This window comes from Hymenobacter psoromatis (assembly GCF_020012125.1).
Classification (GTDB): domain Bacteria; phylum Bacteroidota; class Bacteroidia; order Cytophagales; family Hymenobacteraceae; genus Hymenobacter; species Hymenobacter psoromatis.
In genome coordinates this window covers 1,035,490-1,263,086 of the sequence record NZ_JAIFAG010000001.1, presented here as the reverse complement: position 1 = coordinate 1,263,086, position 227,597 = coordinate 1,035,490, and the positions used below count along the sequence as shown (strand labels likewise).

At 61.3% G+C, this 227,597-nt stretch carries 197 protein-coding genes, 4 tRNA genes and 5 pseudogenes (2 of these 206 only partly in view); 122 read left to right on the top strand and 84 right to left on the bottom strand.

Annotated features, from left to right (window positions below):
* The 6 genes from LC531_RS05415 to groL form a co-directional block, all read left to right on the top strand.
* Window positions 1-927, top strand: the 3' portion of a protein-coding gene (locus tag LC531_RS05415) for a sigma-54 interaction domain-containing protein (RefSeq protein ID WP_223649293.1). Its footprint begins 399 nt before the window's first position; only the last 927 of its 1,326 coding nucleotides appear in the window; its start codon lies beyond the left edge, outside the window; the stop codon is at window positions 925-927.
* Entirely contained in the window at window positions 908-1,453 is a 546-nt protein-coding gene (locus tag LC531_RS05410) for an LptE family protein (RefSeq protein ID WP_223649292.1), read from the top strand. The genes LC531_RS05415 and LC531_RS05410 overlap by 20 nt, the downstream gene beginning before the upstream one ends.
* Before the next feature lie 182 nt (window positions 1,454-1,635).
* Window positions 1,636-2,769 (top strand): hypothetical protein, encoded by a 1,134-nt coding sequence (locus LC531_RS05405; protein ID WP_223649291.1) that lies wholly within the window; start codon window positions 1,636-1,638, stop codon window positions 2,767-2,769.
* A 15-nt stretch (window positions 2,770-2,784) separates the two neighbouring features.
* Window positions 2,785-3,138, top strand: a complete 354-nt coding sequence (gene secG / locus LC531_RS05400) for a preprotein translocase subunit SecG (RefSeq protein WP_223649290.1) — start codon at window positions 2,785-2,787, stop codon at window positions 3,136-3,138.
* Window positions 3,139-3,360: 222 nt separating this feature from the next.
* Window positions 3,361-3,651, top strand: a complete 291-nt coding sequence (gene groES, locus LC531_RS05395) for a co-chaperone GroES (protein ID WP_223649289.1) — start codon at window positions 3,361-3,363, stop codon at window positions 3,649-3,651.
* A gap of 48 nt (window positions 3,652-3,699) precedes the next feature.
* Window positions 3,700-5,346: a chaperonin GroEL gene (groL, locus tag LC531_RS05390; RefSeq protein ID WP_223649288.1), complete on the top strand. Its 1,647-nt coding sequence runs from the start codon at window positions 3,700-3,702 to the stop codon at window positions 5,344-5,346.
* A 149-nt stretch (window positions 5,347-5,495) separates the two neighbouring features.
* On the opposite strand, the gene LC531_RS05385 is transcribed toward groL, so the two are convergent.
* Window positions 5,496-7,079: a peptide MFS transporter gene (locus tag LC531_RS05385; RefSeq protein ID WP_223649287.1), complete on the bottom strand. Its 1,584-nt coding sequence runs from the start codon at window positions 7,077-7,079 to the stop codon at window positions 5,496-5,498.
* Window positions 7,080-7,425: 346 nt separating this feature from the next.
* Here LC531_RS05385 and pckA point away from each other — a divergent pair, with 346 nt between their 5' ends.
* On the top strand, window positions 7,426-9,048 hold the full coding sequence (gene pckA / locus LC531_RS05380; RefSeq protein WP_223649286.1) for a phosphoenolpyruvate carboxykinase (ATP): 1,623 nt from the start codon (window positions 7,426-7,428) through the stop codon (window positions 9,046-9,048).
* Window positions 9,049-9,138: 90 nt separating this feature from the next.
* On the opposite strand, the gene LC531_RS05375 is transcribed toward pckA, so the two are convergent.
* Together LC531_RS05375 and LC531_RS05370 are read right to left on the bottom strand one after the other, a co-directional pair.
* Complete coding sequence (locus tag LC531_RS05375; protein WP_223649285.1) at window positions 9,139-9,633, bottom strand: hypothetical protein; 495 nt, start codon at window positions 9,631-9,633, stop codon at window positions 9,139-9,141.
* A 5-nt stretch (window positions 9,634-9,638) separates the two neighbouring features.
* Window positions 9,639-10,337, bottom strand: coding sequence for an NUDIX hydrolase (locus tag LC531_RS05370; RefSeq protein WP_223649284.1), 699 nt, complete (start codon window positions 10,335-10,337; stop codon window positions 9,639-9,641).
* A gap of 142 nt (window positions 10,338-10,479) precedes the next feature.
* Between LC531_RS05370 and LC531_RS05365 the strand changes: the two genes are divergently transcribed.
* Window positions 10,480-11,001, top strand: coding sequence for a metallophosphoesterase family protein (locus tag LC531_RS05365; RefSeq protein ID WP_223649283.1), 522 nt, complete (start codon window positions 10,480-10,482; stop codon window positions 10,999-11,001).
* Between the two features lie 57 nt (window positions 11,002-11,058).
* On the opposite strand, the gene LC531_RS05360 is transcribed toward LC531_RS05365, so the two are convergent.
* Complete coding sequence (locus tag LC531_RS05360) at window positions 11,059-11,748, bottom strand: hypothetical protein (RefSeq protein ID WP_223654033.1); 690 nt, start codon at window positions 11,746-11,748, stop codon at window positions 11,059-11,061.
* A 174-nt stretch (window positions 11,749-11,922) separates the two neighbouring features.
* Between LC531_RS05360 and LC531_RS05355 the strand changes: the two genes are divergently transcribed.
* The 8 genes from LC531_RS05355 to LC531_RS05320 all read left to right on the top strand — a co-directional run bounded on the left by LC531_RS05355 (window position 11,923) and on the right by LC531_RS05320 (window position 20,488).
* On the top strand, window positions 11,923-12,942 hold the full coding sequence (locus LC531_RS05355; protein WP_223649282.1) for a threonine aldolase family protein: 1,020 nt from the start codon (window positions 11,923-11,925) through the stop codon (window positions 12,940-12,942).
* A 72-nt stretch (window positions 12,943-13,014) separates the two neighbouring features.
* A complete protein-coding gene (locus tag LC531_RS05350) occupies window positions 13,015-14,349 on the top strand; it encodes a cation:proton antiporter (RefSeq protein ID WP_223649281.1) in 1,335 nt (444 codons plus the stop codon).
* Window positions 14,350-14,469: 120 nt separating this feature from the next.
* Entirely contained in the window at window positions 14,470-15,141 is a 672-nt protein-coding gene (locus LC531_RS05345) for a metallophosphoesterase (RefSeq protein WP_223649280.1), read from the top strand.
* 40 nt (window positions 15,142-15,181) lie between these two features.
* Window positions 15,182-15,862, top strand: a complete 681-nt coding sequence (locus LC531_RS05340) for a DNA-3-methyladenine glycosylase family protein (RefSeq protein ID WP_223649279.1) — start codon at window positions 15,182-15,184, stop codon at window positions 15,860-15,862.
* A 60-nt stretch (window positions 15,863-15,922) separates the two neighbouring features.
* Window positions 15,923-17,497, top strand: coding sequence for an acyl-CoA carboxylase subunit beta (locus LC531_RS05335; protein ID WP_223649278.1), 1,575 nt, complete (start codon window positions 15,923-15,925; stop codon window positions 17,495-17,497).
* Window positions 17,498-17,630: 133 nt separating this feature from the next.
* Entirely contained in the window at window positions 17,631-18,701 is a 1,071-nt protein-coding gene (locus LC531_RS05330; RefSeq protein ID WP_223649277.1) for a M42 family metallopeptidase, read from the top strand.
* A gap of 70 nt (window positions 18,702-18,771) precedes the next feature.
* Complete coding sequence (locus tag LC531_RS05325) at window positions 18,772-19,587, top strand: helical backbone metal receptor (protein WP_223649276.1); 816 nt, start codon at window positions 18,772-18,774, stop codon at window positions 19,585-19,587.
* 43 nt (window positions 19,588-19,630) lie between these two features.
* Entirely contained in the window at window positions 19,631-20,488 is an 858-nt protein-coding gene (locus LC531_RS05320; protein ID WP_223649275.1) for a dienelactone hydrolase family protein, read from the top strand.
* A gap of 81 nt (window positions 20,489-20,569) precedes the next feature.
* On the opposite strand, the gene LC531_RS05315 is transcribed toward LC531_RS05320, so the two are convergent.
* A complete protein-coding gene (locus tag LC531_RS05315) occupies window positions 20,570-21,568 on the bottom strand; it encodes an aldo/keto reductase (RefSeq protein ID WP_223649274.1) in 999 nt (332 codons plus the stop codon).
* Window positions 21,569-21,757: 189 nt separating this feature from the next.
* Between LC531_RS05315 and LC531_RS05310 the strand changes: the two genes are divergently transcribed.
* The 4 genes from LC531_RS05310 to LC531_RS05295 all read left to right on the top strand — a co-directional run bounded on the left by LC531_RS05310 (window position 21,758) and on the right by LC531_RS05295 (window position 24,451).
* Window positions 21,758-22,192 carry a hypothetical protein gene (locus LC531_RS05310; RefSeq protein WP_223649273.1) on the top strand — a complete coding sequence of 145 codons (435 nt, stop codon included), beginning with the start codon at window positions 21,758-21,760 and terminating at the stop codon, window positions 22,190-22,192.
* Between the two features lie 100 nt (window positions 22,193-22,292).
* Window positions 22,293-22,982 (top strand): SCO family protein, encoded by a 690-nt coding sequence (locus LC531_RS05305; protein ID WP_223649272.1) that lies wholly within the window; start codon window positions 22,293-22,295, stop codon window positions 22,980-22,982.
* Window positions 22,983-23,008: 26 nt separating this feature from the next.
* Window positions 23,009-23,443 carry a c-type cytochrome gene (locus LC531_RS05300; RefSeq protein ID WP_223649271.1) on the top strand — a complete coding sequence of 145 codons (435 nt, stop codon included), beginning with the start codon at window positions 23,009-23,011 and terminating at the stop codon, window positions 23,441-23,443.
* 69 nt (window positions 23,444-23,512) lie between these two features.
* Window positions 23,513-24,451: an enhanced serine sensitivity protein SseB C-terminal domain-containing protein gene (locus LC531_RS05295; RefSeq protein ID WP_223649270.1), complete on the top strand. Its 939-nt coding sequence runs from the start codon at window positions 23,513-23,515 to the stop codon at window positions 24,449-24,451.
* Between the two features lie 24 nt (window positions 24,452-24,475).
* Here the strand turns inward: LC531_RS05295 and LC531_RS05290 are convergent, their stop codons facing one another.
* Window positions 24,476-25,018, bottom strand: a complete 543-nt coding sequence (locus tag LC531_RS05290) for a DUF2062 domain-containing protein (protein ID WP_223649269.1) — start codon at window positions 25,016-25,018, stop codon at window positions 24,476-24,478.
* A gap of 136 nt (window positions 25,019-25,154) precedes the next feature.
* On the opposite strand from LC531_RS05290, the gene LC531_RS05285 reads away from it, so the two are divergent.
* Window positions 25,155-26,102 carry a YihY/virulence factor BrkB family protein gene (locus LC531_RS05285; RefSeq protein ID WP_223649268.1) on the top strand — a complete coding sequence of 316 codons (948 nt, stop codon included), beginning with the start codon at window positions 25,155-25,157 and terminating at the stop codon, window positions 26,100-26,102.
* A gap of 62 nt (window positions 26,103-26,164) precedes the next feature.
* Window positions 26,165-27,601 (top strand): DEAD/DEAH box helicase, encoded by a 1,437-nt coding sequence (locus LC531_RS05280; RefSeq protein WP_223649267.1) that lies wholly within the window; start codon window positions 26,165-26,167, stop codon window positions 27,599-27,601.
* Between the two features lie 53 nt (window positions 27,602-27,654).
* Here the strand turns inward: LC531_RS05280 and LC531_RS05275 are convergent, their stop codons facing one another.
* The 10 genes from LC531_RS05275 to LC531_RS05230 form a co-directional block, all read right to left on the bottom strand.
* Window positions 27,655-29,199 (bottom strand): glycoside hydrolase family 28 protein, encoded by a 1,545-nt coding sequence (locus tag LC531_RS05275; protein WP_223649266.1) that lies wholly within the window; start codon window positions 29,197-29,199, stop codon window positions 27,655-27,657.
* 37 nt (window positions 29,200-29,236) lie between these two features.
* Window positions 29,237-30,904 (bottom strand): alpha-amylase family protein, encoded by a 1,668-nt coding sequence (locus LC531_RS05270; protein WP_223649265.1) that lies wholly within the window; start codon window positions 30,902-30,904, stop codon window positions 29,237-29,239.
* Between the two features lie 27 nt (window positions 30,905-30,931).
* Entirely contained in the window at window positions 30,932-32,269 is a 1,338-nt protein-coding gene (locus LC531_RS05265) for a family 43 glycosylhydrolase (protein WP_223649264.1), read from the bottom strand.
* A 15-nt stretch (window positions 32,270-32,284) separates the two neighbouring features.
* The gene (locus tag LC531_RS05260; RefSeq protein ID WP_223649263.1) at window positions 32,285-33,472 is read right to left on the bottom strand and encodes an AGE family epimerase/isomerase; all 1,188 of its coding nucleotides are present in this window, start codon (window positions 33,470-33,472) and stop codon (window positions 32,285-32,287) included.
* Window positions 33,473-33,573: 101 nt separating this feature from the next.
* Window positions 33,574-34,815 carry a glycoside hydrolase family 130 protein gene (locus LC531_RS05255; RefSeq protein WP_223649262.1) on the bottom strand — a complete coding sequence of 414 codons (1,242 nt, stop codon included), beginning with the start codon at window positions 34,813-34,815 and terminating at the stop codon, window positions 33,574-33,576.
* 116 nt (window positions 34,816-34,931) lie between these two features.
* A complete protein-coding gene (locus LC531_RS05250) occupies window positions 34,932-36,764 on the bottom strand; it encodes a sodium:solute symporter family protein (RefSeq protein ID WP_223649261.1) in 1,833 nt (610 codons plus the stop codon).
* 46 nt (window positions 36,765-36,810) lie between these two features.
* Window positions 36,811-37,935 carry a glycoside hydrolase family 26 protein gene (locus tag LC531_RS05245; protein ID WP_223649260.1) on the bottom strand — a complete coding sequence of 375 codons (1,125 nt, stop codon included), beginning with the start codon at window positions 37,933-37,935 and terminating at the stop codon, window positions 36,811-36,813.
* A gap of 3 nt (window positions 37,936-37,938) precedes the next feature.
* Window positions 37,939-39,225, bottom strand: a complete 1,287-nt coding sequence (locus LC531_RS05240; protein ID WP_223649259.1) for a glycoside hydrolase 5 family protein — start codon at window positions 39,223-39,225, stop codon at window positions 37,939-37,941.
* A gap of 110 nt (window positions 39,226-39,335) precedes the next feature.
* The gene (locus LC531_RS05235; RefSeq protein WP_223649258.1) at window positions 39,336-41,021 is read right to left on the bottom strand and encodes a RagB/SusD family nutrient uptake outer membrane protein; all 1,686 of its coding nucleotides are present in this window, start codon (window positions 41,019-41,021) and stop codon (window positions 39,336-39,338) included.
* Window positions 41,022-41,039: 18 nt separating this feature from the next.
* A complete protein-coding gene (locus LC531_RS05230; protein WP_223649257.1) occupies window positions 41,040-44,225 on the bottom strand; it encodes a SusC/RagA family TonB-linked outer membrane protein in 3,186 nt (1,061 codons plus the stop codon).
* Between the two features lie 255 nt (window positions 44,226-44,480).
* Here LC531_RS05230 and LC531_RS05225 point away from each other — a divergent pair, with 255 nt between their 5' ends.
* The gene (locus LC531_RS05225; RefSeq protein WP_223649256.1) at window positions 44,481-45,356 is read left to right on the top strand and encodes a helix-turn-helix domain-containing protein; all 876 of its coding nucleotides are present in this window, start codon (window positions 44,481-44,483) and stop codon (window positions 45,354-45,356) included.
* A gap of 83 nt (window positions 45,357-45,439) precedes the next feature.
* On the opposite strand, the gene LC531_RS05220 is transcribed toward LC531_RS05225, so the two are convergent.
* Complete coding sequence (locus LC531_RS05220) at window positions 45,440-47,701, bottom strand: GH92 family glycosyl hydrolase (RefSeq protein WP_223653863.1); 2,262 nt, start codon at window positions 47,699-47,701, stop codon at window positions 45,440-45,442.
* A 360-nt stretch (window positions 47,702-48,061) separates the two neighbouring features.
* On the opposite strand from LC531_RS05220, the gene LC531_RS05215 reads away from it, so the two are divergent.
* The 6 genes from LC531_RS05215 to LC531_RS05190 all read left to right on the top strand — a co-directional run bounded on the left by LC531_RS05215 (window position 48,062) and on the right by LC531_RS05190 (window position 55,244).
* Window positions 48,062-49,381: an inositol-3-phosphate synthase gene (locus tag LC531_RS05215; RefSeq protein WP_223649255.1), complete on the top strand. Its 1,320-nt coding sequence runs from the start codon at window positions 48,062-48,064 to the stop codon at window positions 49,379-49,381.
* A 121-nt stretch (window positions 49,382-49,502) separates the two neighbouring features.
* On the top strand, window positions 49,503-49,952 hold the full coding sequence (locus LC531_RS05210; protein WP_223649254.1) for a phosphatidylglycerophosphatase A family protein: 450 nt from the start codon (window positions 49,503-49,505) through the stop codon (window positions 49,950-49,952).
* A gap of 4 nt (window positions 49,953-49,956) precedes the next feature.
* Complete coding sequence (locus LC531_RS05205; RefSeq protein WP_223649253.1) at window positions 49,957-50,340, top strand: GtrA family protein; 384 nt, start codon at window positions 49,957-49,959, stop codon at window positions 50,338-50,340.
* Window positions 50,337-52,907, top strand: coding sequence for a DUF5686 and carboxypeptidase-like regulatory domain-containing protein (locus tag LC531_RS05200; RefSeq protein ID WP_223649252.1), 2,571 nt, complete (start codon window positions 50,337-50,339; stop codon window positions 52,905-52,907). Before LC531_RS05205 ends, LC531_RS05200 begins: the two co-directional genes overlap by 4 nt.
* Before the next feature lie 13 nt (window positions 52,908-52,920).
* Window positions 52,921-54,204: a DUF4833 domain-containing protein gene (locus tag LC531_RS05195; RefSeq protein ID WP_223649251.1), complete on the top strand. Its 1,284-nt coding sequence runs from the start codon at window positions 52,921-52,923 to the stop codon at window positions 54,202-54,204.
* 32 nt (window positions 54,205-54,236) lie between these two features.
* Entirely contained in the window at window positions 54,237-55,244 is a 1,008-nt protein-coding gene (locus tag LC531_RS05190; RefSeq protein WP_223649250.1) for a phosphatase PAP2 family protein, read from the top strand.
* Between the two features lie 46 nt (window positions 55,245-55,290).
* On the opposite strand, the gene LC531_RS05185 is transcribed toward LC531_RS05190, so the two are convergent.
* Window positions 55,291-57,285: a sialate O-acetylesterase gene (locus LC531_RS05185; protein ID WP_223649249.1), complete on the bottom strand. Its 1,995-nt coding sequence runs from the start codon at window positions 57,283-57,285 to the stop codon at window positions 55,291-55,293.
* 165 nt (window positions 57,286-57,450) lie between these two features.
* On the opposite strand from LC531_RS05185, the gene LC531_RS05180 reads away from it, so the two are divergent.
* The 3 genes from LC531_RS05180 (at window position 57,451) to LC531_RS05170 (ending at window position 61,152) form a co-directional block, all read left to right on the top strand.
* Window positions 57,451-58,815, top strand: coding sequence for a sugar MFS transporter (locus LC531_RS05180; RefSeq protein ID WP_223649248.1), 1,365 nt, complete (start codon window positions 57,451-57,453; stop codon window positions 58,813-58,815).
* A 102-nt stretch (window positions 58,816-58,917) separates the two neighbouring features.
* Window positions 58,918-59,982, top strand: a complete 1,065-nt coding sequence (locus tag LC531_RS05175; protein ID WP_223649247.1) for a glycoside hydrolase family 43 protein — start codon at window positions 58,918-58,920, stop codon at window positions 59,980-59,982.
* Window positions 59,983-59,985: 3 nt separating this feature from the next.
* On the top strand, window positions 59,986-61,152 hold the full coding sequence (locus LC531_RS05170) for a glycoside hydrolase family 26 protein (protein ID WP_223649246.1): 1,167 nt from the start codon (window positions 59,986-59,988) through the stop codon (window positions 61,150-61,152).
* A gap of 192 nt (window positions 61,153-61,344) precedes the next feature.
* Here the strand turns inward: LC531_RS05170 and LC531_RS22980 are convergent, their stop codons facing one another.
* The 3 genes and pseudogenes from LC531_RS22980 to LC531_RS05160 form a co-directional block, all read right to left on the bottom strand.
* Window positions 61,345-61,725 carry a T9SS type A sorting domain-containing protein gene (locus LC531_RS22980; RefSeq protein ID WP_416139046.1) on the bottom strand — a complete coding sequence of 127 codons (381 nt, stop codon included), beginning with the start codon at window positions 61,723-61,725 and terminating at the stop codon, window positions 61,345-61,347.
* A 378-nt stretch (window positions 61,726-62,103) separates the two neighbouring features.
* Window positions 62,104-62,628 (bottom strand): annotated as a pseudogene (locus LC531_RS22975) (CBM35 domain-containing protein); the annotation flags it as partial.
* A gap of 248 nt (window positions 62,629-62,876) precedes the next feature.
* Window positions 62,877-65,054, bottom strand: a complete 2,178-nt coding sequence (locus LC531_RS05160; protein ID WP_223649244.1) for a glycosyl hydrolase — start codon at window positions 65,052-65,054, stop codon at window positions 62,877-62,879.
* 162 nt (window positions 65,055-65,216) lie between these two features.
* On the opposite strand from LC531_RS05160, the gene LC531_RS05155 reads away from it, so the two are divergent.
* The 4 genes from LC531_RS05155 (at window position 65,217) to lpxA (ending at window position 68,932) form a co-directional block, all read left to right on the top strand.
* Complete coding sequence (locus LC531_RS05155; RefSeq protein ID WP_223649243.1) at window positions 65,217-65,396, top strand: hypothetical protein; 180 nt, start codon at window positions 65,217-65,219, stop codon at window positions 65,394-65,396.
* Window positions 65,397-65,422: 26 nt separating this feature from the next.
* Window positions 65,423-66,463: a UDP-3-O-(3-hydroxymyristoyl)glucosamine N-acyltransferase gene (gene lpxD, locus LC531_RS05150; RefSeq protein WP_223649242.1), complete on the top strand. Its 1,041-nt coding sequence runs from the start codon at window positions 65,423-65,425 to the stop codon at window positions 66,461-66,463.
* A gap of 146 nt (window positions 66,464-66,609) precedes the next feature.
* Window positions 66,610-68,007, top strand: coding sequence for a bifunctional UDP-3-O-[3-hydroxymyristoyl] N-acetylglucosamine deacetylase/3-hydroxyacyl-ACP dehydratase (locus LC531_RS05145; RefSeq protein ID WP_223649241.1), 1,398 nt, complete (start codon window positions 66,610-66,612; stop codon window positions 68,005-68,007).
* A 118-nt stretch (window positions 68,008-68,125) separates the two neighbouring features.
* Entirely contained in the window at window positions 68,126-68,932 is an 807-nt protein-coding gene (gene lpxA, locus LC531_RS05140) for an acyl-ACP--UDP-N-acetylglucosamine O-acyltransferase (protein ID WP_223649240.1), read from the top strand.
* 126 nt (window positions 68,933-69,058) lie between these two features.
* On the opposite strand, the gene LC531_RS05135 is transcribed toward lpxA, so the two are convergent.
* From LC531_RS05135 to aroB, 6 genes are all read right to left on the bottom strand, one after another.
* A complete protein-coding gene (locus LC531_RS05135) occupies window positions 69,059-70,309 on the bottom strand; it encodes a PP2C family protein-serine/threonine phosphatase (protein WP_223649239.1) in 1,251 nt (416 codons plus the stop codon).
* A 104-nt stretch (window positions 70,310-70,413) separates the two neighbouring features.
* Window positions 70,414-71,526 carry an ABC transporter permease gene (locus tag LC531_RS05130; RefSeq protein ID WP_223649238.1) on the bottom strand — a complete coding sequence of 371 codons (1,113 nt, stop codon included), beginning with the start codon at window positions 71,524-71,526 and terminating at the stop codon, window positions 70,414-70,416.
* 2 nt (window positions 71,527-71,528) lie between these two features.
* The gene (locus LC531_RS05125) at window positions 71,529-71,786 is read right to left on the bottom strand and encodes a hypothetical protein (protein ID WP_223649237.1); all 258 of its coding nucleotides are present in this window, start codon (window positions 71,784-71,786) and stop codon (window positions 71,529-71,531) included.
* A 62-nt stretch (window positions 71,787-71,848) separates the two neighbouring features.
* Window positions 71,849-74,560: an alpha-L-rhamnosidase-related protein gene (locus LC531_RS05120; protein ID WP_223649236.1), complete on the bottom strand. Its 2,712-nt coding sequence runs from the start codon at window positions 74,558-74,560 to the stop codon at window positions 71,849-71,851.
* 74 nt (window positions 74,561-74,634) lie between these two features.
* Window positions 74,635-75,885 (bottom strand): 3-phosphoshikimate 1-carboxyvinyltransferase, encoded by a 1,251-nt coding sequence (locus LC531_RS05115; RefSeq protein WP_223649235.1) that lies wholly within the window; start codon window positions 75,883-75,885, stop codon window positions 74,635-74,637.
* 88 nt (window positions 75,886-75,973) lie between these two features.
* Window positions 75,974-77,017, bottom strand: coding sequence for a 3-dehydroquinate synthase (gene aroB / locus LC531_RS05110; protein WP_223649234.1), 1,044 nt, complete (start codon window positions 77,015-77,017; stop codon window positions 75,974-75,976).
* Between the two features lie 155 nt (window positions 77,018-77,172).
* Here aroB and LC531_RS05105 point away from each other — a divergent pair, with 155 nt between their 5' ends.
* The 3 genes from LC531_RS05105 to LC531_RS05095 are packed head-to-tail and all read left to right on the top strand — an operon-like array spanning window position 77,173 to window position 78,092.
* Window positions 77,173-77,664 carry a hypothetical protein gene (locus tag LC531_RS05105; protein WP_223649233.1) on the top strand — a complete coding sequence of 164 codons (492 nt, stop codon included), beginning with the start codon at window positions 77,173-77,175 and terminating at the stop codon, window positions 77,662-77,664.
* A gap of 26 nt (window positions 77,665-77,690) precedes the next feature.
* Window positions 77,691-77,873, top strand: coding sequence for a hypothetical protein (locus tag LC531_RS05100; protein ID WP_223649232.1), 183 nt, complete (start codon window positions 77,691-77,693; stop codon window positions 77,871-77,873).
* Between the two features lie 24 nt (window positions 77,874-77,897).
* On the top strand, window positions 77,898-78,092 hold the full coding sequence (locus tag LC531_RS05095; RefSeq protein WP_223649231.1) for a hypothetical protein: 195 nt from the start codon (window positions 77,898-77,900) through the stop codon (window positions 78,090-78,092).
* A gap of 14 nt (window positions 78,093-78,106) precedes the next feature.
* Here LC531_RS05095 and LC531_RS05090 read toward each other — a convergent pair whose 3' ends face one another.
* Window positions 78,107-79,240 (bottom strand): chorismate mutase, encoded by a 1,134-nt coding sequence (locus LC531_RS05090; protein ID WP_223649230.1) that lies wholly within the window; start codon window positions 79,238-79,240, stop codon window positions 78,107-78,109.
* A 178-nt stretch (window positions 79,241-79,418) separates the two neighbouring features.
* Here LC531_RS05090 and LC531_RS05085 point away from each other — a divergent pair, with 178 nt between their 5' ends.
* From LC531_RS05085 to LC531_RS05015, 15 genes and pseudogenes are all read left to right on the top strand, one after another.
* On the top strand, window positions 79,419-80,615 hold the full coding sequence (locus LC531_RS05085; protein ID WP_223649229.1) for a proline dehydrogenase family protein: 1,197 nt from the start codon (window positions 79,419-79,421) through the stop codon (window positions 80,613-80,615).
* Between the two features lie 225 nt (window positions 80,616-80,840).
* Window positions 80,841-81,221, top strand: a complete 381-nt coding sequence (locus tag LC531_RS05080; RefSeq protein ID WP_223649228.1) for a hypothetical protein — start codon at window positions 80,841-80,843, stop codon at window positions 81,219-81,221.
* Window positions 81,222-81,410: 189 nt separating this feature from the next.
* Window positions 81,411-82,169 carry a hypothetical protein gene (locus LC531_RS05075; protein WP_332874849.1) on the top strand — a complete coding sequence of 253 codons (759 nt, stop codon included), beginning with the start codon at window positions 81,411-81,413 and terminating at the stop codon, window positions 82,167-82,169.
* 366 nt (window positions 82,170-82,535) lie between these two features.
* Window positions 82,536-85,898 (top strand): efflux RND transporter permease subunit, encoded by a 3,363-nt coding sequence (locus tag LC531_RS05070; protein ID WP_223649227.1) that lies wholly within the window; start codon window positions 82,536-82,538, stop codon window positions 85,896-85,898.
* Between the two features lie 101 nt (window positions 85,899-85,999).
* Window positions 86,000-87,199: an efflux RND transporter periplasmic adaptor subunit gene (locus LC531_RS05065; RefSeq protein WP_223649226.1), complete on the top strand. Its 1,200-nt coding sequence runs from the start codon at window positions 86,000-86,002 to the stop codon at window positions 87,197-87,199.
* A 149-nt stretch (window positions 87,200-87,348) separates the two neighbouring features.
* Window positions 87,349-88,890 carry an efflux transporter outer membrane subunit gene (locus tag LC531_RS05060; protein WP_223649225.1) on the top strand — a complete coding sequence of 514 codons (1,542 nt, stop codon included), beginning with the start codon at window positions 87,349-87,351 and terminating at the stop codon, window positions 88,888-88,890.
* Between the two features lie 162 nt (window positions 88,891-89,052).
* Window positions 89,053-89,421 (top strand): DoxX family protein, encoded by a 369-nt coding sequence (locus tag LC531_RS05055; protein ID WP_223649224.1) that lies wholly within the window; start codon window positions 89,053-89,055, stop codon window positions 89,419-89,421.
* Between the two features lie 84 nt (window positions 89,422-89,505).
* Window positions 89,506-91,287, top strand: a complete 1,782-nt coding sequence (locus LC531_RS05050; protein ID WP_223649223.1) for an ABC transporter ATP-binding protein — start codon at window positions 89,506-89,508, stop codon at window positions 91,285-91,287.
* 65 nt (window positions 91,288-91,352) lie between these two features.
* A complete protein-coding gene (locus tag LC531_RS05045) occupies window positions 91,353-92,108 on the top strand; it encodes a glycosyltransferase family 2 protein (protein ID WP_223649222.1) in 756 nt (251 codons plus the stop codon).
* A gap of 224 nt (window positions 92,109-92,332) precedes the next feature.
* The gene (locus tag LC531_RS05040; RefSeq protein WP_223649221.1) at window positions 92,333-92,746 is read left to right on the top strand and encodes an SRPBCC family protein; all 414 of its coding nucleotides are present in this window, start codon (window positions 92,333-92,335) and stop codon (window positions 92,744-92,746) included.
* A gap of 300 nt (window positions 92,747-93,046) precedes the next feature.
* Window positions 93,047-94,312, top strand: a complete 1,266-nt coding sequence (locus tag LC531_RS05035; protein WP_223649220.1) for a BamA/TamA family outer membrane protein — start codon at window positions 93,047-93,049, stop codon at window positions 94,310-94,312.
* Window positions 94,313-94,392: 80 nt separating this feature from the next.
* Complete coding sequence (locus LC531_RS05030) at window positions 94,393-94,848, top strand: virulence RhuM family protein (protein WP_223649219.1); 456 nt, start codon at window positions 94,393-94,395, stop codon at window positions 94,846-94,848.
* A gap of 286 nt (window positions 94,849-95,134) precedes the next feature.
* A pseudogene (locus LC531_RS05025) lies at window positions 95,135-95,182 on the top strand (hypothetical protein); the annotation flags it as partial.
* Window positions 95,183-95,222: 40 nt separating this feature from the next.
* The gene (locus LC531_RS05020) at window positions 95,223-95,390 is read left to right on the top strand and encodes a hypothetical protein (RefSeq protein WP_223654031.1); all 168 of its coding nucleotides are present in this window, start codon (window positions 95,223-95,225) and stop codon (window positions 95,388-95,390) included.
* 69 nt (window positions 95,391-95,459) lie between these two features.
* Window positions 95,460-96,437, top strand: coding sequence for a Ppx/GppA phosphatase family protein (locus LC531_RS05015; RefSeq protein WP_223649218.1), 978 nt, complete (start codon window positions 95,460-95,462; stop codon window positions 96,435-96,437).
* Between the two features lie 110 nt (window positions 96,438-96,547).
* On the opposite strand, the gene ppk1 is transcribed toward LC531_RS05015, so the two are convergent.
* From ppk1 to LC531_RS05000, 3 genes are all read right to left on the bottom strand, one after another.
* A complete protein-coding gene (ppk1, locus tag LC531_RS05010; RefSeq protein ID WP_223649217.1) occupies window positions 96,548-98,884 on the bottom strand; it encodes a polyphosphate kinase 1 in 2,337 nt (778 codons plus the stop codon).
* Window positions 98,885-99,054: 170 nt separating this feature from the next.
* Window positions 99,055-99,669: a Uma2 family endonuclease gene (locus LC531_RS05005; RefSeq protein WP_223649216.1), complete on the bottom strand. Its 615-nt coding sequence runs from the start codon at window positions 99,667-99,669 to the stop codon at window positions 99,055-99,057.
* 24 nt (window positions 99,670-99,693) lie between these two features.
* Window positions 99,694-101,379 (bottom strand): ABC1 kinase family protein, encoded by a 1,686-nt coding sequence (locus tag LC531_RS05000; protein ID WP_223649215.1) that lies wholly within the window; start codon window positions 101,377-101,379, stop codon window positions 99,694-99,696.
* A gap of 160 nt (window positions 101,380-101,539) precedes the next feature.
* On the opposite strand from LC531_RS05000, the gene LC531_RS04995 reads away from it, so the two are divergent.
* Window positions 101,540-102,082, top strand: a complete 543-nt coding sequence (locus tag LC531_RS04995) for a DinB family protein (protein WP_223649214.1) — start codon at window positions 101,540-101,542, stop codon at window positions 102,080-102,082.
* Between the two features lie 131 nt (window positions 102,083-102,213).
* On the opposite strand, the gene LC531_RS04990 is transcribed toward LC531_RS04995, so the two are convergent.
* Window positions 102,214-102,630, bottom strand: coding sequence for an acyl-CoA thioesterase (locus LC531_RS04990; RefSeq protein WP_223649213.1), 417 nt, complete (start codon window positions 102,628-102,630; stop codon window positions 102,214-102,216).
* Between the two features lie 168 nt (window positions 102,631-102,798).
* Between LC531_RS04990 and pta the strand changes: the two genes are divergently transcribed.
* Together pta and LC531_RS04980 are read left to right on the top strand one after the other, a co-directional pair.
* A complete protein-coding gene (pta, locus tag LC531_RS04985) occupies window positions 102,799-104,889 on the top strand; it encodes a phosphate acetyltransferase (protein ID WP_223649212.1) in 2,091 nt (696 codons plus the stop codon).
* A gap of 165 nt (window positions 104,890-105,054) precedes the next feature.
* Window positions 105,055-106,251 carry an acetate/propionate family kinase gene (locus LC531_RS04980; RefSeq protein WP_223649211.1) on the top strand — a complete coding sequence of 399 codons (1,197 nt, stop codon included), beginning with the start codon at window positions 105,055-105,057 and terminating at the stop codon, window positions 106,249-106,251.
* Window positions 106,252-106,266: 15 nt separating this feature from the next.
* Here the strand turns inward: LC531_RS04980 and LC531_RS04975 are convergent, their stop codons facing one another.
* Window positions 106,267-107,016: a class I SAM-dependent methyltransferase gene (locus tag LC531_RS04975; RefSeq protein ID WP_223649210.1), complete on the bottom strand. Its 750-nt coding sequence runs from the start codon at window positions 107,014-107,016 to the stop codon at window positions 106,267-106,269.
* A gap of 101 nt (window positions 107,017-107,117) precedes the next feature.
* Between LC531_RS04975 and LC531_RS04970 the strand changes: the two genes are divergently transcribed.
* Together LC531_RS04970 and LC531_RS04965 are read left to right on the top strand one after the other, a co-directional pair.
* Complete coding sequence (locus tag LC531_RS04970; RefSeq protein ID WP_223649209.1) at window positions 107,118-107,276, top strand: DUF2256 domain-containing protein; 159 nt, start codon at window positions 107,118-107,120, stop codon at window positions 107,274-107,276.
* Window positions 107,277-107,361: 85 nt separating this feature from the next.
* Window positions 107,362-107,757 (top strand): hypothetical protein, encoded by a 396-nt coding sequence (locus LC531_RS04965; protein ID WP_223649208.1) that lies wholly within the window; start codon window positions 107,362-107,364, stop codon window positions 107,755-107,757.
* A gap of 73 nt (window positions 107,758-107,830) precedes the next feature.
* Here LC531_RS04965 and LC531_RS04960 read toward each other — a convergent pair whose 3' ends face one another.
* The 14 genes from LC531_RS04960 to LC531_RS04895 all read right to left on the bottom strand — a co-directional run bounded on the left by LC531_RS04960 (window position 107,831) and on the right by LC531_RS04895 (window position 123,014).
* A complete protein-coding gene (locus LC531_RS04960; RefSeq protein ID WP_223649207.1) occupies window positions 107,831-108,673 on the bottom strand; it encodes a molybdopterin-dependent oxidoreductase in 843 nt (280 codons plus the stop codon).
* 151 nt (window positions 108,674-108,824) lie between these two features.
* A complete protein-coding gene (locus LC531_RS04955) occupies window positions 108,825-109,532 on the bottom strand; it encodes a cytochrome b/b6 domain-containing protein (RefSeq protein WP_223649206.1) in 708 nt (235 codons plus the stop codon).
* Between the two features lie 152 nt (window positions 109,533-109,684).
* A complete protein-coding gene (locus LC531_RS04950; protein ID WP_223649205.1) occupies window positions 109,685-110,938 on the bottom strand; it encodes a metal-dependent hydrolase family protein in 1,254 nt (417 codons plus the stop codon).
* A 133-nt stretch (window positions 110,939-111,071) separates the two neighbouring features.
* A complete protein-coding gene (locus LC531_RS04945) occupies window positions 111,072-111,491 on the bottom strand; it encodes a hypothetical protein (protein WP_223649204.1) in 420 nt (139 codons plus the stop codon).
* A 103-nt stretch (window positions 111,492-111,594) separates the two neighbouring features.
* Window positions 111,595-112,131, bottom strand: a complete 537-nt coding sequence (locus LC531_RS04940) for a helix-turn-helix domain-containing protein (protein WP_223649203.1) — start codon at window positions 112,129-112,131, stop codon at window positions 111,595-111,597.
* Between the two features lie 84 nt (window positions 112,132-112,215).
* Window positions 112,216-113,970 (bottom strand): ABC-three component system protein, encoded by a 1,755-nt coding sequence (locus tag LC531_RS22855; protein ID WP_223649202.1) that lies wholly within the window; start codon window positions 113,968-113,970, stop codon window positions 112,216-112,218.
* Window positions 113,967-114,203 (bottom strand): ABC-three component system middle component 6, encoded by a 237-nt coding sequence (locus LC531_RS04930; RefSeq protein WP_068336077.1) that lies wholly within the window; start codon window positions 114,201-114,203, stop codon window positions 113,967-113,969. The genes LC531_RS22855 and LC531_RS04930 overlap by 4 nt, the downstream gene beginning before the upstream one ends.
* Window positions 114,204-114,212: 9 nt before the next feature.
* The gene (locus LC531_RS04925) at window positions 114,213-115,115 is read right to left on the bottom strand and encodes an ABC-three component system protein (protein ID WP_068336079.1); all 903 of its coding nucleotides are present in this window, start codon (window positions 115,113-115,115) and stop codon (window positions 114,213-114,215) included.
* A gap of 354 nt (window positions 115,116-115,469) precedes the next feature.
* Complete coding sequence (locus LC531_RS04920; protein ID WP_223649201.1) at window positions 115,470-115,778, bottom strand: hypothetical protein; 309 nt, start codon at window positions 115,776-115,778, stop codon at window positions 115,470-115,472.
* Window positions 115,779-116,482: 704 nt separating this feature from the next.
* Complete coding sequence (locus tag LC531_RS04915) at window positions 116,483-118,705, bottom strand: penicillin acylase family protein (protein ID WP_223649200.1); 2,223 nt, start codon at window positions 118,703-118,705, stop codon at window positions 116,483-116,485.
* A 181-nt stretch (window positions 118,706-118,886) separates the two neighbouring features.
* Window positions 118,887-119,780, bottom strand: a complete 894-nt coding sequence (locus LC531_RS04910; protein ID WP_223649199.1) for a sugar phosphate isomerase/epimerase family protein — start codon at window positions 119,778-119,780, stop codon at window positions 118,887-118,889.
* Between the two features lie 15 nt (window positions 119,781-119,795).
* The gene (locus tag LC531_RS04905) at window positions 119,796-121,520 is read right to left on the bottom strand and encodes a GMC oxidoreductase (protein WP_223649198.1); all 1,725 of its coding nucleotides are present in this window, start codon (window positions 121,518-121,520) and stop codon (window positions 119,796-119,798) included.
* Complete coding sequence (locus tag LC531_RS04900) at window positions 121,507-122,079, bottom strand: gluconate 2-dehydrogenase subunit 3 family protein (protein ID WP_223649197.1); 573 nt, start codon at window positions 122,077-122,079, stop codon at window positions 121,507-121,509. Before LC531_RS04900 ends, LC531_RS04905 begins: the two co-directional genes overlap by 14 nt.
* 98 nt (window positions 122,080-122,177) lie before the next feature.
* Window positions 122,178-123,014, bottom strand: a complete 837-nt coding sequence (locus LC531_RS04895; RefSeq protein ID WP_223649196.1) for a sugar phosphate isomerase/epimerase family protein — start codon at window positions 123,012-123,014, stop codon at window positions 122,178-122,180.
* A gap of 409 nt (window positions 123,015-123,423) precedes the next feature.
* On the opposite strand from LC531_RS04895, the gene LC531_RS04890 reads away from it, so the two are divergent.
* Entirely contained in the window at window positions 123,424-123,876 is a 453-nt protein-coding gene (locus tag LC531_RS04890; protein WP_223649195.1) for a nucleoside deaminase, read from the top strand.
* 182 nt (window positions 123,877-124,058) lie between these two features.
* On the opposite strand, the gene gyrB is transcribed toward LC531_RS04890, so the two are convergent.
* The 4 genes from gyrB to LC531_RS04870 form a co-directional block, all read right to left on the bottom strand.
* A complete protein-coding gene (gyrB, locus tag LC531_RS04885; protein ID WP_223649194.1) occupies window positions 124,059-126,083 on the bottom strand; it encodes a DNA topoisomerase (ATP-hydrolyzing) subunit B in 2,025 nt (674 codons plus the stop codon).
* A gap of 204 nt (window positions 126,084-126,287) precedes the next feature.
* Window positions 126,288-126,361, bottom strand: a tRNA-Arg gene (locus LC531_RS04880).
* Between the two features lie 21 nt (window positions 126,362-126,382).
* Window positions 126,383-126,456: transfer RNA gene (locus tag LC531_RS04875), tRNA-Pro, on the bottom strand.
* Window positions 126,457-126,542: 86 nt separating this feature from the next.
* Window positions 126,543-126,630, bottom strand: a tRNA-Ser gene (locus LC531_RS04870).
* A 224-nt stretch (window positions 126,631-126,854) separates the two neighbouring features.
* Here LC531_RS04870 and LC531_RS04865 point away from each other — a divergent pair.
* The 8 genes from LC531_RS04865 (at window position 126,855) to LC531_RS04830 (ending at window position 137,657) form a co-directional block, all read left to right on the top strand.
* Window positions 126,855-127,850 (top strand): VWA domain-containing protein, encoded by a 996-nt coding sequence (locus LC531_RS04865; RefSeq protein WP_223649193.1) that lies wholly within the window; start codon window positions 126,855-126,857, stop codon window positions 127,848-127,850.
* Window positions 127,847-128,881, top strand: coding sequence for a tetratricopeptide repeat protein (locus tag LC531_RS04860; protein ID WP_223649192.1), 1,035 nt, complete (start codon window positions 127,847-127,849; stop codon window positions 128,879-128,881). Before LC531_RS04865 ends, LC531_RS04860 begins: the two co-directional genes overlap by 4 nt.
* Window positions 128,882-129,013: 132 nt before the next feature.
* Complete coding sequence (locus tag LC531_RS04855; protein ID WP_223649191.1) at window positions 129,014-130,195, top strand: acetyl-CoA C-acyltransferase; 1,182 nt, start codon at window positions 129,014-129,016, stop codon at window positions 130,193-130,195.
* Between the two features lie 192 nt (window positions 130,196-130,387).
* Complete coding sequence (locus tag LC531_RS04850) at window positions 130,388-131,815, top strand: M16 family metallopeptidase (RefSeq protein WP_223649190.1); 1,428 nt, start codon at window positions 130,388-130,390, stop codon at window positions 131,813-131,815.
* Window positions 131,816-131,821: 6 nt separating this feature from the next.
* Window positions 131,822-133,249 carry a M16 family metallopeptidase gene (locus tag LC531_RS04845; protein ID WP_223649189.1) on the top strand — a complete coding sequence of 476 codons (1,428 nt, stop codon included), beginning with the start codon at window positions 131,822-131,824 and terminating at the stop codon, window positions 133,247-133,249.
* A gap of 192 nt (window positions 133,250-133,441) precedes the next feature.
* Window positions 133,442-134,320, top strand: a complete 879-nt coding sequence (locus tag LC531_RS04840) for an FkbM family methyltransferase (RefSeq protein ID WP_223649188.1) — start codon at window positions 133,442-133,444, stop codon at window positions 134,318-134,320.
* A gap of 137 nt (window positions 134,321-134,457) precedes the next feature.
* Window positions 134,458-135,921 carry a toxin-antitoxin system YwqK family antitoxin gene (locus LC531_RS04835; RefSeq protein ID WP_223649187.1) on the top strand — a complete coding sequence of 488 codons (1,464 nt, stop codon included), beginning with the start codon at window positions 134,458-134,460 and terminating at the stop codon, window positions 135,919-135,921.
* Between the two features lie 179 nt (window positions 135,922-136,100).
* Complete coding sequence (locus tag LC531_RS04830; RefSeq protein ID WP_223649186.1) at window positions 136,101-137,657, top strand: ArnT family glycosyltransferase; 1,557 nt, start codon at window positions 136,101-136,103, stop codon at window positions 137,655-137,657.
* Between the two features lie 11 nt (window positions 137,658-137,668).
* Here the strand turns inward: LC531_RS04830 and LC531_RS04825 are convergent, their stop codons facing one another.
* Entirely contained in the window at window positions 137,669-138,343 is a 675-nt protein-coding gene (locus LC531_RS04825; protein WP_223649185.1) for a DUF1361 domain-containing protein, read from the bottom strand.
* Window positions 138,344-138,470: 127 nt separating this feature from the next.
* Between LC531_RS04825 and LC531_RS04820 the strand changes: the two genes are divergently transcribed.
* The 11 genes and pseudogenes from LC531_RS04820 to LC531_RS04770 all read left to right on the top strand — a co-directional run bounded on the left by LC531_RS04820 (window position 138,471) and on the right by LC531_RS04770 (window position 150,074).
* Window positions 138,471-140,201 (top strand): ABC transporter substrate-binding protein, encoded by a 1,731-nt coding sequence (locus LC531_RS04820; RefSeq protein ID WP_223649184.1) that lies wholly within the window; start codon window positions 138,471-138,473, stop codon window positions 140,199-140,201.
* Window positions 140,202-140,367: 166 nt separating this feature from the next.
* Window positions 140,368-141,663: a glutamate-1-semialdehyde 2,1-aminomutase gene (gene hemL, locus LC531_RS04815; protein ID WP_223649183.1), complete on the top strand. Its 1,296-nt coding sequence runs from the start codon at window positions 140,368-140,370 to the stop codon at window positions 141,661-141,663.
* 103 nt (window positions 141,664-141,766) lie between these two features.
* Entirely contained in the window at window positions 141,767-142,672 is a 906-nt protein-coding gene (locus LC531_RS04810; protein WP_223649182.1) for a hypothetical protein, read from the top strand.
* A 42-nt stretch (window positions 142,673-142,714) separates the two neighbouring features.
* Entirely contained in the window at window positions 142,715-143,254 is a 540-nt protein-coding gene (dcd, locus tag LC531_RS04805; RefSeq protein ID WP_223649181.1) for a dCTP deaminase, read from the top strand.
* A gap of 151 nt (window positions 143,255-143,405) precedes the next feature.
* Complete coding sequence (locus LC531_RS04800; protein ID WP_223649180.1) at window positions 143,406-143,969, top strand: hypothetical protein; 564 nt, start codon at window positions 143,406-143,408, stop codon at window positions 143,967-143,969.
* Between the two features lie 122 nt (window positions 143,970-144,091).
* Window positions 144,092-144,550 (top strand): annotated as a pseudogene (locus LC531_RS04795) (recombinase family protein).
* A gap of 349 nt (window positions 144,551-144,899) precedes the next feature.
* Window positions 144,900-145,841: pseudogene (locus tag LC531_RS04790) on the top strand (IS481 family transposase); the annotation flags it as partial.
* Between the two features lie 477 nt (window positions 145,842-146,318).
* Window positions 146,319-147,299 (top strand): aspartate carbamoyltransferase catalytic subunit, encoded by a 981-nt coding sequence (locus LC531_RS04785; protein WP_223649179.1) that lies wholly within the window; start codon window positions 146,319-146,321, stop codon window positions 147,297-147,299.
* A 97-nt stretch (window positions 147,300-147,396) separates the two neighbouring features.
* A complete protein-coding gene (locus LC531_RS04780) occupies window positions 147,397-148,674 on the top strand; it encodes a dihydroorotase (protein WP_223649178.1) in 1,278 nt (425 codons plus the stop codon).
* Window positions 148,675-148,920: 246 nt separating this feature from the next.
* Entirely contained in the window at window positions 148,921-149,451 is a 531-nt protein-coding gene (locus tag LC531_RS04775) for a transposase (protein ID WP_336245491.1), read from the top strand.
* Window positions 149,452-149,819: 368 nt separating this feature from the next.
* Window positions 149,820-150,074 carry a hypothetical protein gene (locus tag LC531_RS04770; RefSeq protein WP_223649176.1) on the top strand — a complete coding sequence of 85 codons (255 nt, stop codon included), beginning with the start codon at window positions 149,820-149,822 and terminating at the stop codon, window positions 150,072-150,074.
* Between the two features lie 382 nt (window positions 150,075-150,456).
* Here LC531_RS04770 and gldC read toward each other — a convergent pair whose 3' ends face one another.
* A complete protein-coding gene (gldC, locus tag LC531_RS04765; protein WP_223649175.1) occupies window positions 150,457-150,795 on the bottom strand; it encodes a gliding motility protein GldC in 339 nt (112 codons plus the stop codon).
* A gap of 150 nt (window positions 150,796-150,945) precedes the next feature.
* Entirely contained in the window at window positions 150,946-152,070 is a 1,125-nt protein-coding gene (gene dnaN / locus LC531_RS04760) for a DNA polymerase III subunit beta (protein ID WP_223649174.1), read from the bottom strand.
* A gap of 92 nt (window positions 152,071-152,162) precedes the next feature.
* Between dnaN and LC531_RS04755 the strand changes: the two genes are divergently transcribed.
* Window positions 152,163-152,642 (top strand): Uma2 family endonuclease, encoded by a 480-nt coding sequence (locus LC531_RS04755; protein WP_223649173.1) that lies wholly within the window; start codon window positions 152,163-152,165, stop codon window positions 152,640-152,642.
* A 106-nt stretch (window positions 152,643-152,748) separates the two neighbouring features.
* On the opposite strand, the gene ychF is transcribed toward LC531_RS04755, so the two are convergent.
* Together ychF and LC531_RS04745 are read right to left on the bottom strand one after the other, a co-directional pair.
* Window positions 152,749-153,849, bottom strand: coding sequence for a redox-regulated ATPase YchF (gene ychF, locus LC531_RS04750; protein WP_223649172.1), 1,101 nt, complete (start codon window positions 153,847-153,849; stop codon window positions 152,749-152,751).
* 167 nt (window positions 153,850-154,016) lie between these two features.
* Window positions 154,017-154,430 carry a DUF3276 family protein gene (locus LC531_RS04745; RefSeq protein ID WP_223649171.1) on the bottom strand — a complete coding sequence of 138 codons (414 nt, stop codon included), beginning with the start codon at window positions 154,428-154,430 and terminating at the stop codon, window positions 154,017-154,019.
* 265 nt (window positions 154,431-154,695) lie between these two features.
* Here LC531_RS04745 and LC531_RS04740 point away from each other — a divergent pair, with 265 nt between their 5' ends.
* From LC531_RS04740 to LC531_RS04730, 3 genes are all read left to right on the top strand, one after another.
* A complete protein-coding gene (locus tag LC531_RS04740) occupies window positions 154,696-155,619 on the top strand; it encodes a DUF58 domain-containing protein (RefSeq protein ID WP_223649170.1) in 924 nt (307 codons plus the stop codon).
* A gap of 3 nt (window positions 155,620-155,622) precedes the next feature.
* A complete protein-coding gene (locus LC531_RS04735; protein ID WP_223649169.1) occupies window positions 155,623-155,868 on the top strand; it encodes a hypothetical protein in 246 nt (81 codons plus the stop codon).
* A gap of 66 nt (window positions 155,869-155,934) precedes the next feature.
* A complete protein-coding gene (locus LC531_RS04730) occupies window positions 155,935-156,393 on the top strand; it encodes a hypothetical protein (RefSeq protein WP_223649168.1) in 459 nt (152 codons plus the stop codon).
* A gap of 260 nt (window positions 156,394-156,653) precedes the next feature.
* Here LC531_RS04730 and LC531_RS04725 read toward each other — a convergent pair whose 3' ends face one another.
* The gene (locus LC531_RS04725; protein WP_223649167.1) at window positions 156,654-157,415 is read right to left on the bottom strand and encodes an SDR family NAD(P)-dependent oxidoreductase; all 762 of its coding nucleotides are present in this window, start codon (window positions 157,413-157,415) and stop codon (window positions 156,654-156,656) included.
* 76 nt (window positions 157,416-157,491) lie between these two features.
* A complete protein-coding gene (locus LC531_RS04720; protein ID WP_223649166.1) occupies window positions 157,492-157,908 on the bottom strand; it encodes a helix-turn-helix domain-containing protein in 417 nt (138 codons plus the stop codon).
* 110 nt (window positions 157,909-158,018) lie between these two features.
* On the opposite strand from LC531_RS04720, the gene LC531_RS04715 reads away from it, so the two are divergent.
* Both LC531_RS04715 and LC531_RS04710 read left to right on the top strand, forming a co-directional pair.
* The gene (locus LC531_RS04715; protein ID WP_223649165.1) at window positions 158,019-158,582 is read left to right on the top strand and encodes a DUF1572 domain-containing protein; all 564 of its coding nucleotides are present in this window, start codon (window positions 158,019-158,021) and stop codon (window positions 158,580-158,582) included.
* 203 nt (window positions 158,583-158,785) lie between these two features.
* The gene (locus tag LC531_RS04710) at window positions 158,786-158,992 is read left to right on the top strand and encodes a hypothetical protein (RefSeq protein ID WP_223649164.1); all 207 of its coding nucleotides are present in this window, start codon (window positions 158,786-158,788) and stop codon (window positions 158,990-158,992) included.
* 59 nt (window positions 158,993-159,051) lie between these two features.
* Here the strand turns inward: LC531_RS04710 and LC531_RS04705 are convergent, their stop codons facing one another.
* The 7 genes from LC531_RS04705 to LC531_RS04675 form a co-directional block, all read right to left on the bottom strand.
* Window positions 159,052-160,806: a hypothetical protein gene (locus LC531_RS04705; protein WP_223649163.1), complete on the bottom strand. Its 1,755-nt coding sequence runs from the start codon at window positions 160,804-160,806 to the stop codon at window positions 159,052-159,054.
* 3 nt (window positions 160,807-160,809) lie between these two features.
* The gene (locus LC531_RS04700) at window positions 160,810-161,781 is read right to left on the bottom strand and encodes a deoxyhypusine synthase family protein (protein WP_223649162.1); all 972 of its coding nucleotides are present in this window, start codon (window positions 161,779-161,781) and stop codon (window positions 160,810-160,812) included.
* Between the two features lie 103 nt (window positions 161,782-161,884).
* Entirely contained in the window at window positions 161,885-162,391 is a 507-nt protein-coding gene (locus LC531_RS04695; protein ID WP_223649161.1) for an STM3941 family protein, read from the bottom strand.
* Window positions 162,392-162,436: 45 nt separating this feature from the next.
* Window positions 162,437-162,979 (bottom strand): ATP-dependent protease subunit HslV, encoded by a 543-nt coding sequence (gene hslV / locus LC531_RS04690; protein ID WP_223649160.1) that lies wholly within the window; start codon window positions 162,977-162,979, stop codon window positions 162,437-162,439.
* Window positions 162,980-163,143: 164 nt separating this feature from the next.
* Complete coding sequence (locus LC531_RS04685) at window positions 163,144-165,723, bottom strand: TonB-dependent receptor (RefSeq protein WP_223649159.1); 2,580 nt, start codon at window positions 165,721-165,723, stop codon at window positions 163,144-163,146.
* A gap of 159 nt (window positions 165,724-165,882) precedes the next feature.
* The gene (locus LC531_RS04680) at window positions 165,883-167,598 is read right to left on the bottom strand and encodes a pyruvate dehydrogenase complex dihydrolipoamide acetyltransferase (protein WP_223649158.1); all 1,716 of its coding nucleotides are present in this window, start codon (window positions 167,596-167,598) and stop codon (window positions 165,883-165,885) included.
* A gap of 86 nt (window positions 167,599-167,684) precedes the next feature.
* Window positions 167,685-168,308 carry a histidine phosphatase family protein gene (locus LC531_RS04675; RefSeq protein WP_223649157.1) on the bottom strand — a complete coding sequence of 208 codons (624 nt, stop codon included), beginning with the start codon at window positions 168,306-168,308 and terminating at the stop codon, window positions 167,685-167,687.
* Between the two features lie 205 nt (window positions 168,309-168,513).
* On the opposite strand from LC531_RS04675, the gene LC531_RS04670 reads away from it, so the two are divergent.
* The 9 genes and pseudogenes from LC531_RS04670 (at window position 168,514) to LC531_RS04630 (ending at window position 176,795) form a co-directional block, all read left to right on the top strand.
* Window positions 168,514-168,939, top strand: coding sequence for a hotdog fold thioesterase (locus tag LC531_RS04670; RefSeq protein ID WP_223649156.1), 426 nt, complete (start codon window positions 168,514-168,516; stop codon window positions 168,937-168,939).
* A gap of 9 nt (window positions 168,940-168,948) precedes the next feature.
* Window positions 168,949-170,184 (top strand): chorismate-binding protein, encoded by a 1,236-nt coding sequence (locus LC531_RS04665; protein WP_223649155.1) that lies wholly within the window; start codon window positions 168,949-168,951, stop codon window positions 170,182-170,184.
* A gap of 161 nt (window positions 170,185-170,345) precedes the next feature.
* Window positions 170,346-172,088 (top strand): 2-succinyl-5-enolpyruvyl-6-hydroxy-3-cyclohexene-1-carboxylic-acid synthase, encoded by a 1,743-nt coding sequence (gene menD / locus LC531_RS04660; protein ID WP_223649154.1) that lies wholly within the window; start codon window positions 170,346-170,348, stop codon window positions 172,086-172,088.
* 118 nt (window positions 172,089-172,206) lie between these two features.
* Window positions 172,207-173,031 (top strand): 1,4-dihydroxy-2-naphthoyl-CoA synthase, encoded by an 825-nt coding sequence (gene menB, locus LC531_RS04655; RefSeq protein WP_223649153.1) that lies wholly within the window; start codon window positions 172,207-172,209, stop codon window positions 173,029-173,031.
* A 137-nt stretch (window positions 173,032-173,168) separates the two neighbouring features.
* On the top strand, window positions 173,169-173,618 hold the full coding sequence (locus tag LC531_RS04650; protein ID WP_223649152.1) for a hypothetical protein: 450 nt from the start codon (window positions 173,169-173,171) through the stop codon (window positions 173,616-173,618).
* A gap of 178 nt (window positions 173,619-173,796) precedes the next feature.
* The gene (locus tag LC531_RS04645; protein WP_223649151.1) at window positions 173,797-174,174 is read left to right on the top strand and encodes a hypothetical protein; all 378 of its coding nucleotides are present in this window, start codon (window positions 173,797-173,799) and stop codon (window positions 174,172-174,174) included.
* A 31-nt stretch (window positions 174,175-174,205) separates the two neighbouring features.
* A pseudogene (locus tag LC531_RS04640) lies at window positions 174,206-174,754 on the top strand (NADAR family protein).
* 32 nt (window positions 174,755-174,786) lie between these two features.
* Window positions 174,787-175,905 carry an AMP-binding protein gene (locus tag LC531_RS04635; protein WP_223649150.1) on the top strand — a complete coding sequence of 373 codons (1,119 nt, stop codon included), beginning with the start codon at window positions 174,787-174,789 and terminating at the stop codon, window positions 175,903-175,905.
* A 17-nt stretch (window positions 175,906-175,922) separates the two neighbouring features.
* Window positions 175,923-176,795 carry a DUF481 domain-containing protein gene (locus LC531_RS04630; protein WP_223649149.1) on the top strand — a complete coding sequence of 291 codons (873 nt, stop codon included), beginning with the start codon at window positions 175,923-175,925 and terminating at the stop codon, window positions 176,793-176,795.
* A 34-nt stretch (window positions 176,796-176,829) separates the two neighbouring features.
* Here the strand turns inward: LC531_RS04630 and LC531_RS04625 are convergent, their stop codons facing one another.
* Together LC531_RS04625 and LC531_RS04620 are read right to left on the bottom strand one after the other, a co-directional pair.
* The gene (locus LC531_RS04625; RefSeq protein WP_223649148.1) at window positions 176,830-177,567 is read right to left on the bottom strand and encodes a hypothetical protein; all 738 of its coding nucleotides are present in this window, start codon (window positions 177,565-177,567) and stop codon (window positions 176,830-176,832) included.
* A 151-nt stretch (window positions 177,568-177,718) separates the two neighbouring features.
* Entirely contained in the window at window positions 177,719-179,281 is a 1,563-nt protein-coding gene (locus LC531_RS04620; RefSeq protein ID WP_223649147.1) for a TlpA family protein disulfide reductase, read from the bottom strand.
* A 265-nt stretch (window positions 179,282-179,546) separates the two neighbouring features.
* On the opposite strand from LC531_RS04620, the gene LC531_RS04615 reads away from it, so the two are divergent.
* From LC531_RS04615 to LC531_RS04590, 6 genes are all read left to right on the top strand, one after another.
* Window positions 179,547-180,008 (top strand): ABA4-like family protein, encoded by a 462-nt coding sequence (locus tag LC531_RS04615; RefSeq protein WP_223649146.1) that lies wholly within the window; start codon window positions 179,547-179,549, stop codon window positions 180,006-180,008.
* Window positions 180,005-180,874, top strand: coding sequence for a hypothetical protein (locus tag LC531_RS04610; protein WP_223649145.1), 870 nt, complete (start codon window positions 180,005-180,007; stop codon window positions 180,872-180,874). The genes LC531_RS04615 and LC531_RS04610 overlap by 4 nt, the downstream gene beginning before the upstream one ends.
* Window positions 180,875-180,909: 35 nt before the next feature.
* Window positions 180,910-181,917 carry a sensor histidine kinase gene (locus LC531_RS04605; protein ID WP_223649144.1) on the top strand — a complete coding sequence of 336 codons (1,008 nt, stop codon included), beginning with the start codon at window positions 180,910-180,912 and terminating at the stop codon, window positions 181,915-181,917.
* A 12-nt stretch (window positions 181,918-181,929) separates the two neighbouring features.
* Window positions 181,930-182,724: a LytR/AlgR family response regulator transcription factor gene (locus LC531_RS04600; RefSeq protein ID WP_223649143.1), complete on the top strand. Its 795-nt coding sequence runs from the start codon at window positions 181,930-181,932 to the stop codon at window positions 182,722-182,724.
* A 65-nt stretch (window positions 182,725-182,789) separates the two neighbouring features.
* A complete protein-coding gene (locus LC531_RS04595) occupies window positions 182,790-183,377 on the top strand; it encodes a Uma2 family endonuclease (protein WP_223649142.1) in 588 nt (195 codons plus the stop codon).
* 31 nt (window positions 183,378-183,408) lie between these two features.
* Window positions 183,409-183,996: a Uma2 family endonuclease gene (locus tag LC531_RS04590; RefSeq protein ID WP_223649141.1), complete on the top strand. Its 588-nt coding sequence runs from the start codon at window positions 183,409-183,411 to the stop codon at window positions 183,994-183,996.
* Window positions 183,997-184,030: 34 nt separating this feature from the next.
* Here the strand turns inward: LC531_RS04590 and LC531_RS04585 are convergent, their stop codons facing one another.
* From LC531_RS04585 to LC531_RS04570, 4 genes are read right to left on the bottom strand one after another with little or no spacing between them, the layout of a single operon-like run.
* On the bottom strand, window positions 184,031-184,861 hold the full coding sequence (locus tag LC531_RS04585) for a LytR/AlgR family response regulator transcription factor (RefSeq protein WP_223649140.1): 831 nt from the start codon (window positions 184,859-184,861) through the stop codon (window positions 184,031-184,033).
* Between the two features lie 33 nt (window positions 184,862-184,894).
* Window positions 184,895-185,395, bottom strand: coding sequence for a hypothetical protein (locus LC531_RS04580; protein WP_223649139.1), 501 nt, complete (start codon window positions 185,393-185,395; stop codon window positions 184,895-184,897).
* A gap of 20 nt (window positions 185,396-185,415) precedes the next feature.
* The gene (locus tag LC531_RS04575; protein WP_223649138.1) at window positions 185,416-186,561 is read right to left on the bottom strand and encodes a sensor histidine kinase; all 1,146 of its coding nucleotides are present in this window, start codon (window positions 186,559-186,561) and stop codon (window positions 185,416-185,418) included.
* 50 nt (window positions 186,562-186,611) lie between these two features.
* Window positions 186,612-187,322, bottom strand: coding sequence for a hypothetical protein (locus LC531_RS04570; protein ID WP_223649137.1), 711 nt, complete (start codon window positions 187,320-187,322; stop codon window positions 186,612-186,614).
* Between the two features lie 78 nt (window positions 187,323-187,400).
* Here LC531_RS04570 and LC531_RS04565 point away from each other — a divergent pair, with 78 nt between their 5' ends.
* The 6 genes from LC531_RS04565 to LC531_RS04540 all read left to right on the top strand — a co-directional run bounded on the left by LC531_RS04565 (window position 187,401) and on the right by LC531_RS04540 (window position 195,134).
* Window positions 187,401-188,684, top strand: coding sequence for an acyltransferase family protein (locus LC531_RS04565; RefSeq protein WP_223649136.1), 1,284 nt, complete (start codon window positions 187,401-187,403; stop codon window positions 188,682-188,684).
* Window positions 188,685-188,987: 303 nt separating this feature from the next.
* Window positions 188,988-190,271, top strand: a complete 1,284-nt coding sequence (locus LC531_RS04560; RefSeq protein ID WP_223649135.1) for a PAS domain-containing protein — start codon at window positions 188,988-188,990, stop codon at window positions 190,269-190,271.
* 209 nt (window positions 190,272-190,480) lie between these two features.
* Window positions 190,481-190,831 (top strand): hypothetical protein, encoded by a 351-nt coding sequence (locus LC531_RS04555; RefSeq protein WP_223649134.1) that lies wholly within the window; start codon window positions 190,481-190,483, stop codon window positions 190,829-190,831.
* A gap of 367 nt (window positions 190,832-191,198) precedes the next feature.
* On the top strand, window positions 191,199-192,689 hold the full coding sequence (locus tag LC531_RS04550) for an AMP-binding protein (protein ID WP_223649133.1): 1,491 nt from the start codon (window positions 191,199-191,201) through the stop codon (window positions 192,687-192,689).
* Between the two features lie 68 nt (window positions 192,690-192,757).
* Window positions 192,758-193,912: a DUF3419 family protein gene (locus tag LC531_RS04545; protein WP_223649132.1), complete on the top strand. Its 1,155-nt coding sequence runs from the start codon at window positions 192,758-192,760 to the stop codon at window positions 193,910-193,912.
* An 85-nt stretch (window positions 193,913-193,997) separates the two neighbouring features.
* A complete protein-coding gene (locus LC531_RS04540) occupies window positions 193,998-195,134 on the top strand; it encodes a phosphotransferase (RefSeq protein WP_223649131.1) in 1,137 nt (378 codons plus the stop codon).
* Between the two features lie 178 nt (window positions 195,135-195,312).
* Here the strand turns inward: LC531_RS04540 and LC531_RS04535 are convergent, their stop codons facing one another.
* From LC531_RS04535 to LC531_RS04515, 3 genes are all read right to left on the bottom strand, one after another.
* Window positions 195,313-196,383, bottom strand: coding sequence for a GNAT family N-acetyltransferase (locus LC531_RS04535; protein ID WP_223649130.1), 1,071 nt, complete (start codon window positions 196,381-196,383; stop codon window positions 195,313-195,315).
* 137 nt (window positions 196,384-196,520) lie between these two features.
* Complete coding sequence (locus LC531_RS22625) at window positions 196,521-199,223, bottom strand: PEP/pyruvate-binding domain-containing protein (protein WP_332874850.1); 2,703 nt, start codon at window positions 199,221-199,223, stop codon at window positions 196,521-196,523.
* Entirely contained in the window at window positions 199,213-200,121 is a 909-nt protein-coding gene (locus tag LC531_RS04515; RefSeq protein WP_223649129.1) for a UbiA prenyltransferase family protein, read from the bottom strand. Before LC531_RS04515 ends, LC531_RS22625 begins: the two co-directional genes overlap by 11 nt.
* Window positions 200,122-200,362: 241 nt before the next feature.
* On the opposite strand from LC531_RS04515, the gene LC531_RS04510 reads away from it, so the two are divergent.
* Window positions 200,363-202,771 (top strand): efflux RND transporter permease subunit, encoded by a 2,409-nt coding sequence (locus LC531_RS04510; protein ID WP_223649128.1) that lies wholly within the window; start codon window positions 200,363-200,365, stop codon window positions 202,769-202,771.
* Window positions 202,772-202,855: 84 nt separating this feature from the next.
* Here LC531_RS04510 and LC531_RS04505 read toward each other — a convergent pair whose 3' ends face one another.
* Window positions 202,856-203,116 carry a hypothetical protein gene (locus tag LC531_RS04505; RefSeq protein ID WP_223649127.1) on the bottom strand — a complete coding sequence of 87 codons (261 nt, stop codon included), beginning with the start codon at window positions 203,114-203,116 and terminating at the stop codon, window positions 202,856-202,858.
* 88 nt (window positions 203,117-203,204) lie between these two features.
* Between LC531_RS04505 and LC531_RS04500 the strand changes: the two genes are divergently transcribed.
* The 3 genes from LC531_RS04500 to LC531_RS04490 all read left to right on the top strand — a co-directional run bounded on the left by LC531_RS04500 (window position 203,205) and on the right by LC531_RS04490 (window position 206,091).
* The gene (locus LC531_RS04500) at window positions 203,205-204,554 is read left to right on the top strand and encodes a YfcC family protein (RefSeq protein ID WP_223649126.1); all 1,350 of its coding nucleotides are present in this window, start codon (window positions 203,205-203,207) and stop codon (window positions 204,552-204,554) included.
* 99 nt (window positions 204,555-204,653) lie between these two features.
* Entirely contained in the window at window positions 204,654-205,346 is a 693-nt protein-coding gene (locus LC531_RS04495; protein ID WP_223649125.1) for a hypothetical protein, read from the top strand.
* Window positions 205,347-205,554: 208 nt separating this feature from the next.
* Window positions 205,555-206,091 carry a YfiT family bacillithiol transferase gene (locus LC531_RS04490; RefSeq protein WP_223649124.1) on the top strand — a complete coding sequence of 179 codons (537 nt, stop codon included), beginning with the start codon at window positions 205,555-205,557 and terminating at the stop codon, window positions 206,089-206,091.
* A 113-nt stretch (window positions 206,092-206,204) separates the two neighbouring features.
* Here the strand turns inward: LC531_RS04490 and LC531_RS04485 are convergent, their stop codons facing one another.
* Window positions 206,205-207,071 carry a tetratricopeptide repeat protein gene (locus LC531_RS04485; RefSeq protein WP_262903257.1) on the bottom strand — a complete coding sequence of 289 codons (867 nt, stop codon included), beginning with the start codon at window positions 207,069-207,071 and terminating at the stop codon, window positions 206,205-206,207.
* 203 nt (window positions 207,072-207,274) lie between these two features.
* Between LC531_RS04485 and lpdA the strand changes: the two genes are divergently transcribed.
* Together lpdA and LC531_RS04475 are read left to right on the top strand one after the other, a co-directional pair.
* Entirely contained in the window at window positions 207,275-208,669 is a 1,395-nt protein-coding gene (gene lpdA / locus LC531_RS04480) for a dihydrolipoyl dehydrogenase (RefSeq protein ID WP_223649123.1), read from the top strand.
* A gap of 97 nt (window positions 208,670-208,766) precedes the next feature.
* Window positions 208,767-209,486: a hypothetical protein gene (locus LC531_RS04475; RefSeq protein ID WP_223649122.1), complete on the top strand. Its 720-nt coding sequence runs from the start codon at window positions 208,767-208,769 to the stop codon at window positions 209,484-209,486.
* A gap of 105 nt (window positions 209,487-209,591) precedes the next feature.
* On the opposite strand, the gene LC531_RS04470 is transcribed toward LC531_RS04475, so the two are convergent.
* The 4 genes from LC531_RS04470 to LC531_RS04455 all read right to left on the bottom strand — a co-directional run bounded on the left by LC531_RS04470 (window position 209,592) and on the right by LC531_RS04455 (window position 211,686).
* Window positions 209,592-209,957 carry a YceI family protein gene (locus tag LC531_RS04470; protein WP_223653855.1) on the bottom strand — a complete coding sequence of 122 codons (366 nt, stop codon included), beginning with the start codon at window positions 209,955-209,957 and terminating at the stop codon, window positions 209,592-209,594.
* An 11-nt stretch (window positions 209,958-209,968) separates the two neighbouring features.
* Window positions 209,969-210,796: an IS5 family transposase gene (locus tag LC531_RS04465; protein ID WP_223648922.1), complete on the bottom strand. Its 828-nt coding sequence runs from the start codon at window positions 210,794-210,796 to the stop codon at window positions 209,969-209,971.
* 83 nt (window positions 210,797-210,879) lie between these two features.
* Window positions 210,880-211,164: a hypothetical protein gene (locus LC531_RS04460; protein WP_223649121.1), complete on the bottom strand. Its 285-nt coding sequence runs from the start codon at window positions 211,162-211,164 to the stop codon at window positions 210,880-210,882.
* Window positions 211,165-211,230: 66 nt separating this feature from the next.
* Entirely contained in the window at window positions 211,231-211,686 is a 456-nt protein-coding gene (locus LC531_RS04455; protein ID WP_223649120.1) for a MarR family winged helix-turn-helix transcriptional regulator, read from the bottom strand.
* 153 nt (window positions 211,687-211,839) lie between these two features.
* On the opposite strand from LC531_RS04455, the gene LC531_RS04450 reads away from it, so the two are divergent.
* Window positions 211,840-212,409 carry a DUF6799 domain-containing protein gene (locus LC531_RS04450; protein WP_223649119.1) on the top strand — a complete coding sequence of 190 codons (570 nt, stop codon included), beginning with the start codon at window positions 211,840-211,842 and terminating at the stop codon, window positions 212,407-212,409.
* An 86-nt stretch (window positions 212,410-212,495) separates the two neighbouring features.
* On the opposite strand, the gene LC531_RS04445 is transcribed toward LC531_RS04450, so the two are convergent.
* Entirely contained in the window at window positions 212,496-213,503 is a 1,008-nt protein-coding gene (locus LC531_RS04445; RefSeq protein WP_223649118.1) for an enolase C-terminal domain-like protein, read from the bottom strand.
* 239 nt (window positions 213,504-213,742) lie between these two features.
* Here LC531_RS04445 and LC531_RS04440 point away from each other — a divergent pair, with 239 nt between their 5' ends.
* The 5 genes from LC531_RS04440 (at window position 213,743) to LC531_RS04420 (ending at window position 220,216) form a co-directional block, all read left to right on the top strand.
* The gene (locus LC531_RS04440; protein ID WP_223649117.1) at window positions 213,743-215,146 is read left to right on the top strand and encodes a dicarboxylate/amino acid:cation symporter; all 1,404 of its coding nucleotides are present in this window, start codon (window positions 213,743-213,745) and stop codon (window positions 215,144-215,146) included.
* A gap of 384 nt (window positions 215,147-215,530) precedes the next feature.
* A complete protein-coding gene (locus LC531_RS04435) occupies window positions 215,531-216,190 on the top strand; it encodes a hypothetical protein (RefSeq protein ID WP_223649116.1) in 660 nt (219 codons plus the stop codon).
* A 90-nt stretch (window positions 216,191-216,280) separates the two neighbouring features.
* Window positions 216,281-216,913, top strand: coding sequence for a hypothetical protein (locus tag LC531_RS04430; protein WP_223649115.1), 633 nt, complete (start codon window positions 216,281-216,283; stop codon window positions 216,911-216,913).
* Between the two features lie 90 nt (window positions 216,914-217,003).
* Window positions 217,004-219,400 (top strand): GAF domain-containing protein, encoded by a 2,397-nt coding sequence (locus LC531_RS04425; RefSeq protein WP_223649114.1) that lies wholly within the window; start codon window positions 217,004-217,006, stop codon window positions 219,398-219,400.
* Window positions 219,401-219,529: 129 nt separating this feature from the next.
* A complete protein-coding gene (locus tag LC531_RS04420; RefSeq protein WP_223649113.1) occupies window positions 219,530-220,216 on the top strand; it encodes a 3-keto-disaccharide hydrolase in 687 nt (228 codons plus the stop codon).
* Between the two features lie 117 nt (window positions 220,217-220,333).
* On the opposite strand, the gene LC531_RS04415 is transcribed toward LC531_RS04420, so the two are convergent.
* Both LC531_RS04415 and LC531_RS04410 read right to left on the bottom strand, forming a co-directional pair.
* On the bottom strand, window positions 220,334-221,047 hold the full coding sequence (locus LC531_RS04415; RefSeq protein WP_223649112.1) for a phosphatase PAP2 family protein: 714 nt from the start codon (window positions 221,045-221,047) through the stop codon (window positions 220,334-220,336).
* 164 nt (window positions 221,048-221,211) lie between these two features.
* A tRNA-Leu gene (locus tag LC531_RS04410) sits at window positions 221,212-221,293 on the bottom strand.
* Window positions 221,294-221,529: 236 nt separating this feature from the next.
* Between LC531_RS04410 and LC531_RS04405 the strand changes: the two genes are divergently transcribed.
* Together LC531_RS04405 and LC531_RS04400 are read left to right on the top strand one after the other, a co-directional pair.
* Window positions 221,530-222,234: a methyltransferase gene (locus LC531_RS04405; protein WP_223649111.1), complete on the top strand. Its 705-nt coding sequence runs from the start codon at window positions 221,530-221,532 to the stop codon at window positions 222,232-222,234.
* A 108-nt stretch (window positions 222,235-222,342) separates the two neighbouring features.
* Complete coding sequence (locus tag LC531_RS04400; protein WP_223649110.1) at window positions 222,343-224,226, top strand: M61 family metallopeptidase; 1,884 nt, start codon at window positions 222,343-222,345, stop codon at window positions 224,224-224,226.
* A gap of 79 nt (window positions 224,227-224,305) precedes the next feature.
* On the opposite strand, the gene LC531_RS04395 is transcribed toward LC531_RS04400, so the two are convergent.
* Window positions 224,306-225,040, bottom strand: a complete 735-nt coding sequence (locus LC531_RS04395; protein WP_223649109.1) for a Bax inhibitor-1/YccA family protein — start codon at window positions 225,038-225,040, stop codon at window positions 224,306-224,308.
* A 130-nt stretch (window positions 225,041-225,170) separates the two neighbouring features.
* On the opposite strand from LC531_RS04395, the gene LC531_RS04390 reads away from it, so the two are divergent.
* Complete coding sequence (locus tag LC531_RS04390) at window positions 225,171-226,184, top strand: MBL fold metallo-hydrolase (RefSeq protein WP_223649108.1); 1,014 nt, start codon at window positions 225,171-225,173, stop codon at window positions 226,182-226,184.
* Between the two features lie 146 nt (window positions 226,185-226,330).
* Window positions 226,331-227,597, top strand: partial view of a sodium:solute symporter gene (locus LC531_RS04385; protein ID WP_223649107.1) — the 5' portion only. The gene runs 236 nt beyond the window's last position; only the first 1,267 of its 1,503 coding nucleotides appear in the window; the start codon lies at window positions 226,331-226,333; the stop codon falls past the right edge of the window.

Genomic DNA, 227,597 nt, shown 5'->3' with positions numbered 1-227,597 from the left:
GGCGAGTTTATTCGGGTGGGTAGCAGCAAGGTGCAGAAAACCGATGTGCGCGTAGTGGCGGCTACCAACGTGAACCTGCTCGACCGGGTGCAGGCCGGTAAGTTCCGCGAGGACTTGTACTACCGCCTGAACACGGTACCGATTACGGTGCCGCCGCTGCGCGACCGAGGCGAGGATATCTACCTGCTGTTCAGGAAGTTCACGGCCGATTTTTCGGAGAAGCATCGGGTAAAGCCCATCAGCCTGACGCCCGACGCGGTGCGGCTGCTCACACGGTTTCGGTTTCCGGGTAACATCCGGCAGCTCAAGAACTTAGCGGAGCAGATTTCGGTCTTGGAAATGGAACGCGAGGTAGATGCCGCGCGGCTGACCACTTACCTGCCCGCCGCCCAAACTTCGCAGTTGCCGGCGCTGCTGCCGCACGGCGCGGGCGGCAACGATTTCAGCTCGTACTCGGAGCGCGATATTTTGTACCGGCTGCTGTTTGATATGCGCCGCGACATGACCGACCTTAAGAAAGTAGTGCTGGAGCTGGCCACCGGCAACGCTCCGCGCCCGGCCGAAGCTCAGGAGCTACTACGGCAGAATAGTCACTTGTTCAGTAACTTAGGTGAAGCCTCGCCCTACCCCCCCGCCGAGGGTCCGGCTGACACCAACGGCTACTTCCTGCCCGGCGGCCCGGCCGCGCCGCTGCGAGTCGATATGACCTCGGCCAACTACGACGACGACCAGGACGAGGACCAGACCGAGGACATTCCGCACGAGACGGAGGAGGAAACGCTTTCGCTCGATGCGATTGAGAAGGAGATGATTCTCAAGGCGTTGAAGAAGCATCACAACAAGCGTAAGTACGCCGCCCAGGACCTGGGTATCTCGGAGCGCACCCTGTACCGCAAGCTTAAGCAATATGACCTCGAATCGGCTTAACCGGGGGCGTCGGCGGGCGCTGGGGCTGCTGGCCCTACCCGTGCTACTGCTGGCCGGCGGCTGCGGCGTGTACTCGTTCAACGGCACCAACATTGACCCAACCGTTAAAACGCTGTCTATCCAGACGTTTCAGAACACCGCGCCCAACGCGCCGGCCTCCCTCTCGCAGCGCTTCACGGAGGATATCAAGGACTATTTTCAGCGCAACACGACCCTGAAGCTGGTGCCGCGCGACGGCGACTTGCAGTTTGAGGGCACCGTGGTGGCCTACGATTTCGCGCCGGCCGCCATTCAGCAGGCGGGTGGAATACCGGGAGCGGGGGCCAACCGCCTCACCATCCAGGTGCAGTTGCGCTTCACGAATACCAAGAATAGCAAGCAGGATTTTGAACAAACCTTTCAGAGCCAGAAGGACTTCGCCTCAACGCAGGACATCGCATCGGTGAATAATGACCTGAGTTCGGTGCGTGAAATTACGCGCAACATCATCAGCGACATGTTCAACAAATCGGTGGCTAACTGGTAGCTTTTGATGTGCTGATTTTTTGATGTGCTAATGTGCTGGCTTGGGGTGAGCAGGTTTTGGCTGTCGTTTGGCGAGCCGACGGGCAGTAATTTGGCAACCCTTTCGTAACGTTGCCAATTCAAGCTGAACGTTCAACCGTGCTTATTCAGTGCTAAAACCCGTCTAATTAGCACATCATTAAAATGACCCGCGCTACCCTGCTTCAACTGCTTGCCCACCCGACAGCCCTTACTGGGGCCGACGTGCGCGCGCTGGAACAGCTGGCGGCGGCCTTTCCTTATTGCCAGACGGCCCATCTGCTGCTGGCTAAAGCCGCCCACGACCAGGGTTCGATGCTGGCCAGCCAGCGCCTGCGCCGCGCCGCCACCTACGCCGCTGACCGCGCCCGCCTGCGCCAGCTACTAGAACTGCCCGCCCCCGCGGCCGGGGTGCTGGCTGCTCACGAGCAGCCAGCGGCCGTGGCCGCGGGGGCCGGCGCGGCCTCCCCCCCCCACCTACCCGAGCCTACCCCCACAGCGGGCAACGATGTCAGCGCAGATGCTTCCACCGAAGCACTTGAACATGCAGCTGTTACGGTTTTTGCGGACCTGCCCGAGCAGGTGCTGGAGCCCATAGCTGACCAGCTGGCAGTCAGCGAGTTGGCCGCACGGCCCGCCGAGGAAGAGCTGCCGGCTGTGGCCCCGCCTGTGCGCCCGCCCGCCGAGGCTACGGCCAGTACGGAGTTCGGCCTGACTGACGCGGAGCCAGGCGAAATAAGTGCGTATCGACTGCCGGAGATGGCTGCGCTACCCACCCCTGGAACGGGGCCGTCGGTGCCGGCTACGGCTCTCCTACCCCCCTTCACGGGCGTGGCCGACGTGGGCTACGCGCCTGGCGAAGGGAGTCGCCTGGGCTTCTGCCTGCTGCTAGTGACCGCCGAAGAGGCCATGCCCACGACTAGTTTGCCGCCGGCGGACGAGTTTTTCGCGCCCGATGCGTTACTGCTGGTGCATCTGGTTGCGCACGAGCCCGCGCCAGCTTCCGCACCGGTCAGCTCGCTCGATTTGATTAACAGCTTTTTGCAGCGCGCACCCACGGCGTCGCGCCGCCGGGCCATGCCGAGCCCAGCCATGCCCGATACCGAGGCGCAGGCCGACTTGTCAGTGCGCAGCACGCGGCCCGAGTCCGACCTAGCTTCCGAAAGCCTGGCAAAAATCCTGGCCCGACAGGGGAAAGTTGACCGGGCAGTGGCAATTTATGAGCGCCTTATAGTGAAATACCCGGGGAAAATGGCGTACTTTGCAGCCCAAATTGAATCCTTACGCTCGGAAGCGTAGCTTTTACTTTTCCTTATGTATTTCGCGCTCGTTATTCTTATTTTGCTTGTTTGCCTGCTGCTGTCACTTATTGTGCTGGCGCAGAACCCCAAGGGCGGCGGCGTCGGCAGCCAGTTTGGCGGTGGCGCGGTCAACTTAATGGGCGTGAAGCGTACCGGCGATTTACTCGAAAAGCTTACCTGGGGCTTCGCCATCGGGCTGATTGTACTGACCCTGGCGACCCACATGCTTGGCGGGGGTAGCGCCGCGCCGGTGCGGAGCGTAAATCAGCAGGCGGCTCAGCGGGCAGTAGTGCCCACGGCCCCCACCGCTCCGGCTCCGGGGGTAGGCGCACCGGGGCCGGCTCCCACTCCGCGACCCATAAAATAAGCAGTCGATTTTTTACAAAAGCCAGCGGCCACCGTTTGTTACAAACGGGGCCGCTGGCTTTTGCTTTGCGGGGGGGGCTACCAGTTCCGGCAGGCGCGTCTGCCAAAGCGGCCAGTGGCGGGGCGCATTCTGTCAGGTTTGGGCGGTTGGCACATTTCGTGTCGACTGGGGCCGGGAGTTCCCGTTTTTATTTACCAAAACATTCATTTCTCCTTTCAACCAATGGCACTTAGCATTAAACCGCTGGCCGACCGCGTAGTCATCAAAGCTGCCGCCGCGGAAGCCACCACCAAGTCTGGCATCATCATCCCCGATACGGCCAAGGAAAAGCCGCAGCGCGGCGAAGTCGTAGCCGTGGGCGAGGGCAAAACGTCGGACAACGGTACTATCATCAAGCCCGAAGTGAAGGTGGGCGACCAAGTGCTGTATGGCAAGTGGACCGGCACGGAAATCACCGTGGATGGCGAGGACTACCTCATCATGCAGGAAAAGGACATTCTGGCCGTTATGTAAGCCTGCGCTTACGCTAATCTCTTAACAACCTCTCACTTACCCACCACAATGGCTAAGAACATTCAATTTGACACCGAAGGCCGCGACCGCCTCAAACGGGGCGTAGACAAGCTCGCCAACGCCGTAAAAGTAACCCTCGGCCCCAAGGGCCGCAACGTTATTATTGACAAGAAGTTCGGCGCGCCGACCATCACCAAGGACGGCGTGACCGTAGCCAAGGAGATTGAGTTGCGCGACCCCATCGAGAACATGGGCGCGCAGCTCGTGAAGGAAGTAGCTTCCAAAACGGCTGACCAGGCCGGCGACGGCACTACTACTGCTACCGTGTTAGCCCAGGCCATTTACACGGCCGGCTCGAAAAACGTAGCCGCCGGCGCAAACCCGATGGACCTGAAGCGTGGCATCGATAAGGCCGTGCAGGCCGTAGTAGCCAACCTCAAGGCTCAGTCGAAGCCTATTGCTAACAGCGCCGAAATTGCGCAGGTAGGTACCATCTCGGCCAACAACGACGCGGAAATCGGCAAGATGATTGCCGACGCGATGGATAAGGTTGGCAAAGAAGGTGTTATCACGGTGGAAGAAGCCCGTGGCACCGAAACCGAAGTGAAGACGGTAGAAGGCATGCAGTTTGACCGCGGCTACCTCTCGCCCTACTTCGTGACCAATCCCGAGAAGATGGAGGCCGAGTTCGAAAACCCCTACATCCTCATCTACGACAAGAAGGTGAGCACCATGAAGGAGCTGCTGCCGGTGCTGGAGCAAGTGCTGCAAACCGGTAAGCCCCTGCTCATTATCTCGGAAGATGTGGACGGCGAAGCCCTCGCTACCCTAGTGGTGAACAAACTGCGCGGCTCGCTGAAAATTGCCGCCGTGAAGGCTCCCGGCTTCGGCGACCGCCGCAAGGCCATGCTCGAAGACATCGCAACCTTGACGGGTGGTACGGTGATTTCGGAAGAGCGCGGCTACAAGCTGGAGAACGCGACCCTCGACTACCTCGGCACGGCCGAGAAAATCATCATTGACAAGGACAACACGACCATCGTCAATGGCAAGGGCCAGAAAGAGGATATTACGGCCCGCATCAGCCAGATTAAGGCGCAGATGGAGACTACGACCTCGGACTACGACAAGGAGAAGCTGCAAGAGCGCTTGGCGAAGCTGAGCGGTGGCGTGGCCATTCTCTACATCGGTGCCAGCACCGAGGTGGAGATGAAGGAGAAGAAAGACCGCGTGGATGATGCCCTGCACGCCACCCGCGCCGCCGTTGAGGAAGGCGTGGTGCCCGGCGGTGGCGTAGCCCTAGTGCGCGCTATTGAGGCGCTCGACGCGGTAAATACCCTGAACGGCGACGAGCGCACGGGGGTCAACATTATCCGCACGGCCCTCGAAGCGCCGCTGCGCACTATCGTGCAGAACGCCGGTGGCGAAGGCTCGGTAGTGGTGCAGAAGGTGCGCGATGGCAAAGGCGACTACGGCTACAACGCCCGCGAGGACCGCTACGAGAACCTGACGGCCGCTGGCATCATCGACCCGACTAAAGTAACCCGCTTGGCGCTTGAGAATGCCGCTTCTATCGCTGGCCTATTGCTGACGACTGAAGCCGTTATCTCGGACGAGCCGGAACCAAAGGAAGGCGGTGCCGGCCACAGTGATGGTGGCATGGGCGGAATGGGTGGCATGGGCGGCATGATGTAAACCGCAGATTCGAACGGATTTAACTGATTTTGCGGACACGCTGCTGATGCAGCTGGCTACGTGAGAGTTGGTTATGGTTGGTTTGAGTAGTTAAAAAGCCCCGCCGGACGTTGGTCCGGCGGGGCTTTTTGGTGGGCGTTGCCTCTGACTTAAACGGAGGGGGTAGGCGCTGGGTAGTTGCGGGCGTCCATCATCTTGGCCAGCTTGCCGCTGATGAGGAATAGCAGCGCCGCCGCGACTGAGGCTGATACTACGAACACCAAGAAGAAGTCGTAGAGGTTATTGATGTGGAAGCCCAGCAGCACTGGGGCTGGCTTCGTGGACTTGGGGTCGGGGTAGAGGCTGCTCATGTAGCCGGCGAGGTAGTTGGCCGCCGCGTTGGCCAGGAACCAGACGGCCATCAGCAGCGAGGCGAACTTGGCGGGAGCCAGCTTATTAACCAGCGACAAGCCGATGGGCGACAGGCACAACTCGCCGGCCGAGTGCAGGAAATAGAGCATCACCAGGAAGAACATACTGACCTTCACGCCGGGCTGCAAGTCCTTCACTCCAAAGCACATAACGAGGTAGCCAGCCGCCAGCAGCGCCAGGCCCATCGCCATCTTGACGGGTGAGGCGGGCTCGGCTCCGCGCTTACCCAAGGCCGTCCAGACCAGCGCCATGAGCGGCGCGCCAGCCACCACAAAAATGGCGTTCAGGTTCTGGAAAATGCTGGCGGGTAGCTCGTAGCCGAAGATAGTGCGGTTCATCTGCTCGTCGGCGAAGAAGGTGAGCGAGGCTGGGGCCTGCTCGAAGGCGGCCCAGAAAAAGACCACGAAAAACGACACGATGAAAATGACCATAATGCCCTGCACGTCGGCTCCACTTAGGGACTTATCGCTGAAAATCATATAGGCAATGGCAATCACGGCCACGCCCAACAGTGGCGCAATGAGTGGAAACTGCGTTGAGTCGAGCCAGAGTACGCCCAGCGCCACGGCTAGTAGCACTGGCAGCAGCGCGTAAATGCCCTTGATGCCACCCGAGTTGATGGGTGTTTCGCCCACCTGCTCGCCGGTGGGCGTGTGCAGGTACTTGCTCTTACCCCAGTTAAAAACGACCGTGCCGAACGTCATGGCAATGCCGCAGGCCAGGAAAGCCCAGCGGAAAGCTTCCGGGTGGCCCTCCTTGTCGCCGATGAGGCTGGTGATGGTATTGCCTAGGAAAGAGCCCAGGTTGATGCCCATGTAGAAGATGGTGTAGGCCGCGTCCTTGCGCGTATCGCCGGGCGCGTAGAGCGAGCCCACCATACTGGAAATGTTGGGCTTAAAAAAACCATTACCCACAATCATGGCCCCCAAGCCTAGGTACAGCAACCAATGACTAAGCTGATGGGTGGCTAGCGGGCCGTATTGGGAAGCCGAAAAAAACAGGACAAATTGCCCGGCCGCCATCAGCAGGCCGCCCACTGTAATAGAGCGCCGGTTACCCCAATAACGGTCGGCAATAAAACCGCCGATGAGCGGGGTAAGGTATATTAGACTCGTGTAGCCGCCGTAGAACTTCGACGCGAACGCCTTGTCCATCATCATGGCCTTGGTAAGGAAGAGCACCAGCACGGCGCGCATGCCGTAATAACTGAAGCGCTCCCACATTTCGGTGGCAAACAGCAGGTAGAGGCCGCGCGGGTGGCTGTCGGCTACTTCGACATGTTGAGGAGGTAGGTCGTGCAAGTCGGCGGGGGTAGGGTGCATGGGTAGGAAGCGGGAAGAGAAGAATGGAGAAAAAAACCGCACGAACGCGCCGCGCCGGGTTGGGGATGGGTAAAGCTAAGAAAATTTTGGGGTAACAAGGCCAGTACGCTACCCAGCTGGCTTTTTAAGGGCTTGGCTGGGCCGAGATTACGATTTACCGGCCGCTTGCCCGCCCGGCCGCGCCTGGCCGCCGCGGAGGGGGTAGGCAGTGCGGAAAAAACAAATTTCCAAGCTGCCAGGGATTTTCAGATTTCCGCAAACGTTTGCAGCCGGCAATGCGCCGCCTCGCCCTTACCTTTGTGGTACCATTTTACCCTATCCCACCCACTTTCTCACTCTTTTTTTTATGGCAGAACTCCGTACTGTCGCCGCACACCTGGCTCCGCTAGGCTTCGGGCAGGCCCCGGCCCTAGCCCACCTCAACCTACCCCCAGCCGCGCTCGTGGAGCACGCCCTACGCCGACAGGAGGGCAGGCTTACCGACACCGGCGCGCTGATGTGCGACACCGGCCACTTTACGGGCCGCTCGCCCAAGGACCGGTTTTTGGTCAAAGATGCCGACACCACTGGGCGCGTCTGGTGGGGCGACATCAACCTGCCCTTCAACCCCGACCAGTTTGAGCAGCTGCACCAAAAGATGGTGGCCTACTTGGCCGATAAGGAAATTTTCGTGCGCGAGGCCTACGCCGGGGCCGACCCCGCCACCCAACTTAAGCTACGGGTAGTAAACGAGCTGGCTTGGCACAACCTATTCTGCTACAACCTGTTTCTGCGGCCCGCGCCGGGCGCGGATACCAGCTGGACGCCCGATTTCAGCATCCTCTGTGCGCCCGGCTTCGAGGCCGACCCCGCCGTAGACGGCACTCGCCAGAAGAACTTCGCCGTCATCGACTTCACCCGCAAGCTGATTCTTATCGGGGGCACAGCCTATGCGGGCGAGATGAAAAAAGGCATTTTTGGCGTGCTTAATTACTTACTGCCCACCCGGCACCAGACCCTACCCATGCACTGCTCGGCCAACGTGGGGGCAGCGGGCGACACGGCCATTTTCTTCGGTCTTTCGGGCACGGGCAAAACGACGCTCTCGACCGACCCGCAGCGCCGCCTCGTGGGCGACGACGAGCACGGCTGGACGCCCAAGGGCACCATTTTCAACTTTGAGGGCGGCTGCTACGCTAAGGTTATTGACCTGAGTGCCAGCAAGGAGCCCGAAATCTGGAATGCCATTCGCTTTGGAGCCATCGTGGAGAACACGCGCTTCGTGCCTGGCACCCACACCGTGAACTACGCCGATAAGTCGGTGACCGAGAACACGCGCACCGCCTACCCCCTCGATTACATTCCGGGGGCCGTGGAACCGAGCGTGGCCGGTGCGCCGCGCCACATTTTCTTCCTCACTGCCGACGCCTTTGGCGTCCTACCCCCCCTGAGTAAGCTCGACAAGAGCCATGCGATGTACCACTTCCTAAGTGGCTACACGGCCAAGGTGGCGGGCACCGAGATGGGCATCACGGAGCCGCAAACTACGTTCTCGGCCTGTTTCGGGCAGGTTTTCCTACCTCTCCACCCCACTCACTACGCCGAAATGCTGGGCCAGCTGCTGGACCAGAACCCCGACGTGCAGGTATGGCTCGTGAACACGGGCTGGACTGGCGGCAGCTACGGCACCGGCCACCGCCTGAAGCTGGCCCACACTCGCCGCCTAATTACAGCCGCCCTCAGCGGCGTACTGAGCGAAGTAAACTTCCGGCAGCACCCAGTTTTTGGGGTGGCCGTGCCGGCGGCGGTGCCGGGCGTACCCAGCGAAATTCTGGACCCCCGCCACACCTGGGCCGACAAGGCGGCCTACGACCGCACGGCGACGGAGCTGGCCGAAAAATTCACCCGCAACTTTGGGAAGTACGCTGACTTTGCTAATGCTGAAATATTAGCGGGTGCACCCCGTCTGGCGGCCGTAGAAACAGTTTAGAAGGATAAATATAGTGGGATGAGTTATAATTTGACACGAAGGGCGTCAAATTATAACTCATCCCACTATATTCATACCTAAAACAGCGTATTACTTGGCCTTAATGATGCGCAGGCCCAGTAGATGCGAGGGTTTATCGACTCGAAAGACTGGCATAATCAAGTAGTTAAGTGAATTAGCTCGCAGGGAAGCGCGGCCCATCAGGCTATCCTCGTGCCGACCGAGTATTACCAGGTCGCGTACTTGCCGGGTGCGAGCGTCATAGCTGGCAATGAGTGTGAGGCCCCCAGTACGAAAAGCCGCCAGCGAGTCGGGCCGGGCCGTTGGGCCGGAAGTAAGGGCTTGGTTGAGGGGGTCCGTAAAATCAACCGGTAGCGGTTGAGCTGCCCCCAGCCGCTTCCGTAACCCATCGATAGAGGCTCCCAGTAGGGCCGGCACATTGGCCGTAGGCGTGATGGTAGCCGCGGCGGGAGCGGTGGCCGTTTGCGCCGATTCGTGCGCCCCCGAGCAGCCCGCGGCCAGCCCACCCGCCAGCAGCAGCCAAGCTCGTTGCGGGCGTTGCCCCCGATGATGGCAGGGTAGCATAGCTGTTACTCGGAAGTAGCAGCCTTGGCAGGCTTACCCGCCATTTCGCTCAAGTAGTGGCGCACTACCAGTGTAATGGAGGCGTACGACTCTTCGAGGCGGGCCAGCGCATCCTGAGGCGACATCCAGCGTACTTCCTCGATGTATTCTTCGGTTTGGGGACGCATCACCGAGTCGTCGAGGCATTTCATGACGAACCAGCTGGTTTTTTTCAGCATTTTGTTGCCTTTGTAGGCGTAGGAGTGCCAAGTGCTGGGCAGCTTTTCGCCCAATTCTACCTTGATATTGCACTCCTCCTCGACCTCACGCATGGCTCCCATCGGCACGTCCTCGTCGCTTTTGAGTTTGCCTTTGGGTAAATCCCACTTGCCGAGGCGATAAATCATCAGCACCTGGCCACCTTTAACCACGAGGCCGCCGGCGGCCTTGGCAATCTTAAACTGGTCTTTGAGGTGCAAGATAAGGTTTTGCTTTTTGCGAGCCATCATGGTCAGTGTCTTGAGCTTTTTCAGCTTCTTCACTTCCATCAGGCGTAGCAGGCGGTCAAGAAAAGCCGGCGTCGCGTCGCGTACCAGCACGTCGCCCACCAAGTCTTTGCTGGTAAACTCATCGTCGGGACCGAGCACAAGGTCATATTTGTGCTTGTACACTTTGTCGCTAGACTTCTTAATAATCAGCGGCACGTCGTTGATGAAAACGTTCATCGGGAAATAATCAAGAGGAAGAAGGCTGCTGAGCGGCAGCTTGGGTACCGCTGGCAACGCCAGCAGGCGGGCGGCAGTGCAAGATACGGGCCGGCCGGTTTTTTGAGGCACAAGTGCCAAATGTTGCATCTTTGCGGACCTTATGACGCGCATTGCCCTTTTTTCGGATACTCACGGTTATTTTGATGACCGTATTGCGCATCACCTGCGCGACGCCGATGAAATATGGCACGCCGGTGACTTTGGCTCGTCGGAATTGATACTGGCGCTGGCCGGGCTGGCCCCGGTTTTCCGGGGCGTGTACGGCAACATCGACGGCGCTGATATTCGCTGCACCGAGCCACTGGTGCAAAACTTCGTGGTGGAGGGCCTGCGCGTGTTAATGACGCATGTGGGCGGCTACCCCGGCCACTATGCGCCGGCGGCGCGCCAGCTGCTGGCGCAGGTACGGCCAGGGTTATTCGTGTGCGGGCACTCGCACATTCTGCGCATTATTCCTGACCCCAAGTTGAACTTGCTGGTCCTGAACCCCGGCGCGGCCGGGCGGCACGGCTTTCATCAGGTGCGCACGATGCTGCGCTTCGGCATCGACCGGGGCAAGGTGGTAGATATGCAAGCTGTGGAGCTAGGAGCCCGCACTGCTGCGCTAGACGTAGGGACCTAAAAAAAGCGTCGGACGTAGGTCCAACGCTTTCTTTAAGTTCGCGCTCCACTTCGCAGCTTAGAGGGCAATTTCGGGTTTGGGGTGCTCGCCAGCCTGGCCTTCCTCGGTCACGGGCTTGGTCACCGCCTCGGCGGCATCAAAGCCAGTAGTACCGGTCTGGTTGGCTTGCGTAGCCTGGTTATTTTCGGGGCTCTGGCTTTCGAGCACGTGTTTGGCACCTTCTACCACGTTGTGGGCGGCTTCCTGCACGGCGCCGGTGGCCTTCTCCACCAAGCTGTTGTGGACCACGGCGTCGGTTACCTTTTCCACGAGGCTGTTGTGGGTTACTGCTTCTACGGCACCGCTGGCGGCGTGCTTTACCGCCTCGGCGGCGGTGGTAGCGGCGTGGGTTACTTTATCCAGCAGGCTTTCGGCCGGAGCCTCAGCTTTGGCAGCTTCAGGCTTGGGAGCCTCAGCTTTGGCTTCCGGCTTGGGAGCTTCGGCTTTCGTCTCCGGCTTGGGAGCCTCTTGCTTAGCGGCGGGCTTAGCTTCCGTTGGCTGAGCGGCGGGCTGCTCTTGGTGGGCCGGGGCTACGGGGCTCTTGGCGGCTGCATCGGGGGGGGTAGCCTGGCCGAATTTAGATTTTAGCTCGTCCAGGTCCACGTTTTTCAGCACGGGTGTACGCAGCAAGTTTTTGATTTTGCGCGTTTCATTGTTAGCACGGGCAATGTTCTTGCGGTGCTTGCGCTTCAGACGGGTAACGGACATGATTTCCGGGGAAATTAGATTTCGGGCAAATGAGGTGCAAAAATAAGGCTTTACTTTTGAAATCCCAAACCCTTTTACTAAGCTGTTAGCGATTAGCTGCTGGCTGTCAGCTTTTTTGGCTGGCTGGCTGCTCGCAAGCTATCAGCTACTATCTAACAACCAATAGTTTACGACATGATTGACCTCCGCTCCGATACCGTTACCCGCCCTACCCCCCCCATGCTGGCCGCTATGCAGGTCGCGCCCGTCGGCGACGATGTGTACGCGGAAGACCCGACCGTGCGCCAGCTCGAAGAGAGCTTGGCCGCCCGCTTTGGCCTGGAAGCCGGCTTATTTTGCCCCTCGGGCACAATGACAAACCAAATCGCCATTCAGGCACACTGCCCGGCGCTGTCGGAAGTCGTGTGCGAGGCCTCGGCCCACGTGTACTTGTGGGAAGTAGGGGGCATTATGCACCACACCCGCGCCTCGGTGGCGCTGCTACCCGGCGACCGGGGCCGCCTCACAGCTGCCCAAGTGGAAGCCGCCATTCGGCCGGCCCACAACGTCCACTACCCTACCACCCGGCTCGTGTGCCTCGAAAACACCCACAACCGCGGTGGCGGCAGCTGCTACGAATGGACTGACTTAGAAGCAATTGCTACGCTCACGAAAGCGCGCGGCCTGGCACTGCACCTCGATGGGGCGCGCATCTTTAACGCACTGGTGGCTACCGGGCAGCGCAGCCAGGACTACGGCCGGCTGTTCGATTCTATCTCTGTGTGTCTGAGCAAGGGACTGGGCGCGCCGGTGGGCTCGGTGCTGCTGGGCTCGGCCGATTTTATTCAGCAGTGCAAGCGCCTACGCAAGCTCATGGGTGGAGGCTGGCGGCAGGCGGGCTACCTGGCGGCAGCGGGCCTCTACGCCCTGGAAAATAACGTGGCGCGCCTGGCCGACGACCACCGCCGCGCCGCGCAACTGGCGGCGGCGCTGCGCCCGCTGCCCTACGTGGCCGAGATATTGGAGCCCGAAACCAACCTGCTCATTTTTCGCCTCGATGAAAGCCAGCTCACAGTGACCGACTTCCTGGCCCGGCTGGAGGCCCAGGGCATTCTGGCCAGCGGCTTCGGCGGTAGCTGGGTTCGCTTCGTGACGCACCTCGACGTGGACGACGCGATGGTGGCGCGCGTGATAGAAGTGGTTGGTGACTGCTAACCGTTTGTCATTGCGAGCGCTGCGCAGTAATGACAAACGGTTAGCAAGCACCAACCACTAATTCCCTCCCGCATGACGACACTTTTTAATGCTCTGGCGCTGCTACTGGTCGCGGCCGCCGCGTTTGCCTACCTCAACCACCGCTTCCTGAAGATGCCAATGGCCATCGGCCTGATGGTGCTGGCCCTGCTTTCGTCGCTGGTGCTGCTGGAGCTGGGCAAAACGGGCTTCAAACCGGTCATTGGCATTGCGAAACTGGTGGATGGCCTGGATTTCAGCACTTTGCTGATGCAGGTGATGCTGGGCTTTTTGCTGTTTGCGGGGGCCATCAACGTGGATGCGCGGCGGCTGGGTGAGTTGCGTTGGCCAGTAGGACTACTGGCCACGCTGGGCACTGCCCTGAGCACGGTGCTGGTGGGGGCGACACTCTACTGGCTGCTACCCCAGCTGCTGGGGCTGCACGTGGGGCTGCTGCCCTGCCTGCTGTTTGGAGCGCTCATCTCGCCCACCGACCCGGTGGCGGTGCTCAGCATTTTGACTAAGGCCAACGTGCCGGCCACGCTGGAGTTGAAAATCGTGGGGGAGTCACTGTTCAATGACGGGGTAGGAGTCGTGATTTTTATTACCCTGCTGCGGGTAGCCGAGATGGGTACCGCCAACACCACGGCCAGCCACACGCTCCTGGTTTTTGCGCAGGAAGCCGGCGGCGGCATTTTGCTGGGCACGGCGCTGGGCCTGGGCACGGCCGGCCTGCTGGCCACTATCAATAACTACCAGGTGGAGGTGCTGCTGACCCTGGCTCTGGTGACGGGCGGCACGGCCCTGGCCAACTACCTGCACACCTCGGGGCCGCTGGCGATGGTGATGGCTGGCCTGCTGGTGGGCTACTTCAGCCGCCGGGGGCACATGATGTCTGACCAGTCGCAGGATTACGTGGACAAATTCTGGGAGTTGATTGACGAGATTCTTAACGCCATGCTTTTCGTATTAATGGGGCTCGAAATGCTCATCCTACCCCTGCACTTGAGCACGATACTAGCCGGGCTGGCGGCCGTGGTGGTGGTGCTGGCGGTGCGGGTGGTGGCCGTGGCCCTGCCCCTGAAGCTGCTGCAAGTGGGACGGCGCTACCGCTCGGGCCGCCACACCATCAAGATGCTGACTTGGGGCGGCCTACGCGGCGGCCTGGCCGTAGCCCTGGCCCTGAGCCTGCCCAACACCATGCCCCGCGAGCTGCTGGTAGGCATGACCTACGTGGTGGTGGTATTCAGCATCGTGGGGCAGGGCCTGACCATTGGCCCGCTGGTGCGCTACCTGGGCCTGGCGGAACCGCCGGCGGAGGACGAGGGCGACGAGGCCAGCCGCGCGGACCTGCACACCGCGGAACTACCCGGCAAAATCCATCGCTAGCAGCGTTTTAGGCAGCTATGCGGTTAAGATAGTCAGCGAATAAGTTTTGCTCCTTACTCAAAACTTATTCGCTGACTATCTCCTAACAACTTAACCACTTAACTGCATAAGAGCCAGCACATGCCGTTTTTCGTCATCGCCGACGTGCACGGCTGCCTGCACACCTTGCGCGAGCTGCTCACGCATTGGCGCCCGGCCGAGGAAACACTGGTGCAGCTCGGCGACCTAGTGGACCGCGGCAACTACTCGCCTGAAACCGTGGAACTGTGCCGCCAGCTCAGCCAGGATTTTCCGGCGAAAACTGTGTTTTTGCAGGGCAACCACGACTGGGCAATGGCCGAGCACCTGGGGCCTAATGGCCCGTACCGGGCCTGGCTGGGCTGGGGGGGTAGGGGCACGCTGGCGCACTACCAGCGGCACCGCGTCTGGCTGCCCGCGCACGCCGTCTGGCTCAGCCAGCGACCCCTTTTTTGGGGCAATGCCCACCTCATATTCTCCCACGCCGGCTTTGCCGATACTCCCGACCCGCTCGACCCGGCCAACGACGACGGCGTGCTGTGGCGGCGTGGCCCGCTGCGTAATCTAGGGCGGCGGCAAGTGGTGGGCCATACCCCTACCCCTACCTACCGACCCGAGCACGTGGTGGCTTCCGATACCATTTACCTCGATACCGGCGCGGCCGACGGCCACTGCCTCACCGGCCTGCGCCTGAGCGAAACCGGCGAGGTGCTGGAGACTGTTGCTATTCCGACCGCGCCGGAGGATATCTATTCGTTCGGTAAAATTCATTAACCGCTGACCCTGCCCGCCAACGGTACAGCTTCACTACGCTATGCCCGCTCCTACCCCCCTTCCCGACGCCGAACCCCACTGGCACGCCGCTGGCCTGGCCCACCTGCGCCAGGCCGACCCCGTGCTGGCCCAGGCCATTGCCCGCGTGGCCGGCCCGGTGCGCCCCGCCGCCCACGAAGACCTATACCTGGCGCTGCTGCGCGCCATCGTGAGCCAGCAGATTTCGACCAAGGCGGCGGCGGCCATCTGGCGGCGGTTCACGGCGCTGTTTCGGCCCGATGGCTACCCCGAGCCGCGCGAAGTGCTGCGCCTGAGCGAAGACGAGCTACGCGCGGCCGGCCTTTCGCGCCAGAAGGCAGGCTACCTCCAGGCCATTGCCGACTATCAGGAGCGTGGCCTGCTCGACTATGAACACCTCAGCCAGCTCGACGAAGAAGCCTTTACCACCCACCTAACCGCCATCCGGGGGGTAGGGCGCTGGACGGCCCAGATGCTGCAAATGTTCGCCCTGGACCAGCCCGACGTGTTCAGCGAGGGCGACCTGGGCGTGCAAAACGCTATGCGCAAGCTCTATAACCTGGAGGAAACCGGCCGAGCCTTGCAGCAGAAAATGCTGCTGCTGGCCGAGCCCTGGCGGCCCTACCGCTCGCTGGCCTGCAAGTACCTCTGGAAGTCGCTCGACCCCGCCCCGGCTATCAATGCAGAAATGGGTTGGGACTAAAGTCGGCGCTACATTTGGGTTTACGTTAACGTTACCCCCAACCTCCCCGCCCTACCCCCGATGGCCGACCCCCACGTAGCCGCCCACCCCACCGTTTCTGCCACCGAATTGCTCGCCGCCAAAAACCAGGAAGCCCTGCTCGGCGGCGGCGCAGCCCGCATCGAAGCCCAACACAAAAAAGGCAAGCTTACGGCCCGTGAACGCCTTGACCTGCTGCTTGATGAGGGCTCGTTTGAGGAGATTGGCAAGTTTGTGATGCACCGCGCCAAGGACTTTGGCCTCGATAAAGAATACTACCTCGGTGATGGCGTAGTAACGGGCTACGGCACCGTGCATGGCCGCCTGGTGTACGTTTTTTCGCAGGATTTCACGGTCTTCGGCGGCTCGCTGAGCGAGACGCACGCCGAAAAAATCGTTAAAATAATGGACCTGGCCATGAAGAACGGCGCGCCGGTTATTGGCCTCAACGACTCGGGCGGGGCGCGCATTCAGGAAGGGGTAGTGAGCCTGGGTGGCTACGCCGACATCTTTTATAAGAATACGCTGGCCAGCGGCGTGGTGCCGCAGCTCTCGGCCATTATGGGGCCGTGCGCGGGCGGCGCGGTATACTCGCCGGCTATCACGGATTTTATTCTGATGGTCGAAAACACGAGCTACATGTTCGTGACCGGCCCCAACGTGGTGAAAACCGTGACCCACGAAAACGTGACCAGCGAGGAGCTGGGCGGGGCCAGTACCCACTCGACCAAGAGCGGCGTCACGCATTTCACCGGGTCGAATGAGGTAGTGGTCATCCAGCAGCTCAAGCAGCTGCTGAGCTACCTGCCCCAAAACTGCGAAGAAACCGCGCCCGCCGTGCCCTACCCCACCGGCCAGGACGAAAGCCGCCCGGCGCTCAACACGCTCATTCCGGATAACGCCAACCAGCCCTACGATATTCGCGAAGTTGTTGAGGGCCTGATTGATAGCGGCTCGTTCATGGAAGTGCACCAAAATTTTGCCGAGAACATCGTGGTGGGTTTTGCGCGGCTGGCGGGCCGTAGCATTGGCATCGTAGGCAACCAGCCGGCCGTGCTGGCCGGCGTGCTCGACATCAACGCCAGCACCAAAGCCGCCCGCTTCGTGCGCTTCTGCGACTCATTTAATATTCCGCTCTTGGTGCTGGAAGACGTGCCCGGCTTCCTGCCCGGCACCGACCAGGAATGGCGCGGCATCATCACCAACGGCGCGAAGCTGCTCTACGCCTTCTGCGAGGCCACCGTGCCCCGCGTCACCGTCATCACCCGCAAGGCTTACGGCGGGGCCTACGACGTGATGAACAGCAAGCACATCGGGGCCGATTTGAATTTTGCCTGGCCCACCGCTGAAATCGCCGTAATGGGCGCGAAAGGTGCAGCTGAAATCATCTTCAAGCGCGAAATAGCGGCGGCCGAAAACCCCAAAGCAAAATTGCAGGAAAAGGTGGATGAGTACCAGCAGAAATTTGCTACCCCCTACCGCGCCGCCCACCGCGGCTTCGTGGACGAAGTAATTATGCCTTCCCAAACCCGGCAGAAATTAATTCGGGCTTTTAAAATGCTGGAAAACAAAGTGGATACGCTGCCGCGTAAAAAGCACGGCAATATTCCGCTGTAATTTTAAAAAATGCCGTTGTCATGCTTATTTGGCGTCCGCTTGTCAAAGCATCTCGCGTGCAGCAGTAATTAAATCGTTCACCAGTGCGAGCGAGATGCTTCGGCAAGCTCAGCATGACAATCGTAAGCAGAAAATGCGTCCCGAATCGTTTGAGTTTCTCGAAAAATACCTCAATAATTCCTCTCCCACCGGCTTTGAAAAAGAAGGCCAGAAACTGTGGCTGGCGTACATCAAGCCCTACATTGACGAGTATTTTGTGGATACGTACGGCACCGTTGTGGGCGTTATTAATCCCGAGGCAAAATACAAGGTTGTTATTGAGGCGCACGCCGACGAAATTTCGTATTTTGTCAATTACATCACCAAGGAAGGCTACCTGTATTTGCGGCGCAACGGCGGCTCCGACGCGCTGGTAGCCCCGAGCAAGCGGGTCAATATTTTCGGTGAAAAAGGCATTGTGAAAGCCGTGTTTGGCTGGCCCGCCATTCACGTGCGCAAGGTGGAGCAGGACAAGGCCCCGACCATCGAAACCATCTTCCTGGACTGCGGCGCGTCTTCGGCCGATGAGGTGGAAGAAATGGGTGTGCACGTGGGTTCGGTGGTCACGTTTGAGGACGAGTTTACGGTGCTCAACGATAAATACTACGTAGGCCGCGCCCTTGACAACCGCGTGGGCGGCTTCATGGTAGCCGAAGTAGCCCGGATGCTAAAGGAGAATAATATAACCCTGCCTTTTGGCCTCTACATCGTTAATTCGGTGCAGGAGGAAATTGGCCTGCGTGGGGCCGAAATGGTGGCTCACCGCATTAATCCCGACGTAGCCATAATTACCGACGTGACGCACGACAGCCAGTCGCCGATGTATGAAAAGAAAACGGCCGGCGATATTTCGTGCGGTAAAGGCCCGGTAATTACCTACGGCCCGGCGGTTCAGAATAATTTGCGTGATTTAATTATCAATACGGCCAAGGAAACTGACATTCCGTTTCAGCGCGCCGCCGCTACCCGCGCCACCGGCACCGATACTGATGCTTTTGCCTATTCAGGCTCGGGCGTAGCTTCGGCGCTTATCTCCCTACCCCTCAAGTATATGCACACTACGGTGGAAACCGTTCACCGCGACGACGTGGACAACGTAACGCGGCTTATTTATGAGACATTGCTGCGCATTGAGGATGGACAGGATTTCCGGTATTTCAGCTAATTAAATTGCGTTACCAGTAGTAAGGCGGCGGCATGAAGTAATGCCGCCGCTTTTTCTACTTATCCTCTGTATGACATTCGATGCTCACCAACGCCAGCGCACGGTAATTGACCAGATGGGAAGAGAAGTAAGCTTTCCTTACCCACCGCTGCGCATTGTTTCGTTAGTACCCTCCCAAACCGAGCTACTGTTTGACCTGGGACTACAAAAACAGCTAGAAGGAGTCACTAAATTTTGTATTCATCCGCCTAATGCCCGCCATACGGCCAGCGTAATTGGAGGCACGAAAAATTTTGACTTCGCTAAAATTAAGGCTACCCGTCCCGATTTAATTATTGGTAACAAGGAGGAAAATTATCAGGAAGGCATCAATCAGCTCGCGCTTCAGTACCCGGTTTGGATGAGTAATGTAGCAGATTTGCCGGAGGCGCTTGATATGATTCGCCGCATTGGAGACATTACCAGTAAATCCAGAATTGCCGAGTCACTTGCCTCAGCCATCCAACAGTCGTTTGATAAGCTTTTGCTTCCTACTCCCCCACTGCAAGCGGCCTATTTCATCTGGCGTAAGCCCTATATGGTAGCGGCCAGCGGCACGTTTATCGACGATATGCTGCGCCGGGCAGGTTTTCGCAATGCTTTCGCACACGTAGGCCGCTACCCCGAAGTGACGTCTGAACAACTGGCTAAGGCAAGCCCAGCACACATTTTTTTGTCGTCTGAACCCTACCCTTTTGGGGAAAAACACGTGGCCGAATTTCAGGAAATTTGCCCGACAGCCAAGATTCAAGTTGTGAATGGTGAGCTTTTTAGTTGGTATGGTACCCGACTTTTGCTATCAGCTACTTATTTCCAAAAGCTCCAACACGCAAGGGGCTTGGAGTAAGCAAGCCCGCAATACCTTGCAGTCGTAACCCATCCCTACCCCTATGGACCAGCGCATAATTAACCTCTTCGACGAGTACACGCACCGGCCGCTATCGCGTAAGGAATTTCTGGACCGACTGGCGGCGCTAACGGGCGGCGCGGCGCTGGCGGCGGCGGCACTGGCCATGCTGGAACCGGGCTACGCGCGGGCCGCCACGATAGCGCCGCTAGGCGACGACCTGCTGGAAGAAACCGTAACCTGGCCCGGCGACGGGGCCACCGTGAGCGGCTACTTAGTGCGCCCCAAAGGCCGGAAAAAGCGCGGCGCAGTGGTTGTCATTCACGAAAACCGGGGCCTCACGCCGCATATTAAGGACGTGACGCAGCGCGTGGCACGGGCCGGCTACCTGGCGTTGGGCGTGGATGCGCTGTCGGTACTGGGCGGCACGCCCGCCGACGAGGACAAGGGCCGCGAGCTAATCGGGCAGCTTGACGGGCCGAAAAACCTGAATAACTACCTCGCCGCCCTCAACTACTTGCGCGCCCGGCCCGAGTGCAACGGCCGCACCGGCTGCGTGGGCTTCTGCTGGGGCGGTGGCCTGGCCAACCAGCTTGCGGTGCACGACCCGCTGCTGAACGCTGCCGTGGCCTACTACGGCCAGCAGCCCAAGGCCGAAGACGTGCCCCAAATAAAAGCCGCCCTTATGCTGCACTATGCTGGCCTCGACCAGCGCATTGATGCCGGCATCCCAGCCTATGAGACGGCGCTGAAAGCAGCGCACATTCCCTACGAATTATTTATCTACGAAGGAGTTAACCACGCTTTTAACAACGATACTTCTCCTGCTCGCTACAACGCCGAGGCTGCTAAGCTGGCCTGGGAGCGCACACTGCGGTTATTTAAGGAGAAACTGGGGTAGCCCGATGTGGCATTCGCTTTAGCATGTGCGGGCTACTACCTTCATTACGAAAGGCCCGCGCACACTGAAGCGGATGCTATTTTACCGCCCAACCATGCCCATCATGGCTTCCGGATAGCGAGTGCCGGCGGCGGCCCCGAGGGGTAGCAATTCGTCGAGGTGGCGTAGCTCGTCGGGGGTGAGCTGCACGGCGAGGGCGCCCACGTTTTCTTCCAGATATTTTACGCGCTTAGTGCCAGGGATGGGCACTAGGTCATTACCTTGGACCAGCACCCAAGCCAGAGCTAACTGACTGGCGGTTATGCCTTTAGCACGAGCTAGGTCGCGCAGGTGGTTGACGAGGTGCAGGTTTTTTTGGAAATTCTCACCTTGGAAGCGGGGCGAGTGGCGGCGGTAGTCGTCGAGCGCGAAATCATCAAATTGCTGGATTTCGCCGGTCAGGAAGCCGCGGCCTAGCGGCGAGTACGGCACCAGCCCAATGCCCAGCTCGCGCAGCAGGGGCAGGATTTCTACTTCTACGTCGCGGCTCCAGAGGCTGTATTCGGTTTGCAGGGCCGCGATGGGGTGCGTGGCCTGGGCCCGACGAATGGTATCGGGGCCGGCTTCGCTGAGGCCCAGGAAGCGCACTTTACCCTCTTCCACGAGGCGACTCATGGCCCCCACGGTTTCCTCGATGGGCACCTGCGGGTCTACGCGATGCTGGTAGTATAGGTCGAGGTGGTCAGTGCCGAGGCGTTTCAGGCTACCCTCGGCTGCCTGGCGCACGTACTCGGGCCGGCCGCTAACGCTGCGCTTAGCGGGGTTGCTTGGGTCGCGCACGATACCGAACTTGGTAGCCAGTAGTACTTTAGCGCGGCGGGTTTTATCTTCCTGCAAGAAGCGGCCCAGTAGCTCCTCATTGGTGTAGGGGCCGTACATATCAGCGGTATCCAGAAAATTCACACCCAGCTCCAGGGCGCGGGCCAGGGTGCGCAGGCTTTCAGCATCGTCGGGCTGGCCGTAGAAGTCAGACATACCCATGCAGCCGAGGCCGAGGGCAGAAACAGTAGGGCCGGAGCGGCCGAGTTGGCGGGTTTGCATGTGGGGGTAGGGATAGGGTAAGGGGGTTGAAGGTGCGCGGGTAAGCGGGTTGAGAGTAGGAGTTATTTGTTTTGCGTGGCAACCGTTCTACGTATTTTCTGACTTTTAGCCACCTCCCCGCCCTTCTACCCCTCACCCTTCCACCGTTCTACCCTTCCTACCCCCCGACAGCAGCCTTACCTTTGCGGCATGAAAAAACTGCTGCTATTGCCCGCCGGCGCGCTCCTGGGCCTGCTGAGCCTGGGCCTGCCGGGCTGCGGAACCCAGACCACCACCGCCACTACCGAAGCCACCGCGCCCACCGGCCAGGCCCGCGCCCTCGAAGACACCCTGATGGCCCAGCACGAGCGCGCAATGGGCCAGACGGAGCAGCTCTTCGCGCTCAAGGCCCAGTTAACGGCCGCCAAAACGCCGGCTACTGCCCCCGTGCTCAGCCAGATGCAAACCGCCGACCATGCCATGATGGAGTGGATGCACCAGTACCAGGCCCCCGACAGCACCGCTCCCGCGCCCCAGCGCCTCACTTACCTGCAAGACCAGGAAAAGCAGCTCAGCGGCATCGAGCAGCAGCTGCGCGTGGCCATTGACTCGGCCCAGGCGACGTTGCGCCGGGCCGGGCGGTAGGAGCACCCTACCCCCCTCGCCGCGAACGACCCGCGGCGTTTCGCGGTTTATCCTTTACTGACGGGCACCATCTGGCCCGCCGCATTTAGTTAGCTTGCTCATGATGCGTTTGAAATATTTGCCCCTGGCTGCCTTGCTGGCGCTGGCGGGCTGCGGGGCAGCCGGTGGCAGCGCCGATACCGATACTCCCGCTACCCTGCCCTACGTGGGCAACACGGAGCCGACCGACGGGGCTGGCCAGGGCGCAACGGCGGCCCCCACCAAGGTGCCGCCCTTCCGGCTGCACGACCAGGACGGCCACCTCGTCACGAACCAGAGCTTGGCGGGCAAGGTCTATCTCACCGACTTTTTCTTTGCCACCTGCCCCGGCATTTGCCCCAAAATGCAGAGCGAGATGCTGAAGGTGTACAAGCAGTTCGGCACCAACCCGAAGGTGGCATTCATCTCCGAAACCATTGACCCCGACCACGATAGCCTGGCCGTGCTGCGCGACTACGCCCGCCGGCTGGGGGTAGGCACGCCCGGCAGCAGCTGGCGCTTCGTGCGGGCCAGCCGCGACACGGCCTTTACCCTGGCGGCGGCCTACTTCACCGGCGCCATGCCCGATAAAGCGGCCCCCGGCGGCATTGCCCACAGCGGCACCTTCGCGCTGGTAGACGACCAGGGCCACGTGCGCGGCCTTTACGATAGCCTGAACCCGCAGGAAGTATCCCGCCTGCAAAAAGAGCTACCCGTGCTGCTGGCCGAAGCTAAGACCCGGCAGGGCCAGCCCGTAGCCGCTCAGCCTTAATCACTTAGCGGCCTACTATGCTGGTGTTGCCCGTTCGGTTTTATCTGCATCTTACCCTGGTGGCCGGGCTGCTCACGCTGCCCGGCTGCTTCACTAATAACCGCAACCAGGGTGAGCGCCTCTACGGGCAGCACTGCGCCAGCTGCCACGGCGAGCAGGGCCAGGGCCTGGGACAGCTCATTCCGCCGCTGGCGGGCTCCGATTATCTGGCCCAACATTCATACGAACTAGCCTGCATCGTCCGCTGGGGGCTGCGCGGGCCGATTGTGGTTAATGGCGTGGCCTACAACCAGCAGATGCTGGGCGTGCAGGATACGGCCTCGCACCACCATCTCTCGCCGGCGCAGGTGACTAATCTGCTTAATTTTCTGGAAAGCCACTGGGGCAACCACCCCGGTCCGGCCGGCGTGCGCACCATCGCGGGCACCGAGGCCGAGTTGCGCGCCTGCGGCCAGCAATGAGTTTCCCAAGGCCGGTTCGCTCATTACCTTTGTTTGCATCCGCTTACCTCGTTTATTTTCTCCATTCATATGGGTCTCTTTGACTTTCTGAAAAAACCCGACGCGACCCCAGCCCCTACCCCCACCCCGGCGGCTGACCCGGCTTCCACGCCTACCCCCACTCCCAAAGGAGGGCCCCGCTACCAGGGCTCGCAGCACGTGGCCCCGGCCGCGCCGGTACCAGCCACGCCCGCTCCGCTGGCCCCACCGCCCGCGTCGGAGTTTCCCTACGAGCCCCAGAACGTGCTGGAGCACCTGCTGCTGCTGGCCCCGGTGGACGAAAACGCCCGCCCGGCCTTTTATCAGGCTTTATTGCAGGAGAATATCCTGATGGTGTTGGCCCCGGATGAGAACGTGGGCACCGGCGAAGTGCAACTCGCAGAAGGCCAGCAGATTCAGCTGCAAGTATTGCAGGATGGCCGCCTGCCCATCTTTACCTCCGAGGCGCGCCTCAGCGATGGCGGCATGAATACCACCGGCGTGGCGTGGGTAGCTATTCCGGGCCAGGCATTTTTTGGCATGACGCAGGGGCAGGACTGCGTGCTGAACCCCTTTTCGGCGGCGGGCAAGCTGCTGCCGGCGGCCGAGATTCAGGCCCTGCTCGGCGGGCAACTCACCTCTGGCAACGGCCTACCCCCTGATGCGCAGGTAACCCTTTCCGCCCCCGCGCAGCTGCCCGAGGGCCTGGCCGAGTCGCTGGCCGATTTTGGGGCGGGCAACCCGGCCGTTACGAAGATTTTCCTGGCCCAAATGCAGCTGACGGGCGATGAAAGCCAGCCGCCGCGCCTGTTGCTGGGTTTCGAGACCCTGGACCAAGACCCCACTTTCATGCAGCAGCTGGGCCCAGCGCTGGAAGGCCGCACTGGCGATTTCCAGCATGTGGACCTGATGCTGATTGACCCCAGCTCGGACGAAGGCGTGAACCCATATTTCCGCCAGCCCGACGTGCGGCCCGTGTACGAAGTATAAGTAAAGTGTGGGGTAGGATAAAACCTACCCCACACTTTCTGCTTCGTGGCGCGAGATAAAGCGCTTGAAAACGGGCTGTAGGCCCACATAGAGCCCTAATACCACTGGCACGGCGGCCACCGCCCAGATGAGCAGCGCACCCAGCTCGGCGCGCCATAGCAGGTGCAGCACGCTACCCCAGCCGTCGGCCTTGGCCATGTGCCTGATTTGGGTTAGGCTGAGGTTGGCCACCAGCTGGCCCTGGCCGAGCAGGGTAGCGCCCCAGCGCAAAAGCGGCAGCAGCAAGAGCAGCTGCAATGGGCTCAGCACGTGGCATACCAGCTGCATGGCCGCCACGTTGAGCCGCAGCCGCAGGGCAGTAGCCGTGCTGATAATGGTGGTAAGGCCAAATATGGGAGCCAGCCCGAACGCTACCCCCAGCCCGGCCGTAAGAGCCAGGCTACCAGGCGAAAGCCCTGCCTTGAGCAGACTGATGAACGGGTCTACCAGCCGGCGCTGCATCCAGGTGCGGGGCGGGGCTTCGGGTGCGGTCCGCACGCCAGTGGCGGAAATGGTCGTAACTGTCATGCGTAACTAGCCAGCAGAACCGTTGTTAGGAACGCGACCCGCCGCCGGGCTGGCGCGTAAAGTTCAGGCTTATTGGCGGCTGCCCTTTTGTACCCGATTGAGCCTAAAATGTTGTCGGGCCAGCGTTAAGTTTCTCATGTCTACCCCTTCTGCTCCGGCCCCTACCCCCCCCGCGCACCACTGGCCCTGGTGGATAGAGCAGTGGTGGCTGCTGCGCCGCGCCGCCCGTGAGCTGGCCGCCAACGACCCGCTGCGGCTGGGCGCGGCCACGGCGTTCTTTACCTCGTTTGCGCTGCCACCCATTGTCATCATCCTGGTGCAGCTGCTGGGCTCAGTGTATTCGGCGCGGGGCGCGCGCCGGATGCTACTCACCAAGCTCGGCCAGATTATCGGCACCACGGCCACGAGCATGGTGGAGCAAACCGTGCACAACGTGGGCCACGCGAGCCGCAACCGGCTTATTACCTGGCTGGGCTTCGCGTTTCTGGTGTTCGTAGCCACCACGTTATTCACCGTTATCCAGCACTCCCTCAACCAGTTGTGGCAGGTGCGGCCGCGGCGGCAGGTGAGCCAGGTAGCGGTGGCCCTGCGCGAGCGCGTGCGCTCGGCGGGCGTGCTGCTGGCCACGGCGGTACTCTCCATGCTGGCCTTTTCGGCCGATGCGCTGCTGGGCATTTTTGCCGATGCGATAGCCGGCTTCGACGCCACCTTTGCCCATTACGCAGTGCAGGTACTCAATGCACTGATAAGCCTGCTGATTATGACCGTGTGGTGCGGGTTCGTATTTCGCATCCTGAGCGCGGCCAAAGTGCCCTGGCGGGCAGTGCGGCGCGGAGCAGTGCTGACGGCCCTGCTCATTGGTGCGGGCGAGCGGGTGCTGGGCCTGCTGCTCGTGGGCCGCGACCTCGGGCCCATCTACGGCCCGGCGGCCAGCACGGTACTGGTACTGCTATTCGTATTCTATTCGGCGATGATTTTCTATTTCGGCGCGGCCTTCACCAAAGCCTACGCGCACCACGTGGGGCTGGATATCAAGCCCAAGAAAACGGCTGTGCGGTACCGGCTGGTGAATGTGGAAGAATGAGCGTGGTGGGTAATCGTTTATTGTTGCTTACTACCCATTACCCCAAGCCGTACCTTTGCCGGATGCAAGCTGACCCCGCCGCTCCGGCCTCGTTTTCCGACTTCAACCTCTCGCCCGAGCTGCTGCAAGGCGTGGCTGAACTGAATTTTATTCACCCTACTCCCGTGCAGGCGCTGGTACTCCAGCCCGCCCTCGACGGGCAGGACGTGGCTGGCCAGGCCCCCACCGGCTCGGGCAAAACCGCCGCCTACGGCCTCGCCATCCTAGCCCAGGTAGACCCCGCCGCCAAGGCGGTACAGGCCATCGTGCTGGTGCCGGCCCGCGAGCTGGCGCTGCAAGTGCGCGACGCACTCAAGGCGCTGGGCAAGTACATGCCAGCACCCGGCTTGCGCGTGGCGGCCCTCTACGGCGGCCACGCCATGCGCGACGAAGTGCTGAGTTTGCAGCAAACGCCGCACGTGGTAGTCGCTACCCCCGGCCGCCTGCTCGACCACCTGGAGAAGCGTAATATTATCCCTAACCAGCTGAAAGTGTTGGTGTTGGATGAGGCCGATAAGCTGCTCGACCTGAAATTTCAGGAAGAAATGGCGACCATCATCAGCCGCTTGCCGCGCCGCCGGCAGACGCTCCTATTTTCGGCTACTATGCCCGATAAGGTGATGGCCCTGGTGCGCGACTACCTCACCCGCCCCCGCATGCTCACCGCTGCTGGCGGCATCAATGGCGAGATAACCGGCGCGGCCCTGCCCACCTCGCTCACGCTGCGCGGCCACGTCCTCAACGCCGTAGAGGATAAGCCCGCCGCCCTCTACCACCTGCTGCAACAGCCCGAAACCGGCCAGACGCTCATCTTCGCCAACACCCGCGACAAGGTGGAGGAACTGGCCCAGTTCCTGCGCGGCCGCGGCGTAGCGGCCGAGGTGCTGCACGGCAAGCTACCTCAGCCCGAGCGCGACAAAGCCCTGATGAAGCTGCGCAATAACTCGGCCCAGGCCCTGGTAGCCACCGATGTAGCCGCCCGCGGCCTCGACGTGCCCGCTCTCGACACCGTTATTCAGTACGACCTGCCGCACGATGCCGAAACCTTCCAGCACCGAGCCGGCCGCACGGCGCGGGCCGGCGTAGCCGGCACCGCCCACCTGCTGGCTACCCCCCCCGAGCAGGCCCGCGTGCAGGCCTGGCCCTCGGCCCAGGGCGCGCAGTGGAAACGCCTGGTACCCCCGGCCATGCCACCCGCCAACGCCGCTAACAAGCTGCCCCGCCCCGAAACAATCACGCTGCACGTCACGGCCGGTAAGAAGCATAAGGTCAGCGCCCACGACCTGGTTGGCGCCTTCGTCAACGTCGGTGGCTTAGAGCGCCATACCGTGGGCCGCATTGAGGTGTTCGATTTTTATTCCTACGTGGCCGTGCCGCGCAAACAAGCAGCCGAAATCCTCGAAAAGCTGAACGGCGCGAAAGTGAAAGGCGTGAAAGTGCGCGTCACGGAAGTGGCGTAAACAACGATTTACCCCTACCCCCCTCCTAAAGGGGAGTAGGGGTAAATCGTTGTTTACTTCGCCTTTCTCAGCTTGCCGTCCACCATTGCCTCGGCACCGTCCTGCAAAGAAATCGGCTGGGCCTTAGCGTTGCCGGGCGCGCCGGTACCCTGGAAGTCACGGATGCGCAGGCCAGTGAAGTGATTGACTTCAAGACCGTTCGACAGAAATGGTGCTTTTGCGCCGTCCCAGTTCAGCTTGAAGTTATCCACCGTTAGGCCATTGATGTGCTCGGCCAGGAAGCCGGGAATGTCGCGGGCGAAGAGGCCGAGCTTAGGGTCGAGGTTGCCGCGTAGGTCCACGTTGCCGCCGGCCACGCTGTTGAGGGGACTATCTACGAAGTCGAAGGTGATATTGTGAAATTGCACGTCTTGCAGGGGGCTTTCGGCGGTGCCGTAGAGCAGGATACCGTTTTCGCCCCGGCAGGTGATATTACTGAAACGCACGTTTTTGATGCGGCCCATTTTCACGCTTTTATCCGCGTTGCCGCGAATGGCCGAGATGTGAATCGGCTCGCCGTTGCCCCACCAATCGCCGGTGCGCAGCTTGGTTTCAATGCGAATATTATCGAACGTCAGATTTTCTAGAGAGCCTTCGTCGCGTAGCGAGATATTTATACCGCGTGTCGAATTGGTAATGTTACAATTGCTCACGTTGACGTTGCGCACGGTGTTTTGGTCCAGAAAGCCGATGCGGATACCGCTCGAATACGATTGCAGGTTGCAATTACTGATATTGATGTTTTCGCAGGGGTGCTTTAGGCCGCTGAAGCCGGCAATTTCGAAGTGATGGTCATAGCCCACGATGGCCAGCGCGTCGTCGCCTGAGCGAATGTCACAATTTTCAATGGTTACGTTGCTGCTGCTCGACACGTCGATGCCGTCGGCGTTGGGTACCAGCAGGCCCGACCATAGCCGGATGCCGTCCACGTTCACCGCGTCGCAGTCGGCAAAGTGCATGGTCCAGAACGGCGAGTTGAGCAGCGACACGTCGATGACGCGCACGTGGGTACATTGCGAAAAAATCACCATTTGCCGGGGGCGGTCCTTGGGCACTACCGGCCCGTCGCCGATGCCGCTGGCCACGTGGCGGTAGTTATTCTTTTGGCGGGTGTAGCGGGTAGTAGCGGTATCGAGCGTCTTGGCCTGGGTAAAGTCGTAGAATACCTCGTTATTGCCGTCCACGGTACCGGGCCCGGTCAAGGACACGTTGTCGGCGTGTACTGAGTACAAAATGCCGTAGTGGTTGGTGCCGAACCCAGGTACGGAGTAAGTCTGGTAGTCACTCAGGATAGGGCTACCCTTGAGGACGGCTCCGTCATCGAGGTGCAGGTTAACGTTGGTTTTCAGGTTGATGGTGCCGGTGAGGTAGATACCGGCCGGCACTTCCACCGTGCCGCCACCGGCCTTGGTGCAGGCATCCACAGCCTTCTGAATGGCGGCGGTAGTTACGGTGCGGCCGTCGGCCACCGCGCCATAGGCGCGCACAGAATAGGTTTGGGCCAGCGCGGCACTGGCAGAAAAGGTTAGCGTGGCCGCCAGTAGCAGAAACTTAGACATGAGTGGGGTAATTAGGACGAAAAATGCGGAGCGGCGGTTAGCTCCAATCAAAATTAACTGCCTGACCGTCAAGCCGCCATTTGGTGGGCCGCAAGGTAGTAAGCCAATCGAGTGGCTCGCCGACGGGCTGTACTTTGGCGGCTTGGGCGAAGGCCGTTTTCAAGGCCGCTTTCTGCGCCGTGCCTACCGCTTCGGGCTGGGCCGAGACGAGCAACGGCGCGCCGCTACCGGCTAGTAGGCGCAGCCATTGCTCGTTCTGGGCCCACGGCACTTTCGGGGTGAGGCCCACGCAGTCGCCGTCGGCCGCGAAGAATTTGTTATGCTGCACCAATCTAAAACCCAGCGTATTAACGCCCATTTTGCGGGTGCGGTCCCATTCCAGGCCGCTGGTATCGTCGCCGATGCGGTTCAGCTCAAACAAGCCGGCCGCCAGGTGGCCTACTGTGTCGCACCCAATGAGGTATGCCGGCCCCGCCGCCTGCCGAATGGCACGGTACAAATCCAAGATAACCTCGGCCGTAGTGCGGGTATTGTCGTGGAAGCGCCAGCCGGGCGCGGTGAAGCCGTCGCCCATCTCAAAGCCCCAGCGGCCCAAGAGGTCGTAGGTACTAAAATCGTGCTTCACCAGCTCATAGCCCCAGCTTTGATAGGTGGCGAAATTGCGCTGGATGAGCGCGATATTTTCGGCAATGGTGGGGTCGAGTACTGGCTTCTTTGGGTCGTTGCGACCAGCAATGGGGGGTAGGAGCCGGCTGGCCGAGGTGTCGTGGGGCGCGCAGAGTGGGCGCGTCCATAGCCCCGGCCGCATCCCAAGCTGGCGAATTTCGCCGCCGAGTCGGGCCATATCAGGAAACTTGGCGTTGGGCCGCGAGAAGTCGTCCTGCCAGCAGCAATCGCCGGGTAGCGCGGGCGCGTAGGCGGCCCAGCCCGCATCAATGACCGAAAACGGCCGGTTGTCACCGGCCGGCATCAGGTCGGCCAGCAGGCGGGTGTGCTGCAAGATGAGGTCGGCCGAGTTGTTGCCGTAGGCAAAATACCAGTCGTTGATGCCGTACACCGGTTGGCGCGGCAGGCGGGGGGTAGGGCACATGATGCCGCAAAAGCGCCGGGCGGTGGCAAAGGTATCCTCACTCTTTTGACCGGCGGTGGCCACGATGGTAGCCGCCGCCAGCTCGCGCGGGCCCAGCTCCACCCCTACCCCCGCACTGCTGGCATCCAGCGTCAGCTGCATTCGCCCCTCGCCTACCTGCCAGTAGCAGAACGTACTACCCCCCGTCTGGACCCCGAAGCACACCGTATCGGCCGGGCGCGCGCCGTGCTGCACGAAGTACCAGGGCAGCTGGCGGCCGAAGCGGGCCGGCTCAAACTGCACGTCGCCGTAGGTGCGCTCCCAGGCATCGCCCAGCACGAGCGCGGTGGGCTGGGTATCATACTTCCATTCCAGCTCCACGGCGCGCAGCGGGGCGCTCGGGCATTGCACCCGCACGGCCAGCGCCGTACCCTGCGGCAATAGCCGCACCGTACAGTCGCGGTAGTGCCAGGTGAGCTTATCGGCCGAAGTCAGCTCGTGGGTGCCGTCGGCCAGGCGCACGCGCACCTTGGCGGGCGGGCGCACCAGGGCCCGCCCGCCAGCCGCCGCGGCATCCAGCACCAGCAGGCTGGCGAGCGAGGCACCCGAGAGGGTTAGGAAGCGACGTCTTTGCATGGCGGAAAATGAAGTAAGTAGTGCCGCCTAACGGCCGGCATTCGGGCCGAGTACCCGCAGCTCCCATACTGAGGCGTTGCGGTCTTCGGAGTTCAGCACGCTCAGGCGCACGTAGCGGGCCCGGAAATCCTGGTCCACAGTCCGCGCCTGGTAGGCCATGATGGCCTCTTTAGAATGGTCGGCCAAGGTAGTCCAACTCAGGTTATCCAAAGAATATTCTACCTTGAAAGTCAGCAGCTTATCGGGATATTCGAAGTCCATTTCCACCCGCTTCACGGCTTGCTCGCGGAGCAAATCAATCGTGAGCGTGCCCTTCTCGTTGGGGCCGGTACTCCAGCGCGTATCGTTGCGGCCGTCTACGGCCTGCGGGGCGCGGTGGGTCGTCTCCTCGGTGTTGGCAAATACCGGCTTGTTCAGGGCCAGGTTCACGTAGGGGCTTTTGTGGCCCAGGGTGGCCCCCAGGTCATCCACGTAGCGCACGAATTTCAGGCTGCCATCAGAGTTAAAGGCCACTTCGCTGGCGCAGGTGAAGCGGAAGCCGCAGGTGGGCGCGCGCTCCGCATCCTGCCGGTGGTAGAGGATAAACGTGCGCCCATCCACTTCCAGCATCGAGTTGTGGCCCGGTCCGAACACGCCGTGCGCTTCGTCGTTCTGGAGCAGCGGCGCGGGCGCATCTACAAAGGGCCCGGCCAGCGATTTTGCCGTGGCGTAGCGCACGTTGTAGCTTTTCTGCCAGCAGCGGCCGCCCGCCCACATGAGGTAGTACAGGCCCTTGCGGTAAAACAGATAGGGCCCTTCGGTGAAGTCGAAGCGGCCCTTTACCGAGATGCGGTTGGTAATTTTGGTCAGGTAGGTGGGGGAAGCCGGGTCGTTGTCCATCTCGAAGATTTCCTGCGAGGCCGACACCACGAATATCTTACCCGATACGGGGTCGGTAAACGGCTCTAAATCAAAACCCTCCAATTGATTCACCTTCTTGAAAGGCCCCGTCGGCGTGTCGCCCACGTACACGTAGCCGGTGTAGTCCACCGAGCTTTGGCAGAAGAGGTAGTACTTGTTGTTTTTGCCCTGCACCACGGCCGGCGCCCACACCGATTTGTAGGGTAGGCCCTCCATCACCTCCGGCTGCCAATCGCTGAGGTTGGTCGACGTCCAGACGAACGTAAGCCCCAGGTTACCATAAGGTTGGTAGCCGTCGGTGGTCACGTACAGGTAGTATTTATCGCCAAACTTCTTGATGCTGGGGTCGGCGAAATACCCCGGCAGCAGCGGGTTTTGGGCCCACCCCAGCCGGGGCAATGCCAGCCCAGCCAGCAGCAGGAGGGCGACCAGCCAGCGGGGGGGTAGGAAAAGGCGACTATTCATACGAATAGAGCAGAGTTACGGGTGCGGGGTGTTCAGCCGGCGCAGCATTTCGAGGCAGGCGCGGCCGTTGTGGTAAGGGCATTTCCAAAAGCCGGCCTTGTCCTCGCCGGTCATCAGCGAGCCGTCGGCGTGCACGCCCCAGAACCACTCGCCGTTTTCTTTATCCAGAATGTGCTGCTGCGTAAAGCGCCACGCGCCCTCGGCCAAGGCTCGAAAGTGCATGTCGCCGCTCACCTGATAGGCGTTGTAGAAGCCCACCATGGCCTCGGCCTGCACCCACCAGTGGCGGTCGGCATCGAGGTGGCCGCCGGGGTGCAGCTCGTAGGTCAGGCCCCCATCGGGCCCTACCCCCTCGGCGGCGGCGTGGGCCAGTTGCACGGCCGTTTGCTGAAAATGGGCAACGAGGTCGGGTTCGTGCAGCACTTCAGCGGCCTCCAGCAGCAGCCAAGCCGCCTCTACGTCGTGGCCGTAGGAAACAGCATCGGGCCGGGGCTGCCAGTGCTCATCCAAAAACAAGGTGAGGTGGCCGGTTTCCTGGTCAATAATATGGTCCGTGAAGTCCAGCAAAAGGGAATCTATCTGCTGGCGCAAGTGCTCGTCGGGCCACTCGCGGTAGAGGTTAGCATACGCCTCCAAAATATGCAGGTGCGTATTCATAGTCTTCTTCTCGTTGGCGTCCTTGGCGCTCAGGCGCAGGTCGCCGAGCGGCTGCCAGTCGCGGGCAAAAGCTTCGAGGTAGCCACCTTCCGCGGGGTCGAAGCTATGCGCTTCGATGGTGCGGAACAGCGCCTGCGCGTGTGCCAAAGCTACCGCATCGCCGCTGGCGCGGTGGTATTCACTCAGACCATAAATGGTAAAAGCCAGCGCGTAAATCTGCTTCTTGGTATCGAGTGGCTGGCCCTGGTAATCCACGGACCAGTACACGCCGCCGTGCTCCGCATCCAGAAAATGCGCGATTATATACTCGTAGGCGCGCCGGGCCACGGCCAGGTTTTCGACGCTAGGCTGGTGGTTGCAGGCCGCCGCAAACGTCCACAGAATGCGGGCGTGTAGCACCGCCCCCTTCGGCGCGATGGTGGTAGGACGATTTTCGTTGTCAATTTTCCCAAAAAAGCCGCCCTCGACTTTGTCCGGCGCATAGGTGCGCCAATAAGTGAGAATATTATCTAGTTCCGTCTGAAATTCAGCAGCTTGTAACATCATTTTTGATTAAAAATTTTGAATTAAAAATTAAAAATTGGGGAGGGAAGGAAATGAATTAATTTCCCTCCCAACCCCAATTTTTAATTTGTCACTTTTGATTTTTAATTCAAATTTCCCGTAACCCCATTTGAGCTCACGGCACTCGCTACGCGCTCCCCTACCGAGGGGGTAGGGGCGGTTAGATTGCGGTCAATCAGCGCGTTAATTGCCTGCACCGATAGTGCCGAGCGCAGGCCATCTTCGGGCGTATTTATGGCGTAATCAAGTAGTTGCTCAATAGTCGAGGTAGCCACGTGCATGCGAGTATCGGACGAGGCGTAGTAGATGAATACCCGGCCGTCGTCGTCGGCAATCCAGCCGTTGCCGAAGGCCACGTTCGACACGTCACCGACCCGCTCTTTCCCTTCCGGAGCCAGAAAATAGCCGGCCGGCTTGTGCGTAATTTTGGTAAGGTCGTGCAGGTCGGTCATGAATAAGTAGAGCACATAGCGCAGGCCGGCGGCGGTGTTACGCACGCCGTGGGCCAAATGTAGCCAGCCTTTTTCGGTTTTAATCGGGGTCGGGCCGAGGCCGTTTTTCAGCTCCGAAATGGTGTGGTACTGCTTCTTATCCACGATAACCTCCTGCATGACCCGCGCCGGATTGATGCTTTCCGACAAGCCAAAGCCGATGCCGCCGCCCTTGCCGGCATCGATGAATCCGTCCTGCGGGCGGGTGTAGAAGGCGTACTGGCCATTCACGAACTCGGGGTGTAGCACCACGTTGCGCTGCTGGGCCGAGCCGGTGGTGAGGTCAGGCAGGCGCTCCCAGGCCACCAGGTCCTTGGTGCGGGCGATGCCGCACTTGGCCAGCGCGGCCGACTGGTCGGCGTCCGAGGCAGCGGGGTCGCGGCGCTCGGTGCAGAAGAGGCCATAAATCCAGCCGTCTTCGTGCCGCACCAAGCGCATATCATACACGTTGGTATCGGGGTCCTCGGTTTCGGGCAGCGTGATGGGGCGGTCCCAGAACCGGAAGCCGTCGATACCGTTTTCGCTCTCGGCCACGGCGAAGAACGACTTGCGGTCGTTACCCTCCACGCGGGCCACCAGCACGTATTTACCCTGCCACTTGATGGCTCCCGCGTTGAGCGTGGCATTGATGCCGATACGCTCCATCAGGAAGGGATTGGTGGCCGGGTTGAGGTCATATTTCCAGGTCAGCGGCGCGTGGGCGGCCGTGAGCACCGGGTGCACGTAGCGGTCGAAAATGCCGTTACCGACCTCTTCTTTCGCGTTGGGCAGGTGAAGCAGCTGGTCGTGCTTAGTTTGCAACAGGTGCAGGCGGCGGTTGAATACGGAAGACATAGTTTCTGAGCTGCTAGCTGTAAGCTGCTAGCTATTAGCTTGTTTGATAATTGAAGAATAGTAAGGCACTCTGGAAAGAAACGCTACTTGCTAGCAGCTCAGCGCTTAGGAAGAAACTAGTCGTCGCTTAGGCGGTTCCACCAAGTTTTTTTCAGGATGGTGCCCACGATAATTAGAATGACTATTACCACCGCCAGCGGCACGTGCTGGCTCAGCAACAAATACATGGGTAGGATGGTGAGGCAGAGCTGCGCGATAATGCCCAGCACGATGTTGAAGGCGTTGCGCTTGAAGTTGCGGTTGGGCTGAAACGTAGGGTCCAGGGCCTGCACTTCGGCCAGCACCGGGCCCCAGAAGCCCCAGGGCCGCACCGTTTTGTAGAAATTATGCAGCACGGCCGCCTCGGTGGGCGGCGAGAGGTAGGTGCCGATGATGGAACCCGCCAGCGAGATGCCAAATAGCAGCGGAAACCAGTAGAGCAAATTGCCAGACTCGATGAAAAAGCCGAAAAAACCCGCCGCCACAATGCCCGTGGTCATGCCCACGAAAAAGCCCGTGGCGTTGAAGCGCCACCAATGCCACTTGAGCACGTTGGAAGCGATGTAGCCGCCGTAGAGCGCCGACACGATGAACTGCAACACCGTGTTCACGTCCTTGGCCAAGAAACCCAGCACTACCCCGGTAGCCACGACCAATACGCCCACCACGTAGTTCATGGACATGATGCGGCTGGTGCTGGCCTGCGGGTTCACGTATTTGAGGTAAATGTCATTTACCACGTACGCCTGCGCCGCGTTCACGGTGCCACTGAAAGTACCCATAAATGCCCCCAGCAGGCCGGTAAGTACCAGCCCGGCCAGCCCGGCCGGCAGAAAGTTGTTGATGGTGGCGGGCAAAATGCGCTCGAAGTCAATGGACCCGGTGGCGGTGCGCAGGTCCATCTGGTGGTAGTAGAGCAGGCCCAGAATGGTGAGGCCGATGATGAGGGCGTAGCGGATGGGTAGCAGAATAATCGAGACGAAGCCGCTCATCTTGCTGGCTTCCTCGGGCGAGCGGGTGCTCAGGATTTTCTGCATATCGTAGTTCGGCGCGGGGCCGGCCAGCGAGGCGAAAATGCCCTTGAAGGCCATCATCATGAAGAAAATACCGAATAGCGAGTACCCGTCACTGGAGATTTTACTGTTGACTTCGGGGATGAGTTTCGACCAGTCGAGCCCCAGCCGCCAACCAAAGAATGGATTGAACCAGCCCTGCGGTACCGCCAACTCGTGGCCTTGCAGGTTGATGTAGGCAATGATGGCAATGGCGATGCAAGCCACCGTCATGATGCAGTATTTGATAATATCACCCAGCACAATGCTGTGCATGCCGCCAATGATGGAGTAGAACATGGCGAAGAGCGTGAATACGATGCCGTACACGTGCGGCACGTATTGTGGGGCCACGTGGAAGGGAATGTAGCCGCTTACGAGGTTCCAGGGAATAAATATCTCAATGAACTTACCCAGCCCCACGAAGCCGTAGGCCAGGAAACCCAGGCAGCTCAGCAGGGCAAACGCGATGACGACCTGATGCGAGGCCCACACGCCCGGCCCCTTCTGCCCGAAGCGCGTGGCCAGCCACTCGGCCCCGGTGCTGGCCCCCGAGCGCCGCAGCCAGCGCGAGAGGTACATCATCAGAAACACCTGGTTGAACACCGGCCAGAGCCAGGGAATCCAGATGCTTTTCATGCCGTACACGAAGCACAGGCTCACCATCCACATCGTACCGCTGATGTCGAACATGTCCGAGGCATCGCTCAGGCCCAGCTTGTACCAAGGCAGCGTGCGGCCGCCCAGCATATAGCTATCCTTGTCTTGGCTCGATTTTTTGCGGTAGTAAAGGCCGATACCCACCGTCGCTAGCAAGTAGGTAGCGATGATGAGCAGGTCGATAAGATGAAGCTTCATGCGGGGGGTAGGGAGGGTGGCCCCTGGGAAAGGGGACTAACAGGGATTATAACGTCTTGGTGTACAGATGCAGTGGCGCTATCTGCTTCTCCAGCAGAATTTTACCATTCTGGGTAAATTGCTTGAAATTGGCGGCGCTGGGCTGGCCCGGAAAAGGCGCGAAGTAGTGCTTCGGGTCGCCATTGCGCCAGGTGAGGGCGTAGGAAACCGGGTACTTCTCCAGCAGGGGTAGCATGGTGCCGGTCCACCAGGTGGGGTCGGGCAGGCTTTCGTAGCCAAACTCGGTGAGGGCGGGCAGCTTGTGATGAGCTTGGCTGATGGTGAGCAGCGCGGCCAGCTTGCGCTCCATTTCCTGCCGGAACTTGGGTACGTTGTTGCAATAATCATCAAAGCCCATCACGTCCACATAGGCATCGCCGGGGTAGCGCTCCAGGTAGTCGGCCTCGTCTTTGAAATCGGCCGCCGAGTAGGCGATAATCAGATTGTGCAGCTTCTTATCCTTGCGTAAGTAGTTGACACTGAACTGCCAGAGGGTCTTGAACTCCTCCGGGGTGCACTCCTTCTTACCCCACCAGAACCAGGAGCCCGTATGCTCGTGAAACGGCCGGAAAATCACCGGAATGGCCTCGCCTTTGCTGCCCTTCAGGCTGCCCAGGAAAGTCGCCACGCGGTCGAGGTAGCTCACGTACTTGGCATGGTCCGCACCGCCGGGCAGGATGTAGGGGACGGTGCGCGTGGTATCCCAGGCCGTTTTGCCATCGTGCGGGTTGTTAAGGTGCCAGCTAATGGTGATAACCGCGCCCTGCTCGTAGCCCTGCTTGATGTAGCCCCTCATGCGGTCAAACGGCACGCCGTCGAGATTACGGGCGCTGTCCAGCTCGATGTGCCCCAGCTCCCAGCCAAAAACGGCGGGGTAGGAGCCGCTCACGGTTTTCACGTCGGCGCGGTTGGCATCGCCCTTCCACATCTGGCCCTGGCTGATGCCGTAGGCCAGCGCATCCTGGTGCCCAAACATAGTGCCCTTGCTTACCAAGCGGTGGAGGTTAGCCAGCAACAGCTTGGTTTCGGGGGTGGCGGCGGGGTCGGAGGAGGGGGCAGCCTGGGCATGCGCGCGGCCGGCCAGCGTGGTGGCGGCCAGCGCCAGGCCCAGCGTGAGCTTACGAAAATTCATGGCTTATTTTATGGTTTTAAGGTACTTGCCAATAACGGCCCAGGTAGATTTGTCCACGTCGAATACCGAATTCAAGCCCTGCTCTTCGCCGCCGGGGTCGCCCATGTAGGCATCGCCAGCCTTCCAGAACACCTGGCCCGGCACGGGCCGAGCCGAGCCCCCGAAGGCCCAGAAGTTGTAGCCCGCAATAATCGGATGCTGCTTCATCATTCCAAATAAGGCGTTGTAGTACTCGTCGCGCAACGTGGTGCTGGCGGCAAGGGTGAATACCTGGCCGTCGCGCGGCAGGCCAAACTCCTCTATCACCAGCGGCTTGCCCAGCTTCTGGGCCTCGGCCGCGTGCTTGTCCACGTAGGCCGTGGCTCTGGCAATTACGGCGGGCATTCCTTTAGCCGTGGCCGTGTCGCGGAACCAGCCCCAGTTCTTGGGCCAGATGTGGATGGTGAGATAGTCGATATTGGGGTCGGCGTGCACGCGCTCGTACACGGCCATGTTATTATCGGTGGCGATGTCGCCCTCGCTACCAGTCGTCAGCAAGTGGTTTTTATCCAATGACTTAACCAAGGAGGCGGTTTGCTGCATCCAGGTCTCAAAGGCTGGCGTGGCGGCGGCCGTCATTGGCCGGGGCTCATTGATAATTTCCCAGGCCATGATGGCCGGGTCCTGCACGTAGGGCTTCTTGGTCAGGGTATTGGTACGGCCCAGCACGTAGCGGATGTAGCCGGCAACTTGCTGTTTGCAGGGCTCGCAAGTGTAAAACTGCGCGATATACTGCTGAAACTTATTCCAATTAAAATCCGGGTCTTTAGGCAGGGGCTGGTTGGGATAGCCATTCCATTCCAGGTACTGGCTTAAGCCGCCACTCCATTCCCAGGTATTGGTAAAGTGCAGCACGGCCTTCATCTGGCGCTTGTCCAGTTCGGCCAGTAGGTAGTCGAGGCCACGAGCAATATTTTCGTCAAACTTACCCGGCTCAGTTTGCAGGGGCTGAAGTACGCGGTACTGATAGCCGTGGCTCAGCCCCTCGGCTCCTACCATTACGCGCAGGTTAGTAACGCCCTGCTTTTTCAAAAAATCTAGCTCCTTGACGAGGCGGGCTTTGCCAGCCTCACCCTGAGTAGCCAGCAGGCCCCCGTACCAGTAGTTGGCCCCGATGTAGCGGTAGGGCTTGCCATCGAGCGTGAAACCAGTACCCTGCCGCCGCACGAAGCCGGCAGGCTGGGCAAAAGCCTGGGTGCACCCCAAGGCCAGCGCGGCCAATAGCAGCGAGCGCGACAGAATGGTTTTCATAAATATGTACGCATGGTGTAGTACTCCTCGAAAGCAACGAGGCCGTTCCTGGTCTGTGGCAAGTAGCCACCCGGCAGGAACGGCCTCTGGAGCGTTAGTTGACCAGCTGCTTACCAGCCGGCGTTCTGGGTCACCGAGGGGTTGGCTAATACTTCGGCCACGGGCAGCGGCACGAGTAGGGTACGCTGGTCGCGGCTCTTGAGCACATTCTGCTTGGACAAGCCAATCTGGTTCATCGTCTGCAAGTACACGCCCCAGCGCTGGAGGTCGTAGCGGCGGTCCGACTCAAAGGCCAGCTCTTGGCCCCGCTCAGCGAAGATGGCGCTGCGCATTTGCAACTGGTTGAGATTTGAAGGGTCAAGCAGCGGGTCCTGGGCCGCGGTCGCGGTTTGGTTCGAGCGAACGCGTACTTGCAGATAATATTTGCGGGCATCGGGAGTATTCCCGTTCAGCTCGTTTTCGGCCTCCGCATACACGAGTAGCACGTCGGCGTAGCGCAGCAGTGGGTAGTTGGTGGCTCCAAAGTTGCCGTCGCTGTTGTTGGGAGCAATAGGCTTGCCGGGGACGTAGTACTTGAGAATCTGCGCCTTGTTCTGGTAGCGTGCGAAGGTGGTATCGCCCTTGGCCGGCTTAGCTCCCGTCTTGGTATTGACGGATACGATGTAGTACTTCAGCGAATCGGTGCGGGGGTAGAAATAGTAGAAGGGACCATTGCCGTAGTCCTCGAACCAGAAGTGCGTCACATCCTTGGTTATCCGGTCGTCGAGGGGGCTGAACTGCTGGTAGAAGTTGGTATCCATCCAGAGGTAGCCCCTACCCCCTAGGTCGCCCGAGGTGAAGTAGTTGTTCACGAAGTTGGAGTGGATGGTATTGCCGGCCAACGTCTGCTCCATGAACATGTGCTCCACCAAATTATCGTTCGACTTTTTCCACAGGTCCATGTAGTTCGGAAACAGCGAGTACTTACCGCTGGTGATGAGCTTACCAGCCTCATCCTTAGCCAGTTGGTAGTACTGCTTGCTGTCGAAGCCTTCGTAGCCGGCTACCACGTCCTTATTGTAGGTGTAGAAACCGTTGTCTTTACCGCCCTGGACCGTCATCTGCGCGCCTTTCAGCGAGGCCGAGCCGATGGTAGCATAGACCTTGGCCAGCAGACCCTGCGCCGCGCCTTTGTTGACGTGGCCCAGCGCACCCGAGCCGGGGTCGCCCTGGTAGGGCATCAGGGTTTCGCCTTGTTGCAGGTCGTCGATAATCTGCTTATACACGTCGGACACCGACGAGCGTGGAATATTGGTGTCGGTGATGGACGTAACCGAGGCCGTGCGCAGCGGCACTGGCCCGAAGAGCTTGACTAGGGTAAAGTAGCTGAACGCGCGCAAGAAGTGGGCTTCGCCCAGAATACGGTTCTGCTGCGTTTTATCCATCGTGATGGCCGGCACGCGCTCCAGCACCGTGTTGGCGCGAGCAATCACGGCGTAGGGCCCGGTAAACATGATGGGCGTTTTATAATCGCCGAGGTAGTTGCCCGATCCAATGCCGGTGAGCGCGAAGCTGGCCCCGGCAATATGGTCGTCGTCTTCCGATAGGAATTCCCAGTACGGCTTGGTAAACCAGTCGTAGGAGTTGAAGTCGGAGTATACGCCCGCGATGGCCGCCTCGGCGTCATCAGCCGACTTATACACGTTTTCGGGGGCGTAGAAGTCGTAAGGTACCTCGTCGAGCGTCTTTTTGCAGCCGGTAGCGGTTAGCAGCAGCGCCGCACCTGCGCCCAGCAGTAGTTTATTAAAGGTATGCATATCGGGTGGGGTAAGAGGTTAGAAGCCGACGTTGACCCCAGCCGAGAACTGCCGGGAGGTGGGGTAGTTACCTAGGTCTACGCCGCGCAGGGCCGGGTTCTGGCCGTAGGCGTTCACCTCCGGGTCGTAGCCCTTGTAGTGCGTCCAGGTCACGAGGTTGGTGGCACTGACGTAGACGCGCACACTGCGTATGCCATACTGCTTGAAGTCGAAATTGTAGCCCAGCGTCGCGTTCTTGAGGCGTACATAGGAGCCATCCTCAATAAAGCGATTGCTGAATAGGAAGGGTACCTCGTCCGAATATACAGCCTTACGGTTGGTACCGTTCGGGTTCTGGGGCGTCCAGCGGTTATCCCAGGCTTCCTGGGTAATGTTGTTGCTGCGGGTCGTACCCAGGTTTTCGGAAGTTACCCGCGTAAAGTTCACGATGTCGTTGCCCACACTACCCTGAAAGAATACCGTCAGGTCGAAACTCGCGTAGTTGAACGTGTTGTTGAAGCCAAATACATACTTCGGGTTCACATTGCCGATAACCTGCTGGTCATTCGAGTCAATTACACCATCCCCGTTTATGTCTTTATACTTGATTTCGCCGGGTGCCGCGCCTTGTTGCTTGGCGTGAGTCTGCACGTCGGCATCATTCTTAAAAATAGCTTCTTCCTGGTAGCCATACACCCGGCCCAGCGACTGCCCGGCCTGCAAGATGAAGGGTAACACTTCGGGACCGGTAGAAATACGCGGTGAGAAAGCGACGGTTTTATTCGCGCCCAGGTCAATAATCTTGTTCCGGTTGAAGGAAATGTTGCCCGAGGGCGTCCACTTAAACTTGTCCGAATCGATGGCCCGCACGGTGGCCGAGATTTCCAGGCCACGGTTCTGCACCTGGCCGGCGTTTATCTGGCCGGTGCCAAAGCCCGTGTCAGGAGGCAGCGGCAGCTGTTGCAGCAGGTTCTTGGTTTGCTTATCGTACACGTCCACCGTCAGGTTGAGGCGGCCTTTCAGAAAGCCAATGTCCACGCCGGCGTCGCCCTGGTAAGTAGTTTCCCAGGTCAAGTTGGGGCTAGGTAGCGAGCTAACGTAGAAGCCGTTGACTAGCTGGCCGTTGAAGACGTAGGAGTTGGGTGTGAGGCGGGCCAGCGACTGGTAAGCCCCAATGGCCTGGTTGCCCGACGAGCCATAACTCAGGCGCAGTTTAAGGTCGCTGAATACGTTGGAGTTCTTCAAAAACTCTTCGTCAATGGCGCGCCAAGCGAAGGCACCGGCCGCGAACGGCGCGTACTTATGACTGGGCGCGAACTGGCTGGCTCCGTCTACCCGGCCCGTAAGGGTGAAGAGGTAGCGGCCCAGAAAATTATAGTTAACGCGGCCCAGGTACGAAATCAGCTTGGTTTCGCTGCGGCCCGATGTCAGCAGGCGGTTGGTCGCCGCACCCAGGTTGTTGTCCTGAAGCACGTCGTTCAGAAAACCGTAGGCGTTGATGCTGTTGTTATTGTAGTTATTGTCGGTATAGGTAAAGCCCGCTACCGCCGTCAGGTCGTGCTTTTCGTTGAACTTGTGGGTGTAGGTAGCGATGTTTTCCGACGTGATATCGAACTCGTTGTAGGTCGAAACGGTGGCCACGCCCATCAGTGCCCCACCTTCGTAGGTGTTGCGGGGGTAGTACACGTTGCGGGTTGAGGCGTAGTAGTTCAGACCCAGGCGGCTACGAAATTGCAAACCCGGTAGTATATTAAAAACCAGTGAGTTAGACGAGAAGATGGAGTTAACCAGGTTCTGGTTTTTCACGTCTTGGATGTAGCTCAGCGGGTTGGTGGTCGTCACCTGGTCGGGCGGTGTAACGTAGCGCCCCCCGGCAAATTTTAGCGAGTCGTTGCCAACCTGTGCCGTCGGCGCGTAGCGCAGGGCCGAGTAGATAACGCCCGCGTTGCCCTCACTATTGGACGAGGCCGTTTTCACCAGTTTGTTGAGCGAGCGGCTCACTTGGGTGCTCGTCTCAAAGGTCAGCCACTTCGTCACGTTGCGCGTCACGTTGAGACGCAGGTTGCCTTGCTCAAAGTTGGAGTTGCTGACGATGCCGCTCTGCTTAACATAGTTGGCCGAGATGGCGAAGCTACCCTTGTCGCCGCCGCCTCCCGAAAACAATACCGAGGCCTCGTTCACCGGACCATTGTGGAAAATTACGTCCTGCCAGTTAGTGTTGTAATTCGCAAAGTCCGACGGGATAGCCGAGCGCAGCCCGGTCAGCGGGTCGAGGCGACCCGAAAACGGCAGGGCGTAGTACTGCGTGGTGTCGCTGCCCGCGTAGTATTTGTTGTAGTTGGTAAACTTCTCGTTGAGGTAGGTCGCGTAGGTTTGCGCGTCGAGCACCTTGATTTGCTTGCGTATCTTGTCAAAGCCCGTGCGGAACGACACGTCTACCCGGTCTTGGCCGCTCTGGCCGCGCTTGGTAGTCACGATAACCACGCCGTTGGCTCCGCGCGAGCCGTAGATGGCCGTGGCCGAAGCGTCCTTCAGGATTTCGATGCTCTCGATATCGCTGGGCCGCAGGAAGTTGAGCGCGTTGGTGGTTTGCACCGCGTTGTCGCTGCTGCTGGTGGCCCCGCTGGGGGTAGAGGAGTCGTTATTAACTTGCAGCGGCACGCCGTCAATCACGTAGAGCGGCTGCGAGTTGGTACCAAACGAGTTGATGCCCCGAATCTGGATGTTGATGCCCGCGCCTGGCGCGCCGTCGTTCTGGGTCACCTGCACGCCGGCCACCTTGCCCTGCAAGCCGCGGTCGAAGGATAGCGGCCGCCCGATTTGCAGCTCATCGGCCTTGATGGAAGCTACCGAGCCGGTGAGGTCGCTTTTCTTCACCGAGCCGTAGCCCACCACCACCACGTCGTTCAGGCTCTGCCCATCCTGGCGCAGCGTCACATCAATCGTGCTGCGGTCGCCGATGGTGACTTCCTGCGGTGAGGTGCCGATAAAGTTGATTACCAGCGCGTCGCTGCCCGCGGGCACCGTGATGGAATAGTGGCCGTTGGCGTCGGCCGTAGTCCCAATCTGCGTATTCTTGACCCGAATGCCGGCCCCAATCAGCGGCTCGCCCTTGATATCGCGAACCGTGCCCTGCACTACGCGGCCCTGGGCCTGTGCCGCTGCCTGCAACGACGCGCATAGCATAGCGGGCACGACTACTGTCGTGAGTAACGATGCTCTCATAAAATTTGATTTAGGTGGGAATGTAACGAGACAAAGGTCCTGAGAAAGACACCTCCCTGGTAATACTATTCTGACTTTTGCTTGTAGCAGATTTGCGCATTATTAAGTAATTATGAATTTTTTATACGCCAATTGCTTGCTTATCAGGCTAAATTTTGTAAATAGCGTCTAAATAACGGTTCACTGGCGGCTGATAGCATTTTGCCTAAAAAGTGTACTTTTATTGACTCAAACTATTTATCCCCTTTCCCACCCATGAAACAGGACATCATGCGCGAAATCACGCCGCTTACTCAAAGCGACTGCTTCACGCTCTTCTCGCGGGTTAAGAAAAAATTCGATTTCCCGCTGCACTACCACGAGGAATATGAGTTGAACCTCATCCTGAACGCGTCTGGGGCTAAGCGCATCGTAGGCGATAATATTGAAGTTATTGAGTCCGCCGAACTGGTACTAGTAGGGCCCAATCTGTATCACGCCTGGTTTACGCATAAGTGTCAGAATGAGCATATTACGGAGCTGACTATCCAGTTTCACAAGGACCTGTTTGAGGACCGGCTGCTGCGCCGCAATCAGCTCAGCTTCATCAAAACCATGTTTGATAAGGCGCAGCGCGGCATCCTGTTCTCGCCCGACACGATTGAGCGCCTGCGGCCCCGGCTGCTACAGCTGGAGCAGAAAAACGGCTTCGACTCGGTGCTGGAACTACTCTCCATTCTGCACGACCTGTCTACGTCGCGCAATATGCGCACGCTTTCCGACTCGTCTTCTGATAATGAGCAATTTAACTACAACAGCCGGCGCATTGAGAAGGTATTTGAGTACATGAACACCAACTACAGCCGGCCCATCACGCTCACCGAAGTGGCCAAGGTGGCCAACATGCCGGAGGCATCGTTCAGCCGCTTTATCAAAAAGCGCATCGGCAGCACCTTTATCGACAGCCTCAACGAAATTCGCCTGGGCCACGCCACCCGGATGCTGATTGATACCACTCACAACGTGGCCGAGGTGGCCTACAAATGCGGCTTCAACAACATTTCCAACTTCAACCGCACGTTTAAGAAACGCAAGGGCTGCACGCCCAAGGAGTTCCGGGGTAATTTTTCGGGTAACCGGATATTTATCTAGCGGGCACTAGCTGAGCCCTGTCCTTGCGAGTATGTTGCGCAGCAAGCAAGGGCAACATGCTCGCAAAGACAGACGATTAAAATTCACTGCGGCTTCGACACCGAAAAAGGCGCATCCCCTACCCCCGTGCCGCGCGTCTGGTTGGGCTGGGCGCTCATCTCGAAGTCCAAGGTCGCGCCCTTCAGCAGTGCGGCGTGGCTGATATAGTTGCGCGAATACGGCTGGCCGTTGACTTTCAGCTGGTTGACATAGCGATTGGTAGCCGAGTTGGCGGGCGCGCGCAACACCACATCGTGGCCGCCGGGCAGGTGCAGGGTAGCCTTCGGGAAGAGCGGCGCGCCGAGCACGTACTGGTCGCTGGCCGGGCACACGGGGTAGAAGCCCAGGGCCGAAAACACGTACCAGGCCGACGTCTGGCCGTTGTCCTCGTCGCCGCAGTAGCCATCGGGGGTAGGGCGGTAGAGGCGGTCGAGCACCTCGCGCACCCAGTACTGCGCCTTCCAGGGCTGGCCGGCGTAGTTGTAGAGGTAGATAATGTGCTGGGCCGGCTGGTTGCCGTGGGCATACTGGCCCATGTTGGCCACCTGCATCTCCCGGATTTCGTGAATCACCTCGCCATAGTACGAGTAGTCGAAAGTGGGCGGCAGGGTGAACAGCGTGTCGAGCTTGGCCACGAACCGCGCCCTACCCCCCATCAGGTTCATCAGGCCCTGCACGTCGTGAAACACCGACCAGGTGTACTGCCAGCTGTTGCCTTCGGTGAAGGCATCGCCCCACTTGAAAGGGTTGAAGGGGACCTGAAAAGAGCCGTCCTGGTTACGGCCGCGCATCAGGCCGGTTTGCTTGTCAAACAGCCGGCGGTAGTTCTGGGCGCGGCGGGCGTAGAGGTCAATTTCCTTGCGCGGCTTTTTCAGGGCCTTAGCCAGCTCCGAGATGGCAAAGTCGTCGTAGGCATATTCGAGGGTGCGGGCGGCGTTTTCGTTGATTTTCACGTCGCAGGGCACGTAGCCGAGCTTGTTGTAGTAGGCTACCCCGGCGCGGCCCACGGCCGATAGCGGGCCGGCGTTATTGGCATCGTGGGTCAGGGCTTGGTAGAGCGTTTCGATATCGTAGCCGCGCGCGCCCTTGAGGTAGGCTTCGGCCACCACCGAGGCTGAGTTGTTGCCCACCATCACGTTGCGGTAGCCGGGGCTGGCCCACTCGGGCAGCCAGCCGCCCTCGCGGTAGTCGTTGGCGAGGCCGGCCTGCATTTGGGCGCTTTCCTCGGGGTAGAGCAGGTTGAGGAGCGGAAACAAGGCCCGAAACGTGTCCCAGAACCCGGTATCGGTGTAGAGAAAGCCGGGCGGCGTTTCGCCGTTGAATGGGCTGTAATGCACCGGCTGGCCGGCCGCGTCCAGCTCGTAGAACCGCCGCGGAAACAGCAGCGCCCGGTATAGGCACGAGTAAAACGTTTGGCGCTGGGCCTCGCTGCCGCCCTCTATTTCGACCCGGCCCAGGGCCTGGTTCCAGGCTTGGCGGCCTTTTTCCTTTACGGTATCAAAATCATCGGTGCCCAGCTCCTGCAAGTTGCGCTCGGCCTGCTCGGCGCTGATAAACGAGGAAGCTACCCGCGCCTGTACCTGCTCACCGCGGCGGGTGCGGAAGCTCACGGCCGCGCCGGTATGCGCAGCGCTGGCCTCCTGCACACCAGCAACTTCCTGCTCATCCACATACACGTGGCTGGCCGTGAAGGGCTGGTCGAATATTACCACGAAGTAGTTTTTAAAGTTGGCCGGCACACCGCCGCTGTTCTTAGTCGTGTAGCCGATGATTTTGCGCTCGGCCGGCAGCACCTTCACCATCGAGCCCTTATCCAGCGCATCGAGCACTACCCAGGCGCTATCGGTGCGCGGGAAGGTGAAGCGGAAGCGGGCCGCCCGCTCGGTGGGCGCTAGTTCGGTGGTCAGGTCATAGTCGGCCAGGTACACGCTGTAGTAGTAGGGCCGGGCCACCTCGCTTTTGTGCGAAAACCAGCTGGCGCGGGCTTCCTCGCTCACTTTTATTTTACCCGTGCCGGGCATCAGGGCAAACTGGCCGTAGTCGTTCATCCAGGGCGAGGGCTGGTGCGTTTGCTTGAAGCCTCGGATTTTATTAGCCTCGTACTGGTAGGCCCAGCCGTTGCCCATTTTGCCGGTTTGGGGCAGCCAGCAATTCATGCCCCAGGGCCGGGCAATGGCCGGGTAGGTATTGCCATTCGAGAAATCGGGCTTCGAGTCGGTGCCCATCAGCGGGTTCACCAGGTCGGCGGGCGTGGGGGGGGTAGGGCCGGGAGCCTGGGCCAGCGCGACTGCGCCAAAGCCGCTCATACCCACCCACAGCGCCGCTGGTTTGACTAGATTTATCATAACTGAAGCTAAAATTTTTCAATAATTCCAACAAAGCCCCCTGCCAGGCCGCCGCCGGGGCCTCGCGCGGGTTCTTGCCGGCCCAAATAACGGTTACGGGCGCTCACGGGCGGGCGACCCGCGCAGGTCGCCGGCTCCGGGGCCAGTCGGCCAGCTCCGGCCGCGACGGGTTAAATGCGGCCTTCCAGATAACTTTGCGCCCCGAATTGGTTATATGCTTCTGACGCGGATGAGGTAATTCTGATTTTTATCCGTCTTTTTGCACCAAATCGGTAGCCATAACCCCACCCTGCTGCACGCAGCACCGCATACCACTTCAACATGAGAGAACAAAAAGCACCGCTCGCGCCGGCCGAAGGCAAACTTGGTATCCTGCTGCCCGGCATGGGAGCCGTAGCTACGACGCTAATTGCGGGCGTGCTAGCCGTGCGCAAAGGCAGCGGCCAGCCTATCGGCTCGCTCACGCAGATGGGTAAAATCCGCACCGCGACCGGTAATCTTAAAATCAAGGACTTTGTGCCGCTGCCGAGCCTCGATGACATTGAGTTTGGGGGCTGGGACGTGTATGAGGACAACGTGTACGAGGCAGCGATGAAGGCCGGGGTGCTGGATTACAAGACCTTGCAGCCCGTGCGCGCCGAGATGGAGGCGCTGGTACCGATGAAGGCTGCCTTCGACCCGCGCTACGTGAAAAACCTGGACGGAACGCACGTGAAGTCCTACACTACCAAGCTCGACCTGGCCGAGCAGGTTATCGCCGATATCCGGCAATTCAAGGCCACCCGCAGTTGCAGCCGCCTGGTGATGGTGTGGTGCGGCTCGACGGAAATCTACCATGAGCTGAGCGACACGCACCGCACGCTGGCCAACTTTGAGGCGGGCCTGAAGGCCAATGCGGCCGACATTGCGCCGAGCATGATATACGCCTACGCCGCCCTGCGCGAGGGCGTGCCCTACGTGAACGGCGCGCCCAACCTGACCGTGGACGTGCCCGCCCTGCTGGAGCTGGCCGCTACTACTGGCACGCCGGTGGCCGGCAAGGACTTCAAAACCGGCCAGACGCTGATGAAAACCATTCTGGCCCCCGGCCTGAGCGTGCGCTCGCTGGGCGTGAAGGGCTGGTTTTCCACTAATATTTTGGGTAACCGCGACGGCCTGGTGCTGGACGACCCCGATAACTTCCGTACCAAGGAAGTGTCGAAGCTGAGCGTGCTCGACAGCGTGTTTCACCCCGAGGAAAACCCGGAGCTGTACGGCGATATGTACCACAAGGTGCGCATCAACTACTACCCCCCCGCCGGCGACAACAAGGAGAGCTGGGACAATATCGACATCTTTGGCTGGCTGGGCTACCCCATGCAGATTAAGATTAACTTCCTCTGCCGCGATTCCATCCTGGCCGCCCCGCTGGTGCTCGACCTAGCCTTGTTTATGGATTTGGCCAAGCGCGCTGGCATGTCGGGCGTGCAGGAATGGCTCTCGTTCTACCTCAAATCACCCCAAACCGAGCCCGGCCTGCGGCCCGAGCACGACATTTTCAAGCAGTACGTGACCTTGCACAACACCCTGCGCCTGCTCATGGGCGAGGAGCCCGTGACCGCCGCCAGCGAGGAGGCGTACCAAGATGGCCCAGCAGCGTAGGGTTTGGAGGTAGCAGGGAAAGGGGGAGGTAGAAAAATTCAGTTAAAAAGTCCTTTCTCTTACCGGCGGCTCCCCTACCCTCCCATCCTCCTACCCCCAAACCCTTCTAATCATCAACCAAGTGTTCAAGCAATTTGCCAGCGTGCTGGGCATCGGGTACGTGAAGGGCGGCGGCACAGTAGCGGCGGCGGCCTGCGGCCTGGCCCTGTACCTGAGCCGCGCCAGCGGCTCCACGCACCGGCCCTGGCCGGCGGCCGGCCTTACGCTGGCTCTGCTGGCCGGCGGCACGCTGGCGGCCGAGCGCGTGGAGCCCGAGTGGGGCAAAGACAGCTCGCGGGTCGTGCTTGACGAAGTGGCGGGGATGTGGGTGAGTATGCTGGGCGTACCCGTGACGGGACTGCGCCTGCTGGCCGGGCTAGTGCTTTTTCGGTATTTTGATATCGCCAAACCCTTATTTATCAGAGATATGGAGAAGCTGCCGGGCGGCGCGGGCGTGATGATGGACGACGTGCTGGCCGGCCTCTATACTAACCTGCTGCTACGGGCCGGCGTGCGGCGGGGCTACCTCTAGGCGCGTGGCGGGCACCCATCGGTTTTTGCGGGCGCAGGCCGCCGCCGCGACCGGCACGGCCGTCGATTTCCTGGTCACCGTCGCGCTGGTGGAGGGGCTGCACAGCTGGTATTTGCTGGCCACGGCGCTGGGCAACGCGGCCGGGGGCCTGGTTAATTTTTACCTGGGGCGGCACTATGTGTTTCAGGCCCCGAACCAGCAGGCGTCAGCGCAGGGCGGGCGCTATTTTTTAGTGTGGCTAGGCAGTATGGGATTGAACGCCGGGGGCGTTTATGTGTTTACCCAAGGATTGCACGTCAATTACCTGGCTAGCAAAGTGCTGGTATCGCTGGTGGTAGGCATCGGGTTTAACTATTTTTTGCAGCTCTATTTTGTATTTAGAAAATGATAAGGCGTTGGCATAGTGACCTTTGGGGGCCGGTGGGGCTGCTCGGGCTATTGCTGCTGCTGGCGGGACCAATCCTGGCCCAGACGACTACCGTGCGGGGAGTAGTGACCGATGCCCGGACGAAAGAGAAGCTACCCTTCGTGAGCGTGGCCGTGCCGCAAACTACCATTGGGGTTAATACTGACGAGCAAGGGCGCTTCACGCTGCAAGTGCCGGCGCAGTACAACACCCTGATTTTTACCTACCTGGGCTACCGGCCGGTGACGCGCACCTTCGTGCCCGGCGCACCGGTAGAATTGAGCGTGCAGCTGGCGACCACCTCGGCGCAGCTCAACGAGGTGGTTATCAAGGGTATCAAGCCGCCGCGCTACAAGAACAAGGATAACCCCGCCGTGGAGCTTATCCGGCAGATTATTGCCCACCGCGCCGAAAACCAGCCCGAGAGCTACCCCTACGTAGAATATGAGAAATACGAGAAGATGGCCTTCTCCTTCAGCAACTTATCCGAGAAATTTAAGAATAAGAAGATATTTCGCAACTACCAGTTCCTGTTCAAGCAGCAGGACTCAACGGCGGTGGGCGGGGTGAACATTTTGCCGGTGTACCTGGAAGAAAAGCTGGCGCGGGAGTACTACCGCAAGGACCCACCCGCGCTCAAAACCGTGGTGCTGGGTAGCAAGCAGGTGCAATTCGACAAGCATTTTATTGATAATGATGGCCTGAGCACCTACTTCAACCGGATGTATCAGGACATCAACATCTACGATAATAACGTGAGCCTGCTCGGCAACCAGCTGCTGAGCCCGATTGCCAACGGCGGCCCCACGTTTTACCAGTACTACATCACCGACACGCTCAAGGAGCATGTGCCGCAACTCATCGAGCTGAGCTTTGGGCCGCGTAACCGCGGCGATTTGCTCTTCACAGGCAAGCTCTACGTGACAATGGATGGCAACTACGCCGTGCAGCGCGCCGAGTTGGGGGTAGATAAGCGCATCAACCTCAACCTGGTAAAGAACTTCAGTGCCAGCCTGGAGTTTGCCCTGAACCCCGACCGGCGCTACCACCTGCGCAAGAGCGTGCTCGACATTGAGTTTGGCCTGACGCAGAAGGGCTCCGGCTTTTTTGGCGAGCGCACGGTCATCTATGAGAAGTACCGCATTGGGCAGCCTGAGCCGGATAGCCTCTACGCCGGCCCGGCGGTGGTGGTGGCCGATAGTAGCGCCGGCCGCGGCCTGGCCTACTGGCAGCGCAACCGGCCCGATAGCCTGACGCTGACCGAGCGCACGATTTACAAAAACATCGATACCCTCCAGACTATCAAGTCGTTTCAGCGCACGCTCACGCTGGCTACGTTCCTGTTTTCGGGCTATAAGGCGTTCGGGCCGATTGACGTGGGGCCGTCCAATACTTTTTACAGCTTCAACCCGGTGGAGGGCTTCCGGCTGCGGGTGGGGGGTAGGACGACACCGGACTTCAGCAAGCGCATTTATTTCGAAACCTACGGGGCCTACGGCTTTAAAGACGAGAAGTGGAAGTACTTCTTCAGCTCGACGTATTCGCTTAATAATAAGTCGATTTACACGTTTCCGCAGAACTTTATCCGAGCTAGTTTTCAGCGCGACACCAAGATTCCGGGGCAGGAGCTGCAATTCGTGCAGGAGGATAACTTCCTGCTTTCCTTCAAGCGCGGGCTGAATGACAAGTATTTGTACAACGATATTGCGCGCCTCGATTACCTGCACGAGTTCAACAACCATTTTTCCTACGCGCTGGGCTTCAAAAACTGGCTGCAAAGCCCGGCTGGCGGCCTGTATTTTCGCAACTACGTGGGTGGGGAGGAGCACGTGATTAGTGGCCTGCGCACCACCGAGCTGGGCCTGACGCTACGCTGGGCCCCGCGCGAGAAATTTTACCAGGGCAAGCTTTACCGCACGCCCATTATCAGCCCCGCGCCCATTTATACCCTCGTTCTCAACGCGGGTTTTAAGGGTGTGCTGGGCGGCGAGTATACGTATCAAAACCTGGTTTTCAACTTCAGCAAGCGGTTTTACTTCTCGCAGCTAGGCCACACCGACGTGACGTTTGAAGCAGGTAACCTGTTCGGGCAGGTGCCGTTTCCATTGCTCGACATTCACCGCGCCAACCAAACGTTTTCGTACCAGCTCCAGTCGTACAACCTGATGAACTTTCTGGAGTTTTCGAGCGACCACTACGCCAGCCTGTTCCTGGACCATAATTTCAACGGCTTCATCTTCAATAAGCTACCCCTGCTGCGGCGGCTCAAGCTGCGCGAAGTAGCCTCCCTGAAGCTGCTCTACGGTGGCCTGCGCGACCAGAACAACCCCGCCCTGCACCCCGAGCTATTCGAGTTCCTGCGCGCCGACCTGGGCCGGGGCCAGCCCATCGCGTTCTCGCTGGGCAGCCAGCCCTACGCCGAGGCCAGCGTAGGTTTGGCTAATATTTTTAAGCTGTTTCGGGTGGACCTGGTGCGCCGCCTCACGTACCTGGACAACCCCAACGTGGCGGAGTGGGGCATCCGGGGCCGGTTTAAGTTTGATTTTTAACGCGCTGATTTGCATGACATTCGATGCCCTCCGCACCGCGCTGCAAGGCGGTATCTATAAGATTATCAATCCGTTTGTGCGGCTGCTGATTCGGCTGGGCTTCACACCCAACGCGGTGACGCTTACCGGCTTTGGGCTGAATGTGGGGGTAGCAGTGCTGTTTATCGTGGGTGGCGAGGAGGGCAACCGCGGCGACCTGCGCTACGTGGGTTGGGGCGGCGCACTCATCCTGTTCGCGGGCTTGTTCGATATGCTCGATGGGCAGGTGGCACGGCTCGGCAACATGAAAAGCACGTACGGCGCGCTGTTCGACTCGGTACTGGACCGGTATAGCGAGCTATTTACCTTCATGGGTATCTGCTACTACCTGGTGGCGCATCACTACTTGCTGGGCTCGCTGTGCGCGTTCATTGCCCTCATCGGCTCGATGATGGTGAGCTACACCCGCGCCCGCGCCGAAGGCCTGGGCGTGGAGTGCAAGGGCGGCCTGATGCAGCGCCCCGAGCGGGTTGTTTTGCTGGGTGTGAGCGCGTTGGCCTGCGGCGTTAGCTCGGCCTGGCTGGGCGGCGACTACAAGCTGTTCGTGCCGGGCATCCCGTTTCACGTGTTTGAAACGATGTCGATTCTGACATTTCCGATTGCGGTGCTGGCCCTGCTGGCCAACATCACGGCCGTAGCGCGCCTGCGCCAGGCCAAGCAAGCGCTACACGCACGGGAAGCCGCGGCGGCCGTATCCCTACCCCCCTCCCAGGCGGCGGCGGCACTACTTATTGGCTTGCTGTGCAGCAGCTTAGCGCTGGAAGCGGCTCCGCAGCAGCCGCAGCCCATGCTCACGTTTCCGGTGCCCAGCGGCATTGCGCACCAGCTCTTTTATTTGCAGCGCGACCCCAATACCAACACGGTGGTTTACCAGCTGAATGTGAACGAGGCCGGGCAGCTAAACGAGGACGAGCCCATCAACATTTTCTGGCTGCGCTACCAGGAGCAGGGCCAGCGCAAGCCGCTGAATTTTATTCAGCGCCACTTTGCCTACGGTTTTACTTCCAAGAAGTTAGCTCCAAATAAATACGAGCTTAAATTTGCCGCCTATGGCAAAATACCGCTCTACCTCATGAAGTCCGGCTCCGACAACACCTTTCACGTGTTCGTGACCGTGGCCAACACCCAGATTCAGCTGGAGCGCGTGTACCTGCGCATCGAGGGTGGCACGTTCTGGGTACCCAATGTCCGCTACATTGAGCTGCAAGGGCTGAATACCGCCACCCACGCGCCCGTGTCCAAGCGCCTGACCGTGTAGCGCCGCCCGGCCCTACCCCCCTTTCGCTGCTTATGCTTGCTACCCCCCCCGACGCGACCCGCCCCGCCCGTCGCACCGCTGCTACCTGGCTCGTGCCGGCCTTTACGCTGGCCTACGCGCTGCTTTCCTACCGGCTGCTGGGCTTCCACTCCGAGCAGTTGGTACTGGTAGTGCTGGTCAATGGCTGCTACTTCGCGTCCGGCGTCACGCGGCGGCTCATCACCGGGTATTCCATCTTCCTGGTTTATTGGGTCTTGTACGATTACATGAAGGTGCTTCCCAATTACGCCTTCCGGGCGGTGGACGTGGCCCCGCTTTATTTCACGGAGAAAAGCCTGTTCGGAATTTCCTACCACGGCCAGGTCCTGACACCCAACGAGTTCTGGCTCTTACACAAGTCTGCGCTGCTCGACGTGGTGGCCGGGGCCTTCTACCTCTGCTGGATACCCGTGCCGATACTCTTCGCGGGCTATTTGTATTTTACCCGGCGCGGACTGTTTCTGGAGTTTGCCCTGACTTTCTTGCTGGCCAATCTGTTCGGGTTCGTCCTTTATTACCTGCACCCGGCCGCGCCGCCGTGGTACGTGCAGCAGTATGGCCTGCGGTTTCAGCCCCTCACGGTGGGCAGCACGGCTGGCCTGGCCGGCTTCGATAAGTACTTCGGCATCAGCTTATTTGAGGCGCTCTATAAGAAGAATTCCAACGTTTTCGCGGCCATGCCCTCCATGCATTCGGCCTACCCGGTACTGGTGCTGTACTACGCCATCAAGAGCCGCCTGGGCTGGTTCAACCTGTTTTTTGTGACCGTAATGCTGGGCATCTGGTTCGCGGCCGTCTACAACAGCCACCACTACGTGCTGGATGTGCTGGCCGGCATTACCACGGCGCTGACGAGTATCTTCCTCTTTCAGCTGCTGCTGGCTAAAAGCGCCCTGTTCCAGCGGTTTATAGCGGCTTACCTACGGGCTATAACACTCCCAGAGAAGCCTAGTCAGGTTATAGCGCGGTCGGATACGGGGTTTGCCCCCGCCCGGCGTTGAACGAAACAGGCACGCACCGTTGACGGGCGGGGGCGAGCCCCGCACCCTACTTCTTGCCTTCCGTGATACCCGGCCAGGTATCGGTGCGGAAGGGCGGGGCGGGCAGGCCGGCGCGGTTGGCGAGGTTGCCGTCGGGGTTGCTGGCCCAGTCGTAGCGCACGGCCACGGGGCGGGGCACTTCGGGGCTCTGCACCTCCACTTCTTTGCCCACTATGCGGGCCGTGGCCCAGTGAAACTGATGGTCGGCCCCGGCCACGGCGAAGCCGTGCAGCGTTGGGCCTTTCACATCTAGTCCCGTGCCAAGATGCGTAAATTTCAGGCGCACGGCCGCGCCGACCACCGTCATGCTGGCGTAGGTGGGGCCGCTGTACGTCAGCTGGTTATCGCCGTAGGCGACGTGGCGGGCGGCCAGGACCAGGCGGCGGCCTACCTCCTGTTTGTTGTGGGGATGAATGTCATCGGGATTACCGATGTCGATGGCTGTGGCCATGCCCGTACGGGGCAGCCGGAGCGCCCCGGCCTGCGCCTCGCGCAGCTCGGCCCAGTCCGACTCGGCGGGCTGGGGTAGGGCAGCCTGAAAATTAGCCAGCTGCACGAACAGGAAGGGCAACTCGCTGCCCCAATGCTGCCGCCAATCGGTGATGAGCGCCGGAAACAGGGTGCGGTACTGTGCGGCCCGCTCCACGTTAGTTTCGCCCTGGTACCAGATAACGCCCTTGAAGGCAAAGGGCTGGAGCGGCGCTATCATGGCGTTGTAGAGCGTGGCCGGGGCCATCTGCGCCCCGCCGGGCACGGGCGGCACCGGCTGGTCCTGGGGGGGTAGGCCCACCTGGTACTGCCAGGGGCCGGCCAGCGGCAGCGTCTGGCCCGCGCCGCTCAAAGCCAACTGCGCGGGCTCGCCCCCGATACCGCCACTACCCCCCCTATCCAGCACCCGCACCACAATAACGTTGCGGCCGGCGCGCACCAGCCCGGCCGGCACCACGTAGCTGCGCGGCTGGTCGCGGTCGTGGCCGCTACCCACCTTCACGCCGTTGAAATACGTGCTGTCGGCATCTTCTACCTTGCCCAGCGTCAACGTGAGCGGCTGCCCAGCCAAGCGGGCGGACAGGTCAATTTCCTTCCGAAACCACACTACGCCGTCGTAGGTCGCCAAGCCGGGCTGGGTTTCCCAGGGGCCGGGCAGCGGCATGGTGGGCCAGGCGCGGGCATCGAAGTCGGGCGCGGCCCAGGTCTGACCGCCAAGCAGGTAGCCTTTATCGTAGCGGCGGCTGTTGTCCAGCCGCTCGCGGCGCTGGGTGTCGTAGGCGTGCTGGTCGTCGCTCAGGCTGGTGGTTTTGGCGGCAAAAGCGGCCAGCCGCGCCCCAAACTCGGGCAGCTCGCGCAGGCCCTCGGCGCTCACCCAGGCTTCGGCAGGGGTGCCGCCCCAGTTGCTCACCACCACGCCCACCGGCACCTGGTACTGCTGGTACAAGCCGCGGCTAAAAAAGTACGCCACCGCCGAAAATCCGGCTACCGTGGCGGGGCTGCACACCTGCCAGCCAGTACCCGCCGCCTCGGCCTGGGGCCGATAGGCCGCGGCCTGATTGACGGTAAAGAACCGGATGCGGGGCCAGTTGGCGGCCGCTATTTCCTGGTCGGCATCCTGCACCGGCTGGTAGCCCCCCGGATACGAGTCCTTCACCTTAAACTGCATATTGGACTGCCCCGAGGCCAGCCACACGTCGCCCACCAGCACGTCGGTCAGCTCAAGGGTATTCTGGCCCTTCACCACCAGCTCGTAGGGGCCGCCGGCGGGGGTAGGCGGCAGCGTGGCCTGCCAGCGGCCGCTGGCATCGGGGGCCGAGGCGGGGTAGGCCTGGCCCCGAAACGTGACGCTAACGGCCTCGCCGGGCGCGGCCCAGCCCCACACGGGCACCGGGCGGTCGCGCTGCAGCACCATGTGGCTGCCCACCAGCGCGGGCAGGCGCACGGTGGCCTGGGCGGCCGGCGCGGCCAAAGCCAGCGGCGCGGCCAGCGGGAGCAAGAAAAGAATACGCATGAGCAAAGAGGGGGAAAAGTGGCTTCCGCCAACGCGAAGGTCGGGCCTAAGCACGGGTCAGTTCTGGTATTTTCCCAACAAAAACGAATACTTCCCCGGCCTCCCGCGAGAGTGGCGAGCCGGTAGCGGATATCTTAGGGGCCAGTTTACCCTCCCCACCCATCAATGGCCGTTCCTATTTCCGCCGTTCCGTCCCGGTCTGCCGCCGGTACGGACCTCTCCCCTACCCCCCGCTACGGCTCGGCCCTGGCCGCCGTTACCACCCTGTTTTTTCTGTGGGGCTTTATCACGTCGCTGAATGACATCCTCATTCCGTACCTGAAAGCCATTTTTCAGCTCAGCTACACCCAGGCCAACCTGATTAACCTGTGCTTTTTCGGGGCGTATTTTCTGATGAGCGTTCCGGCGGGCAGCCTGGTGGCGCGCGTGGGCTACAAGCGCGGCATGCTGCTGGGCTTCGTGGTGGCGGCCCTCGGGGCTTTCCTGTTTTACCCCGCCGCCGAGCAGCGCGCCTACGGGCTGTTTCTGGGGGCGCTGTTTGTGCTGGCTTCGGGTATTACGCTGCTGCAAGTGGCGGCTAATCCTTACGTGGCTATTCTGGGGCCGCCGCGGTCAGCCTCGGCGCGGCTTTCGCTCACGCAGGCTTTCAACTCGTTTGGGACTGCGCTGGCACCGGTGCTGGGCAGCTTATTTTTGCTAAGCAGCCTGCCCGCGCTGACAGATGCTACTACGGCCGCCAGCATTGACGTGCGGGCCGTGCAGGTGCCCTACCTATTTATCGGCGGCATATTGCTGCTTATTAGCTTATTGCTGAGCCGGGTAAACCTGCCACAGATAGAGCCTGCCGAGGACGACACTACCGCTACTACCCGTGCTAGCGCTTGGCAATATCGCCACCTGCTGCTAGGCGTACTAGGCATTTTCATGTACGTGGGAGCTGAGGTAGCCATTGGCTCGCACCTAGTTAGTTATATTAGTATGGATAGTGTCATGCTGAACCTACTTTCTTACGTCCAAAAGATGATAGCGAGTGTTGGTCTGCAAAAACTTATTATTCTGCAAAACAAGCAATCTGCTGCCGGAATAATGGTATTCTTCTATTGGTTTGGCGCAATGGTGGGCCGCTTCGCCGGGGTGTATTTGCTAAATAAATTTTCTCCCGGTAAGCTACTAGCTTTCACTGCGTTGGGCGCAATACTACTCATCGGCATCTCGGTGGGCACGACCGGCTCGGTAGCCATGTGGACGCTGCTGGCGGTGGGCCTGATGAACTCGATTATGTACCCCACCATTTTCACGCTGGCGGTGGCCGGGCTGGGCCGCCACACCGAGCAGGCGTCGGGGCTGCTGTGCACGGCCATTGTGGGCGGGGCGCTGGTACCGCTGCTCTTCGGGGCGGTGGCCGACGGGCCGGGCCTGCGCTGGGCGCTGGCGCTACCCGTGGTTTGCTACGCCTACGTGGCCTGGTACGGCACGCGCGGCAGCCAGCCGGTAGGAGCGCTCGTGACGCCGCCCGTAACGCTGGTGTAATTGGTGGTGGGATGGCTTCAGTAGAACGGTCATGCTTCCTGTCGTCAGCATGACCGTTCTACTGAAGCCCAACTTATTATTCGTCTGAAGCTTACATAAAGCATGAAAACAAAGCCGCTTTTCCTCGCGCTGTCCCTGCTGGCCGGTCCCGGCGCGGTCGTGGCGCAGAGTGCCAGGCCGGCCCCTACCCCCGCTACTTCGGGCAACCCTATTTTCCCCGGCTGGTACGCCGACCCGGAAGCCGCCATTTTTGGGTCGCAATACTGGATTTATCCCACCTTGTCGGCGGTAGTGGGCGACACCTACCCGGCCAGCGAGCCAGTGGGCGTGCGCAAAGCCTACGCCCAGCAGGTGTACCTGGATGCCTTTTCCTCGCCCGACCTCGTGCACTGGACCAAGCACCAGCACGTGCTTGACACGGCCAACGTGAAGTGGGCGCGCCGGGCCGTGTGGGCCCCGGCCATCGTGGCCAAAGGCGGCAAATACTACCTGTTTTTTGGGGCTAATGATATCCAGAATAATCAGCAGCGCGGCGGCATCGGGGTAGCGGTAGCCGATAACCCGGCTGGGCCATTTAAAGACTACCTGGGCCACCCGCTGGTGGGCAAGTTTGAGAACGGCGCACAGCCCATCGACCAATTCGTATTTAAGGATAAAGACGGCAAGTACTACCTCGTGTACGGCGGCTGGCGGCACTGCAACATCGCGCGGCTCAAGGACGATTTCACGGGCTTCGTACCCGCTGTCAACGGCACGGTTTTCAAGTCCATTACGCCCCAGGGCTACGTGGAGGGGCCGATGATGTTCCGCCGCCAAGGCAAGTATTATTTCATGTGGAGCGAGGGCGACTGGATGGGGGCCGACTACTCGGTAGCCTACGCCGTGGGTGATTCTCCCTTCGGGCCGTTCCGGCGGGTAGGTAAGGTGTTGCAGCAGGATTTGCGGGTGGGCACCGGCGCGGGCCACCACTCGGTGCTGAACGTGCCGGGCACCGACCGCTGGTACATCGTGTATCACCGCCACCCGCTCGGCGACAAAGAGGGTAACCACCGCGAGGTGTGCCTGGATGAAATGCACTTTGCGAAGAACGGCGATATTCTGCCCGTGAAAATGACCAATAAAGGCGTGCGCGCCGAGCTCCTTTCCAAGCTGACCACCAATCCGTAACGCATGAAAAATTATCCTGGCTGGGCAGCGCTGCTACTGGCCGCGCCGCTGGCGCTGGCCGGCTGCGGCACCGCCCGCACGGGCCAGCCGGCCGCCGGCCGTCGCTTTCCCTACCCCGTGCAAGTAGTTGACAAGCAAGCTACTTTTCAAACCAAGGCACTGTTTTACAACCTGCGCCGCTTGCAGGGCCAGGGCATCCTGTTCGGGCAGCAGGATGCTACCCAGTACGGCATCGGCTGGCACGACGAGCCCGACCGCAGCGACGTAAAAAGCGTGTGCGGCTCGAACCCGGAGGTGTACGGCTGGGACGTGGCCGAAGTGGTGAACGCCACCCTGCGCGGCCGCAACGCCGCCACCGACACCACCCTGCGCCGCCACCGCCAACTGGTGCTCGATGCCTACCAGCGCGGCGGCCTCAATACCTATTGCTGGCACATGGACAACTTCGTGACCGGCAAGAACTTCTACGACACCACGGCCGTGGTATCGGCCATCTTGCCGGGAGGTAGCCACCACGCGGCCTACCTGAAGGCGCTTGATATCGCGGCCGACTATTTCAAAGGTCTGCAAACGCCCGATGGCACGGCGGTGCCCATCATCTTCCGGCCGTTTCATGAGCACACGGGCTCTTGGTTCTGGTGGGGCCGGCGGCACTGCACCACGGCCGAGTTTACGCAGCTCTGGCAATTCACCATCAAGTACTTGCGCGATACCAAACAGGTGCATAACCTGCTCTTTGCCTACTCGCCCGACCGCGTGCCCGACATGGCCGCCTACTTCGAGCGCTACCCCGGCGATGGCTACGTGGACGTGCTGGGCTTCGATGACTACGGCGACTTCAACACCGTGAAGACCCCCAACAAGGGCGTGACGACGCTGGCGGCCATTGTGGGCGAGGCCGATAAGCGCCATAAAATTCCGGCGCTCACCGAGGCCGGCCTGGAGAAGCTGACCGTACCCGACTGGTTCGATACCAACCTGCTAGGTCAGCTTAAAGCCGACCCGCAGGCCCGCCGCATTGCCTACCTCATGGTGTGGCGCAATGCCCACACCGGTCACTTCTACGCCCCCTACCCCGGCCATGCCAGCGTGCCCGGCTTCCTAAGCTTCTACCAAGACCCACTGACAATTTTTGAGAGCGATAAGCCGCAGCTCTACCAGGTTCAGTAGGTTGGGAACCCTGGTGCCGAGAGACGCGACCCTTCACGTGTCTCGGCATCAGGGTTCATTCACGCGACGAGAGCCGCGAAGGGTCGCGTCTCTACATCCTAAACGGTGCCACGCTTTTACTACCCTACCCCCGAAACAAAAAGAGGTCCCCGGCATCAGCCGGGGACCTCTTTTTACTTGAGCAGGTGGCGCTTAGTTTACTACTACGCGCTGCACCAGGGTAGGCTGGTCGCCGCTACGCACTACCAGTTGGTAGAGGCCGCCGGCTACGCCCGCGGTGGGCAGTTGCAGTTGGTTGGAACCGGCGCGCAGGCTGCGGGTAGTGGTGCTCACGCGCTGGCCCAAGGTATTCACCAGGTCGAAGGTGGTCTCCTGAGCATTAGCTAGCTCCAAGCTCACATTCAGGGCCTGACCGTTGGTCGGGTTGGGGTAGGCCGAGAGGGCCTTCTGGGCATCGGCGCTGGCGCGGGCAGCGGTGGCTACGCCGGTAGTCGCCGTGATGTCCACGTAGTCTATATCGAGGTAGCTGGTCTGACTGGAGAGGGTAATTGTGTTAGTACCAGCTATCATCATATACTTTCCTACTACGTAAGAGACGAAAGGATTGGGGCTACCGGCGGCAGGGTCAGTCAGTTGGAGCGGGGTAGTCAGCTTGCTTCCGGGTGAGGCAGTGGTTGCCACCTGCGTGTCGAAGCTTTTACCACCAAATTGGCCTCGGGCCCCCACGGCAACCTGGTACAGGCCAGCGGTAGCTACGGTAACGGGTAGTACAATGGCGCTGGGCGAAGGATTAGCTGTTGAAAAGGTCGATACATATCCTGTTCCCGAATAAGGACTCGTCTCATCGTCATGTACCAGGGACTGTAAGTAACTCAGTTGGCCGGCTTCTGCTTCTACTCGCCCGGCTGTGCTAGGGATGAGGGGCGCTGTTGCCGTAACCGGGGTCAGCGTGATATAATCGACACCAAAGTAGCCAAAACCGTTATCTGAGATTACAATACTATTAGCCCCGGAATTAAGCGCTATCTGAATAGCGGAAGTGCTTTTGAAATTAGCCGTCCCAATACCCGGAGCCGTCCCGTTAAAGTACACCTGATTAAGTGGGCCACCATTAACGGTGTAGGCCCCAACTTTACCGTAGCCTGCCTGGGTAGTGCCGTACTGTGATTCGTAACGAATAACCAGATTGTAAGCTCCGCCCGTCGTAACAGTCACAGGAATCGTCACTTTCAGGCTATTAGCGGGAGAATTGCCATTAAAATTAAGGTAGCCCGTGCCTGAATATGGGGTCAACGTCATATCCACCGTAAGACCAGCGCCAGCAATGGTATTGGTTGCGGCTTCTGCTTCAATCTTAATAGTTGAACCTTGCGCATGGGCCGTCGAGGTGGCCAGCAGCGCACCGCAAAAGCCGAGGGTGCCCAAGGTAGCCTTGAGCAAAGTGTGCGCCGAAGCGCGGGAGTAGGTGTGCAACATGGGGGTGGGGTTAAAAGGTAAATGGAGTACTTAGTTAACTACTTAGAATACAGGGCCTTCGTCTGATGTAATTCAGACAGAATGATGCTGATTTCTGGTAGTAAAATTATGGCAATCAGCTTGTTAAGAGTAATAGAAAATTAACATTTTCTTGCCTAAAAGTATCTTCTTGAGTACTAACATCATGAAAAAACCCGTTAGGAAAACTAGTCTCCTAACGGGTTTTTCAAATAATAATGTTCTGTTTACTAGTTAGTTACCATCACGCGCTGGCTGAGGGTGGCTTGGCCGGCCGGCCGCACTACCAGCTGGTAAATTCCGGCCGCCACACCTACCAAGGGTAGCTGCAACTGGTTGTCGCCGGCTTGCAGGCGGGTATGCAGGCTCAATACGCGCTGGCCCAGGGGGTTAATCAGCTCCACACCGGCTTCCTGGGCGGTAGCCATATTCAGGCGCACGTTGAGGTTGCTGCCCTGGCTGGGGTTGGGGTACACGCTGAGGCCGGCGGCCGTGGCGGCCGCGCCGCTGCGAGCAGCTAATGGTGCCGCACTGGTCCAGTCGATTAGCTTGTCCTTAGTGATGATATCAGCATCAGTGTACAAGCTTTTGAGGAAGGCCACTGGCTGGTTGCGGATGTAGCTACCCTGCCAGGCGCAGAACCACGACCACCACGTAGCGTACCCGCGCTCCTGGTCGGGGTTCACCAGACTCTCGGTTTCGGTGAGGGCAATCAGCTTGTTGGGGGCCATGGCCTGCATCGCGGTCCAGTTGCCCGAGATGTTCACGTTGGGGTCGGGCGTCGCGCTGGATTGGTAGATGTCGTCGCCGGCTACGTCTACGTAGGCGTCGCCTGGGTACCAGGTCGGGTCGGGCATGGCGTTGGCGCAGTACACCCAAATCAGGTTGTGCAGGTGGTTGTGCACCGTCAGGCGGTTGTACAGGAGCTGCCAGAGCTGCTTGAACGCATCAGGGCCCTGGTTGCCCCACCAGAAGAACGTGCCGGGCGTTTCGTGTAGCGGCCGCCACAGCACCGGAATACCTGCCGCCTGGAATTTCTGGAGCTGCACAGAAATCAAGTCCATGTCGTGCAGCAGCAAGTGGTAGTTTACACTAGTTGTGTCGGCCAGAGCGGCCTTGAAGTTGAAGGCCGTATTGACGGTGTAAAAAGCCCCGCCTGGGTCACCGTTCGGGTTGGCGGAGGTCACGTTGTCGGCGGGCGCGCGCCAGTGCCAAATCAGGGCGGTGATGCCGCGACCATTGCCACTCGGGCTCCAGGTGAGGTAGCGCTCGGCGTCAGTAGCCGGCCCGTACTTCGCTACGGCTGCCGAGGCGTAGTTGAGCAGGTCCATGCTCACAATGGCCGGCTCCTTGCCGGTAGTAGCCAGCACGTACTTCACTTCCGAGCCACTGTTGCCATACTGGTCATCTTGCTGGCCCGATAGGGTTTTAGTACCGTATAAATCAACGAGATACGAGTGCAGCGCTTTGGCCGTGGGCGTGGCCAGCGGGTCGGTAAGCTGCTTAGGGGGTTTGGCGGGCAGCGACACCATAGTGGGGGTCAGCTGCACGTAGTCGATGCCATAATAGCCGTAGTTACCCCCGATAACAATCGTGTGCATGCCCACCGACAGCAGCACCTTCCCGCCATCGGCCGAGTTGAAGTCGGCCCCGCTGGTCGTGCCCGTGAAGGCCACCGTCGATTTCGAATCGTCTATCGTCACATTGGCCACTTTCGGGCCGTAGGGCGAGGTGTAACCGACAGTCACCTGGTAGAGCCCCGCCGTGGACAGGTTGAAGTTGATGCTCACGTTATCCGCGTCGCTGTTGGTGAAGCCCGTCACGAAGCCGGTGCCCGAAAAGCCGGTGGGAGTAGTGGCTACGGTTGTGGCACCCGCCCGGTCGCCAAGCTCGGCTTCGAGGCGATTGTTCACCAGGGGCACCAGGGTAACAACTACCGGCGTTAGCTCGATATAGTCAATGCCATAATAGCCTTGATTAGCGCTGATAACTACCTTGTTCTGACCAGCTACCAGCTGGTAGCCTCCCACCGAGGTAGAGGCGAAGGTTGCCGACACGGGCAGGCTCTTGCTGGCCGCAGGGGCGCTGTTGACCTGCACCGTCGTCAGGCGGGTAGTGCCGGGCGCAACGTAGCGAATGGTCAGGTTGTAGCGGCTGGCCTGCGCGGGAAACTTGAAGACGATGCTATCGCCGCCATTCGAGAAATCCTCCACGTAGCCGGTACCCATGTAGCCGGCGGTAGCGGTCGAGAGTGTGGGACCGTAGAGCAGGGCGCTCTCGGCTTCGAGGTGAATGGTGGTGGCCGCCTGGCCCCAGCCCCGGCCGGGCACCAACATAGCCAGCAGCAGCGCGAGCGCGGCTAGCCAGCGAGCAGGCAGTTGTGGAGTGGAAAAGTAAGAACTATACATAAGCATGCAACGTGTAGGTGGGATAAATTACTAAAGGCCAAGCCTTTCCGATTGGTAGAATCCGGCCATCGTTTTAGCCAGATACTTCAGTAAAAGTAATCTAATCAAAGCATTGGCGATAATAGAAATTTACCCTTTTCTTGCAATAAAATCCAATTGCCCTTGCCCAGCCCTACCCCCCTCCCCCGCCAGCAGGCCAAGTTTGGGCCGGCCCTGCAAGGCAAGCCGCTTATCAACCTGCGTATTCCCGATAATTACCCCTTCCAGAACCCCGCACTGGTGGCGCTACTACGGGCAAGGCTGGCCGGTTATCAGGGTCCCGAATGGGCTACTATAGGGTAACGCGCGCGCCCGTACTTTTGCTCCTTATGAAGTTTACCGTTACCCAGATTGCCCAGGTTGTGGGCGGCACCGTGGAGGGCGATTCCGCCGCTACCGTTTCGACCCTGGCCAAGATTGAGGAAGCCGGCCCCGGCGCGCTCGCCTTCCTGGCCAACGCGAAGTACGAGCCCTTCCTGTACACCACGCGCGCCACGGCCCTTATCGTGAGCCCCGAGCTGGTGCTGCGGCAGCCGGTAGGGGCCGCCCTCATCCGGGTAGCCGACCCATACTCGGCTTTTACCAAGCTACTCGAATTTTACCAGCAAACGACCCGCACGGGCCGGCGCGGCGTGGAACAGCCCAGCTTTCTGGGTGCGGGCTCCACTATTGGGGCCGGGCACTACCGGGGGGCATTTTCGTACATCGGCGAAAACTGCGTGCTGGGCGAGAACGTGCTGATTTTTCCGCACGCCTACGTCGGCGACCGGGTGCGCATCGGTGATAATTCCGTTATCCACGCCGGGGCCAGAGTTTATGCGGATACGGTTATCGGCCAGCGGTGCGTCATTAAGGCCGGGGCGGTGGTGGGCACCGACGGCTTCGGCTTCGCCCCGCAGCCCGATGGCTCTTATAAGGCCATTCCGCAGATTGGCAACGTGATGCTGGAAGACGACGTGAGCATCGGGGCCAATGCCACCGTGGACTGCGCCACAATGGGCAGCACGCTGGTGCGCCAGGGCGCTAAAATCGACAATCTGGTGCAGCTGGCCCACAACGTAGAGGTTGGGCGGCACACCGTTATCGCGGCCCAAACGGGAATTTCGGGTTCCTCCAAGGTAGGCGACTACTGCGTGCTGGCCGGGCAGGTAGGGCTGGTGGGCCACATTGTGCTGGCCAACCGCACCACCCTGGCCGCCCAAAGCGGCGTGCAGAAATCGGTGCGCGAGGAGGGGCAAGTACTCCAGGGCTACCCCGCCTTCAACCTCAAAGACAACCTACGGGCCGCCGCCGTGTACCGCCGCCTACCCGAATTGGAGCGCCGCCTCACTGCCCTCGAAAAAAACCCGCTAGCGCCGGATAAGATGTAGCTTTGCGGCGGCGTAATTGCTGATTGTTGATTGCTGATTATTGCTCGCTAACGGGATACTTACCCGCAGCCTGAGCTAGCCGGCCCATTTCCGGTTGAGAATAATCCAGCGATACCTATTGACAATCAACAATCAACAACCAACTAATGAACGATAAACAACACACGATTAAGGCTCCCGTCACGGTGCGGGGGGTAGGGCTGCACACCGGCGCGGAAGCCACCATGACGTTTTGCCCCGCCCCGGTGGGCCACGGCTACAAGTTTCAGCGCGTGGACCTGCCCGGTCAGCCCTTGGTAGATGCCGACGTAGACAACGTGGTGGACCTCTCGCGGGGCACGACCATTGAGCAGAACGGCGCGCGCGTGAACACCGTGGAGCACACGCTGGCCGCGCTGGTAGGCTTGCAGCTGGATAATGTACTTATTCAGCTCAGCGGCCCCGAGCCGCCGATTATGGACGGCTCGGCGGCTGAGTTTATCAAAGCCCTGCACACGGTGGGCTTCGAGGAGCAGAACGCGCGGCGCAACTACTACGAGATACCCGACACCATCCGCTACCTGGACAATGCGCGGGGCGTCGAAATCGCGGCCCTACCCCTGGCCGACTACCGCCTCACGGTGATGGTCGATTATAACTCGCCGGTGCTGGGCTCGCAGCACGCCACGCTCACCGACATTGCGCAGTTTGAGCACGAGATTGCCAGCTCGCGCACGTTTTGCTTTTTGCACGAGCTGGAGCACCTGTATAAGTCAAATTTGATTAAAGGCGGCGACCTCTCCAACGCCATCGTGGTAGTGGACCGCGTGGTGGGCGAGCACGAGCTGGACGAGCTGGCCGCCATGCTGGGCAAGCCCAAGGTATCGGTGAAGAAGGAAGGCATTCTCAACAACGTGGACCTACGCCACAAAAATGAGCCTGCCCGCCACAAGCTGCTCGACCTAGTGGGCGACTTGGCCCTCGTGGGCCGCCCGCTGAAGGGTCAGATTCTGGCCGCCCGCCCCGGCCACGCCGCCAACGTAGCCTTCGCCAAGCGCATCAAGAAGAAGATGCTAGAAGACCGCACCAGCCCCGTGCCGATGTACGACCCCGCCCGCGAGCCGGTGATGGACATCAACCGCATTATGCAGGTGCTACCCCACCGCTACCCCTTCCTGCTACTCGATAAGGTGATTCACCTGGATGCGACGTCGGTGACGGCCGTCAAGAATATCACGATGAATGAGCCCTTCTTTCAGGGCCACTTTCCGGGCAACCCCGTGATGCCCGGCGTAATGCAGATTGAGGCAATGGCCCAGACCGGCGGCATTCTGGTGATGAACACCGTGCCCGACCCCGAAAACTACTGGCAATATTTTCTGGGCATCGAAAATGCCCGCTTTCGCAAAAAAGTACTACCCGGCGATACCATCGTCTTTCACTGTCAGCTCACGGCCCCCATCAAGCGCGGTATCGCCAAGATGAAAGGCCAGGCGTTCGTCAACGGCAAGGTGGTGTGCGATGCCGAAATGAGTGCTGCCATCGTGCGAAAAGACAACGTATAATCATTTAACATTTATCAATCAACATTTAATAACTGTTCTGTTTGCTTTGCTTTCTGGACAATGCTGAATGTTTTTTTAAGAATTGTTAAATGTTAACTGTTAATTGTTAATTGAAGAAATGATTTCTCCCCTCGCCCATATCCACCCCGCTGCCCGGCTCGCGCCGGGAGTTATCGTTGAGCCGTTCACAACCATTTACGGCGACGTGGAGATTGGCGAAAACACCTGGATTGGGCCCAACGTGACAATAATGGACGGCGCGCGCATCGGGGCGCACTGCCAGATTTTTCCGGGGGCCGTGGTGTCGGGCGTTCCGCAGGATTTGAAGTTTGTGGGGGAGATAACTACGGCCCACGTGGGCGACTATACCGTGCTGCGCGAATGCGTGACCGTGAACCGCGGCACCGTGGACCGGGGCCGCACTGTGGTGGGCAGCCACTGCCTGCTGCAAGCCTACGTGCACATTGCCCACGACTGCCTGGTGGGCAACCACTGTGTGATTTCGAACGCCACCCAGATGGCGGGCCACGTGCAGGTGGGCGACTGGGCCATTATCGGAGGCACCTCAGCCATTCAGCAGTTTACCAACATCGGAGCGCACGCGTTCATTGCGGGGGGCTCACTGGTGCGCAAAGACGTGCCGCCCTTCGTGAAGGCCGCCCGCGAGCCGCTAACCTACGCGGGCGTGAACTCGGTGGGACTACGCCGACGTGGCTACAATGAGCAGCAGGTCAACGAAATACACGAGCTGTATCGCATCCTCTACCTCAGCGGCCTACCCCTGTTTGAAGCCCTGAACCGCATCGAAGCCGAACTACCCGCCTCGACCGAGCGCGAGCAAATGGTGACCTTTGTGCGGGCTGCTGCGCGTGGTATCATCAAGGGCCCCAGCCGCGGCGTGTTACCGGAAGAAGGACTGGATTAAGAGCCGCCGACGTTTGGCCTGCCAGCAGCCACTGACATTACGCAGGGGGTAGGAGCGCGATTTTTACAAATCGCGCTCCTACCCCCAAGCCGCTTTACCCACGGCGCGCCGTCACTTATTCATTCATTACTTCACCCGCAGGCTCAACATGGTTACGTCGTCGGCGAAGCGGTCGCCTTCGGTACTAAACTCGTGGATGCAGCGCAGCAATTCTTGGTGCAGGCCGGGCAGGGGTAGGTAGCGGTTGCGGGTGAGGGCACGCAGCACGCCGGCTTCGCCAAACTCTTCCTGTTGGGCATTGAAAACTTCCGTCAGGCCGTCGGTGTAGGCGAAGAGCAGCGAGCGGGGCGGCATGGTGGCCAGGCCCACCCGCAGCATGGGCAGCTCCTCCATAATGCCGAGCATGATGGTGCCGTCGTGCAGGAGGTGGGGCGGGCCGCAGTCGGGCAGCAGCAGCGGGTCGTTATGGCCGGCGTTCACGTATTCGAGCACCTGGGTGCGGCGGTCGTAGATGGCCAAAAAGGCGGTAATGAACTTCTCGCCGCCCGAGTTGCGAAACAGCAAATAATTCAGCTCGCGCACGGTGGTGGCCAGGTTGGCCTGCTGGCGCAACAGCGTGCGCAGCCCGGCCTGGAAATTGGACATCAGCAGCGAAGCCGGCACGCCCTTGCCGCTCACGTCGGCCACGCACACCAGCAGGCGGTACTGGTCAATTTCCACCACGTCGTAGTAGTCGCCGCCCACTTCGGTGTGGGGCTGGTAGGTAGCGTGCAGGGCGTAGTGCGCATTGTTGGGTAGTTTTTGCGGAAAAAGCAGCTGCTGCACTTGTTGCGCAATCTCGATTTCGCGGTGCCCAGCGGCCTCGGCCATCAGCAGGGTTTCGCGCTGGTGGGCGAGGCGCAGGTTGGCCACGGCTCCGAGTAGGATATTGCTCAGCGTTTCCAGAAACGCGAGGGCCTCGCGGCTGGCGTAGTCGCCCTGCATCGTGCCCACAAACACCAGCGCCTGCACCACCTCGCGCTGCCGCACCGGCACCAGCAACTCAAACTGCTGGCCGGTCGGTCCCAGGCCCAGCTCCCGCACCGGGCACGGCCCATCGGGGCAGAAGCGCGCCACCTCGGCCGGCGTGAAGCGCGCATCGGGGGGTAGGGCAGTGCTGAAGTTTATCTTCAGCTGGAACGCTCCTTCTTCCAGTACGTAGAGCGCCAGCCGCCGCACGCCCAGCTGCCCGATAAGCGTGAACTGGTATATTTTATACAGGTCAGCCTCGGCCGAGTCCTGGGTAATGGCCTGCGTGATTTCCAACAGCGCGCCCAGCTCGCGCTCCTTCAGAAAAAGGCGCTTTTCGAGACCCGCGACTTCAGCGGTTTGGGGCATAAAAGCAGAAAGGCTAGGTAGTGGTGGAAAAATAGGCAGGGCGGCTGGCAACCCAGCGGTAGCTACAATAATACGCCCGGCTGCCCAACTTCCGTACCACCGTTTCAGGTGAGCGGCGTTTTGGGGTCGAAAGCATCGCGCAGGCCGTTACCCAGCACGTTAAAGCTCAGTACTAATAAGCTGATGGCCAGGCCCGGCAGTGCCGTGAGCCACAGGCCGGCCTGGGTACCCAGCAGGTCGTAGCCCTCCTTCACCATGAGGCCCCAGCTGGGGGCGGGCGGCTGCACGCCCAGGCCCAGAAAGCTCAGGCCGGCTTCGAGCAGAATAGCGGCCGCGAAGTTACTGGTAGCCAGCACGATGAGCGGCCCGCGCAAGTTGGGTAGCAAGTGCACAAAAATCAGTCGGCTGGTGGGCAGCCCCAGCACCCGCCCGGCCTCGATGAACGTGGCCGAGCGCAGCCCCAGCACCTGCCCGCGCACTACCCGCGCCACATCCACCCACATCGTCAGGCCCACCGCCAAAAAGCTGACCCACACGCCCTTACTATCCAGCGCCAGCGAAATACCAATCACCAGCATAATGCCCGGAATGCTCCACACCACCGTCATCAACCCCAGCAAAATACTATCGAGCCAGCCGCCGAAGTAGCCGGCCACGGCCCCTACCCCCACCCCCAGCGCCAACGAGATGAGCACCGCCACCAGCCCGATGCCCAGCGAGATGCGCGTGCCCAGCAGCAGCCGGCTTAGCTCGTCGCGCCCGGCTTTGTCGGTGCCCAGCCAGTAGCGGCGGGTAGTAGTCCCTGGTTCCTGGCTCCTGGTTTTTGGGTTCGGGCTTGGGATAGCTACCTCGTCTTTGAGCTGCGGGGGGCGGCCGTGCAGCCACACCTCCAGGGCGTTGCCGGGGGGTAGGGCGTTCGGGTCGGGCCGCTGGCGGATGGCCGCCACGAAGCCGGGCGGCTGCTTTTGCAGCTGCACCAGGCCGTTGTTGGCATCAGGCGAGTTGTCGGGCAACACCCAATAGCCAAGCAGCGCTACCAGCGCGCACAGGCAAATGAAGCCCAGCCCGGCCACGGCGGGCTGATTGGCCCACAGGCGCTGGCGCACGTAGTAGCCGGGCGTGCGCGTTGGGGGCGGCACCACCACCGCCGAATCGAGGCCGCCGGGCACGGCCTCGGGGTCGTAGTCGACGGCGGCGGGGGTAGGCGCGGCGGCCACGGCTAGCGGGTATTGTGCTGCAATAGCCCTTCCTTGGAGGCCAGGTAGCTGGCATCCTGGCCCAGCGCCCCGAAGGAAGTCGGCTCGTAGGCCAGCTCGGTGTCGGGGTCGGGCCAGTAGTAGCGCACCAAGCCGCGCTCCAGCAGGCCGCCCAGCAGCGGCAGCAGCTCGGCGGGGGGCAGCCCGGTTTTCTCGCGTAAGACCCGAAAAGGGGTCACGAAATATAGCTCATCGAGCAGGTCAAATTCAGGGTCCGTCATGGTTCGCAAAAGTAGGAACGAAGCGCCCGTCATGGCGAGCAGCGCGAAGCAATGGCGGACGATTAATTTGCCAGCTTGCGCACTCGCAGGTAATCTAGCATGGCCTGGTTCACGGCCCCGTTCATGTTAGCGTTGGCCGGCTCGTAGGCGAGCGTGAGGGTTGTTATACCTTTTGGCAAATGCACCCGCACGGCGTTGGTGAAGCCCCAGTTGCCCCACTCATCCGCGCCGCGCTGCGGTAGCACGATGGTACCGAGCAGCGCAGGGCCATTACGCAGCGTGCGGATAGCGCACTTATTATTGGTATTGATGGGGCCGTTGCCGTTCGCGTAGCGAAAATCCAACACATAAATACCCGCCTCGGTCACCGTTACCGGAATGTGGATGACGGTATTCTTGCTGGTGCTTGTTTCTACGAAGCCCTTGCCGCTGAAGCCTTTGTAGGCGGAGGTGGCGGCCGGGGCTACGGTTTCGAGCTGCACCTCGGTAGTGGGTGCGGCCACCGCCAGCGGCTCGCTGGCGAAGGACTCCAGGCCCTGGTTATCAATGGCAATAACCTGATACTCGGCGTAGGCGGGACCACCGGCCGGTACGGCGTAGCTGAGCGCGCCGCTGGCGTTCACGGGCTGGCCGTTGCGCAGCACGCGGTACGTTTGGGCGTTTTGGACAGCCGGCCAATGCAGCTGACCGGCGGCGAAGGTGACTTGCGGCGTTTCGGGCGAAAAGGCGTTGGCGACGCGGTTGACCGCGGCCTTGGCCGGGGCTTGGCTGCTCAGCACAATGCGCAGCTGGTGGCGGCCGGTGAGCGTGGCCGGCACGGCCGCGCTGGGTAGGGCCTTTCCATCGAGGGTAATAGTTTTGATTTCATTACCAAAGCCTTGCAAATCAATATCCAGCACGGCTTTCCGATACTTGAAATTAGTAAGTTTGCGCGCGCCCTGAAACGCCCGTGGCACGAAGGGCCGGAACACTAGCCGGTCGGTTTCGTAGTGCATTCCGAACAAGATTTTATACACCAGCGCTAGGCTGCCCGACAGGCTCCAGAGCATATTGGAGGAATTAACCTGCGTACCCGCGAAGTCACCGTTACCGGCCACAAAGTTCTCTTTATCAGTCAAAAATAACGCCGCCGGGCGGTAGATAGCGGCAATGCTTTCCGTGAGCGAAGCCTCGTTGCCGACCTCGGCGGCAGCCAGTGCCCAGAAGCTCTGCACGAAGGGCCATACTGCGTCGTTGTGGTAGGGTGGGATACCCGGAATTTGGGGGTAAATGCACGAGATGCCGAAGGGCACGGTGGGCGTTTTGGCCACTACCGCGCGCGCCCTACCCCCCTCGGCCACGCCGAAATACACGCTCAGCGCCTCGCCCAGCGCCTCGGCCCGCGGCGAGCGCACCGGAAACAACCGGCCGTAGCGGTACTGCGCGTAGTAGCCCGCTTTTTCTTGCCACAGATGCTCGTTGATAGCGGCTTTTAGGCGAGCGGCCGTTTGCGCATGCTGCATGGCCACGGCGGCTTCGCCCAGCTGCCGGGCCATCAGCGCCAGCACGGTATTGGCCTGAAAATGAACGGCGTTAGTTCCCAGGTTTTCACTTTCGTAGATGTCGGCTGGCTGCATCCAGCGGGGGTAGGTCTGCTCGCGCCAGTCCAGAAACGACGACTCGCCCCGCGCCAAGCCAGTGGCGGGGTCGTACACATTCTGCGCATCATCGGCCAGCGAGCTTTTGATAATCGGGTACACCTTGCGCAACCAGCTTTCGTCGCCGGTCACCTTGTAAATTTCCCAGGCCGCCACCGCCCAGATAACCCGGTCGGTGGAGCAGGGGTAGGCCCCGCCCGTGCCCGTATCCTGAATGATGCGGCCCGCGGGCGACACCTTGCGCAAGAGGCTTTTCATGCCTACCCGCGGCTGCAACGTAGCCTGGGCCAAGATGATAGAATAGCTAACATCACGCGTCCAGACGCCCGCCCACTCCTTCCCTGTGCGGAAGGTGCTGTCGGGCTCCACGGCGCGGCGGGCCTCTTCCAGGGCCAGGTTGTAGAGCGCGTCGGCCAGCGGGTAGTCGGAGGTATACTGCGGAAAGTCGTTGGTAGTGAGGGTTTTCTGCCAGCACTGGGCGGTCGTTTTAGCGTCAGCAGGGGCGTTAAGCGTCACCTCGTAGATGCCATCGCCGTCGGGGTCATGCAGTTCCAGGTTTTTTTTGTTGGCCAAGTTGTCAAAATCCCAACTCAACGGGGCGGGCGCGCCGGCTACGAATACTCCCTTAAAATCTTGTTTATAAAGCTTTTCGCCTTTATATGTGGTATAAAAGCCCTGTTTTTGAAACGCCGCCAGTACGGGCCGCATATCGAGCCTGATTTTCAGCTGCGTGTTTGGGGCCAGGTAGGTAGCGGCCGGCACCGGCCGCGCATTCACCGAGCGCTGGCCAAACACGATAACCGGCGTTGCGAGCGTTGTGCCGGGCGCGGGGGGTAGGGCCAGGAAGGTATTATCTTGGCCGGGCGGCAGCTCGTTATCCTGGCCGTTGAGGCTGAATTTGAAGGTGATAAGCGGGCTCTGCGTCTCGTTGGCCGGGCTGCGGTAGTTCGAGGTCAGCTCGGTGGCCGACAGGGCGCGGGCGTGGTTAGTGCCCTGCGCCACGCTGTCGTGGTACAGCGAGTAAGCGTCGGAGTGCCACACGGCTTGCCCGGCGGTTTCGGCGGCATCGGGCTTAGCCTGGCAGCTGGCCAGCAGCAGGCCGCTGGTGAGCAACAGGGCGGCGACTTCGTAATTCATTTTTAGAGAAAATTATTACATACAAATCGGTTGTCATTGCGAGCCTGCGAAGCAATGACAACCGCATATTTACTCTATTCTACCATCATTCCCGCCGCGGCCAGCGCCCGCCAGAAGCTGGGGTAGGACTTGCGCACCACCTGCGGCTCGCGCACGACCAGCGGCCCGCGCATGGCCAGCGGCGCGAAGGCCATTGCCATGCGGTGGTCTTCGTACGTATCAATCTCCTGGCCCTCCACTTTAAACGCGCCCGGCTGCACCTCAAACACGCCGGGCGTAATCTCCGGCATGTCAGCCCCGAACTTGCGCAGCTCGGCTTGCAGGGCCGCGATACGGTCGGTTTCCTTGATGCGCAGGCTGTGCAGGCCGCGCAGGCGCAGTGGGCGGCCCAGGGCGGCGGCCACCACGGCCACGGTCTGGGCCAGGTCGGGGCAGTCGGTGAAATCGAGGCGCGGCGCGGCGGGGTCAAATAGTGCGGGCGCGACTTGCGAGAGGTGCGCGCCGCCGCCATTGGTCAGAAAATCAGTGGCTACCCCCAGCGGCCGCATCAGGTGCTGAATTACGTGGTCGCCCTGCCACGACCGTTGCCGCAGCCCCGGCAGCGTAATGGCCGAGCCGGGGGCTCCCAACGCCACCAGCGCGTACCAGTAGCTGGCCGCCGACCAGTCGCTCTCCACCGCGTAGTCGGCTGGGCGGTAGCCGCCGGGCGCTACCTCAATCACCTCGCCCGGCCCCTCGGTAGCCGTTGCCCCGAAGTGCCGCATCAGATTCAACGTCAAGCTAATATATGGCCGCGAGCCGATGTCGCCGGTTAGGCGCAGGCGCAGGCCGCCGGGCAGGATAGGCCCCACCATCAGCAGCGCCGAAATATACTGGCTGCTAATGTCGCCGCGTACTACCAGCTCGGCCGGCCCCGCCCCTACCCTACCCCCCCCGGTGAAGCGTAGCGGCGGATAGCCTTCCTTTTCAACGTACTCCATCCCAGCCCCGAGCGTGAGCAGCGCATCGACCAGAATGCCGATGGGCCGCTGCTTCATGCGGGCCGCGCCGGTGAGGGTGCCGCGCCAGCCGCTCACGGCCAGGTAGGCCGTCATAAAGCGCATCACGGTGCCAGCATCCTCGGCATCGAGCTGGTCGGTATCGGCGGCCTGGGTTAGCAGGCGCTGCATCAGCACGGTATCGTGGGCTTCGGAGAGGTTAGTGAGCGTGCCGCCGCCGGCCAGCCGCTGGAGCAGCAGGGCGCGGTTGGCTTCGCTCTTGGAGGCCGGCAGCTGGGCCGTGCCGCGCAGCGGCCCGCCTGGCCAGCGGAGGTTTTGAATGGTCATGGCAAAAGTGCGGGAAGCTTTAGCTTGCCGGATTATAAAATATTTCTACTAATTAGTTATTTTTTAACTACTTGCGGCACGCTGAAGCTTACATTACATTCCGATACGCCCGCAACGACGCGGCCACATCCGCCACGGTCACGGCCTGGTCGAAAATGCCGTGGCCCAACCCGCGCAGCAGCGTGCACTTAATCTCGTCGCCCCGGTTTTTCTTATCGTGCAGCGCGTAAGCGGCAATATCAGCCAGCTCGTCCTCAGCAAATTGCAGCCTTTCAAACGATGAGTTAACCACCTCTTCTACCTGGGCCAGCTCGGCGGCTGCGAGCAAGCCGCGCTGGGCCGAGAGCCAGCTTTCGCAGACCATGCCCGCCGCCACGGCTTCGCCGTGGCGCACGGCGCGGCCGGGCCGGGCCAGCAGGTAGCTTTCGAGGGCATGGCCCACGGTGTGGCCAAAGTTGAGCAGCTTGCGCGGGCCGCTTTCGTGCGGGTCCTGGGCCACAATGGCCTCTTTAATGGCCACCGAATGGCGGATGACAGGCGTCCAATCGGGCACGGCGGCCACGCGCAGGCCACGCAAGCCAGTAAAAGCCGCCGCGTCGGCAATTAGCGCGTGCTTGATAACCTCAGCGTAGCCCGAGCGCAGCTCGCCGGGCGGCAGCGTGGCCAAAAAGGCGGGCTCCATAAACACTGCTTCCGGCTCCTGAAACACGCCGATGTGGTTCTTAAAACCCTGAAAATCAACGCCCGTTTTGCCGCCCACGGCCGCATCGACCTGGGCCAGCAGGGTGGTGGGCACGCCCACGCAGCGCAGGCCGCGCTTGTAAGTGGCGGCGCAGAAGCCACCCAGGTCCGTCACTACCCCCCCGCCCAGGCATAGCAGCAGGGCGTGGCGGTCGGCGTGGTGTGCCGTTAGCCAGGCCCATACTTCCGTGCAAGTAGCCAGCGTTTTATGCGCTTCGCCGGCCGCGATGGTCAGCAGCTCGTGCGCCGGCAGGTGGGGGCGTAGGCGGGGGTAGCAGTCGCGGGCCGTGTTGGCATCGGCCAGCACAAATAGGCGGCTCGGCGGCGTTTGGCGCAGCAGCTCGGCCAGGGCGGGCAGGGCCGCAGGGCCAATGATAGGCGGGTTGTTCAAGGCAAAAACGGCGCGGGTGAGCTAAACAGTAAGCAGGTGCAAATAAACAGCGGGCCGGCCCAAGCATTTTTGGTGGTGCGCCGTGCAACGATTTTCGGCCGGCGGCGCTCTGTTAATAAGTATCCCGTGCGCTCCTTGCCTTCTCCCGGTTTCTTATGAACAGACTTTTGCTCTATGCGGCCCTGCTGGCTACGTCGCAGCTGGCAGCCGGCTGCCAGCACGACGCCGACATTCGGCCCGCCAACTACGACGAATTGGCGCTGGGTACCGGGCACTGGGAATGGGACTACACAGGCTACCAATCCGGCAAACGTGACCCTAGCACCGAGGGCTACCGCCGCCAGCTGGTATTTGGTGCAGGTGGGCAGCTGCTGCTGCGCCGCACCGGCCTATTGCTGCATCAAGGCAGCCAGCCCGACTACCGCACCACCTACCAGCTTTCGATGGGCACCTTGCCGCTCTGCGGCACCAGCCAGAAGAGCTTTCCCATTATCACGTACTCCACCAACGAGGAAAAGCTACCTAACAACGAACGCAGAACTTACTCTCTGGTCCAGCAAAACGGTCAGCAGGGGCTCTACATCACTGGCGAAGCGGCCTGCGGGGATGGTGGGGCATATGAGACGTACCACTGGGTTGCCGAATAACTACCGTCTCTACCCCCCCTCTTTTTATGAATAAGCTACTCTACGCCAGCCTCTTACTAGCCGCCAGCCTCGGCAGTTGCCGCCACGATAGTGACTCGCCCGCGCCCGCTGATGGGCTAGCGGGTAGCTGGCGGCTAACCAATATGATGTGCTACTGTGCCTACGACCCCAAAGTCGTAGAAATTCTTATCCTGAGTAGCGACCAGTAATTCCGCCTGACGCGCGACGGCCGCTTGGCCGCCCAGGGTACCTACGTTATTACCACGGGCTCAGCTTGCACCGGCGGCCCGGTGGAGCCCTACCTGCAACTCACCACGACGATGGGCGGCGTTGGCCCCAGCGGCGTTTACGGAATACAAAGCAACACGCTCAGCATCACGCAGTGCGTGGCGGTCGATGGCCCCGCCTACACCTACCAGCGCCAGTAGCGCCCTACCCCCACCTAGAGCCCCGGTCCCAGGTTCACCGGCCCGTCCACGGGGCGGCCGTTGAGCACTTCGGTCTGGCGGCGAATGCTTTCGATGTGGATGAGCTTGTAGAGCTCGCCCACGAAGTGCTCGTCGATATTCAGCTTTTTGCCCCACTCGGGGCGGGTTTTGAAAATTTCCTGCCAGCGTTCGAGCTGCAGAATCTTCACGTTATTCTCCTTCTTATACTCGGCCAGCTCCTGGATAAGGGCCATGCGCCGGGCCAGCATTTCGAGGATTTCGTGGTCGGCAGTGTCCATTTTCTGGCGCAGCTCCTCGGCCTTGTTGCGGTAGTCGGCGTTGTCGGAGCTGCGGTAGCGGTACTTCAGCTCGCTCAAAATCTCCTGCAACCGGGCGGGCGTCACCTGTTGGGCGGCATCGCTTAGGGCGTGGTCGGGGTCGGGGTGGGTTTCGATAATGAGGCCGTCGTAGTCGAGGTCGAGGGCCTTTTGGGCGATGGGCAGCAGCAAATCGCGCCGGCCGCCAATGTGGCTGGGGTCGTTGAGGAGCGGCAGTTTAGGGTAGCGCGTTTTCAGCTCAATGGGGATGGCCCAGGTGGGCTCATTGCGGTAGCGCGAGGGCGCAAACGTGCTGAACCCCCGGTGGATAGCTGCCAAATCGGTGATACCGGCCCGCTCCAGCCGCTCCAGCGCCCCAATCCAAAGCGCCAGGTCGGGGTTGACGGGATTCTTCACCATCACGGGCTTGCCGGTGCCGGCCAGCGCGTCGGCCAGCTCCTGCACGGCGAAGGGGTTAACGGTGGTGCGCGCCCCAATCCAGAGCACGTCGATGTCGTGCTTCAGGGCCTCCTCCACGTGCTTGGGGGTAGCCACTTCGATGCACATCGGCAGGCCCGTTTCCTGACGGGCGGCTTGCAGCCAGGGCAGCGCGGCGGTGCCGCGGCCCTCAAAGCCGCCGGGCTTGGTGCGCGGCTTCCAGATGCCAGCGCGGTACATATCGGCCTGGCCAGCGGCCTTCAGGGCGCGGGCCACGGTCAGGACCTGCTCCTCCGACTCGGCCGAGCAGGGGCCGGCGATGATGATGGGCTGGCCTTTGGCCGCCAGCAGGCGGGTGAAATAGGTAGGGGTAGCAGCGGTAGCGGGTTCCATGCGAGGGGTAGCGCGGGCTCGCTAGAGGCCGCGTGTGAGTCGGTTTGGGGCGCGAACTCACCGAGCCCGCGCCATTTTAGGACCTAAAAGTAACCTCTACCCCCCGAACGCGGTTTTACCGGAGCGCGTTATCTTCGCCCTACCCCCTTCGTCTCCCCTCACCCGCCCGTCCGTTTTTATGTCTGCTACTTCCGCCGTGCCCGCGCCGCCCGCAGCCCCTATCTCCTTCGAAGACACCCGCATTGCCTTCGAGGCGAAGACAGACGGCGAGTTGCGCCAGATGTATGCCCTGTTTGCGGCCATGAACAACGGCGGCCTGGTCAAAATGGGCAGCGGCCTCATGCAGTCGGCCCTGAAAATTGGCTTTCCGGGCACCAAGTTTCTCATCAAGCACAGTATTTTCAAGCAGTTTTGCGGCGGCGAAACTATCCAGGAGTGCAAGCCGGTAATTGCCGAGCTGGGCCGCTACCGCATCGGCACCATCCTAGACTATTCGGTGGAGGGCGCGGGCGACGACCGCAGCTTTGACCGCACCCGCGACGAGATTCTGGCTACCATTGCGCTGGCCGCCACCACGCCTAATATTCCGTTTTCGGTGTTTAAGGTGACGGGCCTTATGCCCACCATCTTGCTGGAAAAAACGCAGGCCGGCACCACCCTCAGCGCCGCCGAGCAGGCGGCTTTCGAGCGCGGCCAGGCGCGGCTCGACGCACTCTGTGCCAGTGCCCACCAGCACGGCGTGCGCCTGTTCGTGGACGCCGAGGAAAGCTGGTTTCAGCAAACCATCGACGACCTGGCCGAGGCCATGATGCGCCAGTACAACCAGGAGCGCGCCATCGTCTGGAACACGTACCAACTTTACCGCCACGACCGCCTGGAGGCCCTGCAAGCCGCCCACCAGCGCGCCGGCCAAGCCTACTACCTGGGCGTGAAGCTGGTGCGCGGGGCCTACATGGAGAAGGAGGCCCGCGTGGCCCGGCAGCGCGGCCTCGCTACCCCCATCAACCCCAGCAAGCAGGCCACCGACGACCTCTACGACGAGGCCCTGCGCTACTGCGTGCAGCATGTGGACCGCATCAGCCTGTGCGCGGGTACCCACAATGAAGCTAGCTCACTGCTGCTCACCCAGCTCATGGCCCAGGCCGGCCTACCCCCCCAGGACGAGCGGGTGTGGTTCGCGCAGCTCTATGGCATGAGCGACAATCTGAGCTATAACCTGGCCCACGCCGGCTACCACACCGCCAAATACGTGCCTTACGGCCCTGTAGAAGCCGTGATGCCTTACCTGCTGCGCCGCGCCAACGAGAACACGGCCATCGCGGGCCAGAGCAGCCGCGAGTTTTTGCTTATTCAGAAGGAGCTGCGTCGGCGATAAGGCCGGGGGTAGGGCGTGAGGGGCGCAAAATTTTCGGCTAGCGCGTGCGTTAGGGTGCAACGTCGGCGCGGTTTTTGGTCTCTTCCTTGGGGGAGAACCAGCCGGCGCGCCGCGTTCGCAGCCCACCGGGGCGGCTGGCAAACCGCTTTTGCGCTATCCTTCGTAAACTATAAAGCCGGGGCGTGGCCGCGTGGGTGCCCCGCATGCTCATTCTTAGCTTTTTCTATGATTACTCGCCTTCGCCAATATCTTATCCGCTACGCCCGTCAGCAGGCCGGCACGGTCAGCTACCTCACCTTGGTGCAGGAAGCTGAGCTAGGCCTCAACCTGGATATTTCGCACGAAAAATCGCGTCTGAACGAGATTCTGGCCGAAATCTCTACCGAAGAGCACGCGGCGGGGCGGCCGTTGCTTAGTTGCTTGGTGCGGGTACCAGGCTCGAAGGGACAAGGCGATAACTTTTACAAGCTTTGTGAGCGGCTGGGCATGGGCGAGTGGCGCAGCTTGAAACAAAATGAACAGTTTTTGAAGGACCTGATAAAAGATTGCCGCGAGTTCTGGCAGGAGGAGGCCAACTACGCACAATTTGCCCACTATGCCTTGTGAGGCGAACTGCCGCGCCGCGGCCCATCCTTTTTTACCAGAAGCCCCGGCCCAGCCGGGGCTTTTTTTGGCCTTTGCGCAGCTAGGTAGCATAAGCTGGCGCAACCCACGCCAGCCCTACCCCGTTAAGCTCAGCAGAAGCTAACCATTCCGGTACTGGCTTCATTTTGCTCAACTTTTCCCCCTTTTCCGATGAACACCAACGATGCGAATAACCCGATGAATTCTGGCACCGGCGCGGGCGCTAACTACGGTAGCAGCAACACGGGCACCGGCCTCGGCAACAGCGGTATCCTTAGCAACGAGAGTACGAGCTACGCGGCCGGCACCGACTACAGCAGCGCCAGCGGCGGCTCGACTTCTTCGGATGCTACCTCAATGGACGCCACTTCGAACTCGCCCATGTCTACGACTGCGGGCAGCTACAGCGAGGGTAGCACTACAAGCGGTATTTTCCGTGACCGTAGCAGCGCCGAGAAGGCGTACCAGTCACTACACGAGCGCGGTTACGGCAAAGACGACGTGAACCTGATGATGTCGGATGACACGCGCAAGAGCCAGTTCAACGACCAATACGATGCGCAGCGTACCGAGCTGGGCGACAAGGCAATGGAAGGTGCCGGCGTAGGCTCGGCCATCGGCGGTACGGCAGGTGCCATAATCGGTGCTATCGCGGCCATTGGCACGTCGGTAGCTCTGCCGGGCTTGGGCCTGATTATCGCGGGCCCACTGGCTGCCGCTTTGGCGGGTGCCGGCGCGGGTGGCCTCACGGGCGGTCTGGTTGGCGCGCTGGTAGGCTCGGGCATTCCCGAGGAGCACGCTGCTGAGTACGAGCAGGGTATCAAGAACGGTGGTATTGTGATGGGCGTAAAGCCCCGCAACGCCGAGGATGCCCAGTATTTTGAAGAGCAGTTCAAGAACAGCAATGCTGACAAGGTATACCGCTACTAAGTAGCTGACAGCCTTTACTTAGAGGAAAGCCTCTCCCGCCTGGGAGAGGCTTTTTTGGATGCGGCTACCGCAGCCGTGGCATCGCGGACGCGCACCCGACGAGTGAACCAAGAATAAGTGGTGGCCCTACCCAACGGTTTGCAGCTCCTACTTACTTATGCCTGAATGACATGGCGGTGGGGTCCGTTTTATTTTCAATAATGAATTATCGATGAAGGCTTTAGCTATTTGCTTTTGAAGCTCCGTGCGTGCAACCATTCTGAAGTAAAACGGTTTTTGCACGGAGCGCAGCCTGAGCAGTCGGCTGGATAATCAATATTGAGTGCATGTGCCTAGCATAGGCCGGGCAATAGCTTGTGATATAATATGTGGATAGTAAGACTAGCGCTGGCGCGGCCCTACACCTTCGTGGTGATGGCGCTGCTGATTCTCATTGGCGGGGTTCTCACGATTCAGCGCATGGCGGTGGACATCTTCCCCGACATCCCGATTCCGGTGGTGGGCATCGTGTGGACGTATGCCGGCATTGCACCCGAGGAGATGAATCAGCGCGTGGTGGTGCCCGTGGAGCGCGCCATTACCACAACCGTAAGTAACGTGGAACACCAAGAGAGCCAGAGCCTAAAAGGCATCGGGCTGATAAAGGTGTTCTTTCAGCCCGGCACCAACCCCGACGGGGGGGTAGCGCAGCTCACGGCCATTTGCCAGACGCTGCTGCGAGTGCTGCCGCCGGGCATTACGCCGCCGCTTATCATCCGCTACTCGGCTTCTAACGTGCCGATTGCGCAGACTTCACTCAGTTCGGAAACGCTGGGTGAGTCAGACCTCTTCGACGCGGCCAATGCCTTCATCCGGCCGGGGCTGGCGGTGGTGCAGGGGGCTTCGGTGCTACTGCCCAATGGCGGCAAGCCCAAGCAGATAATGGTGGACCTCGACCCACAGAAGCTGGCCGGCAAAGGCCTGAGCGCTGACGATGTGGTAAACACTCTCACGAGCCAGAACATCATCATTCCGGCCGGCTCGGCCAAGATTGGCACCCGCGAGTACGACGTGAAGCTGAATTCCAGTCCCGAGGCCGTAGCGACGCTCAATGACCTGCCCATCAAGACGGTAAACGGCGTGACGACTTACATCCGCGACGTGGCTTTCGTGCACGAGGGCGCGGCAGTGCAGCAAAATATCGTGCGCCAGAATGGGCGGCGCACGGCTATTATTCCTATTTTGAAGAGTGGCGCGGCCTCCACGCTGGCCGTTATCGACCAGATTAAAAAAGCGCTGCCTAATATTCAGGCTAACGCGCCGCCCGGCCTGAATATCAAGCTGTTGTTTGACCAGTCGTTTTTTGTGCGGGCCAGTATTAAGGGCGTCATTATTGAGGCCAGCATTGCGGCGGCACTCACGGCGCTCATGATTCTGCTGTTTCTGGGCTCGTGGCGCTCCACGCTGATTATTGCTATCAGCATTCCGCTTTCTATTCTGGTCAGCATTATCGTGATGAATATTCTGGGTCAGACCCTGAATATTATGACCTTGGGCGGCCTCTCACTAGCGGTAGGCATTCTGGTGGACGATGCGACGGTGGAAATCGAGAATATTCACCGCAACATGGGCCAGAAAAAACTGCTTCGGCGTAGCATTCTGGACGGCGCGCAGCAGATTGCGACGCCCGCGCTGGTGGCTACCCTCTCGATTTGCATCGTGTTCGTGCCGGTGTTCTTTCTGGGAGGGGTAGCGTCGGCCATCTTCGCGCCGCTGGCCACGGCCGTAATTTTTGCCATGTTGGCCTCGTATATCCTGAGCCGGACGCTGGTACCCACAATGGTTATGTACTTGCTGCGCAAGGAATTGCCCATCTACCACGCCCAGGCCGAAGAAGAAGTACCGAGCGCGCACTTCCGCAACGGCCGCGAGGTGACGCAGGGCGAGCGCGACTTGGCCCGCCTGCACCGCGAGCAGTTTGAGCGCGAGCATCCCAGTGGCTCGGCTGAGGAAGAAGCCGAGCAGGGCATTACCGACGACGAGCGCCGGGCCGGCAAAGCCATTACTAAGACCTGGGTGTGGCGCATTCACGAGGGCTTTGAGCATGGGTTCGAGAAATTTCGGCACGGCTACGCTGGGGCGCTGGCCTGGGCGCTGGGCCATCGGGGCCTGGTAGTGAGTGCGTTCGTAGTACTGTTCGTGGGCTCGCTGGGGCTGTTTCCGTTGATTGGCGAGAATTTTTTCCCGACCGTGGATGCCGGCCAGCTGCGCCTGCACGTGCGGGTGCCTACCGGCACGCGGGTCGAGGAAACGGAGCGGCGCTTCCGGCAGGTAGAAGGCGTTATCCGGCAGGTGATTCCGGCTAAGGAGCTGGATTTGGTGCTGGATAATATTGGCTTGCCGGTGGTACCCATCAACTTGCTGCTGAGCGATAACCCGACCATTGGGGCCGGCGACGGCGAGATACTGGTGAGCATGAAGGAAAACCACGGCCCCACGGCTGGCTACATCGACCAGATTCGCCGGCAGTTGCACCGGCAGTTTCCGGACCTGATTGTGTTCTTTCAGCCGGCCGACATCGTGAACCAAACCCTAAACTTTGGCTTGCCTGCCCCCATTGATATTCAGGTGACGGGCCGCGACAAGGCCGTAAACCAGCGAGTAGCAGGCGAGCTTAATAAGCGCATTAAGAATATTTCGGGGGTAGTCGATGCCTTTGTGTACCAAGCCTTTGACCAGCCCCAGCTGCGGCTCGACGTGGACCGGGTGCGGGCGCAGCAGGCGGGCCTGGCTCAGCGCGACATTGCTAACAACCTGCTCGTGAACCTGAGCAGCAGCACCCAGACCAACCCTAACCAGTGGCTGAACCCGCAGAACGGCGTGAACTACACCGTGGCCGTGCAGACGCCGCCTAGCCAACTCGCCAACCTGAACGAGGTTGGTAATATCACCGTGACTGGTCCTGGCCAGCCTACTCCCCAGCTGCTGACCAGCTTTGCACGGGTGCGCCGCACCGAAACAACGGCCGTAGCCTCGGACTATAATATTCAGCGCACCGTGGACGTGTATGCCAGCGTGAGCGGCCGCGACCTGGGCGGCGTGAGCAAGGACATTCGCAAAATCCTGGATGAGGCCCGCAAGAAGCTGCCCAAGGGCACGACTATCGTGATGCGCGGGCAGGTAGAGTCCATGCGCACGTCGTTTATCGGGCTGGGGCTAGGGCTGGCGGGCGCTATCGTACTGGTTTATTTGCTGATGGCCGTTAATTTTCAGAGCTGGCTCGACCCGCTCATCATCATCACGGCGCTGCCGGGCGCGCTGGCGGGCATTCTCTGGATGCTGTTTGTGACCCAGACTACGCTGAGCGTACCGGCCCTGATGGGCGCCATTATGTGCATTGGGGTGGCCACGGCCAACTCGATTCTGCTCGTCACTTTCGCCAACGAGCGGCGCGAGGAAGAGCCTGACCTGAGCCCGCTCGACGCGGCCCTCGACGCGGGCTTTACCCGCCTGCGGCCGGTGCTGATGACGGCCCTGGCCATGATTATCGGCTTGCTACCCATGTCATTGGGCCTGGGCGAAGGCGGTGAGCAGAACGCCCCGCTGGGCCGCGCCGTAATTGGCGGGCTGATGCTGGCAACTGTTACAACGCTGTTTTTCGTGCCGATTATGTTTTCCTATTTGAAGAAAAAGGAAGAAGCTGCGGAACCCGTGATGGCCGAAGCCGAAACGGAGGCCCAGCCAGCGTAAGGCACGGCACCGAGCTCAGCACCAGGGCCATCGGTGCCGCTGGCGCACCACACCTTTTAGTTTGCTCAACCACGGGCGGGCACCAGTCCCGCCCCCCGCTTATGTCTGATTCTCCTGCCGCCTCCGGCGGTACCGGCCGCTTTTGGCTGCTGATGCTCATTTTGCTCGCCGTCTTCGGTGGCTTGTTTCTGGTGGGCTTCCTACCCCGCCTGCGGCACGATAAGGCCCGCGATGACGAGGCGCAAACCCAGGCCACAGCCAAGCCCGTGGTAACGGTGCAGCCCGCCAAAGCCGCGCCCGACACTACTACCCTTACCTTGCCCGCCGACCTGCGCTCGAACCACGAAACGTTCGTATTTGCCCGAGTTAACGGCTTTGTGCAGAGCTGGGCCAGCGACATCGGCCAGCACGTGCGCAAGGGCCAAGTGCTGGCCACCATTGCTACCCCCGAGCTGGACCAGCAGATAGCGCAGGCCCAGGCCAACCTGGCGCTGGCCCGCACCTCGTTTGGCCGCCTCACCAGCGTGACACTGCCAGGCGCTGTATCGCAGCAGGAAGTAGATGCCGGCCGGGCGCAGTTTGCGGGCCAGCAGGCCGCCGTGAAGCAGTTGCAGGCCCAGCGGGCGTTCCGGCAGGTGCTCGCGCCCTTCAGCGGCACCGTGACGCAGCGCAACGTGGACGTGGGCAACCTCGTGACGGGTGGCAATGCCACCGGCTCGCAGCTCTTCAAGGTAGAGCAGACCGACACGCTGCGCGCCTTTGTGGATGTGCCGCAGAACTACGTGCCGGGCATTCGGCGCGGGATGCATGCCGACGTGCTGGTGCCGGAGTTTCCGACCCGGCCGTTTGAAGGCCACGTGGCGCGTGACGCCGAAGCCCTTGATGACCAGACCCGTACCCTCCGCACGGAGGTGCTGCTCGCCAACCGTAGCCAGCCGCTACTGCGGCCCGGCATCTACGGGCAGGTGCGCTTCCGCCTACCCCAGACGTCGCCGAGCGTACTCATTTCGGCCAACGCGCTGGTGCCGGGCATCGACCCTAAAGTGGCGGAGGTGCGCAAGGGCAAAATTCATTACCAGCCCCTGGTGCTAGGCCGCGACTTTGGTTCGACTCTCGAAGTAACCCAAGGCCTGAAAGGTGGCGAGCTACTGGTCATTAACCCCGCCGAAACCCTAACTGAGGGCTTGGCCGTGACGACGAAAGCCGCGCCCAAGCCCGCTAAGCCTGCCGGCCCGCCGCCCCCCAAGCCCCGCCCCAACGACCCCGACGCGCCGCGCGTATCGTCGCCGGTAGCGAAGTAAAACCATTTTCTGTCCTTGCGAGCGCAACGAAGGGGAGCGCGGCAATCCCCTCTAATTGTTGAGCTAGCATTCCTTATGTGAAGGAAAAATTGCCGCGCTCCCCTTCGTTGCGCTCGCAAGGACAAACGACGTTTAAGTAAGCTAGTAGCATGCGCCTTTCCCTTGTCCTGCTCACCCTAACGCTGGGCGGCTGTGCCGTGAGCCACTACACCTACGACCCGCCGGCCGTGGCCGTACCCACGGCGTTTAAGAATACGGTGCCGGTTGATTCGCTGGGCCGGGGCCGGGCCGAGGTACCCGCCCCCGTGGTAACCGATAGCACGAAGGCCCGGCAACTGGCCCAGGTACCCAGCTTGCCCGCCTGGTGGGTGGCATTTAATGATACGACCCTGACGCGGCTAGAGGGCCAGGCGGGTAGCCTCAACTTCACGACGCGGGCGGCGCTGGCCCGCCTCGACCAGGCACGGGCGCAGCTGCGCGTGGCCGAGGCCCAGCGCTCGCCGGTAATTGCGCTGGCCCCCCAAGTGTATAATTCGCAGCTTTCGGCGCTGCGACCCGTGCAGTCGGCCCTAATTCAGGCCGTAGCGGTGAAGCAGCAGCAGTACTACGTGCCGCTCAACGTGAATTACGAAGTAGACCTGTGGGGCCGGCTGCGGCGCGGCGCGCAGGCGGCCCAGGCCACCGAGCAGGCCAGCGAGGCCGACGAACAAGCCGTGCGCTTATCGGTATCGGCCGATGCGGCCAATTCATACTTCAGCCTGCGCGGCCTCGATGCGGAGCTGCTGGTGCTGGATAGCGCCCGCCAGGCCCGCCGCTACAATGTGCAGTTAACTGCCGCCCGCTTTAAGGCCGGCGTAGACAATGAGATTGGCGTGCGGCGGGCCGAAACCGAGCTGGCCAACGTGGAAGCCAGCGCCATTGAGTTGCGTCGCCAGCGCGCCGGGCTGGTAGCCTCACTGGCCACGCTTACCGGGCGGCCGGCCAGCAGCTTCGTACTACCCTCGCTGGCACCCGATTCGGTGAGCTATCAGAGCGCGCTGCCGACTACGGGCACGGCCCCTACCCCCCCCTTGGCGGCCGTACCGGCGCTGCTGCCACCGCTGCCCGCTATTCCGGCCACGCTGCCGGCCAGTCTGCTTACGCGGCGGCCCGACCTGCGCCGCCAGGAACGCCTGCTGGCCGCCGCCGACCTGCGCGCCGACCAAGCCCGCCTCAACCGCCTCCCTACCCTCCTGCTCAACGGCTTTATCGGCCCGCAGAGCAGCCACCTCGGCGACGTGGCCAAGGTAGGCAACGGCTTCACGTACTACGTGGGCGGTGGGTTTAATATTCCGCTGTTTGATGGGGGCCGCCTACGCGGGGCCGAGCAGCTAGCCCGTGCCCAGGGCCGCGAGCAGGTAGCCACCTACGAGGGCACCGCCCTTATGGCCTACCAGGAAGTAGAAACCGCGCTGGCTGACGTGCGCGCTGGCGAGGCCCAGCTAGCGGCTCAGCAGCGGGCGCTGCGCGCTGCGCGTCTGGCCGGCCGCCTCACTTTGGAGCGCTACAAGCGCGGCCTATCCGACTACTTTGCCGTGGTGGATGCCGACCGCCAGACCCTCGACGCCGCCCGCCTGGTGGTGCAAACCCAGGCCACGCAGCTGCGCGCCGCCGTGGCGCTGGTGCGGGCGCTGGGCGGCGGCTGGCAGTAGGTAGAGCGTAGAAATTAGGGACTTAAGGATTGAGAGTCTGTCAATACGGGTGCAGGAAGGGTAGCGCACCCAAACGGCACCTGAACAATTCGCCCTAACTTCGTTCTGAAGCGCTGGCTTTGCCAGGCTTGCTTTGTTAATCAACCTTCTCCCTTTGCTTGTATGACTGCTTCTACCCGCAATATCATTGCCTGGATTCTGCAAGCACTGCTGGCTTTTGCCTTCACGGCTTCGGGCATCAACAAATTTCTGCATCTACCAGCCACCACGAGCATGTTTGAAGGTTTGGGAATGCCCGCCTGGTTTACCCATTTCATCGCCTCGGCCGAGGTGCTGGGCGGCATTGGCCTGTTGGTGCTGCGTTTCGTACGCCCGGCCGCGCTGGGGCTCATTTTCATCATGTTGGGGGCCGTATTCATGCACGCCACGCGCATTCCCGGCGGCATAGCCAAGGGCGTGCCCGCCTTGGTGCTGTTGGTTTTGCTGTTTGTGCTGCTGCTGCTGCGGCGGCCTACCCCGGCAACTACCTGACCGGCGGCTACTACCGGCGCGGGCTTCGCGGACCACAGTATTTTTTCGCTTATCGCCGGGCTCTAAGTAGCCCGGCGCTTTTTTATGCAAATCCTATATTCTTATTTACGCCGCTACTGGCGCTTTCTGGTGCTGGCCCTGGTACTGGCGGCCGTCAACCAGATTTTCTCGCTGCTTGACCCCTACATTTTCCGCAAGCTGGTAGACCAGTTTACGACGCGCTACCCCGACATCAGTGGCTTGCGCAAGGTGCCGTTTGCGCCGTTTTTCCGGGAGGCTATTCCACTGCTGGCCATGATGTTGGGGGTAGCAATGGTGTCGCGCATTGCCAAGAATTTCCAGGATTACTACGTCAACGTCATTACCCAGCGGCTGGGGGCCACCATGTATTCCGATGGCCTACGGCACTCGCTCGATTTGCCCTACCAGGTGTTTGAGGACCAGCGCTCGGGCGAGACGCTGGGCAAGCTCCAGAAGGTGCGGCTCGACGTGGAAAAGCTCATCCAAAGCTTTGTGAACGTGCTATTTACGGCGCTGGTAGGCATTATTTTCGTGATGTGGTACGCCATCAGCGTATATTGGCCCATTGCCTTGGGCTACTTCCTTACCATTCCGCTGCTGGGTATTCTGAGCTTTGCGCTGAGCAAGCGCATCAAGGTCATTCAGAAGACCATCGTGGCTGAAACCACGTCGCTGGCCGGCTCTACCACCGAGAGCCTGCGCAACATCGAGTTAATTAAGAGCCTGGGCCTAGCTCAGCAGGAAACCGACCGCCTGAACGGCATCACCAATAAAATCTTAAAGCTGGAGCTGCGCAAGGTGCGCTACCTGCGTTCGCTGAGCTTCGTGCAGGGCACGTTTGTAAATTTGCTGCGCAATATTATTATCCTGCTGCTCTTGTACTTGCGGGTGCAGAATCACATCAGCCTAGGCGAGTTTTTCTCGTTCTTTATCTACTCGTTCTCCATCTTCGGGCCGTTGCAGGAGTTTGGTACCATCATCGGCAACTACCGCGAGTCGGAGGCGTCGCTGGCCAATTTCCAGAAGATACTCGACACTCCGCGCGACGTGAAGCCGGCCCACCCGCAGGTGGTGGAACGCATTGAGACGCTGGCCTTTGAGGACGTGACATTTAAGCACCTCACGGCTCCGCATCCGGCGCTGGCGGGCATCTCTTTCACGGCCAAGCTGGGCGAAACCATCGCCTTCGTGGGTCCCAGCGGCTCGGGCAAAACCACGCTCGTGAAGCTACTGGTGGGTCTCTACCCCCCCCTTTCGGGCGAGATTCTCTACAACGGTATTTCGAGCAAGAATGTGGACCTGGACCAGCTGCGCGAACAAATCGGCTTCGTAACCCAGGACACGCAACTGTTTGCCGGCACTATTCGCGAGAACCTGCGCTTCGTAGCGCCCCAGGCCACCGATGAGGAGTGCCTGCGCGCCCTGCACCAGGCGGCGGCCGATACCCTACTGGCCCGCGCGCCCAAGGGCCTCGACACGGTGCTCGGCGAGGGTGGCGTGAAGGTGAGCGGCGGCGAAAAGCAGCGCCTCAGCATTGCCCGCGCCCTGTTGCGCCACCCTACCCTCCTCGTTTTCGACGAAGCCACCTCGGCCCTGGACTCGCTTACGGAGGAAGAAATCGGGCGCACGGTGCGCGAGCTGTCGGGCTCGCGCCAGCACATTACGGTGCTCATTGCGCACCGCCTGAGCACGATTCTGCACGCCGACCGCATTTTTGTGCTGGAGCGCGGACAGGTGGCCGAGGCCGGCGGCCATGCCGAGCTACTGGCGCAGAAAGGGCTGTATTATGCCATGTGGCGGCAGCAGATTGGCGAGCGCAAGGAAGTGGCGCTGCAGCAAGCGTAGGATACGCCGCTTAGTGGGATGGGATAACCGTAACCTTTCGGCCCTACCCCCCGAAAGAGGGGGCTATGCACTTCATCGTTATTACCCCCAGCCACCAGCGCCGGGCGTTGCTGCCCGAAACCGTGGCCAGTGTGCGGGCCAGCATCTCGGCTCCGCTCGATTTTTCTTTTGAGCATTTTATCTACCAGAATGGCCCCGAAGACGGCACCGCCGCCTGGCTCGCCGGGGCGGCCGCCCAGCCCGGCCCGGCCCTGCGCTACTGGCTCGACACGGCTTCGCGCCGCCCCGGCTACGCCCGCAACCAGCTGGCCCATCACGCCCCCGCCGATGCCTGGCTCACGCCCCTCGACGACGACGACCTGCTGCTGCAACGTGCCCTTTATCACTACGGCGCGGCCATTGCGGCGCACCCCAACCGGCCCTGGCTGGTAGCCGACTTCCTGCGCGTAGATGCGCAGGGCCGCTACCTGCCCGGCGAGGACTACTATGCTTGGCAGTTCGACTCGCCCGTGGCTATGCTCCGGGCTATTTTCCGGGCCGAGCATTTTATTCAGGGCAACGTGTGCTACCGCAAGGCCCTGCTCGACGAGGTAGGCGGCTACGACGCCGCGCTACCCACCGCCGAAGACCTCGATTTGTACGTGCGCTTTCTGCTGGCCGGGCACCTGCCCGTGGTGTGCCCGCACTATAGCCACCTGCACCGCTTTCATGCCCAAAACACCAGTCAAGGCATCGACGCGGCCAAGCACCACGCAGATTTGAAACTTATTTTCGGAAAATATTCGGCCCAGTTGCGGGAGTTAGGAATTCAAGAGCCATAAGTTTGATAATGAGCAGTAAAGGTTACATTTTGTCGCTTATTTCAACTTCACGGGTACTGTTTTCATCCTATTTAGCCAAAAAATCATTCAACCCGAATTCGGACTAGTCTGCCGGGTAGCGGTGGGAGTTGAGCGAGTACTAAATCCGGCGCGGGAAAGGGTTCCGTACTTCGATTATCAGTTCGGATTTACTACGCTGCTCCCACCCTCTTACGCTTCCGTTTATGAGCCCGCTCGCTACTCCCGCTGTCACCGTGGTGCAAGCCATCGACATCAATTGTCCGGTGGCCAAAGCCTTCGATTTCATGAACGACGCGCCGCAGTGGCTGCCTTGGGCCATGCCGCAGGTCGAGTCGGTACGGCCCCTACCCTTCGGCCAGTGGCTGGTAAAGCTGCCCCACGGCCTGGCCAAGCTACGGCCCCTCTACGACGCAGCGCACGGCCTCATCGACTATGAGCTGATGTACCCCGTGGGGGCCTGGCACGTGCCGGTGCAGATGGTACCCACGCCCACGGGCTGCCACCTGGCCGTCACGTTTGTAAAGCCTGAAGACCTGGGCCTGGAAGAGTTTCAATCGGGCCTGGTGCACACCGCCGCCGGCCTGAACCTGCTCAAGCTGGTGCTGGAGCAGGACTGAGGCACTACCCGCCGGGCGCTGTTTATCGCGTGAGCTGCTACCTATCAGGCAGCTACGCCAATTTACGTGTTAGTCAATCGAATGCTTGTTATCCTATAGATTATCGGGGCCCCGTGGCAGTAGCCAACGGGGCCTTGCTATGTGGGTTTCGCCCACTACGGGCGACCCCTGCTCCAAAAGAGAGCAGCCAGCGCGACCACTCTTGAACCTTAGCCGGGTTTTGCTGTCTGTGGTGGCGAAAGCCCACTGGCAGCGGTACCTTGGCCGGGCCAATGGGTAGCTCCTGGCTTTCGCAATTACTTGGCGTACACGCACTCTTCATCTTGGTGGTGGCCGCGGCTCTGCCGCGGCGGTCTGCTGCTGGCCCTGGGGCTGGCGGTGCGGGTGGTCCACGCGCAGGTAGGCAACTCGCCCGGCCTGCACCCCGCCGACGCGCCGGCCCCGCTCGACGTAGCCGACGTAGCGCACCGCCTCTACGCCCGCGTGCCGGCTCGTGACTCGGCCGCCCTGCAGCCCGGCCACCACGCGCTACTGCTAGTGCCCGTGGTGGGCTACTCGCAGCAAACCCGCGCCGTGGCCGAGGTGGCCCTGAGTCTGGCGTTTCGGCAGCCGGGGGCCAATGTCTCGACCGTGGTGGGCGCGGCCGAATACACGCTCAATAAGCAGCTCATCTTCACGCTCACCTCGTCGGTGTGGCGGCCCTACAATGCCTGGAACTGGGTGGGCGACTGGCGCGTGCTGCGCTACCCCCAGAGCACCTACGGCCTAGGCATGTTCACCAATACTACCAGCGGCGTAGTGTCGATGGACTACAAGTACCTGCGCTTTTACCAAACCGTGTTTCGGCGCGTGGCCCCGGCCTGGTACGTGGGCCTGGGCTACCAGCTCGACGACCACTGGGATATCGTGAGCCGCAACAGCCGCCACGAAGTGGCATCTATCTCACGCTACACTTACGGCGTGGAGGGGCGCTCTACGTCATCGGGGCCGGTTGTGAGCCTGCTGCACGACAGCCGTGCCAACTCCATCAACCCGCTGGGTGGCTACTTATTCAACGTGCAGTACCGGCCCAACCTACGGGCGCTGGGCAGCAACACCAACTACCAGTCGCTGCTGTTGGAAGGGCGCTGGTACCTGCACCCGTCGCCGACTTCGCCCAATATACTAGCCCTATGGTCGTACAATGCTCTCACTCTCAACGGTAATCCACCCTTTTTGGACCTGCCTGCCACCGGCTGGGATATGTACGGTAATACCGGCCGGGGCTTTATTCAGGGCCGATTTCGGGGCAAGAATTTCGTGTACGGCGAGGCCGAATACCGCTTCGGCATTACCCCCAACCGCCTACTCGGCGGCGTGGTCTTCACCAATGCGCAGAGTGTGACGGAGCTAAGCGTCGTGCATGGCCGCGTGGTCGATGGCACTTTCAAGCGGGTGGTGCCCGCCATCGGCGGCGGCCTGCGCCTGAACCTCAATAAAGCCTCCCGCACCAACCTGGCCGTAGACTACGCCTTCGGCCTGGATGGCTCGCACGGCCTGTCGCTGAATTTAGGGGAAGTATTTTAGTAATTCTTCGGATAGCTATTTTTCTCTTTAGCAAATGAGCTTAGCTTTACCGTTTCGCTCTTTTCCCACCGAGTTACTTTATGCTCCCTACCCCTACCCCCGATATTCAGCTCTACCAGTCGCCCGACGGCCAAATTCGCCTCGACGTGCAGCTCGACCACGATACCGTGTGGCTCACGCAGGCGCAGATGGTTACGTTGTTCGATATTTCGAAGAAAACTGTTAGCGAGCACATTGGCAACGTTTTCAAAGAGAATGAATTAGATAAGACGGCAGTTGTCCGGGAATCCCGGACAACTGCCGCCGATGGCAAATCTTACTTCACCAATTATTACAACCTCGACGTTATCATCTCGGTCGGTTACCGGGTGAAGTCCAAACGGGGTACCAGCTTTCGGCAGTGGGCTACCCAGGTGCTGCGCCAATACTTGGTGCAGGGTTTTGTGCTGAATGAGCAGCGCTTACGCGAAAGCGCCCGCCAGCTCGCCGACCTCAAGCGCCTTGTGCAGCCACAAGCCGAAGTAGCCAGGAGCTGACTGCCGACCAGTCTGACGCGCTGCTGCGCATCCTGGGCGACTACGCCCGCGCCCGCGACGTGCTCGACCAGTAGACCACCAGCGCCTGCGCGTGGCCCGCGACACGGTAGCGCCGGCCGCCGAAGCTAGTTTCGAGTTGACCTACGAAGGTGCCATGTAAACGATAAACACGCTGCGGGGGCAGTTTGGCGGCTCCGAGTTATTTAGGCGTGAGAAGGACCGGTCGTTTGAAAGTTTAGTATGCACTATCTACCAGAGCTTTGGCGGGTAGGATTTGTACCCGAGCGTGGAGGAAAAAGCAGCTAACCTACTATATTTCGTGGTGAAAAACCATTCGTTTTCGGATGGCAATAAGCGCATTGCGGCCTTCCTGTTTGTGTACTTTCTGGACCGCAACGGCTGCCTCTACCGGCCGGGTGGCGCACGGCGGCTCGCCGAACAACGCCCTGGTAGCCCTCACGCTGCTCATCGCCGAGAGCCGGCCCGAAGACAAAGACGTAATGGTGACGCTGGTAGTGAACCTGATAACCGAAGAAAACTAACTCCGCGTAAGCAGCCGCTTTAGCGGCGTATCCGTTGAATCCGGTTGAATCTGCGGTTAGCTTTGCGGCATGGAGTATCAGCTAACCAAGCTTGCCGCCATTGATATTGGCTCGAATGCCGTGCGCTGCCAGATTTCGGCGGTGCTTTTTTTTAATGGCCGCTACCGCCTCAAGCGCGTCGAGTACGTGCGCTACCCCCTGCGACTGGGCGCGGATGTATTTGCCACCGGCGAGATTCCACCGCGCAAAGCTGATAAGTTTGTCAAGTTTCTGCATGCGCTCAAGCTGCTGATGGAGGTGCACGAGGTGTCGCACTGCCTCATCTGCGCCACCTCAGCCATGCGCACGGCCCGCAACGGCGCGGCCATCGCGGCCCGCATCAAGCAGGAGCTGGATATGGACGTGCAAGTAATTGATGGCCAGGCCGAAGCTTTGTACATTAACCGCGTAATTGAGCACGTGCTGGAGGACAACCGTCACTACCTGCACATCGACGTGGGGGGGGGTAGCACCGAATTCAATATCTACCACGACCGGCGTAAAGTAGCCGCGCAGTCGTTCGAAATTGGCTCTATCCGCCGGATGCAGCAGGAGGAAAGCGGCCGCACGGTGGAGGAGATGAACGGCCTCTGGCAGCGCATGGAGGCCTGGGTGCGCGAAAACGCCCGCCGCTACCACGTGACCCGCGCCATCGGCACGGGCGGCAACATCAACAAACTCTACAGCATGTCATCGGCCGCGCCCAATAAGCCCGTTACCAAGCGCCAGATTCAGGCGCTGCTGGAGCGCCTGAGTGGCCTCAGCATGAATGAGCGCGTGAATATTGCCCTGCTCAACCCCGACCGCGCCGACGTCATCGTGCCCGCCGGCCATATCTACTTGGCCGCGATGGACTGGGCCAACGTCAACAGCATGATAGTGCCCGACATCGGCCTCAAAGACGGGATGCTGCAAGCCCTGTTCGAGCAGTATTTCGACGAAATCAGCCCTACCGTGCACCCCAATATATTGCCGGTAGCCGACGTGGAAAATGGTCCGTTGGTATAGCTACACATCTGTCATTGCGAGCGCAGCGCGGCAATCTTTCCTCGTTGTTAGGGTTAGTAACCCAATGACAAGGAAAGGTTGCCGCGCTGCGCTCGCAATGACAAACGACTTTACTCGTCTACTACCGTAGCCGCAATATCGGCTTCGTTTTCTACCTCTTCTTCCATAATGACCTCGCCCGGCCCGAAGCCATCGGTGCCGGCTTCCCCATCGAGGGGAGTCAGATTGGCAGTTACCACTTCTTCGGCGAGGCGGCGGCGCTGAGCTGCCTGCTCGTGCAGCAGAGCCAGTAAGCCGGCGGGCGTGGCCTGAGCGAGCTGCGCTTCATCGGGGCGACGGTAGAAATCGCGGTGAATGTTGACGGGCGTTTCGCCAGCGGCGGGCTCCTGCCGGATGTAGGCCCCATCTTCGCGCATGAAGTAGCTGTTGAGGTTATCGAGCAGGTTGAGCTGCAAAATCAGGATGGCCTCGCGGCGCAGCTGCGGGTTGGCAATCAGGAACAGCGCCTCGATGCGGCGGTCGAAGGAGCGCACCATCGCGTCGGCCGAGCCGGCGAAGAGCTTGGCCTCGCCGTTGTGATGGAAATAGAACAGTCGGGCGTGCTCCAAATACTCGCCCACGATGCTTTTCACCTCGATATTCTCGCTCAGGCCCGCCCTACCCGGCCGCAGGCAGCAGATGCCCCGCACGATGCACCGGATGGGCACGCCCGCCTTGCTAGCCTTGTAAAACTCGTCAATCAACTCTCTGTCTTCCAGTGAGTTCATCTTCATTACGATGCCGCTGGGTAGGCCCTTTTTAGCGTTTTTGGCCTCTTCGCGCACCAGGTGGATGAGCTGCTGACGCATGTCGCGGGGCGCGGTAATCAGGTATTCGTAGTCGTCGGGCTGCGAGTGGCCGGTGATAACGTTGAAAAACTCCGATACGTCGTGGCCATACGTGTCGTTGGTGGTGAGCATACTCAGGTCGGTATAGAGGCGCGAGGTTTGCTCGTTGTAGTTGCCCGAGCCGATGTGCACGTAGCGCGTCACCTTCTCGCCTTCCTTGCGAATAATCATCAGCATCTTGGTGTGAGTCTTATACTTCCCTACCCCATAGATGACGAAGCAACCGGCCTTTTCGAGCCGCGCCCCTTCCCGGATATTGCGCTCTTCATCGAAGCGCGCCTTTACCTCAAACAGCACCGAGACGTGCTTACCATTTTCGGCGGCTTTGAGCAGGGCGGCGGTCACGCGCGAGTCTTCGGCCAGCCGATAAATCGTCTGCTTGATGCCCAATACCTGCGGGTCTTCGGCGGCGCGCTCCAGCAGTCGCACTACCGGCTCAATTGAATTATACGGGTGGTGCAGCAGCACGTCGTGGTGCTTCAGGTACTCAAATAAATTGTCATCGGCTCCGTCGGGCAAGCTCAGCGGCGGCACCGGCGCGGGCAGCTTCGAGCCCTTGCCCTTGAAGCTGGGATAGCGCAGAATCTGATTTAACCCCTTCATATCCAGCAGAACTGGAATGACAAAGATGTTGCCGTTATCGATGTTCCAGCGCTCGCGCAGCACGTTCATCAGGTAGGGCGAAGCGTCGGGCTCGACTTCCACGCGCACTACCCGGCCGCGCTTGCGGGTTTTGAGGCCGGTTTGTATTTCTTTGATAAAATCGGTGTCAATATCTTCCGATTCTTCCAGCGTAAAATCACCGTTGCGGGTGACGCGGAACAGGTCGGCCGACAGGATTTCGACGTTGCGAAAGAGCTTAGGCAAATTGGCCCGCACGATTTCCTCGATGGGCACGAATACCACCCGGTCCTTGCGCGTGATTTCAAAAAACCGGGTCAGGTTCTGCGGAATCTGCACGAAGGTGAGGCGCTCCTGGCCCTTCTCCACGTCGGGGGGTAGGGCGCTGACGACGGGCAGCACGGCATCGGCCAGGTTGCTTTCGCGCGTCACGACCCCAAAAGTTAGCACCTGGTTGATGATAAGCGGGAAGCCGTGGTACGAATCGTACACCATCGGCGTGAGCAGCGGGAAAACGGTGTTCTTGAAGTAGCCCTCTACCTTTTTCAGCTCCACCTCGGTCAGCTCCTCCACTCGCCGGATGCTGAATCCCTGCTTCTCAAATTGCGGCTTCAACTCGTTTAAGTACGTCAAGGACTGGTCATTAACGAAGCGGTGGGCGAAGTCGAGCAGCTTGCGCCGGAAGGGCAGCTCACGCAGGCCGGAGTAGTCCACCCGCTCCTTGCCATAGTCGAGGTAATTATAAAGCGAGCCGACCCGAATCATAAAAAACTCGTCCAGGTTCGAGCTGGTGATGCTCATAAACCGCAGCTTGTCGAAGAGCGACCGACCAGGGTCCTTGGCCTGGTCGAGCACGCGGTAATTAAACCGCAGCCAGCTCAAATCGCGGCTGATGTACTTGCTTTTGCGGATGAGGTCGGCGGATTTGAAAAGCTTCATAGGACCACTGATTAGCACGAATTTTAACGGACTTTACGGATTTTGTGGACGGCGCGGGTGGTGCTGTGGCACAAAGCTACCGGGCAGCGGGGCGGCCCGGCAATTACTGCGCCTGCATAACTACGCCATCGGCCGGCCGCGAGTCCTTGCTGTGCGCCCTACCCCCTGGTTTACCCTACGTTCTCAAACACGTCGGCCCACTGCAATTGCAGCTCGGGCAAGGTGCGGCTGGGTACCAAGCCGGGCTCGTAGTAGTCGCCTTGGAGCTGGTAATCACTATCTTGCAGCGTGTAGACCGAGATGCTGCGCTCGCCGGGAAAGACTATCCAATACTCGCCTACCCCATTCTCGGCGTAGAGGTTGAACTTGGTGTGATTATCGTAGGCGGCCGTGCCGGGCGAGATAATTTCGATAATCCAGTCGGGCGCGCCGAGGCAGCCACGGCGGTCTAGCTTAGTGGGGTCGCAAACCACGCAGAGGTCGGGCTGCACCACGGTGCGCACCTGCGCGTCGCCGTTGCCGGTGTTGCGGGTCAGCCGCACATCGAAGGGCGCGGCGAAAACTTCGCAGGTTTTACTCTTTAAGTAAAAGCCTATTTCTCGGCTAAAATTCATGGAGCACCGCTGATGCGCGGTGACGGGGGCCGACATTTTGCGCATCACCTTACCGCGTATCAGCTCCACATATTCCGTGAATTTCCAGCTCAGGTAATCGGCGTAGGTGTACGACTGGCTCAGGTCGAGCTGCGAGATATCGGTGATAACGGAGGGCAGCGTGGGCGTCATAGCAGCAAGATAAGCTGGAAAAGCCTACTCCCGGCGCGTGCGGCGGGGTAGCGTGAGCAGCAGCAGCAAGAATGCGGTGGCTCCGAGGCTGTACCACGTTACGAGGGGTAGGCCGCGGAAATACGGCATCTGCGGGGGGTAGCGGCCGAGCAAACTCAAGCCTGCGAAGAGCAGCGTGCCCACCGCCAGCAGCGCCAGCACGGTGCGGCTCACGAGCTGGTCGGCCTTGCGCAGCAGGCTGGTGTAGCCGCTCAGCTCCACCTTCACCCGCAACTCGCCCTTGCTGATTTTGCGGGTTATCTGGCGCAGGTCGGTGGGTAGGGTCTGAAGCAGGGCCAGCAGCTGGGTGCCCGTGTACTCAGCCTCGTTCAGAATATTTTCGGGCGAATACTGTTCCTTAAGAATTTTGGCCCCGTAGGGCCGCACAAACTCGAAGGTATTGAAGTGCGGGTGCAGCACCTTGCCGATACCTTCCAGAATAACCAGTGCCCGCAGAATGAGAAATACCGCGCCCGGCACCTGCAATTTGTACTGGTAGATAATACCTTGCAGCGAGTCGGCCAGGTCGCCCATGCTCATGTCCTGCACGTCGAGCACCGCGAAGTCTTCGATGAGCTGGCCGAGGTCGGCCTCGAAGGCGCGCATATTGGGAATGTCGCTGCTGAGGGCCAGGCGGCGAAAATTGAGCGCCATGCTACGCGCATCCTGGCGGGCCATGCTAATGAAGACGCCCGCAAAAGCATACTTCTGCTGCCTAGTGAGCTTACCCACCATACCAAAGTCGATGAGCACCAGCGTACCATCGGGGCGCACGAGCACGTTGCCGGGGTGCGGGTCGGCGTGGAAAAACCCGAACTCGAATATCTGGGTCAGGTAGATGTCCATACCCGTTTCGGCCACGGTTTCGGGGCTGAGGCCCCAAACCAGAAGCTGGGCCTTATCGGTTATCTTACAGCCATTTACGAATTCAATAACCAGGATTTTGCTGGTACTCAGCTCGCGGTAGGGCTTCGGGATGTAAAAGGTAGTGTAGTCTTCGTAGAGCTTGCGCAATTGTTCCATCGCGCGGGCTTCGGAGGTATAGTCCAGCTCTTTGGTCATGCTGCGCTCGAAGGCATCCACCACGCCCTGGGGGTTGGCCAGGCCCTGGCCGCGCAGGAAAGTAGCCGTGAGGCGCACCAGCTCGTGGAGCAGGCGCAGGTCGCCTTCCACCTTGTCGCGCACGCCGGGGCGCTGCACTTTCACCACTACCTCCTCGCCGCTGAGCAGGCGCGCCCGGTGCACCTGCCCGATGCTGGCCGAGCCGATGGGCACGTCCTCAAACTCGCTGAATACCTCGGTCAGCGGGCGGCCCAGCTCGGCTTCTACGATGGCGCGAGCCTCCACGGTGGGGAAGGGCGGCACGTTGCTTTGCAGCTTCTCAAACTCGTCGATGAGGGCCTGGGGTAGCAGGTCGGCGCGGTTGCTCAGGGCCTGGGCCAGCTTGATGAAGGTGGGGCCTAATTCTTCGATTATCAGCCGGATGCGCTCCCAGCGGGTGGTTTGAAATACCGCGCGGTCGTCGTTTTCCAGCCAGCGCAGGCGGCGCTTCTGGCTCACCAGGCGGCGCAGGGGCGTCGTCGTCACCACGTCCTCAAAGCCGTAGCGCAGTAGCACCTCGGCCACCTGCCGGATGCGTGTGAGGTTGGAAATGGTATTTTTGAAAAGCACGAAGGCGGCGCAGTTAGCGAGTGGTAGTAAGCGGGGCCGGGGCACGATTACCGGCTTGCTTGTTGTTCAAAGCTACGCCGGGGCCCGCATCGAACGGCTTGGCGGTCTGCTGCGTAGTTAAGGTCTACGCGTTGCCCTACCCCCTTCCCACCCCGCACTCATGACTAACCGCTTGCACCTGCTCTTCGAGCAGCTCGACCTGGCCACCGAGCACGCCCTGGCCGCGGCCGAGGCGCTGGGGCCGCGTGCCTATACGCCGCCCGTGCCCGGCGAGTGGGCAGCGGCCCAGGTCATTCACCATTTGCTGACGACCGAAAAGCGCATTACGCAGGCGCTGCGCCAGACCCTGGCCGCCGACGCCGGCGCGCTGCGCCCCGGCACCTACAAAAACCGCCTGCGCGCGCTACTGTTACGGGTGGCGCTGCGCCTGCCCGGCCTCAAGTTCAAGGTGCCGCCGATGCTGACGCCGCCGCCCGCGCCCGAAACCATCGCGCCACTACCCGAGTTGCGTGCCGAGTGGACGAGCATCCGTCGGCAGCTGGAACAGGTACTGCACGAGTTTCCGGGCACTAAGCTGAACCACACGGTTTTTCGCCACCCGCGCGCCGGCTGGCTCACCATTGGCCAAACGATTACCTCGGTGCTCGACCACGCGCTGCACCACCAGCAGCAGCTCCATCGCATCAGCAAGGTGCTGGGGTAATGAGTAGTGGGTAGCGGTTGATGAGCAATAGAAGAACGTCATGCTGACGAAGGAAGCATCTCGCTCACATCATTGAACGATTAAGTTTACTACCCTACGCGAGATGCTTCCTTCGTCAGCATGACGCTCTTCTATTGCTCATTGCCTTCACTACTCAGCGCCTGGGCCAATTCGGCGGGTGGCACGGTGAGCTTGCGACGGTCGAGGTCGAGCCAGGCCCCATCTACCTCCACGGTAGCGGCCACGCGGCCATCGGCCTTGTAGATGGTGTGCAGGATGGTCCAGCGGCTGCCGTCGGGGGTAGCGGCTTTCATCACGCCATCTACGCGGATGGTTTCGCCGCCGTGCAGCTCCTTCAAAAACTTGGTTTCTTCGCGGAAGAGGATGGGGCCGAGGCGCAATTCGGCAAATTTCTGGACGGTGTAGCCCAGGCTGGCAAGCCAGTTCACGCGCACATCGGCGGCAAAATCGGCGTAGGCGGAGTGGCGCATGTGGCCGTTGGGGTCCAGCTCGGCCCAGCGCACGGAGTAGGTTTGGGAATAAGGCATTTGGAAGGGGGTAGCATTCAGATAAATCGTTTGTCATTGCCGCGCTCCACTTCGTTGCGCTCGCAATGACAAACGATTTATGTAAGTCTCATAGATAGAAAACGCCCGCAAGCTACTGCCCGCGCATTTCACCCAACGCCCCTACCCCTCCTTCCGTTAACCAATACTATGACGAAAGCCGTTTTTATTGCCGCCGCCGAGCCGTACAGCGGCAAGTCCCTGGTGCTGCTGGGGCTAGTGAATATGCTGCTGGGCCAGGCCCGCCGGGTGGGTTATTTCAAGCCGCTCGTGGATTATAATCCCCCGCAGGAAGCCAACCCGCACCTAGCCACCATCAGCAGTTACTTTAAGCTGCCCCTACCCCCCGCCGATGTCTACGCCTACACTCGCTCCGAGGCGCTGCACCTGCTCGAAACCGGTGCGCAGGGCGAATTAATTGACACGGTTATCCGTAAATTCAAATACTGGGAGGACAACTATGATTTTACGGTGGTGGAGGGTAGCGACTTCCTGGGGGCGGGCACCGCGTTTGAGTTCGATGCCAACGTATCCATCGCCAAAAACCTGGGTGTACCGGTTATTCTGGTAGTGTCGGGGGCCGATAAGCGTACGGCGCAGGTGGTGAGTGCGGTCCTCACGGCGCTGCGCAGTTTTGAGGGCCGCGAGGTGCCGGTGCTGCTGGTGGTGGCCAACCGCGTGCCGCCCGCCCAGGTAGCCGACGTGCAGGCCCTGCTGCGCGACCAGCTGCCGGCCGCCGTGCTGCTGGCCGTTATCCCCGACGACCCTAACCTGCTGCACCCCACCATGCGCGAAATTCACGCCGGCCTGGGTGGCAAATTGCTCTTCGGCGAAGCCGGCCTCGGCAACCAAGTAGACAATTACATCATCGGCGCGATGCAGGTGCCGGACTTTCTTAATTACCTGAAGGAGAACGTACTGATTGTAACGCCTGGCGACCGGGGCGACATCATCGTGAGCGCCTTGCAGGCCAATACGTCGGCCAACTACCCGCGGGTAGCGGGCATTGTGCTCTCGGCCGGCTCCGAGCCCGCGCCGCCCATTATGCGGCTGTTGGAAGGCCTGCCCGACGCGGTGCCCATTCTGTCGGTGACGACCGGCACCTTCGAGACCACGACCAGGGTGAGTGCGGTGAAGTCACGCTTCGGGGCCGATAACCCGAAAAAAATTCAGCTGGCTATCAGCACTTTTGAGCGGTTCGTGGACGTGCGGGCTTTGGAAGAAAAGCTGGTCAGCTTTCAGTCGGAAGGGCTTACCCCCCACATGTTTCAGTACCGGCTGCTGCAATGGGCCAAGCGCCAGCGCCGCCACATTGTGCTGCCCGAGGGCAACGACGACCGCATTCTGCGCGCGGCGGCGCAGCTGCTGCATCAGGACGTGGTGGACCTCACCATCCTGGGCGACCCGGCCGAGGTCGCGGCCTCAGCTAAGCGCCTGGGCATCAGCCTACCCCCTACCCACCTGCGCGTGCTCGACCCGATGAATTCGCCGCAGTACGCAGGCTACGTAGAGACGTTTTATGAGTTGCGCAAAGACAAGGGCGTGAACCACGACATGGCCCGCGACCTGTTGCGCGACGTGTCGTATTTCGGCACTATGATGGTATATCAGGGCGATGCTGACGGCATGGTGTCGGGGGCGGCGCACACCACGCAGCACACGATTCGGCCGGCCTTGCAGTTCATCAAAACCAAGCCGGGCGTGTCGGTGGTGTCGTCGGTGTTTTTCATGTGCCTGCCCGACCGCGTGGCCGTGTTCGGCGACTGCGCCGTAAATCCCAACCCCACCGCCGAGCAGCTGGCCGAAATCGCCATTTCGTCGGCCGATAGTGCCGCGGCGTTCGGCATCGCGCCGCGGGTGGCGATGCTCTCGTACTCGTCGGGCAGCTCCGGGGCGGGGGCCGATGTGGAGAAGGTGCGCCAAGCCACCGAGCTGGTGCGCCAGCAGCGCCCCGACCTCAAGGTGGAAGGCCCCATCCAGTACGATGCCGCCGTGGACCCGCTCGTGGGCCGCCAGAAGTTGCCCGATTCCGAGGTGGCCGGCCAGGCCAGCGTCCTCATCTTCCCCGACCTCAACACCGGCAACAACACCTACAAGGCCGTGCAGCGCGAAACCGGCGCGCTCGCCATCGGCCCCGTGCTGCAAGGGCTGAACAAGCCGGTGAATGACCTGAGCCGCGGCTGCACGGTGGACGATGTATTTAATACCGTGGTGATTACGGCCATTCAGAGCCAGATGTGAAGTGAGTTGGCGGTCCAGTGATTTCAGCGAATAAAGAGAACGGTCATGCTGAGCTTGTCGAAGCATCTCTACCGAACGACACCCGAACGGCGTGGTAGAGATGCTTCGACAAGCTCAGCATGACCGTTCTCTTTGATTCTTAACCTAAATTCTTACCTAAATTCCTTGAACATCTTCATCATCAACTCCGGTAGCAGTTCCATCAAATACCAGCTCTTTGCCTGGCCCAATGAGCAGCCGCTGTGCAGCGGCCTGGTCGAGCGCATCGGCGACGAACAAGCCACTATCACCCACCGGGTTTTCGGCGGCGAAACGCCAACCGAGCAGCACCTGACCCTACCCCTCCCCGACCACGCGGCCGGCCTGCGCGAGGTGGTGCGCCTGCTCACGGCCGCGCCGGGCGGTGTGCTGCAAGACCTCAGCGAAGTGGCCGTGGTGGGCCATCGGGTAGTGCACGGCGGCGACCGATTCACGGCCGCCACGGTTATTGACGCGGCGGTAAAGGCCGAAATCCGGCGGCTATTTGCGCTGGCCCCGTTGCATAATCCGGCCAACCTGGTGGGCATTGAGGTAGCGGAGCAGGTGTTTCCGGCGGCGCGGCAGGTGGCGGTGTTCGACACGGCTTTTCACCAGACCTTGCCCGACTACGCCTTTCGCTACGCGCTCCCTACCCCCCTCTATACCGAGCATGGCATTCGCAAGTACGGCTTTCACGGCACCAGCCATCAGTACGTGGCTGCGCAGGCGGCCGCTTACCTGGGCCGGCCCGAGGCCCGCCTCATCACCCTGCACCTGGGCAACGGGTGCAGCGCGGCGGCCGTGCGCGATGATAAGTCGCTGGATACCAGCATGGGTTTTAGCCCGCTGGCCGGCCTGGTGATGGGCACCCGCACCGGCGACCTTGACCCCACCATTCTGCTGCATCTGCAAGACGCGCTGGGCTACGCGCCGGCCGACGTTGCTACCGTCCTCAACAAACAGAGCGGCATGTTGGGCCTGACCGGAGCTAATGACATGCGCGACATCGGGGTGGCGCGGGCGGCCGGCGACCCGGCCGCTACCCTGGCCTACAATCTCTACGCCTACCGCATCCGGCAGTACGTGGGGGCCTACACGGCCGTGCTCGGCGGCCTCGACGCGCTGGTTTTCACCGCCGGCGTGGGCGAAAACGATGCCCTGGTGCGCCAGCTTGTGTGCCAGGATATGGGCTTTTTCGGCCTGGTTTTAAATGAGCAGCTTAACCAGCAACGCCAGCCCGGCCTGCGCGACCTGAGCGCGCCGGAATCGCGGGCGAAAATCCTAGTGGTGCCGACGAATGAGGAGCTGGAAATAGCGCGGCAGTGCGCGGGATTGGGGGGGTAGGCGCGCCGCTCGCGCCTATATTCCCGGCTCGAAGCCGCCTACTACCGTGAGCCGCACTAAGTACTGGCCATTCTCATCATCACCCAAAAAGTCTACCTCGTACCCGGCGGCGCGGGCGGCATCTTCCAGCAACGTGGCGTCGATAAAGAGCCAGGGGAAGGGCTCACCGGTCTGGTCTTTATATTGAAAAGTATAAGTGACTTCGCCGTAGTACGGGCCGTTGAGGTTGAATACCAGCGCGCCGTCCTCGTCTTGATATAGATAGCTGATGTCGGAAGAAGTGGCTAGCAGCTGGCCGTCGGGAGCGAGCAATGTGCGGGCGTGGACCAGAAATTTATCAAGCCCTTCGAGGGTACCGGCCAGGCCCAGGCCATTCATCAGCATAAGTACCGTATCGTAGGGGCGCTCCTCGGCGCTGCGGGGCGCAAAAATATCGTGCTGCGCCACCTGGCGCACGCCGCGCGCCTGCATCACCTGCACGGCCCCCGTAGAATGGTCCACGGCCCGCACATCCTGAAAATCCCGGCTTTGCAGCTCCAGCGAGTGGCAGCCGGCCCCGGCCCCGAGGTCGAGCACGCGGCCGCGGCACTCATCGAGGGCCTGGCGCTCCAGTTCGGGCATGGCCAGCAGGGTGCGGAAGAAGTAGGCGGCAGGCAATTGCTCATCTTCGGCGGCGCTGCACTGCACGGTGAGGGTGGCTGCGTGGTGGCCATGCTGGTAGTCGAGCAGGGCCTGGCCGAGCAGGTCGGGGGCTTGGTGGGGCATCAGGAGGGGGGTAGGGATGGCCGGAAGGGGCTCTTTGAACGTAAACAGCGCCGGGCCGGCCGGCGAAGGTCCGGCGGCATTTCGTTTCCTACCCCCACCTCATGCTCGCGTCGCAGAAAAAAGGCCAGCTCCCCACTAAAATCTGCGCCACCTGCGGCCTGCCCTTCGAGTACCGCAAGAAGTGGCGCAACAATTGGCCAGACGTGAAATATTGCAGCGAAAAGTGCCAGCGAAACAAGAAATCAGGGATTAACGAGTAGAGTTTAGTGATTAATGTCGTTTCCCTCGCGCTTGTTCATTAAACGGCCCTAATTACTAAACCTTATTTACTAAACACTAAAAAAAATGGCTTCCAACCTCGACTACCTCGACCCCAACCTGCAACCCCTCGTGCGCAAAGTAGAAGCTTACTTGGCCGCCAAAGAGGACCTGCGCAAGCTCACCGTGGCCGACCGCAACGAGGCCACCTACGACGCGGCCGCAGCTCAATCGGCCCAGGAATTTGAGCAGCGCCCACCCACCGGTTCCTTTGACCAACATGCCGACGAGCTAACGCAGCGCCGCGAGGACGCCCAGACCGACCTCAACCAGCTCGCCCAAGATATTCTGACCCTCCTACCCACCCGCAACGAGTGGGTGAAAGTCAACCTCGGCTATGGCCCCAGCCGCGTGGGTGCCTGGCGCGTCCCCAACGCGCAGGATGCTAAGGCCGAGCACTACGAAATTCGGGTAGTGCTGTAATGAATAATAGGGTAATGTCGTTTTCACAGTTGAACGACATTACCCTATTGCTCATTACTTATTACCTATTTAATCAGTGTCCTGCGTACCAGTCATAGCCTTGTTCGGCCCAGTAGTCGGCGGGTTTAGCATCGGCGAAGGCGATGGTACCGATGCGTTTGAGGTGCTTAATACCGTACTTGAGGGGCGTGACGAGGCGCAGCGGCGCGCCGTGGGCCAGGCTCAGCGGCTGGCCGTTTATCTCGTAGCAAAGCAGGGTTTGGGGGTGAATGGCGCTTTGCATATCCAGGCCCACGTAGTATTTCTCATCGGGGGTAGTGATGCCGACGTAGGGAGCCAGGTCGGCGGGCGGATTAGCGCTACTCTGAAGGGGCTGGCGGCTGCGGCTGGCCAGCGGATACTTGGCCAAAAAATCGGCGAAGCGCGCGCCCGACCAGTTCACGATGATGCTCCAGCCCTCGATGCATTTTAGCTCGGTGGTCATGTCCACGCGGGGTAGGGCTTTGATGTCGGCCAGGGTGAATTCCTGAGCCGGGCCGCCGCCGTAGGGCTGCACCTTCATCCGCCAGGCGTTCAGGTCGATGTCCGATTGCAGGCCCGCGTCGCCGTTGGTGCGCACCTTGGCCACGGCCCGGCTCTTGGCAAACTCGGGGGCCAGGCGCGTTTCGCGAAAATAGGCTTCGGTGAGGCGCGCGTTGGCGTTGAGCACCTTACGGAACGGCGCGGGCACGCCCTCCACCTGCGGGCGGCCTAGCAGGTAGCGCCAGCCCAGCACGCCGCCCAGGCCCGCCAACCCCAGGCTAATAAACGAGCGCCGGGTGCGGCGCGTAGCCTCGCGGTCGAGGGCCGAGCCGGGCGGCAGCTTCAGGTCCTGGCCATCGGGCGAGACGTGCGGGGGCATCGGATTCTGGTCCATTTTTGCTGATTGCTGGTTGCTGATAGTTGATTGTTAGCGCGGTTTTGGGGGCGGGCTGCCGGCTTTTGGGCCGGCTGTCCGCTCATCGCCAGCCCGAATGGCGCGACCTGGGAGCGGACAGCCGGCCCAAAAAGCCGGCAGCCCGCCCGGCCTATGCTTTCGCGTCCGGCTCACGCTGCGCTAATACGGGGCCGGCCGCGCCGGCGGGTACGTCCTCTATCTCGAAGCCGGCCACCATTGAGCGGAAATTGTTCCAGCCGGCGCGCACCACCTGCGCCACGTGCACCACGAAAAACAGCACGTAGCCGATGGTCAGCACGAAGTGCTCGACCCGCGCCGCACCATAGCCGCCCAGCAAATTCGTGAGCCAGGCAAATTGCGTGGGCCGGTAGATAGCCAGGCCAGTGAGCAGCGAGCCCAGGCCCATCAGTACCACGGCGGTGTAGGCAATGCGCTGGGCACCGTTGTATTTCTGCACGAGCGGGGCCATTTTGCGCAGACCCAGGTCGTGGAGCGTCACCTCCCAGGCTTCGCGGAAAGAATGGCGATTGGGCAGCAGGTAGCGCCACTCGCCCGATAGTAGGGTGTAGCCTACGTAGAGCAGGCCATTGATAAAAAACACCCACATCAGCACAAAATGCCAGGCCATACCCTGGGCCAGCTTATGGTCGAGGTGGAAAGCCTGGTAAAATGACTGCGGGAAGAACTTGAACAGCGTGGTGCTACCCCAGCCGATACGGTACACATCATTGGCCCAGTATATCCACAGCCCGCTCCATATCATCAGGCTGAGCACCGGGAAATTAGCCCAGTGAAACCAGCGAATAGCCAACGGGTGCTTATCAACAAGCTTTTTCATAAAATGCAGTGGGAAGCGGGTGCGCCCGTGAAGATAACGGGCGGCGTAGTAGCAACTCAGACGCAGCAGTTCGCATGCCCTTACAATAAAAGTTTACGCCAAACCCGATTGTCATGGCGAGCGAAGCGCGGTAATCGGTGAATCCCAACCCCCTACGGTTGCTTGTACACTACCCCGCCCTTCACCACCAGGCGCACCTGGCGCAGGGCGGCTACCTGGCGGGTAGGGTCGCCGGCCACGGCCACGAGGTCGGCGAGCAGGCCGGGGGCGATGCGGCCACGGTCGGCGAGGTGAAATACCTGGGCGTTGCCGCTGGTGGCTTGGCGCAGCACCTCCAGCGGCGCGAAGCCGTAGTCGGTTACCAGCAATTCCATTTCGCGGGCATTATCGCCGTGCGGAAACACGCCCACGTCGCCACCCATGACGAACGTCACGCCGGCCTGGCGGGCGGCCTGCACGGCGCGGTGCTTGGCCACTACCCGCGCCGGCTCAGGCTCCTGGCCTTTTTTCCAGCCGCGGTACTGCGAAGTAGCATCGGTAGCAGCCACGGTGGGGCAGAGGGCTACCCCCCTTGTTTTCATCAGGCGAAAAACTTCGGGCGTGCCGCCGTCGCCGTGCTCGATGGTTTCGACGCCGGCCAGCACGGCGCGGCGCATGCCCTCGGCGGTACTGGCGTGGGCCACTACCCCGCGCCCGCTGCTGCGCGCCGTTTGCACGATGAGGGTCAGCTCTTCGAGCGAAAACGTGGGCTCGGTGGTGCCGCCCGGCCCCCAGCGGTAGTCGGCGTATACCTTCACCACGTCGGCCCCGTGGCCAATTTGCTCCCGCACGGCCCGCACCAGGTTGTCCACGCCATCGGCCTGCTGCGCACCCTGCGGCAAGTCTTCCACGGCGGCCAGGCGGGGACCGTAGCTGCCGGTCGCCACCAGGGCGCGGGTGGCCACCAGTAGCCGCGGACCCGGAATAATACCCTGGTCTATGGCCTGCTTCAGGCCCACATCGGCGTAGCCCGCGCCCTCGGTGCCCAGGTCGCGGCTGGTGGTAAAGCCGGCCAGCAGCGTGTTGCGGGCGCTCACCGTGGCGCGGGCCACGCGCAGGGCCAGCGGCTCCTTCAGCACCTGGTCGTCCCAGCTGGTTTCGTTGTAAGGATGCAGCAGCAAGTGCGAGTGCCCCTCGATGAGGCCGGGCAGCAGCGTGAGGCCGGGTAGCTCCAGAACGTTGGCCCCGGCCGGAGCAACGAGGGTAGCGGCCGGGCCAGCGGCGGTTATTTTCTCACCTTCCACCAGCACGGCCCAGCCGGGGTGCAGCGTTTCGCCATCAAACACGGCGGCGGGGTGCAGTAGGGTGGCCGTTTGGGCGGAGCTGAGCAGGGGTAGCAGGCAGCACAATAGAAGTAGCAGGCGCATTTTTTTTGGCGGGGGTCGAGGCGAGGTGGTAAAGTACGCTTTGTTCGGGTCGCCCTCCGTGGCACCTCACCCCACGCCATCAAAAAAGGCCGCCCCGGCAAGCGGAGCGGCCTTTCCAAACCCAAAAAACCAACTACGCAGGCAGCGCGGCCTTGCGGGTGGTCACGGCTTGCTGGGCGCTGGTAAGCGTCGCCACCTGGGCCGCCACCTGCTCGGCATCGACGGCGGCCAGGAAGGCGGCGCTGCCGGTGCGGGCCTGGCCGCGCTCGGCCAGGTTGTCCTTGCGGTCGTTGGCGCGGCGCAGGCGGCTTTCGGTTTGCTTGCGCAGCGAGGCCAGCATGTTGGGCACGTTGAGCATGGCCGTGTACGAGTCGATTTCGGCCTGCACGCCGGCCAGGCGGGCGGTTACGTCGCCGAGAGTGCGGCCGGCCTGGCTGGCCGCGTAATCGAGGTTGTCATTGCGGTGCTGGTAGGTTTCCAGCTCGGCGGCGAGGTCGGCGAGGGCTTCGTCGCACTCGGCTTGGGTAGTGAGCAAGGTTAAATCGAGGGCCATTCTTTAAAAAATTTGATGAAGGAAAAATGAATACGCCCCAAATGTAGATAGCCGAATACTTCTCGCGCAAATTTTTCCTGCTTTTTTCAGCGGTCAAAAACTCCTAGCCCGCGGGCGGCAGCAGCGCGGCCAGCCCGGCAGCTTCGGCTTCCAGGGCTTCGGCGCGCAGGCGCAACAGGTGGTAGCGGGCGGCAGTTTCGCCGTCGAGGTCGGCGGCGGCTTGCTCTTGGCGGCGCAGCAGCCAGGCGCGGGCGGGCACATCGGGGGCCTGGGCCAGTAGAGGGGGTAGGGCCTGCTGCCAGCGGCGGGCCACTTCTATTTCTTGGGTGAGGGCCGCCTGCTCGCGGCGCAGCTGGGCGGCGTGGTGCTGGCAGTAGTCGAGGCGGGCGGCCAGCGGGGCCGCATCGGGCGGGGCCAGGTGGGCGGCGGGGTCGGCTGGCTCATTGGCTACTGGCAGCGACGCAGCCAGCGCCAACAGTGGCTGCTCAGTAGCGGGTGAAAAGAGGTGCCGCCCGGCTTCCACGTGCGCTACCTGGCCTCTGGTAAGGTGCAGCAGCTGGCCTAGTTCGGTTTGGGTAAGGCCAAAATACTTGCGCACGGTAGCCGCAAGGGAGGTAGAAGGAATAGAGCGGCGACCCATAAGCGTTAGCACTAGCTTATTTTTGAAAATTTAAAAGTAAGCTAGTGCTAACCCCATTCCCTGCTTAAGTAGAATTGGAATCCATTAATAGAAATCAAAGCCAAAAAGTCCACCGCCGTCAGCATCGGTAAGATGCGGCGGGATTATATGTTGTTCAATTGCAAGCTGAGTTACCCGATTTTGCGGCGCGGGAAATTGGTCAGAATTTAGCGCAATGATGTACTGAAAGCCTAATTCTCTAGCTAGTTCAGCGCCGTATGCCCATGCTTTCTCATTCTGTCGCTCATCTACTGGGTCGAATAAATGACTATCGTGAATTAGAAAACCAGGAGTTATTCCTTGCTTGCCCGCCACCTGCATCAGCATCATGTCAAAACAAAAAATCTGCATACTATTCACCCCTCGGCTACTGCGCCCTTGAATCGTAATACTGAATTCCGGCCCATTTTCTGACGGATAGATGCTCAGATTGCCTGGGTCGCTATAAAGTGCTTCTGAGGCAGCTTCGAAAGCCAATACTGCTTCGGTCAGCACGGGCTGGTTTTCCCGGAAGTCTCGCTGCAAGCGGAGAGTCAGTTGTCCTTGCTGAATTTTAAGCTCCGCTACGCGCTGAGCCACTTCCTCCAATAGTTGTTGATTTTGTTTGAGTCGTTCGGTTTGCGCTACTGCCTTGCTTAAGGCAATTTGTAATTGAGTGTGATGTTCGAGGGCACCGTGCGTTTGCAATAGCTGCATCACTTCGCTACGGCGCGTGTCGAGCTTGCTCAATTGCCGCCGCCGCTCCGCTATCCCCACCTCCACCTCCGCGATTTCGCCTTCTAGGTACAGGCGGCGGTTACGAACAATGGATTCGTGAAATAGCCGGACTTCTTCGTAGCGCACCCGAACCAAGCTTGGTAGTACCAAGCCGGCCTCTTCATATAGCCGTTCTAAATCGGTGGTTGCCGGGGCATCTTCCGACTGCAATGACTGGCGCAAGTCGGACACGTAAAATTGCTGCTGAGCTACCTCGTCGGACAGTTCATTGAATCGGCGCGTCAGGTGATTAGCTTCCTTTTCGCGCTCCATGTAGTCGGGTAGAATGCGGAACTCTGCCAGGGCTTTGGTTAGCCGGTCCACACCCTTTTGGGCCAGTGTGAGCTGCGTAAATACCTGCCCTGGGTCGCCTATGACACTGCTCAATCCACCATCCCGCGCCACCTTCTGGAGCTTTTGCGCCCCAGTTATTTCCTGCCGCAGCCGCTCCCGCTCCTGGCTGATACGCCAATCCAAACCTAGTAAGTACGAAAGCCCTACCCGCACATCGGCGGGCTGTTGCAGAGCAGCTTGTTTGGTAGGTTCGGCCAAGCCGCCATTTTCCGACCGCCGAACAAAATAGCTGAAAAGCTGGCTAAAAGTCGGGCCGTAAGTGCCTAGATTCTCAGCTAACCCAAACATAGCTAGGCCCAACACCCCACGCCATTTTGCCTGGGCAATCTTAGCGCTAGCCTGGCCACGCAACGGGTCGTCGGGCCATTGGGCAGTTGAACCCGCCACCAACTCCACTGCTAGCCAGCCAAAAGTCGCGCCGCTTCGGCTTACCCGTACCTGGGCACCCCGCAAGTCAAATTCCAGCGAAAAAGTATAGGCTGCCAGTTCAGGCTTGCGAAACAAAGATTCGGTGCCGCATTCTTTCCCGAATAGAAAATGAATCAGCATCAGCAAACTCGATTTTCCCGATTTGTTGCGGGTCTGCCCATCGTTGGATTGCTCCGACTTAGCCGAGACAATGACGTTCAGCCCCGGCCGTAGTTCGACAGGTTTAAAAGAAGGCAGGTCGCTGGTAATACGGTGAATCACGAATTTTTTTTCTTAATCCGGGTACCATCTAATGAGACAATGCCAGTGCAAGCCAGCAAGTCGAGAGCGAGGATAAACCAATCGAACGGAACTGCTGCTCCCGCCACTGGCTGCACCTTAAAGTCTTCCCACAGCACCGAAACAGTCTTGGGCTTGTCTAATAGGCTAAGCACCTGCCCCCCAATGGTGAGCAAGGCCCGGTCGGCAGAAAGGTGTTTAGTAGGCAGTATCATGGCGCTTGCCTAAGAAGTAAAGGTGGGAGCCGCCTCAAAGATGTCGCACGTTTGGAAGAAGTGCGCTAATACGGCTATCGCCGCCGTTGGCGACTCGCCCCGGTGGTACGATACGAACGAGAGCAGTTCGGCAAAGATTTCGTTCGGGCCGCTACCCGTGGCCTTCAGGCGCAGATACTCGGCACGTAGCGTTGCGGCTACTTTTTGGCCCAATTCGGGGTCGAAAGTATAAGTATCCAAGAATTGAGCTACCCGGCTTGCAGCCCCGTATCCCCATAGGATAATCTGACGGCTTTCTGGGTTCAGGCCATTCGCGTCTAGCTTACCGTAATCCACTGTCCCGACTGATTCGGTAGCCACCGGAAAAACGCGGGCTACGTTTTCTAGCACCACACGAATTTCGTCGAACGTAATCTGGGAGGGGGGCAGGGATTCAAGAGGTGGGCCGAGCACTAGGGCGATATCAGCTGCTCCGAGGGTAAAAACGATTGTGCGCAGGTCATAAGGGGTGAACTGCCCAATTTGCCTGCTCGGATGCTGCTGCCGCAACTCCAAAAACACAGCCAGCACAGCGGGCGGCACCCCATCCAAGCTATTATGCACTAGCGTCCACTTAGTCAAATGAGCGTCCCAGTGCTGAACCGCGCCCGCAAAATCTTCTCTGATTTTTCGAATCGTTACAGCTACTTCTAATTCCGTTGGTGCATAGACCTGGAATAATTCTTTGGTAGAAATAAGATACCCGTCGTTTTTGCGGTCGCCCTCCCGTCCCCACGGCCTCACCCGCACAAAATCGCCTTGGTACGCCAACGTCATGATGGTAGCAAAGAAATCCTGAAATTCCTCGCCGCGCTTTTTCCGAACAGCTAACTCAAATTCCCTCTCATACCAAGTGCGTGTAATAGAGAGCATAGAGAAGCTGATAAGTAGAAGCAAACAAAGGTAGATAATTCACTACAATTTGCGAGCAAGTTTACTAGCTTATTTTTGTATTTTCAAAAAATAAGCTAGCGCCCTTTTTGGTATGTTAAGAAATTTTTTATTGCCCTTATTTCTATGAAAATCGAAGCCGAGCGCGGCTTAATTTGAGTTGCAATCTAGCCCAAACCCAGCGGCAAGTACTGCGAAACCGCCGGCACCGGCGGTTGCACCGAGGATGAGCGACTAATGCAGCCCCATCTGGCACTGTTGCACTACCTGAATATGCTAGCGTAGTGTCTGTTGTGATTAGGTAGAACGGTTTTCAGCAACTCATACTGCCGCCCGCTACTCGGGCAGCGGCAGCGGCGAAAAGCCCGACTGCGCCTTGCGGGCGAAGTGGGCGGCTACCTGCTCGATGCCAGCGCGGCGGGCGGGGTCGGCGGCCAGCTCGGCATCTTCGCGGCGGCGGGTCAGGTCTATTATCATCCGCATGAGTACGGCATGATGGGTTTTGGGCGCATTAGCCGGAAGCTGGCGTAGGGCATCGCTTAGTAGCGCGAGTAGCTTATCCAAGGCTGGGCCTTCCACCTTCGTAAGTACGTCGAATAGCACAGCAGCTTCGAGCGATGGAACGGCGGGCATGGCAGCAGACATAAGTAGAAGGATAAAGCGTTATAATTCAACTAACCCAATTTCTGTCCATCGGGTTGCCCCAACTATGCTGACCGCTTGAAATTGCGTGTTGGGTAAAAATACTGCTTCGCGTTCATTCTGGGCGGGGTCGGGGCCGTTCGGGCCGTAATGCGACACCGCCTCTACGAGGCGGCCGGTTTTAGACCTGATGGCCAGCAGGCAACTTTTCGGCGAGTAGTTTAGGTGCTGTTCAGCTACCCGTAGCACTTGGCTGGCCGATAAAAACGCTGGCCACCGCAAGGGCAACGTGTCCAGTAAGTTGGGGCCAGTTGCTGCCGCGAGTAGGTGCCGCCAATCGGGCTGCGTCAGCCACGCGGCACTAAATACTAATTCGTTGCGCAGCGGCGGCAACTTGCTTAGAGCGCTAGCCAGTGCTTGGCCGACAGGCGTGCTATTTTCCCCGTTGCTGGTATGCAATACGCGGTTTATGGCGCTCGAACCGATATAGGTTTAATACTAAATCACTGCCTTCTCAGCGGCAGATAGTTCGGGGCAAGCGGCCGCGTAGCCACCGGTTTGCATTAAGCTCAGTTCGGCAGGCAGATATTGTTGCGCATAGGCCGGGAGTATTGGTTGATTCATTAAAGTGCGTTTACTCGTATCAATACGTCGGCTTATGTAGCGTTACGGAATTAGCTGGACTGAAAAATATTTTCAAGCTACCCCTACTCGCCCGGCCGGTACTGCCGCTCCACGTGCTTGGCTACATCTTCGGGGTAAAACCACACGTCCTTGAACTGGCCGGCGCAGTACAGCGGGGCCTGGTCGGTGAAGTGGGGCGAGTCGGGGCGGCTGGCCTGGCCGCCGGTCACCACGGAGCGGGCCACCACGCGGGGCCCAAACTCAACCACCGCCACGAAGCTGTTGCCCACGTAGCCGTAGCGCTTTTTGGTGCCCGGCCAGGTGTGCGCGCCAAACGCGGCCAGCGAGCCCCAGGCCGACGACGTGAACGCCACCGGCCGGCTGGGCTGCTGGTCGTCAAACGTTTCGTCAATCTTACCGGTCAGGCGCTGGTAGCGGTTCACCTCGCCCCACGGCACCTGCCACTTCCCAAAGTCGCGCTTCAGCTCGGCAATGGTTTCGCTCAGGGCGGTGGCCTTTTCGTCGGGCGTGGTGTGCTCGATAACGAAGGTGGTAAAGCTGATGTAATCCATGGGCTGGCCGGCCGGCACGCGGGGCCGCGCCAGGCGCTGGATGCGCTCGGCCCAGTAGATGGCCAGCGTTTGGGCCACCGAGGCTTGGCTGTAGTTCAGGTTCCAGGCGCGCAGGATGGGCAGGGCGGCCTCCACGCCGGGGGGTAGGGAGCCGCCGGGCTCGTCGAGCAGCAGCTGGCAGTCGCGCAGCAGCGAGGGCAGCAGCTGTTCGAAGCCCGCCAGGTGCGGGTCGTCGGCCGCTGCGATGAGCGTATCGAGGGTAAAGGCTTTTTTCCGGCTCAGCACCCGCACCGCGTTGATGCCCCGGTAGTTCTCGGCATCGGGCGCCATGTAAGCGGGGTATTGCTTTTTATCGGGGCTGCTACCCCCCCCCGACACGGTGAAGGGCGTCGAGTTGCAGTTCTGGATAAAGCCACTGGCGGGGTTTTTCACCTGCACCAATTCTTCCACTTTGTGCAGGCCCTGCCACTCGGTGGCCTCGGTGCTGCCATCCACGGGCTGCGCGTAGTCGTAGCCGGCGGGGCGGCGGGGCATAAAATTGCCGTGCCAGTAGGCAATGGTGCCACTGGCATCGGCAAAAACGGTGTTGTTGGAGGCGTTGCCATTTAGGCGCATCACCTGCTGGAAGCTGGCGTAGTCGTGGGCCTTGGTGCGCAGATAGCTCTGCTCCAGGGCTTCGAGGGGCATGTCCATCATCTTCACCGTCAGCCACTTTTCCCCCACCTTGCCCACCACCGGGCCGTGCGGCGTGCGGTAAGTGGTGAAGCGCCGCCGCTGCCGCTGCCCGTCTTTAAGGTACACCAAGGACAGCGTATCGGTGGGTAGGGGCACTTGTTGGCCCTCGTATTGGTAAAAAAACTTGCCGTCCTGCTGGCTCACCGTTTCGAGGTATTCGTCCATCGAGTCGGCCTGGCTGGAGGTGTGCATCCAGCCGCAGGTTGCGTTAAAGCCCTGGTAAATGAAGAACTGCCCCCACGTCACGGCCCCGTAGGCGTTGAGGCCGGCGGCGCTGGTCAGCTGCACCTCCGAGCGAAAGTAGAACGAGGTGTGCGGGTTAATCAGCAGCAGCGGGTGGCCGCTGGCACTCTTGCTGGGCCCAATGGCGAAGCCGTTGGAGCCGGTCGGCTCGTCTTCACCCTTTTCGAAAGCCAACCGGAGTTCGGCTGGCCGGGGCGGCTGGTACGAAGTACCTTTTTGCTGACTATAAAACGCCTTGAGCCGCTCCACCGGCACCACGCTCACGTTGCCCCCAATGCTGCCCTCGCTGAAGAGCAGCGGCATCCAGGGCTGGAAGCGGTGCAGCAGCCGGGGCCGCACCGCGGGGTGGGTAGCGAGGTAGTAGTTGGTGCCGTCGGCGAAGGCGTGCAGCAAGTCCTTCATCCAGCGCGGACTACGGGCATAAATCTGCACGGCGCGCGTCGAATCCAGAAACAGGCGCTGGCGCAGGTCTTCGTAGAGCGCGGCCTCGCCCCGCACCTCGGCCTGCCGGCCCAGCGCGGTGAGGTAGTTGTCCTCGACCCGCGCAAAGTCGTCCTCGCACTGCGCGTAGAGCAGCCCAAACACCGCGTCGGCATCGGTTTTACCCGTGATGTGGGGCACGCCCCAGGTGTCGCGCACAATGGTCACGCGCTGGGCCTGGTGCCGCCAGCGGGCTATTTCAGCGGGGGTGAATGCTTGGGCGTGAGCCGCAACGGCGGCAGCCAGCAGCAAAAGCAACGTACAGAGTTTTCGCATCAGGTAGCGGGCCGGTATGCTCTGTTTTTAGCTTAGCGATAGCCCTTGGTGCAAGTTATAGCAAGTTTTGAGTCTGCGCGTAGCCCCATAGAGACGCGACCCTTCGCATCTCTTCCCCGTTGAACAATCGTTCGTGTGGGAAGAGACGCGAAGGGTCGCGTCTCTACGGTGTAAAATGTCCCTACCCCCGCTTCAGCGCCGGCAGCAGCGTATTTTTCATGTACGCGGCGCTCTGGGCGATACTCTGGTAGGCATCCATCCCAAAGTTTTCCTGCTCCATAAAAATGTGTTGGAGCCCGGCCGTACCCGCCTGGGCGAAGATTTTGCGGAAGTCAATCGAGCCGGCCCCAACCTCGGTATTTAACTCCGGCTTGGCCTTGTCCATATCCTTGACGTGCCACAGTGGAAAGCGCCGGGGGTGGGCCTGAATGAGTTTGATAGGGTCCTGGCCGGCACGCACCACCCAGTACATATCCATCTCAAAATCAACCAGCTTAGGGTCGGTTTCCTTTAGCAGTACGTCGTAGAGCATGGTGCCGCCGATGGGCTTGAACTCGAAGTCGTGGTTGTGGTAGCCTAGTTGTAGCCCCGCCGCTTTGCATTGCGTGCCGGCCTGGTTGAGCCGGGCGGCCACGGCCTTAAAATCGGCCACCGACGTGCGCAGCTTCTCATCGAGGTAGGGCACGATGACGTAGGTCTGGCCGCAGCCCTTGGCCGCCGCGATGGCCGCTTGCAACTGCTGCTCATTGCCCCCACTCATAAAGCCGCCCAGGTCGTAATGCCCGCTGGACGTGCTCAGACCCTGGGCCGCGAGCGCCGCCTTAAACTCGGGCGGCGTGAGACCCCAAAAGTGCTTCTCGGGGCTGTACCCGTAGGTTTCGACCTCCTGGTAGCCGGCCTGGGCCACCTTGGCCAGTGTTTTTTTCACATCCTGACCGATGGTTTCGCGCAGCGAATAGAGCTGCAAGCCAATTTTCAGTGGGGCCGGCGCGGCCAGCAGCAGCTCGGGACGGGCGCAGGCCACGGCCGCCGCCGCTACGCTCACTTGTTTGAGAAAATCTCGCCGTTGCGTCATGGATGGGGGGTAGGGCTAGGTGGTTTTCAGGTTTTGCTTTTTCAGTTCGCTCACAGCGTGGTCCACAGCGCGGGCCGTGAGGGCCATGTAGGTGAGCGAGGGGTTCTGGGTCGAAGTCGAGGTCATAGCCGCGCCGTCGGTCACGTACACGTTGGGGCAGGCGTGCAGCTGATTCCACTTATTCAGCATCGACGTTTTGGGGTCCTGGCCCATGCGCACGCCACCCATCTCGTGAATGTCGAGGCCGGGCGCCTGGTGCGAATCGTTGGTTTTGATATTAGTGAAGCCGGCCTGCGTGAACATCTCGCTGAACTGCGTGAAGAAGTCCTGCTTCATCTTCTCGTCGTTGTCGTCGTAGGCTACCGAAATCGAGAGCAGCGGCACGCCCCACTCGTCTTTGCGGGTAGGGTCGAGGCGCACGTAGTTGGTTTCCTTCGGGATGGTTTCGCCCATCATGCCCGCGTGCACGCCCCAAGGCGTGAGCGCAGGTTTCTCCAACTGCTGCTTTAGGTCGGGGCCGAAGCCGCTGTCGGGCTGCACCCGCCCGCGCGATGCGCCGAAGCTGGTGGCGTAGCCGCGCAGAAAGTCCATCTCCTGCTTGAACACGTTGCGGAAGCGGGGCACGTAGCCGCCGCCCGCCGGGTTGCGCCCGTCGGTGGTGAATTCCTTCAACCCTTCGTACTCCGCAGAAACCCGCGCGCTGTAATTGTGAAACGCCACGTATTTGCCCAGCACGCCGCTGTCGTTGCCTAGGCCCTTGGGGAAGCGGCTCGACGTCGAGTTCAGCAGTATCAGATTGGTGTTCAGCGCTCCGGCGTTCACGAATAGTATTGGGGCGTAGTATTCGGTAGTCGTTTTGGTGTGCGCATCCATCACCCGAATGCCCGTGGCGCGGCCCTTCTGCTCGTCGTAGAGAATGGCCTGCACTACCTGGTTGGGGGCCACCGTGAGGAGGCCCGTCTTCAGCGCCCACGGAATGGTCGATGAGTTGGCGCTAAAATACCCGCCAAACGGGCAGCCGCGCTGGCACAGCACGCGGTTCTGGCACTGCACCCTACCCTGCGCTATGTGCACGGGCTTCGGCTCGGACAAGTGCGCGCAGCGGGCGCTAATCACGTGGCGGTCGGGGTGGCTCTGCTTTAGGTGCTTCCGAAAGTGGTCCTCGACCGCGTTGAGGGGGTAGCCGGGCAAAAACTCGCCGTCGGGTAGGGCCGGCAGCCCGTCGTGGTTGCCGCTGATACCCGCAAATTTTTCCACGGTGCTGTACCAGGGCGCGAGGTCGTCGTAGCCAATGGGCCAGGGCACGGCAAAGCCATCACGGGCCGGCCCCTCAAAGTCGTACTTGCTCCAGCGCTGGGTCTGGCGCGCCCACAGCAGCGACTTGCCGCCCACCTGGTAGCCCCGAATCCAGTCAAACGGCTTTTCCTGCACGTAGGGGTGCTCGACATCCTTCACCACGAAGTGCATGGCGTCTTCCTTGAACACGTAGCAGCGGCTGGCGATGGGATTGGCCTGCTGCACGTCGTAGGGCACCTTGCCGCCGTGCGGAAATTCCCACGGCATCATGTTGGTGGTGGGGTAGTCTTTTATATGCTCCACGTTGCGGCCGCGCTCCACCATCAGGGTTTTCAAACCCTTCTCAGTCAGGTCTTTGGCCGCCCAGCCGCCGCTCATACCCGAGCCAATCACAATGGCATCGAAGGTGCGGGCTTTTACGCTGTCGATATTAAGATTGGCCATGACGGGGAACGGCTAAATTTAGCTGGCTCACGGGAAAATACCCGTTATAGCGGCTGGGTACCAGCTCGTACACTACTTCTTTAGTCATAAAAAACTGGCTGCCTTTGTAGCCGTCAATAGTCAGCTGCCGGGCGGCGCGGTAGAACGCCACCACTTCATCGGGAAAGCCTTTGGGCTGCTGGTCAAGGCGTTGCAAAAGCCCCGTCCGCTGCGCTGCGCTACTGGCCCCAAACGCCTGCCCCAACTGCTTGCGGGCCACGTCGTCAAATTGCTTTAGCCCGCCCACAAACGTCTGCTGGTCCTTAGGCGGCGTGCAGTCGTCGAGCATCTTGAGCACGTAGCGGGGTATATGCAGGTCCTTGGCCCCCGGCGTGTTGGTGCGGGGTAGCAGGGTTTCGCACACCTCCGTGAGCAGGTTTTCGTCGCGGGCGTTCAAGGCCACGTGCTTGAGCGGCATGGAGGCAGGCTGCTCGCGCTCGGTTTGCGAGAGGCAGCCAGGCAGCAGCGCGGCCGTGCCGGCCAGCCAAGTCAGGTTCTTAATAACTAATCGCCGATTCATACAACAAGAATGGAAAAGGACAGGATAGTGCAAATTACAGCTTTTTTAGCGCGGGCGAGCCCGGCCGCGCTGCGGTAGCCGGCCCGCGCCCCGGCGGCCTAGTAGGTAAGCTGGCGCAGGTACTCGATGTCGCGCCGGGCACTATCCAGGGCCGAGGTTTGGTAGTCTTCCTGCTCTACAAAAAAGTACTTTAGGCCCGCCTGCTGAGCGTGTTGCAGCAGCGGCACCACCGGCACGCGGCCGGTGCCCAGCTCGGTGCTCACGGCTTTATCAGGCTTCACGTCCTTGAGGTGCCAGAGCGGAAACCGACCGGGGTAGCGCTCGAAATAGCGCAAAGGGTCTTGACCGGCCGCTACCACCCAGCCCAAATCCAGCTCCATATGCACGAGCGTAGGGTCAGTTTTTGCTAATAAAATATCATAAAAAATCTGTCCATTCTCCTGCTCGAACTCATACTCGTGGTTGTGATAGCCGAAAAGCAGGCCCGCTTTGCGGCAGGCTTCAGCCGACTTATTGAACACGTCGGCGACCCGCTCGTAGTTGCTGGCCGTTTGGCCGGTGCTGGGCATGGTTGAGCAGATGAGGTACTGCTGCCCAGCTTCGGCGGCCTCGTCTATGGTGCGCGCCCAGTGCTCGTCTATCTGCACGTGGCCGCTGCGTAGCGTCAGGCCCAAGTCGCGGGTCACCTGCTTTATCTCTTTGGCGCTCAGACCGTAGTAGTGGCCCTTGGCGCTGCTGGCCGACTCTATCTCCTTATAGCCCAACTGGGCCACGCGGGCCAGCGTGCCTTTAGCATCTTGCAGCATCTCGGTCCGCACCGTGTAGAGCTGCAGGCCAATGTCGCGCACGCGGGCGGCCTGCGCTACTCGTTGCCCGGCCGCCCAGCCCGCGGCGAGCAGGCCAGTAGCAGCCAAAAATTTTCTGCGAGTCAGCATTTATCTAAGCTGGATTGGGTGGGAAAGAAACGCGTAGCGCTAGCGGCGCGGGGCAAGATAAGTGGGAGCCGCCACCCGTTTTTTAAGCCAGCCCTACCCCCCTCCGCCAGGCCAACGTGCTCGGCTGCTAATCCGCAGCGCGCAAACTACTACTTTTGCTGCTCGGCCCCTCCAGGGTACTTCCCTACTTCCATCAGCGGCGTAGGGTCAGAAAAAAAGCCCTACGCCATGAGCGAAGGGCTTTCCAACCAAAACACCTTAAAAAACTATTCTTTCACGCAGGTAGAACAAACAACTGGGTAAAAGATTCCGGCAAATCCAAAATAATTCCGCGTGTTTTACTTAAAAAACTGATTCTCAATTCGTGGAAAATTATAACAGCGCACCTGCCTCACCCGACCCTAACTTTATGCGCGAGGCTATCCGGCTATCATTAGAAAAAATGCAGGCTGGCGGCGGCGGCCCGTTCGGGGCCGTTGTGGCGAAGGACGGGCAGATTATCGCCCGCGGCTTCAACCAGGTTACCAGCACCAACGACCCTACCTGCCACGCCGAGGTAGACGCCATTCGCAAGGCGTGCCAGGCGCTGGGCACCCACCAGCTCGACGGCTGCGACCTCTACACCAGCTGCGAACCTTGCCCGATGTGCCTCGGGGCCATCTACTGGGCCAGGCCGGCGCGCGTCTTCTACGCCAATACTAAGGCCGACGCGGCCGCCGTAGGCTTCGACGACCAGTTTATTTACGACGAAATAGAGAAGCCCCTACCCCAGCGCCGCATCCCGATGCAGCAGCTATTGCGCGACGAGGCGCTAGTGGCTTTTAGGGCATGGCAAACGCACGAGAGCAAAACAGCCTATTGACCGCAGATTCAAACGGATTTAACTGATTTCGCGGATGCGCCGCTAACGCGGCTGACTACGCTAAGGCTTGGCTTTAATATTTTTCTTAGTTGCTGACAATAAAAAAGGCTGCCTGCTAGCAGCCTTTTTTATTGTCAGCAACAGTCAGCCGCGTAGCGGCGAAATCCGTTTGAATCTGCGGTCTAGACGTCCAGCTTGGCGTACTTCGCGTTCTGCTCGATAAAATCCCGGCGCGGGGCCACCTCGTCGCCCATCAGCATCGAGAACAAGTGGTCGGCCTCGGCGGCCGAGTCCACGGTGACTCGCTTCAGCGAGCGGGTAGCGGGCTGCATAGTGGTGGTCCAGAGCTGCTCGGCGTTCATTTCGCCGAGACCCTTGTAGCGCTGCACATGCACGGTATCGGGCTTGCCGCGACCGATTTCCTCCTGGGCCGCCATGCGCTCCTCCTCGCTCCAGCAGTAGCGCTCCTCCTTGCCGCGCTTCACCAGGTAAAGGGGGGGTAGGGCAATGTAGATGTAGCCTTGGTCCACGAGCTGCCGCATGTAGCGGAAGAAGAAAGTGAGAATCAGCGTCCGAATGTGCGAGCCGTCGATATCCGCATCAGTCATAATAATGACCTTGTGATAGCGCAGCTTGTCGAAGTTCAGTGGGCCGGTTTCGTTGCCCTCATCATCAGTGCCGAACGCCAGCGACTTACGCTCGTTGAACGTCACGCCGAGTGCGGTAATCATGTTCTTGATTTCCTCGTTTTCCAGGATTTTGTGCTCCTGCGCCTTCTCCACGTTCAGGATTTTGCCACGCAACGGCAGAATGGCCTGGAACGCCCGATTGCGGCCCGCTTTGGCGGTGCCGCCGGCCGAGTCGCCTTCGACCAAGTACAGCTCGCACACTTTCGGGTCCGAGTCGGAGCAGTCGGCCAGCTTACCGGGCAAGGAGTTGGAGCCCAGCACATTCTTGCGCTGCACCATATCCTTAGCCTTGCGGGCGGCGATGCGGGCCTTGGCGGCCAGTATCACCTTGTCCATAATTCTGTTGGCCTGGCCGGGGTTTTCTTCCAGGTATTGGCCCAGAATTTCGCCCACCGCGGCATTCACCGCGCCGCTTACCTCCGAGTTACCGAGCTTGGTCTTGGTCTGGCCCTCAAACTGCGGCTCCATCACCTTCACCGAGATAACGGCCGTGAGGCCTTCGCGAAAGTCGTCGCCGGTAATATCCACCTTGGCCTTATCAAAGAGCTGCCGCTTGTCGCCGTAGTTCTTCAGCACCCGCGTCACCGCCGAGCGGAAGCCCGCCACGTGCGTGCCGCCCTCAATAGTATTAATATTATTAACGTAAGAATAGACGTTCTCCTGGTAAGAGGTGTTATACTGCAACGCCACTTCCACGGGCACGCCGCCCTTCTCACTCTCCACATAAATGGGCTCGGCGAGCAGCGAGGGTCGCTCAGTGCCATCGAGGTACTGCACGAAGTCGCGCAGGCCGCCGGTCGAGTAAAATTCCTCGTAGCGGAAGCCCTCGGCGTTGGCGTGGCCCACGGCCGCGTCGCCGGTCAGCACGTCGCGCCGGTCGGTAAGGGTAATGCGGATGCCTTTGTTGAGGAACGACAAGTCGCGCAAACGCCCCGCGATAGTAGCGTAGCGGTACACCGTCTCCGTGAAAATGGTGGGGTCGGGCAAGAACTGCACCTGCGTACCGTGCTCGTCGGTATCGCCGATTTCCTTCACCGGGTAGAGCGGCGCGCCGATGCTGTATTCCTGCTCGTAGAGGTGGCCTTTGCGGCGCACATTCACCTTAAGGTCGATGCTGAGCGCATTCACGCAGCTCACCCCTACCCCGTGCAGGCCGCCCGATACCTTGTAGCTGTCTTTGTCGAATTTGCCGCCGGCGTGCAGCACGGTCATCACCACTTCCAGGGCCGAGCGGCCCTCCTTGGCGTGCCAGTCCACGGGAATGCCGCGGCCGTTGTCGCGGACGGTAACCGAGTTATTTTCGTTAATCGTGACCTGAATCAGGTCGCAGTGCCCGGCCAGGGCTTCGTCAATGGAATTGTCCACGACCTCCCACACCAAATGGTGCAGGCCCTTGACACCCGTGTCGCCGATGTACATGCTGGGGCGCTTGCGCACCGCTTCCAGCCCTTCCAGTACCTGAATGCTATCGGCCGAATACTCGGTGGCGGGGGCTTTCTTTTCTACTACTTCACTCATGCGAGAGAGGGGGTTAAACCGACCGGAAATACGGCCAGGAAGAGAACACTCAAAAGTACTCTTTTTATTCCATTTAGCCTAGCTTTTGTGCAGCTTTTGCTGGGTATTTGGCAGGTATTTTCAGGACCAAAAAAAGCCTCTGCCGGGGCCGGCAGAGGCTTTTTTTAAGTTCTCGACATCCTAGTTGGGACAGCTTGAAAAGCGTGGCCCCAATTGGATTCGAACCAATGACCGGCTACTTAGAAGGTAGCTGCTCTATCCAGCTGAGCTATGGGGTCAAATTTGGTAAAAAAATAATGTCGGGGTGGCAGGATTCGAACCTACGACCTTCTGCTCCCAAAGCAGACGCGATACCGGGCTACGCTACACCCCGAAAAAAATAGTTAAGAGTTAAAAGTGATGAGTTGCTGTTGCTAAAAAACTCTTAGCTCATCACTTTTAACTCTCAACTCAACCATGCGGAGAAGGGGGGATTCGAACCCCCGGTAACCTTTAGAGCTACGGCAGTTTAGCAAACTACTGGTTTCAGCCACTCACCCACTTCTCCGTACAAGTGGCTTGCCAAGGCCCGGTTAGCCTTAGCGGGGGCAAATATACGCCAAGCTGGCCGATTAGCGGGCATTTTTTCAGAAACATTTTGCGCGGGCCCGGCGCACGGGCCCGGCGCGGGCAGTGGCGGCGGGGGCCACAACGGAGCCGCCGGGCTAGTTTTGCGGGAGCCTACCCTCCTTATTGGCGGCGGCTAGCGGCTGACTGTTTACTACTTGCTTCATGCTCACCTGGGCGTATCCTGATTTTTGGCCGGCGGCCCTGGGGCTGGCGATGCTGGGGCTACTGCTGACCCTCTACACGCAGCGCACGGCGCGGCTGGGGCGGCGGCTGGGCGTAGGGGCGCGCCGCCTGGCCTGGAAGCTGCCCGTGCGGCTGGCGGCGGGCCTGCTGCTGGTGCTGGCTTGGCTGGGGCCAGCGCTGGGCGTGCGGCAGCAGGCCGTGCGCACCGCCGGGCAAGACGTGTGGCTGCTGGTAGACGTATCGCGCTCGATGGACGCGGCCGACGTGGCCCCTACCCGCCTGCTGCGCGCCCAGGCCGCCCTGCGCGAGCTGGCTGCCGCTTTCCCGGCTGACCGCCTGGGCCTCCTCGTGTTCGGGGCCGAAGCTTACGTGCAGTGCCCGCTTACTTACGACCAGTCGGCCCTGGATTTGTTCCTGCATACGCTGAGTACCAAGCTTACTCCCCCCGGCCCCACCACCCTGCGCGCCCCGCTGGAACTGCTGCTGAGCCAGCTCGAAACCAGCACTCCCGCGCCCGGCGCGCCGGCTCGCGCCACGGCCGCTGTAGTGGTGAGCGACGGCGAGGACTTCGGCGAAAACCTAGAGCCGGTGTTGCAGGCGCTGGCCCGCACTGGGGCGCGGGTGTTTACGGTGGGGGTAGGCACGGCCACGGGCGGACCGGTGCCCGCGCCGGGCGGCAAAAAGCCCCTGCTCGATGCCCGCGGCAACCCCGTAGTGAGCCGCCTGCGCGAAGCCCCACTGCTGCAAGTAGCCGCCCAAACCAACGGCCAATACGTAGCCCTCAACAACCAGGAAAACGGCCTGCCCGCCCTCGTGGCCCGCCTGCGTACCCTCCCCCCGCCCGATGCCAGCCAGCTGGCGAATCGCACCGTGGCCGTGGCCGATAACCGCTACCGCTACCCCCTGGGCGCGGCCCTAGTGCTGCTACTTCTTGATAGCCTGATAACCGTACGCGTACTGCGCCCCGAGCAATGAAAGTGAGCTTAGTAGCTGCGTTGCTGATACTGCTCGGGGCCAGCCTGCCGGGCTGGGACTGGCTCGTGCGGGTGCGCGAGCACAACGCGGCGCAGGTGCAAGCCGCCGCCGCCGCCCGGCACGGCCAAGCTACCGAGGCGGCGCTGCTGTTTGGCCGAGCCGGGCGGCTGGCGGGGCGGGGCGGCCCTACCCCCGCCCTACTGCTCAACCTAGCGCAGGCGCAGGCGCAGGCCGGACAGCTGGCCGCCGCCCGCGTTACGTACGGCCGCTTGCTCGCCCCGTCCATGCCGGCCACCGTGGGGACAGCGGCGCGGCAGCAGTTGGCTGGCTTGCTGGCGGCGCAGCGGCAGTATTCGCAGGCAATCAGCTTATTGCGCCAGGCCCTGCGGCTGGACCCTGCCAACGCAGCGGCCCGCTATAACTACGAGTTGCTGAGCCAGTATCTGGCGGGCCAGCGGCCCCCCGCTCTACCCCCTCCTAGCAACTCGGACCCTAAATCAAAGCCCAAAGATTCATCGGCGAAGCGTGACTCGACGGCTAAGGCCAGCGGCGGGGAGCGCAGCCCTAGCGCGTCGCCCACCACGGGGGCCGGCCGGCCGGGCGAGATAGCTGACCCTGCCCCCCCGCCGCCCGGCGGTCGGGCTGGCGCGCCGCAGCCCGGCCGCGCCGGCCAGCCCGACCGCCAGCGCCCTACCCCCGCGCCCGGCACCAACGCGCCCGGCAGTGGCCCCGGTGGGTCAGGACCGACCCGGCCCGTGCCCACCGGCGTGGCGGGCGGCTCGCAGCGCGGGCTCGACGTAACCGGCGCGGGTAATGCGCCCGGCCGCAGCCACCGCCCCGGTACCGATGCGGCCACCGATACCGACCTGCAGCTGCAAACCCAGCGCGAGCGCCTGAAGGCGATGGACCTCACGCCAGCCCAGGCCCAACAACTCCTCAATACCCTGCGCGAGAGCGAACAGCAGTACTTACAGCAGCGGCCGCGCCCCCGGCAAGGCAACGCCCCGGCCCCCGGTCAGCCTACTTGGTAGGCAACCGGAGTTACCATCCGATGGGCAAGGCAGGTTGTACTTTTGGGGTGGCGGCCAGCGATTGCTACCGCCTCAATTTTAATTAACCCCACAGCCGGCCTATTCGAGCTGGCTCTACTCTTCCCACCCATCATGCAAGTAAAAGAAGTAGTTATCGTAGCCGCCGTGCGCACGCCGATTGGCTCATTTGGCGGGGCACTGGCCTCCGTATCAGCCACGGAGTTGGGCGCAGTGGCCTTGAAAGGCGCGCTGGATAAGGCCGGCGTTGCGCCCGAGCTGGTGGAGCAGGTTATCATGGGCAACGTAATTTCGGCTAACCTGGGGCAGGCCCCAGCGCGGCAGGCGGCCAAGAAAGCCGGCCTGCCCAATACCGTAGAATGCACGACCGTGAATAAGGTCTGCGCCTCCGGCTCGAAGGCTATTATGTATGCTGCTCAGGCGATTATGCTAGGACAGGCCGAGATTATCCTGGCCGGTGGCATGGAAAGCATGAGCAACGTGCCCTACTATCTGGACAAAGCCCGCTTCGGAGCTAAGTATGGTAATGGCCAGATGATTGACGGCTTAGTGCGCGACGGCCTCTGGGACCCGTACCATGACTACGCGATGGGAAATGCGGCCGACGCTACGGCCGCGCACTACGGCATTACCCGCGAGGAGCAGGACGCTTTTGCCCGCCAGAGCTACGAGCGTAGCGCCGCCGCCGCGCAGGCCGGCAAAAAGAAGGAGGAAATTGTGCCTGTGACCGTGACGGTACGCGGCAAGGACACCGTGGTGAGCGACGATGAGGAATACACTAAAGTGCAGTTCGATAAGATGGCGGGCCTCAAGCCGGCTTTCACCAAAACGGGCACCGTGACGGCCGCCAACGCTTCCACCCTCAACGACGGGGCCGCCGCCGTGCTGCTGATGAGCCGCGAAAAAGCCGACGAGCTGGGCCTCAAGCCGATGGCCCGCATCCTGGGCTTCGCTGATGCCGAGCAAGCCCCGGAGTGGTTCACGACCACGCCTGCACTGGCCATCCCGAAGGCGCTTAAAAACGCGGGCATTGACGCGAAAGACGTTGATTTCTACGAGATTAACGAAGCTTTTTCGGTGGTTTCGCTGGTTAATAACAAGCTCCTGAACCTGGAAGGCAGCAAGGTGAACGTGTACGGCGGGGCCGTGAGCCTGGGCCACCCACTGGGCGCATCGGGCGCGCGCATCGTAACCACGCTGCTGAGCGTACTGGCGCAGGAAGGTGGAAAAATCGGCGTCACGGGCATCTGCAACGGCGGCGGCGGGGCTAGCTCCATTGTGCTGGAGAAATTGTAGGGTGCGGGGCTTTTCCCCGCCCGGCGCTGAACAATGCGCTTAGAACGAGGGTGCGAGGCTTGCCTGCGTCCGGCGTTGAACAATCCATGTCGGATTCGTTCAACGCCGGACGCAGGCAAGCCTCGCACCCTCGTTCATTATTCCCCGAAAAAGTAGTAAGTTGGCGGCCTCATCAACCTTTCACGCCTGCTTATGAAACACGCTGCTTCTCACTTGCTTCCGTTGCTGGTGGCTGGGCTATTACTGGGTGGGTGCGGGCGGGGCACCACGGCTGCCACTACCACGGCCCCGCCGCCAGCTACCGCAACGGCCGCCCCTACCCCCGTGCCCCCCGCGCCGGGCTTCTCGATTCCGGTGGAGTATTACACCCTGCCCAACGGACTGCGGGTGGTGCTCTCACCCGACCACACCGCGCCTACGGCCACGGTGGCCGTGTACTACAACGTGGGTTTCCGCAACGAGCCGCGCGACCGCACGGGCTACGCGCATCTATTTGAGCACCTGATGTTTCAGGGCTCGCAAAATTTGGGGAAGCTGGAGTTTATCAACCTCGTGCAGAGCAATGGCGGGGTGCTGAACGGCTCGACGCGCTTTGATTTTACCAACTATTTTGAGACGGTGCCAGCCAACAAGCTCGAAACCATGCTCTGGGCTGAGGCCGACCGGATGCGCGGCACGGCCCTCACGCCCGCCAGCCTGGCCAACCAGCAGGGGGTAGTGAAAAGCGAGGTGCGCGTGAACGTGCTCAACCAGCCTTACGGTGGCTTTCCGTGGCTCGATATGCCGCAGAAAGCCAACAAGAACTGGAACAACGCGCACAATTTTTACGGCGATTTAAAAGACCTTGACGCGGCGACGTTGCCCGATGCGGAGAAGTTTTTCAAGACCTACTACACGCCTTCCAACGCGGCGCTGGCCGTGGTGGGCGACTTTGAGCCGGCCGACGCTAAGGCGATGGTAGAGAAGTACTTCGCCAACCTGCCGAGCGCGCCGCGCCCGGCCAAGCCCGACCTGACCGAGCCGCGCCAGACTGAGGAGATGCGCTTTACGAAGGACGACAAGCTGGCCAATAAGCCGGCGCTGGCCTTCGCCTACCACATGCCCGACCGCAACACGCCGGAATACTACGCCCTGATTTTGCTCGACCAGCTGCTGCTGCAAGGCAAGGACAGCCGCCTCTACCAGGCGCTGGTGCAGAAGCGCGGCTACACCGACGAGGTGAGCGGCGGCATCAATTACCTCGGTAACGCCTTCAATTACAGCGGTCCCATGCTGTGGATGGGCAACCTGACCTATGACAACTCGGTGAGCGCCGACTCGGTGCTGGGCGTGGTGGACCGGACCATCGGGCGGCTCGACCAGCAGGGCGTAAGTCAGAATGACCTCGACCTGGCGCTGGTAAAGCTGCGCAGCTCGCTCTACGATAACTTGAGCAGCGGCCAGGGCCGCGCCGATGTACTGGCCGCCTTCGCGCTATTTGATAACGACCCGGCGCGCATCAACACCCTGGAGGCGGAGTTTCGGAAGGTAACGCCGGCTATTATGCAGCAAACCATCCGGGACTATTTGCGCAAGACCAACCGCACCATTCTCATCATCAACCCATTAGCCAAAAGCTAAGCTGCTATGAAAGCGATTGTTTCTACCTTGTTCGGCGTGGCCGCGGCGGCGCTGCTGGCCCTACCCCCCGCCACGGCGCAGACGACCGTGCCAACGTCCGCCGCGCCTAAACAGACGCCGCCGGTTGGTGGCCCGGCCCGCGATTTTGCGCTGCCGCCGCGCACCGATTTTACCTTGCCTAATGGCCTGTTGGCCCGGCTGGTGCCGTTTGGCGATATTCCCAAGACGACGATTCTGGTATCCATTCAGGCGGGCGGCGTGCACGAGGCGGCCAGCCAGCAGGGCGTGGCCAGCCTGCTGAGCCGCCTGATGCAGGAGGGCACTACCAGCCGCCCGGCCGCCACCGTGGCCGAGCAGGTGGCGCGCATGGGCGGCTCGCTGAACATCTACGCTGGCGACGACCAGACGCAGGTGTACGCCGATTGCCTGAGTGAATTCGCGCCCGACCTGGTGGCGCTGCTTGCCGACATGGTGCAGCACCCCGCCCTCCCCGCTGCCGAGCTGCCGCGCCTCAAAACCGACTTCAAGCGCCAGCTGGCTTTGCGGCGCGCCCAGCCTGGCTCGCAGGCCCAGGAGAAGCTGTTGGGGGCCGTGTACGCGGGCCACCCCTACGGCCGGCCCCTACCCACTGATGCCCAGGTAGATGCCTTAACACTAGAACAAGTGCAGGCATTTTACCAAAGCCAGTTTGGGGCGCAGCGCACGGCGATTTTTGCGGCCGGCAAGTTTGATTTAGTAGGCGTGCGGCAGGCCATTGAAGCCAACTGGAATGCCTGGCCCGGCGGGCCGGCCCCGCGCATTGAGGTAGCCAAAGCGCTGAGCAAGCCCGAGGTGCTGACCCAGGACCGGCCCGGCGCACCGCAGTCCACGCTGCTGCTGGGCCTGCCGGTGGCCGACCCCACCAGCCCCGACTACACCCGGCTGCGGGTCACGAACTCGCTGCTCGGCGGCTCGTTTGGCTCGCGCATTACGCGCAATATTCGGGAGGACAAGGGCTACACGTACTCGCCGTACAGCTATATTGATACCAATTACCATTCCGGGGTGTGGATTGACGCGGCTGACGTGACGACCAAGGACACCTACAACTCCTTGAAGGAGATTATGAAGGAGATTGAGCGGCTGCAAAAAACGCCGCCTTCGGCCGAGGAGCTGCGCGGCATTCAGAACTACGAGGTGGGGCTGTTCGTGCTGCGCAACGCCTCGCCCAACGGCATTGTGGGGCAGTTGAGTACCATGCACTTGCAGGGCCTACCCGATACTTACCTCACCGAGCAGGTGCAGCGCCTCAACGCCGTGACGCCCGCGCAGGTGAGTGCTACCACCCGCCAGTACCTCCGCCCCGAGGCTATGACGACGGTCGTGGTGGGCGACCAGAAGGTTATCGCCCCGCAGCTCAAGCAGTACAAAGCCTTGCAGAAGAAAGCGTTGTAGCGCTTCGTCATATTAAGTAGTATAGTAATCATTCTGAGATTTGACTCACGGAACCCCTGTGGTATCGGGCTGCATCTACCTTTGCACGCAACAGGTAAGGCGAAGCCCGCCAATTTTTTGAGTAGGAAATTCTTTTGACTAAGCAACTGGCGGTTTTTACGAGTTACCAGCTGCTTATTTTCTTTGCATTTTTTGACTGCTTTCGCCACTAAGCTTACTCAAACTACTCGTGCGCTGGTCCAACGCATTTTTTATAAGCAGTTGTACCAAAGCGCGCGGTCACGGGCCCTGTTTACGCTGCTGGGGCAGGTGCTAAAGGAGTTTCGGGTGAGCGGCCGACAATTCTTTTCGTGGGCGGCTCCCGTAGACTCGGCGCTGCGCGTGCTCAAATACGGGCTGGTGGCCCTGGTGCGGCTGCCACTGGGGCGTAGCGTGCGGCTCAGCTACGGCTACACCGGCGAAGACCGCCTACTCGAATCGCTGCTCAAATCGCTCATCACTTACAATGGGTTTTACGTGGAAGTAGGCAGTAATGAGCCGCGCTTCATCTCCAATACCTTCCTGCTTTACCGGCGCGGGTGGCGCGGCATCTGCATTGACCCGAACGAGGAGCTGATTGGCAAGCATCGTCGCATCCGGCCGCGCGACCGGGCGGTGTGCGCCTTCGTGGCCCACGAAACCCAGCCGCTTAATTTTATTCAGCTCAGCAACAATGTATTATCAACGGCCGACCCGCAGTACGTGCCCCAGTTCCTGGCCGCTGGCCAGCAGATTGTGGGTACGCGCCAGGTGCAGCCGCGCTCACTCACCAGCATCTTGGTGGCCGAACAGGCTCCGGCTCAGTTCGACCTGCTGGCAGTTGATGCCGAAGAATTTGACTTATCGGTGCTGCAATCACTGGACTTTCAGCGTTTCCGCCCGCGCCTGGTCATGGTGGAGGCCGATGACTTTGACCCGGCTCAGCCGCAACAGCATCCCATTTTTCAGTTGCTAGTAGCTCAGAACTACGTATTTAAGGGCAGTATTCTTACCAACCTCTATTTTATGAGCCAGCCAGCAGCGGGCCAATAGAAAGTAAGCTGGTTTACTTACTGCTGTTACGCAATTGCTTCGTTAAAGCGGCTTCAGAGGCGTAACGTCGGTTGCTTATATTGTTCGAAAAGTGGGCGCTTCCATCTCATTTTACTAGCGTAGCCCGTTTGCCTTTTATGACATACCGGTTAATTTTTGGCTTATTATTAAGCACCTTTGTCGCGCAAGCGCAACGCTCCCAGCGGATTACGGTTTATTTTGACTCGACCAAAATTCACCCGCATGAGATTTACCAGGCCCTCGTGAGCCAGGATACCGTGCTGAACGGCCCCTATAAGCGCTTCTACCCCAACGGCCGCCTGGAGGCCCAAACGCGCTACACCGATGGCAAGCGCGACTCGCTCTACGTGGAGTTTCACGCCAACCGGGCGCGGCGGCTGGAGGCCACCTACGTGGCCGGCACGCGCCAGGGCCCCTTCAAAACCTACTACCCCGACGGCAAGGTGGCCCAGGTCGGTACCTTCGTGGACGATGAGCCCGCCGGGCCGCTGACGACGTACTACCCCACCGGCGAAGTCAAGCTCCAAACTACCCTCACTAAGGGCCAGCCCAACGGCGCGGTGCGCGAGCTGTACGCCAGCGGCCGGCCCGCTGCCGAGGTCATGTACGCGAACGGCCAGCCCAACGGGGCGGTAAAATTTTACTACCCCAGCGGCCAGGTGCAGAGCGAAGGCACGCTTCGCAACGGCCTGCTGGCCAGCTCCTACAAGACGTATTACGAAACCGGCCAGCTCGAAAGCGAGACGGTGATGAACGAGCAGACCGGCAAGGGCAGCTACCGCTCGTACTACCCCGCCGGCCAGCTCCAAACCGAGGGTACCTACGCCCCGGCCGCCCTGCGCGAGCGGGCGGTGAAAAACCCGCTCGGCGACGACCTGACCAAGCGCGTGGCCCCGCGCACCGGCACCGCCGCCCTCGACGGGCCGGCCACCTCGTACTATGAAAGTGGCAAGGTGAAGGGCAAAACCACTTACCGCCTCGGTGTGCCCACCGGCCACGGCCTGAGTTACTATGAAAGCGGCCTGCCCAAGGAGGATATCGACTACGCCAGCCAGGGCCGCGACCGCAAGGTGGTGCGCTACTACGACGCGCCCGGCCAGCCCCGCCAGGCCGAAGAGCAGTTCCGAAACAACCGCCCCGCCGGCTCTTGGCGCGAGTTTTATCCTGACGGCAAAACGCCCCGCCAGACTGAAACCTACGCCGCCAACGGCAAGCTCACCGGCGAGCGCCTCACTTACTTCGACTCGGGTAAGGTGCAGACCCGCCAGCAGTTTGACCTAAATGGCCTGCAAACCGGCGTGGGCCAGGAATATTTCGCCAACGGCCAGCCGTTTAAGGAAGCTAATTACCTGAAAGGGCTGCTAACTGGCTCCTTCCGAGAGTTTCACGAAAATGGCCGCCCCGCGGTGGCTGGCCAGTACAAAAACGGCAAGCAAAGCGGTGAGTGGACGTATTACAACGCCAGCGGCGGCACCGAGCGCCAGGTAACCTACCGCGACGGCAAGCCCGAGAACGCCGGCCCCCGCCTCAAGCTCAACGGCAAGCCTTTCGTACCCAAAGCCAGCCCTAAGCGCAAGTAGGGGGTAGGGAAACGGGAATCTCTAAAGTCGGATTATTAGTGGGTTATTCCGCTGATAATCCGACCTTTATTTTGGATAAGCGAGCAGGTTCCTTTCCTGCAAAGGGCCGCGCGCGAACGCCGGGCGCGCTATGGTCGGCATGACGTTCTCTTGTTTGCTGAATTTCTACTTCTTACGCCTTGAAAATCCGCCTACCCCTGCTGTTTGCCTTGGTTAAGCTCCTCTCCAGCCTGGCGCTGGTAGGCTATGGCACCTACGAGCTGCAACGTGACGAGTATTTATACCTCGACTATGGCCGCCACCTGGCCTGGGGCTACCTCGAAGTGCCGCCCCTCACGGCTCTGCAAAGCTGGCTGACGCTGGCGCTGGGCGGCGGGTTTTTCTGGGTGAAAATGTGGCCGCTGCTTTGGGGCAGCGGCACTATTTACGTGGTGGTGCGACTGGCCCAGCGGCTGGGCGGCGGACCCTGGGCGCAGGCGCTGGCCGGCGTGTGCTACCTCTGCACCGTCTACGGCCGGCTCAACCTGCTATTTCAACCCAACTCGTTCGAGGTATTTAGCTTTACATTAGGTACTTACCTACTAGTGCGCCATGCGCAGCCTGATGGCCAGCCGCGCCACCTCTACTGGCTGGGCTTGGTGCTGGGGCTGGGCGTGCTCAATAAATTCACGACCTTCTTCTTCATCGCCGCCGCGCTGGCGGCCCTGCTGCTGACGGCCCCGCGCACCCTGGCACGGCGGCCCTTCTGGCGGGCAGTGGGCATTGCCCTACTGGTGGCTGCGCCCACGCTGGCGTGGCAGCTGGCGCACGGGCTACCCTTTCGGCACCATATGGCGCTGCTGCACGCTACGCAGCTGGTGCACGTAACGGCCGCCGGCTTCTGGCAGCAGCAGCTACTGCTGTGCGTAGCGGCGCTGCTAGTGTGGGGGCCGGGGCTGGTGGCGGCTTTACGGGGTCAGCCCCGGCCGGCGGTGCGGGTTGTGGGCTGGGTGTATGTATTTGGGCTGTTGATTCTCAACTTATTACACGGCAAAAGCTATTACGCGCTGGGCTACTACCCGGCGCTGTTTGCGGTGGGCGCGGTGTGGTGGCAGGCCCGGCTGGCGCGGGCAGCCACCCCGCTACGGCTGGTGCGAGCGGCTTTTTTGGTGGGGCCACTGGTGGTGGTGCTGCCGCTAGGGCCGCTGCTGTTTCCGGTGCTGCCGCCGGCCATGATGCAACGCCTGGGGCAGCTGGCTTTTTACCAGCAAACCGGCTTCTACCGTTGGGAAGACGGCCAGGCGCACCCGCTACCCCAGGACTATGCCGATATGCTGGGCTGGCGCGAGCTGGCCGACAAAATCTGGCGGGCCTACCAGGCGCTGCCCGACTCCACGCGCGCCCGTACCCTTATCAAATGCGATAACTACGGCCAGGCCGGGGCCATCAACTACTATAATCGCGACCGGCCCCTACCCCCCGCCACGAGCTTCAACGGCAGCTACTTATTCTGGTTTCCGGCCCCGCCGGCCCGGCCCTATCGCCACGTGCTGCTCATTGGTGAAGGCCACCCCGATGAGTTAATACCTTATTTTCAAAGCTTTCAGAAAGTGGGCGAAATTACCAATGCCTACGCCCGCGAGCAGGGCACCACCATCTACCTGGGCACCGGCCCTACCCCCGCCCTGCTGGCCCGCGCCAACCGCGAGCGCCTGGCCGAGCTAGCAGCGTGGGAGGGAATGAGTAGGGAGCAATGACAAATTGCTCCCTACTCCCTAATTTCCTGCCCTCTCCCCAGCAGGCGCACGGTGGCGTAGGCGATGAGCAGGAAGGCCCAGAAAACGACCGTGACGCCCCAGGTTTGCCAGTTGTGGAAGGGATGCAGCAGGCGCTGCACGATGTCGTAGAAGAGGGTGAAGGGGTTGCTGAGAATATCCCAGGAATTGTAGCGCAGGTAGCGGCCCAGGTACACGCCGAACGCGCTGAGGCCCAGCGCCAAATTCACGAAGCCCCAGCCCGCCCAGAAGCCCAGGCGCTGGCGCACCAGCGTGTGCATATCGAGCAGGGAGGCGAAGGCCAGCATCAGCCCGTTCCAGGCGCAGGACATGATGAGGGCCAAATCGTACCAGTAGGGCACGCCGCGGCGTGGTACCAGGTGGAAGAGGTCGGTGATGAGGTAAGGCGCGTTGGGGAAAAACAGCAGCCACACCGCCCCGACGGGCAGCAGCAACCGCCCGGCGGGCGGGCGGGCGGCCAGCGTCAGGGCCGCGCTCAGGCCAAATGGGATGGCCGCCAAAAATAGATTCCAGAGCAAAAACGTGAATTGCAGCTGCCCAGTGAGCAGGATGCGCACTGCAATGAGGGCGAAGCTGAGGGCCAGCGACAAGCCCAGCACGAGCAGCAGGGGCAGGCGGTAGCGCAGGGCACCGGGCGAAAGCGGCATGGGGCAGGCTGAGTGAACGGGCTAAGGTAGGCAGGCGCGGCGCGGCGGTTGCATGCGGGCATTTTGGGCGGGGCGGAGGCAGCGTACCTTTGCGGCGGCCACCCGGTCCTACCCCCCTTTCTTTCGCATGACTCACTCGTACCGCGCCGCTGGGCGGCCGGGGCGGTGGCTGTTGCTACTGCCGCTGCTGCTGCTGAGCCTGGCTGCCGCCGCCCAAGGCCAGCTGGCACGCTACCGCACCGGCCAAGCTCAACTTGACCAAGGCCACTTCGCGGCCGCCATGAAGGAGCTGGAGCCGTTGGCTCAGCCTATCAACCACTTCGCGCAGGCTCCCGACGCGGCCTACCTCTATGCCGTGGCCGCCACCCGCGCCGGCCAGTGGGCCGAGGCCGAGCAGATGCTCAACCTCGTGCGCAACCAGTATTTAACCTACCCCGGCCTGAACGAGGTGCTGTACCTGCAAGGACAGGTATCGTTTGAACAGGGCGACTACGACACCGCCCTGCGCACGCTGGGCCTGCTGCCCGCCGCCCAATATGGCCCGCTGCGCGAAGCGATGCAGGCCAGCTACTTAGCCAAGCTGAAGGACCGTACTACCTGGCAGCGCCTGCGCAAGCGCTACCCCCAAAGCGCGCTGCTGGGCCGCTGCTACGCCGATTTTCTGGCGGCCAGCGGCCCACTTACTCCCGCCGACCGCCAGCAGCTCGACGCGCTCATTACCCAGTTTAAGCTCGACCGCAAGCCCTACGCGTCGGCCCTGGCTACGGCCCCGGCCGCGCCCAAGGCTCTTCCTCGCAAGGCTACTTATAACATCGGGGTGCTGCTGCCCTTCGAGCTAACCGATAATACCTGGCAGACCAAGAGCCAAAACCGCTTTGTGACCGACCTTTACGCCGGCCTGCGCCTGGCTCAGGACTCGTTGCAGCGCGCCGGGCGGCCGGTGCAGCTCTTTACCTACGACACGGGGGCCGATACGCTCACGCTCAAAACCGTGCTAGCCCTGCCCGAGCTGGCGGGCATGGATATGCTCATCGGGCCGGTGTATAAGTCGGGGGCGCGGCTGCTGGCCCAATACGCCCGCGAGCACCAGATTGTGTGCGTTAACCCACTTTCGCAAGATGCTGACCTGGTGCTGGATAACCCCTACCACTACCTCTACTCGCCCAGCGCGGCTACCCAGGGGCGGGTGGCGGCGCAGTTCGCGGCTACCACGTTTGGCACCGGCCGGCCGGCCGTGCTGCTGCACGAAGAAACCAAGGACGACAACGATTTTGCCGCTGCCTACCAGGCAGCCTACGAGGCCGCCGGCGGTCACGTGGCGGCCACCCATTCCTTCCACCCCGATGACCCCGCCGGCCTCGCGGCCGCCTTACTGCCTGCCGAGCTGACCGGCGCGAGCCACCTCGTGGTGGCCTCCGACAACCGTAAAACCGGACCTGCCGCCTTCGCCGCGCTGGCCGCCGTGCCCGCCGCCACCCGGCCCGCGCTGCTGGTGCCCGGCACCTGGCTCGATAACCCAGAGCTGGGCCTGGGGCAGCTGGGTGGCGCGGGCGTGTACTATTACTACCCCAAATACTACGACCGTGCGGCTGCCGGCTACCGGCGCTTCCGGCAGCTCTACCTGGCGCAGCAAAAGCTGCCGCCCTCAGTATTTGCCAGCCAGGGCTTCGAGCTACTGCTCTTTTTTGGCAATGCTCTGGCGCAATATGGGCCCGCATTCCAGGGCGCGCTGGCCACCCTACCCCCCCAGCCGGGCGCCATCTTCGAGCCCCTCACCTATCCCAACGGCGCGCACGACAACCAAACCGTACCGCTGCTCAAACTTAGCAACCTCGAACCGCGGATATTGAATAAATAAGCAGGAATTAGTGTCGTTCAGGGAGTGTAATGCCGCCATTTGCTAGACCTTACTAAAGCAAAATCGGCGCAAAATACCACCATGCTCACTTGGCATTTGTTTGTTGAAATATGACACACGAGAACCAAAATTAATTGCTAAATACGAACCGTTAATACCTAATAAGTTGACTACTTCTGAAAATCTATTTGCTCGCGCCCAGGAGTTAATTCCGGGCGGGGTTAATTCGCCGGTGCGGGCCTTCCGGGCAGTGGGCGGCGCGCCCATATTTATGCAGTCAGCGCAGGGCGCGTGGCTCACTGATGTAGATGGCAACCAGTACGTTGACTTCATCAACTCCTGGGGGCCGATGATACTGGGGCACGCGCCCGCCGTGGTGCTCGACGCCGTGCGCGCGGCCCTGCCCGACTCGCTGTCGTTTGGTGCGCCCACCCGGCGCGAGGTGGAGCTGGCCGAATTACTCATCGAGATGGTGCCGAGCGTAGAGAAAGTCCGCCTCGTCAACTCCGGCACCGAGGCCACGATGTCGGCCGTGCGGGTGGCGCGGGGCTACACCGGCCGCGACAAGATTCTCAAATTTGAGGGCTGCTACCACGGCCACGGCGACTCGTTTCTGATTGCCGCCGGCTCGGGGGCGCTCACGCTGGGCGCACCCGATTCGCCGGGCGTGCCGCAGGGCGTGGCCCAGGATACACTCACGGTGCCCTACAACGACCTGGCCGCCGTGGAAGCCGCCATCGCGGCCAATCCGGGCCAGATTGCCACCATCATTATTGAGCCGGTGGTGGGCAATATGGGCCTCGTGGCCCCGGCCCCCGGCTTTTTGGCCGGGCTGCGCGGGCTGTGCACTCAGCACGGCATCGTGCTGCTGTTTGATGAGGTGATGACGGGCTTTCGCCTGGCTCCCGGCGGCGCGCAGGAGCGTTTCGGCGTGGTGCCCGACCTTACGACGCTCGGCAAAATCATCGGCGGAGGCCTGCCCGTGGGGGCTTACGGCGGCCGCGCCGACATTATGAACCAGGTGGCACCCGCCGGCAAGGTGTACCAGGCCGGCACGCTTTCGGGCAACCCGCTGGCCACGGCCGCCGGCCTGGCCCAGCTGCGCTACCTGCACGAGCACCCCGAGGTATACGCGCAGCTCGAAGCCACCAGCACCCGCCTGGCCGATGGCACCCGCCAGATTGCCCAGGAGTTGGGCTTAAATTATACCGTCAATCAGGTCGGCTCCATGTTCAGCCTCTTCTTCACCCCGGAGCCAGTCACTAACCTGGAAGACGCCAAGAAGGCCGACCTGCCAGCGTTTGGGCGCTACTTCCACGCCATGCTGCGGCGCGGCATCTACCTGGCTCCGTCGCAGTTCGAGGCCCTGTTCGTGTCCACGGCCATCACTGACGAGCTAGTGGAAAAATACCTTCGCGCCTGCCGCGAATCGTTGGTAGAGGCGCATCCAGCTAGTAGCTGATAGCGGGGCCTATAAGTGGCTCTTAGCTTTTTTCTTGATTAACAATGGTTTACTGAAAGTAGCCCGTTGGGTTACCTTTGCCAAACTTCGCGCTGCCCTGCCTATGCGTTTCCTACTCACGCTGCTCCTGTTTCTGCCCTTCGCCGCTCTGGCCCAAACACCGGCCGCGGCCAACAAGCAACTGTTTGACCGCACCATCGACGAGTTAAATTTTCGCACCTTCGAGACGGTGTACGACAAGCACTTCACGCGGCAGAAATTTCCGGCTACCCTGCGCACCGCCGCCGCCCGCCGGCAGTTCACCAATTTCGAGGGTAACGCCGAGCTGCAAAAGCTGTTTCTAAACTACAACGACGGGGCTGAGCACTACAAAACGCGCTTTGGCACGGGCCCGCTCACGCTGGCCGAGTTTGAAAAGCAACTCAGCGGCGTGCTGCGCGACCGCAATTTCGAGTTTTTCATCCGGGGCCTGCCGCGCGATGAGAAGGCGGCCCTCGTCCGCAACGAGCAGCGCGCCATCAAGCAGGCCACCGCGCAGTTCAATGCCAGCGCCAACCCCGCCGCCCAGCCTACTCCCCCCCAGCCCGAAGAGCCGCTGGCCACGCCCGCCCCGCTCACCACCAACGGCCCTGCGCCCGGCGACGAGCCCGCCGCTGCCCCGGCTGCCGAGCCTGGCATTCGCCCCGCCAGCGCTCCCGCCGATGGCCCTTCCCCCGGCCCCGGCTGGGTGGGCTACCTCACGCTGCTGCTGAGCCTGGGCTCGTTTGGACTGCTGCTGCTCGTGGTGTTCAGCCTACTACCCGAAATGCGCCGCCTGCGCCGCCAAGTGCGCACCCTCGAAACCGAGCAGGCTTACTATTCAGCCGCTCCCGAAGCCGACGCGCCCTACCCGCCTGACGGCACCCCTACCCCCCCCGCCGAGCCCGTCCCCAGCTTCTTCAGCCGCTTCCGGCCCCATGCTACCGGCGAACTGCCCGCCGACCAGTACGACGAGGAGGAAATCAGTTGATTGGTTATTAGCAAACACCAATCGACAATCACTACTAACTTAATGATTCTAACCGACCAGCAAATCCGCGCCGAGATGGCGCGCGGTACCATTGTAGTGCAACCCTACGACCCGGCCTGCCTGGGGACCAACTCCTACGACGTACACCTGGGCCGTTACCTGGCTACCTACGACGACGCGGTGCTCGATGCCCGCGCCCACAACCGCATCACAACCTTTGAGCTATCGGCCGAAGAAGGCTACGTGCTGCAACCCGGCATCCTATACCTGGGCGTGACGCAGGAATACACCGAAACGCACGCCCACGTGCCGTTTTTGGAGGGTAAGAGCAGCGTAGGCCGGCTGGGCATCGACATTCATGCTACCGCTGGCAAGGGCGACGTGGGGTTTTGCAACTACTGGACCCTGGAAATTAGTGTTTCGATGCCCGTGCGCGTGTATCCGGGTATGCCCATTGGGCAGCTTATCTATTTTAGTATTCAAGGAGATGTGCAAACGCTGTACAACCACAAGCAGTCGGCTAAATACAACGAGCGCAGCGAGCGCCCGGTAGAGAGTATGATGTGGAAAAACCAGTTTTAAGGGGGGTAGGGTGCCCATTCGGTGGGCCGCCAGCGGCGCGCCCGGCGGGCGGGCGCTTACCTTGGCTACCCAACCTCGGGAATAAAGTTTGCGTTAAAAAAGGACAACCCCGGCGCGGGGCTGTCCTTTTTTTGACTCTTTTTCTCTACGCATGAAGACTGCTTTTGCCTGCCTGGGACTGATTATTACCTTGAGCGCCCGCGCCCAGCAACTGGCTCCGGGCCCTCCGCAGCCCGCGCCCATGCCCCAGGATAAAACCCAGCCCAGCCCGCGCCTCAACCCTGCCGTGAGCGAGCGAGCCGAGCACCTAAGCGACCAGATGGCCCGCGACCTGCGCCTGAATGGCTACCAGTCGGCCCGCCTGCGCGCCATTAACCAGGACAAAATCTCGAAGCTGGAAGCCGCTGAGCATCAGTACGCCAAGGACCCTACCCAGCTCGACCAGCACACCAGCGCCATCACCCGCGAGCGCGACCAGGAGTTGCAAGCCGTGCTCACAACCGACCAGTACACCGACTATTTCGACGCGCGCAAGCGCTACGCCCAAGCCGACCGCAACTACGCTCTCAACGCCGCGTCGGCCATTCTGGTCAATTCGGTACAGAACCCTACCCCCGCCCGCGCCAACGATGCCGTGATTGGCCCTGCCCAGCCAGCAAAGCCCAGTTCCGGCAAGGGTCAGCCCGGCGCGCCGGCGGCCCGCGCCCAGCGGTAGTATCTGGCTATACAGCTAGACTAGCTCATTACAACTAGATGACCTAAACAAGGCTGGGTGTGAAACCATCTATCTAAGAGAAAGCCTCTGGAGCTACGAAAGCGCCTCCTAAGTTGGACCGCATGCTGGCCGGGTTGCGTACCGGCGACACGGTCTACATTCATAAGCTCGACCGGCTGGGACATTTGCTCGACATAGTGGCGGAACTGGAGATTTGGGGCGTGGGCCTAGTCTCGCCTACCGATGCCATCAATGCGACCTCCGCTTAGGGTCAGCTCGTGTTTAACCTGTTTGCCTCCCTGGCCGAATTTGAACGGAAACTGATTCGCGAGCGCATCCACGCGGAACTGGCTTCGGCCAGGGCCCGGGGCCTCGCTGGCGGCCGCCAGCGAGGCCCCTTCGAAGAAGCGGAGCGCACAGCCATCGTGGCCGAGACCCTCTATCGCGAACAGCGACTCGGTGTCAATGAGATTGCGAACTGCCTGCGCATTTCCAAGGTCACGCTCTATAAATATCTGCGCCACCGAGGTGTGGTCATTTATAGTCACCGGAAAGCCGCAGGAGGTAAGCCGACCGAGTAAGTTTTGCACCAAACGCTCGGTTAAATTCTTTAACGCGCTATTTTTTCCGTTTCCTGAGAGGACCCCTATACTTCATTATGGATGCACTTTATATTTTTGTAAAATTTCCGGTAAAAGGTCGAGCCTGACGATGATATCGTGCCGACTAACTATTTCATTCATCGCAGCATATGGTGGATGAGGATTTGAGGCCAGCAATTTATCTAGTCCCTTTAAAAATTCCTCAAATCCGCCGGGGGCGTATAATTCGATGAATTTTGCCGGTAAAGTGTCTGAACTCCAAATGTATAGTCCCAGGGAGTGCTGGTGTATTTTCCGGGCTAGAATTTCGCACAGACCTATGGGATAAGTACTCCACGGCAGCGCCCGCACAACGCAGGCAGTACGGTGCGCTAGCCAACACAGCCAGGAAAGCCTACAAGGCTTAGCCACCCGTTATAGCATCAACCCGAAAACGGTAGCCAAGTGGCGCAAGCGCCCTACCGTCCAAGACGCCCGGATGGGGCCCGAACCTGCTTCGACGGTGCTGAGCGCTGAACAAGAGGGCATCGCCGTGGCCTTTCGTCGGCACACGCTTCTACCGCTGGACGATTGCCTTTACGCGCTGCAAGCGACGATTCCGCGCTTGTCCCGCTCGGCGCTGCATCGCTGTTTTCAACGCCACGGCATCAGCCGCCTGCCCCTAAGCGAGGACGGGCAAAGCCCGCCGAAAAAGAAATTTAAGGACTGCCCTATCGGCTACCTGCACGTTGACTTTGCCGAAGTGCAGACCGAAGAAGGCCGCCAATAGCTCTTTGTGGCTATTGACCGCACCAGTAAGGTGGCCTTTGCCGAGTTGCATCCCCGCGCCAAACGCGTTGTGGCAGCCGAATTTCTGCGCCGGGTGCTCGACAAGCTGCCGCACAAAGTGCATACTGTACTGACGGACAATGGCGTGCTATTTACGCCGCAAGCGCATCAGTTTCTGCCCGGCGGGCACAGCTTTGACCGTATCTGCCGCGAATACGGCGTAGAGCATCGGCTCACTAAGCCCGCTCATCCCTGGACTAATGGCCAAGTCGAGCGCATGAATCGCACGATTAAGGAGCCGACGGTGCAGCGCTACCACTACCAGACCACGGAGGAGCTTAATCAGCATCTACAAGCCTTTTTGCTGGCCTGTAACCACGCCAAGCGCCTCAAGACCCTACGTGGGCTTACGCCGCACGAATTTGTCTGTGCCCAGTGGCAAAAGAACCCAACTATCTTTACTCGGGACCCGACCCACCTCACCCTGAGACTATACACCTAGGTCACCCCACTTTGTGAGCCACGTAGCCTACCCTACTAAAGGATACGTAACAATGCAGTAACTTTGCCTCATGCTTCCACCAAAAATCTTGTTAATGCAGCGTGGAACCCTGCTGGTCAAAGAACCGCGAGTAGGTCGGAAGGGCTTCGCCACCATCGGTTTTCCCGATTTCGTCTTTGGTATTTCCGTTGTTTTTTCTACATGTTGCCCCGCCACCGTTTCGGATTCCGAAACGGTTTTTTTATGTCCGTTGAGTTCATAGGATGCCGCCCCGCAGCCAATTCGTATTTCATAACTCAAACGCTAAACTCATACCCCTACCTCCCATGGACGCCAACAGCCCCTCCCCCGACCGTGGCTGCTGCCACCATCGCCGCGGCTCACCCCGGTAGCCCATTTCTCTCTCATGAGTAGCGGTAGATAAGACGTTACATTGTCCTTTTTAGTCAGATAATCTCCCCTTTCCTCCACTTCGGTATGGCACGTAAAGACCTGCTCGACATCGCATCCCTTCGCCGTGAGGAAATCGAGTTCCTACTCGACCAATCCACGTCTTTTAAAAAATTGTTCACCCATTCGGTGAAAAAAATTCCCGCCCTCGAGGGCAAGTCCGTGCTCATGCTGTTCTACGAGGCTAGTACCCGGACGCACTCCTCCTTCGAAGTCGCGGCCAAACGCCTCTCGGCGGAGGTCACGAATTTCGACGTCGCCCACTCCTCCATCACCAAGGGCGAGTCGGTGCGCGAGACGATTGAGACGCTCCAAGCTATGCGCACCGACTACATCGTCGTCCGCCACGCTCACCCCGGCCTGCCCGGCATGATTGCCCGCCAAACCACGGCCTCGGTCATCAATGCCGGCGACGGAGCGCACGAGCACCCGACCCAGGCCCTGCTGGACGCCTTCACCATTAAGGAAAAATTTCCCGACCCCAGGGGCAAAAAAGTCCTCATTATCGGCGATATTCTCCACTCCCGCGTCGCGCGCTCCACCAGCACCCTACTGCAAAAGCTGGGCGTCGAGGTCGCTTACCTTGGCCCGGGGTCGTTGGTGCCCAAATATGTCCCGGCAAGCATCCGCCGCTTCACCGACTACGAGGCGGCCATGGCCTGGGCACCCGATGTGGTGTACCTGCTCCGCGTGCAGCTGGAGCGCCAGGACGTGCAGTTTTTCCCCAGCGTGCGCGAATACCACCGGGTCTACGGCATCACCACTACCCGGCTGGCGGAAATCCGCGACCGCGGCCTCTACATCATGCACCCCGGCCCCGTGAATCGGGGGGTCGAGCTGTGCGATGCCGTTATGGACTACGAGCGCAGCCTGATTACCAACCAGGTCGAGAACGGCATCTCCATTCGCATGGCCGTGCTCGACTGGCTCACGCCAGGCGGGGAATTCCCGCGGCAGGAATCGTATGTCGCACCGCAGCGCGCCAGCGCAACGGTGGGTAGGCCCTGAACGCTGGCCGCGGCGGCTGGTTCCGTCCGTGTATTTTCCTCTTCAACAGTCAGCATATCCCTACCCCCTCTTGCCGGTTTATAGCCCTCCTCCCTCCATGCTTCTTCTTCAAAACGCCCGCATCGCCTCCGAAAATTCACCCTTACTTATCGAAGGCGATGTCCTGATTGTCGAAGGAAAAATTCAGGCCATCGGCCACAACCTAGCCACTCCCAAGGGTGCCCGCGTCATCGACGCGCGTGGTCGGATTCTGATGCCGGCCATGTTTGATGCTCACGTCCATTTCCGCGCCCCCGGCTTTGAGAACAAGGAAACCATCACCACGGGCAGCGAAGCGGCCATCAACGGCGGCGTTACCGGCGTGGTGATGATGCCCAACACCCGCCCAGCCCTCGACTCGGCGACCGCGATAGCCACCGTGCTGGAAAATGCTAAGCTTCGGTCGCGCATTCCGGTGTACACCTCCGGCTGCGTCACCAAGAACCGCGAGGGTAAGGAACTGGCGGAAATCGAGGGCATGCGCGAACTCGGCGTGAAGATGCTCACTGACGATGGGGATACCACCAACGACCCGGCGGTGCTGCTGCGGGCGATGCAGTACGCTACCGAGTTTGGGATGTTTTTCGCCAGCCACTGCGAAGTGCCGGAGCTAGCCGGGCCGCGCGCCCTCAACGAGGGGGTGATGAGTTATCGGCTCGGCATCAAGGGCTCGCCGACGTGCGCGGAGGAAATCATCATCGACCGCGACATCCGCTTAGCCCACGCGGCGGGCGCGCACGTGCACATCCAACACGTGTCGAGTAAGCTCGGCATGGAAACCATCCGCTGGTGGAAATCGCGCGGCGATGTGCAGGTTACGGCCGAAGTGGCCCCGCACCACCTGCTGTTCACCGACGAGCACATCGGCGACTACGACACGAACTATAAAATGAACCCGCCCCTGCGCACGCAGGCCGATTGTGATGCCCTGCTCGAAGGGCTCATCGAAGGCGTCTTCGACCTCATTGCCACTGACCATGCGCCGCACACACCGTTCGAGAAAGCGCAGGATTTCATGAGCGCGCCCAATGGCATCACCGGCCTGGATACGGCCTTGGTGTCGCTCTATCACTATTTCGTCGAGCCCAAAAAGTTCGGGTGGGATGTGGTGGTGAAGCGCTATTCGGCGGAGCCACGCCGCCTGATGGGCCTGCCGGTAGCCGCCATCGAAGTGGGCCAACAAGCCGAGTGCCTCTTATTCGATACCGAAGTGGAAACAACTTTTACGCGGGAATTCATGAAATCTAAATCTCAGAACACGCCCTTCCTCGACCAGACGTTAAAAGGCCGGGTCGACTTGGTGATTTTAGGTACGGAAATTCTGCTGGAGCGCTAACCGTTCGGTACGCTGGGACCTAAATTTTGAGTGCCGCTTTTGCAGCAGACCCCTCTACAAGACCCACCATAAATACTAGGTTGTACGGACAATTACTTTTGTATTCGTGAACAGTATTGATGAGCTTAGTGACCGTGCGTGGACGGCACTATCGCCGCATTTGTCTGGCAAGGCGGGCGACGTGGGATGTATTGGGGCCGATAACCAACTCTTTCTCAATGCTGTATTCTGAGTGGCGCGCCACAGTTGCGCCTAGCGGGCGCTGCCTGCTCGCTTTTGCAAGCACGACTCCGTGCGCAAGCGCAGCCGGCGCTGGGCGCAAAAAGGCATCTGGCAGCGCTTGTTCGAAGCCGCGCAGGAGCCGGACTTAAATTGAGTCCTGCTCGACTCGACTATCGTGCGGGCCCACGCCCAGGCCGCGGGCAGCCGAAAAAAAGCCGTGTTGGCGACGAAGCCCGCGGCGGGCCAACAACGAAAATCCACGCCTTAGTCGACGCGCTGGGCAACCCGTTGCGCCTGCTACCCGGCCCCGGCCAGCAAGCGGACTGCCAACGCGCAGCCGACTTGTTACTAACTGCCCAGGGCGTAGGCAACGTGCTGGCCGATAAAGGCTGCGACACTGATGCCGTGGTGGCCGCCGTCGAGGCGCTGAGCGCGCAGCTCGTCATTCCCAGCGAAAAGAACAGCCAAATGGTCCGGCTCATCGACCGTAACATGTACCGCGACGCCATAAAGTCGAACGCTTCTTCCGCTACCTCAAGCAGTTTCGCCGCCTAGCCACCCGCTACAAAAAAACGGCTAGCAGCTACTTGGGAATGCTTCATTTTGTTTCCGCCCGGCCTTGGCTCCGCTAATTGTCCGTACAACCTAGTGAAAACCGTCTTTGGCGCAGCGTTAAAGACGGTTTTTACTAATTGATTTCAGCATAGCAAGCAAGTTGATTTAGCAAACTTGCTTGCTACTACAAATTCCTCTTACCGCTTTCAATTACTCACTATTCAATATACTTGGCAGCAATCAGTTATTTTTGTTAATTATTAAACAGCCATTTTAGTAAAACGCAGCAGGAAGTTTTCAATCATTCAAGAATTAGTTGTAGCTTTGAATCATAATTCTTCACCAGCCCTAACTCTTTACTTCCGAAGATGGCCATCGACATAACCCAACTGCAAAGTATGCTGCACAAAGCTGAACAGGATACCGTCCTGCTTGCCGACCTGCAAAAGCAATTCAAAAAAGCCCGCGCGGCCTTCGATGAAATGGAAAAGCTGTTCACTGACAGTTATACTTCCAAAAGCCGCCGGACCCAGGACACCGGTGAGGTTGACGCGGATGCTCCCTACGGCCGCAAAAAAGACGGCACCCCAAAGCAGCGCCCCGGCCGGATAAAGGCCGCCTAGCCAGCCCCACCGAGCCACAAAGTGCCTGAGCCTCGATGCTGCAAAGTGTCGGGGTTTTCTTATTATTGGCTGGCTACGCTCACCACTCCCGCATTTCAAACTACCATCATGCTGCTTGAAATGGCTCGTTCTTAGTAGCCTTATAGGTTATCGAGCCTTATAAAATTGAATGCCTTCTCCAAATCGGTCTAACTTACAGCACGAAATATCTCCGATTGCCAATTTGATAAAGCAATACATTAAACCTGCCAGCGCTTGTTCTAAATCACAAAGCTGCCTGCCTGATATTATTTGGGCAGTAGTACGTAATGGGCAGTTCCGTAAAAAAAGGTCTTCCGTACTCTGCGGAAGACCTTTTTTAGTACTAGTCAGCATAAGGTGCTTACTGATTGGTAGCCCCCTGCTCTTCCAAATAATCAGTTAATTCTTTGCAAAGGGTGCGCATCTTTTCGGCCATTTTTTTATCGCCGGTAGCATTAACAATGGTTTCGGCCATCGAGCCAATATTATCAACTACGAAATACTTCATCGCATCGGTGGGCATATCCTTGGTCCAAAGGTCAATTTTCATTGTCGCATCGGTATTCCGGTCCCAAATGGCAACGTTTATAGCTTTGGCAAACTGAATATCGGGCCCCGCATCGGTAGCCTGCCAGCTGATGGCTTCGGGCACCTTGTGGTCATCGAGGGCAATGCTAAAACGGATTTCAGACTTCTTCATAAATCGCAAATTTTGCAAATTTTGCGGATTGTGCAGCTTTAGGCATCAATAAGTAGATTTTATAAACGCAAACCTAAAAGCCTAAAAAAAGAGGCTTAGCACACGCCATTCGAAGCTACGAATTCCGCCTAATCTGCGTAAATCTGCAATTTAAACGTAATTATTAAGCATCACCGGCATTACCAGCATTAGGATGCTTTCGTTCTCATCCGCTTGAGCGGGCATGAGCAAGCCGGCGCGATTGGGGGTACTCAGTTCCAACGTAATTTCGTCGGAGTCAATATTGGAGAGCATTTCTTGCAGGAAGCGGGCGTTGAAGCCGATTTCCATATCCTCGCCGTCGTACTGGCAAGCCAGCGTTTCCTTAGCCTCGTTGCTGAAATCTAGGTCCTCGGCCGAAATCACTAGCTCGGAGCCGGTGAGGCGCAGGCGTACCTGATGAGTCGTTTTGTTGGAGTAGATGCTGATGCGGCGCACCGAATTCAGTAGCTCCTGGCGGTTGATAGTCAGCTTATTGGGGTTACTAACCGGAATTACGTTCTCGTAGTCGGGGTAGCGCTCATCAATGAGGCGGCAGACCAGGCGCAATTGATTGAACGAGAAAAAGGCGTTGCTCTGGTTGAACTCGATGCGCACCGGTGTGGCCTCGGAGGGCAGGGAGCTTTTGAGCAGGTTAAACGCCTTGCGCGGAATGATGAGGTTGGCCGTCTGGCCCGCGCCCACGTCCTGGCGGCGGTAGCGCAGCAGGCGGTGGCCATCGGTAGCCACAAAGGTGACCTGGGCTTCGCCCAGCTGCACCAAGATGCCGGTCATGGCCGGGCGCAACTCGTCGGTACTCACCGCAAAAATCGTCTTATTAATGGCCCGCGCCAGTGACGACGACGGCATCTCGACCGGAGCTGAGCCCTTCACCACCGGCACGCGGGGGAAGTCGGCGGCGTTCTCGCCGGCCAGCTTGTAGCGCCCGTTGGCCGAGCTGATTTCAATGGTGTACGTCTCCTCGTCCAGGGTAAACGTCACGGGCTGGTCGGGCAGGTTCTTGAGCGTATCGAGCAGGATGCGCGCCGGGGCCGCAATGCGCCCCGCTTCGCGCGCTTCGATGGGTAGCTCGGTTATCATGCTCGTCTCTAGGTCGGAGGCCGTGATGGTAAGCTTACCGGGTTCAATCTCAAAGAGGAAGTTCTCCAGGATGGGCACCACGGGGTTGTTCGTGACCACGCCGTTGATGCTCTGGAGCTGCTTGAGCAGGGCCGAGGACGAAACAATGAACTTCATAAGCGGGGGTAGGGATAGGTTTTGGACGAGGGGCAAAGATACTTCGGCGACCCCCGAATCAGCTAGTAAATGTAGGTCCCCTACCCCTACCTTTGAAAAAAGCCGATACGCAAGCCATCGAGATTATCGAAACCGAGGTCGTGCTCGAAGAAGCTACGTCTTTCAATCATTCCCGCCTCATTGGCCGCCTTACTGTATTACTGACCGATTATGAGGACAGCTTCGACATCATGCCGGAGCTGGAATTTGAGTTAATCACCGGCCGGCTTAAGCCAGACGTAGCCATTATGACCCGCCAGCCTTATGACTGGGCTGAAGACATTATTCGGTTTCCTCATCCGCCCCTCACGGCCATCGAAATACTTTCCCCCACGCAGGCATTCGACGCACTAGCTTCTAAAATTAGAAAGCTTTACTTGCCAGCCGGCGTGCAATCGGCATGGCTGATAATTCCCTCAGTTAAGTCAATCTATGTTTTTTCGGCCGATGGTGAGGTTGGGGTGCACACTACCGGTACTCTACATGACCCCGCCACACAAGTTAAAATCTCGCTCGAAAAGCTTTTCAAATAAAATTCCTCAGAATTTAAAATCAAAAAGCCTGACGCAAAAACGTCAGGCTTTTTCCTAAAAAGAAAATCGTCTACAAAATCCGTGAAATCTACTAAAATCCGTAGTATTAAACGTTAAACCGGAAGTGCATAATGTCACCATCCTGCACCACGTAATCTTTGCCTTCCACGGCCATTTTACCGGCTTCCTTAATTTTTACCTCCGTTTTATACTCCTGGTAATCCGGCAGCTTAATAACCTCGGCGCGGATAAAGCCCTTCTCAAAATCGGAGTGAATAACGCCGGCCGCGGCGGGCGCTTTATCGCCGCGATGCACAGTCCAGGCGCGCACTTCCTGCACGCCGGCCGTGAAGTAGGTGATGAGATTCAGCAGCTCGTAGCTGGCGCGGATGAGCTTATTCAGGCCCGACTCGGTGAGGCCATACTCGCTCAGGTACATAGCCTTTTCGTCGGCATCCTCCATCTCGGCAATCTGCGACTCGATGGCGGCCGACACCAACACGACCTGCGCGCTTTCGGCTTTTACGTGTTCGCGCAGGGCAGCTACGTGCTTATTGCCGTCGGTAGCAATGCTGGCCTCGTCCACGTTGGCCACATAGATAACGGGCTTGATAGTAAGTAGTTGCAGGTCGGCCACGGCGGCGAGGTCGTCTTCGGTGGCAGCTACGGCGCGGGCGTTCTGGCCGGCTTCGAGGGCTTGCTTAAATTTCTGGAGGCCAGCTACTTCCTTCTTGGCCACGGCGTCGCCGGCCTTGGCGCTACGCTCCGACTTCACCAGCTTCTTATCGATACTTTCCAGGTCTTTGATTTGCAGCTCCGTATCGATTACGTCCTTATCAAAAACCGGGTCCACGCCCCCGGCTACGTGCACGATATTGGGGTCGTCGAAGCAACGCACGACGTGGATAATAGCGTCTACTTCGCGGATGTTGGCCAGGAATTTATTGCCTAAGCCCTCGCCCTTGCTGGCCCCTTTCACGAGGCCCGCGATATCCACGAACTCGATAATGGTGGGCAGCACGCGCTTGGGATTCACGAGGGCTTCCAGAATCTGGAGGCGCTCGTCGGGCACGGTAATCACGCCCACATTGGGCTCGATGGTACAGAAAGGATAATTGGCCGATTCGGCCTTGGCGTTAGATAACGCGTTGAAAAGCGTGGATTTGCCGACATTCGGCAGGCCGACAATACCGCAGCGGAGGCCCATTTATAAGAAGTTATGAGTTAAAAGGTATGAGTTAAGAGTTATTCTCAATTCATCCGGCAAAGGTACGGCGGCGGTGGCGGGGCTACTAACGCAAAGCGCCGCTGCTCCGCACAGGAGCAGCGGCGCTTTGCGTTAGTAGCCGATACTTCCCCTCAAAATTATTTTGGCTAATACGTGCTCTCGCCGAGGTCGGGAGCCGCATCGTGGCCGTCCGGGCGATTGGCCTGGTCATCGGGCTGGCTGCCGACGCGGGGCTGCTCGCCGTCGGCGGGGGGGGTAGGGCGCGGGCGGTCCAGCTCGGCTACCTCCTCCTCGGTTAGCAGCTCATCGCGCACGTAGTCGACGGCATCGTTCAGGGCATCAATAAATTTATTGAAATCTTCCTTATACAAGAAAATCTTGTGCTTTTCATAGCTGGCCGGGCCATCGGGGTCGGCACCGGGGCGGCGCTTACTTTCGGTAATAGTGAGGTAGTAATCCTGGCCACGGGTGGCTTTCACATCGAAGAAATAGGTGCGCTTGCCCGCCTTCATGCGGTGCGAATAGATTTCTTCCTGGTCGCGGGGGTAACGGTCGTCCACAGAGTAAGGGAGTAGAAGTAGGTGAGATATTAATTTTCAAGTAGCTAAACTTACGTCGGCCAAGGCAAAGATAAAGCCGAAACTACTTCCAAAAATCCGGCTTTTGGCGTGGTGAAACCCTACCAGTCGCCGCCTTGTTTATCAGCACGTAAGATTAGTTCAGCCGCTGCCTAACGGGGAATATCCTACCGGGCTTTAGTAAACGCTGCGCTAGCCTGAAACACCGTACTGACTGTTAAGAATATACCTTTTCGCCTACCCCCTTATGCCCGCTATTGACCTGGCCGCCATTCGCTCGTTTGAAAACCTGGAGCTGCTAGCCCGGCAGCTGGTCGATGGCTTTATTACGGGCCTGCACCAGTCGCCTTACCACGGCTTTTCGGTCGAGTTTTCGGAGCACCGCCTCTACAACCCCGGCGACAGTACCCGGCACGTGGATTGGAAGGTATTTGCCCGCACCGATAAGCTGTTTGTGAAGCGCTACGAGGAGGAAACCAACCTGCGCGCCCACCTACTGCTCGACGTGAGCCCGAGTATGTACTACCCCGCGCCTGGCCACGATAAGCTGAAATTCAGCGTGTTGGCCGCGGCGGCGCTTACTACCCTGCTGCAACGGCAGCGCGACGCGGTGGGCCTCGTCACCTTCGCCGAAACGGTGGAGCTGCAAACGCCCGTGCGCGCCACTTCCTCGCACCGCCACACGCTGCTGCTGGCCTTGCAGCAGCTGCTGGAGCGGCCCACCCCTACCCCCCGCGCCACGGCCCACACCGACGTGGCGGGCGTGCTGCACACTATTGCGCAGCAAATTCCTAAGCGCTCGCTCGTTATCCTATTTAGCGATATGCTGGGCCGTGGGGCGGCCGAGCAGGCGGCGGCGTTGGCCGCCTTGCAGCACTTGCGCCACCAGCACCACGAAGTATTAGTGTTTCATGTGTTAGACCGGGCCACGGAAAGTAACTTTGACTTTCAGGACCGGCTCTACATTTTTGAGGATGTGGAAACGGGCCAGGAAATCCGCTTGCAGCCCTCGCAGGTGCGGGCGCAGTATCGGGCGGCCATGCGGCAGTTTGAAGACGACCTGGCGCTGCGTTGCGGGCAGCTCAAAATTGATTTCGTGCCCGTAGATGTGCGCGAGCCCTTTGATAAAGTGCTGCACGCCTACCTGGTAAAGCGCGGTAAAGCTCGGTAAGCTATGTTTTTCTCCTTTCTTTTAGGTACCATTTTTTTAGTGTTGCTCGATGTGCTACTGGCCTCCGTCACCATGTACATCGCCTACTCGCACGGCCATTCGCGCCTCAAGTGGTTTGTGCTGGGGCTGGTGCTACCGTTCTTTTCCATCTTCATTGCGCTGGCCGTAGCCATGCGCGACGAGCAACGGGCCAAAGCAGCGCGCGGCGGGGCACCCGCGCCAGTGCCCGAGCCAGGCGAGTTTTCCTGAGTATTTGGCTAGTAGCTTCGCGGCAGTTTTCATTGGCCGGGTTGCCCGGCGCTTTTGCTTTCATGCATGTATCAGGTACTTCTTATTCTCCATTCGTGGCTGCGCTGGTTTGTGGTAGGCGCGGGCCTGCTCGCCGTTTTCCGGGCTTACACGGGCTGGTCGGGCCGCCGACCGTTTACCAAGGGCGATAATGCCATCAGCGCCGCGTTTTCGGGCTTTATGTGGCTGCAAGTTATTGTGGGTCTGGGCCTTTACTTCGGCCTGAGCCCCTACGGCCTCAAGGCTATGAAAGTAGCCGGGGCTATGAAAAACTCTACCACTCGCTTCTTCGGCATGGAGCACATCGCCGTGATGTTGTTGGCCGCCATTCTGGTGCAGGTGGGTCGCATTATAGTGAAGAATACTGCCAGCGACACGCTTAAGCACAAGAAAGCATTTATTTACTTTGGCATCGGGCTGGTGCTGGTACTGCTTATGATTCCGTGGGGCATTTGGAATCCGTACCGGCCGCTATTTCGGTTCTAGACCGCAGATTCAAGCGGAAGAAACGGATACGGCGCGGCGCGCCTGACTACGCATTGCTTCTCATTTTTTGTTAAATCCGCAATAGCTTCACTAAACTAAAAGGTGGTCCAATGGGACCACCTTTTAGTTTAGTGAAGCTATTTAATAGCAGATAGTTAGTGAGCTGAAAAATGTACACAGCTAGTAAAAATGGCGAGCAGCGTAGTCAGGCGCGCCGCGCCATATCCGTTTCTTCCGCTAAATCCGCTTGACTCTGCGGTCTACACAAGCGTTCCGCCCGACGCTTCGATGCGCTGGGCCGCAATCCAGCGGGCGTCGTCGGTGCAGAGGAAGGCCACGATGGGGCCGATGTCTTCGGGCTCGCCTACCCGGCCCAGGGCCGTCATGCTGGCTACCATCGCGTTTACCTGGGGGTTGTCGCGCACCATACCGCCGCTGAAATCGGTGGCGATAGCGCCGGGTGCCACTACGTTGGCCGTGATGCCGCGCGCGCCCAGCTCTTTGGCCTGGTAGCGGGTCAGCACTTCAATAGCGCCCTTCATGGCTGCGTAGGCCGAGGAGCCAGGAAAGCTAAAACGTGCCAAGCCCGACGAAATGTTGATAATGCGGCCACCGTCGGCGAGCAGGGGCAGGGCTTTTTGGGTGAGGAAAAACGGGCCCTTGAGGTGCACGTTCATTACTTCATCAAACTGCGCCTCGGTGGTGTCGGCAAAGTCGGCGTGTAATGACGTGCCCGCGTTGTTAATCAGAAACTGAAACTGCTCAGCCTGAAAAGTATCGTGGAGGGCCGTTTTTACCTGTTCGAAAAAAGCATCGAAGCTAGCCACGTTGCCCGCGTCGAGCGGCAAGGCGGCGGCCTGCCGGCCCTGGGCTTTGATTTCGGCTACTACGGCCTCAGCTTCCGCTTGCTGGCTGTGGTAGGTCAGCAATACATCAATGCCTTTTTTGGCCAGGTTCAGGGCCATGCTTTTGCCAAGGCCACGGCTGCCGCCCGTGACGAGGGCTATTTTGGAAGTGCTCATAGAGGGTAATTGGCTGGTTAATTGACCACGCAAAGGTCCTACCCCCCTTCCTCCCATTTATGGTGAGTAGCCCAGATTAAATGGTGAGTAGTTCCGCTACTTCGCGTTGCTCGGCGCGCACCTGCTCGCGGTAGTGCTTGGGCGTGCAGCCCCCGAAGCGCTTGAAAAACTTGGTAAAATTGGCCGGGTCGTAGGTGAGGGTACCGGCCACGGCGGCGATAGACTGGTCGGTATCGCGCAGGAGCTGCTGCGCCACGGCCAGGATGCGCAACTGAAAATCGTGGCAGGGCGCGTGGCCCGTCACGAGCTTAATGGTGTTGCTGAGGTGGGTAGGGTGAATGCACAATATCCCGGCAAAGTTGCGGATTTCGAACATTTCTGTAGCTCGCCCGGCCACGAGGTCGGCCAGGTGCCGGTCGATTTCGCGCAGGTAATCGGCGTAAATCTCGTGCTGCCGGGCCATGATTTTTTTGGGGATGGGAGTCGTCGCCATGCGGGAATAACAAGCTGCCCGGCAAATCTTCTTGGCTGCTCCTTGTCTCGCCGGATGAATTGCAGGAAAACCTACTTTTGGCCTACTAAACTACTATTTTCACCCTCGCCATGCCCGCCGATTATCTCGCCAGCGCCCGCAAGCAGTTTGCTTACTATAAATTGCTGGGCGACCAAACCTTCGCGCAAGTCTCCGATGAGCAGCTTTTTTGGCAGCCCAACCCGGCCTGCAACAGCCTGGCCAGCATCGTGAAGCACTTGTGGGGCAATATGCTATCGCGCTGGACGGATTTTCTGACCACCGACGGCGAAAAGCCCTGGCGCGCGCGCGAAGCCGAATTTGATAACGACCTGACTACCCGCGCCGCCGTGCTGGCCCACTGGGAAGCCGGCTGGCAATGCCTCTTCACTGCCCTCGATGGGCTGACTGAGGCTGACCTAGCCCGCACCATTTATATCCGTAACCAGGGCCACACCGTGCTGGAGGCCATCAACCGGCAGCTGGCGCACTACCCCTACCACGTGGGCCAGCTGGTACTCATGGGCAAACTGCTGCAAGGCGAGGCTTGGCAGTCGCTGTCTATTCCGCGCGGCAATTCGGCAGCCTACAATGCCGAGAAATTTGCGCAGCCGCCCCATCAGGAGCATTTTACGGAGGAGAAATTTAAGAAATAGGGCTAGGGACCGTTCGCTTACCATCCAACCTCTTTCCCTACCCCTGCTAAGTAGCCCAGCTAGCGGCGCATTGGGAGCTGCAAAGTGGAGATTGGGACTGGAAAGCCAAGTATTGGTCAAGAATATTTTTTGGCTTGCAACTGCAATAAGCCGCGCGGTATCTCGTCTTTATACTTATTGTCGTCCACCTTATCTTTTCCACCATGCTCTATCTGTTTGGCCAACTCGCCCTGAGCGACTCGCTCTACTACCACGAAGATTTTGATAAGGACGACTACCTGGCAGCGGTAGCTACCAGTAGCCTCACCAAGCCCGAAGCAAGTGCTCACCCGATAGCGGCAGGCCCGCTGCGGCACGGCAAACACCACCCTTTGCCCGCTGACCGCGCCGCTACCAAACAGCCGGGCTAAGCCAGCCAGGGCTTAGCGCCACGCCTGACCCATTACTTAATACCTTTCTAATCACTTACTTAATTCAGCTGGCGCCGCCACAGCCGGTAGGTGCCCACGGTATCGACGGGCTGGTAGCGGCCGGCCAGGGCGGGCGGCAGGGCATCGTTGGGCGCCGTGATAAAGTAATCGGCGGCCGGGCGCTGCGCCGGGCGCTGCGCCGGGTGCGGAGCCAGGTGGCCGGCGCGGCGGTAGAGAAAGTAGGGGTAGAAACTTTCCTCGGAGAAAGCAATTGATTTCGCGCCACTAGGTAGCTTAGCCAGACGCTGCTGGACCGCGTCAAAACCAGCGGGCAGGTCGTAATAATACAGCGCCAGCGGCTCGCGCACCGGGTTGTGGCGCACAAAGCCCAGCCCTACCCCCCCAATTATAATTAACGCGCCCGCCAGCCCGGCCCAGCGCCGCCAGCGGCTTAGCCACACGCCCACCGTGAGGGGAGCCAGCACCACCGCCAAGCTAAAAAATGCCAGTAGGTTGCGGTGAAAAATAACGTGCCGCAGCCCCAACGTACCACCGGCCACAGCCAGCAGCCACGTCAGATACAACAGCCCCAGCTGCCAGTAGCGCCGGTGCGCCAGCAGGGTTAGGGGAAGTAAAATCAGAATGTAAGCTGGCCAGGGACCCAGCCCGATTTCGCCAAACGCGTACGGCGCGTAGCCCCTCACATCGGGCCAGGCTCTGATAACGAACTCGGTCAGGCGGCCCTGGAAAGGCCGCACGTAGGGATTGGCCGCCAGCGAGGCCAGGCCCGAGAAGCCAATAATCGGCAAATAAAACGCGCCTGCCAGGGCCAGCGCGCCCGCCTGGCAGCGCCAAAACTGACCGTCGAAGCAGCGCTGCCGCTGCTGCACCGCCGCGGCCGCCAGCAGCTGCGCCGCGTGGTAAAACAGAAAAGTGGGTACCACCGCGTAACCCGCCGCCACAGCCAGCATGTTGAGCAGCAACCACTTCGGCTGCCTGGGCTGCCGCCAGTGCGCCAGTAGCGTGCCCACCGCCACCCAGTGCAATAGCGCGTACAGCGCATAGCCGCGGGCCTGAAACCCGAAGCCCCACAGCGAAAACTGCAACCCCGCCAGCACCGCCAATAGCGCCCCTACCCCCCGCCGCCCGGTGAGGCCCGCCACCAGCCGATACACTACCACCAGCGTGCCCGCGTAGGCCAGGCCCGACAGCAACCGGCCCGTGGGCACCAGCCAGGGCAGGCGGTGCAGCCAGCCAAACAAGCCGCCGTTCAACAGATTGAACAGCACGTGGTTATTGGGCAGCATGTAGTAGCTCCAGGTGGCAAATAACGACTGGTTGCCCGCGCAATACACCGCCGAAAACACCTCGTCGTAGGCAGGCGGCACCTGGGTAGCGCCCCAGGCCCACAGGCCCGCCGCCAGCAGCAGTAGCCCCGCCAGCCAGGGCTTATCGGTCCGGCGCAATAGGCGCAACGGCGGCGCGGCGGCCGGCTGGCGCGGGCGCACCCACCAGCCGTAGGCCCCTACCCCCACCAGCGCCGCCAACGCCAGCGCCGCCAGCAGATTGCCGCGGGCCTTTACGGCGGGCGTGAAAAAGTCGCGGGGCCAAGCGGCGGCGCGATACAAATAGGGCGTGTGGCGCAGGTACCCGTCGCGTAGGACGGGGTAGGGCGTGAGAATGTAGACCAACAGCGCCGCTATTCCTGCTAATAGCAACGCCGCCCCGGCCACCTGGCCCCACCCGGCCCGGTGAGGGGGGGTAGGGCCGGGGTCCGGGGCGGCGCGGTCCGGCGCGGGGCGCGGAATCAGCATAGGTTATTGCCCGAGCACGATGGCAAAAATCAGCGGGGCCACGATGGTAGCGTCGCTTTCGATGATGAATTTCGGCGTGTTCTGGCCCAGCTTGCCCCAGGTAATTTTCTCGTTGGGCACGGCACCCGAGTAGCTGCCGTAGCTAGTCGTCGAATCCGAAATCTGGCAGAAATAGCCCCACAGCGGCACGCTGGTGCGGCCCAGGTCCTGGTGCAGCATGGGCACCACGCAGATAGGAAAGTCGCCAGCAATACCGCCGCCAATCTGGAAGAAGCCTACTTTGTTCTCATCGGTGGCCTGCTTGGTGTACCACTCGGCCAGGTAAATCATGTACTGGATGCCCGTGCGCATGGTGTGCACGTTCTGGATATCGCCCGTGATGACGTGGCCGGCGTAGATGTTACCGAGCGTCGAGTCTTCCCAGCCGGGGCAGATGATGGGCAGGTTTTTCTCAGCTGCCGCCAGCATCCACGAGTCTTTCGGGTCAATCTGGTAATATTGCTCCAGCTCGCCGCTCAGCAGAATCTGGTAGAAGAATTCGTGGGGGAAATAAGCTTCGCCGGCCTTGTCGGCCTTTTCCCAAAACTTCAATACCACGTGTTCCAGGCGGCGCATAGCCTCCTCTTCGGGGATGCAGGTGTCGGTCACGCGGTTCATGTGGCGCTCGAGCAGGGCCTGCTCGTCGGCGGGCGTGAGGTCGCGGTAGTGGGGCACGCGCTCGTAGAAATCGTGCGCCACCAGGTTGAAGATATCTTCCTCCAGGTTGGCACCAGTACAGCTGATAATCTGCACCTTATCCTGCCGGATTAGCTCGGCTAATTGAATACCCATTTCGGCGGTGCTCATGGCGCCGGCCAGGGTAATCATCATTTTGCCGCCTTCGGCGAGGTGCTTGTTGTAGCCCTCGGCCGCGTCGATGAGGGCGGCGGCGTTGAAGTGGCGGTAGTGGTGCTTGAGGAAGTTGGTGATTTGCATCTTTATTAAGCTGTTAGCTACTAGCTGTTAGCTTTTTAGGTGAAATAAAAATAACTTGCGTCGGTAAAAGGACCGCCCTGGCAGGCAAAAAATACAAACTAATCTACCGCCCACTTTGCGCCAGCACGATAGCCAGAATCTCGTTAGTATCAGCCTTTAGGCCGGTCAGATTGAGCGAGATGGGAGTAAAACCCAGGGCAGTATTGGTACCTAAGAGACGGCGCATCATCGGCGAGAGGCGGGCCAGGTAGTCGTCGGTGTTGCGTAGTTGCAGGCAAATAAACTCGCTGCCGCGAACGCTGCGCAAATAAACGCTGCGCAAATAGGCCCCTTCGATATCGCGCCAGGGAATTTCGCCCAGCTTGAGAGAGCGGTCCGTCATGCCCGTGGCCGTGAGCGTGAGGCGGGGGGCCTGGTCCAGAAACTGCCGGGCAAATACCACTACGCCAACTATAAAAAACGCCATTAGCAGCCCACCTATCCAGTGGTCTTCGGTGTCGCCTTTCCAAACTATCAAAGCCCCGCCGCTCACAAAAAGCAAGGAAAGCAGCAGCAACCCCGCCGCTTTGGTTTTAGAGTTGTGGTAGCTCTGGGGCAAGGCAAGCGGCATAGCTAGGGCTTTACAAAAGTGAACTATCGGCGGCTATTTAACGCATCAGGCCGGCTCCGCAATTATCAGATTATGGTTAGTATAGATGCAGATATCGGCCGCGATGTGTAGGGCGTCTTCCACCATCTGGCGGGCCGTGAGGTGCGAGGCGTGCTTCTTCAGGGCTAGCGCGGCGGCCTGCGCGTACATGGCCCCGCTGCCGATGGCGGCCACGTCGGTATCGGGCTCCAGCACGTCGCCGGTGCCGCTCACAATGAGCAGCTCGTCCTTGTCGCAGACCACCATCATGGCTTCTAACTTGCGCAGGTACTGGTCTTTGCGCCAGTCCTTCGCCAGCTCAATGGAGGCACGCTTGAGGTTGTTGCCATAGGCAGCGAGCTTTTCCTCGAAGCGGTCGAGCAGCATAAACGCATCGGCCGTGGAGCCGGCGAAGCCGGTTACCACCTTGCCATCGTTGAGTTGGCGCACTTTGCGCACGTTGTTTTTGGCCACGTGCTTATCCATCGTGGCCTGGCCGTCGGCCCCGAGGGCAATCTGGCCGTTGTGGCGCACGCCGAGCACGGTTGTAGAGCGAATTTTTGGGAGCATGGCGCAAAAATACGCTTGCCTGGCCGGGAAACAGGTTAGCGCCAAAAGAACGTCATGCAGACCGCAGAGAAGCATCTTACTCGTGCCGTTGGGTTGGTGATTCAACGATTCGAGCGAGATGCTTCCCTACGGTCTGCATAACGTTCTTTTTATTCCCTACCCCCTTAAAACCGCGCTTGCAGCTTGGCAAACAGCATCCGGCCGTTGCTGCCCATTTGCACGGGGTCCCAGGCACCGCCGGTTTCGGTAGCTTGGGGGTTGAAGAAATTGGGGTATTTATTGAACAGGTTGGAACTGCCTAGCGACAGGCGCAAGTGATTGGTGAGGGCGTAGCTCAGGGCCACGTCGGTGGTCAGGCGCGGGTCGTAGTTTTCGGGGTCGCCATTGTAGTCAATCAGCTTGACGCCGCCAAACTCCACGAAGCGCACCAGCGCCCCGAAGCGGCCCAGGCTATAATCCAGGGTCAGGTTAATTTTGAACGGCGGTGCGGAGGCTTTCACGAAGGCTTGCTCGCGGGGGCCGAAGAAGACGTCTTCCTTGCCCGCCAGCTTGGGCGTGGTTTGCACACTGGTCACGTTCAGGCGGTTGAGGTTGCCAGCCAGGGTAGTGGTGAGGCGGCCGCTGCCTACCCCCAGCGTATTGGCCAGCACGGCATCGAGGCCAAACGTGCTGGTGGAGGCCGCGTTGGCGAAGAACTGGGCCTGGCCCACGTTCAGGCTCGCCAGGGTGGCCCCAATGACGTTATCGGTCTGGTCAAACGTGCCCGTGAGCACGATGCGGTCCTGAATGTGAATATAGTAGCCATCCACAGTAAAAGTGAAAATGGTACTGGCCCGGCCCGTAAACCCGAGGCTGACCGAGCGCGACAGCTCGCGCGTGAGGGGCGGAATGCCCACGGCCGTGGTCACGGGCCCGTTGTTGCGGTCGAGCAGAATATCCACAGGCTTACCCCCCACCACGTTGGTAAACACGGTGTTGAAGTTAATCTGCGCCAGCGACGGTGCCCGGAAACCCGTGCTCAGCGTGCCGCGCAGCGAGAAGTTATCGCTCAGCTTGTAGCGGGTAGCCAGCTTGCCGGTCACGTTGCTGCCAAAGTCGCTGTAATTCTCAAAGCGCACGGCCCCTTCCACCAGCCAGGCCGTGGTTACGTTAAGCTCGGCATCGGCATACACGCCGATGTTGTTACGACTGGCCTTCAGCACGTTGCGCGGCTGAAAGCCCGGAAAGCCCTGCGACCCAGCGGGCACGCCATTATTCGGCGTGTAGTTAGTGTAAGAACCGGGCTCACCGGCAAAAATCTGGTACCACTCGCGGCGGTATTCGCTGCCAAACGCCAGGTTTAGGCCCTGGGCCACGGTCTTGAAATTGCGGCTGATATTGAGGTCCGCCACATCCTGCTGGAGCTGAAAGCCGCCCGCGTCGAAGGTGGTAGGCGAAGTAGCCCCGAGGGTGGCGTTCAGGGTGTTTTTCACGCCGTAGTGAAAGCGGTTCGAGCCAAAGCTATTGCTCAGGTCCACATCCCAACCGCCAAAATTGCCGCGCAAGCCCGCCACGCCCTGGCCATCAAAAATGGCGCTGGTGATGATGGGGTCGAAGCCATCGGGGTAGAGTGTGGCGTTGCTGCGCGGGTTCGGGATGGTATTACCATTGTCGTCGGTGCTGGTGGGGAAGCGCGTGTAGGCGTAGGCATTGCCCCGGCGCACATTGATGCCGCCAAACACGTAGGCGTAGATATTCTCGCTCAGCGGCAGCTTACTATTGAGGTAGGCCGAGGTGTTGTACACCTGCGGGTCGCCGTACTGGCGGCGCTGAATGCCATCGGGGGCGGGCACGTTGGCGCGCTGGGTATGCTCGCGCTGGTTGTAGTCGGCGGTCAGGTTCACGAAGCCGCCCTTCCCTACCCCCACCCCGTAGTTGGCATTCACGTTCAGGTTGCCGCCATCGAAGGTCTGGTCATCAAACCGGTACTTCGCGGTGTAAGCGCCGTAGTTCACGTTGGCGGTCAGCTCCTTAGTACTGGTTTTGAGCACGATGTTGATGACGCCCGCGATGGCATCGGAGCCGTACTGGGCCGACGCGCCATCGCGCAGAATCTCAATCCGCTCGATGCTGGCGGCCGGAATCGTGTTCAGGTCGGTGCCCGTGTTGCCCCGGCCGCGGCTGCCAAACAGGTTCACCAGCGACGACTGGTGCCAGCGCTTGCCGTTCACGAGCACCAGAGTTTGGTCGGGGCCGAGGCCGCGCAGGCTGGCCGGGTCCACGTGGTCGGCCCCGTCGGCCCCGGTCTGGCGGTTCGAGTTGAAGGAGGGGGCCACGAACTGCAGCAGCTGGTTCACGTCGAGCTGGCCGGTTTTAGCCGTCACCTGCTGCACGTCAATCAAGTCAATCGGCGAAGGCGAGTCCGTGACGGAGCGGTTGAGACTGCGCGAACCTACTATCTGCACATCTTCGAGAGCGGTATTACTCTCGGCTAGCTTTACCGTGATAGCACTGCCACCGCTTACCTCCTGGGGCGTGTAGCCCAAGGCGCTAATGAGCAGCCGCGGCTGGGCCGTGCGGGCGCGCAGCACAAACCGGCCGTTACCATCCGTGCCCGTACCATTATTAGTACCTTTTTCGACCACCGTGGCCCCAATGAGGGGCCGGCCGGTAGGGTCCTGCACCTGGCCCGCCAGGGTTTGGCTTTGGGCCCAAGCGGCGCTGGAAGCTACCAGTAGTGGAAATGTGAGTAGACTGTGCTTCATGGGATTAAGGGGGTAGGGTGAAGAGCAAATGTATAGTATTTCGTTCTCTACCCCCTTAACTTACCCCCAAAACAGCTTTATAATGCAAAAAACCAGCCTGCTAGGGCTGGTTTTTGTGGAGTTTATACAAAATGGCTACTTGGGTTTTTCAACCTAAAATCAAATCAGCATCCGCATGGGGTCTTCCAGCAGGGCTTTTACGGTTTGCAGGAAGGCCGCGCCGGTGGCCCCGTCTACTACCCGGTGGTCGCAGCTCAGGGTTACTTTCATGAGGTGGCCGATGGCCAGCGCGCCGTCCCGCACTACGGCGGTTTGCTTAATGCCGCCCACGGCCAGGATGCAGGCATCGGGCGGGTTGATGATAGCAGTGAATTCGTCGATACCAAACATACCCAGGTTGCTGATGGTGAAGGTACTACCCTCCCATTCGGCGGGTTGCAGCTTCTTACTTTTGGCCTTGCCGGCCAGCTCTTTCACCTCGGTGGCGATGGCTGATAAGCCCTTGCCGTCGGCGTTGCGCACCACGGGCACCAGCAGGCCCTCGTCCACGGCCACGGCCACGCCGATATTCACCACCTTATTCTGGCGAATACGGTCGCCGAGCCACGACGAGTTAATGGCCGGGTGCTGCTTCAGTGCTACGGCGCACGCCTTGATAACCAGGTCGTTGAACGACAGCTTTACCGGCGACAGCTCGTTGAGTTTCACGCGGGTTTCCATCGCCCGGTCCATCACAATCTCCATCGTCAGATAGAAATGCGGGGCCGTGAATAGGCTCTCCGACAGGCGCTTGGCAATTACCTTGCGCATCTGCGACACCGGCGTGTCGGTGTAGGTGTCCGATGCTTGGGCGCTGGTACTAGGAGCTTGGGCAGCGGGCTTGGTAGCTTCGGGCAAGGCAGCCTGGATGTACTCGCTCGGAGCTTGGGCCGGCATTGGCGTGGCTGCCGGAGCCGGGGTAGCGGCCTGGGGCTGGGCGTTTTCGAGGTCGCGGGCCACGATGCGGCCGTTTTCACCGCTGCCTTTAATTTGGCGCAGGTCGAGGCCCTTATCCTTGGCGATGCTCTTAGCTAGAGGCGAGGCAATGAGGCGGCCGGTTGGAGCAGCTGGTTCCTGGCTGCTGGTTTCGGGTTGGGAGGTGCTAGGCGCGGCCGCTTCGGTCTCGGCAGGGGGGGTAGGGGCCGCCGCGCCGCCGCTCTGGCCACTCAGTAAGGCTTGAACGTCAGCGCCTTCCTCGCCAATAATGGCCAGCACGCCATCAACAGCTACGGCTTCGCCCTCTTTCGGACCGGTATAGAGCAGGGTGCCATCCTCGTAGTTCTCCAGCTCCATCGTGGCTTTATCGGTCTCGACTTCGGCCAGCACGTCGCCCGCTTTCACCTTGTCGCCCACCTTTTTCAGCCAGGCGGCAATGGTGCCTTCGGTCATCGTATCGCTCATTTTGGGCATCCGCACCACGATGGCCTTCTTGCCATTGGCGGGCGCGGTGGGGGTAGGCGCGGCGGCTGGAGCCGGAGTAGGCGCGGCGGCCTGGGGCGCGGGCGCGGGGGTAGGAGCCGGCGCGGCGGCCGGAGCAGCCGCTGGGGCGGGCGTGCTACCCCCGTTCTGGCTGCTGAGCAAGCCCGAAATATCTTCGCCCTCCTTGCCCACAATGGCCAACACGCCATCTACGGGCACGGAGTCTTTTTCTTTTGGGCCGATGTAGAGCAGGGTACCGTCCTCGTAGTTTTCCAGCTCCATCGTGGCCTTGTCGGTCTCGACTTCGGCCAGGATATCGCCCGCCTTCACTTTGTCGCCTACTTTCTTGAGCCAGGCCGCGATGGTCCCTTCGGTCATCGTGTCGCTCATTTTGGGCATTTTGATAATTTCGGCCATCGGAATTGCAGGTTGGGATTGGGGGCCAAAATTAGCCGCCAAAAGGTGGGGAAACAATCGGGCGCACGGCCGCTGGGTAGCCGAAGTTAGGGCGAAGGGGTTAAATGACTCACATCCAAAAAATTGCGGATGGTGTAGCGCCCGCCCACGTAGTGCAGCTTATACAGGCACAGGTTTTGGTGCTCGAAGCCATCCATGCAGCGCAGGGGGTAGCCCAGGAGCTGGCACAGCAGCACGCGCAGGGCGCGCCCGTGCAAGCACACCAGCACCATTTCATCCTGCGGCCGGCTGCGTAGCAGCTCGATAAACGGGCGCTGGCGGGCGGCTACCTGGGCCGGGCTTTCGCCTCCTGGTAGGCGGGCGTGGTCATCGCCGACCCGCCAGGCGGCCAGCACGCGGGCGTATTCAATATCTTCTTCGGGCGTGATACGGGTGCCCTCGCGGGTGCCCCAGCTGATTTCGTTGAGGGCCGGGTACGACTCGTGCGGGATGCCCTTGTCGATAAACTGCTGTACCGATTGCTGGGTACGCTTGAGCTTGGAGGTATACATGCGGTCAAACGGCACGTCCTGATAAACTTCCCAAAACTGGGCGGCCTGCGCGCGGCCGCGGTCGTTGAGGTCGGAGTTGATGCCGCTGCCCTGCACAATGCCCTGCACGTTGAAATCGGTTTGGCCGTGGCGAAGGAGGTAGAGCTGCTGAATTGGCACGGGGTAGGCGCGTAGTTTTGCCGAACAATGCCGTAAAGTACGGGTTGGCTACTGCGTTGTTTGATTTTAAATCGTTTGTCCTTGCGAGCGTAGCGCGGCAATCGCCCCCGAACGACACCCGCGCCGCTCGTTCGGTCATCGTTCGGGGGCGATTGCCGCGCTACGCTCGCAAGGACAACAACTTCAGCAAAACATAACCGAAATAATGACCCTTGACGACGTAAAAACCTGGACTGCGCACCGCCCTACCCTGGCCGATGCGCTGGGCATTGAGCTGGTGGCGCTCACCGATACTTACCTCGAAGGCCGGATGCCGGTAGACGGCCGCACGCACCAGCCAATGGGCTTGCTGCACGGCGGGGCCTCGGTGGCGCTGGCCGAAACGCTGGGCAGCATCGGCGCGGCCACTCGCATCGATGTGACCCGGCAAGCCTGCGTGGGCCTGGAAATCAACGCCAACCACATCAAGGGCGTGCGCGACGGCTGGGTACGCGGCCGGGCCACGGCCCTGCACGTAGGCCGCACCACGCAGGTGTGGGAAATTCGCATCACGCACGAGGAAACCGGCGCGCTGGTTTGCATCAGCCGTATCACAATGGCCGTTATCGACCTGCCGGCGACTAAAAATTAACGCGGTCTGATGCAGCCCACCGAGCCCCGACTTTTGCCCTGGCCCGCGGCGGCGGCGGCCCTCGATGGCCCGGCCCGTCTGCGCCACCTGGCGGCGGGCGCGCTGCGCACGGGCCGGCCGCTAGCCATTTGGCGCGAGCCGGGCGCGGCGCACGCCCGCCTGCTCATAAGCCGCTCGCTGGAAGATGCGTACACCGGCCTACCCCCCGCCCTGGACCCGGCCGCGCCGGCGGGCTTCGCGTTCTTTCCCTTCCACGAGTCGGACCACAACCCAGCGCTGTTTCTGCCCGCCGATGTGCAGTACGACCTGGCCCGGCCCGAGGCAGTTAGCATTGCGCCGGCCGCGCGCGGGCTGGTGCCTAACATTGCGGCCTGGCTGGCCCTACCCCCCCCGCCCACGCTGGCCTGGCCCCACGGCGCGCCGCCCGCGCCGCCTGCTACCACCGAGGCCGACTATCGCCGGCTGGTGCAACGGGGCGTGGCGGCCATCGAGGCCAAAGAAGTGGTTAAGGTGGTCAGCTCGCGGGTGGCGCACCGGCCGCTACCGCCGGGCTTCGACCCGCTGGGGGCATTTCAGGACTTGAGCCGGCGGTACGAGCGCGCCTTCGTATCGCTGGTGAGCGTGCCGGGGGTAGGCACCTGGCTGGGGGCGTCGCCCGAAGTGCTGGCCGAAGTCACGGCCGACGGGCATTTCCATACCGTGGCGCTAGCTGGCACGCAGCAGCTGGTGCCGGGCCACCGGCCGCAGGAGGCCATTTGGCGGCAGAAGGAGATTGAGGAGCAGGCCCTGGTGGCGCGCTACATCGTGAACTGCTTCAAGCAGTTGCGCCTGCGCGAATACCAGGAAACCGGCCCGCGCACCGTGGCCGCCGGGCAGCTGCTGCACCTGCGCACCGACTTCGAGGTAAACCTGCGCAACGTGCCCGCCGCCGCCTCGCTGGGCACCGATATGTTGCGGCTACTGCACCCGACTTCGGCCGTGGGCGGGATGCCCAAGGCGGCGGCCCTGGATTTTTTGCGCCGCTACGAGGGCTACGACCGCGCCTATTACAGCGGCTTTTTGGGGCCGGTCAACGTGGCTGCGCCCGGCGTGTCGCGCCTCTTTGTGAACCTGCGATGCCTGCAAGTGCGCGCCGAGGAAGCTATTCTGTACGCCGGTACCGGCCTCACCGCCGACTCGGACCCGCTGCGCGAGTGGCAGGAAACGGAATTGAAACTGACCACGGTGGGCGCGGTTTTGAGGTAACGTTGAAGCGCCATTTGTCATTGCGAGCAAAGCGAAGCAATCTTTCCTGGTCGCTCGCACCGTTGGATTTACTACCCCCGACGGAAGGAAAGATTGCTTCGCAGGCTCGCAATGACAAACGATACTTGAACGACTGTTAAATATTAATTGATAACTGTTAAATGAACAACCAGGCCGTTTTCAACATCGCCGAAATATGTGCACGGCACGGAATTACCGACGTTATTCTGTCGCCCGGCTCGCGTTCGGCCCCGCTCACGCTGGCGTTTGCGCGGCACCCAGCCTACCGCGGTAAGCTGCGCGTGGTGCCCGATGAGCGGGCCGCCGCTTTTATTGGCCTGGGCATTGCGCAGGCCACGCGGCGCCCGGTGGTGCTGGTGTGCACCAGCGGCACGGCCGGCCTCAACTACGCGCCCGCCGTGGCGGAGGCATTTTTCCAGCAAATCCCGCTGCTCATCCTCACCGCCGACCGACCGCCCGAGTGGATTGACCAGCTCGACGGCCAGACCATCCGCCAGCGCAACCTCTACGGCGCGCACGCCAAAGCCGCCTTCGATTTCCCGGCCGATACTACCCACCCCGATGCTAAGTGGCACGCCGAACGCATAATTAACGAGGCCATTAATTTAACGCAGGCCGGGCCGGCCGGGCCGGTGCAGGTGAATATTCCGCTGCGCGAGCCATTTTATCCGAAGGTGGGGGAAGATATTGAGTACGAGCAGGATGTGAAGATTATTCAGGATAGCGGGGCAGAGGTTTCCATGAATACTTTTGGGAAAGAACTGCTGCCAAATAATTCAGAATCAGACGCGTTGTTCAAGCGCATTCTGATAGTGGTAGGGCAAAATGCTCAGGACGCTAATTTAGCTGACGCACTTAGCCATTTCGCTAAGCACAGTGGCGCGGCTATCGCAGCCGATATTATTAGCAACGCGACTAATACGCCGGCGGAATCCTGTCATTCCGACGTTTTTTTAGCAAGTCAAAATATTAATTTTTTGGAAGAGCTACGGCCGGAGCTATTAATTACGGTTGGTAATTCCCTCATTTCAAAAGCTCTTAAAAATTATTTGCGCAAATACGCCCCTAAACGACACTGGCATATTCAACCAAATTCTGGTCCTGTTGCCGATACCTTCCGCTCACTCGCGCAGATTTTTCGGGTAAATCCTAGCTTTTTCTTTCAGGATTTTGCGGCTGAATTCTTTCAGGACGATAGAATTCAGACTTCAGCATTTGGCCGAAGCTGGCGTACTGCAAACCAACGCGCCACTAATTTTTTACTGAATTTTTTTGATAATGCCAGCCAACCTTTTACCGAATTTTCCGCCTTCCGATTGGCTTTAGCAGCTCTGCTTCCAAATACCGCCCTGCACCTCGCTAATAGCATGGCTGTCCGCTATGCCAATATTCTGGGCTTACCGCAAGGCCGCCAAATTGAAGTATTCGCCAATCGGGGCACCAGCGGCATTGATGGCTGCAACAGCACGGCGGTGGGCGCGGCGCTGGCGCAGCCCGAACGGCCGGTAGTTCTCCTCACCGGCGACGTGGCGTTTTTCTACGACCGCAACGCTTTTTGGCACAACTACCCTACCCCCAACCTGCGGGTCGTGCTCTTCAATAACCACGGCGGCGGCATTTTCCGGCTCATCGACGGGCCGCGCGACCAGCCGGAGTTGGACGAGTTTTTTGAAACCACGCAGGCCCTCACGGCCGAGAATTTATGCCGCGATTTCCAGCTGCGCTACTTCCCGGTGAGTTCGTTTGCTGAACTAGATACCGCGCTGCCGGTTTTCTTTGCGGCCGAAGGCGGCGCGGCGGTGCTGGAAATCTTTACGGATTCCAAAACCAATGCGGCGTTTTTCGAGGAATACCGTACCGCAGTCAAGGCTGCTTTTTCTTAATTCGCTTCCGCGTCCTCCGCGAATTCTTCCGCGTCTTCCGCGGTGAATCTACTTAGGATTTTTACCGCGGAAGACGCGGAAGAATTCGCGGAGGACGCGGAATCTCAACATCTTACCTATGTCTGAAACCATCGAGTGGACTCCGATTAAGGAGTTCCAGGAAATCATTTTCTCCCAGCACGGGGGCATTGCCAAAATCAGCATCAACCGGCCGCAGGTGCACAACGCCTTCACGCCGCTCACGGTGGATGAGATGATTGAGGCGATGACTATTTGCCGCAACCGCACCGATATCGGCGTAATTGTCTTCACTGGCGAGGGCGGCAAAGCCTTTTGCTCGGGCGGCGACCAGAGCGTGCGCGGCCACGGCGGCTACGTGGGCGGCGATGCCGTGCCCCGCCTCAACGTGCTGGATTTGCAGAAGATGATTCGCAGCATCCCGAAGCCCGTGATTGCGATGGTGGCCGGTTGGGCCATTGGCGGCGGGCACGTGCTGCACGTGGTGTGCGACCTGACCATTGCCGCCGACAACGCCCGCTTCGGTCAAACCGGCCCCAACGTGGGCTCGTTCGACGGCGGCTTCGGGGCAAGTTACTTGGCGCGCATCGTAGGCCAGAAAAAAGCCCGCGAAATCTGGTTTCTCTGCGACCAGTACGACGCGCAGGAAGCCCTCGACATGGGCCTGGTTAATAAGGTAGTACCGCTCGACAAGCTGGAAGAAACTACCGTGAGTTGGTGCCACAAAATCTTGCAGAAGAGCCCCCTGGCGCTGCGCATGCTGAAATCTAGCTTCAATGCTGAGCTGGATGGTCAGGCTGGTATTCAGGAGCTGGCCGGCAACGCTACCCTGCTCTATTACCTGAGCGAGGAAGCCAAAGAGGGCAAAAACGCCTTCCTCGAAAAGCGCCAGCCCGACTTCTCCAAATTCCCGAAATTCCCGTAGCCAGGTGCTCGGGTAGTAGTTAAGAGAACGTCATGTTTCGCGAGGCTGAGCATGACGTTTTTTTTCGTCTTTTACAATTATTCCGAGCCCGCCGCGCCGGCCAGTGGTCGCCGTTTTTTTCCGCCCCTACCCCTGCCATGACGGATGCCGACTACCACGCCGCCATGCGCCGCATTCGGCGCGGGCATTGGCTGCACTATTCCGTGCAGGCCCTGCTAATGGGTGGCGCGGGGCTGGCCGCCCTGGGTCATATTGCCGGGCCGGGGTCGGCCAATCCTCGCTTGGCCACTTGGCCCGCGTTGCTGCTGCTACTGGCTTTGCTACCGCTACTAAGCCTGGCGCTCTACGCCGTGGCGCAGTACATGCGACCCAATCTGCGTCGGCCCTACGCCGAGAATATGCGCCTCTACCAGAGCCGCTTACTGCTGCGTAATAGCCTGCTGGGGCTGCTGGGGCTACCCCTACTGGCGGCCTACCTGCTCACCCGGCAGCCGCTGGATTTGCTGGCCTGCGCGGCCCTGCTGGGGCTATTAGCCTGGCGCACGGCTCCGGATGCCCGCAAGTATCAGCGCTGGCTTATCAGCTGATTTTAAGGATAAGATAACGCTCAGTATTTTTTTGTTACCTACATTTTCATATTTCTCCCATCTAACTCGTTACTGATTAAGACTAGTGCCAACTCGATTCTCACTTGTCAAGACCCTTGAATACTTACTCGATACGGAAGCGTATCCGCCTTGGCTAAAATCACTATTCGCCATCCCGATGATAGTAGTATTTATTTGGCTTGTGTCCAAACAGGAGCCACTAAATAAAGAGGAGGCTACCATACGGGCGCGCCAATTAAGCTACCGTGCGTTAATAACTCGGAAGAGCTCAAACGTTCGCGGTGAACCCGTACTAGAAATTGAGCAAGGCACTTTACTAGCGGAGGAGATAGATTGGGGCAAGACGTTTTTTTCGGCAGAAGTAACAGAAAATGATTTATCGCCTTCGTCACGGGAAGCTTATCTACTGGTCGAGCAGCATTCGCTGGTTGCCTACGCCGCCGCCGGGGATAGCTTGCTAAAGCGGGCCGGCGACCTATCGGCCCAAATAAAGAGGGGGAATAAAGCGCGCGAATTTTATTTTCACGACTTATAACCGTAAAATATTTCACGTCAGCATTTTACGCATGGCTTATAACTTGAACTGGCTCATCACTAGGATTGAGAAAAAGGAGCGGATAAAATTTCTATTCTTCTGGGGCCACCAGCGCAGCAAAAACGGTGACCTCACGGCCGCTTGTTTCAGTCAGTGGTGGGCAGCACCGTTTGTTGTGGAAGACGTGCGTTATCCGACAACCGAGCACTGGATGATGGCGCAGAAAGCCCTGTTATTCAACGACCAGTAGATATACCAGCAGATTATCGCGGCTAAATCGCCGGCCGAAGCAAAGGCGTTGGGCCGGCAGGTCAAGCACTTTGAGGAGGCCCTCTGGAATGCTGAGCGCTCGGCGATAGTCGCGCGCGGGAACGCAGAAAAATTTGGTCAGCACCCTGACTTGCGGGAATTTCTACTGAATACCAGGGAGCGCGTGCTGGTGGAGGCCAGCCCGGTAGACAGCATCTGGGGCATTGGCCTGGCGGCCGACAGCGAGCGAGCCGCTAATCCCAGGCGCTGGAATGGTCTCAATCTGCTCGGCTTTGCCCTGATGGAAGTGCGGGACCAGCTGCGCGGCTAGCGGCTACTCCCGCACGGCCGTAATTTTGCCCGATGCCTTCCCCTTCCCTCCCCACTTCTCTGCTGCTCAACGGCCGCGAGTTCAGCTACGCCAGCCTTCAGCAGAGCCCTACCCCCCCCGTTTCCCTCAACGGCTACGAGGCCAAGGTGCTCGAGCTGCTGCGCCAGTGGCTGCTGGGCGCGCAAGAGTTTGGGCTGCGCACCAGCGGCAGCACCGGGCAGCCACAGCTTATTACCTTGAAGCGCAGGCAATTGGCGGCTTCGGCGGCGCGCACCGGCGACTACTTCGACCTGGGGCCCGGCGACCGGGCGCTGGTCTGCCTGAACTGCGATTTTATCGGGGGCAAGATGATGCTGGTGCGCGGCCTGGAGCGCAACATGCACCTGACGGTAGTGGAGCCCCACGCCGACCCGTTTGACTTCGTGGCGGCCGACGCGGCGTTTGATTTTGCGGCCTTCGTGCCCTTGCAGCTGCGGGCCGTGCTGGCGGCGGGCCGGGCCGGGCGGCTCAACCAGATGCGGGCCATTCTGGTGGGCGGCGCGGGCGCAGAGCCGAGCTTACTCGTTGAAATTCAGCAGCTAACCGTGCCAGTATATCTTACCTACGGCATGACCGAAACGGCCTCGCACGTGGCCCTGCGCCGCCTGAACGGCCCCGACGCTTCGCCCCATTACCGGGGGCTACCCGGCCTGCACCTGGGCCAGGATGAGCGCGGCTGCCTGACCGTGCGCGGCGATGTGACCGACGACCAGCTCATCGTGACCAACGACCGCATCGACCTACTGGACAAGCACACGTTTGACTGGCTGGGGCGCGCCGATTTCGTCATCAACTCGGGCGGGGTGAAGGTGCAGGCCGAAAAGGTGGAGCAGGTGCTCGACGTGGCCCTGGCCGAGCTAGGGCAGTTGCGCCGGGCCTTCGTGGCCGGCCGGCCCGATGAGCGCCTGGGCCAGGCCGTGACGGCCTACGTGGAGGGCGAGCCGCTCCCTACCCCCCTCGAAAAGCGCCTGCTGGCCCTGCTGGCCGAGCGCCTCGGCAAGTACGAAGTGCCCAAAAGTGTGGGCTACGTGCCCGCGTTCAAAACCACGGCTTCGGGCAAACTTGACCGGGCGGCCACCCTGCGCGGCGACGGGCGCGGCCGGCGGGGGTAGGGAACCAAGCTGAATTTATGACCGACTACCCAACGCATAAGCGGCCCCACTTTGGACCCGCCGTGGCGCTGCTGGCCGCGCTGGCACTGCCCGGCCGGGCGCTGGCGCAGCAGGCTGCTCCGGCCGATACTACCAGGGCCCCCACGGCCGATACGCCGGTGGTGGCCCCAGCCGCCGGGTCGGCGGGCGGCGTGCCCTCTTCGGAGTTTGAGACGTATACCGTGCAGGCCAGCGGCACCCGCTACACGGCCACGCTCACGGGCATTTATAGCGCGGGCACCGTGGAGCGCGTCTACTTCACCACCAGCCACACGGCCAACTTTAAGCTTACCCGGCACTGGCTGCTGCCGGCCTCGGGCTCGTTTAGCTACGGCAAGCAGGACGGGCTGCTGCGCGAGCGCGAATTGATGGGCCTGCTTACACCCACCTACCAGCGCGGCCGGGTGAAGTACTACCTGCTGGGCGATGCCGAGCAAAGCAACCTGCGGGCCATTGCGCGGCGCTTCGTGGTGGGGGCCGGCGCGGGCTACACCCTCTACGCCGATACGCTCAGTAACGAGGTGGGTATCAGCCAGTTTTTTCTTTATGAGCACACCGAGTATCTGAACGGGCTACTGCGCGAGGTGCCCCGCGGCTCCACGCGCCTCAAGTTGCGGCTGGGGGGTAGGGGGCCGGTGGTACTCACGGGCCTACTCTACTACCAGCCTTCGCTGCAAAACGTGGCCCACGACTACCGCCTGAACCTCACCAGCGGCCTTAACTTCAATGTGAGCAAGCACTTAGCCCTCACGGCTGCTTTCTCCTACTCCTACGAAAGCATTGCGGTGGAGGGCCGCGCCCCCGGCAATAGTAACCTGACCGTGGGCTTTACCTACTCGGCGGGAAGGTAGGGGTTTAGTAAGTATCTCTATTACTACCCACTGCCTACCGCAGAAACTTCTGGCGGGTGCTGCGATTGAGGCCGTGAACGCGCAGGTCTTTTTGGGAAAAAAGCGGCTCGCGGTGGCGCACGAGGCGCACGAGCGGGCCGATGAGGATTTTGGCCCGAACGTAGAAAATGGGGCCGCTGATTTCATCGCGGATGCCTTCGGACACGAACAGCGGCTGCCGCCAGCCCGCGCCTGCGCCCAGGCTGGCCCAGGTGAAAAGCCGCATCTGGGCGGCCAGCGAGGGCTCGACCAGGGCAATGAAATCGCGCGGCGAGCGCTCGCGGTTCAGGCTCTCGTTGGTGTACTCGATGCGCACCGTGCCCATGCCGCTTTGCAGGTTGGCCCCCAACTCCCAACGGGCATTTTCGAGCAAGATGTACTCGCCGTAGACGGCTATGTTGTAGAAGCGCAGGGTAGCATCGGCCTCGTCGGCGGCATTGTTGGGCGGCGGCAGGCGGGTAGGGATGCGGCTGCTGAGCAGGTAGGCAGCCACGCCGGCGCGCACCCGGCCCCGAAACTCCAGGCCCAGCTTCAGGCCGTTGATGGTAACAAAGTGACTGTTGATGATGGAGTAGCGCGAATCAATCTGCACTACCAGCCGGCGGTGGTCAAACACGGGGGCCGGCCGCAGCGAATCGACCGGGGCCGCGTGGGCCGGGGCCGGCCCCGCCAGGCCAGCCAGCAGCCAGCCGACCAGCCCCACTCGCCCACATAAAATAGCAAAGAAGCGCACCTGGGATAAATCGTTCGGGGACCGGCGCGCCGGGCGCGCCGCGGCCCCGGAGTAGAGAGGATATAAGCAAGCGGGCGTTTAGCCGAGTTTCTTCCCGAAGAGGCTAGCTGGAGGGATAAGATGCATTAAACCGGCAAGACTTAAGGAAAGTTTAAGGTTGGAGGGCCTGCTCCAGCGCCGCCTCAATGGCCGGGCCGGTTGAGGGCAGGGGCGGGTGGCTGGCCAGGATGCGGCCATCGCGCCCGATAAGCCAGTAGTTGGGGATGGATTGCACCCCAAACGCCTTGGCCGCCACGCCCTCAAAAGCTCCGGCCTCGTGCAGCTGCACGGCGGCCGGGGAGGTGGGGTGGGCCACCAGGTAGCGCTGCCAGTCGGCGGCCTGGCTATCGAGCGAGACGTAGAGAAACACCACGTCGCGGCCCGCAAAGCGTTGGCGCAGGGCCCGGCTGGCTGGCATTTCGGCCAGGCAGGGCGCGCACCAAGTGGCCCAGAAATCGAGGTACACGACCTTGCCGCGCAGGCTGCTCAGGGCCACGAACCGGCCGCTGGCATCGGGCAGGGTGAAGTCGGGCGCGGGCTGGCCGGTGGCCAGGGCCAGGTGGGCGCGCACGGCCCGGCGCAAGTCGCGGGCAATAGTCGAGTCGCGGTTATTAGCCTTAAAATCAGCTAGTAAGGGACGAATATCGGTGTGCTCACTCTCGACTTTGGTGAGCAGATATTGCCCTACGGCCACGTCGCGCACGCGGCCACCGCCCAGGTCGTCGGTGGCACGCTGGTAGAGGCGGCGGCCGGCGGCGGGGCCGGTAGGCAGGTTGCCGGTGGGGTCGTTAAGCTGGGTGAAGCCGTAGGTCAGCAGCAGGTTTTGCAAGGTATTGGTAGTGAGAGCCGAATCCTGACTTTCAAGCCGCAGCTCGGGCACAAAGTCGTAATAGCCCACGGGCAGGGTAGCGTAGCCCTGCTGCCGCCGCTCGGCTGGCTGGTGGGCGTAGTAGCTCAGCAGCGTGGCGGCCCATTCGTAGTCGAGGGCCTGCTCCTGCTGCCGCCGGAAGGCGGCCGGCAGCGGGTGGGCCGCCGCGTAGGCGGCCAGGGCCGCCCGCCGGCGCTGGCGGTAGGTATCGGCGGCGCGGCGCAGCTCAGCGGCACTCAGGGTGGCGGCGCGGGCGTCGGGGGTGCGGCGGGCTTCGTCGTCCTGGTTAGCTTGCAGATAGCTCTGGGCCAGGTAGTTGTTAGCGTTGGCGGCAGCCCCCTGGCCAGCGTAGGCAATGGTCTGGTCGAGGCGGCCGGGGTCGAAGCTCAGGCGCAAGGCGTCGCCGGGCGTGAGGTAGAGGGTCGCAAACTCCCCGTCGTAGCCTAGGCGCACTTCGGTCGGGGCAGGCAGGGGGGGTAGGGCCAATCGAAAATTACCGGCCGGGCTCACCGGGGCCGTCACGGTCTGGGTGGGCCGCCCGCGCCAGTCGGGCGCGTAGCTGAGGCTGATGGTGGGAGCCGTTACCTGGTCGAGGTGCCCACTCACGACTACCTCGCCGGCTACCGCCCGCTCGGCCGGAGCCGCCCGGAAAGGCGGGACCTTGAAGGGCGGCGGGGGGAGTAGGGCTGCCCGCCGGGCCGGGTGAATTTGGGCGGCGGCGGCCAGCGGCCAGCCACCCAGCAGCAGCCAGACCAGCGCGTTAGCAAGCAAATACGTGCGCCCCCGAGCGCGGCAACTCAACTGCATAGGCGTGCGGCGGCCGGGAGTAGGCCCGGCTTCGCAAAGATACTCGCCCTACCCCCCGGCTAGGCGGCTAAGGCGCGGCTAGGATTAGCAGGAAAACATTAGATGGGTAGCTCCAGCCCTTCACCAATTAATCAGCCCTTAACGGCTCACCCGGTAGTTTAGCCGCCTGGCCTGGCGGCCGGGGCGTTTCGCCCTGGTTGGGCTGGCGGCGCGGGGTAGCGAAGTGGTAGTTTTGAGGCAGTTGCTATCCCCTACCCCCTCCGCCATGCTCACCCCCGACTTCCTCTTCACCCTGGCCAACCCGCTGGCCCTGCTGGGCTGGGCGCTGCTGGTATTGGCTCCGCGCTGGCGCTTCACCAACTTACTGGTGCTCAGCGGAGCCCTACCCCTGCTGCTGGCCGCGGCCTACGCCGTGCTCATCACCACGCACTACCTGGATGGGCACGGCGCGGAGGGCGGCTTCGGCTCGCTGGCGCAAGTGGCGGCGCTATTCCGAGACCCGTGGGCGCTGCTGGCGGGCTGGGTGCACTACCTGTGTTTCGACCTGTTTACCGGGGCCTGGGAGGCGCGCGATGCCCGGCGGCGCGGCGTGCCGCACGGCTGGCTGGTGCCGTGCCTGGGGCTCACCTTTCTGTTTGGCCCGGTAGGGCTGCTGCTATATTTCGGCGTGCGCCGGGCTATTGAAAAAACATCACTTTTAACTGAAAATCAATCCACTGCCTTATGAAAGCTTTGCATTTGACTGCCTTCAGAACTACGGCCGGCGCCGGCCCGGCCGGCCCGGCCCCCCTGGCCCCGCACCAGTCGGCCGTGACCAAAGCCCTGCGCGTGCTGCGCCGCGTAAACCCGCCGCTCGCGGCCACGGGCTGGCTGAATGTGGCGCTGGCCGCCGGGGCGCTGGCGCTGCTGCCCCTCGACCACCGCCTCGTGACGGGGGCGCTGGTGTGGCTCAAGCCCCTGAAATTCAGCCTCTCCATCGTGGCCTACGCCTGGACGCTGGCCTGGCTGCTGGCCGACCTGCCCGCCCCCGCGCAGCGCGCCGTGCGCCGCCTCAGTTGGGGCGTGGCACTGAGTATGCTGATTGAGCAGGCTGTTATTTTCATTCAGGCGGCGCGCGGCACCACCTCGCACTACAACCAAAGCAGCGCGCTAAATGGGCTGCTGTTTGGGCTGATGGGCGTATTTATTGCCGTGAATACGGCCATGACTTTTTGGGCCCTGTACCTGGCTTGGCGCTACCGGCCGCACGGCCCGGCGGGCTACGTGTGGGGCCTTCGGCTGGGGCTGCTGGTGTTCGTGGCAGGCTCTATGCTGGGTGGGTTTATGATTCATAATCAGCAGCATACGGTGAGCGCGCCCGATGGTGGCCCCGGCCTGCCGGGCCTGGGCTGGAGCACCGTGGCCGGCGATTTGCGCGCGGCGCACTTTATGGGGATGCACGCCTTGCAGGCGCTGCCGCTGCTGGGCTGGGTGCTTAGCCGCCGGGTGCCGCGCCGGGCGGCGCTGCTTACGGGGGTAGGCGCGGCACTGTGGGCCGGCGCGGTGGCGGCGCTGCTGCTGGGGGCGCTGGCGGGGCGGCCGCTGCTGCGCTAGTGCGCCATTGGCGGGTTGGCCCGACCTTCACGGCCATGAGCAACCGGCGGTTTATGGGCGTAGGTATTTTGCTGGTGGCGGCGCTGGAGCTGGTGCCGCGCGGCATCTTCAGCGTGCCGCTGGGCCGGTACTGGCTGGCGGCCTACGGCATCTCGCTGACGTTTACGCTGGTGCTGTGGGTGGGCAACGTGGCGCTGTGGCGCGGGCTGCTGCGGCGCTGGCCACAGGCCCCCGCCACAGCCCGCCGCCTGTGGTGGCTGGCGGCGGGGGCCATCGGCTACACGCTGCTCGTGACGCTGGGCCTCGGCGCGGGCCTGGCCGGGGTCGAAGGCTACCACCTGCGGCTACCCGACGGGCTGCGCGAAACGGGCCTCAACCTGGTTTCGACGCTCATTGTGCTGCTCGTGTACGAGAGCCGGCACCTATTTCAGCAGTGGCAGGAAAACCAGCGCCGGGCCGAGCAGCTGGCCCGCGCCAGCACCCAGGCCCAGCTCGATGCCCTGGCCCAGCAGCTCGACCCGCACTTTCTGTTCAACTCGCTCAATACCCTGGCCGCCCTCATCGAGCCCCGCAATGAGCCCGCCCAGCACTACGTGGAGGGCCTGGCCGACGTGTACCGCTACGTGCTGCTGGCCCGCGAGCGCCCTACCGTGCCGCTGGCCGAGGAGCTGGCCTTCGTGCAAACCTACCTGGCCCTGCAAAAAGTGCGCTTTCGGGACAACGTGCAAGTGAGCTACGACCTCCCTACCCCCCTGCCGGCCCGGCACGTGGCCCCGCTCAGCGTGCAGCTGCTGGTCGAAAACGCGCTCAAGCACAACGAAGCCTCACGGGCGCGGCCGCTGCACCTGCGCCTGGTGGCCGCGGGCGAGGCGCTGCGCGTCGAAAACACCTGGCAGCCCCGGCCCGCTGGCTTGGCCCCCGGCACTGGCACGGGCCTGGCCAACGTGCGCCGGCGCTACGCCCTGCTCGGCGCGGCGCAGCCGGTAGAAGTGACGCAGGCCGGCGGCATCTTTGCCGTGACGCTGCCCTTGCTGCCCGCTTAGCTCATGCCGCCCTTGCGCATTCTGATTCTCGAAGACGAGTACCCCGCCGCCGAGCGCTTGCAGCGGCTGTTGCTGTTGGCCGCGCCCACGGCCCAGGTGCTGGCCGTGCTCGACACGGTGGCCGGCGCGCTAGCCTGGCTCGACCAGCACCCCGCGCCCGACCTCATCCTGAGCGACATCCAGCTGGCCGATGGCCTCAGCCTCGACGTGTTTGCCCAAACGCTGGTGCGCAGCCCGGTTATTTTCACGACCGCCTACGACCAATACGCCCTGCAAGCCTTCCGGGCCAATGGCATTGATTACCTGCTAAAGCCCCTCAAGCTGCCCGAGCTGCAAGCCGCGCTGGGGAAATCAGAATTAAGAGTTAATTCAAATGGGCTTTCTAACCCAATTTTTAACTCTCAACTCCTAACTCTTAATTCCCCCCTGGAGCGCCTGCTCGATGCCCTACCCCGCCCGCAGCGGCCGTACAAAACACGGTTTCTGGTGCGGCAGGGCGACACGCTGCTCCCCCTGCCCACGGCCGAGGCGGCCTGGTTTCAGAGCCGCCACGACACCACCACGCTCGCCACCCCCGACGGCCGCCGCTTCGTGGTCGATTATACCCTGGAGCAGCTCGAAAGCCTGCTCGACCCTACCCGCTTCTTTCGGCTCAATCGCCAGCTCATTGCCCAGGTGCCGGCCGTGCGCCGGCTGCTACCCTACTTCGGCGGTAAGCTGCTGGTGGAGCTGAGCCCCGCCCCCACCGGCGAGGTGCTGGTGAGCAAGGAAAAAGCCAGCGCCCTGAAAGCGTGGCTGGAAGGGTAGGCGCGGCGGCCCCGCCCGGCGCAGGTTTGCCCGTATCTTGTTAGCCTGATTCTGAATGTATCGTCATGGAAGCCATTAAGCTAAAAACCGCCGTCCTGGACCGCCTCACCGACGCGGAGTTCTTTGAGTTTTGCCAGGACCACCGCGACCTGCGCATCGAGCGCGCTACCAGCCACCAGATTACCATTATGCCCCCCGCCAGCTCCGAAACCGGTTCCTACAACAGTGACCTGATAACCGACCTGGTGCTGTGGAACCGCCAGCACCAACTAGGCAAGACCTTCGATTCGTCGGCAGGCTTCACGCTTTCGACCGGGGCCATGCTCTCGCCCGATGCCAGCTGGCTGGCCCAGGCCCGCTGGGACGCGCTGAGCGCCGACGACCGGCGTGGCTTTGCCCGCGTGTGCCCCGATTTTGTGGCCGAACTGCTCTCACCCTCCGACCGCCTCACCGACACCATGCGCAAGCTGGAGCACTGGCTGGAAGCCGGCGCGCGCCTGGGCTGGCTTATTGTACCCGCCACCGAGTCGGTGTATATTTTCGAGCCGGGCCAGCCCGTGCGGCCCGTAGTGGGCTTCGACCAGGTGCTGAGCGGCGGGTCCGTGTTGCCCGGCTTCGAGCTGGAGCTGCGGCGGCTGCGGCCCCGCGGCTAGCTATTTTTCACCGCCTTATTCGCTCCTTGTCATGGATGTTATCAAGCTCAAAACCCCGGTGCTGGACCGCCTTACGGAGGCGGAATTTGCGCAGTTTTGCCTCGACCACCGCGACTTGCGCATCGAGCGCAACAGCAGCGGCCAAATCACGATTATGCCCCCCGTATTCACCGAGAGTGGCTTTGCCAACAACGAGCTGTCTTACCAGCTCACCCACTGGAACCACCGCACGCGCCTGGGCCGGGTGGGCGACTCGTCCACGGGCTACACGCTGCCCGGTGGGGCCATGCTCTCGCCCGATGCCTCGTGGGTAGCCGAGAAGCGGTGGCAGGCCCTGGCCCCCGACGACCGCCGCCGCTTTGCCCGCATCTGCCCCGATTTTGTGCTGGAGCTGGCCTCCAGCTCCGACCGCCTGCCCGACCTGCTCACCAAGATGCACGACTGGCTGGGGGCCGGCGTGCGCCTGGCCTGGCTCATCGTGCCCAGCACCGAAACGGTGTACGTATTCGAGCCGCCCCACCCGCCCCGCCTCGTGCAGGGCTTCGAGCAAAGCCTGAGCGGCGACCCGGTACTCCCCGGCTTTTTGCTGGAATTGAAGGAATTGCGCAGCGTGGAGTAAGAGAACGGAAGGTAGAGTTTAGCGCGCCCTACCCCTACTTATCGAGCCAGCTCTTGAACACGCTGACTTTTTCGCGGCTCACCAGCACGGGGCCTTCGCTTTCGGGCGGGGCGGGCTTGAGGATGGTTTGCAGCCGCGAGCTGGCGTAGTGAATAATGTCATGAATGGCGGCCTGCCGAGCCAAAAAGGCGCGGTTGAGCCGGAAAAACTGGGCGGGGTCGAGCAAGCCTTCGAGCTGCTCCATCGTGTAGTCCACCACGTACTTACGACCATCAACACTTTGCAATAGGGTCGTTTTTTCGAGGCTGAAAAAGTACGCTACCTGCTCCACGGGCACTACCTTGAGGTGCTCGCCCACGCGCACCACAAACTGCGCTTTGTAGCTGGCCACGGGCTGCCGCAGCTGCTGCACCAGCGTCGCCAGGGTGGCCGCATCTAGCGTCGGCGCGGGTAGGTTTGTGCTGGAAACCGAACTTTTTGTACCAATTTTGGACTCATTGGCGGCATAGTGGCGCTGCCGGAATTTCTCCACGGCCGTCCTAAGCTCTTCTTCGTCAAGTGGTTTAAGCAGGTAATCGACGCTATTTACCTTGAAGGCCCGTAGCGCGTACTGGTCGTAGGCGGTCGTAAAAATAACCGGGCACGTCACGCGCACCTGCTCAAATAGCTCGAAGCTGAGGCCATCGGCCAGGTGAATATCCAGGAATAGCACATCGGGCGCGGGGCCGGCTTGCAGCAGGGCCACGGCCTGCGCCACCGACTCGGCCGGGCCCAACACCTCGAACGGCACGGCCTGCTGCTGCAGCAAATTGACGAGGCGGCGGGCCGCCAAGGGCTCATCTTCAACGATTAACGCGCGGAGCATGGGGTAGGCTTGGGAAGGAAAATCCGGCTGAATTTACTTAGCCGCGTCTACACTATCGCGCAGCTGCCGCACTTGCCGGTTGAGGGCTGGGCTCTGGCACACGACCTGGCTGAATGCCCGCAGCGCCACGTCGCCCTCGGCGGCCAGGGCCAGCCGCCAGATGATGTCGCGGCTGTGCAGGTGCCACGCCGCCGCCAGCTCCGGCCGCAGGCGTACCATCACCGTAGTTTCTATGAGCGGATTAAACGTCTGTTTGTCAACAATAACGGGCCGCATTTGGCGCAACGCCCGCAGCAGCGGGGCCACGGTGGCGGCCGTGCGCAGCTGAAACGGGCGGGCCGGCCGCCCGCGCCGGTCGGGCAGCAGGGGGTAGCAGGTAATGCTCTCCACGTCGGCGGGGCGGGCCTGGCTAAGCGCCCCGGCCACGTCGGGGTAGGCATCGGGGGTAGCAGCCCGGCTGGTGAGCAGCCAAATCAGGCCCACTACCAGCGCGGTGGCCAGCACCAGCAGCACATACGTTCTTTCTTTTACCATGTAGCAAGCCAGCCCCGCGCCTACAACGCCAGCAGCGGCAAAGTAACCACGAACTCCTCGCCCACCGGCCCGGCCACCACCGGCCGGCTGGTGAGGAAGCCGTAGCGCGCGCGCAGGTTGGCCAGGCCGCGGCCCGAAGCTTCATTGGCGGGTAGGCGGCGGGGCCGCAGGGTGTTGCGCACGGTGAGGGTCGCGGCGGCGGCATCCACGGTCACGCGCAGGCGCAGCGGGTCGGTCTGGTAGGCAGTGTTGTGCTTGAGGGCATTTTCGAGCAGTAGCTGCAAGGCCAGCGGCGGCAGGTAGAGTGACTGGGTAGCTGGGTGAAGGGGTGAAGGAGTGAATTCGACTTGCAGCGCTTCGTCGAGACGGGTTTTTTGGAGGAAAACGTAGGCCTCGGCAAATTGCAGTTCTTCCGCCAGCGGCACCAGCTCCTGGCTCTGGCTGTCGAGCACGTAGCGGTACACGCTGCTGAGCTGGCGGATGAAGCGCACGGCGCGGGCCGGGTCGTTTTCTTCTACCAAGCTGGTAAGGGCGTTCAGCGAGTTGAAAAGAAAGTGCGGGTCTACCTGCCGGCGCAAGGAGTCGAGCCGAGCTACGGCCGATTCTTTTTCCAGGCGTTCGGCCCGCACGGTGGCCTCACGCCAGGCCAGCAAAAACGAGCGCGAATGCAGAAAAAGTGAGATAAAGACCGTGATAACCAGGGGCAAAACCAACTGCCCCGCCACGTTCTGGCGCACGGCATAGCCCAGCGGCTGGTGCCAGAGCAACACCGAGAAGCCCTCCGTGATAGCCACCGTCATGAGCAGCGAGGCTAGTAGCGACAACGCCAGCGTGAGCAGCAGCCGGCGCACGGGCCGCTCGCCCCAGCTCACGTAGCGGTTCAGCACATCGGCCGCGAGGCCATTGGCCAGCCACAAGCCCACAAAATACGCCAGCGAGTAAGCGCACGAAATGGCATAGTCGGCGGGGTGCCGCCAGGGCCGGGGCTCGGTGGTGAGGCCAAAGAGCAGGCACAGCGGCACTATCCAGCGCACCTGCCGCAGCAGCAGCCGCACCTGCGAGCTGCCGCCCGGCACCAGGGCTCCCCGGCGGTAGCGGTCGGGGTGCTCGCAAGCAGCGGCGGGGGTAGGAGAAAGCACGGCGGGTGGCGAAAGCGTGGCGGGCATGGGAGAGGCGGGTAAAAGTACAGAGAAGGGCGGGGCAGCTTCGGGGCTTCTTACTTGGCCGCCGTGGCGGGGCCGTAGCTTTTCAACCGGGTCAGCAGGTAGCTTTCGCCCCAGTTGGGGGCCAGCGGGCCGGCCGGATGGAAGGCCGCGAATTTGGCTTTCGCCGCTTCGTAAAGCGGCCGGGCTTTGCCGGTGCCGCCCCCGTACATTTCGGGCGTGTAGTAGAGCTGGTTGGCTTCGATGAGGTAGGGGCGCGGGTTGGCGGGGTTGAGGCTTTCGGCCAGCGCAGTGGTTTCCATCACCAGCGGCGAATATTCCTGGGCCCGCTGCATGGGGTCAATCGTCAGCCGGCCCTGGTAAATGGATGCCTGCAAAGCCAGCAGCTCCGACTCGTCGCCGTTCAGCTGGCGGGCCTGCTTGAGTGCGGCCTCGGCGCGGTCGAGCAGGGCATCCGGCTGGGCATCCTTGCCCCCCCGCGCCTGCATCAGCAGCGCGTAGGCTTGGTAATAGCGCGGCAGCCAGTCGGTGGGCACGGCGGCGGCCAGGCGTTCCAGCTTGGCGCACAGGCTGGTCAGGGTCGCCGCATCGTTGGTGCTCATCACCTGCGTGATGGCCGTGCTCAGCTGCTCGGCGTAGCCGGCGGGGGTAGGGGCCGCGGCGACGGCCGGGGTGGACGAAGCCGGGGCAGCGGCGGGCGTGGTTTGGGCCAGGGCGGCCAGGCTACCGGCGGCGAAGGCGAGGGTAAGCAACGACTTTTTCATGACTCAGAAAGGGGAAAGGTGGTTGGTGAAGGAGAATGCGTCAAAGGTGGCGGCGGCCCCGCGCCCCCTAAAACACCAGTGGCCGAAGTGCCTGAAACCGATTCCGAAGCGTCCGCAAAGCCGGAGGAGCCATTTGGCGCGGCCGGTGGTGGCCTGAACTATATTTTTGTCCGGCCAGCCTGGCTTTCCACGCCCGCCAGGCAGCCCCATCCTTTTTCGCCCTACCTCATGCAGGCCCAGCTGCTTTCCGAGCCCTACCCCCCTACTTTAGGCCCCAAGCCGCACTATGCCATTCTGGATGGCCTGCGGGGCGTGGCCGCGCTACTGGTGGTGGCGTTTCACCTGTGCGAGGCGCACGCCACCAGCCACCTCGACCAGGTTATCAACCACGGCTACCTGGCGGTCGATTTCTTCTTTCTGCTCTCCGGCTTCGTCATCGGCTATGCTTATGACGACCGCTGGGGCCGCCTCACGCTAAAGGGCTTTTTCCGGGCCCGGCTCATCCGGCTCCAGCCGATGGTGGTGCTGGGCATGGTTATCGGGGCCCTGGGCTTCTACTTCCAGGCGGGGCCGCTGTGGCCGGGCATTGCCGAAGTGCCGGCCTGGAAAGTGCTGCTGGTCATGCTCATCGGGTGCACGCTGCTACCGGTGCCGGTGTCGCTCGACATTCGGGGCTGGCAGGAGATGCACCCGCTCGACGGGCCGGGCTGGTCGCTGTTTTTCGAGTATATCGCCAACGTGCTGTACGCGCTCGGCGTGCGCAAGCTGCCCAAGGTGGCGCTGGCGGGGCTGGTGCTGCTGGCGGGAGCGGCCCTCGTGCACCTGGCCGTAACCAGCCCCAATGGCGACGTTATCGGCGGCTGGTCGCTCACTGGGCCGCAGCTGCGCATTGGCTTCACGCGGATGCTGTACCCGTTTTTCGCGGGGCTGCTGCTGTCGCGCGTGGCGGTGCTGGGCCACGTCAAAAATGCCTTTGGCTGGTGCAGCCTGCTGCTCGTGCTGGTGTTGGCCTGGCCGCGCGTGGGTGGGGCCACGCACCTGTGGGCCAATGGCTTGTACGACTCGCTCAGCATCATCTTCCTCTTCCCGCTGGTGGTGTGGCTCGGGGCCAGCGGGCACCTGGCCAGCGCCGGGGGCGTGCGGCTGAGCAAGTTTTTTGGCGATATTTCCTACCCCCTCTACATCACGCACTACCCGCTCATCTACATTTACACGGGCTGGGTGAGCGCCCATAACGTATCTGGGCAGCAGGGCTGGCCGGTGGCCGTGCTCACGTTCGGGGCCGCCGTCGGGCTCGCCTACGTCAGCCTCAGATTTTACGACGAGCCCGTGCGCAGGTGGTTGAAAAGGAAGCTGGCCTAGCCAGGAGCCGTAGAGGTATTGAGCACTGTGTCGCGCAGGCGGTTAGCGGCTGAAATGGGGGCTTGAGCCAAAATCAGGGGGTAGGCGCTTGGGCCAAAGCCAAGGCCAGGCCGAAACTGAGCAAGGTGGCAAGGCGTGAAGTTTGCAGAGGGCCAGGGATAGGCAAGTATAAGACCCCGAGACTGCAAAAGCCGCCGCTGAGCCGTTGGCCGGGCGGGTTGGGCGAAACGGTGCAACCGCGGGCGGAGCCAGCCGTTTAGCCAGCGCTCGCGCTTATTTTTGCCTCGCCCACGGTTTTTCCTTATGCTTACCCCTACCCCTGCCCTCGATTATCAACAGGTTTTTCGCGCGCTACCCGAGAATTTTCTGCTCATCGCGCCCAACGAGGAGGCGACTATTCTGGATAATACCGACAGCCACGTGGCCGTGTCGCTCAAGAGCCGGGAGGAGGCCGTGGGCAAGCCGTTTTTTGAGGCTTACCCAGCCAGCAGCGAGAGCGGGGCGGCCCAGATTCGGGAGTCGCACGCGCACGTGCGGCGCTACCTGGAGCCGCACACCATGCCACTCATTCGCTACGACCTGGCGCGTCCCGCTGAGCAGGGCGGGGGCTTGGAAGAGTTTTACTGGCAGGCCACGCACTACCCCGTGCTGGGGACCGATGGCCAGCTGCGCTACATCTTGCAGCGCACCCAGAACGTGACTGAGCAGCGGCGCACCGCCCTGGCCGCCGCCGAAACGCAGCGCAAGCTGGCCGATGAGCAGGAGCGCACCCAGTTTATGCTTAGTAGCTTACCCGTATTCGTCTGGACCGCTACCGCCGCGGGCCAGCGCGATTACTTCAACCCGCGCTGGCTGGAGTACACGGGCAAGGCGCTGGCCGACGAGCAGGGCGAGCAGTGGCTGGCCGACCTGCACCCCGACGACCGCGAGCGCGTGCGCACCCAGTGGGCGCAGGCCGTGGTGGCGGGTACGCCTTACCAGGTCGAGTACCGCCTGCGCCGCCACGACGGCCAGTACCGCTGGATACTGTCGCGCGCGCACCCCCGCCGCGACGCCGACGGCCAAATAAGCCTGTGGGTGGGCGGGGCCACCGACATCCACGACCAGAAGCTGCTGGTGCAGGAAATTCTGGAGGCCAACGAGCAGCAGGCCGTGCTCTCGGAGCAAGCCTACCAGAGTTACCAATTAGCAGAAAGTCAGCGCATTACCTACCAAGGCTTGTTTATGCAGGCCCCGGCTCCCATCTGCATTCTGCGCGGGGCCGAGCACCGCTTCGAGTTCGTGAACGCCGCCTGCCAGGCGCTCTACTTCGGCCGCCAGCTGCTGGGCCGCTCACTCGCCGAAGCGCTGCCCGAAATAGCCGCCCAAGGCTTCGGACAGCTGCTCGACCAGGTGTATACTTCGGGCGAAACCTACACTGCCAGCGAGCAGCCGGTGGAGCTGCCCGCGGGGCCGGACGCCGCCGCGCGCCCGGCGTACTTCACCTTCACCTACCAGCGCTTCAGCGAGCAGGGCCAGGCCGCCGGCATCCTGGTTTTTGCCTTCGACGTGACGGAACAGGTACGGGCGCACAAATTGCTGGAGTAGCGGCAACCTTTGGCCGATAAGCTGGTTTTTAGGGGCCGCCGCCAGAGCCGCGGGGTAGATAGCCCGCCGCGGCCTGGCTTTACCTTCGGCACCGGTGCGCGAGGCCGCTTTTCTCGTAGCTGAAGCAGCTTAGCTACTTCAGCTACATAAACTTAGTGCTACCTGGATTCTATACTTTTAGCACTTATCCTTCCTTCTTCCCGCCATTTATGGAGCTTACCGCCCTCGACTTTCAGCAGGCCCGCGTGAAGCAGGTGCTGTTTAAGTCGCGCTTGCGCTCGGTGCTCTACGGCGTGCGGGAGGCCGAGCCCAGCCTGTTTACCATGCAGGCCAACCCCCTGGGCCAGTGGCTGAATGCGGTGCTGCGGCCCCAGTACGGCCACCGGCCCGAAATCGCGGGCATCGAGCGCCTCATCCGCCAGATGCTGGAGGTGAGCCAGGCGCTGGTGCGCCAGTACCAGCGCGGCGAGCTGGAGCAGGCTCGCACCGGCCTGGAAAAAATCGAGCGCCTGGCCGCCGATATCGACCAGCTGCTCACCGCCGTGGAGCGCGCGAGCTAGGCCGCTTAGTTTAGGAAGGGGGGTAGGCGGGATTTCAGCGAGCCAGCTGCGGTTTATCTTCATTTTTTGGTCAGCTTTAAGGTATTTCTAAAGTCTGATTCAGCGGTGTCTCTTTGCGGCTTATGGCGGTAGCCTAAATTGACTGAGAACAGGGTATTTTTTAGGATAAGTCATTTATTAATAGATTTTTAATAAAAAGACATGAATTACTCGGCCCGCCTTGTTCACATGGCCCAGGGTAGGCGGGGTAGCGCCTTGTAAAGTCTGAGGCGGACAACTATCGACTAGCTTTCCGGTAAGGCAGGCGCGCACCTTTGGGCTACCTCCCCACCGCGCCGGTCGCGGCCGGGTTTGGTAGCCCCTCGCCATGCACCCCAACTTCGCCGAGCGCCTGTTTTCGAGCCTGCTGGCCCACCCGGCGCGCCCGGTGCTGCGCTGGCCCGACCCGCGCCCTGGTGCCTCGGCCACCACCCTGAGCGGGGCCGAGCTGCTGGGCCGGGTGCACGCCTGGCAGCTGGCCCTGGAGCGCGCCGGCCCCCTACCCCCCGGCGCGCCCGTGCTGCTGGCCCAGCCCGGCAGCCCCGAGCTAGTGGCGGCCCTGCTGGCAGTATTGGGCCTGGGCGCGGTGCCGGTGCTACCCCCCGCCGGGGCCACCGCTCGCCAGTTGCTGGCGCTGCTGCGCACCGAGCGCATCGGGCACGTGGCCACTACGCCGGGTGCCCGGCGCTGGCTGGCCGGGCCGGGCCGCCTGCTGGGCTACCGCTGCGTGGCTGCCACGCCCACCGCAGGCGAATTTTCTGTCCCTACCCCCTTGCTGCGGCCGGTGCCGCTGGGCCAGCCGGCGCTGGTATCGCATAGCTCGGGGTCGGCTTCGGGGCGGCCCACGGCGGTGCGGCGCAGCCACGCGGTGTTGCAGCAGCAGCACGAGGCGTTGCGGCGGCAGTTTCCACCGTGGGCAGGGCAGCGCGATTTTCCGCTGTTTTCCAACGTTATTTTGCACAACTTGGCGGTGGGCGCACTCAGCGTGGTACCCGACCTGGCAGGCGGCCTGGCACGGCTGGTTCCCGGCCGCGTGCTGGCCCAGCTGGCCGCCGAGCAGGTGCAAACGCTTACCGGCAACGTCTTTTATTTCAATACTTTGCTGGAAGAATTACGCCGGCAGCCGGCTACTTTCCCAGCGGTGCGGGCGCTGGGCGTGGGCGGCTCGCCGGTGCCCGAGCAGCTGCTGGCCGCCCTGCGGCCCTGGTTTCCGGGGGCCACGCTGCACGTCATCTACGGAGCTTCCGAGGCCGAGCCCATCGCGGTGCGGAGCGTGGCCGGCGCGGCCCTCGACCCGCGCCGGGGCTACTGCGTGGGGCCGCTCGTGGCGGGTCTGCGCGTGCGGTTGGGGCAGCCCGCGCCGGTGTGGCTGCCCCCCGCCCTTACCCCCCCACCAGTGGGCGGGCCGGCCCCCGCGCCCACCGTGGCGGGCGAAATTCTGGTGGCCGGCCCCCACGTGGCCCGGCCCGCTGGTGCGCCCGAATACCTGACCACCGGCGACCACGGCTACTTCGACACGGCGGGCCAGCTGTGGCTGGTAGGGCGGCGCGGGGCGGCCGGCCTGGTGCGCGGCGTGGGCCACTACCAGCTGGAGCACTACCTGCGCCAGCTGCCGGGCGTGGACCAGGTGGCGGCCCGCACGCTGGCCGGCGGCGGGCAATTCGAGCTATTCGTGGTGGGTAGCCGGCCAGTTGCCGATGTGCGCGCCGCCGTGGCCGCGGCCTTTGGCGAGGGTCTGCTGGGGCCGGTGCGCTACCGCCCCAGGCTACCAGTAGATGGCCGGCATTTTTCTAAGATTCGCTACGATTTACTGGGTTGATTTTTAATCATTTGTCATTGTAACCGATTTGCATCAGACTTACCTCCCCACCATTTCCCTCCCCCGCTATGCACTCCGAATTTGCCCAGATTCCGCTCGACCGCCTGCGCTACGGCCTGGTGTGGGAAGGCACCGCGACACTGTACGCGGCCCTCGATTTGCAGCCCGACGACCACGCGCTCATCATCACCTCGGCGGGCTGCAACGCGCTTAATGCGCTGCTAGCCGGCCCGGCGCGCGTCACGGCCATCGACCTGAACCCGGTGCAAAACCACCTGCTGCGCCTCAAGCTGCACGCCATTGCCCACCACCCGCCGGCCGTACTGCGCGGCCTGCTGGGCCTGGATGGACCAGCCACCGTGGCCGTCTCTGGGGCGGCGCTGCAAACTACCCTACCCCCCGCCGAGGCCGCAACGCTGGCCGAGTGCCTGCGCCAGCACCCGCGCGGCCTGCTGCTGGCCGGGCAGCTCGAAGGCTACGTCACAAGCTTCGTGCCCAGCCTGCCGGCCGAGTGGCAGCACCGCCTGCGCGGCCTACTGGCCTGTGAATCAATTCGGCAGCAGCAGGCATACTTCGCGGGTGAGCTGGACCAGCCGGCGTTTCGGCGAGCATTTATTGCTTATTTCGACGCGGCTAATTTGAGCCGGGGGCGCGACCCGCGCCTGTTTCGCTACGCCGCCGACGCGGGCGGGGCCACCTTCTACGAGCGGCTGCGGCACCACCTGGGCCGGCAATTGGCCCGTGATAATTTCTTCCTGCGTTTCTTTTTCTTCGGCCCCGAGGGCCTGCCCGAATACCTCCTACCCCCCTGCTACCAGGCGGCCCGCCACGCCACCCTGCGCGCCCGCCTGCCCCGGCTGCGGCTGCGCACGGGCGAGGCCACGGAGTTTCTGCTGTCGGCGGCGGGGCAAAGCGTGAGTAAGGCAAGCTTATCCAATATTTTTGAATACGTGAGCCCCGCCGAGTTTGCGCGGGTGAGCGCGGCGCTGGCGGCCCGCCCGGCCCCGGCCCGGCCCCTGCGCGCCGTGTTCTGGAACCTGCTGCAAGCCCAGGCTCCCTTGCACACGGCCGCTGTGCCGCTGCTGGCCGCCACCTCAGCCCACCTCAGCACGCGCGATGCCTGCTTCTATTTTGGCGGCGTGCGGGTGCTGGACTACCCCGCGCCGGTTGGGGAGGAGAGTGAAATTGGGCAGCGAAGTGCCTTGGCTGGGGAGTTTGCCTAGCGCTAGAATCGCCTGTCATTGCGAGCACAGCGAAGCAATGACAAACGGTTTTGCCTTAACTCTAAATTCTCAATTCCCTACCCCTATGCTTACGCCCGCCTTCACCCAAAAGCTACTGCGCCAACACGCCCCCGCCCAGGCCGCCGAGGTGCGGGCCGTGCGCCCGCGCGCGCTCGACAGCTCGGCCAGCATTCTGGCCAACCTCACGGCGGGGCGCACGGCCCAGCCGGTGGGGCTTTTTGGGCTCGATGCGGAGCTGCGCACGGCCGGCACCGGCTGGCGCACCGAGCGGCTGGTGCTCAAGGCCAAGCCGCCGGGCCGGGCCATCTGCCAGATGCTCACGGGCCTGGCCCAGGCCTGCGGCGGCGAGCTGGCCGAAGTGTATCCAACCTTTGAGCTGCGCACCGGCTTCGCCGATACGCACTGGCGTGAGCTGGCCGTGTACGCGCCGCCCGCCCCCGGCGCGGCCCCCGCGCCACTGCTGCCCACCGTGTGGGCCACCCACGCCGACGAGCCCGCCGCGCGCTACCTGCTGCTGCTCGAAGACCTCAGCCAGCACGAGCTGCTGAATTCGGCCCCGCGTCCCGACCGCTGGACCGATGCCCACCTACGCGCCGCCCTGCGCCAGCTCGCCGCCTGGCACGCCCGGCACCTGGTGCCCGCCGCGGCCGCGCCGCCCGCCGGCCCCGCGCCGTGGCCCGAGCTGCTGCCCCTCTGGGAAGCGCTGCTGGCGAATGCCGCGACGCGGCTGCCGACGCTCTACCCCCCGGCGCGGGTGCGGCAGCTGCGCGGGCTGCTGGGCACGGCCGCCACCGATTGGGCCACCGTGCAGCAGCTTCCCAAAACGCTCATTCACAACGACCTGAACCCGCGCAACACCTGCTTCGAGCGGCGGCCCGACGGCGCGTTGCGCTTCGTGGCCTACGACTGGGAGCTGGCCACCTGGCACCTGCCCCAGTACGACGTGGTGGAGCTGCTGAGCTTCGTGCTGCGGCCCGCCCGCTACCAGCAGCGCGCCGCCTACCTGGAGCTTTACCGCCAGGAGCTGGACGCGCTGACTGGCCAGTTTGCCGACCGCGCCGCCTTCGCCGAAGGCTACCGGCTGGCGGCCCTGGAATTTGGCCTGCACCGGCTGGGGCTCTACGGCATGGCGCATTCGCTCAGCCCCTACCCCTTTTTACCGGGGGTTATCGATAGCTATTTTGATGGGTTGGCAGCGTGAATCGAGACTTACGCAACGTCAGCCAAGTAGCGCGAACTTTCCAGTTCGCGCGCGAGCGAAGCGAGCAACCTCGTTCGCGCCGCGCGGCCCCGGCTGCTCGCTTTGCTCGCGCACGAACTGGAAAGTTCGCGCTACTTTCCAGCCGCCCGATTGGCCATAAAATTACCTGAACCAAGTGCTAAACGTCCTGCTCAAACAGCGCGTAGTGCGCCGTTTCGACGGGCAGGCCATCGGTGAAGCGCAGGGAAAGATTATCGGCCCGCATGAGGCAGAAAATAACGTCGTCGTAGTGCGCCAGGAAGCTGCGCATGGCGTAGGCGGCCAGTTGCGCCTGCAAGCCCTGGCCCCGAAAATCGGGGTGCACGCCCACGGTTTTGGCCAGCAGCGTGCGCGGCGCGGGTAGCTGCGGGTAGTGCTGCGCAAAATTCGGGACTGTGATGAAAGGCAGGTTTAAGGGCTGATAATTGGGCTGGCAGAGGCTGAGTGCCGCCAGCCGCCCGCTGGCCCGGTGCCGAAACAGCACCGACGAATGCGGGCACAGCCCGGCCGCGTACTCCGCGTTATAAAGCAAATCGAACTGCGCCCGGCTCACGGCGCGGTAGGCAGGGTTCTGGCCGAAAACCTGCTGGATAAGCCCAAAAATCTCATCTCGTAAGCTCTGCCACACACTGGCATTCAGCGGGATAAACTCGAAGGGCGAATCGGCCAGCTGGGCCAGCGCGGCGGCCTGCTGCCGGTACACGGCGGGCACGGCGGCGGCCCGCAGGCGGCGGCTCTCGAAGGTGAGCGCGGGCCGAAAGCCGACCTCGGCCAGCAGCCGGGGGTAGTAGGGTGGGTTCACCGGCTCGCGGTCGAACTGCCCCCACGAGGGCACCGCGCCCAGCCGCAGCCGGTAGCGAAAATAAGTACTGAAGTGCAGCGGCCCCCGCACCCGGCTAAAGCCGCGCGCCGCCGCCTCTTGCCGCAGCATGTCAAAGGCTAACTTATTGATTTCTACTTCGTCCTTCGTTTCCCAAAAGCCAAAGTAGGCCGTGTCGTCCGTCGCGTCTTTGGGGAAAATACCCACCAAGCGCACCGTGCGGAAGTCATCGGAGTAGACTACGATATCGTGCGTAGCGGCCATCTGGCGGCACAGCTGCTCGGCCTGGTGCTCCGCTTCGGGATAGTAGGGCTGGCCCGCGTAGAGCTGCCGGGGCAGCTCGAAAAAGCCGTTGGGTAGTTGGGCGGCGTATTGCCAGCGATTTAGCATAATTATATTTAGTTAAATCCTTTTGTCATTGCGAGCGAAGCGTGGCAATCTTTCCTTCAGGCCTCGGGGACGTTTGCAGGCGATTAAGAAAGATTGCCGCGCTTCGCTCGCAATGACAACCGGCTTCAAATATTATCCTACCCCTCCACCACCGCCACCTCGCCGGTGCGGCCATCGAGCGCCACCACCTGCCCCGTTTGGAGCCGCTGCGTGAGGCCGGGAATGTTGATAATAGTCGGAATACCCAACTCGCGCAGCAGAATAACCGAGTGCGAGAGCGCCGAGCCGCGCTCGATGAGCACCGCCCGGCACCCCGGAAAGAGCGCCGCCCAGCCGGGGTCGGTGCGCAGGGCGGCCACAATGCGGCCGCGCACGGCCCCCACATCAGCCAGCGCGGGGTCGGTGATAACGACGACCTCGCCGCGCACTTCGCCGGGGTAGCAGCCGGTGCCGCGCAGATGGCCCTCGGCGGGCGGCGCGGTTTCGGGGGCGGCGGGGCGGGCGGGGTGTAGCAGCCGGCCGGGCGGGGCGGGCGCGGCGCGGTGGGCGGCAAACTCGGCCTGCCGGGCGGCCACCAGCGCGGGCCATTCGGGACCGCCGGCCAGGGCCGCGCGCACTTCAGTTTCGGTGAGAAAAAACACGTCGAGGGGCGCGGCCAGGGTGCCGGCTTCGGCCAGGCGCTGGCCCAGGGCGCGGTAGGCCGCCCGGTACATGCCGAAGAGCCGGGTGCGGGCCAGTCGCAGCTCCTCGCGCCGGGCCACGGCCTGCCGCAGCGTAGCCAGCGCCGCCCAGGTGCGCCGGGCGGCGCGGTGGCTGCGCCCGGCCAGTAGGGCGGTTAGCTCGGCCGCGGCGGCGGCGGCCAGCGCCCCGGCCGGGGCTGGCGGCGGGGCCGGCGCGGCTTCGTCGGGCGCGGCCAGGTAATTTTGCAAGTACTTGTACACCAGCAGCTCATCGGTACGCATAGTTTCTGTTTCGAGCTTCAACTCGCCGATGGTGCGGTCACCGTATTGGGCGATATAATGCTGCACTTGCTGGTGCAGGGCGGGGGCCAGGCGGGCCACGTGGGCGGGCAGGCGGGGGGTAGGGGCGCGCAGGTGGGGCAGAAGGGCCGGGTAATCGCGGCGCGCCAAGTCGGCCAGCTCGCGCAGGGCCAGAGCGGGGCGCAGGCTGGCCAGCGGGGCTTCGGCGGTCGGCGCGCTGCCGCTGAGGTAGCGGCTCAGCCACTCCTCGGGGTCGGTGGGCAGGCCGGCCTGGCGCAGGCGGCGCACGGCCGCGCCGTTGGCCATCATCACCCGGAAGTCGTTGATAATGGGGGTCGTCCAGCGGTTGAGCAGGGCATTGTCGAGGCGGTCTATAGCGGCCAGCAGCGCGGCGGGGGGTAGGGCCGCCAGCGGCTGCTGGTAGAAGTGCCGGTACTCCTGCTCCACGTGCTGCCCGAAGGCCGCCGCCCGGCGCGGCAGCTGCCCAAATGCCCACAGCAGCCGGCCCAGGTTGGCAGCAAGCCGGGGCAGCAGCGCCAGCCGCTGGCGCGGGGTTTTGCGCTGGTCGCGCACGAACTCGACGGGCTCCAGCACGCCCATCATGCGCTCCATATCGGCCTTGCTCTGGCTAAAATTGGGCAGCAGTTGCAGGCCCCGGTACCAGTTGTTCAGGTTATAATAAATGCGCCCTTGCTGCAAAGCCAGTAGGTTGGTAATCACGGGCTCGTGGGCGGCGATGGTGGCGGCGGGCAGGCCCAGCGCCACCATCGTTTGGCGGTACACGGTGGCGTAGGCGCGCTGCGCGAAGCTGAAGGTGAGGGGCGTGGTAACGCCGCAGTAGCTTTCCTGAATATTGGCATTATCATACACCACCACTTCGGGCACCGCCTGGGTGAGTGGCCGGGCCTGCACCAGCCAGAGGCGGCCCGCTGCATCCTGGGCAAACTCTACGTCCTGCGGCTGGCCCAGCGCGGCTTCGAGCTGCTGGCTGAGGCGGTGCAGCTCGGCCAGGGCATCGGGGCTGAGCAAGGGGGTAGGGATGGTGGGCGCAGCAGCTACGGGGGGGTAGGCAACCGAGGTACTGGCGTCAGCACCAAGGCTGCGCGACAACAAACTTCCTTCGCCATTTAACCCTATTAACGCAGTAGCAGTCAGCGCTGGGTCTTCACCTTCCGGCTCTTCTTCTGGAATAACCGTGTGCACCAGCACCCCGCTGGCTTTATCCAAATAATACTCCTGCGGTACGCGCTGGCCATTCACCAGCCCCTCGCCCAGCCCGGCCACGGCGTGGATGGCCACCTCCTGCGGGTATTCGGGGAAGGTGCTGAACAGCACGCCCGCCGCCCGCGCCGCCACCTGGCGCTGCACCATCACGGCGGGCCGCGCCGCCAGTGGCAGGCCCAACCGGCGGCGGTAGGCCAGCGCCCGCTCCGAATAGGCGCTGGCCGCCACCCGCGCCACGGCGGCTTGCAGCTCGGGCCAGGTGCTGACGCTCAGCACGCTATCCATCAGGCCCGGAAAGGCGGCTGCCGCGCCGTCCTCATCGGCCACCGACGAGCGCACGGCTACCAACTGGCCCGGAAACCCCCAGGCGGCCAGCACCGGCCGCAGCGCCATTAACGCGTCGGCCGGCAGCTCGAAGGCCGCGAGGCGGGCGCGCCGCTCGGCCAGGCCGGCGGGGGTAGCGGGGCAGTCGGCCAGAACCGGCTCAAACAGCGTGGTGGGCAGCACCACGAACTCGGGCACCGGCAGGCGCAGCGCGCGCAGCCGCAGCAGGCCGGCGGCCTTGCCGCCGTAGTGGCGGGCGGCGGCGGCGGGCACGGCCAGGCCGTGCGGGATGAATAAATAGCTAGTTGCCACGGCTGTAGAGTTCGGCCAGCACGGCCAGGTAAGAGGTCAGCATGACCAGCGAGACTACTTTTTCGGCCTGGCGCAGGCGGGGCTCGCGGGGGTGGCGGGCGGCCGTGGCGTAGAGGGCCAAGCCGGCGGCCAGCAGCAGCACCAGCGCGGCGTAGGTGGCCGGGCGGGCGTACAGCAGCCGCAGCAGCAGGGCCTGCGCCGCGCCGCTGGCCAGCAGCAAGCACACCGTGAGGGCCAGCGCCCGGCCGTAGCCCAGCGCCCGCGAGTACGAATCGACGCCCGCCCGCTCGGCGGCCGGGGCGTGCAGCTTGCGCGCCAGTTCAAAGCTGAAACCACCCAGCAAGCTCAGTAGCAGCAGCGCCCCGAAGGCCCGGCCGAAGACGGGCGCGGCGCTACCCGCGCAGTACAGCCACGTGATAATCAAGGGCATAATGAGCATGTGCGACAGCGCGTAGAGTACCAAGTGCCCACGCAGCCAGCGGCCCACGCCAAACTCGGCGCGCATCAGCAGGCTATAGAGCAGCGCCGCGAGCCACGCCAGCAGCGCGGCCCGGCCACTCACCAGCGACCAGCCCAGCTCCAGGGCCGCACCGGCCCAGGCCAAGCGGCGCAGCTGGGGTAGGGTCACGCGGCCGGTTTGCAGCACCCGGCCGGGGTGCGTAAGCATATCCTGAGCGAAGTCTTTTTCCTCATCGAACACCCGCAGGCGGAAGAAAAACGACACCGTAGCCACCGCGCCCAGCGCGGCCAGCAGCCCGCCGCCCGGCCGCGGCGGGCTACCCACTCCGCCCGCCGCCGCCGCCACGGCCCGCACCGTCAGAAACACCACCCCGAACAGGGCCATGTTGACGGGCGGAAATCGCTCGCGCAGGTAAGCGCCCAAATCCCGGATTTTCATGGGCCGAAGTAACGGCTGCTTACCGAGCTTTCCAGCTAAATTTTTGCCCGCGCGGGACTTTAGTTTCGATTGAGCTTTCAGCATAAATTACTTTTCATCAAGCAATTAAACTCCCTTAAAACTGACTTTAGAGCTTCGCGCCACCGGGCTTGCATCTGGCGCGGGCGGCCCGTATTTCGCAGTCGCTACGGTGGGCCGGGCCGGTACTTTTCCGGTATTTCCTCGCCGCGGGCTTCTACTAATGATAGACTTGCTGCACCGCCTACGCTACCCCCTGCTGGCTGCCCTAGCCCTAGCAATGGCCTTGCTCTGGCCCGGCGTGCGCGCCGCCGTGGCCGTCGACAATAGCCTCAGCATCTGGTTTTTGGAGGGCGACCCGGCCCTGCGTAGCTACCGCGCCTACCAGCAGCGCTTCGGCAACGACGAGGTAGTGGTTATCGTGGTGCGCGACTCGGCCCAAACCCTGCTCACGCCCGCCAACCAGCGCCGGCTGGCCGAGCTGAGTGCGGCGCTGGGCCGGCTGCCCGCGGTGCATTCGGTGCTGGGGCCGGCGGCGGCGCGGCGGCCGGCCGGGGGCCTGGGCGGCACTACCCCCCTGCTGGCGGCCGGCCTCGACAGCGCCGCGCTGCGCCAGGCGCTGGCCCGGCAGCCCACGCTGCGCGACCAGCTTTTCAGCCCCGATTTTCGGACGGCCCGGCTGCTGGTCACGCTCCGCCAACTGCCCGATTTTGACCAGCGGCGCGGGGCCGTGCTGGCGGCGGTGCGGGGGGTAGCGGGCCGGTATTTCGCCCCCGGCCGGGCGGCGTGGCTGGGCGGCGTGGGCGTGGTGTATGCCCGCCTCAATGAGCTGTCGCAGCGCGACTTCGGCTTTTTTCTGGGGGTAGGCTACCTGCTGATGTTTGCGGTGCTGGCGGCGCTGTACCGGCGGGCGGCGTGGGTGCTCTACGCGCTGGGCATCGTGGCCACGGCCACCTACCTCACGCTGGGCGTGTACGGGGCGCTGGGCTACCGCCTCAACCTGCTCACGGTGCTGCTGCCGGTGGTCATCATCCTGCTCGGGCTCATGGATACGCTGCACGTGCTAAACGAGGTGCAGCAGCTGGCCGCCCTACCCCCCGCTGCTGCCGAGGCGGCGCTGCCGCCCGCGCTGCGCCGCCGGCACCTGGCCCTGCACACCCTGCGCGAAATGCTGTTTCCGTGCGCGGCCACCATGCTCACCAACGTGGCCGGGTTTCTGGCCCTGCTCAGCTCACCGATGCCCATTTTGCGCACCTTCGGGCTATTTGCCGGGCTGGGCATTGCCTGCTGTTTAGTGCTCACGTTTTTGCTCGGCGTGTGGCTGCTGCCGTTGGGAAGGTTTGAATTAAAAATTAAAAATGATAAATTAAAAATTGGTCAGGAAGCCGCCGTGACGGACGCAGTTGGCAGCTTACCAGCCCCACGCCCACGCAAGCCTAGCATTTTTAATTTATCATTTTTAATTTTTAATTCAAGTTCAAACTCCAACCTAACCGCCCGCACCGGGGCGGCGCTGGGGCGGCTCTACGGCTGGGTGCTAGGCCACCGGAAATCGTTATCGTTGGTTTCGCTGGGGCTGGTAGGCTTCTTCGCGGCGGGCCTGCCCCGGCTGCGGGCCGATACCTACACCCTGGGCTACCTGCCCGCCCGCGACCCGGTAGTGCTGGAGCACCAAGCCATTACGCGCTACTGGGGCCCCTACCTGCCGCTGGAACTGCTGGTGCATCCCGGCTCCGGCCGGGCGCTGAACGGCCCCGAAGTGGTGCAGGCCAGCCAGCACCTGGCCGACTCGCTGGCCCGGCTGCCAGGCCTGGGCCGGGTGTTTGGCCTGCCCACCCTCTACCGGGCGGGACTGGAAGCCCGGCTGGGGCCGCGCCGCGCCCTGGCGGCGCTGGGCAGCACGGGCGCGCTGCGCCTCACCCACGAGCGCCTGGCCACTGACTACCCGGAACTGTTGCGCCTGGTGGAAGACAGCGCCGGCCGCACCGGCCGCCTCACGGTGGCCGGCCCCATGCTCTCGGCCCGGCAGCTGAGCCGGCAAATGACCGCCGTGCAGCAACTAGCCCGGCGCGTGCTGGGGCCGGCCGCCACCGTGGAGCCCGCCGGCTACCCGCCGCTCTACGCGGCCATTACGCAGTACGTCACTTCCTCGCAGATTAGCAGCCTGTTGTGGTCGTTTGCGGTGGTGCTGGGGCTGGTGTGGGCACTGGTGCGCAGCCTGCGGCTGGCGCTGCTCACGGTGCTGCCCAATCTGTTTCCGGTGCTGGTGGTGCTGGGCTACATGGGCTGGGCGGGCATCGCCCTCGACACGGCCACGGCCAGCATCGCGGCCATCGTGCTGAGTCTGAGCGTGGACGACACGGTGCATTTTATTCATCACTACCGACGGCAGCGGCAGCAGCTGGGGCCGGCCGCGGCGCGGCTGGCTACCATCACGCACGTGGGACCGGCCATCGTGCTCACGGGGGCTATTCTGTTCAGCGGCTACGCTTTCATGACGCTGGGCTCGCTGAAAACGGTGCAGCTTTTTGGGCTGTTGACGGCGATTTCCATCGTGGGGGCGATGTTTGGTGAGCTGATTATTTTTCCACTTTTACTGGCCAGGTTTGATAGGGAAGCGGAAGCGGTTTAGTATAGGGCTTACGCAAAAGACGGTTGTCATTGCGAGCGAAGCGCGGCAATGACAACCGTCTTTTGCGTAAGCCTCAAACAAGTGCTACCCCTCCACTCCTCCCTGGTAGTCCCGAATCGAAATCAGGGGTAGGTAATCGCTTAGCCCGCTGGGTTTTTCAAAAACGTGGATGAACAGAATGGCCTCCTCGCCGCGGCTGCGCCACACCTCGGCGTAGAAGCTGCCCACGGCGAACAGGCGCAGCTCGCAGCCGTCTTCGTGGCGCTCGGCCAGGGGCTGGCCATGCCGGGCGAGGTGCTCGGCTTGCAGGCGCTGGTGCAGGTTTTTGAAGGCGGAAAACGTCATGGGGCTACCCCGAAGATACGACAACGGCTACAACGGCCGGGCTTATCATAGCGGTAGGTTTGGGCCTTGGCGGCGCACCTTTGCGGGCATGAAGTCGCTTCGCTTTCCGCACCCGCTGGTGCTGCTGACCCTGTTTATCATCCTGGCCGCGGGCTTGAGCTACGTGCTGCCGGCCGGGCAGTTTGCGCGACGCCTCAACGCCGCTACCGGCCGCGAGGTGGTGGTGCCGGGCTCGTACCACCGGGTGCCGCCTACCCCCGTGGGGCTGCTCGACGTGGCCGTGGCCGTGCCCAAGGGCCTGGCGGCGGCGGGCGCGGTGGTATTCATGATTTTTCTGGCCGGTGGGGCCTTCACGGTAGTGGACCAGACGGGCGCGCTGCGCTTCGGCGTGGATTGGCTGTTGCACCACGCGCGAGGCCGCGAAGTGGCCGTCATTCCAGTGGTAGCCCTCTTGTTTGCTACAATGGGCGCGCTCGAAAACATGGGCGAGGAGATAATCGCCCTCGTGCCGGTGCTGCTGGTGCTGATGCGGCGGCTCGGCTACCCGGCGCTCACGGCTATTGCGGCCAGCCTGGGCGCGGCGGTGGTGGGCGCGGCCTTCAGCCCCATCAATCCGTTTCAGGTGGGCATTGCGCAGCAATTGGCACAGCTGCCGCTGCTGTCGGCGGCGGGCTACCGGGTGGTGTTTCTGGTGGTGGCGCTGGGCATCTGGACGGCGGGCACCCTGCGCCACGCTATCCGCTACCGCGTGGCCCCCGACGTAAGCGCGCAGGACCAGGCCGCCGACGCCACCAGGGCGGGCCGGCACGGGCTGGTGCTTCTGCTGCTGCTGGTGGCGTTCAGCGCATTTGCTTTTGGGGTGGTGCGCCTGGGGTGGGATTTTGACCAGATGTCGGCCTTGTTCTTTATGCTGGGGGTAGGGGCCGGGCTGGTGGGTGGGCTGGGCCTCACGGGCACGGCCGAGGGCTTCGTGGCGGGCTTCCGCGATATCGCGTTTTCGGCCATTCTGGTGGGGTTCGCGCGGGCCATTTTCGTGGTGCTGGAGCAGGGGCACATTGTCGATACCATTGTGCGGGGGCTGGCCGCGCCGCTGGCGCACCTGCCGGTGGCCTTCGCCGCGCTGGGCATGATGGGCGCGCAGGTGGCCCTGCACCTGCCCGTGCCCAGTGTGAGCGGCCAGGCCGTGCTCACTATGCCGCTGCTGGTGCCGCTCTCCGACCTCATCGGCCTGCCCCGGCAGGTAACGGTGCTGGCCTACCAGTACGGCGCGGGCCTCACCGACCTGCTCACGCCCACCAACGGCGCGCTCATGGCCATGCTGGCCGCCACCGGCGTGCGCTACGACCAGTGGCTGCGCTTCGCCGGGCCGCTCTACGGGATGGTGCTGGCGCTGGGCGCGGTGAGCGTGCTGCTGGGTATCTGGCTGGGATTAAACTAACCGGGGGATTCTGTTGAGCAGCAAAAAAAGCCTGCTATGGCGGGCTTCGGGAAGGAGCATCAAGTGTTGCTCATTTAAATTTACAAAAAACTTTTTCGCATGAAATTTCGCTACCACGCTGCTTTATTGGCGCTTGGCACCGCGCCGCTGCTCGGCCGGGCTCAACAGTTGGCCGCTCCCCTTGCCGAAGACACCGTGGGCCACCTGAGCGACGGCTTCGGCCAACCAGTGAACCGCTTTTACCTCGGCACGCTCACCAAAACCGATGGCACCCAGATTCGTGCCTACATGCCCTATAGCCGCTCGGGCTATGAGAACCGCATTGACTACTATGCCCCGCCGCTTTCCATCGATAATCAGTTGCGGCATCGGCATGCCGTTAAAGTAAAGGATATCCAATCTATCGCCGTACACGGCCGCACCTTCGAGGCTATTACCATCGGCACCAAGAAAGCCGACGTGCTGGCGCTGCACCTCTTCGACGGGCCCATCACCCTATCCACTTATTCCGAGCCTCGGGCTATTTCCATTCCGTTGGCATTGGGAGCGTTCGGGGGCCCTTCGCTGCTATTTGGCATTCCCGTTTCTGACAAAAGCCACTGGTATCTGTACCGCAACGGCGTATGGACGGAAATCCGCCGTGCCGCCTTCGCCGCCACCATGAGCGCCTATCTGTTCGACAACCCTGAGTTGGCCGCCAAAGTAGCCCGGCAGGAGCCTAACTACCTGCACCAGAACACGCCAGTTATCATTGCCGAGTATAACCAAGCCAAAGTGGCGGGCGGTAAATAGACAGATTCACCCCGCTACCCGCTCTTTACAAGGCTGTTACGCCTATGCCCATGCGTGTACTATTGCCGGGCAGTGTCGTGCCTAGCCCCAGTGTCCGTGGCTGAAAAACGCAGCGAGGCTGTGATGATGAGTTTCTACGCCAGGGGCTACTCAAGCTCAACCACCCGCCAGAAATTATTTGAACCTAAGCCCTTTCCATCTTCGCCCCATGCCTACTCCCGAACTCGACCCGCTCCGCTACCCCGTGGGCCGGCCCGTGCTACCCACCGCCCCGCTCACGCCCGCCGAGCGGGCGAGCTACTTGCGCCAATTGGCCGAACTACCCGCCCAGCTCACGGCGGCGGCGCGGCAGGTAGGCGGCGAGCGCCTGCAGCTGCCCTACCGGCCCGGCGGCTGGACCGGCCGCCAGGTTATCCACCACGTAGCCGATACGCACCTCAACCTATACTCCCGCTTTCGGCTGGCCCTTACGGAGGATAATCCGACCGTGCGGCCGTTTGACGAAGCGGCCTGGGCCGAACTGCCCGACGTGGCCATCACGCCCATCGAGGTATCGCTGAGCTTACTGAGTAGCCTGCATACGCGCTGGGTGAGCCTGCTCCAGCAACTCACCCCCGACCAGTGGCAGCGCACTTTTTACCACCCGCGCTACGACACTACCCTCACTCTGGACCAGGCTTTAGTGCAATACGCCTGGCACGGCCAGCACCACCTGGCGCATCTGTTAGGGCTGCGCGAGCAGTAGCGCGAACTTTCCAGCTCGTGCATGAGCATTGCGAGCAGGCGGCACCACCCGGCGTGAACAGTGATGCTCGCTGCGTTCGCGCACGAGCTGGAAAGTTCGCGCTACTCTCTCGGCTACTTTTTGCCCCCGCGCACCATACTGTTGCTTTTGCCGTAGCGGCGTAGGCTCCGTTCGGCTTCGGGGTTGAGGCGGGCGGCTTTTTCGAGGTCGCGGCGGGCCTCCTTCACGCGGTCGTAGCTGGAGTAGCTGATGCCGCGGTATTCCAGGGCATCGGCGTAGAGCGAGTCGATGGCCAGGGCGCGGGTGAAGTCCGACACGGCGGCCTTGTACTGGTACATCTGCATCTTGGCCACACCCCGGCCGAAGAAGGCTTCCTTATCATCGGGCCGAAACTTGACGGCCCCGCTAAAGTCAGTGGAGGCGGCTTTATACTCCTTCAGCATCAGCTCGTTCACGCCTTTGTTGTAATACACGTCGGGGTTGCCGCGCATGGCGCGCAGGGCGGCCACGTAGTCGGGTTTGGCCTCCTGGTATTTTTTGAGATTGGAGTACGCCTTGGCGCGCTCCAGGCGGGCGCGGGCGTCGCGGGGCTTGGTTTTGAGCACCAGGTTGGCGCGGGCCAGCTGGTAGCGGTAGTCGGCAGCAGTGAGCTTGCGCTCGGCGGCGCGCTCGGCGCTAGCGGCGCTAGTCGAGAGCGCGTTCGGGTCGGCCGTGGCCGTCGCGGCTTCGGCCGAGGGTGCGTCGAGGGCTTCGGCCGCACCGGGGGGGGTAGGGGCCGTAGCGGCGGCCGGGTCGGGCATAGGCAGGGCGGTCGGGCCGGTGGCCTCGGCGGCCGGCGTGGCGGCCGAGGGCGCGCTCCGCAGCACATCGGCCGACGAGCCGGCCGTGGGGCGGTCGGTTTCGGTGGTAGTGGCGCAGCCAGTGGCCAGGGCGAGCAGGGCCAGGGCCGCGGGCAAATAAGCAGTAGCGCGTAGGTTCATCAGAAAGGAGGGGGTAGGGAAAGTCAGGGCCCGCAAACCGCGAGCCGCGCGCCTTCTACGGAAAAGCTCAGCCAGGGTGGCGGCCCGCCGCGCCCGCCGCCAAAATCGGGCCGAACCAGGGGCCCGGCAACGGGGTTATCTTTGCCCGGCCGGCCCGGCCGGCGGTTATTTCCCTCTTTTAATCCTCCGTACAACTTAACCTCATGGCATTGCAATTTGACCTGGTAGTAATTGGTTCAGGGCCTGGTGGCTACGTGGCCGCCATCCGCGCCGCGCAGCTGGGGCTGAAAGTGGGCGTAATCGAGCGCGAAAGCCTCGGTGGCATCTGCCTCAACTGGGGCTGCATCCCCACCAAAGCCCTGCTCAAAACCGCCCAGGTATACGAATACCTCCAGCACGCCCAGGACTATGGCCTGACGGTGAAGGAGGTGGGCTTCGACTTCGAGGCCGTTATCAAGCGCAGCCGGGGGGTAGCCGACGGCATGAGCAAGGGCATCAATTTCTTGTTTAAGAAGAATAAGATTGAAGCCGTGATGGGCACCGGCAAGCTGCTGGCCCCCGGCCAGGTAGAAGTGACCCGCGCCGACGGCACCACCGAAACCGTAACGGCCAAGAGCATCATCCTGGCCACCGGCGCGCGCGCCCGCCAGCTCCCCAACCTGCCGATTGACGACCAGAAAATCATCGGCTACCGCAAAGCCATGACCCCCGACAGCCTGCCCAAAAGCATGGTTATTGTGGGTTCCGGGGCCATCGGCGTCGAGTTCGCCTACTTCTACCGTGCAATGGGCACCGAGGTAACCATCGTGGAGTACTTGCCGCGCATCGTGCCGGTGGAGGACGAGGAGGTATCACGCCAGATGGAGAAATCCTATAAGAAGCTGGGTATCAACATCCTCACTAATGCCGAAGTGACCAAAGTGGATACCAGCGGCGCGGGCTGTAACGTGTTCATCAAAACGGCTAAGGGCGAACAGCAAATTGCCTGCGACGTGGTGCTGAGCGCCGTGGGCGTGCAAACCAACCTCGAAAACCTGGGCCTCGAAGCGCTGGGCATCAAGACGGAAAAGGGCCGCATCGTGGTCGATAATTTCTACCAGACCAACGTGCCCGGCATCTTCGCCATCGGCGACATCGTGCCCGGCCCGGCGCTGGCCCACGTGGCCTCGGCCGAGGGCATTATCTGCGTCGAGAAAATCACGGGTCACCACCCCGAGCCGCTTAATTACCAGAATATTCCCGGTTGCACTTACGCCCAGCCCGAAATCGCCAGCGTGGGCTATACCGAGGCCGAGGCCAGGGCTAAAGGCTACGACGTGCGGGTGGGCAAATTCCCGTTCTCGGCCTCCGGCAAAGCCGCCGCGGCCGGCGTAAAGGACGGCTTCGTGAAAGTCATCTTCGACAAGAAATATGGCGAGTGGCTGGGTGCCCACATGATTGGGGCCAACGTGACGGAGATGATTGCCGAGGTCGTGGTGGCCCGCAAGCTCGAAACCACCGGCCACGAAATTATTAAATCCGTGCACCCCCACCCCACCATGAGCGAAGCCATTATGGAAGCGACGGCTGCCGCCTATGATGAGGTAATTCACTTATAAAATGTTATAATATTTCGGGAAAAGCCAGATTGCTCAGCAGTCTGGCTTTTTTTGTGCCTTATGTTTGACAGCTTTTTATACACCCCTTGTTCATTTTATGAAAAAACGACTTACCCGCTCATTAGCAACTTTTCTGGTGGGCTGCACGCTGCTAGGTAGTGGTTGCGCGGCTTCGTTTACGCCCATGCGGCCCGAGCGCATGGCCACCTATCAGTCGTCGTCGGCAATAGGGGCCCCGGTTCAGTTTGCCTACCAGTACGATGCGCTGCGGATGCGCGGGCGCAATAAAAAATACGCCAAGAAAGCGCAGAAGCACGGCTACCAGGTAATAGCCGTGCGGGTTACCAACAACACCAGCGCGGAGCTGAACTTCTCGCGCGATGCCGTGCTCTACTGCGGCAACCATCCCGTGACGCCGGTTCTGTCCTCGCTGGCCGCCAATGATATGAAGCAGGGCGTATTTATCTACCTGCTCTACGTGTTGCTCAACTTCAACATCGGGGGCACTACTACCTATAACTCTTACACCGGCCAGCAGACCACTACCGGCGGCACTTTTCTACCCACCGGCCCCTTCATTGCCGGCGGCAACATGCTGGGCGCGTCGCTGGCAAATAAGAACTTCCGCAACGAGCTCGAACAGTACGACCTGACTAATCGCAATATTCGGCCCGGCGAAACGGTATACGGCCTGATAAGCCTGCGCGAACAGAACGTGGCCCCGCTCCGGCTGGAGCTGCGCACCGTGGCCGCCGCCCCAGCGCCCGCCGAGCCGGCCCCTACCCTACCCCCCGCCACCAGCCCTGACCCACGCTAGCTTCGGCCCCTACCCCACTTAAAAAGAGGAGGACCCCGCTTATGGCGGGGTCCTCCTCTTTTTAAGCGAAAAACCACTGGCTAATCAGCAGCAGCTAGCAAGAAGCTATTGCTTGGCTACAATATTGAAAGCCAGCGTAAACTCGTCGTAGATGGCTTTATCGCCGATACTGTCAAAGAAGGTTTTCGAGCCGTATTTCAGGCCGAACTTGGTGCGGTCGATGGTCACTTTGCCGGTGGCGGCGGCTACCCCATTCTTCACACCTACCTTGGCCGGGAAGCTGATTTGCTGCGTCACGCCCTTGATGGTCATCTCGCCGGTAATGGTCGAGTTATCAGCATCGGCCGCCGCGCCCGCGATGGGCTTGATGCTGGTGATTTTGAAGGTCGAAGTGGGGTATTTCTCCGCGCCGAAGAAATCGTCGCTGCTCATGTGACCCACAAATTTGGCGTGGTTTTCCGGGTCGGTAATATCGAAGCTGTTTAGGAAGTAGGCGGGGCAATTTTGCGCAGTAGTAGTACGGTAAAGGCTAGCCAGTGCAGAGCCAGCCAGTTTTGCAAGCTGGTTTCGTAGCGCACAAGCAGGGCCTTAAAGCCGTCGAGCCAGGCGTTGAGGCGTTCAATGACCAGGCGGCGGCGGTAGAGTTCCGGGTCCAGGGGGGTGTCGTCATCGGTCTGCCAGTCGGCTGAGCGCCGGTTGCGTGGGATGTTGGCTTCGATGCCGCGCCGCGCACAGGCTTGGCGCAAGCTACTGACATCAAAGGCTTTGTCGGCATTCAAAAACAAGCCTTCCAAGCGCAGCTCGGCGGCTTCGAGTAAGTCGCACAACTCGGCAAACACCCGTTCCAACTCGAACGTATCGTGCTGGTTACCGGCCTGGGGCGTGGCCACAGCCAGCGGCAGGCCCTGGTTGTCGGCCAGGAACAGGGCGTTGGTGGTGCGGCCCGCCTTGCGGCCTTGGTAGCCGATAGCGGCCCCGCCATTCTTGGCCAGCGTATGGCTGCCATCGAGTTGGACGCTGGATAAGTCGAGGCGGCGTCGATGCAGGCGCAAGCTGGTGAGCCACAGATTTTTCCAGGCTCCTTGCTTGCCCCAGGCGTTAAAGTGGTAGTACACCCCCTGCCAGCTTAATGGCGGCCCCGTGAACAGGCTTCTGACGGGCAGCCACCGCCACTGGCAGCCAGTTTTGAGCTTGTAGCAGATGGCTCCAACGACCTCGGCCGGGTCAGCAGCCGGCCGCCGGCCACCCGTGCGGGTGGGCAAATGAGGCAGTATCCAGCGGATAATCATATCTTTGGTCAGGACTTCCATGAAGGAGAGAAAGGAGATGGGTCGCACCTCAAATTTCTCGCTTTTGTGGGAGTTTTTGCGTTTTGCTCGCCGCTACCTCCTTCCTAAACAGGTTCATCAGTAGCTTTCATGGTTTTCATGTCCACGGTCACCGTGCCGCCCACTACTTTGCCGCCATCTACCTGCAAGTCGCCGCCGCTAAACTGCATGGTGCCGTTGTGGCCGTGGGTCACGGCTTTGCCCTCCCAACCCAGGGTGCTGAGCTGCGGCTGAAGCTTATACACGACGATAGCCTTGGCGGCTACGGCGGCCGGGGCTTTGTGAGCGAAAGTGGCCGGAGCACCGAACAGGGCAGCGCCGAACAGGGCGGGTAGCAAAAACTTTTTCATGATTAAAAAAAGAAAAAAGGATGTTTGAGAAAAAAAGCTGCCGGGCGGGCAGCCTGACGGGCGGGGCTAGCCCCGGATTTTATCGAGTAAGGTGCTGAGTTGGCGCATCTCAGCCTCGCTGAGCTGGTTGAAGCCGTTGCGGCTGGGGTCGGTCAGGCCCTCGTCGTCAATCTGGCGCAGCAGGCGCAGGCCCGCTTCCGTGATGCGGATATCGACGGCACGACGGTTGGCGGGGCATACGAGACGGGTCACCAGCTTCTTTTCTTCGAGCTTATCCACAATGCGCGAGGCATTGCTGTTTTTGTCCAGCATTCGCTCGATGAGCAGCGCCACGGTGGCGGGTAGCGGGTGCTGGCCGCGCAGAATGCGCAGCACGTTAAATTGCGGCATCGTCAGGCCATACGGCTTAAACACCGCCGCATACCGGTTTGATAGCCAGCCCGCCGTGAATAGCACGTTGAGGTAGGCCTTATGAGCTTCGCTGTGGAAAATAGGCTGCTTGATTTCGTCTTCGAGGCGCACGGGGAAAGCTGATTGATGGTACAAATTTAGTGTTACTACATTAAATGTAGCAACATTATTCAAGCTTTTTTACAATTTTTTTAGCAGTGCGTAAAAGTATGCGTATTTGTAGCAGAGCTTTGCCGGCCTTCTACTTCTTTCCCGCTCTTAACTATGCGCATTCCTTATTCCCTGGCTGCTTTTTTATTCGGGGCCGGCTTCTGGCTGATTCCTCACCCAGGCGCGGCCCAATCGGGCGGCGTGCCCGTGCATCCCGGCCGCACTACCCAGTACGTGTTTCGCCACGGCGAAGTGATGGAGCGCGTGGGCCGGCAGCTCACGCCACTCACGCAGAATATTCGCCTGCCCAACGGCACAAAAATCAACGTTCGCAGCGGCATTGTGGAGTTTCCGGGGGGTAAGGTAACGAGCCTGCACGAAGAAGACTACCTCAACGCGGAGGGCGGCATCGTGTTCGCCACCCCGGCCAGCGCCGCCGCCGCACGCGGCGACAACTCGGTAGCTCTCAACGAGAAATACAATAAATACGTGCAGGTAGGGGCCGCTCCCACTGCCGTGCTGGGCAGCGCAGCCACCGACCGCGAAGCGCTGCTAACGCGCGAGGTGGAGCTGCTTCAGCGTAAAGTGACGCTGCTTCAGCAAACGCACCCTAACCCGCCCGCCACCGAGGAGGTGGACAAGCAGTTGCAAGAGCTAGATGCGAAGCTTAAAACTCTTCGCTAGGTTTCGGATTGCTGATTCCGAGTTGGGGCGTTTATCCTTGCGAGCATGTTGCGCATCAAATAAGGACGCGGCCATGACAGACGCTTTTAGCTAAGAACTTGCAGAAACCCCTCTTCCTCCCGCACCAACCCAAAGGGCTCGTCGCGCACGATAAGTAGGCCGTCGAGGTCGTGCACCTCGGCCAAAGCGCTGACTTGCAGCGCTGACCAAATGCCGAGCGAGGTTTCGACCATGCAACCCAGCATGGGTAGCAGGCCGTGGGCGCGGGTCTGGCGCAGCAGCTCAATGCCGCGCTGGTAGCCGCCGGCTTTCATCAGCTTCACGTTGACGCCGTGAAACTGCCGGGCGATTTCGGCAAAATCGGCTTCGTCTGTTACTGATTCATCGGCCAGCAGCGGCACGCTGGTGCGGGGGCACAGGTAGCGGTAGTCGGCGGCCAGGGCGGCGGGTAGGGGCTGCTCCAGCAGCTGTATTCGGAGGCCGGGCACGGTGGCGGCAGCTTCCAGAAAGCGCAGTACGCCCTCGGCATCGGGCCAGGCTTCGTTGCCGTCCACTAGCAGCGGGTGGCCGGGCAGGGCAGCCGCCACGGCGCGCAGCAGGTCGAGGCCGCCCTCCTGGTTTACCTTGACTTTCAGCAGACTAAACCGCTCGGCGCGCTGCGTTTTGATAAACGCCGCTACCGAGCCCGGCTCCATAATGGGCAGCGTGAAGGCCGTGGCCACGCGCCGGGCCGGGGGCGGCACGCCCAGCCACTGCCACACCGGCTGCCCCGCCCGCGCCGCCAGGCAATGGGTGAGGGCGGCTTCCAGGGCGAAGCGCAGGGCGTGGGCCACGGGCCGGGCGGCCAGCAGTGCCGTGAGGTCGGCCAGGGTGTCGGCCTGGGGTAAGCCGTGGGCCAACAGGTCATCGAACTGCGCCCGCAGCAGGGCGGGCGTTTCGCCGTAGCGCACGTTGGGAGCGGCCTCGCCCCGGCCGCTGGCCCCAGCCTGGGCGGCTCGCAGCACGAGGTTGGTCTTGGTAACCGAGGCGTTGCGCGAGATTTTCCAAAGAAAATTAAGCGGCAGCTCGTGGGTGGTGAGGGTCCAGGCGGTCATGGCAAAAACGGGGGGTAGGCCGCCGCAAAGGTGGGGCGAGTGGCAGTTTCGGCCGGGCTGCCCGTTCTTTGAGCCCGAATTAACTGGATGAAGTATACATGAGGAAGCATGAATCGTGAATTTAAGCCCGGCCCTCTACGCTGTTTTTCTAACATGTTTTGACTGGCTAGCCGCGATTTTTTAATCCGTAATTACTCCTCCTCTCCTACCCAGAATAAACTGGTTTTTATTGGTCTTGCATGAAGTTCTCGCGCGTTTCCAGGCTGGCCGGGCTACTGGCTATCCTGGCTATTATTCTCACGGTGCTGGCCGCCTTGCCATCCCACGCCCTACCCCCCACGCTACCCCTGGCCGCGCGCTGGCTGGCGCTGGTGGCGCTAGCGGCCGTGCTGGTACCGCGCCGCTCGCTCACGCTCTGGATAGTCTATAGTATGCTGGTAGGCATCGAGCTGGGCCACGATGCCCCGGCGGCGGCCATCAACCTGAAAGTGCTGAGCGATGCCTTTTTGCGGCTGGTGAAGACGATAATAGCGCCGCTCGTCTTTGCTACCCTGGTGGTGGGCATTGCGGGCCATGCCAATCTCAAGCAGGTGGGCCGCATGGGCATCAAGGCCCTGATTTACTTTGAGATAGTTACTACGTTTGCCCTCTTCATTGGGCTGGCGGCTATTAATCTGACGCAGGCCGGCGCGGGCGTGGTGCGCGGCGCGGCCGACGCGGGCGAGGTACTGCAACCAGCCGCCAAGCAAACGGCGGCCGACATTATCCTGCACATCTTCCCCGAAAACATTGCCAAGTCGGTGGCCGAAGGGCAAGTGCTGCAAGTGGTGGTATTCGCCATTATTTTTGCTATCGGCCTGGCGCTCACACCCGAGCACACGCGCCGCACCATGCTCAACTTCTGCGAAAGCCTCTCGGAAGTGATGTTCAAATTCACCAACGTGGTGATGTATTTTGCCCCGCTGGGCGTAGGCGGCGCGCTGGCCTACACGGTGGGCAAGATGGGCTTTGCGCCCCTGCTCAACGCCTTGCAGCTGCTGCTGACGCTCTATGGCGCGCTTATCGCCTTCGTGCTACTGGTGCTGCTGCCGGTGGCGCTGCTTGCGCGCTTGCCGGTTAAGCGCTTCGTGGCGGCGGTGGCCGAGCCGGTGAGCATCGCCTTTGCTACTACCAGCAGCGAGGCGGCCCTACCCCGCGCAATGGAGGCGATGGAAAGCATCGGGGTGCCGCGCCGCATCGTGGCCTTCGTGATGCCCACGGGCTACTCGTTTAACCTTGACGGTACCACGCTCTACCTGTCGTTGGCGGCGGTGTTCGTGGCGCAGGCGGCGGGCATCCCGCTCACCTTCGGGCAGCAGCTGCTGATGGTGTTCACCCTGATGCTGACCAGCAAGGGTGTGGCGGGCGTGCCGCGCGCCTCGCTCGTGATTTTGCTGGCTACGGTGGCCTCGTTCAACCTGCCGGCCTGGCCGGTGTTTATTATCCTGGGCATTGATGCGCTCATGGACATGGCCCGCACGGCCATCAACGTGCTCGGCAACTGCCTGGCCTCGGCCGTGGTGGCCCGCTGGGAGGGTGAGTTCGTGGACGACTACGTGGCCCCGCCCGACCTGCTCACGGCTGAGCCGGCAGCGGGGCACTAGGTACCTGGGTAAGGTCCTATTCCGGTGCGCGCTGCAAAAAAGTAACGCGCCGGGACGGCTACCCCACCGGCTGCCAGCGACGCGGGGCTGGCCAGCGTAGCCGGGCCGCACGGCAGGCAGCTAACTACCTGACTGTCGCCCGTATCGGGGCGGCTGCTACTAGAGCTGCTAGTGATTGAGTAGTCGTTAGATACGAATACTGATAGACCCTAAACTAAATAGGCACCATGCTCTTGGGTATTAAAAGCGCCACTCAGCGGGGCCTAAACGCCCGCTATGGGTTAACTTCGAATAGATTTTGCTCAGAGTCAGTTTTTTATCTACTTAACGTCTAACCTTATCTAGGCAAAATTCAATCTTACTTCTGGTCCTACTATCTCTATTATGACGCTTATTTCGAGTAACAGCCGCGCACTTTTGCTGGCCACCTGCGCCCTGGCCGGCCTCGGGGCCTGCAAATCGGTGAAAGGCACCTTTACTAATACTCCTACCGCCGTTATCTCCAAACGCCTACCCCCATTGGAAATCACGGCCGACCCCGGCCCCCTGGCCATGAATGATGGCGCGCAGCCCGAAGACCCACTGCGCATGTTCAAGGCCGAGTTGCAGCGCAACGTGGTGGAGCCCACCGATACGGCCACCTACGGCTACGCCCGCCTGGTGGTAACTAAAGTAAAAACTACCCGCACCGGCCGCAGCCTGCAAGCGGCGCAGGTTGTTACCTTCTTAGTGCCCAGCATCTTCGGCGCGCCACTGGAATGGTACCGGACGGATATTCAGGCCGAAGTGCAGATGATGAACTCCAATGGCGAGCTGCTGGGCACCTACACCGGCAAGGGCACCTCCAACGTAAAAGTGGCCATGTATTCGGGCTACTCGCAGACCGAGGCCCCGCGCCTGGCCGATGTGCTAGCCCTGCGCGAGGCCCTGGCCCAGATTCGCCCGCAGCTCGACACGGCCGCTACCCGCCTGCGCCCACTTATGATGGCCGGCGGCCAGGTGAATAACCCTACCCTGCCTGGCAGCAGCAGCAGCAATCGCTAGCGCCCGGCCGTTGGGCCTTTTCTTTGTTGCCCGGCTCCGGTGCCGTGCCCCGTGGGCACTACCGGGGCCGGGCTTCGCGTTACTCCGGCCATGAAGACTCTGCTGCGTTTCCTGCTCCTACCCCCCCTGCTGGCCCTGGCCGGCTGCTGCGCCAACAGTCCCTGCAACTGCCAGGATACGCTGGCGGATTCCCTATATTTTTCACTTAATCAAGATGTAGCTTCCGGTAAGGGCTTCTCGGCGACGGAGGTAGACACCGTGTACCTGCTACGCTATAACCCCGCCGCCGCCGGCACTACCTACGACTCGCTGCTGCTGACCCGGCAGCAGCTGCGGCGCAACCAGCGCAACACCCTCCTGCTGAAGAATAAGCTGATACTGGCTGGCCTGGGCGATGACACTATTCCCTCGTTGGATACCCTGAAGACGACGGTGGTCCTTAGCAACGCCTATCCCTTCAGCCCCGGCACTACGGGCGGCAAACTTAGCAATTATTATTACAAGCTGCTCATTAAGGATAAGTCGATGAAGAATACCAAAAGCTACTCCTTCCTTATCAACCAAATAGTCTTGGGCGGGCAGTACAAGGCTGATGGCTGCTGCACGTGCTATGAGAATACCCAGAAGCAAGTCAACGTCAATGGTCAGCCGTACACGGTGACGGAAGTCGGCGGGGGCGGTGCGACAAGTATTCCCGTTCCCATCGTTCTTTCAAAGCCCTAGCGCGCCTACCTTTGGGCAGGCAAAAATGACAGATTAAAAGCTTAACTATCAGATTTTTAATTTATCATTTATCATTTTTAATCGCCCGCCATGCTTGCTCCCGCGCCGCTTATGCCGCCGGCCGCCGCCGAGGCGCTGGTCCACCCTACCCCGGCGGCGGGGCGCGGCGGCGGGTTTCCGTTCGAGACGCGCCTGAGCCTGGAGCCGCTTATTGCCTACTGGCACGCGCGCGAACACGCGGCCAACCCCGGCGTGGCGCGCCTGGCCCGCGCCGTGCGCGAGCAGGTGGCCGAAGCTGCGGCCTGCCGCGGCAACCTATCCGATATTCAGGACCTGGACCAGCACCACGACCTGGTAGACACGCTGATGCTGGCCGTGTTTCCGCCCGCCACCAGGGCCACGGCCATTGCGGGGGCGGTGGCCCCGTTTCAGCGCCGCAGCTTCTACCACACGCCGCGCTTCGCGGAAGTGCTGCTCAATAAGGACCGCACCATCAAGCAGCCCCTCAATCTGGACCTGGCCACCCTGGAAAGCCAGCTGGCGCGCCTAGCTTACCTGCTCATTCTGGGCCGTGAGTACGCGGCCGAGCTGCACGAGTACCGCGAGGCGCTGCCCGAGCAGGGAGCGTTTATTTTCACCGTGCCCGATTATAGCCTGGGCCTGTACCGGCACTATAGCCTGAGCCTGGATTCGACGTTCGTGCGAGTGCGGGTGGTGGGCGAAAAGCCCGTGCTCACGGCCGAGCAGGTGCAGGAGCTGGTGCGCCACCGCCACCGCCTCGACCTGTGGCAAACATTGCTACCCCCCGCGCACTTCGTGCTCGAAGGCTTCAACCTGTTGCAATTAGTAGACGTCACGACCCAGGAAATAGTATCGGAGCTGAAGTACGACCTGCTGGAGCGCGACGTGCTCCAAGCGTCCGACCGCCTGGAGCAGATTCAGGAGAAGCTGCGGGTGCTGTTTGCCCGGCCGGCCTTGCAACTGGGCATTGCGGCCTACGACGAGCGCAAGCAGGCATTCGTGGATTTTGGGCGCAAAATCAACCACAGCTTTCTTATTAAGCAGATGCAGGGGCAGGAGCTGGAAAGTGAGTTTCGGCAGCTCTACGCGCGCCTGCTGGCCGAGCGCGTGCCCCTGGTGCTAGAAGACGTGGCCACCGAGCCCGGCATTCCGGAGGGCCTGCGCCAGCAGATGCTGCGCCTGGGCATCCACTCGGCCATCTTGGCGGTGCTGCCCTACGGCCCCGACACGGTGGGCCTGCTCGAAATGGGTTCGCCCGATGCCCATGCCTTCGATGAGTTTGACGTGGAGCTGGTTAACCAGTTCGTGCCGCTGTTTGCGGTGGCCGTGAAGCGCAACGCCGAGGACCTGGAAACCCGCATTCAGGCCGTAATCAAGGAGAAATTTACCGCCATTCACCCCACGATGGAGTGGCGCTTCAACGACGCGGCCCGGCGGCTGCTGGCCCGCCAGGAAGAAGGCAACCGCCAGGCCGAGATGGAACCCATCGTGTTTGAGGAAGTATACCCGCTGCACGGCTCCTGCGACATTCGGGGCAGCAGCGTGGCCCGCAACGAGGCCATTCAGGGCGACCTCATCGAACACCTGACGCTAGCCAACCGGGTGCTCAAAAAAGCCTCCGACGTGCAGCAGCTGCCCATCCTGGACGAGCTGAAGTTTTACGTGACCAAAAACCTGCGCCGCCTGCGCCAGGGCATCATCAGCGGCGATGAGGTCACCATCTACGACTCGCTGCGCACTGAGGTAGAGCCGCTGTTTGAGTATTTGGCCCAGAACAACCCCGAGCTGCGGCCCGTCATCACCAGCTACTGGCAGCAGATTGACCCGCGCCTGGGCATTCTCTACCACCGCCGCCGCGACTTTGAGGACAGCGTGACGCGCCTCAACGACACCATCAGCGCCTACCTCGATGAGGAGGAGGAAAAGGCGCAGCGCATGTTTCCGCACTACTTCCAGCGCTTCAAAACCGATGGCATCGAGCACAACATCTACGTGGGGGGTAGCCTGGTGCAGAACAAGCCCTTTGACCTGGTTTTTCTCAAGAACCTGCGCCTGTGGCAGCTGCTGGTGATGGTCGAAATCACGCGCCGTACCCACGCCCTGCGGGCCGAGCTACCGGTGCCGCTCGACACGACCCAACTCATCCTCATTCACTCGCAGCCACTAAGCATCCGCTTCCGGCAGGATGAGCGGCAGTTCGACGTGGACGGGGCATATAACATTCGCTACGAGATAATTAAGAAGCGCATCGACAAGGCTACCGTGCTCGGCACCGGCGAGCGCCTGACCCAGCCCGGCCTGCTGGCCCTGGTATACACGCAGCCCCGCGAAGCCACCGAATACCTCGAATACGTGGACTACCTGCACGACCGCGGCCTGCTGGAGCCCGGCGTGGAGGAGCTGGAATTGGAGGAGTTGCAGGGCGTGAAGGGCCTGCAGGCGCTGCGGGTGAAGATACGGTTGTAGCCACAGCCGGTGGCTCCCCACCCCCCCGGTTTGGCAGAGCTGCGGCTAGCTCGTAGTATTGAAAGTTCTTACCGGGCCGGCTAAGGCTGGGCCGGCCGCACTTCTTTTCACTTTCTGAATTCCCCCGCGATGAAATTCTTTCTCCCTACCCTGCTGGCGGGGCTGGCGCTCAGCGCGGCCAGCCCGGCTCCCTACCCCCCCACCAAGGCCAAGCCCCAGGCGCTGTTTGATGGCAAAACCACCCAGGGCTGGCATACCTATTTGCAGCCCACGGCCACGCCCGCCTGGTCGGTAGTGGATGGCGCGTTGCAGCTAGACCCGGCCGCGGCCGGGCAGGGCGACCTGCTCACCAATGGCGAGTACGAAAACTTTGAGTTGGCGCTGGAATGGAAGATTGCCGAAGGCGGCAACAGCGGCATCATCTTCGGCGTGCAAGAAGACCCGGCTTTCAAGGCCACCTACGAAACGGGCATTGAGATGCAGGTGCTCGACGATAAAAGCGCGCCCGACAACAAGAAGCCCTCGCACCGCGCCGGCTCGCTCTACGACATGCTACCCCCCGCCCACGACGTGGTGAAGCCCGCCGGCGAGTGGAACCGGGTGAAGCTGCGCAAAGACCGCGGCCACCTCACCTTCTGGCTCAACGGCACCCAGGTAGTAGACGTGCAGATGGGTAGCCCCGCGTGGCAGAAGCTGCTGGCCGACAGTAAGTTCAAGGACTGGAAAAACTTCGCCGCCTACCCCAAGGGCCACATCGCCCTGCAAGACCACGAGGCGAAAGTAGCGTTTCGGGATATTATGCTGACTCCCCTTTAGACCGTGGGTAGTAGCATGATTTTTGTAAATCGCGTCCTCATGCCAATAGGGTTGACCAACCGGCACGGGGACGCGATTTACAAAAATCGCGCTACTGCCCCAGCGTCACAGCCATTGTTAATCAGCCGTTTCCAGCTCCCGCTTTTCCCTCCAGAATAGCCGGATGCTGGTGCGCAGCAGCACCAGCCACACCGCCCCGCCGCAGAAGCCCGCCGCCACGTCGGTGGGGTAGTGCACGTGAAAGTACACGCGGGTACCGCCAATCAGCAAGGCAAAGCTGATGAGCACCGCGGCCACGCCCCAGCGGTGGCTGTGCTGCACTACCAGCCAGGCCAGGCAGCCGTAGTAGGCCATACTCATCATGGCGTGGCCGCTCGGAAAGCTGAGGCCGTACTGGTAAAAAAGGGCCGTACTGGGGCGGTTGCGGTGAAAACAGAACTTCAGCAACTCGTTGAGGACCAGGCCACCGCCCATCGAAAGTAGCAGCTCGACGGCGTAGCGGCCGTAGCCGCGCCGGTGCAGCAGCAGCGGCACCAGCAGGCTGGCCGGCACAAAGAATTTTACCGACCCGAAAAAGGTAATAAACTTCATCGCCCCGAAAGTCCAGGGCTGCGCGGCCCGCAGGCGGTCCATTTGGGCAAAGCCCCAGTTATCGAAGGTCTGGGAGCGCTCCTGAAACACGACCCGCGTGAGGTAGAAAAACAGCCCAAACGCCAACACGAACAAGAGGCCGCCCACGATGGCTTCGGTAGTGAGCAGCCCGGCCAGGCCCGCAGCCCGCGCAGCGGGCTTGGCGGCAGGCGGGTCGGGCGGCGCGGCAGGAATAGGCATAATAACTACTGATTATTAGACTACTAGCTTTGGTTCGGACTATTAGCTGAAAGCTCGCTAAAACGGATTACCAATAAAACTAGCCACATTAGAGAGCAGCCATCTACTCGAAAAAACAAAAAAAAGCCAGTCCGAAACCGGACTGGCTTTTTAAGCAAAAAACGTGCGCTCGGAGAGACTCGAACTCTCACACCTTGCGGAACTGCCGCCTGAAGACAGCGCGTCTACCAATTTCGCCACAAGCGCAAGTAGGGCTCAAAAGCCAGCTCACCTGGTCGGCGGAGGCTTTTGATGGGGCAAAGATACGCAGCCTGATTGACTTCGCGCAACTACGGGCCGGTATTTGAGCGCGGGCTGGCCGCCGGGAGCCAGCCGGAAATTTGTTTTTCAGCTACTTGCGCCGCTAATATTTTTTCCTACTCGGCCACGTTGGGTGAATATCCGGCCGATTCGGCCAGAACTTGCGGCATCTATTTTTCCGCATGGCTGCTTCCTTCCTACCCCCTACCCCCCCACCCGCCGCCGGGGTTGACTTTGGGCGGGTGGCCGGCTTCTATGACTTGCTGGCGGGCCTGGTATTTGGGGGGGCGTTGCGGCGGGCGCAGCGGGCGGCGCTGGTGGCGGGGCTGCCGCCCGGCCCCGCGCCGCACCTGCTGGTGCTGGGCGGCGGCGCGGGCTGGGTGCTCACTGAAATCTGGCGGCAGCGGCCCCAGGCGCGGGTGCTGTACCTGGAAGCCTCGGCGGCCATGCTGGCCCGCACCCGCGCCCGGCTGCGGCGCTACCCCCCGCCGCCCGGCGCGGTCCTGGAGCTGCGCCAGGGCACGGAAATAGCCCTGCGGCCCGGCGAGCGGTTCGATGCCATCCTCACGTTTTTCGTGCTCGATTGCTTCACGGCCGCCAACCTGCCGGCCGCGCTGGCCCGCTTACAAGCCGCGCGCCGGCCGGACGCGCCCTGGCTAGTGGCCGACTTTCGGCCCGCTCGCCGGGGCTGGCGGCAGTGGCTGCTGGGCACGATGTACTTGTTCTTTGGGCTCACAGTGGGCTTGCGAGTGCGCCGCCTACCCCCCTGGCGAGCCGAGCTGTGGCGGCTCGGCTTGCGCCCTACCTGGAAACAGTATTTTTTTGGGAAGGCTATCGCCAGCATCGTGCTGCGGCCGGGCAAATCAGAGCCGACTTTACTAGATTAATTCGCGCCTTCAAGGGGGTAGGATTGCTTCTTTGGACCTTACTTTGTAGCGCCTATAGGCCAGTCCGAGGCATTTAGGATACTTATTAGTACTATTCAATTGGTTTTTATGAAAAAACTTTTTCAGCAGCGGGTGCTATCCACTATAAGTGCCAGTTTATTGCCCCTGCTGGCTCTGGCGCAGGGTGCGGGCAGTGGGCCGGCCGTGCATTATGCCGTCGCCTTCCCGAACGCCGTGCACCATGAGGCGCGCATCACGGCCACCTTCGCGGGGCTACCGGCCGGCCAGAAGCTACTGGTGCGCATGGCCCGCTCGTCGCCGGGTCGCTATGCCTTGCACGACTTTATTAAAAACGTGTACTATACCGTGGCCACTGATGGCGCGGGCAAGCTGCTACCCCTCAACAGGCCTGACCCGTACTCGTGGGAAATAACGCCGGGGGCCGATGGTACGGTGCAGTTCAACTATACGCTTTACGGCGACCGCACCGACGGCACCTTCGTGGGCATCGACCAGCAGCACGCGCACCTGAATATGCCGGCTACCTTCTGCTACGCGCAGGGCCTGGAAAACCGGCCGGCCGAAGTCAAGTTTGAGCTGCCGGCCGGCTGGAAGGTAGCGACCCAGCTGCGCGCCACGGGTGACGACAAAACCACCTTTGCCGCGCCTAACCTTCAGTACTTTATGGATAGCCCCACCGTGCTGGGGTCGTCGCAGCTGCTCCACACCTGGCAGGATGGCGGGCGCAACTTCGAGATGGCGACCTACTATAATGGCCCGGCCACCGAGGTCGATGCCTTCGTGAAGAAGACCCAGAAAGTGGTGCGCGAGGCGGCCGGCGTGTACGGCGGCGAATATCCGGCATTTGATTTTGGCCGCTATACCTTCCTGGCTGACTACCTGCCTCAGGCCAGCGGCGACGGCATGGAGCACCGCAACTCAACCTCACTCACTTCGCCCCTACCCCTGCGCGACGAAGGCGAGCTGCGCAACCTGGGTACCTTGTCGCACGAATTTTTTCATTCGTATAATACCGAGCGTATTCGCGCCCAAGGCCTGGAACCCTTTGATTTTCAGCGGGTAAACATGAGTGACGCGCTCTGGTTTGGCGAGGGCTTTACGCAGTATTACGGCGAGCTGGTGTTGCGGCGGGCGGGTTTCTACAACGATGAGCAGTTCTTTGAAAAAGTAAGCTCCTGGGTGAATGCCCGCCTCAACTCGCCGGGCGCGCGCTACGCCTCGGCCCTGGATATGAGCCGGCAGGCGGGCTTTGTGGACGCGGCCGTGTCCTTGGACCCCACCAACCGCAACAATACCTACCTCTCGTACTACGTGCAGGGGGCCGGCCTGGCGCTGTGCCTCGATTTGCAGCTACGCCAGCGCTACCACACCTCGCTCGACAAGTACATGCAGGCCATGTGGCAGGAGTTTGGCAAAGACCAAACTCTTGCCCTGGCCCCGGCCAAAACCTTTACGGTGAACGACTTGCAGCGCGTGCTGGGTACCGTGGCGAAGGATACGGCCTTCGCGGGCTCGTTTTTCCGGCGCTACATATATGGGCACGAGGCCCCGCGCTTCCAGGAAAACCTGGCCACGATGGGCTTGGCCGTAGTGCCGGTGAAAGCGCTGGCCGCCGCCCTACCCCGGCAGGTGGAGTTTGATGAGGAAGGCCGCTGCATTCTGGCGCGCGGCACCACCATCGGCTCGGGCCTCTACAAGGCTGGCATCGACCGGGGCGACCAGCTGGTGATGCTCGACGGCGTGAAAATCACGGACATGGCTACCCTGGAAGGCATCATGCGCAAGCACACTCCCGCCGACCTGGTGCCGGTGCGCGTGCGCAACCGCGCCGGCCAAGAGCGCAACGTGCAGGTGGTACTCACGGAGGATACCAACGTGCAGGTGCAGCCAATGGAAGGCGTGGACAAAATGACGGCCACCGCTGCCCAGAAAGAGCAGCGCGCCGCTTGGCTGGCCAGCGCGGCTAAATAGCTCAGCTTGGTTTTTATAACAACAGAAATCCCCGTCCAAGTAATTGGACGGGGATTTCTGTTATCAGATATTCCCTACTCTACCGGCGGCGGCCGAAGAAGCGCAGCAGGAACAGGAACAGATTCACGAAGTCCAAGTACAGCGTGAGCGCGCCCAGAACGGAGGCATTGTCATGCATTTCCTCGCCTTCGGTTACACCGATAAAAGCCAGCTGCTTAAGCTTCTGGGTATCGTAGGCGGCCAGGGCGGTGAAGAGGATAACGCCAATAAAAGACGTGAGCAGGTTCAGGGTGGAATTAGTCCAGAACATGTTGACTACCATAGCGATAACCAGACCGATGAGAGCCATGCTTAGCAGCTTGCCCCAGCCCGAGAGGTCCGACTTGGTGAAGTAGCCAAAGGCGCTCATTACCCCAAACATGAGGGAAGCAATGAAGAAGGTAGAGGCAATGGAGCCGGCCGTATAAATCAGAAATATCACGCTCAGCGTGAGTCCGTTGAGCGCAGCATAGGCGATAAAGGCGGCCTGTACCTGCCCACGGCTCCACTTAAAAACACGGGCCGACAGGAAGCCCACTAGCAGCAGCTCGGCGATGATGAGGCCGAAAAACACGAACTTATTGCCGAAGATGACGGCCTGCACGGCGGGCGAGGCGGCCGTAAATAGGGCTACCCCCCCGGTGAGGGCCAGGCCGGCAGCCATCCAGCCGTAGACCTGGGTGAAAAACTGGGCCTGAATCTGGGCGGCCTCCTCGGCCGAAAGCTGGCGGGCCGCGACGCGGGCGCGGTCGGGCGAAAACTGATTGTCGCTCATGAAAAAAATACTTGAAGGCGGAGAAAACGTTGCCAGGTCTAACTTACGAACTTTAGCCGATAACGACGGTACTATAACAACATTGCGGCCAAAATGTGCCATTTGCCGCTTCTGTCCCCAGGTCTTTTCCATGTCCGCTCCCGTCCACTATCGCCGCAATGAGGCGCTACGTACTATCCGGCCCGGCTACCCCGGCAACAAGCTCATCGGCTCCGAATTTTGCAATGGCGAGATGCTATTTGAGCCTAAGATGAGCACGGCGCTACGCTGGCAGCTAACGGCTAATCCGCAGAAAGAAGAGAAGAAGCACGATACCTGGGTTCCGGCCGTGGTGCCCTGCGCCGAGGCTTTTTTCTCGACCCAGGACATGCTGGTGTGGCTGGGGCACGCCGGCTTTCTGCTGCGCGTGGCGGGTGTGAGCCTGATATTCGACCCGGTACTGTTTTCGTCGGTGGGCCTGCGCCACCGCCACGCCCTACCCTGCCGGCCTGAGGACGTGCGCAACGTGGACTATCTGCTGCTCTCGCACGCCCACCGCGACCACCTGGATGAGCAGACTATCAAGGTTTTGGCGCAGCACAACCCCCAACTGAAGGTACTCTCAGCGCTGGGTACGGCCGGGCTGCTGGGCGGAATAGCCCCTACCCTGCCGGTGCAGGAAGCCGGCTGGTGGCAGCAGTTCGACTTGGGCCCGACCGCACCCTTTGAGCTGTACTACCTGCCCGCCAGCCATTGGAGCCGGCGCGGGCTATTTGACTTGAATAAAATATTGTGGGGCAGCTTTTTATTAAAGACCGCCGACCGGCTTATCTACTTCGCCGGCGACACGAGCTACGCCGAACACTTCGAGCAGATTGAGCAGACGTTCGGGCCGGTTGATATTTTACTGATGCCCATCGGGGCCTACAAGCCGCCGTTTATGATGAGTCAGAGCCACGTGAACCCTCACGAGGCCGCCAAGGCCGCCAACGTGCTGCGCGCCGGCCACGTGGTGCCCATGCACTATGGCACCTTCGACCTGAGCGACGAGCCCGCTTCCGAGCCGCTGCGCCTGCTAACGGAGGTGGTGGCTGGCGGCCTACTGCGCGGCACCCTGCACGCCCCCGCTGTGGGCGAAGTGCTGGACTGGACGAAGTGGGAATAGTGGCGAACTGGTGATTTAGGGGGGTAGAGATTTGGAGAGCGGTGCTTTTGGAGCGGGGCGGAGCGGATACCTTTGCCGGTTGACTGGCTGGGGCTTTGGCGAGCAAACGCTTGACTCACCATTTCACTCCATCATTAACTTACTGAATGTCGCCTACCCTTGTTCTGAGCCTGATTGCGGGCTACTTCACGGTGCTCGTTATTATTGCGGTGCTGACCTCGCGCCGGGCTACCAGCGAGAGTTTTTTCATCGCCAACCGCAGCGCACCCTGGTACATGGTGGCGTTTGCCATGATTGGGACCTCGCTTTCGGGCGTCACGTTCATTTCAGTGCCGGGCAGCGTGTATACCAAGGGCTGGAGCTACCTGGCCGTGGTGGCGGGCTACGTGGTGGGCTACGTGGTTATCGGCACGGTGCTGATGCCGCTCTACTACCGCCTGCGGCTGGTGAGTATCTACACCTATCTGGAGCAGCGCTTCGGTTTCTGGAGCTACAAAACGGGCGCGCTATTCTTCCTCATTTCGCGGGCGCTGGGCTCGGCCATCCGGCTTTACTTGGTGGCTAATGTGTTGCAGCTCATAGTATTCGATAAGCTGGGCGTGCCTTTTACGGTGACCGTGGTGGTAAGCATTCTGTTTATTTATCTCTATACCTTTCGCGGCGGGCTCAAGACCATTCTCTGGACCGATACCTTTCAGACGCTGGCCATGCTGAGCTGCGTAGCGTTAAGCATTTACTTTATTTCCAATGAATTACACTTAGGTTTGAAGCAGCTTGTGGCCTCGGTGCGGGGTAGCGACTTGTCGAAAATATATTTCGGTGACTTTAAGGACGACCGATTTTTCTGGAAGCAGTTCGCGTCGGGCATTTTCATTACCATCGTGATGACCGGGCTCGACCAGGATTTGATGCAGAAAAATTTAAGCTGCCGCAGTTTGGGCGAGGCGCAGAAGAATATGTTCTGGTTCACTATCGTCATTGTGGGGGTAAACGCGCTGTTTCTGACTCTCGGCGTGCTGCTATATCAGTACGCCGCCGCCCGCGGCATTGACCTAACGCATTTGCCCAACTTGCTCAACGCCAAGGGCGGCTTCGATACCGATAAGGTATTTCCTTACCTGGCCACCACGCAGTTTACGCTCTTCGCGGGCGTCATTTTTATCTTGGGTTTAATTGCCGTTACCTACGCCTCGGCCGACTCGGCGCTCACGGCGCTCACGACCTCCTTCTGCGTGGATTTTCTGACCATTGGGCAGTACCCGGAGGCCCGGCAAACCCGCCTGCGCCAGGCCACGCACCTGGGCTGGACGGTGGTACTTATTATTATCATCTTGATTTTCAGAGTAGTAAATAGCCAGAATCTACTGTCGGCGGTATTTACGGCGGCGGGCTACACTTACGGGCCGCTACTGG

What these genes read in the sequence shown, in the direction of transcription:
- LC531_RS04895 (WP_223649196.1), bottom strand. Translation starts at nt 123,014, where the DNA reads ATGCTGACTCGCAGAAAATTTTTGGCTGCTACTGGCCTGCTCGCCGCG.
- LC531_RS05305 (WP_223649272.1), top strand. Translation starts at nt 22,293, where the DNA reads ATGATGCGTTTGAAATATTTGCCCCTGGCTGCCTTGCTGGCGCTGGCG.
- LC531_RS04910 (WP_223649199.1), bottom strand. Translation starts at nt 119,780, where the DNA reads ATGACGCAACGGCGAGATTTTCTCAAACAAGTGAGCGTAGCGGCGGCG.
- LC531_RS05255 (WP_223649262.1), bottom strand. Translation starts at nt 34,815, where the DNA reads ATGTCTTCCGTATTCAACCGCCGCCTGCACCTGTTGCAAACTAAGCAC.
- LC531_RS05125 (WP_223649237.1), bottom strand. Translation starts at nt 71,786, where the DNA reads ATGACGGACCCTGAATTTGACCTGCTCGATGAGCTATATTTCGTGACC.
- LC531_RS05190 (WP_223649250.1), top strand. Translation starts at nt 54,237, where the DNA reads ATGCTTGCTACCCCCCCCGACGCGACCCGCCCCGCCCGTCGCACCGCT.
- secG (WP_223649290.1), top strand. Translation starts at nt 2,785, where the DNA reads ATGTATTTCGCGCTCGTTATTCTTATTTTGCTTGTTTGCCTGCTGCTG.
- LC531_RS05195 (WP_223649251.1), top strand. Translation starts at nt 52,921, where the DNA reads ATGACATTCGATGCCCTCCGCACCGCGCTGCAAGGCGGTATCTATAAG.
- LC531_RS04570 (WP_223649137.1), bottom strand. Translation starts at nt 187,322, where the DNA reads ATGAAAAAGTCGTTGCTTACCCTCGCCTTCGCCGCCGGTAGCCTGGCC.
- LC531_RS04670 (WP_223649156.1), top strand. Translation starts at nt 168,514, where the DNA reads ATGACCCTTGACGACGTAAAAACCTGGACTGCGCACCGCCCTACCCTG.
- LC531_RS05090 (WP_223649230.1), bottom strand. Translation starts at nt 79,240, where the DNA reads ATGGAACCCGCTACCGCTGCTACCCCTACCTATTTCACCCGCCTGCTG.
- LC531_RS04720 (WP_223649166.1), bottom strand. Translation starts at nt 157,908, where the DNA reads ATGGCGACGACTCCCATCCCCAAAAAAATCATGGCCCGGCAGCACGAG.
- LC531_RS05215 (WP_223649255.1), top strand. Translation starts at nt 48,062, where the DNA reads ATGAGAGAACAAAAAGCACCGCTCGCGCCGGCCGAAGGCAAACTTGGT.
- LC531_RS04835 (WP_223649187.1), top strand. Translation starts at nt 134,458, where the DNA reads ATGACATACCGGTTAATTTTTGGCTTATTATTAAGCACCTTTGTCGCG.
- LC531_RS04995 (WP_223649214.1), top strand. Translation starts at nt 101,540, where the DNA reads ATGACTAACCGCTTGCACCTGCTCTTCGAGCAGCTCGACCTGGCCACC.
- LC531_RS05060 (WP_223649225.1), top strand. Translation starts at nt 87,349, where the DNA reads ATGCGCCTTTCCCTTGTCCTGCTCACCCTAACGCTGGGCGGCTGTGCC.
- LC531_RS05260 (WP_223649263.1), bottom strand. Translation starts at nt 33,472, where the DNA reads ATGATGTTACAAGCTGCTGAATTTCAGACGGAACTAGATAATATTCTC.
- LC531_RS04960 (WP_223649207.1), bottom strand. Translation starts at nt 108,673, where the DNA reads ATGGACCAGAATCCGATGCCCCCGCACGTCTCGCCCGATGGCCAGGAC.
- LC531_RS04890 (WP_223649195.1), top strand. Translation starts at nt 123,424, where the DNA reads ATGCGCGAGGCTATCCGGCTATCATTAGAAAAAATGCAGGCTGGCGGC.
- LC531_RS05085 (WP_223649229.1), top strand. Translation starts at nt 79,419, where the DNA reads ATGTCTGCTACTTCCGCCGTGCCCGCGCCGCCCGCAGCCCCTATCTCC.
- LC531_RS05245 (WP_223649260.1), bottom strand. Translation starts at nt 37,935, where the DNA reads ATGAATTTTCGTAAGCTCACGCTGGGCCTGGCGCTGGCCGCCACCACG.
- LC531_RS04975 (WP_223649210.1), bottom strand. Translation starts at nt 107,016, where the DNA reads ATGCCCCACCAAGCCCCCGACCTGCTCGGCCAGGCCCTGCTCGACTAC.
- LC531_RS04420 (WP_223649113.1), top strand. Translation starts at nt 219,530, where the DNA reads ATGAAATTCTTTCTCCCTACCCTGCTGGCGGGGCTGGCGCTCAGCGCG.
- LC531_RS05370 (WP_223649284.1), bottom strand. Translation starts at nt 10,337, where the DNA reads ATGAACGTTTTCATCAACGACGTGCCGCTGATTATTAAGAAGTCTAGC.
- LC531_RS04845 (WP_223649189.1), top strand. Translation starts at nt 131,822, where the DNA reads ATGAAAGCGATTGTTTCTACCTTGTTCGGCGTGGCCGCGGCGGCGCTG.
- LC531_RS05220 (WP_223653863.1), bottom strand. Translation starts at nt 47,701, where the DNA reads ATGAGCGGCTTTGGCGCAGTCGCGCTGGCCCAGGCTCCCGGCCCTACC.
- lpxD (WP_223649242.1), top strand. Translation starts at nt 65,423, where the DNA reads ATGAAGTTTACCGTTACCCAGATTGCCCAGGTTGTGGGCGGCACCGTG.
- LC531_RS05240 (WP_223649259.1), bottom strand. Translation starts at nt 39,225, where the DNA reads ATGAAAACCATTCTGTCGCGCTCGCTGCTATTGGCCGCGCTGGCCTTG.
- menB (WP_223649153.1), top strand. Translation starts at nt 172,207, where the DNA reads ATGTCTGAAACCATCGAGTGGACTCCGATTAAGGAGTTCCAGGAAATC.
- LC531_RS05145 (WP_223649241.1), top strand. Translation starts at nt 66,610, where the DNA reads ATGAACGATAAACAACACACGATTAAGGCTCCCGTCACGGTGCGGGGG.
- LC531_RS04400 (WP_223649110.1), top strand. Translation starts at nt 222,343, where the DNA reads ATGAAAAAACTTTTTCAGCAGCGGGTGCTATCCACTATAAGTGCCAGT.
- LC531_RS05100 (WP_223649232.1), top strand. Translation starts at nt 77,691, where the DNA reads ATGAATAAGCTACTCTACGCCAGCCTCTTACTAGCCGCCAGCCTCGGC.
- LC531_RS04955 (WP_223649206.1), bottom strand. Translation starts at nt 109,532, where the DNA reads ATGAAAAAGCTTGTTGATAAGCACCCGTTGGCTATTCGCTGGTTTCAC.
- LC531_RS05045 (WP_223649222.1), top strand. Translation starts at nt 91,353, where the DNA reads ATGCACTTCATCGTTATTACCCCCAGCCACCAGCGCCGGGCGTTGCTG.
- groES (WP_223649289.1), top strand. Translation starts at nt 3,361, where the DNA reads ATGGCACTTAGCATTAAACCGCTGGCCGACCGCGTAGTCATCAAAGCT.
- LC531_RS04550 (WP_223649133.1), top strand. Translation starts at nt 191,199, where the DNA reads ATGCACCCCAACTTCGCCGAGCGCCTGTTTTCGAGCCTGCTGGCCCAC.
- LC531_RS05290 (WP_223649269.1), bottom strand. Translation starts at nt 25,018, where the DNA reads ATGACAGTTACGACCATTTCCGCCACTGGCGTGCGGACCGCACCCGAA.
- LC531_RS05320 (WP_223649275.1), top strand. Translation starts at nt 19,631, where the DNA reads ATGGACCAGCGCATAATTAACCTCTTCGACGAGTACACGCACCGGCCG.
- LC531_RS05120 (WP_223649236.1), bottom strand. Translation starts at nt 74,560, where the DNA reads ATGAATTACGAAGTCGCCGCCCTGTTGCTCACCAGCGGCCTGCTGCTG.
- LC531_RS05055 (WP_223649224.1), top strand. Translation starts at nt 89,053, where the DNA reads ATGACTGCTTCTACCCGCAATATCATTGCCTGGATTCTGCAAGCACTG.
- LC531_RS04390 (WP_223649108.1), top strand. Translation starts at nt 225,171, where the DNA reads ATGTCCGCTCCCGTCCACTATCGCCGCAATGAGGCGCTACGTACTATC.
- gldC (WP_223649175.1), bottom strand. Translation starts at nt 150,795, where the DNA reads ATGAAGAAGTCTGAAATCCGTTTTAGCATTGCCCTCGATGACCACAAG.
- LC531_RS04650 (WP_223649152.1), top strand. Translation starts at nt 173,169, where the DNA reads ATGACGGATGCCGACTACCACGCCGCCATGCGCCGCATTCGGCGCGGG.
- LC531_RS04905 (WP_223649198.1), bottom strand. Translation starts at nt 121,520, where the DNA reads ATGGCCAATCTTAATATCGACAGCGTAAAAGCCCGCACCTTCGATGCC.
- LC531_RS05180 (WP_223649248.1), top strand. Translation starts at nt 57,451, where the DNA reads ATGGCCGTTCCTATTTCCGCCGTTCCGTCCCGGTCTGCCGCCGGTACG.
- gyrB (WP_223649194.1), bottom strand. Translation starts at nt 126,083, where the DNA reads ATGAGTGAAGTAGTAGAAAAGAAAGCCCCCGCCACCGAGTATTCGGCC.
- LC531_RS04925 (WP_068336079.1), bottom strand. Translation starts at nt 115,115, where the DNA reads ATGCTCTCTATTACACGCACTTGGTATGAGAGGGAATTTGAGTTAGCT.
- LC531_RS04485 (WP_262903257.1), bottom strand. Translation starts at nt 207,071, where the DNA reads ATGAACCTACGCGCTACTGCTTATTTGCCCGCGGCCCTGGCCCTGCTC.
- LC531_RS04540 (WP_223649131.1), top strand. Translation starts at nt 193,998, where the DNA reads ATGCTTACGCCCGCCTTCACCCAAAAGCTACTGCGCCAACACGCCCCC.
- LC531_RS05375 (WP_223649285.1), bottom strand. Translation starts at nt 9,633, where the DNA reads ATGCTACCCTGCCATCATCGGGGGCAACGCCCGCAACGAGCTTGGCTG.
- LC531_RS04615 (WP_223649146.1), top strand. Translation starts at nt 179,547, where the DNA reads ATGCTCACCCCCGACTTCCTCTTCACCCTGGCCAACCCGCTGGCCCTG.
- LC531_RS05275 (WP_223649266.1), bottom strand. Translation starts at nt 29,199, where the DNA reads ATGTCTAAGTTTCTGCTACTGGCGGCCACGCTAACCTTTTCTGCCAGT.
- lpxA (WP_223649240.1), top strand. Translation starts at nt 68,126, where the DNA reads ATGATTTCTCCCCTCGCCCATATCCACCCCGCTGCCCGGCTCGCGCCG.
- LC531_RS04535 (WP_223649130.1), bottom strand. Translation starts at nt 196,383, where the DNA reads ATGCTAAATCGCTGGCAATACGCCGCCCAACTACCCAACGGCTTTTTC.
- LC531_RS05115 (WP_223649235.1), bottom strand. Translation starts at nt 75,885, where the DNA reads ATGACCATTCAAAACCTCCGCTGGCCAGGCGGGCCGCTGCGCGGCACG.
- LC531_RS04990 (WP_223649213.1), bottom strand. Translation starts at nt 102,630, where the DNA reads ATGCCTTATTCCCAAACCTACTCCGTGCGCTGGGCCGAGCTGGACCCC.
- LC531_RS04490 (WP_223649124.1), top strand. Translation starts at nt 205,555, where the DNA reads ATGCCTACTCCCGAACTCGACCCGCTCCGCTACCCCGTGGGCCGGCCC.
- LC531_RS05360 (WP_223654033.1), bottom strand. Translation starts at nt 11,748, where the DNA reads ATGTCCGTTACCCGTCTGAAGCGCAAGCACCGCAAGAACATTGCCCGT.
- LC531_RS05295 (WP_223649270.1), top strand. Translation starts at nt 23,513, where the DNA reads ATGGGTCTCTTTGACTTTCTGAAAAAACCCGACGCGACCCCAGCCCCT.
- groL (WP_223649288.1), top strand. Translation starts at nt 3,700, where the DNA reads ATGGCTAAGAACATTCAATTTGACACCGAAGGCCGCGACCGCCTCAAA.
- LC531_RS04395 (WP_223649109.1), bottom strand. Translation starts at nt 225,040, where the DNA reads ATGAGCGACAATCAGTTTTCGCCCGACCGCGCCCGCGTCGCGGCCCGC.
- LC531_RS04740 (WP_223649170.1), top strand. Translation starts at nt 154,696, where the DNA reads ATGCCCGCTATTGACCTGGCCGCCATTCGCTCGTTTGAAAACCTGGAG.
- LC531_RS04725 (WP_223649167.1), bottom strand. Translation starts at nt 157,415, where the DNA reads ATGAGCACTTCCAAAATAGCCCTCGTCACGGGCGGCAGCCGTGGCCTT.
- LC531_RS05315 (WP_223649274.1), bottom strand. Translation starts at nt 21,568, where the DNA reads ATGCAAACCCGCCAACTCGGCCGCTCCGGCCCTACTGTTTCTGCCCTC.
- LC531_RS04715 (WP_223649165.1), top strand. Translation starts at nt 158,019, where the DNA reads ATGCCCGCCGATTATCTCGCCAGCGCCCGCAAGCAGTTTGCTTACTAT.
- LC531_RS05065 (WP_223649226.1), top strand. Translation starts at nt 86,000, where the DNA reads ATGTCTGATTCTCCTGCCGCCTCCGGCGGTACCGGCCGCTTTTGGCTG.
- LC531_RS04700 (WP_223649162.1), bottom strand. Translation starts at nt 161,781, where the DNA reads ATGCAAATCACCAACTTCCTCAAGCACCACTACCGCCACTTCAACGCC.
- LC531_RS05225 (WP_223649256.1), top strand. Translation starts at nt 44,481, where the DNA reads ATGAAACAGGACATCATGCGCGAAATCACGCCGCTTACTCAAAGCGAC.
- LC531_RS05325 (WP_223649276.1), top strand. Translation starts at nt 18,772, where the DNA reads ATGACATTCGATGCTCACCAACGCCAGCGCACGGTAATTGACCAGATG.
- LC531_RS05050 (WP_223649223.1), top strand. Translation starts at nt 89,506, where the DNA reads ATGCAAATCCTATATTCTTATTTACGCCGCTACTGGCGCTTTCTGGTG.
- LC531_RS04605 (WP_223649144.1), top strand. Translation starts at nt 180,910, where the DNA reads ATGAGCAACCGGCGGTTTATGGGCGTAGGTATTTTGCTGGTGGCGGCG.
- LC531_RS04635 (WP_223649150.1), top strand. Translation starts at nt 174,787, where the DNA reads ATGCCTTCCCCTTCCCTCCCCACTTCTCTGCTGCTCAACGGCCGCGAG.
- LC531_RS04735 (WP_223649169.1), top strand. Translation starts at nt 155,623, where the DNA reads ATGTTTTTCTCCTTTCTTTTAGGTACCATTTTTTTAGTGTTGCTCGAT.
- LC531_RS04560 (WP_223649135.1), top strand. Translation starts at nt 188,988, where the DNA reads ATGCTTACCCCTACCCCTGCCCTCGATTATCAACAGGTTTTTCGCGCG.
- LC531_RS05345 (WP_223649280.1), top strand. Translation starts at nt 14,470, where the DNA reads ATGCCGTTTTTCGTCATCGCCGACGTGCACGGCTGCCTGCACACCTTG.
- LC531_RS05270 (WP_223649265.1), bottom strand. Translation starts at nt 30,904, where the DNA reads ATGCAAAGACGTCGCTTCCTAACCCTCTCGGGTGCCTCGCTCGCCAGC.
- LC531_RS04475 (WP_223649122.1), top strand. Translation starts at nt 208,767, where the DNA reads ATGAAAAAACGACTTACCCGCTCATTAGCAACTTTTCTGGTGGGCTGC.
- LC531_RS05385 (WP_223649287.1), bottom strand. Translation starts at nt 7,079, where the DNA reads ATGCACCCTACCCCCGCCGACTTGCACGACCTACCTCCTCAACATGTC.
- LC531_RS04545 (WP_223649132.1), top strand. Translation starts at nt 192,758, where the DNA reads ATGCACTCCGAATTTGCCCAGATTCCGCTCGACCGCCTGCGCTACGGC.
- LC531_RS05070 (WP_223649227.1), top strand. Translation starts at nt 82,536, where the DNA reads ATGTGGATAGTAAGACTAGCGCTGGCGCGGCCCTACACCTTCGTGGTG.
- LC531_RS04940 (WP_223649203.1), bottom strand. Translation starts at nt 112,131, where the DNA reads ATGGGTCGCCGCTCTATTCCTTCTACCTCCCTTGCGGCTACCGTGCGC.
- LC531_RS05335 (WP_223649278.1), top strand. Translation starts at nt 15,923, where the DNA reads ATGGCCGACCCCCACGTAGCCGCCCACCCCACCGTTTCTGCCACCGAA.
- LC531_RS05235 (WP_223649258.1), bottom strand. Translation starts at nt 41,021, where the DNA reads ATGCATACCTTTAATAAACTACTGCTGGGCGCAGGTGCGGCGCTGCTG.
- LC531_RS05285 (WP_223649268.1), top strand. Translation starts at nt 25,155, where the DNA reads ATGTCTACCCCTTCTGCTCCGGCCCCTACCCCCCCCGCGCACCACTGG.
- LC531_RS04665 (WP_223649155.1), top strand. Translation starts at nt 168,949, where the DNA reads ATGCAGCCCACCGAGCCCCGACTTTTGCCCTGGCCCGCGGCGGCGGCG.
- LC531_RS04930 (WP_068336077.1), bottom strand. Translation starts at nt 114,203, where the DNA reads ATGATACTGCCTACTAAACACCTTTCTGCCGACCGGGCCTTGCTCACC.
- LC531_RS05230 (WP_223649257.1), bottom strand. Translation starts at nt 44,225, where the DNA reads ATGAGAGCATCGTTACTCACGACAGTAGTCGTGCCCGCTATGCTATGC.
- LC531_RS04695 (WP_223649161.1), bottom strand. Translation starts at nt 162,391, where the DNA reads ATGCCGCTTGCCTTGCCCCAGAGCTACCACAACTCTAAAACCAAAGCG.
- LC531_RS04510 (WP_223649128.1), top strand. Translation starts at nt 200,363, where the DNA reads ATGATAGACTTGCTGCACCGCCTACGCTACCCCCTGCTGGCTGCCCTA.
- LC531_RS05170 (WP_223649246.1), top strand. Translation starts at nt 59,986, where the DNA reads ATGAAAAATTATCCTGGCTGGGCAGCGCTGCTACTGGCCGCGCCGCTG.
- LC531_RS04555 (WP_223649134.1), top strand. Translation starts at nt 190,481, where the DNA reads ATGGAGCTTACCGCCCTCGACTTTCAGCAGGCCCGCGTGAAGCAGGTG.
- LC531_RS04915 (WP_223649200.1), bottom strand. Translation starts at nt 118,705, where the DNA reads ATGCGAAAACTCTGTACGTTGCTTTTGCTGCTGGCTGCCGCCGTTGCG.
- LC531_RS04465 (WP_223648922.1), bottom strand. Translation starts at nt 210,796, where the DNA reads ATGGAAGTCCTGACCAAAGATATGATTATCCGCTGGATACTGCCTCAT.
- LC531_RS05340 (WP_223649279.1), top strand. Translation starts at nt 15,182, where the DNA reads ATGCCCGCTCCTACCCCCCTTCCCGACGCCGAACCCCACTGGCACGCC.
- LC531_RS04515 (WP_223649129.1), bottom strand. Translation starts at nt 200,121, where the DNA reads ATGAAAATCCGGGATTTGGGCGCTTACCTGCGCGAGCGATTTCCGCCC.
- LC531_RS05105 (WP_223649233.1), top strand. Translation starts at nt 77,173, where the DNA reads ATGAACAGACTTTTGCTCTATGCGGCCCTGCTGGCTACGTCGCAGCTG.
- LC531_RS05040 (WP_223649221.1), top strand. Translation starts at nt 92,333, where the DNA reads ATGAGCCCGCTCGCTACTCCCGCTGTCACCGTGGTGCAAGCCATCGAC.
- LC531_RS04865 (WP_223649193.1), top strand. Translation starts at nt 126,855, where the DNA reads ATGCTCACCTGGGCGTATCCTGATTTTTGGCCGGCGGCCCTGGGGCTG.
- hslV (WP_223649160.1), bottom strand. Translation starts at nt 162,979, where the DNA reads ATGCTCCCAAAAATTCGCTCTACAACCGTGCTCGGCGTGCGCCACAAC.
- LC531_RS04445 (WP_223649118.1), bottom strand. Translation starts at nt 213,503, where the DNA reads ATGACCGCCTGGACCCTCACCACCCACGAGCTGCCGCTTAATTTTCTT.
- LC531_RS04820 (WP_223649184.1), top strand. Translation starts at nt 138,471, where the DNA reads ATGACTCACTCGTACCGCGCCGCTGGGCGGCCGGGGCGGTGGCTGTTG.
- LC531_RS04685 (WP_223649159.1), bottom strand. Translation starts at nt 165,723, where the DNA reads ATGAAGCACAGTCTACTCACATTTCCACTACTGGTAGCTTCCAGCGCC.
- LC531_RS04945 (WP_223649204.1), bottom strand. Translation starts at nt 111,491, where the DNA reads ATGGCCCTCGATTTAACCTTGCTCACTACCCAAGCCGAGTGCGACGAA.
- LC531_RS05280 (WP_223649267.1), top strand. Translation starts at nt 26,165, where the DNA reads ATGCAAGCTGACCCCGCCGCTCCGGCCTCGTTTTCCGACTTCAACCTC.
- LC531_RS04575 (WP_223649138.1), bottom strand. Translation starts at nt 186,561, where the DNA reads ATGCCCGCCACGCTTTCGCCACCCGCCGTGCTTTCTCCTACCCCCGCC.
- LC531_RS04425 (WP_223649114.1), top strand. Translation starts at nt 217,004, where the DNA reads ATGCTTGCTCCCGCGCCGCTTATGCCGCCGGCCGCCGCCGAGGCGCTG.
- LC531_RS05160 (WP_223649244.1), bottom strand. Translation starts at nt 65,054, where the DNA reads ATGTATAGTTCTTACTTTTCCACTCCACAACTGCCTGCTCGCTGGCTA.
- LC531_RS04800 (WP_223649180.1), top strand. Translation starts at nt 143,406, where the DNA reads ATGAAGACTGCTTTTGCCTGCCTGGGACTGATTATTACCTTGAGCGCC.
- LC531_RS04620 (WP_223649147.1), bottom strand. Translation starts at nt 179,281, where the DNA reads ATGCAGTTGAGTTGCCGCGCTCGGGGGCGCACGTATTTGCTTGCTAAC.
- LC531_RS22980 (WP_416139046.1), bottom strand. Translation starts at nt 61,725, where the DNA reads ATGATGATAGCTGGTACTAACACAATTACCCTCTCCAGTCAGACCAGC.
- LC531_RS04645 (WP_223649151.1), top strand. Translation starts at nt 173,797, where the DNA reads ATGATAGTAGTATTTATTTGGCTTGTGTCCAAACAGGAGCCACTAAAT.
- LC531_RS05185 (WP_223649249.1), bottom strand. Translation starts at nt 57,285, where the DNA reads ATGCGTATTCTTTTCTTGCTCCCGCTGGCCGCGCCGCTGGCTTTGGCC.
- LC531_RS04495 (WP_223649125.1), top strand. Translation starts at nt 204,654, where the DNA reads ATGAAATTTCGCTACCACGCTGCTTTATTGGCGCTTGGCACCGCGCCG.
- LC531_RS04730 (WP_223649168.1), top strand. Translation starts at nt 155,935, where the DNA reads ATGTATCAGGTACTTCTTATTCTCCATTCGTGGCTGCGCTGGTTTGTG.
- LC531_RS05135 (WP_223649239.1), bottom strand. Translation starts at nt 70,309, where the DNA reads ATGCCCCAAACCGCTGAAGTCGCGGGTCTCGAAAAGCGCCTTTTTCTG.
- LC531_RS05330 (WP_223649277.1), top strand. Translation starts at nt 17,631, where the DNA reads ATGCGTCCCGAATCGTTTGAGTTTCTCGAAAAATACCTCAATAATTCC.
- lpdA (WP_223649123.1), top strand. Translation starts at nt 207,275, where the DNA reads ATGGCATTGCAATTTGACCTGGTAGTAATTGGTTCAGGGCCTGGTGGC.
- LC531_RS05355 (WP_223649282.1), top strand. Translation starts at nt 11,923, where the DNA reads ATGATTGACCTCCGCTCCGATACCGTTACCCGCCCTACCCCCCCCATG.
- LC531_RS04965 (WP_223649208.1), top strand. Translation starts at nt 107,362, where the DNA reads ATGGCTTCCAACCTCGACTACCTCGACCCCAACCTGCAACCCCTCGTG.
- LC531_RS04970 (WP_223649209.1), top strand. Translation starts at nt 107,118, where the DNA reads ATGCTCGCGTCGCAGAAAAAAGGCCAGCTCCCCACTAAAATCTGCGCC.
- LC531_RS04680 (WP_223649158.1), bottom strand. Translation starts at nt 167,598, where the DNA reads ATGGCCGAAATTATCAAAATGCCCAAAATGAGCGACACGATGACCGAA.
- menD (WP_223649154.1), top strand. Translation starts at nt 170,346, where the DNA reads ATGAACAACCAGGCCGTTTTCAACATCGCCGAAATATGTGCACGGCAC.
- ppk1 (WP_223649217.1), bottom strand. Translation starts at nt 98,884, where the DNA reads ATGAAGCTTTTCAAATCCGCCGACCTCATCCGCAAAAGCAAGTACATC.
- LC531_RS04920 (WP_223649201.1), bottom strand. Translation starts at nt 115,778, where the DNA reads ATGTCTGCTGCCATGCCCGCCGTTCCATCGCTCGAAGCTGCTGTGCTA.
- LC531_RS04450 (WP_223649119.1), top strand. Translation starts at nt 211,840, where the DNA reads ATGCGCATTCCTTATTCCCTGGCTGCTTTTTTATTCGGGGCCGGCTTC.
- LC531_RS05015 (WP_223649218.1), top strand. Translation starts at nt 95,460, where the DNA reads ATGGAGTATCAGCTAACCAAGCTTGCCGCCATTGATATTGGCTCGAAT.
- LC531_RS05030 (WP_223649219.1), top strand. Translation starts at nt 94,393, where the DNA reads ATGCTCCCTACCCCTACCCCCGATATTCAGCTCTACCAGTCGCCCGAC.
- LC531_RS04430 (WP_223649115.1), top strand. Translation starts at nt 216,281, where the DNA reads ATGAAGACTCTGCTGCGTTTCCTGCTCCTACCCCCCCTGCTGGCCCTG.
- dnaN (WP_223649174.1), bottom strand. Translation starts at nt 152,070, where the DNA reads ATGAAGTTCATTGTTTCGTCCTCGGCCCTGCTCAAGCAGCTCCAGAGC.
- LC531_RS04710 (WP_223649164.1), top strand. Translation starts at nt 158,786, where the DNA reads ATGCTCTATCTGTTTGGCCAACTCGCCCTGAGCGACTCGCTCTACTAC.
- LC531_RS04585 (WP_223649140.1), bottom strand. Translation starts at nt 184,861, where the DNA reads ATGCTCCGCGCGTTAATCGTTGAAGATGAGCCCTTGGCGGCCCGCCGC.
- ychF (WP_223649172.1), bottom strand. Translation starts at nt 153,849, where the DNA reads ATGGGCCTCCGCTGCGGTATTGTCGGCCTGCCGAATGTCGGCAAATCC.
- LC531_RS05080 (WP_223649228.1), top strand. Translation starts at nt 80,841, where the DNA reads ATGATTACTCGCCTTCGCCAATATCTTATCCGCTACGCCCGTCAGCAG.
- LC531_RS04610 (WP_223649145.1), top strand. Translation starts at nt 180,005, where the DNA reads ATGAAAGCTTTGCATTTGACTGCCTTCAGAACTACGGCCGGCGCCGGC.
- LC531_RS05075 (WP_332874849.1), top strand. Translation starts at nt 81,411, where the DNA reads ATGAACACCAACGATGCGAATAACCCGATGAATTCTGGCACCGGCGCG.
- LC531_RS05265 (WP_223649264.1), bottom strand. Translation starts at nt 32,269, where the DNA reads ATGAATAGTCGCCTTTTCCTACCCCCCCGCTGGCTGGTCGCCCTCCTG.
- LC531_RS05350 (WP_223649281.1), top strand. Translation starts at nt 13,015, where the DNA reads ATGACGACACTTTTTAATGCTCTGGCGCTGCTACTGGTCGCGGCCGCC.
- LC531_RS04855 (WP_223649191.1), top strand. Translation starts at nt 129,014, where the DNA reads ATGCAAGTAAAAGAAGTAGTTATCGTAGCCGCCGTGCGCACGCCGATT.
- LC531_RS04500 (WP_223649126.1), top strand. Translation starts at nt 203,205, where the DNA reads ATGAAGTCGCTTCGCTTTCCGCACCCGCTGGTGCTGCTGACCCTGTTT.
- LC531_RS04580 (WP_223649139.1), bottom strand. Translation starts at nt 185,395, where the DNA reads ATGGTAAAAGAAAGAACGTATGTGCTGCTGGTGCTGGCCACCGCGCTG.
- LC531_RS04435 (WP_223649116.1), top strand. Translation starts at nt 215,531, where the DNA reads ATGACGCTTATTTCGAGTAACAGCCGCGCACTTTTGCTGGCCACCTGC.
- LC531_RS04810 (WP_223649182.1), top strand. Translation starts at nt 141,767, where the DNA reads ATGCGTTTCCTACTCACGCTGCTCCTGTTTCTGCCCTTCGCCGCTCTG.
- LC531_RS04825 (WP_223649185.1), bottom strand. Translation starts at nt 138,343, where the DNA reads ATGCCGCTTTCGCCCGGTGCCCTGCGCTACCGCCTGCCCCTGCTGCTC.
- LC531_RS05310 (WP_223649273.1), top strand. Translation starts at nt 21,758, where the DNA reads ATGAAAAAACTGCTGCTATTGCCCGCCGGCGCGCTCCTGGGCCTGCTG.
- LC531_RS05410 (WP_223649292.1), top strand. Translation starts at nt 908, where the DNA reads ATGACCTCGAATCGGCTTAACCGGGGGCGTCGGCGGGCGCTGGGGCTG.
- pta (WP_223649212.1), top strand. Translation starts at nt 102,799, where the DNA reads ATGACGAAAGCCGTTTTTATTGCCGCCGCCGAGCCGTACAGCGGCAAG.
- LC531_RS04900 (WP_223649197.1), bottom strand. Translation starts at nt 122,079, where the DNA reads ATGAATCGGCGATTAGTTATTAAGAACCTGACTTGGCTGGCCGGCACG.
- LC531_RS05365 (WP_223649283.1), top strand. Translation starts at nt 10,480, where the DNA reads ATGACGCGCATTGCCCTTTTTTCGGATACTCACGGTTATTTTGATGAC.
- LC531_RS04440 (WP_223649117.1), top strand. Translation starts at nt 213,743, where the DNA reads ATGAAGTTCTCGCGCGTTTCCAGGCTGGCCGGGCTACTGGCTATCCTG.
- LC531_RS04405 (WP_223649111.1), top strand. Translation starts at nt 221,530, where the DNA reads ATGGCTGCTTCCTTCCTACCCCCTACCCCCCCACCCGCCGCCGGGGTT.
- dcd (WP_223649181.1), top strand. Translation starts at nt 142,715, where the DNA reads ATGATTCTAACCGACCAGCAAATCCGCGCCGAGATGGCGCGCGGTACC.
- LC531_RS04590 (WP_223649141.1), top strand. Translation starts at nt 183,409, where the DNA reads ATGGATGTTATCAAGCTCAAAACCCCGGTGCTGGACCGCCTTACGGAG.
- LC531_RS04785 (WP_223649179.1), top strand. Translation starts at nt 146,319, where the DNA reads ATGGCACGTAAAGACCTGCTCGACATCGCATCCCTTCGCCGTGAGGAA.
- LC531_RS04595 (WP_223649142.1), top strand. Translation starts at nt 182,790, where the DNA reads ATGGAAGCCATTAAGCTAAAAACCGCCGTCCTGGACCGCCTCACCGAC.
- LC531_RS04630 (WP_223649149.1), top strand. Translation starts at nt 175,923, where the DNA reads ATGACCGACTACCCAACGCATAAGCGGCCCCACTTTGGACCCGCCGTG.
- LC531_RS04770 (WP_223649176.1), top strand. Translation starts at nt 149,820, where the DNA reads ATGGCCATCGACATAACCCAACTGCAAAGTATGCTGCACAAAGCTGAA.
- LC531_RS05405 (WP_223649291.1), top strand. Translation starts at nt 1,636, where the DNA reads ATGACCCGCGCTACCCTGCTTCAACTGCTTGCCCACCCGACAGCCCTT.
- LC531_RS04780 (WP_223649178.1), top strand. Translation starts at nt 147,397, where the DNA reads ATGCTTCTTCTTCAAAACGCCCGCATCGCCTCCGAAAATTCACCCTTA.
- LC531_RS04505 (WP_223649127.1), bottom strand. Translation starts at nt 203,116, where the DNA reads ATGACGTTTTCCGCCTTCAAAAACCTGCACCAGCGCCTGCAAGCCGAG.
- LC531_RS05250 (WP_223649261.1), bottom strand. Translation starts at nt 36,764, where the DNA reads ATGAAGCTTCATCTTATCGACCTGCTCATCATCGCTACCTACTTGCTA.
- LC531_RS04860 (WP_223649192.1), top strand. Translation starts at nt 127,847, where the DNA reads ATGAAAGTGAGCTTAGTAGCTGCGTTGCTGATACTGCTCGGGGCCAGC.
- LC531_RS05005 (WP_223649216.1), bottom strand. Translation starts at nt 99,669, where the DNA reads ATGACGCCCACGCTGCCCTCCGTTATCACCGATATCTCGCAGCTCGAC.
- LC531_RS05200 (WP_223649252.1), top strand. Translation starts at nt 50,337, where the DNA reads ATGATAAGGCGTTGGCATAGTGACCTTTGGGGGCCGGTGGGGCTGCTC.
- LC531_RS04460 (WP_223649121.1), bottom strand. Translation starts at nt 211,164, where the DNA reads ATGAAAAAGTTTTTGCTACCCGCCCTGTTCGGCGCTGCCCTGTTCGGT.
- LC531_RS04705 (WP_223649163.1), bottom strand. Translation starts at nt 160,806, where the DNA reads ATGCTGATTCCGCGCCCCGCGCCGGACCGCGCCGCCCCGGACCCCGGC.
- LC531_RS04950 (WP_223649205.1), bottom strand. Translation starts at nt 110,938, where the DNA reads ATGCGCCTGCTACTTCTATTGTGCTGCCTGCTACCCCTGCTCAGCTCC.
- LC531_RS05175 (WP_223649247.1), top strand. Translation starts at nt 58,918, where the DNA reads ATGAAAACAAAGCCGCTTTTCCTCGCGCTGTCCCTGCTGGCCGGTCCC.
- pckA (WP_223649286.1), top strand. Translation starts at nt 7,426, where the DNA reads ATGGCAGAACTCCGTACTGTCGCCGCACACCTGGCTCCGCTAGGCTTC.
- LC531_RS04850 (WP_223649190.1), top strand. Translation starts at nt 130,388, where the DNA reads ATGAAACACGCTGCTTCTCACTTGCTTCCGTTGCTGGTGGCTGGGCTA.
- LC531_RS04415 (WP_223649112.1), bottom strand. Translation starts at nt 221,047, where the DNA reads ATGCCTATTCCTGCCGCGCCGCCCGACCCGCCTGCCGCCAAGCCCGCT.